General features: G+C 67.1%; 215 protein-coding genes, 1 tRNA gene, 3 other RNA genes and 1 pseudogene (2 of these 220 running past the window's edge). 123 read left to right on the top strand and 97 right to left on the bottom strand.

What is annotated here, in order from left to right; all coding sequences use genetic code 11:
• The 8 genes from B5Y19_RS01620 to B5Y19_RS01585 all read left to right on the top strand — a co-directional run.
• Positions 1-274: the 3' portion of a chemotaxis protein CheA gene (locus B5Y19_RS01620; protein ID WP_079591022.1), read on the top strand. The gene continues 2,021 nt to the left of window position 1, outside the view; the window shows 274 of its 2,295 coding nt (coding positions 2,022-2,295); its start codon lies off the left edge, out of view; its stop codon occupies positions 272-274.
• A complete protein-coding gene (locus tag B5Y19_RS01615) occupies positions 271-783 on the top strand; it encodes a chemotaxis protein CheW (protein WP_079591021.1) in 513 nt (170 codons plus the stop codon). Before B5Y19_RS01620 ends, B5Y19_RS01615 begins: the two co-directional genes overlap by 4 nt.
• Before the next feature lie 65 nt (positions 784-848).
• Positions 849-2,672 (top strand): methyl-accepting chemotaxis protein, encoded by a 1,824-nt coding sequence (locus B5Y19_RS01610; RefSeq protein ID WP_079591020.1) that lies wholly within the window; start codon positions 849-851, stop codon positions 2,670-2,672.
• Between the two features lie 3 nt (positions 2,673-2,675).
• Positions 2,676-3,554, top strand: a complete 879-nt coding sequence (locus B5Y19_RS01605; RefSeq protein WP_079591019.1) for a CheR family methyltransferase — start codon at positions 2,676-2,678, stop codon at positions 3,552-3,554.
• Positions 3,551-4,144: a hypothetical protein gene (locus tag B5Y19_RS01600; protein WP_055727123.1), complete on the top strand. Its 594-nt coding sequence runs from the start codon at positions 3,551-3,553 to the stop codon at positions 4,142-4,144. The genes B5Y19_RS01605 and B5Y19_RS01600 overlap by 4 nt, the downstream gene beginning before the upstream one ends.
• A complete protein-coding gene (gene cheB / locus B5Y19_RS01595) occupies positions 4,144-5,241 on the top strand; it encodes a chemotaxis-specific protein-glutamate methyltransferase CheB (protein ID WP_055727122.1) in 1,098 nt (365 codons plus the stop codon). Before B5Y19_RS01600 ends, cheB begins: the two co-directional genes overlap by 1 nt.
• A gap of 10 nt (positions 5,242-5,251) precedes the next feature.
• A complete protein-coding gene (locus B5Y19_RS01590) occupies positions 5,252-5,638 on the top strand; it encodes a response regulator (protein WP_055727121.1) in 387 nt (128 codons plus the stop codon).
• Between the two features lie 260 nt (positions 5,639-5,898).
• Entirely contained in the window at positions 5,899-6,459 is a 561-nt protein-coding gene (locus B5Y19_RS01585; protein WP_055727120.1) for a glutathione peroxidase, read from the top strand.
• A 146-nt stretch (positions 6,460-6,605) separates the two neighbouring features.
• Here the strand turns inward: B5Y19_RS01585 and mog are convergent, their stop codons facing one another.
• Positions 6,606-7,139, bottom strand: a complete 534-nt coding sequence (gene mog / locus B5Y19_RS01580; RefSeq protein WP_055727119.1) for a molybdopterin adenylyltransferase — start codon at positions 7,137-7,139, stop codon at positions 6,606-6,608.
• Positions 7,140-7,235: 96 nt separating this feature from the next.
• Here mog and B5Y19_RS01575 point away from each other — a divergent pair, with 96 nt between their 5' ends.
• Entirely contained in the window at positions 7,236-8,231 is a 996-nt protein-coding gene (locus B5Y19_RS01575) for a hypothetical protein (RefSeq protein ID WP_055727118.1), read from the top strand.
• Here the strand turns inward: B5Y19_RS01575 and B5Y19_RS01570 are convergent.
• The 3 genes from B5Y19_RS01570 to fliK are packed head-to-tail and all read right to left on the bottom strand — an operon-like array spanning position 8,164 to position 11,209.
• On the bottom strand, positions 8,164-9,330 hold the full coding sequence (locus B5Y19_RS01570) for a GNAT family N-acetyltransferase (protein ID WP_055727117.1): 1,167 nt from the start codon (positions 9,328-9,330) through the stop codon (positions 8,164-8,166). The two genes, B5Y19_RS01575 and B5Y19_RS01570, sit on opposite strands and share 68 nt — an antisense overlap.
• Positions 9,327-9,617: an EscU/YscU/HrcU family type III secretion system export apparatus switch protein gene (locus B5Y19_RS01565; RefSeq protein ID WP_055727116.1), complete on the bottom strand. Its 291-nt coding sequence runs from the start codon at positions 9,615-9,617 to the stop codon at positions 9,327-9,329. The genes B5Y19_RS01570 and B5Y19_RS01565 overlap by 4 nt, the downstream gene beginning before the upstream one ends.
• Positions 9,614-11,209: a flagellar hook-length control protein FliK gene (fliK, locus tag B5Y19_RS01560; RefSeq protein WP_079591018.1), complete on the bottom strand. Its 1,596-nt coding sequence runs from the start codon at positions 11,207-11,209 to the stop codon at positions 9,614-9,616. The genes B5Y19_RS01565 and fliK overlap by 4 nt, the downstream gene beginning before the upstream one ends.
• A gap of 156 nt (positions 11,210-11,365) precedes the next feature.
• Between fliK and B5Y19_RS01555 the strand changes: the two genes are divergently transcribed.
• Positions 11,366-12,376 (top strand): aldo/keto reductase, encoded by a 1,011-nt coding sequence (locus tag B5Y19_RS01555; RefSeq protein WP_055727438.1) that lies wholly within the window; start codon positions 11,366-11,368, stop codon positions 12,374-12,376.
• A 7-nt stretch (positions 12,377-12,383) separates the two neighbouring features.
• Here B5Y19_RS01555 and B5Y19_RS01550 read toward each other — a convergent pair whose 3' ends face one another.
• Positions 12,384-12,713, bottom strand: a complete 330-nt coding sequence (locus B5Y19_RS01550) for a hypothetical protein (RefSeq protein WP_079591017.1) — start codon at positions 12,711-12,713, stop codon at positions 12,384-12,386.
• A 93-nt stretch (positions 12,714-12,806) separates the two neighbouring features.
• The gene (locus B5Y19_RS01545; RefSeq protein WP_055727435.1) at positions 12,807-13,424 is read right to left on the bottom strand and encodes a TetR/AcrR family transcriptional regulator; all 618 of its coding nucleotides are present in this window, start codon (positions 13,422-13,424) and stop codon (positions 12,807-12,809) included.
• Between the two features lie 113 nt (positions 13,425-13,537).
• Between B5Y19_RS01545 and B5Y19_RS01540 the strand changes: the two genes are divergently transcribed.
• Complete coding sequence (locus tag B5Y19_RS01540; protein WP_055727434.1) at positions 13,538-14,278, top strand: 3-oxoacyl-ACP reductase family protein; 741 nt, start codon at positions 13,538-13,540, stop codon at positions 14,276-14,278.
• 151 nt (positions 14,279-14,429) lie between these two features.
• Here B5Y19_RS01540 and B5Y19_RS01535 read toward each other — a convergent pair whose 3' ends face one another.
• Entirely contained in the window at positions 14,430-15,236 is an 807-nt protein-coding gene (locus B5Y19_RS01535; RefSeq protein ID WP_055727433.1) for an MBL fold metallo-hydrolase, read from the bottom strand.
• 115 nt (positions 15,237-15,351) lie between these two features.
• On the bottom strand, positions 15,352-15,897 hold the full coding sequence (locus B5Y19_RS01530) for a hypothetical protein (protein WP_055727432.1): 546 nt from the start codon (positions 15,895-15,897) through the stop codon (positions 15,352-15,354).
• Between the two features lie 160 nt (positions 15,898-16,057).
• Between B5Y19_RS01530 and ettA the strand changes: the two genes are divergently transcribed.
• Positions 16,058-17,710, top strand: coding sequence for an energy-dependent translational throttle protein EttA (gene ettA, locus B5Y19_RS01525; protein WP_055727431.1), 1,653 nt, complete (start codon positions 16,058-16,060; stop codon positions 17,708-17,710).
• 66 nt (positions 17,711-17,776) lie between these two features.
• Here the strand turns inward: ettA and B5Y19_RS01520 are convergent, their stop codons facing one another.
• The 7 genes from B5Y19_RS01520 to B5Y19_RS01485 all read right to left on the bottom strand — a co-directional run bounded on the left by B5Y19_RS01520 (position 17,777) and on the right by B5Y19_RS01485 (position 24,630).
• Complete coding sequence (locus B5Y19_RS01520; protein ID WP_055727430.1) at positions 17,777-18,988, bottom strand: glycosyltransferase; 1,212 nt, start codon at positions 18,986-18,988, stop codon at positions 17,777-17,779.
• Between the two features lie 217 nt (positions 18,989-19,205).
• Complete coding sequence (locus B5Y19_RS01515; RefSeq protein ID WP_055727429.1) at positions 19,206-19,799, bottom strand: 3'-5' exonuclease family protein; 594 nt, start codon at positions 19,797-19,799, stop codon at positions 19,206-19,208.
• A 76-nt stretch (positions 19,800-19,875) separates the two neighbouring features.
• Complete coding sequence (locus tag B5Y19_RS01510) at positions 19,876-20,268, bottom strand: GFA family protein (RefSeq protein WP_055727428.1); 393 nt, start codon at positions 20,266-20,268, stop codon at positions 19,876-19,878.
• Between the two features lie 11 nt (positions 20,269-20,279).
• Entirely contained in the window at positions 20,280-21,104 is an 825-nt protein-coding gene (locus B5Y19_RS01505) for a nucleotidyltransferase domain-containing protein (RefSeq protein WP_055727427.1), read from the bottom strand.
• A gap of 899 nt (positions 21,105-22,003) precedes the next feature.
• The gene (locus tag B5Y19_RS01495) at positions 22,004-22,642 is read right to left on the bottom strand and encodes a class I SAM-dependent methyltransferase (RefSeq protein ID WP_055727425.1); all 639 of its coding nucleotides are present in this window, start codon (positions 22,640-22,642) and stop codon (positions 22,004-22,006) included.
• Between the two features lie 100 nt (positions 22,643-22,742).
• Complete coding sequence (locus B5Y19_RS01490) at positions 22,743-23,912, bottom strand: alpha-hydroxy acid oxidase (protein ID WP_055727424.1); 1,170 nt, start codon at positions 23,910-23,912, stop codon at positions 22,743-22,745.
• Positions 23,913-24,006: 94 nt separating this feature from the next.
• The gene (locus B5Y19_RS01485; protein ID WP_197282416.1) at positions 24,007-24,630 is read right to left on the bottom strand and encodes a YitT family protein; all 624 of its coding nucleotides are present in this window, start codon (positions 24,628-24,630) and stop codon (positions 24,007-24,009) included.
• A 119-nt stretch (positions 24,631-24,749) separates the two neighbouring features.
• Here B5Y19_RS01485 and B5Y19_RS01480 point away from each other — a divergent pair, with 119 nt between their 5' ends.
• From B5Y19_RS01480 to B5Y19_RS01450, 7 genes are all read left to right on the top strand, one after another.
• Positions 24,750-26,951: a glycoside hydrolase family 3 N-terminal domain-containing protein gene (locus tag B5Y19_RS01480; RefSeq protein WP_055727423.1), complete on the top strand. Its 2,202-nt coding sequence runs from the start codon at positions 24,750-24,752 to the stop codon at positions 26,949-26,951.
• A 125-nt stretch (positions 26,952-27,076) separates the two neighbouring features.
• Positions 27,077-27,280, top strand: a complete 204-nt coding sequence (locus B5Y19_RS01475; protein ID WP_055727422.1) for a cold-shock protein — start codon at positions 27,077-27,079, stop codon at positions 27,278-27,280.
• 817 nt (positions 27,281-28,097) lie between these two features.
• Positions 28,098-29,111 (top strand): ArsR/SmtB family transcription factor, encoded by a 1,014-nt coding sequence (locus B5Y19_RS01470; protein WP_055727421.1) that lies wholly within the window; start codon positions 28,098-28,100, stop codon positions 29,109-29,111.
• Positions 29,111-30,022 carry a methylenetetrahydrofolate reductase [NAD(P)H] gene (metF, locus tag B5Y19_RS01465; RefSeq protein ID WP_079591015.1) on the top strand — a complete coding sequence of 304 codons (912 nt, stop codon included), beginning with the start codon at positions 29,111-29,113 and terminating at the stop codon, positions 30,020-30,022. Before B5Y19_RS01470 ends, metF begins: the two co-directional genes overlap by 1 nt.
• Before the next feature lie 168 nt (positions 30,023-30,190).
• Entirely contained in the window at positions 30,191-33,943 is a 3,753-nt protein-coding gene (metH, locus tag B5Y19_RS01460) for a methionine synthase (RefSeq protein WP_055727419.1), read from the top strand.
• A gap of 153 nt (positions 33,944-34,096) precedes the next feature.
• Positions 34,097-34,405 carry an alkylphosphonate utilization protein gene (locus B5Y19_RS01455; RefSeq protein WP_055727418.1) on the top strand — a complete coding sequence of 103 codons (309 nt, stop codon included), beginning with the start codon at positions 34,097-34,099 and terminating at the stop codon, positions 34,403-34,405.
• Positions 34,406-34,418: 13 nt separating this feature from the next.
• On the top strand, positions 34,419-34,835 hold the full coding sequence (locus B5Y19_RS01450) for a GNAT family N-acetyltransferase (RefSeq protein WP_055727417.1): 417 nt from the start codon (positions 34,419-34,421) through the stop codon (positions 34,833-34,835).
• A 33-nt stretch (positions 34,836-34,868) separates the two neighbouring features.
• On the opposite strand, the gene B5Y19_RS01445 is transcribed toward B5Y19_RS01450, so the two are convergent.
• The 6 genes from B5Y19_RS01445 to B5Y19_RS01420 all read right to left on the bottom strand — a co-directional run bounded on the left by B5Y19_RS01445 (position 34,869) and on the right by B5Y19_RS01420 (position 41,694).
• Positions 34,869-35,828 (bottom strand): GGDEF domain-containing protein, encoded by a 960-nt coding sequence (locus tag B5Y19_RS01445; protein ID WP_055727416.1) that lies wholly within the window; start codon positions 35,826-35,828, stop codon positions 34,869-34,871.
• A 106-nt stretch (positions 35,829-35,934) separates the two neighbouring features.
• Positions 35,935-37,167 carry an ABC transporter permease gene (locus B5Y19_RS01440; RefSeq protein WP_055727415.1) on the bottom strand — a complete coding sequence of 411 codons (1,233 nt, stop codon included), beginning with the start codon at positions 37,165-37,167 and terminating at the stop codon, positions 35,935-35,937.
• Complete coding sequence (locus B5Y19_RS01435; protein ID WP_055727414.1) at positions 37,164-37,928, bottom strand: ABC transporter ATP-binding protein; 765 nt, start codon at positions 37,926-37,928, stop codon at positions 37,164-37,166. The genes B5Y19_RS01440 and B5Y19_RS01435 overlap by 4 nt, the downstream gene beginning before the upstream one ends.
• A 160-nt stretch (positions 37,929-38,088) precedes the next feature.
• On the bottom strand, positions 38,089-39,744 hold the full coding sequence (locus tag B5Y19_RS01430; RefSeq protein WP_079591014.1) for an efflux RND transporter periplasmic adaptor subunit: 1,656 nt from the start codon (positions 39,742-39,744) through the stop codon (positions 38,089-38,091).
• Between the two features lie 232 nt (positions 39,745-39,976).
• A complete protein-coding gene (locus tag B5Y19_RS01425) occupies positions 39,977-40,765 on the bottom strand; it encodes an N-acetylmuramoyl-L-alanine amidase (protein WP_055728846.1) in 789 nt (262 codons plus the stop codon).
• A gap of 179 nt (positions 40,766-40,944) precedes the next feature.
• Positions 40,945-41,694 carry a TerB family tellurite resistance protein gene (locus B5Y19_RS01420; RefSeq protein WP_055728847.1) on the bottom strand — a complete coding sequence of 250 codons (750 nt, stop codon included), beginning with the start codon at positions 41,692-41,694 and terminating at the stop codon, positions 40,945-40,947.
• 456 nt (positions 41,695-42,150) lie between these two features.
• Between B5Y19_RS01420 and B5Y19_RS26305 the strand changes: the two genes are divergently transcribed.
• Together B5Y19_RS26305 and rnpB are read left to right on the top strand one after the other, a co-directional pair.
• Complete coding sequence (locus tag B5Y19_RS26305) at positions 42,151-42,723, top strand: transglycosylase SLT domain-containing protein (protein ID WP_055728848.1); 573 nt, start codon at positions 42,151-42,153, stop codon at positions 42,721-42,723.
• Positions 42,724-42,779: 56 nt separating this feature from the next.
• Positions 42,780-43,186: RNase P RNA component class A (gene rnpB, locus B5Y19_RS01410), an RNA gene on the top strand.
• A gap of 173 nt (positions 43,187-43,359) precedes the next feature.
• Here rnpB and B5Y19_RS01405 read toward each other — a convergent pair.
• Positions 43,360-43,782 carry an organic hydroperoxide resistance protein gene (locus B5Y19_RS01405; protein ID WP_055728849.1) on the bottom strand — a complete coding sequence of 141 codons (423 nt, stop codon included), beginning with the start codon at positions 43,780-43,782 and terminating at the stop codon, positions 43,360-43,362.
• A 145-nt stretch (positions 43,783-43,927) separates the two neighbouring features.
• Between B5Y19_RS01405 and B5Y19_RS01400 the strand changes: the two genes are divergently transcribed.
• From B5Y19_RS01400 to murD, 9 genes are all read left to right on the top strand, one after another.
• Entirely contained in the window at positions 43,928-44,392 is a 465-nt protein-coding gene (locus tag B5Y19_RS01400) for a MarR family winged helix-turn-helix transcriptional regulator (protein ID WP_055728850.1), read from the top strand.
• A gap of 561 nt (positions 44,393-44,953) precedes the next feature.
• Positions 44,954-45,430: a division/cell wall cluster transcriptional repressor MraZ gene (locus B5Y19_RS01395; RefSeq protein WP_055728851.1), complete on the top strand. Its 477-nt coding sequence runs from the start codon at positions 44,954-44,956 to the stop codon at positions 45,428-45,430.
• Complete coding sequence (gene rsmH / locus B5Y19_RS01390; RefSeq protein ID WP_055728852.1) at positions 45,427-46,467, top strand: 16S rRNA (cytosine(1402)-N(4))-methyltransferase RsmH; 1,041 nt, start codon at positions 45,427-45,429, stop codon at positions 46,465-46,467. The genes B5Y19_RS01395 and rsmH overlap by 4 nt, the downstream gene beginning before the upstream one ends.
• Before the next feature lie 2 nt (positions 46,468-46,469).
• Positions 46,470-46,856, top strand: a complete 387-nt coding sequence (gene ftsL, locus B5Y19_RS01385) for a cell division protein FtsL (protein ID WP_055728853.1) — start codon at positions 46,470-46,472, stop codon at positions 46,854-46,856.
• Entirely contained in the window at positions 46,853-48,631 is a 1,779-nt protein-coding gene (locus B5Y19_RS01380) for a peptidoglycan D,D-transpeptidase FtsI family protein (RefSeq protein WP_079591012.1), read from the top strand. Before ftsL ends, B5Y19_RS01380 begins: the two co-directional genes overlap by 4 nt.
• A gap of 34 nt (positions 48,632-48,665) precedes the next feature.
• A complete protein-coding gene (locus B5Y19_RS01375) occupies positions 48,666-50,126 on the top strand; it encodes a UDP-N-acetylmuramoyl-L-alanyl-D-glutamate--2,6-diaminopimelate ligase (RefSeq protein ID WP_055728855.1) in 1,461 nt (486 codons plus the stop codon).
• Positions 50,123-51,547 carry a UDP-N-acetylmuramoylalanyl-D-glutamyl-2,6-diaminopimelate--D-alanyl-D-alanine ligase gene (locus tag B5Y19_RS01370; protein ID WP_055728856.1) on the top strand — a complete coding sequence of 475 codons (1,425 nt, stop codon included), beginning with the start codon at positions 50,123-50,125 and terminating at the stop codon, positions 51,545-51,547. The genes B5Y19_RS01375 and B5Y19_RS01370 overlap by 4 nt, the downstream gene beginning before the upstream one ends.
• A 62-nt stretch (positions 51,548-51,609) precedes the next feature.
• Positions 51,610-52,692: a phospho-N-acetylmuramoyl-pentapeptide-transferase gene (gene mraY, locus B5Y19_RS01365; protein WP_055728857.1), complete on the top strand. Its 1,083-nt coding sequence runs from the start codon at positions 51,610-51,612 to the stop codon at positions 52,690-52,692.
• Positions 52,693-52,702: 10 nt separating this feature from the next.
• Positions 52,703-54,136, top strand: a complete 1,434-nt coding sequence (gene murD / locus B5Y19_RS01360) for a UDP-N-acetylmuramoyl-L-alanine--D-glutamate ligase (protein WP_055728858.1) — start codon at positions 52,703-52,705, stop codon at positions 54,134-54,136.
• 12 nt (positions 54,137-54,148) lie between these two features.
• On the opposite strand, the gene B5Y19_RS01355 is transcribed toward murD, so the two are convergent.
• Entirely contained in the window at positions 54,149-55,141 is a 993-nt protein-coding gene (locus B5Y19_RS01355; RefSeq protein WP_139384221.1) for a glycerophosphodiester phosphodiesterase family protein, read from the bottom strand.
• 176 nt (positions 55,142-55,317) lie between these two features.
• Here B5Y19_RS01355 and B5Y19_RS01350 point away from each other — a divergent pair, with 176 nt between their 5' ends.
• The 6 genes from B5Y19_RS01350 to murB all read left to right on the top strand — a co-directional run bounded on the left by B5Y19_RS01350 (position 55,318) and on the right by murB (position 61,039).
• Positions 55,318-55,701, top strand: coding sequence for a YybH family protein (locus B5Y19_RS01350; protein ID WP_055728859.1), 384 nt, complete (start codon positions 55,318-55,320; stop codon positions 55,699-55,701).
• A gap of 149 nt (positions 55,702-55,850) precedes the next feature.
• Positions 55,851-56,984, top strand: a complete 1,134-nt coding sequence (locus B5Y19_RS01345; protein WP_055728860.1) for an FtsW/RodA/SpoVE family cell cycle protein — start codon at positions 55,851-55,853, stop codon at positions 56,982-56,984.
• A 25-nt stretch (positions 56,985-57,009) separates the two neighbouring features.
• The gene (gene murG / locus B5Y19_RS01340; protein ID WP_055728989.1) at positions 57,010-58,092 is read left to right on the top strand and encodes an undecaprenyldiphospho-muramoylpentapeptide beta-N-acetylglucosaminyltransferase; all 1,083 of its coding nucleotides are present in this window, start codon (positions 57,010-57,012) and stop codon (positions 58,090-58,092) included.
• 15 nt (positions 58,093-58,107) lie between these two features.
• Positions 58,108-59,514 (top strand): UDP-N-acetylmuramate--L-alanine ligase, encoded by a 1,407-nt coding sequence (gene murC / locus B5Y19_RS01335; RefSeq protein WP_055728861.1) that lies wholly within the window; start codon positions 58,108-58,110, stop codon positions 59,512-59,514.
• Positions 59,515-59,664: 150 nt separating this feature from the next.
• Positions 59,665-60,108, top strand: coding sequence for an endonuclease domain-containing protein (locus B5Y19_RS01330; RefSeq protein WP_079591011.1), 444 nt, complete (start codon positions 59,665-59,667; stop codon positions 60,106-60,108).
• A gap of 4 nt (positions 60,109-60,112) precedes the next feature.
• Positions 60,113-61,039 (top strand): UDP-N-acetylmuramate dehydrogenase, encoded by a 927-nt coding sequence (gene murB / locus B5Y19_RS01325; RefSeq protein ID WP_055728862.1) that lies wholly within the window; start codon positions 60,113-60,115, stop codon positions 61,037-61,039.
• Here murB and B5Y19_RS01320 read toward each other — a convergent pair.
• Together B5Y19_RS01320 and B5Y19_RS01315 are read right to left on the bottom strand one after the other, a co-directional pair.
• Positions 61,014-61,907, bottom strand: coding sequence for an EamA family transporter (locus tag B5Y19_RS01320; protein WP_055728863.1), 894 nt, complete (start codon positions 61,905-61,907; stop codon positions 61,014-61,016). The two genes, murB and B5Y19_RS01320, sit on opposite strands and share 26 nt — an antisense overlap.
• A 33-nt stretch (positions 61,908-61,940) precedes the next feature.
• Positions 61,941-62,525 (bottom strand): nitroreductase family protein, encoded by a 585-nt coding sequence (locus B5Y19_RS01315; protein WP_055728864.1) that lies wholly within the window; start codon positions 62,523-62,525, stop codon positions 61,941-61,943.
• A 110-nt stretch (positions 62,526-62,635) separates the two neighbouring features.
• Between B5Y19_RS01315 and B5Y19_RS01310 the strand changes: the two genes are divergently transcribed.
• The 8 genes from B5Y19_RS01310 to recN all read left to right on the top strand — a co-directional run bounded on the left by B5Y19_RS01310 (position 62,636) and on the right by recN (position 72,508).
• Positions 62,636-63,133: a MarR family winged helix-turn-helix transcriptional regulator gene (locus B5Y19_RS01310; protein ID WP_055728865.1), complete on the top strand. Its 498-nt coding sequence runs from the start codon at positions 62,636-62,638 to the stop codon at positions 63,131-63,133.
• Between the two features lie 92 nt (positions 63,134-63,225).
• The gene (locus B5Y19_RS01305) at positions 63,226-64,140 is read left to right on the top strand and encodes a D-alanine--D-alanine ligase (RefSeq protein WP_055728866.1); all 915 of its coding nucleotides are present in this window, start codon (positions 63,226-63,228) and stop codon (positions 64,138-64,140) included.
• 5 nt (positions 64,141-64,145) lie between these two features.
• Positions 64,146-65,108, top strand: a complete 963-nt coding sequence (locus B5Y19_RS01300) for a cell division protein FtsQ/DivIB (protein WP_244555444.1) — start codon at positions 64,146-64,148, stop codon at positions 65,106-65,108.
• Between the two features lie 32 nt (positions 65,109-65,140).
• Positions 65,141-66,436, top strand: a complete 1,296-nt coding sequence (ftsA, locus tag B5Y19_RS01295; protein ID WP_055728990.1) for a cell division protein FtsA — start codon at positions 65,141-65,143, stop codon at positions 66,434-66,436.
• A gap of 157 nt (positions 66,437-66,593) precedes the next feature.
• Positions 66,594-68,282: a cell division protein FtsZ gene (gene ftsZ / locus B5Y19_RS01290; RefSeq protein WP_055728868.1), complete on the top strand. Its 1,689-nt coding sequence runs from the start codon at positions 66,594-66,596 to the stop codon at positions 68,280-68,282.
• A gap of 304 nt (positions 68,283-68,586) precedes the next feature.
• A complete protein-coding gene (lpxC, locus tag B5Y19_RS01285) occupies positions 68,587-69,534 on the top strand; it encodes a UDP-3-O-acyl-N-acetylglucosamine deacetylase (RefSeq protein ID WP_055728869.1) in 948 nt (315 codons plus the stop codon).
• A gap of 152 nt (positions 69,535-69,686) precedes the next feature.
• The gene (locus tag B5Y19_RS01280) at positions 69,687-70,625 is read left to right on the top strand and encodes an outer membrane protein assembly factor BamD (protein WP_079591010.1); all 939 of its coding nucleotides are present in this window, start codon (positions 69,687-69,689) and stop codon (positions 70,623-70,625) included.
• Positions 70,626-70,813: 188 nt separating this feature from the next.
• Positions 70,814-72,508, top strand: coding sequence for a DNA repair protein RecN (gene recN / locus B5Y19_RS01275; protein WP_079591009.1), 1,695 nt, complete (start codon positions 70,814-70,816; stop codon positions 72,506-72,508).
• A gap of 276 nt (positions 72,509-72,784) precedes the next feature.
• On the opposite strand, the gene aidB is transcribed toward recN, so the two are convergent.
• Positions 72,785-73,603, bottom strand: a complete 819-nt coding sequence (aidB, locus tag B5Y19_RS01270) for an AidB family quorum-quenching N-acyl homoserine lactonase (RefSeq protein WP_055728871.1) — start codon at positions 73,601-73,603, stop codon at positions 72,785-72,787.
• A 254-nt stretch (positions 73,604-73,857) separates the two neighbouring features.
• Here aidB and B5Y19_RS01265 point away from each other — a divergent pair, with 254 nt between their 5' ends.
• Positions 73,858-75,873: a DEAD/DEAH box helicase gene (locus B5Y19_RS01265; RefSeq protein ID WP_055728872.1), complete on the top strand. Its 2,016-nt coding sequence runs from the start codon at positions 73,858-73,860 to the stop codon at positions 75,871-75,873.
• A 378-nt stretch (positions 75,874-76,251) separates the two neighbouring features.
• On the opposite strand, the gene B5Y19_RS01260 is transcribed toward B5Y19_RS01265, so the two are convergent.
• A complete protein-coding gene (locus B5Y19_RS01260; protein ID WP_055728873.1) occupies positions 76,252-77,043 on the bottom strand; it encodes a DUF2189 domain-containing protein in 792 nt (263 codons plus the stop codon).
• Positions 77,044-77,330: 287 nt separating this feature from the next.
• Between B5Y19_RS01260 and ligA the strand changes: the two genes are divergently transcribed.
• Positions 77,331-79,496, top strand: a complete 2,166-nt coding sequence (gene ligA, locus B5Y19_RS01255; protein ID WP_055728874.1) for an NAD-dependent DNA ligase LigA — start codon at positions 77,331-77,333, stop codon at positions 79,494-79,496.
• Between the two features lie 115 nt (positions 79,497-79,611).
• Here the strand turns inward: ligA and B5Y19_RS01250 are convergent, their stop codons facing one another.
• Entirely contained in the window at positions 79,612-80,580 is a 969-nt protein-coding gene (locus B5Y19_RS01250; protein WP_055728875.1) for an AraC family transcriptional regulator, read from the bottom strand.
• A 95-nt stretch (positions 80,581-80,675) separates the two neighbouring features.
• Here B5Y19_RS01250 and B5Y19_RS01245 point away from each other — a divergent pair, with 95 nt between their 5' ends.
• From B5Y19_RS01245 to B5Y19_RS01230, 4 genes are all read left to right on the top strand, one after another.
• Complete coding sequence (locus tag B5Y19_RS01245; protein ID WP_079591008.1) at positions 80,676-81,920, top strand: MFS transporter; 1,245 nt, start codon at positions 80,676-80,678, stop codon at positions 81,918-81,920.
• A 238-nt stretch (positions 81,921-82,158) separates the two neighbouring features.
• On the top strand, positions 82,159-83,022 hold the full coding sequence (locus tag B5Y19_RS01240) for an AraC family transcriptional regulator (RefSeq protein WP_055728877.1): 864 nt from the start codon (positions 82,159-82,161) through the stop codon (positions 83,020-83,022).
• 25 nt (positions 83,023-83,047) lie between these two features.
• A complete protein-coding gene (locus tag B5Y19_RS01235; protein WP_055728878.1) occupies positions 83,048-83,761 on the top strand; it encodes an AzlC family ABC transporter permease in 714 nt (237 codons plus the stop codon).
• The gene (locus B5Y19_RS01230) at positions 83,758-84,057 is read left to right on the top strand and encodes a branched-chain amino acid transport AzlD family protein (protein ID WP_055728879.1); all 300 of its coding nucleotides are present in this window, start codon (positions 83,758-83,760) and stop codon (positions 84,055-84,057) included. The genes B5Y19_RS01235 and B5Y19_RS01230 overlap by 4 nt, the downstream gene beginning before the upstream one ends.
• Before the next feature lie 96 nt (positions 84,058-84,153).
• On the opposite strand, the gene B5Y19_RS01225 is transcribed toward B5Y19_RS01230, so the two are convergent.
• Positions 84,154-84,405, bottom strand: coding sequence for a hypothetical protein (locus B5Y19_RS01225; protein WP_139384220.1), 252 nt, complete (start codon positions 84,403-84,405; stop codon positions 84,154-84,156).
• Positions 84,406-84,568: 163 nt separating this feature from the next.
• Positions 84,569-86,404, bottom strand: a complete 1,836-nt coding sequence (locus B5Y19_RS01220) for an aminopeptidase P family protein (protein WP_055728992.1) — start codon at positions 86,402-86,404, stop codon at positions 84,569-84,571.
• A 297-nt stretch (positions 86,405-86,701) separates the two neighbouring features.
• Here B5Y19_RS01220 and B5Y19_RS01215 point away from each other — a divergent pair, with 297 nt between their 5' ends.
• Complete coding sequence (locus B5Y19_RS01215) at positions 86,702-86,947, top strand: hypothetical protein (RefSeq protein ID WP_055728881.1); 246 nt, start codon at positions 86,702-86,704, stop codon at positions 86,945-86,947.
• Positions 86,948-87,000: 53 nt separating this feature from the next.
• Positions 87,001-87,129, top strand: coding sequence for a hypothetical protein (locus tag B5Y19_RS26570; RefSeq protein ID WP_280174370.1), 129 nt, complete (start codon positions 87,001-87,003; stop codon positions 87,127-87,129).
• A 42-nt stretch (positions 87,130-87,171) separates the two neighbouring features.
• Here B5Y19_RS26570 and B5Y19_RS01210 read toward each other — a convergent pair whose 3' ends face one another.
• Positions 87,172-88,119: a 50S ribosomal protein L11 methyltransferase gene (locus B5Y19_RS01210; RefSeq protein ID WP_055728882.1), complete on the bottom strand. Its 948-nt coding sequence runs from the start codon at positions 88,117-88,119 to the stop codon at positions 87,172-87,174.
• Between the two features lie 101 nt (positions 88,120-88,220).
• On the opposite strand from B5Y19_RS01210, the gene B5Y19_RS01205 reads away from it, so the two are divergent.
• Positions 88,221-89,015: a GGDEF domain-containing protein gene (locus tag B5Y19_RS01205; RefSeq protein ID WP_079591007.1), complete on the top strand. Its 795-nt coding sequence runs from the start codon at positions 88,221-88,223 to the stop codon at positions 89,013-89,015.
• 10 nt (positions 89,016-89,025) lie between these two features.
• Here B5Y19_RS01205 and B5Y19_RS01200 read toward each other — a convergent pair whose 3' ends face one another.
• Entirely contained in the window at positions 89,026-89,781 is a 756-nt protein-coding gene (locus tag B5Y19_RS01200; RefSeq protein ID WP_055728883.1) for an SDR family oxidoreductase, read from the bottom strand.
• A 122-nt stretch (positions 89,782-89,903) separates the two neighbouring features.
• Between B5Y19_RS01200 and B5Y19_RS01195 the strand changes: the two genes are divergently transcribed.
• Positions 89,904-90,302, top strand: coding sequence for a winged helix-turn-helix transcriptional regulator (locus tag B5Y19_RS01195; protein ID WP_197282448.1), 399 nt, complete (start codon positions 89,904-89,906; stop codon positions 90,300-90,302).
• Positions 90,303-90,467: 165 nt separating this feature from the next.
• On the opposite strand, the gene B5Y19_RS01190 is transcribed toward B5Y19_RS01195, so the two are convergent.
• Entirely contained in the window at positions 90,468-90,890 is a 423-nt protein-coding gene (locus B5Y19_RS01190) for a GNAT family N-acetyltransferase (protein WP_079591006.1), read from the bottom strand.
• A gap of 33 nt (positions 90,891-90,923) precedes the next feature.
• Complete coding sequence (locus B5Y19_RS01185; protein ID WP_055728885.1) at positions 90,924-93,302, bottom strand: ATP-dependent helicase; 2,379 nt, start codon at positions 93,300-93,302, stop codon at positions 90,924-90,926.
• A gap of 218 nt (positions 93,303-93,520) precedes the next feature.
• Between B5Y19_RS01185 and B5Y19_RS01180 the strand changes: the two genes are divergently transcribed.
• Positions 93,521-95,158 (top strand): acyl-CoA dehydrogenase family protein, encoded by a 1,638-nt coding sequence (locus B5Y19_RS01180; protein ID WP_055728886.1) that lies wholly within the window; start codon positions 93,521-93,523, stop codon positions 95,156-95,158.
• Between the two features lie 110 nt (positions 95,159-95,268).
• Here the strand turns inward: B5Y19_RS01180 and msrB are convergent, their stop codons facing one another.
• The gene (gene msrB / locus B5Y19_RS01175) at positions 95,269-95,700 is read right to left on the bottom strand and encodes a peptide-methionine (R)-S-oxide reductase MsrB (RefSeq protein WP_244555461.1); all 432 of its coding nucleotides are present in this window, start codon (positions 95,698-95,700) and stop codon (positions 95,269-95,271) included.
• A 346-nt stretch (positions 95,701-96,046) separates the two neighbouring features.
• Between msrB and B5Y19_RS01170 the strand changes: the two genes are divergently transcribed.
• The 3 genes from B5Y19_RS01170 (at position 96,047) to B5Y19_RS01160 (ending at position 98,825) form a co-directional block, all read left to right on the top strand.
• Complete coding sequence (locus B5Y19_RS01170) at positions 96,047-97,270, top strand: BtaA family protein (RefSeq protein WP_055728996.1); 1,224 nt, start codon at positions 96,047-96,049, stop codon at positions 97,268-97,270.
• Positions 97,267-97,935: a class I SAM-dependent methyltransferase gene (locus B5Y19_RS01165; RefSeq protein WP_411914130.1), complete on the top strand. Its 669-nt coding sequence runs from the start codon at positions 97,267-97,269 to the stop codon at positions 97,933-97,935. The genes B5Y19_RS01170 and B5Y19_RS01165 overlap by 4 nt, the downstream gene beginning before the upstream one ends.
• Positions 97,936-98,027: 92 nt before the next feature.
• The gene (locus B5Y19_RS01160) at positions 98,028-98,825 is read left to right on the top strand and encodes a potassium channel family protein (protein WP_055728888.1); all 798 of its coding nucleotides are present in this window, start codon (positions 98,028-98,030) and stop codon (positions 98,823-98,825) included.
• Positions 98,826-98,899: 74 nt separating this feature from the next.
• Here the strand turns inward: B5Y19_RS01160 and B5Y19_RS01155 are convergent, their stop codons facing one another.
• Positions 98,900-99,469: a thioesterase family protein gene (locus tag B5Y19_RS01155; RefSeq protein WP_055728889.1), complete on the bottom strand. Its 570-nt coding sequence runs from the start codon at positions 99,467-99,469 to the stop codon at positions 98,900-98,902.
• 204 nt (positions 99,470-99,673) lie between these two features.
• Here B5Y19_RS01155 and B5Y19_RS01150 point away from each other — a divergent pair, with 204 nt between their 5' ends.
• Both B5Y19_RS01150 and B5Y19_RS01145 read left to right on the top strand, forming a co-directional pair.
• Entirely contained in the window at positions 99,674-101,113 is a 1,440-nt protein-coding gene (locus B5Y19_RS01150) for an FAD-binding oxidoreductase (protein ID WP_055728890.1), read from the top strand.
• A 230-nt stretch (positions 101,114-101,343) separates the two neighbouring features.
• Positions 101,344-104,889 carry an AsmA family protein gene (locus B5Y19_RS01145; RefSeq protein WP_079591004.1) on the top strand — a complete coding sequence of 1,182 codons (3,546 nt, stop codon included), beginning with the start codon at positions 101,344-101,346 and terminating at the stop codon, positions 104,887-104,889.
• A 124-nt stretch (positions 104,890-105,013) separates the two neighbouring features.
• On the opposite strand, the gene B5Y19_RS01140 is transcribed toward B5Y19_RS01145, so the two are convergent.
• From B5Y19_RS01140 to B5Y19_RS01100, 9 genes are all read right to left on the bottom strand, one after another.
• Positions 105,014-105,241 carry a ribbon-helix-helix domain-containing protein gene (locus tag B5Y19_RS01140; RefSeq protein ID WP_055728892.1) on the bottom strand — a complete coding sequence of 76 codons (228 nt, stop codon included), beginning with the start codon at positions 105,239-105,241 and terminating at the stop codon, positions 105,014-105,016.
• Positions 105,238-105,438 carry a DUF4169 family protein gene (locus tag B5Y19_RS01135; RefSeq protein ID WP_055728893.1) on the bottom strand — a complete coding sequence of 67 codons (201 nt, stop codon included), beginning with the start codon at positions 105,436-105,438 and terminating at the stop codon, positions 105,238-105,240. Before B5Y19_RS01135 ends, B5Y19_RS01140 begins: the two co-directional genes overlap by 4 nt.
• An 11-nt stretch (positions 105,439-105,449) precedes the next feature.
• Positions 105,450-106,844, bottom strand: coding sequence for a class II fumarate hydratase (fumC, locus tag B5Y19_RS01130; protein WP_055728894.1), 1,395 nt, complete (start codon positions 106,842-106,844; stop codon positions 105,450-105,452).
• A 12-nt stretch (positions 106,845-106,856) separates the two neighbouring features.
• The gene (locus tag B5Y19_RS01125) at positions 106,857-107,435 is read right to left on the bottom strand and encodes an SspB family protein (protein ID WP_055728895.1); all 579 of its coding nucleotides are present in this window, start codon (positions 107,433-107,435) and stop codon (positions 106,857-106,859) included.
• A 57-nt stretch (positions 107,436-107,492) separates the two neighbouring features.
• Positions 107,493-107,849: a transfer-messenger RNA gene (gene ssrA, locus B5Y19_RS01120) on the bottom strand.
• Positions 107,850-107,996: 147 nt separating this feature from the next.
• Positions 107,997-108,350: a transfer-messenger RNA gene (gene ssrA / locus B5Y19_RS01115) on the bottom strand.
• Positions 108,351-108,378: 28 nt separating this feature from the next.
• The gene (locus tag B5Y19_RS26695) at positions 108,379-109,194 is read right to left on the bottom strand and encodes a metallophosphoesterase (RefSeq protein WP_079591003.1); all 816 of its coding nucleotides are present in this window, start codon (positions 109,192-109,194) and stop codon (positions 108,379-108,381) included.
• Between the two features lie 420 nt (positions 109,195-109,614).
• Positions 109,615-111,441, bottom strand: a complete 1,827-nt coding sequence (locus B5Y19_RS01105) for an AAA family ATPase (protein ID WP_176168535.1) — start codon at positions 111,439-111,441, stop codon at positions 109,615-109,617.
• A 415-nt stretch (positions 111,442-111,856) separates the two neighbouring features.
• Positions 111,857-112,552 carry a hypothetical protein gene (locus B5Y19_RS01100; RefSeq protein ID WP_079591001.1) on the bottom strand — a complete coding sequence of 232 codons (696 nt, stop codon included), beginning with the start codon at positions 112,550-112,552 and terminating at the stop codon, positions 111,857-111,859.
• Between the two features lie 171 nt (positions 112,553-112,723).
• Between B5Y19_RS01100 and B5Y19_RS26690 the strand changes: the two genes are divergently transcribed.
• The 4 genes from B5Y19_RS26690 to B5Y19_RS01080 all read left to right on the top strand — a co-directional run bounded on the left by B5Y19_RS26690 (position 112,724) and on the right by B5Y19_RS01080 (position 116,688).
• Positions 112,724-112,969 carry a helix-turn-helix domain-containing protein gene (locus B5Y19_RS26690; protein WP_079591000.1) on the top strand — a complete coding sequence of 82 codons (246 nt, stop codon included), beginning with the start codon at positions 112,724-112,726 and terminating at the stop codon, positions 112,967-112,969.
• 235 nt (positions 112,970-113,204) lie between these two features.
• Positions 113,205-114,332, top strand: coding sequence for an ABC-three component system protein (locus tag B5Y19_RS01090; protein WP_244555442.1), 1,128 nt, complete (start codon positions 113,205-113,207; stop codon positions 114,330-114,332).
• Positions 114,320-114,823 carry an ABC-three component system middle component 2 gene (locus tag B5Y19_RS01085; protein ID WP_079590998.1) on the top strand — a complete coding sequence of 168 codons (504 nt, stop codon included), beginning with the start codon at positions 114,320-114,322 and terminating at the stop codon, positions 114,821-114,823. Before B5Y19_RS01090 ends, B5Y19_RS01085 begins: the two co-directional genes overlap by 13 nt.
• Positions 114,820-116,688, top strand: a complete 1,869-nt coding sequence (locus tag B5Y19_RS01080; protein ID WP_079590997.1) for an AAA family ATPase — start codon at positions 114,820-114,822, stop codon at positions 116,686-116,688. The genes B5Y19_RS01085 and B5Y19_RS01080 overlap by 4 nt, the downstream gene beginning before the upstream one ends.
• A 254-nt stretch (positions 116,689-116,942) precedes the next feature.
• Here the strand turns inward: B5Y19_RS01080 and B5Y19_RS01075 are convergent, their stop codons facing one another.
• A complete protein-coding gene (locus B5Y19_RS01075; protein ID WP_055730221.1) occupies positions 116,943-117,371 on the bottom strand; it encodes a MerR family transcriptional regulator in 429 nt (142 codons plus the stop codon).
• 71 nt (positions 117,372-117,442) lie between these two features.
• On the opposite strand from B5Y19_RS01075, the gene B5Y19_RS01070 reads away from it, so the two are divergent.
• The 5 genes from B5Y19_RS01070 to B5Y19_RS01050 all read left to right on the top strand — a co-directional run bounded on the left by B5Y19_RS01070 (position 117,443) and on the right by B5Y19_RS01050 (position 121,953).
• Positions 117,443-117,859: a mercuric transporter MerT family protein gene (locus B5Y19_RS01070; protein WP_055730220.1), complete on the top strand. Its 417-nt coding sequence runs from the start codon at positions 117,443-117,445 to the stop codon at positions 117,857-117,859.
• Positions 117,860-117,870: 11 nt separating this feature from the next.
• On the top strand, positions 117,871-118,176 hold the full coding sequence (locus tag B5Y19_RS01065; protein WP_055730219.1) for a cation transporter: 306 nt from the start codon (positions 117,871-117,873) through the stop codon (positions 118,174-118,176).
• Between the two features lie 76 nt (positions 118,177-118,252).
• Entirely contained in the window at positions 118,253-119,701 is a 1,449-nt protein-coding gene (gene merA / locus B5Y19_RS01060) for a mercury(II) reductase (RefSeq protein ID WP_079590996.1), read from the top strand.
• 29 nt (positions 119,702-119,730) lie between these two features.
• Positions 119,731-120,504 (top strand): alkylmercury lyase family protein, encoded by a 774-nt coding sequence (locus tag B5Y19_RS01055; RefSeq protein WP_176168534.1) that lies wholly within the window; start codon positions 119,731-119,733, stop codon positions 120,502-120,504.
• A gap of 426 nt (positions 120,505-120,930) precedes the next feature.
• Positions 120,931-121,953 (top strand): IS1595 family transposase, encoded by a 1,023-nt coding sequence (locus B5Y19_RS01050; protein WP_055730216.1) that lies wholly within the window; start codon positions 120,931-120,933, stop codon positions 121,951-121,953.
• Here B5Y19_RS01050 and B5Y19_RS01045 read toward each other — a convergent pair.
• From B5Y19_RS01045 to B5Y19_RS00990, 12 genes are all read right to left on the bottom strand, one after another.
• On the bottom strand, positions 121,950-122,396 hold the full coding sequence (locus tag B5Y19_RS01045) for a hypothetical protein (protein WP_055730215.1): 447 nt from the start codon (positions 122,394-122,396) through the stop codon (positions 121,950-121,952). The genes B5Y19_RS01050 and B5Y19_RS01045 overlap by 4 nt on opposite strands.
• Positions 122,397-122,467: 71 nt before the next feature.
• Positions 122,468-122,911: a DUF411 domain-containing protein gene (locus B5Y19_RS01040; RefSeq protein WP_079590995.1), complete on the bottom strand. Its 444-nt coding sequence runs from the start codon at positions 122,909-122,911 to the stop codon at positions 122,468-122,470.
• A 5-nt stretch (positions 122,912-122,916) separates the two neighbouring features.
• Positions 122,917-123,174, bottom strand: coding sequence for a heavy-metal-associated domain-containing protein (locus tag B5Y19_RS01035; protein WP_047579395.1), 258 nt, complete (start codon positions 123,172-123,174; stop codon positions 122,917-122,919).
• Positions 123,175-123,390: 216 nt separating this feature from the next.
• Positions 123,391-124,068: a Spy/CpxP family protein refolding chaperone gene (locus B5Y19_RS01030; RefSeq protein WP_079590994.1), complete on the bottom strand. Its 678-nt coding sequence runs from the start codon at positions 124,066-124,068 to the stop codon at positions 123,391-123,393.
• A gap of 170 nt (positions 124,069-124,238) precedes the next feature.
• Positions 124,239-124,472, bottom strand: a complete 234-nt coding sequence (locus B5Y19_RS01025) for a DUF2933 domain-containing protein (RefSeq protein ID WP_067255018.1) — start codon at positions 124,470-124,472, stop codon at positions 124,239-124,241.
• A 127-nt stretch (positions 124,473-124,599) separates the two neighbouring features.
• On the bottom strand, positions 124,600-125,601 hold the full coding sequence (locus B5Y19_RS01020; RefSeq protein WP_139384217.1) for a YVTN family beta-propeller repeat protein: 1,002 nt from the start codon (positions 125,599-125,601) through the stop codon (positions 124,600-124,602).
• 92 nt (positions 125,602-125,693) lie between these two features.
• Entirely contained in the window at positions 125,694-126,152 is a 459-nt protein-coding gene (locus tag B5Y19_RS01015) for a hypothetical protein (RefSeq protein ID WP_139384216.1), read from the bottom strand.
• 52 nt (positions 126,153-126,204) lie between these two features.
• Entirely contained in the window at positions 126,205-128,586 is a 2,382-nt protein-coding gene (locus tag B5Y19_RS01010; RefSeq protein WP_280174369.1) for a heavy metal translocating P-type ATPase, read from the bottom strand.
• 219 nt (positions 128,587-128,805) lie between these two features.
• Positions 128,806-129,084, bottom strand: a complete 279-nt coding sequence (locus B5Y19_RS01005) for a copper-binding protein (RefSeq protein WP_055729933.1) — start codon at positions 129,082-129,084, stop codon at positions 128,806-128,808.
• A gap of 23 nt (positions 129,085-129,107) precedes the next feature.
• Positions 129,108-129,590, bottom strand: coding sequence for a cupredoxin domain-containing protein (locus B5Y19_RS01000; protein WP_079590990.1), 483 nt, complete (start codon positions 129,588-129,590; stop codon positions 129,108-129,110).
• Positions 129,591-129,618: 28 nt separating this feature from the next.
• A complete protein-coding gene (locus B5Y19_RS00995; RefSeq protein ID WP_079590989.1) occupies positions 129,619-131,055 on the bottom strand; it encodes a multicopper oxidase family protein in 1,437 nt (478 codons plus the stop codon).
• Between the two features lie 14 nt (positions 131,056-131,069).
• A complete protein-coding gene (locus tag B5Y19_RS00990; protein WP_244555440.1) occupies positions 131,070-132,887 on the bottom strand; it encodes a TolC family protein in 1,818 nt (605 codons plus the stop codon).
• Between the two features lie 87 nt (positions 132,888-132,974).
• Between B5Y19_RS00990 and B5Y19_RS00980 the strand changes: the two genes are divergently transcribed.
• From B5Y19_RS00980 to B5Y19_RS25955, 3 genes are all read left to right on the top strand, one after another.
• A complete protein-coding gene (locus B5Y19_RS00980; RefSeq protein ID WP_079590986.1) occupies positions 132,975-133,727 on the top strand; it encodes a response regulator in 753 nt (250 codons plus the stop codon).
• Positions 133,728-133,786: 59 nt separating this feature from the next.
• Positions 133,787-135,181 carry an ATP-binding protein gene (locus tag B5Y19_RS00975; RefSeq protein ID WP_139384214.1) on the top strand — a complete coding sequence of 465 codons (1,395 nt, stop codon included), beginning with the start codon at positions 133,787-133,789 and terminating at the stop codon, positions 135,179-135,181.
• A 104-nt stretch (positions 135,182-135,285) separates the two neighbouring features.
• A complete protein-coding gene (locus tag B5Y19_RS25955) occupies positions 135,286-135,462 on the top strand; it encodes a hypothetical protein (RefSeq protein ID WP_176168533.1) in 177 nt (58 codons plus the stop codon).
• Positions 135,463-135,754: 292 nt separating this feature from the next.
• Here the strand turns inward: B5Y19_RS25955 and B5Y19_RS00970 are convergent, their stop codons facing one another.
• The 3 genes from B5Y19_RS00970 to B5Y19_RS00960 form a co-directional block, all read right to left on the bottom strand.
• Positions 135,755-136,252 carry a DUF305 domain-containing protein gene (locus B5Y19_RS00970; protein ID WP_079590984.1) on the bottom strand — a complete coding sequence of 166 codons (498 nt, stop codon included), beginning with the start codon at positions 136,250-136,252 and terminating at the stop codon, positions 135,755-135,757.
• An 87-nt stretch (positions 136,253-136,339) separates the two neighbouring features.
• Positions 136,340-136,723, bottom strand: coding sequence for a CopM family metallochaperone (copM, locus tag B5Y19_RS00965; protein ID WP_079590983.1), 384 nt, complete (start codon positions 136,721-136,723; stop codon positions 136,340-136,342).
• A gap of 31 nt (positions 136,724-136,754) precedes the next feature.
• Positions 136,755-137,087: a four-helix bundle copper-binding protein gene (locus tag B5Y19_RS00960; protein WP_079590982.1), complete on the bottom strand. Its 333-nt coding sequence runs from the start codon at positions 137,085-137,087 to the stop codon at positions 136,755-136,757.
• A gap of 125 nt (positions 137,088-137,212) precedes the next feature.
• Here B5Y19_RS00960 and B5Y19_RS00955 point away from each other — a divergent pair, with 125 nt between their 5' ends.
• The 7 genes from B5Y19_RS00955 (at position 137,213) to B5Y19_RS00925 (ending at position 144,656) form a co-directional block, all read left to right on the top strand.
• Positions 137,213-137,668, top strand: a complete 456-nt coding sequence (locus B5Y19_RS00955) for a hypothetical protein (protein ID WP_079590981.1) — start codon at positions 137,213-137,215, stop codon at positions 137,666-137,668.
• A gap of 127 nt (positions 137,669-137,795) precedes the next feature.
• On the top strand, positions 137,796-138,194 hold the full coding sequence (locus B5Y19_RS00950) for a FixH family protein (protein ID WP_079590980.1): 399 nt from the start codon (positions 137,796-137,798) through the stop codon (positions 138,192-138,194).
• Complete coding sequence (locus tag B5Y19_RS00945; RefSeq protein WP_079590979.1) at positions 138,191-139,606, top strand: efflux RND transporter periplasmic adaptor subunit; 1,416 nt, start codon at positions 138,191-138,193, stop codon at positions 139,604-139,606. Before B5Y19_RS00950 ends, B5Y19_RS00945 begins: the two co-directional genes overlap by 4 nt.
• The gene (locus tag B5Y19_RS00940; protein WP_079590978.1) at positions 139,603-142,779 is read left to right on the top strand and encodes an efflux RND transporter permease subunit; all 3,177 of its coding nucleotides are present in this window, start codon (positions 139,603-139,605) and stop codon (positions 142,777-142,779) included. The genes B5Y19_RS00945 and B5Y19_RS00940 overlap by 4 nt, the downstream gene beginning before the upstream one ends.
• 181 nt (positions 142,780-142,960) lie before the next feature.
• The gene (locus B5Y19_RS00935; protein ID WP_100959631.1) at positions 142,961-143,452 is read left to right on the top strand and encodes a DUF411 domain-containing protein; all 492 of its coding nucleotides are present in this window, start codon (positions 142,961-142,963) and stop codon (positions 143,450-143,452) included.
• Between the two features lie 5 nt (positions 143,453-143,457).
• Positions 143,458-144,033: a Crp/Fnr family transcriptional regulator gene (locus B5Y19_RS00930; RefSeq protein WP_176168532.1), complete on the top strand. Its 576-nt coding sequence runs from the start codon at positions 143,458-143,460 to the stop codon at positions 144,031-144,033.
• A 59-nt stretch (positions 144,034-144,092) separates the two neighbouring features.
• The gene (locus B5Y19_RS00925; RefSeq protein WP_079590976.1) at positions 144,093-144,656 is read left to right on the top strand and encodes a hypothetical protein; all 564 of its coding nucleotides are present in this window, start codon (positions 144,093-144,095) and stop codon (positions 144,654-144,656) included.
• A 55-nt stretch (positions 144,657-144,711) separates the two neighbouring features.
• Here B5Y19_RS00925 and B5Y19_RS00920 read toward each other — a convergent pair whose 3' ends face one another.
• The 14 genes from B5Y19_RS00920 to B5Y19_RS00855 all read right to left on the bottom strand — a co-directional run bounded on the left by B5Y19_RS00920 (position 144,712) and on the right by B5Y19_RS00855 (position 160,550).
• Entirely contained in the window at positions 144,712-145,062 is a 351-nt protein-coding gene (locus B5Y19_RS00920; protein WP_079590975.1) for a hypothetical protein, read from the bottom strand.
• A 234-nt stretch (positions 145,063-145,296) separates the two neighbouring features.
• A complete protein-coding gene (locus B5Y19_RS00915) occupies positions 145,297-146,739 on the bottom strand; it encodes a multicopper oxidase family protein (RefSeq protein ID WP_079591075.1) in 1,443 nt (480 codons plus the stop codon).
• Positions 146,740-147,276: 537 nt separating this feature from the next.
• Entirely contained in the window at positions 147,277-148,560 is a 1,284-nt protein-coding gene (locus tag B5Y19_RS00910) for an MgtC/SapB family protein (protein ID WP_079590974.1), read from the bottom strand.
• Between the two features lie 58 nt (positions 148,561-148,618).
• A complete protein-coding gene (locus B5Y19_RS00905; protein WP_280174368.1) occupies positions 148,619-149,137 on the bottom strand; it encodes a cytochrome b in 519 nt (172 codons plus the stop codon).
• Positions 149,134-150,654: a thymidine phosphorylase family protein gene (locus B5Y19_RS00900; protein ID WP_139384213.1), complete on the bottom strand. Its 1,521-nt coding sequence runs from the start codon at positions 150,652-150,654 to the stop codon at positions 149,134-149,136. The genes B5Y19_RS00905 and B5Y19_RS00900 overlap by 4 nt, the downstream gene beginning before the upstream one ends.
• Positions 150,655-150,656: 2 nt before the next feature.
• A complete protein-coding gene (locus B5Y19_RS00895) occupies positions 150,657-152,015 on the bottom strand; it encodes an MBL fold metallo-hydrolase RNA specificity domain-containing protein (protein ID WP_079590971.1) in 1,359 nt (452 codons plus the stop codon).
• 15 nt (positions 152,016-152,030) lie between these two features.
• Positions 152,031-154,415, bottom strand: a complete 2,385-nt coding sequence (locus tag B5Y19_RS00890) for a phosphoketolase family protein (protein ID WP_244555439.1) — start codon at positions 154,413-154,415, stop codon at positions 152,031-152,033.
• A 28-nt stretch (positions 154,416-154,443) separates the two neighbouring features.
• Positions 154,444-154,824, bottom strand: coding sequence for a hypothetical protein (locus B5Y19_RS00885; RefSeq protein WP_079590969.1), 381 nt, complete (start codon positions 154,822-154,824; stop codon positions 154,444-154,446).
• Entirely contained in the window at positions 154,821-155,846 is a 1,026-nt protein-coding gene (locus tag B5Y19_RS00880) for a ribose-phosphate pyrophosphokinase (RefSeq protein WP_459348766.1), read from the bottom strand. Before B5Y19_RS00880 ends, B5Y19_RS00885 begins: the two co-directional genes overlap by 4 nt.
• Complete coding sequence (locus tag B5Y19_RS00875; RefSeq protein ID WP_079591074.1) at positions 155,843-157,963, bottom strand: heavy metal translocating P-type ATPase; 2,121 nt, start codon at positions 157,961-157,963, stop codon at positions 155,843-155,845. Before B5Y19_RS00875 ends, B5Y19_RS00880 begins: the two co-directional genes overlap by 4 nt.
• A gap of 486 nt (positions 157,964-158,449) precedes the next feature.
• On the bottom strand, positions 158,450-158,965 hold the full coding sequence (locus B5Y19_RS00870; RefSeq protein ID WP_079590967.1) for a hypothetical protein: 516 nt from the start codon (positions 158,963-158,965) through the stop codon (positions 158,450-158,452).
• Positions 158,966-159,079: 114 nt separating this feature from the next.
• Positions 159,080-159,739 (bottom strand): methyltransferase family protein, encoded by a 660-nt coding sequence (locus tag B5Y19_RS00865; RefSeq protein ID WP_079590966.1) that lies wholly within the window; start codon positions 159,737-159,739, stop codon positions 159,080-159,082.
• Between the two features lie 21 nt (positions 159,740-159,760).
• Entirely contained in the window at positions 159,761-160,024 is a 264-nt protein-coding gene (locus tag B5Y19_RS00860) for a DUF2933 domain-containing protein (protein ID WP_054211512.1), read from the bottom strand.
• A gap of 253 nt (positions 160,025-160,277) precedes the next feature.
• Complete coding sequence (locus B5Y19_RS00855) at positions 160,278-160,550, bottom strand: hypothetical protein (RefSeq protein ID WP_139384212.1); 273 nt, start codon at positions 160,548-160,550, stop codon at positions 160,278-160,280.
• An 857-nt stretch (positions 160,551-161,407) separates the two neighbouring features.
• On the opposite strand from B5Y19_RS00855, the gene B5Y19_RS00850 reads away from it, so the two are divergent.
• Positions 161,408-162,313: a Crp/Fnr family transcriptional regulator gene (locus B5Y19_RS00850; protein ID WP_244555437.1), complete on the top strand. Its 906-nt coding sequence runs from the start codon at positions 161,408-161,410 to the stop codon at positions 162,311-162,313.
• A 14-nt stretch (positions 162,314-162,327) separates the two neighbouring features.
• Entirely contained in the window at positions 162,328-162,600 is a 273-nt protein-coding gene (locus B5Y19_RS00845; protein WP_079590964.1) for a hypothetical protein, read from the top strand.
• A gap of 145 nt (positions 162,601-162,745) precedes the next feature.
• Here B5Y19_RS00845 and B5Y19_RS25550 read toward each other — a convergent pair whose 3' ends face one another.
• The 4 genes from B5Y19_RS25550 to B5Y19_RS25540 are packed head-to-tail and all read right to left on the bottom strand — an operon-like array spanning position 162,746 to position 168,531.
• Positions 162,746-163,204: a hypothetical protein gene (locus B5Y19_RS25550; protein ID WP_139384211.1), complete on the bottom strand. Its 459-nt coding sequence runs from the start codon at positions 163,202-163,204 to the stop codon at positions 162,746-162,748.
• The gene (locus B5Y19_RS00840; protein ID WP_079590963.1) at positions 163,183-165,111 is read right to left on the bottom strand and encodes a tyrosine-type recombinase/integrase; all 1,929 of its coding nucleotides are present in this window, start codon (positions 165,109-165,111) and stop codon (positions 163,183-163,185) included. Before B5Y19_RS00840 ends, B5Y19_RS25550 begins: the two co-directional genes overlap by 22 nt.
• Positions 165,111-167,102, bottom strand: a complete 1,992-nt coding sequence (locus B5Y19_RS25545; protein WP_139384210.1) for a site-specific integrase — start codon at positions 167,100-167,102, stop codon at positions 165,111-165,113. Before B5Y19_RS25545 ends, B5Y19_RS00840 begins: the two co-directional genes overlap by 1 nt.
• Entirely contained in the window at positions 167,080-168,531 is a 1,452-nt protein-coding gene (locus B5Y19_RS25540) for a site-specific integrase (RefSeq protein WP_139384209.1), read from the bottom strand. The genes B5Y19_RS25545 and B5Y19_RS25540 overlap by 23 nt, the downstream gene beginning before the upstream one ends.
• A gap of 880 nt (positions 168,532-169,411) precedes the next feature.
• On the opposite strand from B5Y19_RS25540, the pseudogene B5Y19_RS00825 reads away from it, so the two are divergent.
• Together B5Y19_RS00825 and B5Y19_RS25535 are read left to right on the top strand one after the other, a co-directional pair.
• Positions 169,412-169,915: pseudogene (locus B5Y19_RS00825) on the top strand (IS66 family transposase); the annotation flags it as partial.
• Between the two features lie 166 nt (positions 169,916-170,081).
• On the top strand, positions 170,082-170,426 hold the full coding sequence (locus tag B5Y19_RS25535) for a hypothetical protein (RefSeq protein WP_139384208.1): 345 nt from the start codon (positions 170,082-170,084) through the stop codon (positions 170,424-170,426).
• Positions 170,427-170,580: 154 nt separating this feature from the next.
• Here the strand turns inward: B5Y19_RS25535 and B5Y19_RS00820 are convergent, their stop codons facing one another.
• Complete coding sequence (locus tag B5Y19_RS00820; protein WP_055728896.1) at positions 170,581-170,832, bottom strand: hypothetical protein; 252 nt, start codon at positions 170,830-170,832, stop codon at positions 170,581-170,583.
• A gap of 134 nt (positions 170,833-170,966) precedes the next feature.
• Positions 170,967-171,284, bottom strand: coding sequence for a PepSY domain-containing protein (locus B5Y19_RS00815; RefSeq protein ID WP_055728897.1), 318 nt, complete (start codon positions 171,282-171,284; stop codon positions 170,967-170,969).
• A 158-nt stretch (positions 171,285-171,442) separates the two neighbouring features.
• Here B5Y19_RS00815 and B5Y19_RS00810 point away from each other — a divergent pair, with 158 nt between their 5' ends.
• The 8 genes from B5Y19_RS00810 (at position 171,443) to B5Y19_RS00775 (ending at position 177,860) form a co-directional block, all read left to right on the top strand.
• Entirely contained in the window at positions 171,443-172,237 is a 795-nt protein-coding gene (locus B5Y19_RS00810) for a thymidylate synthase (RefSeq protein ID WP_055728898.1), read from the top strand.
• Entirely contained in the window at positions 172,234-172,716 is a 483-nt protein-coding gene (locus B5Y19_RS00805) for a GNAT family N-acetyltransferase (protein ID WP_055728899.1), read from the top strand. Before B5Y19_RS00810 ends, B5Y19_RS00805 begins: the two co-directional genes overlap by 4 nt.
• A 4-nt stretch (positions 172,717-172,720) precedes the next feature.
• Positions 172,721-173,236 carry a dihydrofolate reductase gene (locus B5Y19_RS00800; protein WP_055728900.1) on the top strand — a complete coding sequence of 172 codons (516 nt, stop codon included), beginning with the start codon at positions 172,721-172,723 and terminating at the stop codon, positions 173,234-173,236.
• Positions 173,237-173,390: 154 nt separating this feature from the next.
• Positions 173,391-174,551: an FtsH protease activity modulator HflK gene (hflK, locus tag B5Y19_RS00795; protein WP_055728901.1), complete on the top strand. Its 1,161-nt coding sequence runs from the start codon at positions 173,391-173,393 to the stop codon at positions 174,549-174,551.
• Positions 174,548-175,489 carry a protease modulator HflC gene (gene hflC, locus B5Y19_RS00790; RefSeq protein WP_055728902.1) on the top strand — a complete coding sequence of 314 codons (942 nt, stop codon included), beginning with the start codon at positions 174,548-174,550 and terminating at the stop codon, positions 175,487-175,489. Before hflK ends, hflC begins: the two co-directional genes overlap by 4 nt.
• Before the next feature lie 18 nt (positions 175,490-175,507).
• A complete protein-coding gene (locus B5Y19_RS00785) occupies positions 175,508-175,699 on the top strand; it encodes a DUF2065 domain-containing protein (protein ID WP_055728903.1) in 192 nt (63 codons plus the stop codon).
• A gap of 134 nt (positions 175,700-175,833) precedes the next feature.
• Positions 175,834-177,351: a DegQ family serine endoprotease gene (locus B5Y19_RS00780; RefSeq protein ID WP_139384207.1), complete on the top strand. Its 1,518-nt coding sequence runs from the start codon at positions 175,834-175,836 to the stop codon at positions 177,349-177,351.
• Between the two features lie 167 nt (positions 177,352-177,518).
• Positions 177,519-177,860: a DHCW motif cupin fold protein gene (locus B5Y19_RS00775; RefSeq protein ID WP_055728904.1), complete on the top strand. Its 342-nt coding sequence runs from the start codon at positions 177,519-177,521 to the stop codon at positions 177,858-177,860.
• A 147-nt stretch (positions 177,861-178,007) separates the two neighbouring features.
• On the opposite strand, the gene serB is transcribed toward B5Y19_RS00775, so the two are convergent.
• The gene (serB, locus tag B5Y19_RS00770) at positions 178,008-178,895 is read right to left on the bottom strand and encodes a phosphoserine phosphatase SerB (RefSeq protein ID WP_055728905.1); all 888 of its coding nucleotides are present in this window, start codon (positions 178,893-178,895) and stop codon (positions 178,008-178,010) included.
• Between serB and miaA the strand changes: the two genes are divergently transcribed.
• On the top strand, positions 178,894-179,835 hold the full coding sequence (gene miaA / locus B5Y19_RS00765) for a tRNA (adenosine(37)-N6)-dimethylallyltransferase MiaA (RefSeq protein WP_055728906.1): 942 nt from the start codon (positions 178,894-178,896) through the stop codon (positions 179,833-179,835). The genes serB and miaA overlap by 2 nt on opposite strands.
• On the opposite strand, the gene B5Y19_RS00760 is transcribed toward miaA, so the two are convergent.
• On the bottom strand, positions 179,836-181,299 hold the full coding sequence (locus B5Y19_RS00760; RefSeq protein WP_055728907.1) for a GGDEF domain-containing protein: 1,464 nt from the start codon (positions 181,297-181,299) through the stop codon (positions 179,836-179,838). It abuts the gene before it with no gap.
• 324 nt (positions 181,300-181,623) lie between these two features.
• Between B5Y19_RS00760 and B5Y19_RS00755 the strand changes: the two genes are divergently transcribed.
• From B5Y19_RS00755 to B5Y19_RS00730, 6 genes are all read left to right on the top strand, one after another.
• Positions 181,624-183,387 carry an acetolactate synthase 3 large subunit gene (locus B5Y19_RS00755; protein ID WP_055728908.1) on the top strand — a complete coding sequence of 588 codons (1,764 nt, stop codon included), beginning with the start codon at positions 181,624-181,626 and terminating at the stop codon, positions 183,385-183,387.
• A 140-nt stretch (positions 183,388-183,527) separates the two neighbouring features.
• The gene (locus tag B5Y19_RS00750) at positions 183,528-184,238 is read left to right on the top strand and encodes an aspartate/glutamate racemase family protein (protein ID WP_079590956.1); all 711 of its coding nucleotides are present in this window, start codon (positions 183,528-183,530) and stop codon (positions 184,236-184,238) included.
• Positions 184,235-184,918: a glutathione S-transferase family protein gene (locus tag B5Y19_RS00745; RefSeq protein ID WP_055728910.1), complete on the top strand. Its 684-nt coding sequence runs from the start codon at positions 184,235-184,237 to the stop codon at positions 184,916-184,918. The genes B5Y19_RS00750 and B5Y19_RS00745 overlap by 4 nt, the downstream gene beginning before the upstream one ends.
• Positions 184,919-184,963: 45 nt before the next feature.
• A complete protein-coding gene (gene ilvN, locus B5Y19_RS00740; protein WP_055728911.1) occupies positions 184,964-185,506 on the top strand; it encodes an acetolactate synthase small subunit in 543 nt (180 codons plus the stop codon).
• Between the two features lie 16 nt (positions 185,507-185,522).
• Positions 185,523-186,776: an FAD-dependent oxidoreductase gene (locus tag B5Y19_RS00735; protein ID WP_055728912.1), complete on the top strand. Its 1,254-nt coding sequence runs from the start codon at positions 185,523-185,525 to the stop codon at positions 186,774-186,776.
• Positions 186,773-186,988 (top strand): hypothetical protein, encoded by a 216-nt coding sequence (locus B5Y19_RS00730; protein WP_079590955.1) that lies wholly within the window; start codon positions 186,773-186,775, stop codon positions 186,986-186,988. Before B5Y19_RS00735 ends, B5Y19_RS00730 begins: the two co-directional genes overlap by 4 nt.
• A 67-nt stretch (positions 186,989-187,055) precedes the next feature.
• On the opposite strand, the gene B5Y19_RS00725 is transcribed toward B5Y19_RS00730, so the two are convergent.
• Positions 187,056-187,601, bottom strand: a complete 546-nt coding sequence (locus tag B5Y19_RS00725; protein ID WP_055728914.1) for a DUF924 family protein — start codon at positions 187,599-187,601, stop codon at positions 187,056-187,058.
• 141 nt (positions 187,602-187,742) lie between these two features.
• Between B5Y19_RS00725 and B5Y19_RS00720 the strand changes: the two genes are divergently transcribed.
• The 3 genes from B5Y19_RS00720 (at position 187,743) to B5Y19_RS00710 (ending at position 189,916) form a co-directional block, all read left to right on the top strand.
• A complete protein-coding gene (locus tag B5Y19_RS00720) occupies positions 187,743-188,408 on the top strand; it encodes a TetR/AcrR family transcriptional regulator C-terminal domain-containing protein (protein ID WP_055728915.1) in 666 nt (221 codons plus the stop codon).
• A 14-nt stretch (positions 188,409-188,422) separates the two neighbouring features.
• On the top strand, positions 188,423-189,442 hold the full coding sequence (gene ilvC / locus B5Y19_RS00715) for a ketol-acid reductoisomerase (RefSeq protein ID WP_055728916.1): 1,020 nt from the start codon (positions 188,423-188,425) through the stop codon (positions 189,440-189,442).
• Positions 189,443-189,685: 243 nt separating this feature from the next.
• On the top strand, positions 189,686-189,916 hold the full coding sequence (locus B5Y19_RS00710; RefSeq protein WP_055728917.1) for a hypothetical protein: 231 nt from the start codon (positions 189,686-189,688) through the stop codon (positions 189,914-189,916).
• Positions 189,917-190,160: 244 nt separating this feature from the next.
• Here the strand turns inward: B5Y19_RS00710 and B5Y19_RS00705 are convergent, their stop codons facing one another.
• Positions 190,161-190,532, bottom strand: coding sequence for a ComEA family DNA-binding protein (locus B5Y19_RS00705; protein ID WP_055728918.1), 372 nt, complete (start codon positions 190,530-190,532; stop codon positions 190,161-190,163).
• 213 nt (positions 190,533-190,745) lie between these two features.
• A complete protein-coding gene (locus tag B5Y19_RS00700) occupies positions 190,746-191,270 on the bottom strand; it encodes a DedA family protein (protein ID WP_139384206.1) in 525 nt (174 codons plus the stop codon).
• Between the two features lie 187 nt (positions 191,271-191,457).
• Between B5Y19_RS00700 and B5Y19_RS00695 the strand changes: the two genes are divergently transcribed.
• Together B5Y19_RS00695 and B5Y19_RS00690 are read left to right on the top strand one after the other, a co-directional pair.
• Positions 191,458-192,336 carry an ABC transporter ATP-binding protein gene (locus B5Y19_RS00695; RefSeq protein ID WP_055728919.1) on the top strand — a complete coding sequence of 293 codons (879 nt, stop codon included), beginning with the start codon at positions 191,458-191,460 and terminating at the stop codon, positions 192,334-192,336.
• Positions 192,333-193,124, top strand: a complete 792-nt coding sequence (locus B5Y19_RS00690) for an ABC transporter permease (protein WP_055728920.1) — start codon at positions 192,333-192,335, stop codon at positions 193,122-193,124. Before B5Y19_RS00695 ends, B5Y19_RS00690 begins: the two co-directional genes overlap by 4 nt.
• Before the next feature lie 15 nt (positions 193,125-193,139).
• Here B5Y19_RS00690 and B5Y19_RS00685 read toward each other — a convergent pair whose 3' ends face one another.
• Entirely contained in the window at positions 193,140-193,889 is a 750-nt protein-coding gene (locus tag B5Y19_RS00685; RefSeq protein WP_055728921.1) for a bestrophin-like domain, read from the bottom strand.
• Between the two features lie 162 nt (positions 193,890-194,051).
• Between B5Y19_RS00685 and B5Y19_RS00680 the strand changes: the two genes are divergently transcribed.
• From B5Y19_RS00680 to B5Y19_RS00635, 10 genes are all read left to right on the top strand, one after another.
• The gene (locus B5Y19_RS00680) at positions 194,052-195,077 is read left to right on the top strand and encodes an ABC transporter substrate-binding protein (RefSeq protein WP_079591072.1); all 1,026 of its coding nucleotides are present in this window, start codon (positions 194,052-194,054) and stop codon (positions 195,075-195,077) included.
• Between the two features lie 89 nt (positions 195,078-195,166).
• Positions 195,167-196,246 (top strand): sensor histidine kinase, encoded by a 1,080-nt coding sequence (locus tag B5Y19_RS00675; protein ID WP_055728923.1) that lies wholly within the window; start codon positions 195,167-195,169, stop codon positions 196,244-196,246.
• A 122-nt stretch (positions 196,247-196,368) separates the two neighbouring features.
• On the top strand, positions 196,369-196,776 hold the full coding sequence (locus B5Y19_RS00670) for a nuclear transport factor 2 family protein (RefSeq protein ID WP_055728924.1): 408 nt from the start codon (positions 196,369-196,371) through the stop codon (positions 196,774-196,776).
• 99 nt (positions 196,777-196,875) lie between these two features.
• On the top strand, positions 196,876-197,724 hold the full coding sequence (gene pdxY, locus B5Y19_RS00665; protein ID WP_055728925.1) for a pyridoxal kinase PdxY: 849 nt from the start codon (positions 196,876-196,878) through the stop codon (positions 197,722-197,724).
• Positions 197,725-197,734: 10 nt separating this feature from the next.
• Entirely contained in the window at positions 197,735-198,850 is a 1,116-nt protein-coding gene (locus tag B5Y19_RS00660; RefSeq protein ID WP_055728926.1) for an endonuclease/exonuclease/phosphatase family protein, read from the top strand.
• Positions 198,851-198,866: 16 nt separating this feature from the next.
• Positions 198,867-199,760, top strand: coding sequence for a PhzF family protein (locus tag B5Y19_RS00655; RefSeq protein WP_055728927.1), 894 nt, complete (start codon positions 198,867-198,869; stop codon positions 199,758-199,760).
• Positions 199,757-200,479 carry a hypothetical protein gene (locus B5Y19_RS00650; RefSeq protein ID WP_055728928.1) on the top strand — a complete coding sequence of 241 codons (723 nt, stop codon included), beginning with the start codon at positions 199,757-199,759 and terminating at the stop codon, positions 200,477-200,479. Before B5Y19_RS00655 ends, B5Y19_RS00650 begins: the two co-directional genes overlap by 4 nt.
• A gap of 204 nt (positions 200,480-200,683) precedes the next feature.
• A complete protein-coding gene (locus B5Y19_RS00645; RefSeq protein WP_079590954.1) occupies positions 200,684-202,771 on the top strand; it encodes a M3 family metallopeptidase in 2,088 nt (695 codons plus the stop codon).
• Positions 202,772-203,106: 335 nt separating this feature from the next.
• Positions 203,107-203,358, top strand: coding sequence for a type II toxin-antitoxin system RelB family anti-toxin (locus B5Y19_RS00640; protein ID WP_055728929.1), 252 nt, complete (start codon positions 203,107-203,109; stop codon positions 203,356-203,358).
• A gap of 88 nt (positions 203,359-203,446) precedes the next feature.
• Positions 203,447-205,183: a SulP family inorganic anion transporter gene (locus tag B5Y19_RS00635; protein WP_079590953.1), complete on the top strand. Its 1,737-nt coding sequence runs from the start codon at positions 203,447-203,449 to the stop codon at positions 205,181-205,183.
• On the opposite strand, the gene B5Y19_RS00630 is transcribed toward B5Y19_RS00635, so the two are convergent.
• From B5Y19_RS00630 to B5Y19_RS00620, 3 genes are all read right to left on the bottom strand, one after another.
• Positions 205,171-205,509 (bottom strand): hypothetical protein, encoded by a 339-nt coding sequence (locus tag B5Y19_RS00630; RefSeq protein WP_055728931.1) that lies wholly within the window; start codon positions 205,507-205,509, stop codon positions 205,171-205,173. The two genes, B5Y19_RS00635 and B5Y19_RS00630, sit on opposite strands and share 13 nt — an antisense overlap.
• Positions 205,510-205,591: 82 nt before the next feature.
• A complete protein-coding gene (locus tag B5Y19_RS00625) occupies positions 205,592-206,098 on the bottom strand; it encodes a c-type cytochrome (protein WP_055728932.1) in 507 nt (168 codons plus the stop codon).
• A 128-nt stretch (positions 206,099-206,226) separates the two neighbouring features.
• The gene (locus B5Y19_RS00620) at positions 206,227-206,868 is read right to left on the bottom strand and encodes a YoaK family protein (RefSeq protein WP_055728933.1); all 642 of its coding nucleotides are present in this window, start codon (positions 206,866-206,868) and stop codon (positions 206,227-206,229) included.
• Positions 206,869-207,283: 415 nt separating this feature from the next.
• Here B5Y19_RS00620 and B5Y19_RS00615 point away from each other — a divergent pair, with 415 nt between their 5' ends.
• The 3 genes from B5Y19_RS00615 (at position 207,284) to B5Y19_RS00605 (ending at position 210,573) form a co-directional block, all read left to right on the top strand.
• Positions 207,284-208,846 (top strand): 2-isopropylmalate synthase, encoded by a 1,563-nt coding sequence (locus B5Y19_RS00615; RefSeq protein ID WP_055728934.1) that lies wholly within the window; start codon positions 207,284-207,286, stop codon positions 208,844-208,846.
• 234 nt (positions 208,847-209,080) lie between these two features.
• Entirely contained in the window at positions 209,081-210,358 is a 1,278-nt protein-coding gene (locus tag B5Y19_RS00610; protein ID WP_055728935.1) for a solute carrier family 23 protein, read from the top strand.
• A gap of 139 nt (positions 210,359-210,497) precedes the next feature.
• Positions 210,498-210,573 (top strand) — tRNA-Lys (locus B5Y19_RS00605).
• A 101-nt stretch (positions 210,574-210,674) separates the two neighbouring features.
• On the opposite strand, the gene B5Y19_RS26685 is transcribed toward B5Y19_RS00605, so the two are convergent.
• The gene (locus tag B5Y19_RS26685; RefSeq protein ID WP_055728936.1) at positions 210,675-210,881 is read right to left on the bottom strand and encodes an RcnB family protein; all 207 of its coding nucleotides are present in this window, start codon (positions 210,879-210,881) and stop codon (positions 210,675-210,677) included.
• 357 nt (positions 210,882-211,238) lie between these two features.
• Between B5Y19_RS26685 and B5Y19_RS00595 the strand changes: the two genes are divergently transcribed.
• Both B5Y19_RS00595 and B5Y19_RS00590 read left to right on the top strand, forming a co-directional pair.
• A complete protein-coding gene (locus B5Y19_RS00595) occupies positions 211,239-211,700 on the top strand; it encodes an MgtC/SapB family protein (RefSeq protein WP_055728937.1) in 462 nt (153 codons plus the stop codon).
• Between the two features lie 77 nt (positions 211,701-211,777).
• Positions 211,778-212,035 carry a hypothetical protein gene (locus tag B5Y19_RS00590; protein ID WP_055728938.1) on the top strand — a complete coding sequence of 86 codons (258 nt, stop codon included), beginning with the start codon at positions 211,778-211,780 and terminating at the stop codon, positions 212,033-212,035.
• Positions 212,036-212,038: 3 nt separating this feature from the next.
• Here B5Y19_RS00590 and B5Y19_RS00585 read toward each other — a convergent pair whose 3' ends face one another.
• A complete protein-coding gene (locus B5Y19_RS00585; RefSeq protein WP_055728939.1) occupies positions 212,039-213,427 on the bottom strand; it encodes a M20 family metallopeptidase in 1,389 nt (462 codons plus the stop codon).
• Positions 213,428-213,669: 242 nt separating this feature from the next.
• Between B5Y19_RS00585 and B5Y19_RS00580 the strand changes: the two genes are divergently transcribed.
• Positions 213,670-215,073 carry an SNF2-related protein gene (locus B5Y19_RS00580; RefSeq protein WP_244555435.1) on the top strand — a complete coding sequence of 468 codons (1,404 nt, stop codon included), beginning with the start codon at positions 213,670-213,672 and terminating at the stop codon, positions 215,071-215,073.
• A 117-nt stretch (positions 215,074-215,190) separates the two neighbouring features.
• On the opposite strand, the gene B5Y19_RS25950 is transcribed toward B5Y19_RS00580, so the two are convergent.
• From B5Y19_RS25950 to uraH, 3 genes are all read right to left on the bottom strand, one after another.
• Positions 215,191-215,349: a hypothetical protein gene (locus B5Y19_RS25950; protein WP_156367073.1), complete on the bottom strand. Its 159-nt coding sequence runs from the start codon at positions 215,347-215,349 to the stop codon at positions 215,191-215,193.
• 88 nt (positions 215,350-215,437) lie between these two features.
• The gene (puuE, locus tag B5Y19_RS00575; protein WP_055728941.1) at positions 215,438-216,862 is read right to left on the bottom strand and encodes an allantoinase PuuE; all 1,425 of its coding nucleotides are present in this window, start codon (positions 216,860-216,862) and stop codon (positions 215,438-215,440) included.
• A 3-nt stretch (positions 216,863-216,865) separates the two neighbouring features.
• Positions 216,866-217,219: a hydroxyisourate hydrolase gene (gene uraH, locus B5Y19_RS00570; protein ID WP_055728942.1), complete on the bottom strand. Its 354-nt coding sequence runs from the start codon at positions 217,217-217,219 to the stop codon at positions 216,866-216,868.
• 241 nt (positions 217,220-217,460) lie between these two features.
• Between uraH and B5Y19_RS00565 the strand changes: the two genes are divergently transcribed.
• Entirely contained in the window at positions 217,461-218,699 is a 1,239-nt protein-coding gene (locus B5Y19_RS00565) for a urate hydroxylase PuuD (protein ID WP_055728943.1), read from the top strand.
• Between the two features lie 308 nt (positions 218,700-219,007).
• Positions 219,008-221,521 (top strand): putative glycosyltransferase family protein, encoded by a 2,514-nt coding sequence (locus B5Y19_RS00560; protein WP_176168530.1) that lies wholly within the window; start codon positions 219,008-219,010, stop codon positions 221,519-221,521.
• 148 nt (positions 221,522-221,669) lie between these two features.
• On the opposite strand, the gene B5Y19_RS00555 is transcribed toward B5Y19_RS00560, so the two are convergent.
• Positions 221,670-222,731, bottom strand: coding sequence for an NAD(P)/FAD-dependent oxidoreductase (locus B5Y19_RS00555; RefSeq protein ID WP_055728945.1), 1,062 nt, complete (start codon positions 222,729-222,731; stop codon positions 221,670-221,672).
• Between the two features lie 99 nt (positions 222,732-222,830).
• Entirely contained in the window at positions 222,831-223,259 is a 429-nt protein-coding gene (locus tag B5Y19_RS00550; RefSeq protein ID WP_055729000.1) for a GlcG/HbpS family heme-binding protein, read from the bottom strand.
• A 177-nt stretch (positions 223,260-223,436) separates the two neighbouring features.
• On the opposite strand from B5Y19_RS00550, the gene lysM reads away from it, so the two are divergent.
• Together lysM and B5Y19_RS00540 are read left to right on the top strand one after the other, a co-directional pair.
• Positions 223,437-223,880: a peptidoglycan-binding protein LysM gene (gene lysM, locus B5Y19_RS00545; RefSeq protein ID WP_055728946.1), complete on the top strand. Its 444-nt coding sequence runs from the start codon at positions 223,437-223,439 to the stop codon at positions 223,878-223,880.
• A 144-nt stretch (positions 223,881-224,024) separates the two neighbouring features.
• A protein-coding gene (locus B5Y19_RS00540; RefSeq protein ID WP_055728947.1) for a rhodanese-like domain-containing protein crosses the window boundary here: on the top strand, positions 224,025-224,145 show its 5' portion. Its footprint extends 197 nt past the window's final position; 121 of the gene's 318 nt are visible here — the first part of the coding sequence; it begins with the start codon at positions 224,025-224,027; its stop codon lies beyond the right edge, outside the window.

The raw sequence follows: 224,145 nt of genomic DNA, 5'->3' as shown, positions 1-224,145 counted from the left end.
GATGGGTTCGTCCGGCACGACCAACGAGAACATCGTGATCATCGCCGAGACCGAGCGCGGCAACAATGTCGGCATCGCGGTCGACGAGATCGTCGGCCAGCAGCAGGTGGTCGTGAAGAGCCTCGAGGCGAATTACGGCACCGTCAACGGTGCCTCGGCGGCGACGATCCTCGGCGACGGCCTCGTCGCCCTGATCCTGGATATCGATTCCATGCTGCGGCTCGCCGCTTCCGGCGACCGGAGCCCTCAATCTGACCTCAAGATGGCTGGATGACCATGACCCTCCAACTCGGCGAAAAGCACTTCTCGTCGGCGCAGCCGGAAGCGGCGGCGCGTCGGATCGTGACCTTCAAGGTCGGCGACCGCACCTTCGGCATCGATGTCGGCATGGTCCGCGAGATCAAGGGCTGGCAGGCGACCACGCCGCTGCCGCATGCGGCCCCGCATGTCCGCGGCGTGCTCAACCTGCGCGGCGTCATCCTGGCGGTCTACGACCTGCGCACCGCGATCGGGATCGGCGTCACCGACGCTACCGCGACGCATGTGATCGTCGTCGTCGACGTTGAGGACAAGACCGCCGGCCTGCTGGTCGACTCGGTTTCGGACATCGTCGACGTGCCGGTCTCGGCCGTGCGCCCGGCGCCGGACCTGGAGCGCGACGAGCATGGCCTGATCGAAGGCCTCGTCCTGCTCGACAGCGACATCGTGGCGCTGCTCGACCTGGCGGCGGTGATCCGGGACGGCGGTGGCGAGGCTCAGGTCAAGGCCAGCCGCGCCGCCTGAACAGCTTTGAAGACATAGCCCGAGCGTAGCGTCCAAGCGGGCCAGAACAAGAAACGACAGGACAGATGGGCAGCGCGCTCGGCCCCTTTTCACGACTCTCGGTCAGCCAGCCGCTGACCGCGGCCGGCTCGGCGGCATTGGCCGGCGGGCTCGCCTACTACACGGCCACGGCCGGAAGCCCGGCCATGGGCGCTCTCGCCGTCTCGGCGGTGGCGCTGCTCGGCGGGCTCGCCGCCTGGGGCGCGAACCGGTCCGTCGCCCATCTCTCCCATGCCGCGTCGCGCCTGGCGGAGGGCGCCGATCTGGTTCTGCCGGAGGCCGGCGGAAGCCATGAAGCCGCCGCGCTGTCGCGCGCGCTGGCCGCCCTGCAGGATCAGGCGGGGGAGGCGGTGCGGCTGCGCTCCGCGCTCGATCACGGCCGCGCCAATGTGATGATCTGCGATCCGCAGGGCCGAGTCATCTATGCCAGCAAGGGGCTGCTGCGCTTCTTCGCCGAGGCGCAGGAGGATTTCCGTACCGCCTTTCCGGGCTGCTCGGCCAAGGACATGCTCGGGCGCGTGATGGAGCGCGTGCGCGCCGAGCCGCGCCTCGAGACCGGGCCGTCCGTGCGTCTGACGCTGGGGCGCCGGATCGTCTGCCTGACGCTGACGGCGATCGAGGCCGCGGATGGCCGCAGCCTCGGCACCGCGGTCGACTGGCACGAGCTGACCGACGAGCTCGCCGTCGCCAAGGAGGCCTCGCAGCTGATCGAGGCCGCGATCGAAGGCGATTTCTCGGGACGCATCGCCCCCCGGGGCAAGTCGGAGACCGTCGCCCGGATCGCCGAGGGCGTGAACCGGATCAGCAGCCAGCTTGACGAGGCCTTCGCCGAGATCGACGCGGTGGTGGAGGCCCTGGCGGAGGGCGATCTGACCTGCCGCATGGAAGGGCGTCATCCCGGCCGGCTGGGGCGGCTGCAGCAGGAGCTCAACCAGGCGCTCGCGCTGCTGGCGGAGCGGATCGAGCTGATCCGCGCCACCGCCGGCTCGGTCTGCCATGCCGCCATCGACGTGAACACGGTCGCGAACGATCTCGCGGCGCGCACGGGGAAGGTCGCGAGCGAGCTCGGCGAGGCATCGGGCACCGCCGAGGCGATCGCCGCCTCGGTCGGGCGCAGCCATGAGCGCTCGCGCGAGGCAAGCGAGCTCGCCGGCTCGACGATGGGCGTGGCGCAGGAAGGCCAGAACGTGGTCTTGAAGGCGGTCGGTGCGATCGAGCGGATCGAGAGCTCGTCGCTGCGCATTTCCGAGATCGTCGGCGTGATCGACGAGATCGCCTTCCAGACCAACCTGCTGGCGCTGAATGCGGCGGTCGAGGCGGCGCGTGCCGGCGATGCCGGCAAGGGCTTTGCCGTGGTCGCCTCGGAGGTGCGCTCGCTGGCGCAACGCTCGGCCCAGGCCGCCAAGGACATCAAGGGCCTGATCGCGACCTCGAACGGGCAGGTCGCCGAAGGCGTCGGCCTCGTGCGCGAGACCGGCGAGACGCTCGGCCGCATCGTCGCGGCCGTGAGCAGGGTTTCCGCGACCGTCGCGGAGATTTCAGCCGTGAGCGCCGAGCAGGCCAACGGCATGGGTGGGATGAGCCGCAGCGTGGCGCAGGTGGACAAGGGTATCCGGCAGAATGCCGAGCTGGCCGGGCGCGGCGTCGCGGCGGCGGGCGAGCTCGCCGGCCAGGTCGCGGCCCTGAGCGAGATCGTCGAAACCTTCCGGCCCGCGGCTGCGCCGCTGCGGGCGGAGCCGCCGCGTGCGAGCCGGGCGATGCCCGCCCCGGCTCCGGCTCCGGCCCAGCCGCGCGCCTCCTTCCAGGCGCAGGCCCGCCGCGTCGCGGCCGGCGCGCGGATGGGGGGCTGAGGCATGTCGCGGCCGACAACGCTGCCCAGCATGGCGTCCTTCCAGCCCGCCATGGCCGATATCACCCTGACGCGCGACGACATGAAGTTCATCGCGGCGCTGGTCTACGAGCAGGCCGGCATCGTCATCCGCGAGCACAAGGAGGCGATGACGCGCGGCCGCCTGGCGCGGCGCGTCAAGGCGCTCGGCATGAGCTCGGTCGCCGAATACTGCGCCTTCCTGAAGACGCCGCAGGCGGCGGGCGAGCTGCCCGAGCTGATCAATGCGGTGACGACCAACCACACCGCCTTCTTCCGCGAGCGCCACCATTTCGACCATCTCCGCCGGGAGGTGATGCCGCGCCTGCTGCAGGAGCGCAGCCAGCGGCGGGGCCGCATCCGCATCTGGTCCTCGGCCTGCTCCTCGGGCGAGGAGGCCTATTCGATTGCGGCCTCCTGCCGCGAGGCGATCGGCGCGCGCGGCGACCTCGACTTCCGGATCCTGGCGACCGATATCGACACCGACATCCTGGCGCGGGCCGAGGCCGGCATCTATCCGGCCGAGCTGTTCGAGCGGCTGCCGCCGGACGTGAAGCCGCTGCTCAAGCTGGAACCCGGGGCTGGGCGCGGCGAAGCACGCATCGCCGAGGAGCTGCGCCGGATGATCGCCTTCAAGCGGTTGAATCTCATCGAGAGGTGGCCGATGAGCGGGCCCTTCGACGTGATCTTCTGCCGCAACGTCTTCATCTATTTCGACACGCAGACCAAGGCCTCGATCCTCGACCGCTTCGTGGCGCTGCTGTCGCCCGGCGGCTTCCTCTATCTCGGCCATTCGGAATCGCTGCCGCAACCGCATCCGCATCTGCGCCTGATCGGCCGGACCATCTACGAGAGGACTGCATGAGCGTTTCCCGGTCCTCCCGGCGCTATTTCGACCCGCGCTTCGAGGCGACGATCATCACCGTCGCTCCCGGCGAGCACGAGATCACCGCGGCCAAGGACGAGATCGTCGCTACCGTGCTGGGCTCCTGCGTCTCGGTCTGCCTGCGCGACCCGCAGATCGGGGTTGGCGGGCTGAACCATTTCCTGCTGCCGAAGAACAATGGCAGCACCGACCCCAGCGCCGGCGAGCGCTATGGCGACACCGCCATGGAGGTGCTGATCAACGACCTGCTGAAGCGCGGGGCCAGGCGCCAGAATTTCGAGGCCAAGGTGTTCGGCGGGGCGCGCGTGCTCTCCGGCGCCACCATGCTGGCGATCGGCGACAACAACATCGCCTTCGTCAACGAGTTCCTGAAGGTCGAGGGCATTCCGGTGGTCTCGCGCGATGTCGGCGGCACGCGCTCGCGGCGCATCCATTACCAGCCTTCGACGGGCCGGGCCTGGGTGCAGCATGTCCAGCCCACCGCGCGCGACAGCGGCCACGAGCAGGAAATCGCCTATCTCAACCGGCTCAAGAGCCAGCCCGTCGCTGGTGAAGTGGAGGTCTGGTAATGAGCATGCCGACGGCCTCCGCAGCCCCGGTCAAGGTTCTCGTCGTCGACGATTCCATCCTGATGCAGAAGCTGATGACGCAGATCATCGACTCTGCGCCGGGCTTCAAGGTGATCGGTGTCGCCGGCAGCGCCGAGGAGGGCTGGGACGCCATCCAGGAGCTCCGGCCCGACGTCGTGACGCTCGATCTCGAGCTGCCCGGGCGGCACGGGCTCAAGCTGCTCGCGCGCGTCCTGAAGCAGGATCCGCTGCCGGTGCTGATCGTCTCGGCCTTCGGTGGGCCGGGCGCCGACAATACGATCCAGGCGCTGGAGCTCGGTGCCATCGACTTCATCGAGAAGCCGGACGGCACCACCCATACGCTCGAAGGCTTCATGAAGCATCTCGTCGCGGCGCTGCAGCGCGCCGCGGCCAGCCGCAAGATGATCGCCGCCGCCCGCCAGATGGCGCAGGTGGCCGCGCCCGCACGCCCGGCGCCGCCGAAGGAGCCGGCGCGCGGCGGCAAGACCTCGCTGATCGCGATCGGCGCCTCGACCGGCGGCGTGCCGGCCGTGCAGACGGTGATGCGCGACCTCGCCCATCTGCGCCTGCCCATCGCCGTCGTTCAGCACATGCCGCCGGGCTACACCGCGAAGTTCGCCGCCAGGCTGGCCGCGGCGACCGGGCTCGACGTCCACGAGGCGGTCGATGGCGACCGGCTGCGGCCCGGCACGGCCGTGGTCGCGCCGGGGGGGCTGCGCCATCTCGAGATCGAGGAGCGGCGCGGAGAGCTCGTCTGCGCCCTGAAGGAGGGCCCGCTCGTCTGCGGCCACGCGCCTTCCGTCGACGTGATGTTCCATTCGGTGGCGAAGAGCCTCGGCGCCCATGCGGTCGGAATCCTGCTCACCGGCATGGGCCGCGACGGCGCTGACGGTTTGTTAGCCATGCGCAAAGCAGGCGCCGAAACATTAATCCAAAGCGGTGAGACCTGCGTGGTAAACGGGATGCCGAAAGCAGCCTTCGAGATAGGAGCCGCCGACAGGGTCGTACCGCTCAGCCAGATCGGCGCGGCGGTCGGACAGCTGATCGGCGAACGCCCGAATCTGCGGAGCGCGTAAGGAGAGTACGATGTCAAAGGCCAGAAGCGAGTTCCGCATCCTGGTGGTCGACGACCAGAAGAGCATGCGCGGCCTGGCGACCTATTTCCTGAAGCAGATCGAGTTCCAGGACATCGACGAGGCGGAGAACGCCCGCGAAGCCCTGATGAAGATGCAGACCAAGCGCTACGATCTGCTGCTGCTCGACTGGAACATGGACGGCATGAGCGGCATCGACCTGCTGCGCGCCATCCGTTCGGTGCCGGAGCTCAACCAGATCAAGATCATCATGGCGACCTCCGAGCGCTCGGTCGACAAGATGGACGAGGCGACCAGCAACGGCGCCGACCACTATGTGGTGAAGCCCTACGAGCTGCGCGACCTCGAGGTGCGCGTGAAGAAGGTCCTCGCCTGCTGAGGTTCTACCAGGGATTTCAGCCCCCATCCTGAGGAGACATTCCGAAGGGAATGTCGTCTCGAAGGATGGTTCAGGAGGCTCTGGAGACCGCTGGACCATCCTTCGAGACGCCGCTGGCGCGGCTCCTCAGGATGAGGGCTGCTCAAGCCAGATCCCGAAATTCCAGTCTCGCCATCGTGAAGCAAGGCCCCGCAGCCGCCGGCTGCGGGGCCTTTCGCTTTGCGGCATGATCCCGGCACGGAATCCCAGGGAGGAGAGCCATGAACCTGTCGCGGCGGGACGTCATCGCAGGGGCGGCCGGTCTGGTCGCGGCTTCGCCGCAAGCCCTGGCGCAAGCGCCTGCGGGAGCGCATGCCTTCGGCTTCGACCGGCCGGGCGGCGGGCAGCTCTCGCTGGCGGATTATCGCGGCCGGCCGATCCTCGTCGTCAACACGGCGACGCGTTGCGGCTATGCCGGGCAGATGGCGACGCTGGAGCAGCTCTGGCAGCGCTACCAGTCGCGCGGGATGATGCTCGTCGCCGTGCCCAGCAATGATTTCGGCGGGCAGGAGCCGCTGGAGGGCGCGGCGATCGCCGAGGCGGCGCGGCAGAGCCACGGCGCGACCTATGCCTTCGTCGAGAAGACGGTGGTGAAAGGCCCGCAGGCGCACCCCTTCTATCGCTGGGCTGCGGCGGAGCGCCCGGCCGATACGCCGCGCTGGAACTTCCACAAATACCTGATCGGCCGCGACGGCGCGCTGATCGGCGGCTTCCCGGCGGCGACCGACCCGCTCTCGCCGCAGCTCGTCCAGGCGATCGGGCGGGAGCTGCAGGTGGGGTAGACCCGCCGATCTGCGGCTTCGGATGAGGGCGTGAGGGCGTCATTCTCGGGCGAAGCGAAGCGCAGACCCGAGAATCTCAGGCTGAAAGAGGCTCCCGCGATCACGCGTCATGAGATGCTCGGGTGAAGCCCGAGCATGACGTGCCCTTACTTCTTCGGCCGAAACGCTGCGATCACGGCCGGATCGGTCTCGAGATAAGGCCCCTCGATCAGGTCGATGCAGTAGGGGATCGCCGGCATCACGGCGTCGAGGCATTCGGCGATGGCGCGGGGGCGGCCCGGCAAGTTGACGATCAGGGTCTTGCCGCGGATGCCGGCCGTCTGGCGCGAGAGGATGGCGGTCGGCACCTTGGCGAGGCTGACCTGGCGCATCAGCTCGCCGAAGCCGGGCATCGGCTTCTCGACCACGTCCTCGGTCGCCTCCGGGGTGACGTCGCGCGGGGCGGGGCCGGTGCCGCCGGTGGTGACGACGAGGCAGCAGCCCTCGCGGTCGGCGAGTTCGATCAGGGTTTCGGCGATGCGCGCGCGGTCGTCGGGGATCACGCGCTCAACCGCTTCCCAGGGCGAGGTCAGGACCTTCGCCAGATAGGCGCGGATGGCCGGGCCGCCCTCGTCGGCATAGATGCCGGCCGAAGCGCGATCCGAGACCGTGACGATTCCAATCCGGGCGGCTGCGGGCATCGATATCTCCTGCGGAACGCCTCCGGCTCTATCGGCGCGCGGGAAGGCCGGTCAAGCCCGCTCGCCAGCACGGAGGCGATCTGCTAGCGCAGCGCCATGCGCTCCGTCGCCTCTTCCAGTCCCCGAGCCGCTAGCGGCTTTGCCGTCACCTTCGCGGCGACGGTGGCACTGGCGGTCGGCGTGCTCGCCGCAGCGGCCCTTTGGCGCGATCCCTATTGGGTGTTCCGCGACAACCCGCCCTGGACGCGCGACGGGGCCGGGGTAAGCCGCCTGCTCGACGTCGACATGCGCCTGGTCAAGCCGCTGCAGATCGCGCGGCTGAAGCCGCAGACGCTGCTGCTCGGCTCCTCGGTGGCCTATCGCGGCATCGATCCGCGCGACCTGCCGCCGGAAGCCGGGCGGGCCTACAATGCCGGGCTCGCATCCCTGATGGCGGCTGAACTCCCGGCGCTCGCCGCGCTGGCCGTCGATATCGGCAGCGTCCGGCGGGTCGTGATCGAGCTCGACTACTACATGTTCACGGCCTGGCCGCCGCCACCGCCGCTGGACCCGAAGCTCGCGACCGTATCCGGGCGCGCCGAGGCGCTGGTCTCGACCGTCCTGAACCCGAAGGCGCTCGACAATCTGCGCGGCCGGCAGTTCCGGCGCACGGAACCCGGTATCTGGCATGGCGACGGCTACAAGGCGACGCCGGATTTCGATGCCGCCCTGACGCGCAAGGTCACGCAGGCGCAGAACGTCGCCGCGATGGCGTACCGGCCGGGCGATCTCGGCCATCTGGAACGCGCCCTCGACCTGCTGCGGGGGCGCGATGTCGCCATCGTGCTGTCGCCGATGAGCGGGGCGCAGCGGAAGCTGCTCGCCGATGGCGGGCGCGGGCTGGAGCTGGCGGCGTGGCGCCGGGATGTCGCGGCGATTGCTGCGCAGCGCGGGGTGGTGCTCCATGACCTCGTTTCGGAGCATCCCTTCGACGATTTCGATCCGGAGCGCGGCTCGTCGCGCTACTGGATCGACACGCTGCACTTCAAGCCCGTGGTCGGCCGCTGGGTGCTCGGGCGGATCGGCTTCGGACGAACTCCCGCAGGCGCCTGAGCCACATCCGGCTGAGCGCCGCCGCCTGGGCGAGGCCCGGCCGGCCCGGCCCGACGCGGATGATCGCGCTCGCCATCTCGCGGCGCTCGCCCCAGACATAGGTACCGGCATCGACACCCTCGCCGGCGCCGCTGTCGAAGAGGGCGGGCGGCGTGCCGGCGAGATCGGCCTGCAGCATCGCCATGGTCAGGGTGCGGCCGGGGGAGTGGCGTCCCTGAGCCTCGTCATAGGCGATCTTGAGGAAATGGCGGCGGTCGCCGCTCTCGACCAGGAGCCCCATGGCGAGCACCTGTCCGTCGAGCAGCAGGGTGTCGATCTGCAGGGCGTCGTCGGCGGCGAAGAGCTCGGCCATCCGGCGGATATAGGCGGCATCGGCCGGCAGGCAGGCGATCGCCGTCCCGGCCTCGCCCTTCCAACCCGAGGCTTCCAAGGCGAGGAAGGCGTCGAGCGCCTCGACCGCCGCCCGGCCGCGGCTGCGCCGGAAGGTGAGGGCGCCGTGCCGGGCGACCGCGCGGAATTGCTGCATCCGCTTCTTGTAGCCGGAGCCGAGCGCGCGCCGCAGATAGCGCTCCATGTCGTCGCCGGGCTGCGGGACCATGACCGGGCGGACCCAGCGCTCATAGGTCGAGATCTGGCTTCCCGTCTGGCGGCAGGCCTCCGCGAGGGCGGCGTGGCAAGGCCCGTCGAGGGGCATGAGCGGCAGCCGCAGCGTATGCGGCAGGTCGCGCGAGGCGAGCAGATAGCGCATCAGCGCGCGGGCCGCCTCCGCCGCGTGGTCACGGTCGAGCACCGGCAGCGAGGAGACCTCGTAGAGCGGCACGAGCGGCGAGACGAGGGTGCCGGCGAAGCCGCTGCGCCAGCCGCTCTCGCGGCGCAGCGCCCAGACGCCTACGAGCCGCTCGAAATCGAGCGCCTCGCTGAACCAGGCGCAGAGCACGACGATGTCCTCTTCCGGCACGAGCAGCGCCGCCGCCGTGACGGCGGCCGGAGCCATGTGCGGGTTGGGTTCGAGGGCGTGGCGGGCAAGCTCGATGAAAGCCGGTCCCAGCTCCGCATAGGGGGCCGGGCCGATGCGCCTGACGACGATTCCGGTGCTCAAGGTCGATCGACGTCCCGCTTCAGACGGTGCAACTCGCCGCGCAGCGACAGGACGAAGGCGATCACCTGGGCGGTTGCCCGGTAGAGCTCCTCCGGAATCTCGTCGTCGAGTTCGACGGCCGAGAGGGCCTGGGCGAGGATGGCATTCTGTTCGATGGCGACATCGTGCTCGCGCGCGGTGTCGACGATGCGCTCGGCCAGCTCGCCGCGCCCCTTGGCGGTGACGCGCGGCGCGCCGTGCCCATCATATTCGAGTGCGACGGCGATGCGGGGTGGCTGCCCGCTCATGATAGGCGATCCAGGAACTGGCCGGCGGTCGGCTGCATCACCCGCGGGTGGCCGAGATGGACGTCGACAGCGCCGCTGGCGAAATCGGCCCGGAGCAGGGCGGTTTCGAGGCCGGGCGCGGCGCCGCGCAGGAGCTGGCTGGTCCGCTCGCGCTCGGCCCAGAGCGTGACGCCGACATCGCGGCCCTGCAGGGTGACGACGCCCTGCAGCGGCCCCATCGGCTCGACGTCGAGGGCGAAGCGGATGCGCCAGAGCGGCAGGCTCACGCCCTGCGCGTCGCGGCGCGGAGCGTCGCGCTCGACCTGCAGCGGCAGGATCGCGGTGCCGTGCTGGAAGGCGAGCGGGATCTCGGCGAGCCAGCGCTGCGCCGGCTGGGTGCCGTCCTGGCGGCCGGACTCGGGCGGCAGCGAGGCATATTGGGCGAGCTTGATGCGGTCGAGCGCCGCCTCGGTCTGGTCGAGCAGCGTCTCGGCGATGACGAGAGGCTTCTCGCCCGGCGCCAATGTCGGCTCGGTGGCAGCCTGCGGCAGGAGCGGGCCGTCGCGGCGGGGCGGCGGGACGTGGGCGGCCTGCTCCGTCCCGATATCGGCGGCGCCCTCGGGCATCCGTCCGGCCGGCATCGCCGCGCTTTTCCGGTGGCCGGCCTTTGGATCCGGCGACAGCGCGTCGACGATCGGCAGCAAGGCTTCGCGCAGCGCCTGCAACCCGGCCTTGAGGTCGCCCTGCCGTGGCGCCGGGGCGCCGCTCGCCTGGCGGGCCTCCAGGAACAGCCCCGAACCCTGGAATGCCTGCTTCAGGCTCTGCGCGGTGACCGGCCGCTCGGCCGGCACGGATTGGGCGAGGACCTGGTCGATCGCGGCCAACAGCGGCTTCGGCAGGGTCAGTGCGATGGTGCCCTGCGCCAGCCCGCGCAGATTGGCGAGGAGCGGGGCGAGGCTGTCCTGACGCTGCAGCACGGGGCCGAGCAGCGGGCCGGCGAGGGCGCGTGCGGCTGCCGGCGCAAGCGGCGCCGGGCCAGTGAGCGCGGCGGGAGGCGATCCGGCCTGGGCCAGTGCGGCGGCCGGCGCCGTCGCCGGCGGGCCGGAGGCGATCGTTCCCGCCGAGGGCAGGGCAGGCCGGGCGGCAGGCGATGCAGCGAGTGCCGGCGACGCGGTCGTTGCTGGAGGGGGCGACGATGCCGGTGCGGTCGGCGGCGCTTTTGAGACCGGATTTCCGGGGGGCGCGGCCGCGACGGGCATGGCGGCCGGCGTGGTGGCCGGCGCCTGTGGAGGCGTCGGGGCAGGGGCGGGGCTGCCCGCCGGCGGACGCGTCTCGACCAGTGTCGCGCGCAGCTCGCCGCCGGGCTGCTCGGGCGGGTCGAGCCTGAGCAGCAGCGTCGCGCCGGGCTGCAGCGCCGCGGCCTGCCTGGCCTGCGGGCCGGCGAGGACGAGAGCGACCTTGGCGTCTCCGATCGCGGCGGTGGCCGTGCCGTCCGCTTCCAGCGAGAGCAGCCTGGCTTCCACCGTCCGGCCAGCCGTCAGCTCGCCCGCCGCGTCGAGGGCTTGCAGCAGGGTGGCGAAATTCTGGCTCTGGACGAGCTGGGCGAGGTTCATCGGGCTGCCATGTGAAGACAACCCATCCTGTCAGGAAAGATTAAGCATTTCCTTGCCGCCGGCCGCGTCGTGCAGGGTGCGGCTGCGTCCTCGGCTCTGGCCTCGCGCCGCGCCTTGCGGCAGGCTCCGCCCTCTGCCATCCGAAGGATGATCGCCATGGATTACCGTCGCCTCGGCCGCTCCGGCCTCAAGGTCTCGCCGCTGTGCCTGGGCACGATGATGTTCGGCGGCCCGACCGACGAGGCGACCTCGCGCCGGATCATCGACAATGCGCGCGAAGCCGGCATCAACTTCATCGACACGGCCGACGTCTACAACGAAGGCCGCTCCGAGGAGGTCACCGGCCGGGCCATCGCCGCCAACCGCTATGACTGGGTGCTGGCGACCAAGGTCGCCAATGCGATGGGGCCGGGACCGATGAGCGGCGGGCTCTCGCGCCGCTGGATGATGCGCGCCTGCGAGGACAGCCTGCGCCGGCTCGGCACCGAGACGATCGACATCTACTACCTGCACAAGGAAGACCATGCGACGCCGCTGGAGGAGACGGTGCATGCGCTCGCGGATCTCCTCCGGCAGGGCAAGATCCGGCATTTCGGCATCTCGAACTACCGGGCCTGGCGGCTCGCCGAGATCTGCCGGCTCTGCGACGAGCTCGGCATCGACCGGCCCGTGGTCAGCCAGCCCTACTACAACGCGATGAACCGCATGCCGGAGGTCGAGCATCTGCCGGCCTGCGGCTATTTCGGGCTCGGCGTTGCCTCCTACTCGCCACTGGCACGCGGCGTGCTGACGGCGAAATACGCGCCGGGCGAGGCGCCGGCCGAGGGCACGCGAGCCGGCCGCGGCGACCGGCGGATGATGCAGGCCGAATGGCGCGAGGAGAGCCTGATCATCGCCCAGACAATCAAGGACCATGCCGCGCGGAAGGGGCTGACGCCGATCCAGTTCGCCGTGCGCTGGGTGCTGAACAACGGCTTCGTCACCGCCGCGATCGCCGGCCCGCGTACCTTCGAGCAGTGGCAGGCCTATCTCGCCGCCCTCGATGCCGGCTTCGACGCCGAGGACGAGGCGCTCATCGACCGGCTGGTGCCGGCGGGCCACCCCTCGACGCCGGGCTATTCCGACCCCGCCTATCCGCTCGAAGGGCGCGTCAGCCGGGCAGGCTAGCGCCGGCTCAGTTCAGGATGCAGAAACCGCCGACCACCACTTCGCTGCGGCACCACGGCTTCGGCGCGCCGTCACTGGCGCTGAGACGCAAGACGACCGGCTCCTCGCGCTGCGTCGCGTCAGCGGGCGGGAAGGGGACGCGCTCCGGCATGTTGGCTTCTGCCGCCTTGGCGCGGCTGACGCCGGCGGCGCCGGGAAGGATGACGAGGCTGCGGCTCGTCTTGCTCGCAGGCGCCGCGCTGCTGCGCCCGCCGAAGCGGAGTTTTGCGGCTTCCGCCTGCACCGGCATCAGGGCGGCGGCAGCGAGCAGGCAGGCGAGGGCGGCAATGCGGCGCATGGGGCGGTCTCCCGATCGCCGGCAGAATGCCGTGATCTGCCGCAACGGCAAGCGAAGCCTTGGATCAGCCTCAGCGAGGCGTTAACGCGCCGGTCAGGCCGCGGCGCGCGGCTGCGTCAGCCCTTCCCACGCCGCCATGGCGCCCTGCGCGATCGTTTCGAGCATCGTGCGCGGGGCGCCGTCGCGGGCCTGGATCGACATGCCCTGCTGCACGGTGACGTAGTAGCTCGCGACCGCGTGCCGCTCGAGCGAGGCGGGCAGTTCCCCCTCGTCGACGGCCCGCTGCAGCCGTTCCTCGATCATGGTGACGCTGCCGGCGCGCATCTCGCGCAGGATGCGGCCGGTCTCCTCGCCGACGCCGACCGCGTTGACCGCCGAGAGCACGACCATGCAGCCCGGCGGTCGGCCGGGCCGGGTGAAGGTCCTGGCGCTGGCGACGAGATAGCCTTCGATCGCCTCGCGCGCCGTCGGCGCGTTCCGCAAGGGCGCGAGGATATCGTCGCTCTCGGTCTCGGCGAAATGCTCGACCGCCTCGCGATAGAGCGCTTCCTTGCTGCCGAAGGCAGCGTAGAGGCTCGGCGAATTGATGCCCATGGCTTCGGTGAGGTCAGTCATCGAAGCGGCCTGGTAGCCGCGCTCCCAGAACACCTCCATGGCGCGTTCCAGCGCCGCCTGCCGGTCGAAGCTGCGCGGGCGTCCTCGCTCCGCCATGGCTCTCTCACCTTTCGAAAAATTCTGTGACGATCACTATATATTTCCCTTGACGGCTCCAGGCAAGCGCGTCACCTATTTGTGTATCGATCATCACATAAATGGAGAATCCCATGTCCCGCCTTGCTGGAAAACGTGCTCTCGTCACCGGCGGCAGCCGCGGAATCGGCGCCGCCATCGCCCGGCGGCTCGCCGCGGAAGGAGCCGATGTCGCGCTTACCTATGAGCGCTCCGCCGAGAAGGCGGCCGAGATCGTGAAGGCGATCGAGGCGCTCGGGCGCAAGGGCGTCGCCATCGCCGCCGACAGCGCCGATCCCGCAGCCGTGAAGCGCTCGGTCGACGCGGCGGCGCAGGCGCTCGGCGGTCTCGACATCCTCGTCAACAATGCGGGCATCTATCGCGGCGGGCCGGTCGAGGACTGGAGCCTCGCCGATATCGACGCGACGATCGCGGTCAATATCCGCGCGGTGGTGCTGGCCTCGCAGGCGGCGGCCGCGCATCTCGGCCGGGGCGGGCGGATCATCTCGATCGGTTCCTGCCTTGCTGACCGGGTGGTGGAGCCGAACATCACGCTCTATGCGATGAGCAAGGCGGCGCTGGTCGGCTTCACCAAGGGGCTGGCGCGCGATCTCGGCCCGCGCGGCATCACCGTCAACATCGTCCATCCGGGCTCGACCGACACCGACATGAATCCGGCGAGCGGCCCGGGCGCCGAGGCGCAGCTCGCGCGCATGGCGATCCCCGCCTATGGCAAGCCGGAGGACATCGCCGGGGCCGTCGCCTACCTCGCCAGCGAGGAAGGCCGCTTCATCACCGGCGCGGGCTTCGCGGTCGATGGCGGCGTGAATACCTGAGGGGGCGCCGTTCGAGCCTACGCACCGTCATGGTCGGGCTCGTCCCGACCGTCCCTGTCTTTGCCGGTCGAGGATCAGGTTCAAGACGTGGATGCTCGCCACAAGGGCGAGCATGACGGGGTGGAAGCCTGGTGCTTTGTGCTGCGTGACGCTAATGCCCGGGCAGGACGATCATGGTGGGCTTGGCCGGCAATGTGGCCTTGCTCAGCGTGATCACCGGCTGCTCGCGGAGCTCGACCGGCCAGAGCTCCTGCGTCCGGGCGAGGAAGCGGTTCAGCGTCCCGCCGCCGAAGAAGTGCATCGGGATCATCACCCGTGCCTGGACCGCCTTCAGCACTTCGAGCATGCCTTCCTGGTCGAGCGTGTAGCTGCCGTCGACCGGGAAGAGCAGGATGTCGACCCGGCCGAGCGCGCGCAGATGGCCGGGCTCGAGCGGATGATGCAGATGGCCGAGATGGGCGATGCAGAGATCGCCGATCTCGAAGACGAAGATCGAGTTGCCGTCGTAGTCGGTACCGCCATCATAGGTGCGGATATTGGTCGGCACGTTGCGGACGCGGACGTCGCCGAGCGTGACGTCGTGCTTCGCCGCGCCCTGTCCGCTCGTGCTCCAGCCCGGCAGGACCTGCTTGATGGCGGGGTCGGGGCTGCGGGAATTGTGGGTCGAGTGCGCCTTGTTCATCGTGGCGATGTCGGGCGTCACCGGCGGGCGGACATAGTCGTTGTAATCGGTCGCGGCCTTCACCCCGCCCGGCGTCTCGATCAGGAAGGTGGCATGGCCGACGAAGGTGAGCCGGACCTCGTCCTTGGCGAGCTGCACGCGCTGGATCGGCAGGCGATAGCTCGCCATTTCCGGGCGGCACCCGGGCTCTCCTGACTCGGCGCGGGCGGGCGCGGGGACGAAACCGGCGATGGCGGCAATGAAAGCCAGTACTGCGAAGGGGCGCGACAGATTCATCGACCGGCTCCTGCTTTCCCGTGGCCTCCGACGATCAGGCAAATGGCGGGCCGTTGGAAGCGTTCTGGCGGATTTGTGAACCGAGCTGCCGGGAGGCGGTCCCGGACGGGCAGCGTCACGCCTGGGGCGGCCTGACCTCGACATTCGCCGCGGCGAGGCGGCGATAGAGCTTCCGGCGGCGCAGGATCGGCACCCAGTCGTAAAGGAACATCTCGGCCGGGCGCCAGATCACGACCCAGCCGATGATGATCAGGCTCTCCTGGAAGACGCGCGCGAACGGCCCGTCCTGGCCCCGGGTCAGCAGCCAGCTGAGAAACAGGCAGCCGGCGAGCCCGACGAAGCCGATCATGAAGGCCAGGCGGCCGTCATGGAAGAGCTCGTGCAGCGCCCGCGTCTCGGCGCTCGCTCGGCCGGCGAACCAGCGCGTGATCGCGGTGGCGAGATCCGGCAGAGGCTTGTGGGGCGCATCGGGCCTTTCGAGATGGATCACGATCGCGATCGGCTTGTCCTTGGGCAGGTCGCGCGCCCAGTCGAGGATGTATTCCTCGGCCTCCGCGGCGAGGTCGCCCTCGCGAAAGGGGAAGGGGTCGAGGCTGTTGAAGAGCTGTGCGGCGTCGCGCAGCCTCAGCTCGATCGTCGTCTTGCCGTTCTGCTCGGGCATCTCGGGTGGCCTCGGCCGGGGAAACCCCGTATTGTCCGGGACGGACTGGCCGCCGGCAATCCGCCCCGAGCGGTTGCGGCAGGCGCTGCCGCTCGCTACATAGCGGCCAGATTTCCCGACATCCTTGTCGCCAAGCCCCGAACGCGGAGCCGCTCGCCTCATGTCACGTCAGTTCATCTACCATATGCGCGGCCTGTCCAAGACCTATCCGGGCGGCAAGCAGGTCCTGAACAACATCCATCTCTCCTTCTACCCGGATGCCAAGATCGGCGTGCTCGGCGTCAACGGCGCCGGCAAGTCGACCCTGCTCAAGATCATGGCGGGCATGGACAAGGAATGGACCGGCGAGGCCTGGGTCGCGGAAGGCGCGCGCGTCGGCTACCTGCCGCAGGAGCCCAAGCTCGACGAGAGCCTGACCGTCCGCGAGAACGTCATGCTCGGCGTCGCGCCGCAGAAGGCGGTGCTCGACCGCTACAACGAGCTCGCCATGAACTATTCGGACGAGACCGCCGACGAGATGACCAATCTCCAGGACGAGATCGAGGCCAAGGGCCTGTGGGATCTCGATTCCAAGGTCGACCAGGCGATGGACGCGCTGCGCTGCCCGCCGGACGACTGGGCCGTCGACAAGCTCTCGGGCGGCGAGCGCCGCCGCGTCGCCATGTGCAAGCTCCTGCTGGAGCAGCCGGAGCTGCTGCTGCTCGACGAGCCGACCAACCATTTGGACGCCGAGACCACGGCCTGGCTGGAAGGGCACCTGCGGACCTATCCGGGCGCGATCCTGATCGTCACCCACGACCGCTACTTCCTCGACAACGTCACGAGCTGGATCCTCGAGCTCGATCGCGGCCAGGGCATCCCCTATGAGGGCAACTACTCGTCCTGGTCGGTCCAGAAGCAGAAGCGCCTCGCGCAGGAAGGCCGCGAGGACGCCTCGCGCCAGAAGACCCTGGAGCGCGAAGCGGAGTGGATGGCGCAGTCGCCCAAGGCCCGCCAGGCCAAGAGCAAGGCCCGCATCCAGCGCTATGACGAGCTCGTCCAGAAGGCCAACAGCAAGGGGCCGGACACCGCGCAGATCATCATCCCGATCGCCGAGCGGCTGGGCAACAACGTCGTCGATTTCGAGGGCCTGTCGAAGGGTTTCCAGGACAAGCTCCTGATCGACGATCTCTCGTTCAAGCTGCCGCCGGGCGGCATCGTCGGCGTGATCGGCCCCAACGGCGCCGGCAAGACCACGCTGTTCAAGATGATCACCGGCGCCGAGAAGCCGGATGCCGGCACGATCAAGGTCGGCGAGAGCGTCCAGCTCGGCTATGTCGACCAGAGCCGCGACTCGCTCGACGACAAGAAGAACGTCTGGGAGGAAATCTCCGGCGGCAACGACGTGCTCTATCTCGGTAAGCGCGAGATCAACTCTCGCGCCTATTGCTCGGCCTTCAACTTCAAGGGCGGCGACCAGCAGAAGAAGGTCGGCTCGCTCTCCGGCGGTGAGCGCAACCGCGTCCATCTCGCCAAGATGCTGAAGTCCGGCGCCAATCTGCTGCTGCTCGACGAGCCGACCAACGACCTCGACGTCGACACGCTGCGCGCGCTCGAAGAGGCGCTCGAGGATTACGCCGGCTGCGCCGTGATCATCAGCCACGATCGCTGGTTCCTCGACCGCATCGCGACCCATATCCTCGCCTTCGAGGGCGACAGCCATGTCGAGTGGTTCGAGGGCAACTTCGCCGATTACGAGGAGGACAAGAAGCGCCGCCTCGGCATCGACTCCACGATCCCGAAGCGGATTCAGTACAAGAAGTTCTCGCGCTGAGGCGCTGGACTCCGGCTCAAAAAGCCCCGCGGCGCAAAGCGCGCCGCGGGGCTTTTTCGTTGGCTGCTACCGTGCGGCTTCGGCCAGAAGCTGCGCCGCCCTCTCGGCGCCGTCGGTGCGGATAGACCCGGCCATTTCCGCAGCGCGGCGCCCGGTTCGCGTCGACAGGGCGATTTCGAGCGCAGAGGGGAAGGATGCGGAGGTCGGCGTCGGCCCGTCATGGGCGGCGCCGATGCCGAGCGCGGCGACGCGCGCGGCCCAATAGGGCTGGTCCACGACCTGCGGGACGATCAATTGTGGAGCACCGGCCAGGGCTGCCGTCGCGGTGGTGCCGGCGCCGCCATGATGGACCACGGCCGCGACGCGGCGAAACAGGGCCAGCTGGTTGACCTCGCCGACGGCGAAGCAGTCCTCCCGCCCGTCGATCAGCCCGAGCCCGGCCCAGCCGCCGAACAGGATGGTCCGGTGGCCTCTCGTCCTGATCGCCTCGATGGCAACCTGTGCCGCATCGCGGCTGGCCTCCATCGCCATGCTGCCGAAGCCGACATAGACGGGCGGCGTGCCGGCTTCCAGAAAGGCGACGAGGCTGTCCGGCAGCGGCCGGTCATCCGGCAAGAACCAGGCGCCGGTCTGGACGGCGTCGCACTGGTCCGAGCTCCAAGGGCCGAGCACGGGGTCGGAGGCCAGCCAGGGCCGGTCGGTGAAGATGTGGTCGCGCACATTATCGAGGCCGGGCAGTCCGAGCTTCCGGCGATGTCGATTGACGGCCTCGCCGAACAGCGCGTTCATCACCTCGATGTTGCGCCTCCAGAGCGCGCCGATGTCGGTCATTTCCGGCGGGTGCGGCCAGCCCGGATATTCGAAGGGGCGGTGGGCATCTGAGGGAAGCAGCAGCGGGCAGAAGCTTACATGCCGGTAGGGCAGGCCGAGGCTCTCGCCGACGGCGCGTGCAGCTGCGGTCGAGGGAAACAGGCCGGTCGCGGCGATGATGTCGCAATCCTGTGCCGCAGCCGACAAGGCATCGTATTGCGCGCCGACCATCTCGCCGGCGAGCAGCGGCAGTTTCGAGCCCGCCTGCCGCGCATTCGCGACCCATTCGCGCACCGGCATGAAGGCCGGGGCGAAGGGGATGCCGAAGGCGGCTGCCAGGTCGCTGAATTCCCGGTCGGGCGGAGCGCTGAGCGTGACCCCGATGCCGAGCGCCCGAAGCTGGAGCGCCAGACCCACCATGGGCTGGACATCGCCACGCGAACCATAAGTCGAAAGCAAAACGCGCATTTCCCTGCTCCTTCCTGTGTCGAAGGGCAGGGCTCATACATCGGGGCCGGCGGCTTGCCGCAAGCCCCCCTGGATGGTACAGGCTTCTTATGGGATGGAGCGGTGGCTCTCCCGGACCTTTCTCATCGACCTAAGCCGTGGAAGCGATTGCCTTGCCGGGCCAGCATTCGGCGCTGCAGTGCCTCGCCCTCAATGCGATGCCCGACAGGCTGCCCGGTCAGGCTCCGTGCCGCGCGTCCTCGTCGCGAATGAGAAAGCTCAGCAGGTTCGCATAGCCTCGGGCGTCGTCTATCGCCCGATGCGTATGCTCGACCGCACCGAGCCATTCGCTCGGATAGCGATCGACATCGCATTCCCACTGTCCCCGCCCGGAGCGCCCGGCGACCATCGACATGAGGCAGAGCGGGGCGTGCCGGAAGAGCCGGTCGGAGATCCACGGCCCTTCCAGCAGCGGCCGGCCGGTGAACCTCCTCAGGTAGAAATCGATCCATGGGCCGTCCAGCGCGACGGGGTGTGCCGCGAAAATCGGCTTGCCGCCCAGCGACCTGATCCAGCCGGAAAACCGCTCGACCACCATGGCGGCGGGCTGCGGATCTGCGGTCGCTGCCGCCCAGGCTTCCGGGTGCGCTCGCCAGAACGCCATCGTATCCGGGTCGCGTTCGGCGCCCTCGAGCGGTTCCAGAACCGCCTCGAACGCGCCGAGGATCCGGCCGGCGGCCGATACCGCCACGGAGCCGAACGACAGCATCGAGTTTACTCCCGGCGTCGGCCCGTCAAACTCGCAGTCGGTCACGATGTAGAGGTATGGCATCGCCGCTCCCGGTCTCTCGCGAAGCGAGCTTACCCGAGCTTGTCCGGAGGCAAACTGAGATTTCGAGACGATCCGGCTATTCCTCGGAACGGCCCGTGGTCTCCCGGTCGTGTTCGTAGCGCTTCCTGACCGGAAACGGCGGCAGCCAGGATTCGCGACGGACGGTCCAGAGCTCGTAGGTCGGCACGAACTGGTCGGGGGCGTCGAGCGAGCCGAGATTGATTTCGGTTTCGTCCCCGCTTCGCCCGAAGATGGTCGAGCCGCAGCGCGGGCAGAAATGCCGCCCGGCATAGTCGCGCGTTTCGCCTTCGATCGTCACCGCCTCCTCGGGGAAGATCGCGGAGGCATGGAACAGGGCGCCGTGATGCTTGCGGCAGTCGAGGCAGTGGCAGAGGCCGACCCGATAGGGGCGCCCCGACGCCACGAAGCGGACGCTTCCGCACAGGCAGCCGCCGGTGAACCGCTCCATGCTGCTCTCCTTCACGTCAAGCGGGCGGCAGCGGCGCCGCGCCTGGACGGCCCCGCATCGTCGATGAATGCGTGCAGGAGCCCGGGCATGCCTCGCGTCGGCTTCACCCCCGGATCGTCGGCCCGCAGGTCGAGATAGGAATCGATCGCTGCCGCGATGGCGTCCCTGACCGAGCCGGGATCGTGGCGGGCGACCGTGGCCGCCATCTTGCCCTCCTCGTCCAGGCCGAGCGCTTCCACGCGCCTGACGCCGCGCTGGTTCCTGCCGGCGCGGCGGCAGAGCAGCGGGCCGAGCACCTGCTCGCGGAAGAAGCCGAGCATGCCGATGGCTTCGTAGAGTTCGCCGCGGGCAAGCTTGGTGGCCGCGTAATGCAGCCAGATCCAGGCGCGGGCCTCGAACCATTCGGAGGGCAGGTTCGGCCATTCGACACGGCCGGCCTGGACCCGCCTTTCGATCGCCGCCGGATCCCGGGCGAACAGAACGGCGCGCTGCTCGATCTGGTGGTCGAGATCGGATGCGAGCACGAATTTCAGGTCGACGTGCAGAAGAGGCGGGCCATAGAGGCAGATCAGCAGGCGCGGCTCGCCGACATGCTCGCCGGTGAAGGCGCTGACCAGATCAGCCAGCGCACCGGCGAAATCCATGCGGGACGCCATCACCTCCGCATAGCTGTCGTCCTCGACGATGATGACGAAGTCGAGGTCCGAATGCGGGTCGAGGCCGCCGTGGATATATGACCCGCCGATCAGGAGGGCGTTGAATCGCTCGTCGGACGCGACCGCGTTTCGCACGCGTTCCAGAAATTCCGCATGAACTCGGGGAAGGGCGCTGGGCATCTGTTTCTCCTGGCCAGCACGCCAGAATGCAACAGATGGAGGTGCCGGCGCAATCGGCCTCCGGCGAGCTTTCCGTTCTCGCGCATGGGCGATGCGGTTTCCATGGATCGGCTTCGGGGCGGAAGCGGATCTCCGCCGCACGCTTATCGACCGATGAAGTGCTCCATCCAGCCCTCGTCCGCCTGCCGGTGCCGAGCGATCGCGCGCTTTGGCGGTCATGGCGAAGAATTGCGGCTTGGAGTAAAATGGCTGGTGAGGGACGCGGCCGGCGCAGCGAGTTGCTGAGGCCCAAAAAAAGGCCTTGCCGATCGTCGCTCGCTCGTTGGGTGGAGGTTCGGATGAGGAAACTCGCGACCGTAGCCACCGTAGCTCTCCTCATGACCGGCGGTGTCAGCGCGGCCAATGCGCAGTATTGGCGCGGCGGCGGATGGGGCTACCATGGCGGATATTATCGCTACGGCTGTTGTGGCGGCGGCGCCGTAGCGGCTGGACTCGTCGGTGGTGCGCTCCTGGGCGGCCTGCTCACCGCAGCAGCCACGGCACCTGCCTACGGATACGGGTACGGATACGCTTATCCCTACGGCTATGGATACGGATATCCCGTCTATCGCTCAGCTTATTATTATCGGCCCCGCGTATATTATGCGCGGCCGGTCTACGTTGCGCCGCGCTATGGATGGTATCGTGGATACTACGGCCCGCGTTACTACGGGGCCCGCTGGGCACATCCGCGATATTATTGAATGGATCGTCGCCGATTCTGACGGGGCCTGACGATTGAGCGTTGCGGCTCCGTGCCGCCGCGAGGTCTGCGGCCTTGGCGCGAGCGCGATCAAGACCTGCCCGGCTGCGACAATGGGGGCGCTTTCGCAAGAGACGCAGCGAGCGGGGCTACGCCTTCAGCGCCTGCGAGCGACGAAGAAAGGCCGTGCGTCCCGGCCGCGGGAGGCGTGCTGGCCGCGCTCGACGATCTCGAAGCCCGCCGCGACGATCGCGCGCTCCAGCTCCGCCGCGGAGAAGGACGCCACATGGGGCGCCTTGCCGAGGAACTGCATGACGGGCACCGCGAGGCGCATCGCCAGATTCATCTCCTTGAGGCAAGGCGTCTTGGAGATGAACAGGCCGCCGGGCTTCAGCAGCCGGTGAACGCCGCCGAGCGCCGCTTCCCGGGCGGCCACCAGATGCAGGACGTTGAAGCCGAGCGCGACGTCGAAGCTCTCGTCCGGCCAGGGCGCCGCATCCGGAGTGCCGATCTCGAAGACCGCGTTGGCGTGGTTTCCCTCCGCGGCCCTTTCCCGCGCGATGGCGATCATGCTGCCGGATATGTCGGTCGCCACGATGCGCGCGACGAAGGGCGCGAGCCTGAGCGCCGTCGTCCCGGTGCCGCAGCCGAATTCGAATGCCGTCGCGCTGCCGTCGAGATAGGCCCGGGTCCGCTCGAGGGTGCGCTCATAGCCCGCCATGTCGGCGACGGGGCCGGCGGCGTATTTGCGCGCGGCGCGGTCCCAGAAGCGTGCGTCGTTCACGGCGCGGACCATGTGACCTCCCGTGCAGCGTCTTCCGCCCGCGCGGCGTCTTCCGCGCGATGCCGGGGTCGGCATCGCGGCGTGGTCGAGCGAAGGCGGCCGGCGGCTGTGGTCAGCCGGCCAGCCGCTTGATCGCTCCGGCGCGCCCGCCGACGAGGACGCGCTCGTCGACCTGCTTGATGTCGCGCAGGCCGCAGAGCGCCATGGTGACATCCATCTCCTTGCGGATGATGTCGAGCGCGGCGGTGACGCCCTCCTCGCCCATCGCGCCGAGCCCGTAGAGGAAGGCGCGGCCGATGAAGGTGCCCTTGGCACCGAGCGCGACCGCCTTGAGCACGTCCTGGCCCGAGCGGATGCCGCCGTCGAACAGCACCTCGATGCGGTTGCCGACCTGCTCGACGATGCCGGGCAGGGCCTCGATCGAGGAGAGCGCGCCGTCGAGCTGGCGGCCGCCATGGTTGGAGACGATCAGCGCGTCGGCGCCGCTCTTGGCCGCCATCTCGGCGTCCTCGGGATCAAGGATGCCCTTGAGGATCAGCTTGCCGCCCCACTGGTCCTTGATCCACTTGATGTCGTCCCAGTTCAGCTGGGGATCGAACTGGCTGGCCGTCCAGTTGGAGAGCGAGGACATGTCGGCGACGCCGGTGACATGGCCGACGATGTTGCCGAACTGCCGGCGCGGCGTGTCCAGCATCTTCAGGCACCAGCGCGGCTTGAAGGCGAGGTTGATCAGGTTGGCGATGGTCGGCTTCGGCGGGGCGGAGAGGCCGTTGCGGATGTCCTTGTGGCGCTGGCCGAGGATCTGCAGGTCGAGCGTCAGCACCAGCGCCGAGCAGCCGGCCGCCTTGGCGCGCTGGATCAGGCGGGCGATGAAGTCGCGATCCTTCATCACATAGAGCTGGAACCAGAAGGGTGCGCTGGTGTGCTTCGCCACGTCCTCGATCGAGCAGATGCTCATGGTCGAGAGGGTGAAGGGCACGCCGGCCTTGGCGGCGGCCCGCGCCGCGAGGATCTCGCCATCGGCGTGCTGCATGCCGGTGAGGCCGGTCGGCGCGAGCGCGACGGGCATCGCGACGGGCTGACCGATCATCTCGGTGGCCAGCGAGCGGTTCGTCATGTCGACGGCGACGCGCTGGCGCAGCTTGATCTTGGCGAAGTCGGTCTCGTTCGCGCGATAGGTGCCCTCGGTCCAGGCGCCGGAATCGGCATAGTCGTAGAACATGCGCGGCACGCGGCGCTTGGCCAGCAGGCGCAGGTCTTCGATGGTCAGGGGCTGGGCCATGTCTCGTCTCGCCGTTCGCTACCCGTCGTTTACCCCGGCTGACTCGCATGACGAAGGGCGAGGCGCAACCTCCTGAGCGGCGGATGGGCCTGCGTCAGGAGACCGCCATGTAGCGGCCGGGCTTGTGGTTCATCCCCAGGATGGCGTTGAGGACGAGCGTGCCGACCAGCGACAGCGCGACCTTGTCCAGCGGCAGCACGAACAGGGCGGCGACGAAGATCGCCGCGTCGATGCCGAGCTGGACCCAGCCGGCGCGCAGCCCGTGGCGCTCCTGCAAATAGAGCGCGAGGATGTTGACGCCGCCGATCGCGGTGCGGTGGCGCGCCAGCGCCAGCAGGCCGAGCCCCATCGCGACGCCGCCGGCGACCGCGGCATAGAGCGGCGCCACCGCCTCGATGCGGAACCAGCCCGGCGTCGCCCAGACGAAGAACGAGACCAGCGCGACGGCCGCGCCCGTGCGCAGCGTGAAGGCGAGCCCCATCCGCTGGAAGGCGAGCCAGTAGAACGGCAGGTTGAGGGCGAAGAACAGCAGGCTGAAATCGGCGCCCGTGGCGAATTGCAGCAGCAAGGCGAGCCCGGCCGCGCCGCCGGTGAGCAGCGTCGCCTTGGCGAAGAGGACGATGCCGATGCTGACCATCAGCGTGCCCAGGGGCAAGGCGAGCAGGTCTTCGTAGAGGCGGTGCTGCTGGGGCATGGCTGCGCTGGCGGTCTGCGACATGGCGAGCCCTGTATCGGCTGACGGCTTCATGCGCCAGAGGGCATGCAACGGTTGAGCCAGACGGAACGATCCTGTAGGGCGCAGGCTCTTGCCTCTGCCTTCCCGGAGAGATTCCCGAGATGCTTCTGCGGCTCGTCGCTGCCTTCCTGCTGCTGATCCCGGCCTCGTTCGCCTTTTCCCAGCAGCCCCCCGTCGCCTGGAAAACCGGAAGCGAGGCGCGCGAGATCGAGCGCAAGGTCGACGCGCTGATCCGGCGCATGACGCTGGAGGAGAAGGTCGGCCAGCTCCATCTCTCCGGCCGCGGCGAGGGCTTCGACATCAACCAGGTCCGCAGCGGCGACATGGGCGCGGTGATGAACTTCGTCGTGCCGGCCGAGGTCCTGGCCGTGCAGAAGGCGGTGCGCGAGAGCCGCCTGAAGATCCCGCTGATCATCGGGCTCGACGCCGTCCACGGCTTCTCGACCTATTTCCCGCTGCCGCTCGGCCAGGCGTCGAGCTGGAACCCCGCGCTGATCGAGCAGGCCGCCTACTGGACCGGCCGCGAGGCCGCCGCCGCAGGCATCAACTGGACCTTCGCGCCGATGGTCGACATCTCGCGCGATCCGCGCTGGGGGCGCGTTCTGGAAGGGGCGGGCGAGGACGCCTTTCTCGGCGCGGTGGTCGCGCGGGCGCGCACTCTCGGCTACCAGCGCGGCGGCGTCGCGACCACGCCGAAGCACTTCGTCAGCTATGGCGCGGCCGAGGCTGGCCGCGACTACAACTCGACCTGGATCCCGACGAGCCAGCTCTTCGACCTGCACCTGCCGCCGTTCAAGGCTTCCTTCGATGCCGGGGCGATGACCGCGATGGCGGCCTTCAACGCGCTCAACGGCGTGCCGGCGACGGCGCATAAGGGCATGCTGACCGATCTCTTGCGCGGCCAATGGGGCTTCCGCGGCTTCGTCACCTCCGATTTCGGCTCGATCACCGAGCTCAGGCTGCACGGCATCGCCCGCGACGACGCCGAAGCCGCGCGCAAGGCGCTGCTGGCCGGCATCGACATGGACATGATGGGCGACGTCTACCACAAGCATCTCGCCGCCGAGGTGCGCGCCGGCCGCGTGCCGGTGAAGGCGCTGGACGAGGCGGTGCGCCGGGTGCTGCGCGTCAAGTTCCATCTCGGCCTGTTCGGGAAGCCGGATGTCGACCCCGCCGCCGCGCCCAAGCTGATGCAGACGGAGGCCGCCCGCGAGGTCGCGCTGCAGGCGGCGCGCGAGGGCGCGATCCTGCTCAAGAACGCGGACGAGACCCTGCCGATCCGCGACACGGTGAAGTCGGTCGCGGTGATCGGCGCCATGGCGGTGCCGGAGGACGAGCGGGTCTGGACCGATCCGGCCGGCCTCGGCCGGCGCCGCATCACCCCGCTGCCCGAGGCGCTGCGCGAGCGGCTGCCGAAGGAGGTCGCGGTCAACTACCAGCCGGCCTTCACCAAGAATTGCGGCACGGAATTCGCCGACAAGCAGGCCGCCATCCGCGCCGCCGCCGAAGCCGACCTCGTCGTCGCCATGCTGGGCGAGGATTGCGAGTTCATGGGCGAGGCGGCCTCGCGCACCAAGCTCGACCTGCCCGGAGTCCAGCAGGAGCTGCTCGAGGCGCTGGTCGCCACCGGCAAGCCCGTGGTCCTGGTGTTGGCGACCGGCCGGCCGCTCGTCCTGAGCTGGGCCAGCGAGCATGTCGCGGCGATCCTGCAGACCTTCCATGGCGGCACGGAGGGGCGCACCGCGATCGCCGACATCCTGACCGGGCGCTACAACCCCTCGGGCCGGGTGCCGATGAGCTTCCCGCGCTCGGTCGGGCAGATCCCCGTCTACTACAGCCAGCTGCCGACGGGGCGGCCGGAGAAGATCCGCCAGCGCTACGAGTCCATCTTCATGGACGAGCGCAACGAGCCGCTCTACCCCTTCGGCTACGGGCTCTCCTACAGCCGCTTCACCTATGCCGATCCGCGTGTCTCGGCCTCGTCGATGCCGCTCGACGGGCAGGTCGAGGTCTCGGTCGACGTCAGCAACACCGGCTCGCGCGACGGGCAGGAGGTGGTGCAGCTCTATATCCGCCAGCCGGTGGCCAGCCTGTCGCGGCCGCTGCGCGAACTGAAGGGCTTCGAGAAGGTGACGCTCAAGGCCGGCGAGACGCGGACCGTGCGGTTCAGGCTGGAGGCGGCGAAGCTCGGCGCCCATGATGAACGGGGACGCTACGTCGTCGACCCCGGAGAGGTGGAGATCTACCTCGGCGGCTCCTCCCGCGCGGCGGCGAAGACCCAGGTCATCCTGACCAAATCTTGATCGATCTGATGATTCGTCTGCGCGGCGTTTGATCTCGACAAGATCGGGTTTTCGGTCAATCCTTCCCTTGCCGGCTTGCACGCCTCGGCGCGCGGGCCGGCAGGCGCGGCTTCGAGGGATTGGCGATGGCGACCGGAACCGTCAAATGGTTCAATACTGAGAAGGGATACGGCTTCATCCAACCGGCGGAAGGCGGCAAGGACGTGTTCGTCCATATCACGGCCGTCAAGGAAGCCGGGATGATGACGTTGACGGAAGGGCAGAAGGTTTCGTTCGAGCTGAAGACCGAGCGCGGCAAGACGGCGGCGGGCGATCTGAAAGTGCTTTGAACCTTTTCCTGCTGCGAAGGAGAACCGCCTGCCGCGTGCGGCCAAGGCCGTGGCAGGCGTGTGCCGACAGCTAAAGACCGGACCGGCGTCATGCAGCCGCCTCTCCGGACAATTTGCTTTTACCGACATTGATGACGGCGCACCGAAAACCCCGTCCAGGCCTGGCCTGCGGGGTTTTCGGGCTTGGCATCCGAGGGATGCGCGGAGCCTGGCGGCGTTCGCAGTCGACGGCTGCGTGCCGATGTCGAGTCGATGTCGATGATGTCGAACAGCGACGACCTCGCGCCGTTCGGCTCCGCGCACGGGTATCTGGGGGTCCGCTTCGCGTCTGAAGTCCGGCAAAGGACGGGGCCTGCCTGTTCGGCCCGGGCGAAGACGGCACCTCCGCATCTTGCGAACCCGCAACGGTTCGGGATGCGAAGCCCGCAATCCCCTCCGGCCCACGATGCCTCGCGAAGCCCCTCGGTCGGATGGGACGCGCGCATCATAGGCATGGTTTCGGGTACCGGGGATAAGTTTGGGTGAGGGGGAAGCGGATCGTTTCGGTCGCGGCCAGAAGCAACTGCTCTGCGTCATGGTCGGGCTTGTCCCGACCACCCACGTCTTTGCTGGTGGAGGGCTGTGTTCAAGACGTGGATGCTCGCCACAAGAGCGAGCATGACGGCGAGGTGCCAGGCGGCTCGTCCGCTCGATGCGCTTCGACCTCGCGCTCGCTCATCGTCCTATCTTCCGCACGACAATCCGCTTGCACGAACGGCGCGTTTGACATAAAGATATCTTTATATCTTTTTTCTTTGCGACGAGGGAGCGTGACAGCGTGCGGCAGCCGACGGCATTGTCCTCCGATGTGCTTCTCGCCGGCCTGCGGGCCGCGGGCGAGGAGACGCGGCTGCGCATCCTGGCGCTGCTCTCGGAGGGCGAGCTCTCCGTCTCCGACCTGACCGACATCCTGGGCCAGTCGCAGCCGCGCATCTCGCGCCATCTCAAGCTGCTCGCCGAGGCCGGGCTGGTCCGGCGCTCGCGCGAGGGGGCCTGGGCCTTCTTCCGGCTCGACGAGACCGGGCCGGGCGGCGCCTTCGCCGCCTCGCTCGCCGCCTGGCTCGACCTCAACGACCCGGTGCTCGCGGCCGATCGCGAGCGGCTCGCCGCCGTCCGGGCGAACCGCGCCGAGGCGGCGCAGAGCTATTTCGCCAGTGTCGCACGCGACTGGGACCGGCTGCGCAGCCTGCAGGTGCCGGACCATGTCGTCGAGGCGGCGGTCGAGGGCGCCGTGGGGGAGGGCACGCCCGGCGCCATGCTCGACCTCGGCACCGGCACGGGGCGGATGCTGGAGCGGATCGCGCCGAAGTTCGGCCGCGCCGTCGGCGTCGACGCCAACCATGCGATGCTGGCGGTGGCGCGCGCCAATCTGGAGCAGGCGGGCCTTTCGCGCGTCGAGCTTCGGCAGGGCGACATCTACGCGCTGCCCTTCGCGCGCGGCTCCTTCGATCTCGTCATCATCCATCAGGTGCTGCACTTCCTCGACGATCCCGGCCGGGCCGTGCGCGAGGCGGCCGCGATGCTGGCGCCCGGCGGGCGGCTGATCGTCGTCGATTTCGCGCCGCATGAGATGGAGTTCCTGCGGACCGAGCATGCGCATCGCCGGCTCGGCTTCTCGCGGCAGCAGATCGCCGGCTGGTTCGCCGAGGCGGGGCTCGCCTGCGACCTGTCGCAGGAGGTGACGCTCGCCGATGGCGGCTCCGGCCAGCTCCCGGTGATGCTCTGGCGCGGCCGTGACCGGCGCGTCCAGGCCGATCCGCCGGCCCGCAAAATCAATCTCGAGGTCGCGTGATGAATGCCTTCCGCCCCAGCCGCCACGGCTCGCGCCGTCCCCGCGTCTCCTTCGAATTCTTCCCGCCGAAGACGGCCGAGATGGAGGTCGCGCTGTGGGAGTCCGTGCGCCGGCTCGAGCCGCTCGGCCCCAGCTTCGTCTCGGTGACCTACGGCGCCGGCGGCTCGACCCGCGAGCGCACCCACGCCACCGTCAAGCGCATGGTCGACGAGACTGCGCTCAAGCCCGCCGCCCATCTCACCTGCGTTTCGGCGTCGAAGGCCGAGGTCGACGACGTCATCCGCTCCTATTGGGATGCCGGCGTGCGCCATGTCGTGGCACTGCGCGGCGATCCGGCCGGTGGACTCGGCACGGTCTATGAGGCGCATCCGGAAGGCTACCAACAGACCTGCGACCTCGTCGCCGGCCTGAAGCGCATCGGCGATTTCGAGGTGACGGTTTCGGCCTATCCGGAGAAGCACCCGGAAGCGGCCTCGCTCGACGCCGATATCGATGCGCTCAAGAAGAAGGTCGATGCCGGCGCGACGCGGGCGATCACCCAGTTCTTCTTCGATAACGACGTCTATTTCCGCTATCTCGACAAGGTCCGCGCGCGCGGCATCGAGATCCCGATCCTGCCCGGCATCGTGCCGGTGCAGAACTTCAAGCAGACCGCCGGCTTCGCCCGCAAGACGGGCGCGAGCGTGCCGGAATGGCTGGCCGACCGCTTCGAGGGGCTCGAGGACGACGCGGCGACGCGCCGCCTCGTCGCGGCGGCCGTCTGCGCCGAGCAGGTCCTCGATCTGATCGACCGCGGCGCAACCGACCTGCATTTCTACACGATGAACAAGGCCGATCTCGTCTACGCCATCTGCCATCTCGTCGGCCTCAAGCCCGAGAAGCAGGCGGCGCAGGCCGTGGCGGCGGAATGAATTGACGAGCCCTCATCCTGAGGAGCCGCGTCAGCGGCGTCTCGAAGGATGCTTCAGGAGGCTCCGGAACCATCTGGAGCATCCTTCGAGACGCGCTTCTGGCGAAGCGCTCCTCAGGATGAGGGCCGAGTTTTCGAGCAGACCCGTTTCCGGTTGGAAAGCGTAACGATGTCCGACTTCATTCCCGCTCCCGTCGACGGCGCCGAAATCGAGCGCTCGCTGCGCCAGGCGGCTGCCAAGCGCATCCTCGTGCTCGACGGCGCGATGGGCACGCAGATCCAGAACCTCAAGCTCTCGGAAGCGGATTTTCGCGGCGAGCGCTTCAAGGGCTTCAATCACGATCTCAAGGGCAATAACGACATCATCGCGCTGACGCAGCCCGACGCGCTGCGCGACATCCATCTCGCCTATTTCCGGGCGGGCGCCGACATCGTCGAGACCAACACCTTCTCGGGCACCTCGATCGCCCAGGCCGATTACGGCATGGAGGCCTATGTCTACGAGCTGAACGTCGCCTGCTCGCGCATCGCCCGCGAGGCGGCCGCGATCGCGCAGAAGGAGGACGGGCGGCGGCGCTTCGTCGCCGGCGCGATCGGCCCGACCAACCGCACGCTCTCGATCTCGCCCGACGTCAACAATCCGGGCTTCCGCGCCGTGACCTTCGACCAGGTGCGCGACGCCTATGCCGAGCAGGTGAGGGGGCTGATCGATGGCGGTTCCGAGCTGCTGCTGATCGAGACGATCTTCGACACGCTCAACGCCAAGGCCGCGATCGTCGCGATCGAGGAGGTGTTCCGCGCCAAGGGCCTGCGCCTGCCGGTGATGATCTCCGGCACGATCACCGACCTCTCGGGCCGCACGCTCTCGGGCCAGACGGTCGAGGCCTTCTGGAACGCGGTGCGCCATGCCGCACCGCTGACCATCGGTCTCAACTGCGCGCTCGGCGCGCGCGAGATGCGGGCGCATATCAAGGACATGTCGCGCATCGCCGATACGCTGGTCTGCGCTTATCCGAATGCCGGCCTGCCCAACGAATTCGGCCTCTATGACGAACGGCCGGAAGCGACGGCCAAGATGCTGGCCGAGTTCAGCGACGCCGGCTTCGTCAATGTCGTCGGCGGCTGCTGCGGCACCACGCCGGAGCATATCGCGGCGATCGCGCAAGCCGTCGCCGGCAAGGCGCCGCGCCAGATCCCCGAGGCGAAGCCCTATCTCCGGCTTGCCGGTCTCGAGCCCTTCACGCTCGACGAGACCATTCCCTTCGTGAATGTCGGCGAGCGCACCAACGTCACCGGCTCGGCCAGGTTCCGCAAGCTCATCACCAATGGCGACTATGCCGCCGCGCTCGACGTGGCACGCGACCAGGTCGCCAACGGCGCGCAGGTCATCGACATCAACATGGATGAGGGCCTGCTCGATTCCGAGAAGGCGATGACCGAGTTCTGCAATCTCATTGCCTCGGAGCCGGATATCAGCCGCGTTCCGATCATGGTGGACTCGTCGAAGTTCCCGGTGATCGAGGCCGGCCTCAAGACCATCCAGGGCAAGCCGATCGTCAACTCGATCTCGATGAAGGAGGGCGAGGAGGCCTTCCTCGATCATGCCCGGATCTGCCGGCAATACGGCGCGGCGGTGGTCGTGATGGCCTTCGACGAGGTCGGCCAGGCCGATACCTTCCAGCGCAAGATCGAGATCTGCACCCGGGCCTACAAGCTCCTGACCGAGAAGGCCGGCTTCCCGCCACAGGACATCATCTTCGACCCGAACATCTTCGCGGTGGCGACGGGCATCGAGGAGCACGACAACTACGGCAACGACTTCATCGAGGCGACGAAGGCGATCCGCGAGAGCCTGCCGCACGCCCATATCTCGGGCGGCGTCTCGAACCTCTCCTTCTCCTTCCGCGGCAACGAGAAGGTCCGCGAGGCGATGCACTCGGTGTTCCTCTACCACGCCATCAAGGCGGGGATGGACATGGGCATCGTCAATGCCGGCCAGCTCGGCTCCTATGACGATCTCGATCCGGAGCTGCGCGAGCTCTGCGAGGACGTCGTCCTCAACCGCCGCAAGGACTCGACCGAGCGGCTGCTGGAGGCCGCGCCGCGCTTCAAGGGCGACGGCTCGGCGGCAGCCTCGGGCAAGGACCTCGCCTGGCGTGAACTGCCGGTCGAGAAGCGGCTGGAGCATGCGCTGGTCGCAGGCATCACCGAGTTCATCGAGGCCGATACGGAAGAGGCCCGGCAGAACGCCGAGAAGCCGCTGCACGTCATCGAAGGCCCGCTGATGGCCGGGATGAACGTGGTCGGCGACCTGTTCGGCTCGGGCAAGATGTTCCTGCCCCAGGTGGTGAAGTCCGCCCGCGTGATGAAGCAGGCAGTCGCCTATCTCATGCCCTTCATGGAGGAGGAGAAGCGCCTGAACGGCGGTTCCGAGCGCGCCGCCGCCGGCAAGGTGCTGATGGCGACGGTGAAGGGCGATGTCCACGACATCGGCAAGAACATCGTCGGCGTCGTGCTCCAGTGCAACAATTACGAGGTGATCGACCTCGGCGTGATGGTGCCGACCCAGAAGATCCTGGAGACGGCGCGCAGGGAGAAGGTCGACATCATCGGCCTCTCCGGACTGATCACGCCCTCGCTCGACGAGATGGTGACGGTCGCCTCCGAAATGGAGCGCGAGGGCTTCGACATCCCGCTGCTGATCGGCGGAGCGACGACCAGCCGCGTCCACACCGCGGTGAAGATCCACCCGGCCTATAGCGCCGGGCAGACGGTGCACGTCAACGACGCCTCGCGCGCCGTCGGCGTGGTGTCGAGCCTGCTCTCGCAGGAGCAGAAGCCTGCTTACGTCGCCGGCGTGCAAGCGGAATACGCCAAGGTCGCCGAGGCGCATCGCCGCTCGGAAGCCGACAAGCAGCGCCTGCCGCTGGCCAGGGCCCGCGCGAATGCGTTCAAGCCGGATTGGGCGAGTTATGTCCCGCCGAAGCCGAGCTTCCTGGGCACGCGGACCTTCCGCACCTATGACATCGCCGATCTCGTGCCGGTGATCGACTGGACGCCGTTCTTCCAGACCTGGGAGCTGAAGGGCCGCTTCCCGGCCATCCTGGAGGACGAGAAGCAGGGCGAGGCCGCCCGCCAGCTCTGGGACGATGCGCAGTCGATGCTGAAGCGCGTGGTCGAGGAGCGCTGGTTCAATCCGAAGGGCGTGATCGGATTCTGGCCGGCGAATGCCGTCGGCGACGATATCCGCCTCTATACCGGTGAGAGCCGGCAGGAGACGCTCGCGACCTTCCACGGCCTGCGCCAGCAGCTGCTGCGGCGGGACGGCAAGCCCAATCTCTGCCTCTCGGATTTCGTCGCGCCGGAAGGCGGCGCGCCCGACTATATCGGCGCCTTCGCCGTCACCTCCGGAGCGGAAGAGGAGCGCATCTCCGAGAAGTTCGCACGCGACAATGACGACTACCGCTCGATCATGGTCAAGGCGCTGGCGGACCGCTTCGCCGAGGCCTTCGCCGAGCGGATGCACCAGCTCGTGCGCAAGGAGTTCTGGGGCTATGCGCCGGACGAGACCTTCACCAATGACGAGCTGATCCGCGAGGAATACCAGGGCATCCGCCCGGCGCCGGGCTATCCGGCCCAGCCCGACCACACCGAGAAGGAAACCCTGTTCCGGCTGCTGGAGGCCGAGCGCCGCGTCGGCGTCAAGCTCACCGAGAGCTATGCGATGTGGCCGGGCTCCTCGGTCTCGGGCCTCTATTTCTCGCATCCGGAGGCGTATTATTTCGGCGTCGCCAAGGTCGAGCGCGACCAGGTCGAGGATTATGCCGCGCGCAAGGGCATGACGATCGAGGAGGTCGAGCGCTGGCTCGCGCCGATCCTCAATTACGATACGGCTGCCTATCGTCTGCAGGCGGCGGAGTAGGTCCGGCACCCGGGCGGCGCGCCCCGGCGCGCTGCCCGAGACGCCTGCCGTGACAAGATTATACAGACGCGGCTTGTTGAATTATCCGGGCGGCTCGGTTAACCCGGGTCCAGGCCGGGGTCGCCCGGCGATGACAGGATGAGCAGAGCGGTCATGGCCGACGACAACGACGATTACGTTTACGACGAGGCGACGGGCGAGTGGCGCCCGGCATCGGAGGTCGCGGCCGCCGCCGCCGCCGCGGAGCGCGTCGAAGTGCGCGACGCTGCCGGGAACATCCTTGCTGACGGCGATTCCGTCGTCCTGATCAAGGACCTCAAGGTCAAGGGCGCCGGGCAGACGCTGAAGCAGGGCACGGTGATCCGTACGATCCGCCTGACCGATAATCCCGAAGAGATCGATTGTCGCCACGACGCGATCAAGGGGCTGGTGCTGCGCACCGAATTCGTCCGCAAGCGCTGAGCCGGACGTGGCGATGATCCGTCAAGCCGTCCCAGCCGACCATCCCCGCATCCATGCCATCCGCATGGGCGTGCGCGAGAACATCCTCACCGATCCTTCGCTGGTGACGGAGGAGGAGGTCGACTGGTACCGCGAGCACGCGATCTTCCTGGTCGCCGAGGAGGCGGGCGAGATCGTCGCCTTCACCTGCGCCAATCACCAGAACGGGCTGGTCTGGGCCCTGTTCGTCGATCCGGAGCGGGAAGGGCGCGGCCATGGCCGGGCGCTGCTCGACGCCGCGCTCACGAAGCTGAAGGCGGCGGGCAACGCCCAGGCCTGGCTGACGACGGGGGCGAACACCCGGGCCGAGCGCTTCTATCGCCGCCATGGCTGGCGCGACATGGGCCATTCGCTGGACGGGCAGATCGTCTTCATCAAGACGCTGGCCTGAGGCGCGGCGGCCGGGCCCGAGGGCTGCGCCCGCTCAGCCGCCTTGTGGTGCGAAACCATGCGCGGCGGCCGCGCGGATGGTGCTGACCGGCCCGTCGAAGACGCGCATGCAATTTCCGCCTGCCATGCCGGCGAGCTGGAGCGCGGCCTCGGCCTCGGCGAAGATGCCATCCTGCTCGCGATGGCCGCCCGGCTGCAGCAGGGCGCCGCCGATCGAGAGCGTGAAATCCAGCACGACGGCGCCGTGCGAGACGGGGCGGCACAGCAGGCGGCGCGTGCCGTCCAGCACCGTGCCCAGATAGAGCCGGTCCCCCGGCATCCGCAGCAGGAGGCCGAAGGCGCCGTTGCCGACCCGTTCGACGGCAAGGGCATCGGGAAAGAGGCGCTGCAGCCGCCCGCCGACGCAGCGCAGGAGCTCCTCGCAGGCCGCCTTGCCGAAGCGCTCGACGAGCGAGCCGAAACCGTCGACCTGGAAGATCGCGAAAGCGCAGCGCTCGACCTCCCGGTTGCGCTCGTAGCGGAGCGCGCGCAGCGGTTCGAGGAAGCAGCGATGCGCGAAGGCGCCGGTGACGGGCTCGGCTCGGGCGAGGCTGGCGAGCTCCGTCCACAGGCCCTTTTCCGCCGTCACGTCCTGCTTCGAGCCGAAGATGCGGATCGGCCGGCCGTGCTGATGGCCGACGCCGACGATGAGGCGCATCCAGCGCTTCTCGCCGGTTGCGGCGATGATCCGGCAATCCAGCGCAAAGCCCTGGCCGGTGCCGATCGCCTTGCTGCGCAATTGGTTCATCTCGCGGCGCGAACGCTCCTCGTAGAGATCGAGGATCGAACTGCGATAGATGCCGGAGCCGCGCTTCAGGCCGAAGAGATCGTAGACGCCGTCGGTCCAGCTCAGCGTTTCATTGGCGAGGTTGCATTCCCAGGCGCCGAGGGAAGCCGGCGCGGCGGCGCGCTCATGGAGGGGCTGGGGCGCCGCGATGAAGCCATGGCTGGTCAAGGCATGCCCCCTTCGATGTCGAGCTCGGAAGAGCAGTCTAGGGCCGGTCGGTTAAGCGACGCTTTCCCGGAATGACAGTGATGGTTCCGCGTAAAGCCGGGAGACCCTATTCCCGCCGCAGCGCCTCGATCGGATCGAGCCGGGCGGCGCGCCTTGCCGGGTAGAAGCCGAAGAAGACGCCGATCAACCCGGAGACGCCGACCGCGATCAGGATCGTGCGGATCGAGATCACCGAGGGCCAGCCGGCGACATGGGCGATGGTCAGCGCCGCCGCGATTCCGAGCGCGGCCCCGGCCGCGCCGCCGATCGTCGCCAGCGTCGTCGCCTCGATCAGGAACTGGGTCAGCACCGCGCTCTGGCGGGCGCCGACGGCGAGCCTGAGGCCGATCTCGCGTGTGCGCTCGGTCACCGAGACCAGCATGATGTTCATGATGCCGATGCCGCCGACGAGCAGCGAGACGGCGGCCACCGCCGCGAGCAGCCAGGACAGGGTGGTCGCGGCAGCGGTCGCGGTGTTGGCGATCTCGGTGAGGTTGCGGACGATGAAATCGTCTTCCTGGTCCTCGGTCAGCCGGTGGCGCTGGCGCAGCAGCGCGGTGACCTCGGCGATGCCGGGATTGATCGCCTCCTCGCTGGCGAACTTGACCATGATGCTCTGCACCGAGCGGTCGCGGGCATAGTTGCGGCCGACGATGCGGCGCCGGCCGGTGTCGAGCGGCACGAAGATGACGTCGTCCTGGTCCTGGCCCAGCGCCGACTGGCCCTTGGACGCCATCACGCCGATGACCTTGAAGGGCACGTTGCGGATGCGGAACTGCTGGTCGAGCGGGCTGTCCTCGCCGAAGAGGTTGCGCGCCACGGTCTGGCCGATCACGGCGACGATCTCGCCCTTGCGCAACTCCTCGGGCTCGAACAGCCGGCCTTCGGCAACCTCCCATTCGCGCGCGTTGAAGAAATCGAGATCGGTCGCGGTGATCTGGGTCGACCAGTTGGTGCCGGCATAGACGGCCTGGGCGCGGGTGACGATGACCGGGGCGGCGGCGGTGGCGTCCTCGACCTCCTTGAGGATCGCGGCCGCGTCCTCGTCAGTCAGCGTCGAGGAGGCGCCGGCACCCAGCCGCACGCCGCCCTGCGTGACGTTGCCGGACTGGATGATGGCGAGGTTGGCGCCGAGCGACTTGATCTGGCCGGTGACGCGTTCGCGCGCGCCTGCGCCGATCGCGACCATGGCGATGACCGCGGCGACGCCGATGATGATGCCGAGCATCGTCAGGGCCGAGCGCAGCGCATTGGCGCCGATGGCGGAAAGGGCGGAGCGGAGGGCTTCGGTGAGGCTCATGCGGCGGCCTCCGGCAAATCTGTATCGGGCAGGCTGGCGCCGGCATCGAGGGCGGCCAGCGCGGCGCGCGCATCGGCCGGCTCCTGCCTGACGTCGTTGAGCAGGTGGCCGTCGCGGAAGCGGATCAGCCGGCGCGCATGGCGGGCGACCTCGGCGTCATGGGTGACCAGGACGACGGTGACGCCCTCGCGGTTCAGGTCCTGGAAGAGTGCGAGGATCTCGAGCGCGGTGCGGCTGTCGAGTGCGCCGGTCGGCTCATCCGCCAGCAGGAGGCGCGGCTCGTTGACCAGCGCGCGGGCGATGGCGACGCGCTGCTGCTGGCCGCCGGAAAGCTGCATCGGGCGATGATGGGCGCGCTCGGCGAGGCCGACCCGCGACAGCGCCGCCAGCGCGCGCCGCTTCCGCTCGGCCTTTGCCACGCCGGCATAGACCATCGGCAGTTCGACATTGGAGCAGGCGTCGATGCGCGGCAGCAGGTTGAACTGCTGGAAGACGAAGCCGAGCTTGCGGTTGCGCAGCGCGGCGAGCCCGTCGCCCGACAGCGTCTCGACCGCGACGCCGTCCAGCATGTAGTGCCCGCCGGTCGGCCGGTCGAGGCAGCCGATCAGGTTCATGAAGGTGGATTTTCCCGAGCCGGAGGGACCCATCACCGCGACGAGGTCCCCGGCCTCGATCGCGAGCGAGACCCGGTCCAGCGCGGTGACGCGGCCGGAATCGAGGTCGTAGACGCGGGAGAGGTCTCGGGTCTCGATCAGGGGCATCTCGGCCTCCCTCGCGCCCGGCGGTGTGCTGCGCCGTCATGCTCGCCCTTGTGGCGAGCATCCACGCCTTGAACACCGCACGCGTCAAACGAAGACATGGATGGTCGGGGCAAGCCCGACCATGACGCCGGAGGCGCGGCCCGAGATATGCGCGCCCTCATCAGAACAGCCGCGGCCCGCGCGGGCGGTAGGCGGGCTGCTCGGGCGGCGCCGTCGCGCGCGGGCCGCCGCCGACCACCACCTGCGTGCCGTCCCCGACCTCGCCGCCGAGGAGCTCGGTGAAGGCGCCGTCGGTCGGGCCGAGAACGATCGGCACGGCCTTGGGCTGGCCGGCCTCGTCGAGCACATAGACCCGGCCCGGCACGCCCCGGCGCGGCGCCGCGCGGCTTTCCTGCATGATCGCCTCGAACTTGCTGCGGCGCTCCGGATCGAGGGCCGCGGCGATCCGGGAGACGAGCTCCTTGCGCGCGGCGCCGAAGGCGGCGCGCCGCTCCTCCGGGGAGAGGCCGGCCATCGCCTCGCGCGTGCCGCGGCGCTCCTTCAGGATCTCGGCGATCGCCTGCTTCTGCTCGGCCGTCGGCTGCAGCTCGGTCTCGATCCGTTCGCGCAGGGCGCCGGCGCTGCGGCCGCGCCCGCCCGCCGGGCCTTCGGCCGCGGGGCCCGCCATGGCGGGCGCGGCTTGTGGCGCTGCGCCGACGGGGCGGAAGCGCAGCGCCGCGTTGGGCACGCGCAGCGCGTCGGGCCGGTCCTCCGTCACGACCTGGAGATTGGCGGTCATGCCCGGCAGCAGCGCCATGTCGCCGTTCTGGACACGCACGATGCCGGTATAGGTGACGACGTTCTGGATGGTCTGCGCGCCGAGCCTGACCATCTCGACCCGGCCCTGGAAATTGCGGTTCGGATAGGCGTTGACGGTGAAGGAGACCGCCTGGCCCGGCTTCAGCCGGCCGACATCGGCCTCGTCGACATTGGCGTAGATGTCGATGGTGCGCAGGTCCTGCGCGATCTGGAAGAGGGTCGGCGCCGAGAGCGAGGCCGCGACGGTCTGGCCGAGATCGACCTGGCGCTGGACCACGACGCCGTCGACCGGGGAGCGGATCTCGGTGCGCTCGAGGTCGATCAGGATGTCGCGAAGCTTGGCCTCGCGGCTGCCGATCAGGGCCTGGCCGGACTGGACCTGGCCCTCGGCCAGCTGGATGTCGGCATCGAGCCCCTTGAGCTCGGCGCGGGCGGAGGCGAGCTGGGCCTCGTTCGAGGCGAGGCTCGCCGTCTGGATCTCGACCTGGGTGCGCGCCGTGTCGAGGTTCTGCTGCGAGCCGGTGCTGCGGTTGAAGAGCTCGTTCTGGCGCTCGAAGGTGCGCTTGGCGTCGGCGAGCTGCGCCTGCGTGCGGTCGCGCTGGGCCTCGAGGTCGCGGATGATCGAGTCGGCCTTGGTGCGGGCGGTGCGGGCACGCTCGAGCTGGGCGCGCTTGACCACGAGATCGGCCCTGGCCTGGTCGAGATCGGCCTGCGCCGCGTCGCGGCGCGTCTTGATCTGGTCGCTGTTGAGGCGGGCCACGATCTGGCCGGCCTTCACCTGCGAATTATAGTCGGCGAGGATCTCGACGATCTGGCCCGACAACTGCGAGCCGACGAGGACGGTGGTGACCGGCGTCAGCGTGCCGGTGGCGCGCACTGCCGCGGTGATGCGGCCGCGATCGAGCGTCGCGGTGCGATAGGGCGGCTCGTTGGCGGCGCCCCCGGCCGGGCGCAACGCCCAGTAACCGCCGGCGGCCGCGAGGACGATCAGCCCGGTTCCGATCAGCCATCTGCGCAAGGTCGTTCCCCGTTCCGAATGCGCACCTGCGCAGCCGAAGCGGGAGCTTGCCAGAAAGCGCGGCGCGCCGCGAGTTAACTTCCTGCAATGTTATGGAAACTTCGGCCTGTCGCGGCGTGCGCGCCGTCATTGCGCGGAGCGAAGCGAAGAGGCACTCCAGGGAGACCGGGTCGAAGCGCTCAGCCCGGTCTTGCTGGATTGCTTCGCTGCGCTCGCAATGACGGGGCTCCGGTCACGCGGTGCGGCTTTCCTGCGTTGCCGCCAGCAGGTCGCGCAGGGTCGTGATCGTCGAGGAATCGGCGACCCCGTCGACCTTCTCCGGGCGCCAATGGCGCTGGAAGGCGGCGACGACCGCTTCGAGCTTCTCGTCGAAGACGCCGTCGACCGAGACGCCGTAGCCGAGCATGGCGAACATCGCCTGCAGCGCCTCGACAGGCTGGCCGGCCTCGCCGCGGGCGAAGAAGCGCCCGCCCCGGATCGGCGCCGGCTCGGTCCAGAGGCCGACGCCGCCCTCGGCGAAACGACGCCAGGGGAATTTCTCGCCCGGATCGATCTTGCGGCCGGGCGCGATATCGGAATGGGCGAGGACGCGCTCAGGGTGAATCGACCAGCGCTGGCAGATGTCGCGGCAGAGGTTCAGCGTCGCGGCGATCTGTTCTTCCGGAAAATCGGGCAGGCCGCCGGGATGGCCGGGATTGGCGATCTCGATGCCGATCGAGCAGGAATTGATGTCGGTCTCGCCGGCCCAGTGCGAAGCGCCGGCATGCCAGGCGCGCCGCCCCTCAGGCACGAGCTGCAGCGTATGGCCGTTCTCGAAGACGAAGTAATGCGAGGAAACCTGCGAGACCGGATTGCACAGCCATTGCAACGCTTCGCCCGCGACCGGCATGCCGGTGTAGTGCAGGATCAGCATGTCCGGCCGGCGGCCGGCTGTCCCATCCGCATGCTTGCGTTCGCCGTGGTTCGGCGAGGGGAAGACCTTGGCGGCGAAGCGGCTGTCGGGGGTGGCTGTGTCGGTCATGCGATGGCTTTAGCGCATTGTGCGATGGGGATGGAAACGCGGCGTCATCCGGGGCGACCGAAGGGAGATCCGGGATCGGTTCCGGAGCGCCTCCGAGAGAGGTTCGGGAATGGATCCCGGATCGGCGCCGCCTCGCGGCTTGTCCGGGATGAGCGGCGCATCTTGTGAGAAGCCCGTGCTCAGGCGGGTTCGGGCGTGAGGCTGCGGCTCATGCCGCGCTCCTTGCGGATCGCGTCCCAGGCGGCGTTGATGGCCGAGAGGCGCCGCGTCGCGATGGCGATCGCCTCCTCGGGCAGGCCGCGCGCGATCTCGCGATCGGGATGGGTCTCGGCGACCAGGCGGCGATAGTGCCGACGCAGCTCGGCATCGTCCATCTCGCGGCTGGCGCCGAGGACGAGATAGGGATCGTCCGGGCGGCGGGCATGGCGAGCCTCGATCCGGGAGAAATCCCTGTCGGCGATGCCGAAGATGCCGGCGACCGAGCGCAGATAGGCGTGCTCCGCCTCGTGGATCGCGCCATCGGCCGCGGCGATCAGGAAGAGGCCGTCGAGAACGTCCTCCAGCAGGGCCGGCTCGTCCTTGAAGGCGCCCGCGATCTGCGCGGCATAGGCCTCGAAGCCGGCGCTGGTCTGCTTGGCGAGGTCGAAGAGCTGCTCGATGCGCTGCTGCTGCTCGGGCGGGACCTCGATGATGCGGCGGAAGGCGGTGACTTCGTCGCAGGTCACGACGCCGTCGGAGCGCGCCATCTTGGCGGCAAGCGCCACCAGGCCCGTGGTGAAGACGAGCTCGCGCGGCGCCGGGCCGAACGGAGCGCCCTCGCGATCGACCAGCACATGGCCCGCAACTGCGCCGACCAGGGCGCCGAGGGGGCCGCCGAGAACGAGCCCTAGCCCGCCGCCGCCGAGCGCACCCCAGAAGGAGGAAGCCATGAACCGAGTAACCCTAGAGAATCCGAAGGGCGAATGATGTGGGAAGCGTCGCCGCCGATGCAAGGGGGCGAGCTGCGGCGGCCTGACGCGCCGAAAAATGCGGACAAGCCGCGAATCAGGCCGAATTGCGGCAGGGCGAGCGGCTGTTTGATTCGTGCTTTTCGCCCGCCGGCCGGCAAAGTTTTTCTGCCGGACGAATACATGACAATACTTCACAGTTAAATATAGAATAAATTCCTGTTTACGTATTGATTCGTGCGTTTTTCTTGTCGTGACGACAGATTATCGACACATTCGACTATCAATTGAGCGCCCCCATCGGCCAGTCATGGCGCAGTATGGGTTCCTTTCAACATGCGATATATCTCTGGTTGTCTCGTGGCTGCGTGCCTGATTAGCCTCTCCGGCGTCGCTTCGGCGGAGGACTTCGTCAACGCGGAAACGGACCCCAGAGCCTTGCTCGTTCGTGACGCCGAGATCGCCCGCCTGAAGGCCGCCGGCGCGACCAGTGACGCCGACGCCGGCAAGGTCGGCACGAAGGCGAGCGCCAAGGCGGCCGTCAGGAATGCCCGGACCGCCAAGGCGGAGGCCGCGACGGCCGAAGTCGCCGCGACGGTCGAGCCCCGGGCGAGCCGTGCGCTCGCCGCGCCCGCCGGCGCCGAGGGCATCAAGGCGATCGTCGCCCGCCATGCCGCGGCCAATGGCGTGCCGTTCTCGCTGGCCGATGCGGTGGTGCGCGTCGAAAGCCGCTACAATCCGCGCGCCGCGCATGCCGGCAATCTCGGCCTGATGCAGATCCGCCATCAGACCGCACGCGGCATGGGCTATTCGGGCAGCGCCGCCGGCCTGCTCGATGCGGAGACCAATGCGCGCTACGCGATGAAGTATCTCGCCCAGGCCTACAGGCTCGCCGGCGGCGACACCTGCCGGACCATCATGAAATATCAGAGCGGCCACATGGCGACCCGGATGAGCGGCGCCAACCGCACCTATTGCGCCAAGGTGCGCACGATCACGGCCAGCAACTGAGGCGACAACGCGGCACAGGCTTGACGCCGGCCGCGCCAGCGCGCATCTCCCCCTCGCCAGTCGGCCGGACGGCCGCTCTCGCTCGCGAGGGAGGAAAGTCCGGGCTCCACGGAAACACGGTGCCGGATAACGTCCGGCGGGGGTGACCCCAGGGAAAGCGCCACAGAGATCGAACCGCCTCGCGCCGGGAGCTTCGGCTCTCTTTCGCGAGGTAAGGGTGAAAAGGTGCGGTAAGAGCGCACCGCGGACCCGGCAACGGGGACGGCATGGCAAGCCCCACCGGGAGCAAAACCGAATAGGGACGACGCTTTCCGCGCAAGCGGGGAGGGGCTGGTTTCTGAGCCCCGTCGTCCGGGTTGGTTGCTCGAGGCGCGCAGCGATGCGCGTCCCAGAGGAATGGCCGTCACGTCGGGGGAGCGATCCTCCGGCCATCCAGAACCCGGCTTACAGGCCGACTGGCACCTCGACCGTCGTGAATTCTACTCCGGCGGGCACCCGATGCGGCTTTCTGCGCTTCCGGTGCTCACGGACCGATGTCCGCTGCGCTCCGGTTCTCGAATGCCGCGCCGGCTGCCTCGCCGGAGCGAATTCCCGATCGGTCTCGGGGCTCGTCTCATCGGGCCGGAATTTGCGCCCTCAGGCCACCGTCGTCTGGACTTCGATATTGCCCTTCGTCGCATGCGAGTAGGGGCAGACGACATGGGCCTTCTTCACGAGGTCCTCGACCACGGCCTTGTCGACGCCCGGCACCGAGACGGTCAGCTTGGCGGCGATGCCGAAGCCCTGGCCGTCGTCACGCGGGCCGATGCCGACCTCGGCCGAAACCTTCGCATCGTCCGGGATCTTCACCTTCTCCTTGCTGGCGACGAATTTCAGCGCGCCGAGGAAGCAGGCGGAATAGCCCATCGAGAAGAGCTGCTCGGGATTGGTGCCGTCGCCGCCGCCGCCGCCGAGTTCCTTCGGCGTGTTCAGCACGAGCTTGACGTTGCCGGTATCGGTCGCGGCCTGGCCCTCGCGGCCGCCGGTGGCGGAACCATGGGCGGTGTAGAGGATTTTCATGGGAGGCTCCTGTGTGGGTGAGCTGACGCTTGTGATTTAGATTGTGCGCAATTAGATTGTCAACAATTAAATTTGGCGATCGCGGCGGTTGATTGCCGCGCCGCTTTCGGGTTTGCGTGGAGGCCGAGGGGCCGGCGAGGGTGCGATGGCGAACAGCGACAGGGCCGATGACGGAACGCCGCGGCTGGGGCAGCAGCTCTGTTTTGCGGTCTATCAGGCGAGCCATGCCTTCAACCGGGCCTATCGTCCGATCCTGGCGGCGCTCGGCCTGACCTATCCGCAATATCTCGTCATGCTCGGATTGTGGGAGGATGACGGCCCGACGGTGAAGGCGCTCGGCGAGCGGTTGATGCTGGATTCCGGCACGCTGACGCCGCTGCTGAAGCGGCTGGAGGGTACCGGCCTCATCCGCCGCGAGCGCGATGCGCAGGATGAGCGGCAGCTCCGCATCCGCCTGACCGAAAAGGGCGAGGCGATGCGCGCCGAGGGGCGGGGCGTGCAGGCCGCGATCGGCTGCGCGCTGGGGCCGACGGCCCAGGGGGCGGAGCAGCTGCGCGAGCAGCTTGCCCGCGTGCGCGACGCGCTGCTGGCGGCCTCGCGGGACGCGTAGGGCAGGGCGTCGTTCCCGGGCGGCGTGAGGCGCGGTCTCCGGGCAGGTCGATAAAGGCCGCTTCATCCTTCGCGAGGCGCCGCCATCCCGGTCGGATGGGCGCGGCCGACGCCGCTTTCGCGGGAGGCCGGTGTTTTCCCCGGGAGGCCCGGGGACTCTGAGGTCTCGGCATCGTCCGTCCGGGACGCTTGGGGTGGGCCTCGACGCAGCGCGCATAGTCCGTGCGAAATTTTTATTCGGCCGCTTTCCGGCGCTCGCGGCGGTTGTTCCCCTCCGAAGCAAGCCGGATTCCGCATGGTTTACGGATACTTAACCTTAACGGTCTGTGATGATCGCAAGCCCCCGCGGGCGCTGCTTCGTGCTTGCGATTCCATTGACGCCCATCATTGCCCATGCTATCCCAAATCATCCCGTCGAAGCCGGCAGGCAATCTTCAGGTCAAGCTCCGTGTGCCGCGCGGAATTTGGCTCGAGGGCACGTCTTGCCCGCTTCGACGGGGGGTCTTTCCGCCGCCTGCCCGCGGGCGCGGCGATGCGATGAAGAGCAGGCCGGGAGGCGGCGTTGACGGACCGCTTCGTCTCGAACTTCACCAACCGGCTCGACGCCAAGGGGCGCGTTTCCATTCCTTCGAGCTTCCGTTCCGTCCTGGCGAAGGACGGCTACGAGGGGCTCTACGTCCATCAGGCCCTCGACCTGCCGGCGCTGGATGCCGGCGGCAACGCGCTCAGGGCCACGATCGACGACATCCTGGCGCGCTTCTCGCCATTTTCGGACGAGTGGGAGCTGCTCTCGACGGCGCTCAACGGCACCTCGGAGGTGCTGAAGGTCGATCCGGAGGGGCGCATGGTGCTGAGCGAGGCGCTGAAGGTGCATGCCGGCATCGGCGACAGCGTGACCTTCGTCGGGCATGGGCACAAATTCCAGATCTGGGAACCGGAGCGTTTTCGTGCCCATCTCGATGCGGCGCGGACACGGCTGCGCGACGTGAAGCGCGCGCTTGGCGGATTGGGGGCGGCAACGGGAGGGGCGGGCGCATGACGGACCATGGCGACCGTTCCGGCGGGGCCGTCGACGGACCGGCGCGTCACGTGCCCGTGCTTCTGCCCGAGGTGCTGGCGGCGCTCGCGCCGCAGGCCGGCGGACGCTATCTCGACGGCACCTTCGGGGCGGGCGGCTATGCCCGCGCGATCCTGGACGCGGCGCCGGGGGCGACGCTGCTCGGGCTCGACCGCGATCCGAGCGCGATCGCCGGCGGGGCCGATCTCGTCGCCGCGATGGGCGGGCGGCTGACGCTGTCGCAGGCCCGGTTCGGCGAGCTCGCCGAAGAGGCCGAGCGCTTCCGGATGGCGCCGCTCGACGGCGTCGTGCTCGATATCGGCGTCTCGTCGATGCAGATCGACCAGGCCGAGCGTGGCTTTTCGTTCCGCTTCGACGGGCCGCTCGACATGCGGATGAGCGGCGATGGCCAGAGTGCCGCCGACATCGTCAACGAGGCCGAGGAAGGGCTCCTCGCCAACATCTTCTACCATTATGGCGAGGAGCGCCGCTCCCGCGCCGTCGCCCGCGCCGTGATCGAGGCCCGCCGCAAGGCGCCGCTGACCACCACCAAGCAGCTCGCGGACCTCGTCGCCGGGATCGTGCGGGGCGAGCCGGGCGGGGCGCATCCGGCCACCCGCGTCTTCCAGGCACTGCGCATCGCGGTCAATGACGAGCTCGGCGAGCTGGTGCGCGCGCTGCATGCGGCCGAGACGGTGCTGAAGCCCGGCGGGCGGCTCGTCGTCGTCACCTTCCATTCGCTCGAGGACCGCATCGTCAAGCAGTTCTTCACCGAGCGCTCGGGCCGCGTCCCGACGGGCTCGCGTCATGCGCCGGCCATCGCCGCGGCCGAGCCGACCTTCCGCCCGGTCGGCAAGGGCGCGGTGGCGCCGTCGGAGGCCGAGATGCGGGCCAATCCGCGGGCGCGTTCGGCCAAGCTGCGTGCCGCCGAGCGCAATGCCGCGCCGGCTAGGCGGGCCGAGGCCGGCCTCGTCGCGCTCTCGACCGTACCCGCCCCGCAGCCGCGCCGGAGATCCTGAGCGTGATCAAGCTCCTGCATGTCATCGCCATCGGCGCGCTGGTCTCCTCGGCGGTCTACGCCTATTCGATCAAGTACGAGACGACGCTGGCGGCCGAGCATCTCCAGAAGCTCAAGGCCAAGACCCAGCGCGAGCGCGACGCGATCCAGGTGCTCAAGGCCGAATGGCAGTTCCTGAACCGGCCGGACCGGATCCAGGCGCTGGCCGAGCGCCATCTCGACCTGCAGGCCTTCGTGGCGACGCAGGTGGTGAAGCCCTCCGACATCCCCAACCGCGGCCCGAAGGTCGACACCATCGGCCGCAAGCTGGCCGATCTCGGCCTCGGCGTGCCGACCGAGACGCCGAAGGACCGCAAGACGGGCGCGACGACGCCGGGACCGATGCAATGACCGAGCCGACGCACAACGAAGCCCCGCAGGACCAGCAGGACGAGGCCGCCGAGGCCATGGCGAAGCCCGGGCGGCTGGCCTGGCTGCGCGATGTCTTCCGCATGAGCGGGGAGAAGAGCCAGCCGCGCGTCGGCCTGGTCATCCTCTGCTTCTCGGCGCTGTTCGTCGCCATCACCGGCCGGCTGGTCATGCTGGCGGCGCTGCCGAACGAGCAGGTCGGCCTGCGCCGTGCGACCTCGAACGCCATTTCCGCCGCGCGGCCCGACATCGTCGACCGCAACGGCGAGGTGATGGCGACCGATATCCGCACGGTCTCGGTCTTCGCCGAGCCGCGCAAGATCCTCGACAAGGACGAGGCGACGGAGCTGCTGACGGCCGTGCTGCCGGACCTCGACGCCAAGGATTTGCGCGACAAGCTCGGCACCAAGAAGGGCTTCGTCTGGGTCAAGCGCGAGATCACGCCGCGGCAGCAGGCCGAGGTGCACCGGCTCGGCATCCCCGGCGTCGGCTTCGTGCCGGAAAACAAGCGCGTCTATCCCAACGGCACGGCGGCGGCGCATGTGCTCGGCTTTGCGAACGTCGACAATGTCGGCATCGCCGGCATCGAGAAATACATCGACTCGCAGGGGCTGCAGGACCTCAACGGCGCCGGCCTCGCGACCGAGGCCACCGACCTCAAGCCCGTGCAGCTCTCGATCGACCTGCGCGTCCAGCATCTGCTGCGCGACGAGCTCTTCAAGGGCATGGAGCGCTTCAAGGCCATCGCTGCGGCCGGTGCGATCATGGACGTGAACACCGGCGAGGTGATCGCGCTCGCCTCGCTGCCGGATTTCGATCCGAACAACCCGGTCGATGCTCTGGAGAAGGACCGGATCAACCGGATGAATGTCGGCGTCTACGAGATGGGCTCGACCTTCAAGGCGCTGACCATCGCGATGGCGCTCGACTCGGGCAAGGTCAACATCAATTCGAGCTTCTCGACCGCCGGCGGCATGATGCGGTTCGGCCGCCAGGTCATCAAGGAATATCACGGCACCGGCCGCACGCTGACCGTGCCGGAGGTCTTCCTGCACTCGTCCAATATGGGCTCGATCAAGATGGCGCTCGCCGTCGGCGTCGAGGGCCACAAGGCCTTCCTGAAGAAGATGTGGCAGCTCGACCGGATGACCACGGAGCTGCCGGAAAGCGCGTCCCCGATCGTTCCGCAGCGCTGGGGCGAGATCAACACCGCGACCATCGCCTTCGGCCACGGCCTCGCCGTCGCGCCGCTGCAGGCGCTCAACGCCGTCGCCGCGCTGGTCAATGGCGGCTACCTGATGAAGCCGACCTTCCTGAAGCGCACCGAGGAGGATGCGCGCAAGGTGGCGACGCGCGTGATCAAGCCGGAGACCTCCGAGGCGATGCGCTACATCATGCGGCTCAACGGCGAGCGCGGCTCGGCCCGCAAGGCCAATGTCGAGGGCTATTTCGTCGGCGGCAAGACCGGCACGGCCGAAAAGGTCATCAACGGCCGCTATGCCAAGAACAAGAACTTCACGACCTTCACGGCGATCGCGCCCTCGGACAAGCCGAAATATCTCTTCCTCGCGATCTACGACGAGCCTAAGGGCTATGCCGAGAGCGGCGGCTATTCGACCGCGGCCTGGAATGCCGGCGTCACGACGGGCAAGCTGATCGAGCGCGCGGCGCCTATCCTCGGGCTTGCGCCCCGCTTCGAGCCGCCGCCGTCGCCGTTCCCGCTGATGGCCCGGCTCGGCGCCTGGGGCTCCCGCTGACGGCGACGCCCGCCGCGATCGAGGCAAGGTGACGATGACGAGTTCGGGATACAGCCTCGGAGACCTCTTCCCCGAGATTTTCGATGACGACGCCGCCAGCCAGCAGGTGCATGGCGTCGCCTTCGACAGCCGCAAGATCACGGGGGACGACGTCTTCGTCGCGCTCGCAGGGGCGAAGGCCGACGGGGCTCGCTTCATCATGGACGCCGTGGGGCATGGCGCGGTCGCGGTGGTGTCCGGGGGCGCGCGCCCTGCGGAGCTGCCGGCCGGCGTCGCTTTCGCCCAGGTCGACGATCCGCGCCTCGCGCTGGCGCTGGCCGCCGCGAAGGTCCATCCGCGCCAGCCCGGGACCATCGTGGCGGTGACGGGGACGAGCGGCAAATCCTCGGTGGCGGATTTCACCCGCCAGATCTTCCAGGCGCTCGGCCATGAGGCGGCGAGCCTCGGCACGATCGGCGTCGTGACGAAGAACGGCGCCGATTACGGCTCGCTGACGACGCCCGATCCGCTCTCGCTGCACGCCTCGCTCGATGCGCTGGCGGGCGCTGGCGTCACGCATCTCGCCATGGAGGCCTCCTCGCACGGGCTCGACCAGCGCCGCCTCGACGGCGTCAGGCTGAAGGCCGGCGCTTTCCTCAATCTCGGGCGCGATCATCTCGACTACCATCCGAGCGTCGAGGACTATCTCGCCGCCAAGCTCCGGCTCTGGGAGCTGCTGCCGGGCGGCGCGCCGGTCGTGATCAATCGCGACGAGCCCTTTGCCGAGGAGGCGGCGCAGGCTGCGGCCGCTGCCGGCCATCCGATCATCGGCATCGGCCGCAAGGGCGAGACGCTGACGCTGCTCGGCAATGAGCGGGACGGCTTCTCGCAGCGCCTGACGGTCGGCTTCGACGGGCGGAAGCTTTCCGTCGCGCTGCCGCTGGTCGGCGATTTCATGGCCGGCAACGCGCTCGTCGCCGCCGGCCTCGCCATCGCGACCGGCGCGGACAAGGCCGCGGCGCTGGAGGCGATCTCCGGGCTGAAGGGCGTGGCCGGGCGGCTCGAGCGCATCGGCGAGGCCAATGGCGGGCTCGTCGTGGTCGACTATGCCCACAAGCCGGACGCGCTGGCCGCGGTGCTGGCGACGCTGCGCCCCTATGCGACCGGCCGGCTGATCTGCGTCTTCGGCTGCGGCGGCGACCGCGACAAGGGCAAGCGCCCGCTGATGGGCGCGATCGCGGCCGCGAAGGCCGACATCGCCATCGTCACCGACGACAACCCGCGCAGCGAGGACCCGGCCACGGTCCGGGCCGAGATCATGGCCGCTTCGCCGAAGCTGCTGGAGATCGGCGACCGCGAGGAGGCGATCCGGAGCGCGGTGTGCATGCTGACGCCTGGGGATTTGCTGGTCGTCGCCGGAAAAGGCCATGAAACCGGCCAGATCGTGGGCGACCGGACGCTGCCCTTCTCCGATCACGACGTGGTCCGGAAAGCGCTATCGGAGATCGCAGGATGAGCGCCCCGCTCTGGACCGGAGACAAGCTGATCGCGGCGCTCGGCGCGCGGCCGGAAGGAGCCGTGCCGCCCGCCGTCACCGGCGCCTCGATCGACACCCGCACGCTGGAGCCGGGCGACGTCTTCTTCGCCATCCAGGGCGAGGCGCGCGACGGGCACGAATTCGTCAAGGGCGCGCTGGAGAAGGGCGCGGCGCTGGCGGTGATCGACGAGGTGCATGCGGCCGAATTCGAGGGCGCCGGTGCGCTCGCCATCGTGCCGGACGTGCTGAAGGCGATGGAGCGGGCCGGCACGACGCGCCGCGCCGCGCTCAAGGGGCGGGTCATCGCGGTCACCGGTTCGGTCGGCAAGACCGGCACCAAGGAGGCGCTGCGCCTCGTGCTGTCGCGGCAGGGCAAGACCCATGCCCCCGTCGCCTCCTACAACAACCATTGGGGCGTGCCGCTCACTTTGTGTCGGACTCCCAGCGACATCGCCTATGGCGTCTACGAGATCGGCATGAACAGCCCGGGCGAGATCGTGCCGCTGGCGCGGATGGTGCGCCCGCAGGTCTCGATCATCACCACGGTCCAGCCGGTGCACCTGGCGGCCTTCGCCTCGGTGGAGGGGATCGCCGAGGAGAAGGCCGGCGTCTTCTGGGAGCTGGAGAAGGGCGGCACGGCGATCGTCAACGCCGATATCCCGCAATCCGAATTGCTGCGCGACATCGCCAGATCCGGCCCGGCCGGCCGGATCATCACCTTCGGCGAAAGCCCGGATGCCGACGTGAAACTCGTCTCCTGCGCGCTCAAGCCCGACATGTCGACGGTGGAGGCCCGGGTCTTCGGCGAGCCCGTCACCTATCGCCTCGGCAGCCCGGGCAAGCATATCGTGCTGAACTCGCTCGGCGTGCTGGCCGTCGTCCATGCGCTCGGCGCCGACCTCGCGCTCGCGGCGCTGGCGCTCGGCGACCTCAAGCCGCCGGCAGGGCGCGGCGCGCGGCAGATCCTGCAGGCGCCGGGAGGCCGGATCACGCTGCTCGACGAGAGCTACAACGGCAACCCCGCCTCGATGCGTGCCGCGATCGAGAATCTCGGCCGCCTGCCGGTCGAGGGGCGGGGGCGCCGCATCGCCGTGCTCGGCGACATGCGCGAGCTCGGCCCGACCGGCCCGGAGCTGCACCGGGCCCTGGCCGAACCGCTCGTCGCCAACCGGATCGACAAGGTCTTCACCTGTGGCCCGCTGATGAAAGGGCTGCATGAAAGCTTGCCTTCGCCCATGCGGGGAGCTTATGCCCCCGGGGCGGGCGAACTGGAGCCGCTCGTGCTCGATGCGATCCGCGCCGGCGATGTCATCACGGTCAAGGGGTCGCTCGGCTCGCGCATGGGGCCGATCGTCAAGGCGATCCTCGCGCGCTTTCCTGCCGTGCCTGCCGAAGACTGACCCCGCAAGAATTCGCTGCAAGAATTCGTCGCAAGAGATCGCTCAAAGAGATCGCCCAAGCAATGCTCGTCTGGCTCGCCGAACTGTCAGGCACCTTCCCGGTCCTGAACGTCTTCCGCTACATCACCTTCCGGGCCGGGGGCGCGACAGCGACGGCGCTGCTCTTCGTCTTCTTCTTCGGGCCGGCGGCGATCTCCTGGCTCCGGATCAAGCAGGGCAAGGGCCAGCCGATCCGCACCGACGGCCCCGAGTCGCATCTCGCCAAGCGCGGTACGCCGACCATGGGCGGGCTGATGATCATGTCCGGGCTGTTCGCGGCGGTGCTGCTCTGGGGCAATCTGCGCAACCCTTACGTCTGGATCGTGCTGGGCGTGACCGCGGCCTATGGCGCGATCGGCTTCTATGACGACTACCTCAAGGTGACCAAGCAGTCCCACAAGGGCTTCTCGGGCAAGGCGCGCATCGCGATCGAGGTCGTGGTCGCGCTGATCGCCTGCTACTTCGTGATGCAGACGCAGCCGCCGGCGATCTCGTCGGGCTTCGCGATGCCGTTCCTCAAGGAAGCGATCATCCCGCTGGGCATCCTGTTCCCGCTGGTGACTGCCTTCGTCGTGGTCGGCTCCGGCAATGCCGTCAACCTGACCGACGGGCTCGACGGGCTCGCCATCGTGCCGGTGATGATCGCGGCCGGCACCTTCGGCTTCATCTCCTATCTCGTCGGCAACGCGATCTTCGCCAACTACCTGCAGATCCACCATATCCCGGGAGCGGGTGAGCTCGCGGTCGTCTGCGGCGCGGTGATCGGCGCCGGCCTCGGCTTCCTCTGGTTCAACGCGCCGCCGGCCCAGATCTTCATGGGCGACACCGGCTCGCTTGGCTTGGGCGGTCTGCTCGGCACCGTCGCGGTCGCGACCAAGCACGAGATCGTGCTCGCCATCGTCGGCGGCCTCTTCGTCGTCGAGGCGCTTTCGGTGATCATCCAGGTCTTCGTGTTCAAGCGCACCGGCAAGCGCGTCTTCCTGATGGCGCCGATCCACCACCATTTCGAGAAGCTGGGCTGGACCGAGCCGCAGGTTGTGATCCGCTTCTGGATCATCTCCGTGGTGCTGGCGCTGGTCGGCCTCGCGACGCTGAAGCTGCGCTGAGAGTGCACGCATGACGCCCGTCACCGTTTTCGCCGGGCGCAAGGTCGCCCTGTTTGGCCTCGGCGGCTCGGGGCTCGCGACGGCGCGCGCGCTCAAGGCGGGCGGGGCGGATGTCGCCGCCTGGGACGACAGCCAGGGCAGCCGCGACAAGGCGGCGGCGGAAGGCATCGCCGTCGTCGACCTCAACGCGGCCGACTGGTCGGGCTTCGCCGCCTTCGTGCTCTCGCCCGGCGTGCCGCTGACGCATCCCGAACCGCACTGGACCGTCGGCAAGGCCAAGGCCGCCGGCGTCGCGATCATCGGCGATGTCGAATTGTTCTTCCGCGAGCGGGCGAAGATCGCGCCGGGCTCGCCTGTCGTCTGCATCACCGGCACCAACGGCAAGTCGACGACGACGGCGCTGATCGCGCATGTGCTGGGCCAGGCCGGGCGCGACGTGCAGATGGGCGGCAATATCGGCACCGCCGTGCTGGCGCTGGAGCCGCCGGCCGCGAACCGCATCCACGTTATCGAGTGCTCGAGCTACCAGATCGACCTCGCACCGACGCTCGAGCCCACCGTCGGCATCCAGATGAACCTGACACCGGACCATCTCGACCGGCATGGCTCGCTGGAGAACTATGCCGCCATCAAGGAGCGGCTGGTCGCCGCTGCCGAGATCGCCGTGGTCGGCGTCGATGACGAGGCCTCGAAGCAGATGGCGCGGCGCCGCGCCGCCGGCGGCCGCCCGCTGGTGAAGATCAGCGGCGAGCAGCCGCTCGACGAGGGCGTCTTCGCCGGCGTCACCGCCAATCAGGGCCGGCTCGACACCCGCATCGTCGAAGTGAAGGATGGCAGGCCGCGCGTCGTCGCCAACCTCGCCGGCATCGGCTCGCTGCGCGGTTCGCATAATGCGCAGAATGCGGCAGCTGCGTTCGCGGCGTGCTCGGCGCTGGGCCTGAGCGCCGAGGAGATCGCGGCGGGCTTCAAGACCTATCCGGGCCTGGCGCATCGCATGGAGGAGCTCGGCCGGATCGGCCGGGTCGTCTTCATCAACGATTCCAAGGCGACCAATGCCGATTCGACCGAGAAGGCGCTGACCTCCTTCCACGACATCTTCTGGATCCTGGGCGGCAAGGCCAAGGAGGGCGGCATCGAATCCCTGCGCCGCTACTTCCCGAACATCGCCAGGGCCTATCTGATCGGCGCGGCGAGCGACCTTTTCGCTGCGACCTTCGACGATGACGGGCGCGTCGCCTATGAGCGCAGCGTCACGCTCGACAAGGCGGTGGCGGATGCGACGCGCGACGCGCTGGCGCGGCCGGGCGAGGGCGAGATCGCCGTGCTGCTCTCGCCGGCCTGCGCCTCCTTCGACCAGTTCCCCAATTTCGAGGTCAGGGGCGACGCCTTCCGCAAGCTGGTCGCGGCGCTGCCGGGTTTCGTGCCCTTCGCCGCGAAGGGCTGACGATCGGCTGCCTCACGGCGCCGCCGGCCTGCCCGGCTTCAGCCAGGATGCGACGGCCTCGATCTCGTTGGTGAATACGCCGCCCGCATAGCCGGCGGGCAGGCGTGCGACATCCTCACGGCTGTCGATCCCGGTCGAGTGGTCGCCGCCATGATAGGCGCCGATCACGAAGACGGGGCTGCCGACGGCCTCCATGCGGGCGAGGAAGCGATTGGGCCAGCCCCAGAGCCAGGGCGCGACATTGATCGGCACGAAGACCACCATGGCGCGGCAGGCTTCCGGCGCGGTGCCCGTCCAGCCGGTGCCGAGGTAGCGCAGCAGGCAGCTCTTCAGGGAAGCGCGGGACATCGCCTTGATGTCTGGCGCCTGCGCGCGCAGCGCCGCGACGGGATTGTCGCCGCCATAGACCAGAAGCCGCCCGCGGCGTTCCGGCGTCAGCCGGTTGAGCACGGCGGCGAGCTTCGCGCCCTCCGCAGGATCGTTGCTCTTCACGTTGATGAGGAAGGTCCGTTCCGGAAAACGCTGGAGCACTTCGTCGAGCGAGGGCATGAGCCCGACGCCCTTGCCGCGGAAGGGGAAGGTCCTGCCGCCATCGGCGGTGTAGCCGTAGCCGAGGTCGAGCCGCCTGAGATCGGCCATCGCATGCTCGCGGGTGACGCCGCGGCCATCGGTGCGGCAGTCGAGCGTCCAGTCGTGGAAGACCGCGAACTGGCCGTCGGTGGTGGGATGGACGTCGAGCTCGACGATGTCGGCGCCGGCCGCGAAGCTCGCCTGCATCGAGTCGATGGTGTTCTCGAGATAGCCATGGGTCGGCGGCAGCATCCGCGTCGCCGTGCAGCTGTCGCGGGTGAGGCCGGCCGTGTCGAACTGCTGGGCGATGCCGCGATGGGCGAGCAGCACGGGGGCGCCGCTGCGCGCCGGCGCCAGCAAGTCGGTGTTGCCGAGATAGAGCAGGGCGGCGAGCAGAAGCAGGCCGAAGGCAACACAGCGCCGGATCGTCCGCACGTCATCCTCCCCGATCTCGAATCAGCAGCACCGGCGCTGTGCCGTCCTGCGATCGATGACGGGCCGGATGACCGAATTGCGGCGGGAGGCCGGAGCGGCCGGGTATCGGCCGGTCTGGATCAGGATGCCGACCTGCCTTACCTTGGCCGTGGCTGCCGGGAAGCGGGACAGCGGACATGACCGACGACGAGAAGGCGATCCGCCAGGTGGTGGCGAGCTGGATGGCGGCGAGCCGCGCGGGCGATCTCGCGACCGTGCTCGGCCTGATGAGCGACGACGTGGTCTTCATGACGCCGGGGCAGGAGCCCTTCGGGAAGGAGACCTTCGCTGCCGCGATGAAGGCGATGGGCGATACGGAAATCGAGGGCAAAAGCGAGATCGTCGAGCTGCAGGTCCTCGGCGACTGGGCCTTCATCCGCAACCGGATCGACATCACCGCCAGGCCGACCGGAAGCGCGCCCGTTCGGCGGGCAGGCTACACGCTCACGCTGCTGCGCAAGGAGGCCGACGGAGCCTGGCGGCTGGCGCGCGACGCCAATCTGCTGACGCTGCGGAGCTGAGCCGGAGGCGCCTTCGCCGGCCGGACCGCCTGGGGATGCCAGGCGCTATCCGCCGCATCGGAATCAATCGGTTAACCATTCATTGACAGAGTGATTCGTCACGCAAGGCGCGGTTTCGGCCGCGCAGAATTTGTCGATGGGATGCCGTCATGGTCTCGCGCGCGGAACCTTCTCTCAGCGGCCGCTGGTGGTGGTCGATCGACCGCCTGATCCTCACCGCGCTCGTCGCCCTGATGGTCTCGGGCGTGGTGCTGCTGATGGCGGGCGGGCCGCCGGTGGCCGAGCGGCTCGGCCTCTCGACCTTCCATTTCGTCAACCGCCAGGCGGCCTATCTCGCGGTTGCGATGGTGATCTTCCTCGGGGCCTCGCTGATGACGCCCCGGCAGGTGCGGCGCGCGGCGCTGCTCCTCTATGTCGTCTCGCTCGCCATGGTGGTGGCGACGCTCTATTTCGGCGTCGAGGTGAAAGGCGCCAAGCGCTGGCTGACGCTCGGCCCGCTGGGCTCGGTGCAGCCCTCGGAATTCCTCAAGCCCGCCTTCGTCGTGCTCGCCGCCTGGGCCTTCGCCGAGGGCACGCGCCGGCCGGACCTGCCGGGCACGCTGCTCGCGCTGCTGCTCTTGCCGATCACGATCGTGCCGCTGGTCCTGCAGCCGGATTTCGGCCAGACCATGCTGGTCAGCCTGGTCTGGTGCGGCCTGTTCTTCGTCGCGGGCCTGCACTGGTTCTGGGTGATCGGCCTCGGTGGGGCCGGCGCGGTCGGCATCCTGGTGGCCTATGAGCTGGTGCCCCACGTCCGCGCCCGCATCGAGCGCTTCATGGACAAGGGCTCGGGCGACACCTTCCAGATCGACACGGCACTGGAGAGCTTCGCCCAGGGCGGCTGGCTCGGAAAGGGCCCGGGCGAGGGCACGGTGAAGCGCATCCTGCCCGACGCCCATACCGACTTCATCTTCGCCGTCACGGCGGAGGAGTTCGGCGTGGTCGTCTGCATGCTGCTGGTCACGCTCTTCGCGGTGATCGTGCTGCGCTCGCTCTTCGTGGCGCAGAAGGCCGAGGACCCGTTCATCCGCCTCGCGGTGACCGGTCTCGCGTTGCTCTTCGGCATCCAGGCGGCGATCAACATGATGGTCAACCTGCACATGATGCCGGCCAAGGGCATGACGCTGCCCTTCATCTCCTATGGCGGCTCCTCGCTGCTCTCGCTGGCCGTCGGCACCGGCTTCCTGCTGGCGCTGACGCGGCGGCGGCCACGCTCCGCCGATTTCGGCAGCTACGGGCGCTGAAGCCGTGGCGACGGGCAAGCTCATCATGCTGGCGGCCGGGGGCACCGGCGGCCATCTCTTCCCGGCCGAGGCGCTGAGCCACGCTCTCCGCGCCCGGGGCATGCGCGTCGTGCTGATGACCGACACGCGGGCGGCCGAGTTCGCCGGCAGCTTCCCGGCCGAGGCGATGCATGCCGTGCCGGCGGCGACGCCGTCCGGCCGTTCGCCGCTGCAGAAGGCGAAGGCGCTCTTCAACATCGCGCGCGGCACGCTGGCCGCACGGCGGATCATCGGCCAGGTGAAGCCCGCCGTGGTCGTCGGCTTCGGCGGCTACCCGACCGTGCCGCCGGTGCTCGGCGCCTCGCTCGCCGGCGTGCGCACGCTGATCCACGAGCAGAACGCCGTGATCGGCCGGGCCAACCGCTTCCTCGCCGGCCGCGCCGACGTGATCGCGACCGGCTTCGCCCAGGTCGGCGGCCTGTCGCCGGCCCAGCAGGCCAAATGCCGCCATGTAGGCAACCCGGTGCGCCCGGCCGTGGTCGAGGCCGCGGGCAGGGAGTACGAAGAGCCGGGCGAGGGCAAGATCCAGATCCTCGTCTTCGGCGGCAGCCAGGGCGCGCGCATCATGGCCGACATCGTGCCGCCGGCGGTGCAACTGCTCGACGAGGCCGAACGCACCCGGCTGACCATCGTCCAGCAGGCGCGGGCCGAGGATGACGAGCGCGTCCGCGGCATCTACGAGAAGCTCGGCGTCAGGGCGATGATCGCGCCCTTCTTCAAGGATCTGCCGGCGCAGATGGCGGCGGCGCATCTCGTCGTCGCGCGCTCCGGCGCCTCGACCGTCGCGGAGCTCACGGTGATCGGCCGGCCGGCCATATTGGTGCCGCTGCCGGGCTCGCTCGACCAGGACCAGGCGGCCAATGCGGCCTTCCTGGAGGGGGCAGGGGGCGCGATCCGCATCCTCCAGCCCGAGTTCACGCCGCGGCGCCTCGCCAGCGAACTCTCGCGGCTGATCGCCGAGCCGAAGCACTTGACGACCATGGCCGCAAACGCGAAGACCGCCGGCATCCCCGACGCTGCCGACCGCCTGGCCGATCTCGTGATCGCCACGGCCAATCATTCGAACTGACAGGATTCCAGGACCATGAAGCTGCCGCCGAAGCTCGGCTCCATCCATTTCGTCGGCATCGGCGGCATCGGCATGTCCGGCATCGCCGAGGTGCTGCACAATCTCGGCTACAAGGTGCAGGGCTCGGACGCCTCCGACGGCGCCAACGTCAAGCGCCTCGCCGACAAGGGCATCACCACCTTCGTCGGCCACAAGGCCGAGAATCTCGGCGAGGCCGAGGTCGTCGTGGTCTCGACCGCGATCAAGCGCGACAATCCCGAGCTGCTCGCGGCCCGCGAGAAGCGCCTGCCGGTGGTGCGCCGGGCCGAGATGCTGGCCGAGCTGATGCGCCTGAAGAGCTGCGTCGCCATCGCCGGCACCCATGGCAAGACGACCACGACCTCGCTGGTCGCGACGCTGCTCGAGAAGGGCGGGCTCGATCCGACGGTGATCAATGGCGGCATCATCAACGCCTATGGCACCAATGCCCGCATGGGCGAGAGCGACTGGATGGTGGTCGAGGCCGACGAGTCCGACGGCACCTTCCTGAAGCTGCCGGCCGACGTCGCGATCGTCACCAATATCGACCCCGAGCATCTCGATCATTTCGGCACCTTCGACGCGATCAAGGCGGCGTTCCGGACCTTCGTCGAGAACCTGCCCTTCTACGGTTTCGCGGTGATGTGCATCGACCACCCCACCGTGCAGGGCCTGGTCGGGCAGATCACCGACCGGCGCGTCGTCACCTATGGCGAGAACCCGCAGGCCGATTTCCGGCTGATCGACATCGATCTCTCGGGCGGGCAGGCGCAGTTCACGCTGCTGATCCGCGACCGCAAGACTGGCCGCGACGAGGTGATCCGCGATCTCGTCATGCCGATGCCGGGCCATCACAACGCGCTCAACGCCACCGCCGCGATCGCGGTCGCCTATGATCTCGGCATCCCGGTGCCTGTTATCCGCGAGGCGCTCGCCGGCTTCGGCGGCGTCAAGCGCCGCTTCACCAGGACCGGCGAGTGGAACGGCGCGCTGATCTTCGACGATTACGGCCACCACCCCGTCGAGATCGCCGCCGTGCTGAAGGCGGCCCGCGCCTCGACCAAGAACAAGGTCATCGCGGTGGTGCAGCCGCATCGCTACACGCGCCTGTCGAGCCTGTTCGACGATTTCGCCGCCTGCTTCAACGATGCCGACACGGTGATCGTGGCCGATACCTATGCCGCCGGCGAGGCGCCGATCCCCGGCGCCGACCGCGATTCGCTGGTCGCCGGGATCAAGGCACGCGGCCATCGCCATGCGCTGCCGCTGGAGAGCTCCGACAAGCTCGCCGGCATGGTGGCGGAGCTGGCGGGACCGGGCGACTACGTCGTCTGCCTCGGCGCCGGCAACATCACGCAATGGGCCTATGCGCTGCCGGGCGAGCTCAAGGCGTTGAAGGGATAGGGACGAAATCCTTCTCCCCTCGGGGGAGAAGGTGGCCCGGCGAAGCCGGGTCGGATGAGGGAAGACGAGGTGAGACGCAGCGAAGATGCCCTCATCCGTCTGCTTCGCAGCCACCTTCTCCCCCGAGGGGAGAAGGATCGCGCCTGCTTGATGAAAGGCACGGCCTTGCATCGGAGGAATTCATCTCGGACCCGCGATCTCGCCCGCGACCAGCGCGGCGAGCCGACGCGTGCTGAGGCTCTGTTCTGGCAGGCTGTTCGCAACCGCCGTTTCGCCGGCCTGAAGTTCAAACGTCAGATGGCGATCGGCCCTTATGTTGCGGATTTCTGCTGCTTCGAGCAGAAACTCATCGTCGAACTCGATGGCGAGCCGCACGAAACCCTCGAAGCGCGTACCAGGGATGCGATCCGCACGGCCTTCCTGAAGGGGGAAGGCTATCGGGTCTTGCGCTTTCCCAATGAACGCGTGCTAGGAAACCTCGAATTCGTCCTGCGCGAGATCGCGAGCGCTCTCTGTCTCGCCAGGCATCCCTCATCCGACCCGGCTTCGCCGGGCCACCTTCTCCCCCGAGGGGAGAAGGGTTCGTGCGGTTAGCCCCATGTCCTTCCAAGACCTTTCCTCCGATATCCGCGCCTCGGCCCCCGACCTGCGGGGGCGGCTTCTCGCCAATCAGGACCTGTCGGGCCTGACCTGGTTTCGCGTCGGCGGCCCCGCGCAGATCCTGTTCACGCCGGCCGATGACGAGGACCTCGCCTATCTGCTCTCGAAGCTGCCCGAGGAGATCCCGGTCACGGTGATCGGTCTCGGTTCGAATCTGATCGTGCGCGATGGCGGCATTCCCGGCGTCGTCGTCCGGCTCGGCGGCAAGGCCTTCGGCGAAATCAAGCTGGAGACCGGCGACCGGCTGCGGGCCGGCACGGCGGTGCCGGACGTCAAGGTGGCGCGCGCGGCGGCCGATGCCTCGCTCGAAGGGCTCGCCTTCTATCGCGGCATTCCCGGCTCGATCGGCGGGGCGCTGCGCATGAATGCCGGCGCTCATGGCGGCGAGACCACCGACGTGCTGGTCGAGGCGCGCGGCGTCACCCGCAAGGGCGAGATCGTCACGCTGAGCCATGCGCAGATGGGCTTCACCTATCGCAACAGCGCGGCCTCGACCCGCGACATCATCTTCACCTCGGCCCTGTTCCAGGGAAGGCCGGGCGACCAGACGCTGATCCAGGCCGAGATGGACCGGGTGACGCAGGCGCGCGAGGCGGCCCAGCCGATCAAGGAGCGCACCGGTGGCTCGACCTTCAAGAACCCGGAGGGCGGCAAGGCCTGGAAGCTGATCGATGCCGCCGGCTGCCGTGGCCTGCGCGTCGGCGGGGCGCAGGTCTCGGAGATGCACTGCAACTTCCTGATCAACACCGGCGGCGCGACGGCCGCCGATGTCGAAGGGCTCGGCGAGGAGGTTCGCCGCCGGGTCAAGGAGAACTCCGGCTTCGAGCTGCAGTGGGAGATCAAGCGGCTCGGGGTCGCGGCGTAGCCGCGGCCGCTCCAGCCGCGCGGCGGGAGAGCAGCATTCCCGCGATCGTCGAACCCAGGATGATCGCGATGCCCAGCAACTGCATCCCGCCGAGCCACTGGCCGAGCAGGACGGCGCCGAGGATGGTCGCGACCGTCGGGCTGAGCAGCCCAAGAAACGCGACGCTGCTACCCAGCGCGGTGATGCCCCTGACCCAGAGCCAATAGGCGAGGGCGGTGCCGATCAGAACGAGATAGCCGAGCCCGAGCCCGTTCAATGCGGTCGGCAGCGGCGGCGGGCCTTCGACCAGCAGCGCCACCGGCAGCAGGACGAGCCCGCCCAGCGTCAGCTGCCAGGCCGCCAGCGCCAGCGGCGAACCCATCCTGCCCCAGCGTTCGATCAGCACGGTCCCGGTCGCCATGGAGGCGGCGCTGGCGAGGCCGGCGGCGATGCCGACTGCATCGAGCTTCGCATGCGGGTCGAGCACCAGCAGGGCGACGCCGACGAGGCCGGCGAGCGCGGCGATGATCTGCCCGCGGCCCGGGCGCCGGCCGAGCAGCGGCCAGGCCAGCAGACCGACGATCAGCGGCTGGGTCGAGCCGACCGTGGCGGCGAGCCCGCCCGGCAGCCGCGCGGCGCTGACAAAGAGCAGCGCGAAGAACACGCCGATATTGGCGAGACCGAGCACGGCCAGCGGCAAGAGCCTGTCGCGCGGCGGCAGGCCGGGACCGAGCGCCATCAGCAGCAGGCCGGCGGGCAGGGCTCTCAACGCTCCGACGAGAAGCGGATGATCCACCGGCAGCGTCTGGGTGAAGACGATGTAGGTCGAACCCCAGAGGCAGGGCACGAGGATCGTGGTCAGCAGGGTTCGGTTCAGGCCGAGCGGCATGGCAGGCTCCCGGAGCGGGCGACGCGGTGGCGATCAGGCGGGGAAGCGCCCGGCGAAGGCGGTCTCCGCCAGCGGGCGGCGCTGGCTCGGCTGCTCGCGCTCGCGCAAGGCCGGCGGCAGGGTATCGGGCGCGCCGCGGCGGCCGATCGCGACGGCGACCTCGATGCGGAAGCGGCCCGGCACGGCGAGTTTCTTGCGAGCGACGGCGTAGTCGAGACCGGCCATGGCGTGGGCATGATAGCCCAGCCGGGTCGCCTGCAGGGCGAGCTGGGACCAGGCCGCGCCGGTGTCGAAGCTGCGCAGCGCGGATGGCTGGGCCTGCGCATCGGCGATATTGGCGCCGGCATCCGACAGGACGAAGACGAGGGCCGCGGCATTGTGCGCCCAGCCCTGGTTGAAGCTGTCGAGCGAAGCCAGGAAATCCGGCCAGTGCGCGTCGTCCCGCAGGGCGTAGAGAAAGCGCCAGGGCTGCTCGTTATAGGCGGAGGGCGCCCAGCGTGCGGCCTCGAGCATCGTCAGCAGGGTCCGCTGATCGACGGGCTCGGGCCGGAAGGCGCGGGGGGACCAGCGGTCGAGGAAGACCGGGTCGATCGGGAAGGCGGCTGTCCTCGATTCCATGGCGATGTCCCACGCGGCTTGCTCCCTCGGGAGCGAGTGTTATTATAATTCGACATTAGATATTTTGATATCGAATTATTCGATGTCGCATAATTAAGCGGAGCATGAAAATGAGTCAAGGCGTGCCGGCTGGTCAGGGTGGGCCGATGGATTCGATCCTGGCGCAGTGGCGGCGCGAGCGGCCCGATCTCGATTCGAGCGTCATGGCCGTCTGCGGCGATCTCTGGCGCGCGGCCGACCGGGTTCGCGACGGGGTTGCCGCCAATCTCGCCGGCGATGAACTCGATCTCGCCGGCTTCGACGTGCTGCTCACCCTGCGACGGCAGGGGAAGGGGCGGGCCTTGTCCCCCTCCGAGCTCGCGCAGGACATGATGATCTCGACCTCGGCGATGACGAACCGGCTCGACCGCCTGCAGAAACGCGGGCTGATCGAGCGGCGGGCCGATCCGGAGGATCGCCGGGCATTGCGCATCGTGCTGACCGAGGGAGGCTTCGCGCTGGCGGACCGAATCGTCGCCTCGCATGTTGCGACCGAGGAGCGTCTGGTGAGCGCGCTGACGCCGGAAGAGCGTGCGCAACTGCGACGGCTGCTCGCCAAAATCGGTTGAACCCGAGGTCGTTAACGACCGCGGGCTTATGGTTAACGGGCTGTTAACCATCTCCGGCTGAGGTACGACCATCGCGTCGAACGAGGGCCGGCATGACCAAACACGTCGCAGTGCTGATGGGGGGATGGTCCGTTGAACGGGAGGTCAGCCTCAACAGCGGTGCGGCCTGCGCGCGAGCCCTGGAAGGGCAGGGCTTCCGCGTCACCCGCATCGACGTGCAGCGCGACATCGCCGAGGTCCTGGCCAAGCTGAAGCCGGACGTCGCCTTCAACGCCCTGCACGGGCGCTTCGGCGAGGACGGCACGATCCAGGGCGTGCTCGAGATCCTGCGCATTCCCTACACCCATTCCGGCGTGCTCGCCTCGGCGCTCGCGATCCGCAAGGACCGGGCGAAGACGGTGGTGCAGGCGGCCGGCGTCCCGGTCGCGGCCGGCGTCAACGTTTCGCGTTTCGCGGCGGCGAAGGCCCATGTCCTGCCGCCGCCCTATGTGCTCAAGCCGATCGACGAGGGCTCTTCCGTCGGCGTCGTGATCGTCAAGAAGGGCCGGGAGCATCCGCCCCAGGAAATCGCCCGGCCGGACTGGCCTTGCGGCGAGATGCTGCTGGCCGAAACCTTCATCGCCGGACGCGAACTGACCTGCGCCGTGATGGGCGAGCGGGCGCTCGGCGTGACCGAGATCAAGGCCGCCACGGGCGAGTTCTACGACTACGATGCGAAGTACGCGAAAGGCGGCTCGATCCACATCTGCCCGGCTCAAATTTTACCGAAAATTTACCAGCAGATCGAAGAGTGTGCGTTAACGGCGCATCAAGCAATCGGATGCCGGGGCGTCAGCCGATCTGACTTCCGCTACGACGACGAGACCGACACGCTCGTCTGGTTGGAGGTCAATACGCAGCCCGGGATGACCGAAACCAGCCTGGTGCCCGAACTGGCTGCCCATGCGGGTCTGAATTTCGGTGAGCTCGTCAAATGGATGGTGGCGGACGCCTCCCTCGATCGGTGAAAGCGATGACGGCGAAACCCGTTTCAGCACAGCGACGTAGCCCGGCGATGGTGCCGGCTGCACGCCTGCCGGTCCGGCACGCCGGGCCGCAGCTGCTCGTCGGCGAGCGGCAGGGCCGCTGGATGCGCCGCACGCGCCGCAGCGCCATCGCCGTCCCGCTGTCGCAGCGGTTGCCGCAGAGCCTCGGCACCTGGCTCGCGCTGGGCTTCCTGACGCTCAGCCTCGGCACCGGATTCGTCACGGGCGGCCACTGGCAGACCCTGCAGGACAATTACGGCGAGCCGCGCCACATGCTGGCCCGCGTGCTCGGCTTCGGCATCGACCGCGTCACCATCTCCGGCCTGTCGGGTCTCTCGGAGCAGGAGGTGCTGGTCGCGGCCGGTATCGATTCCAAGACCTCGCTCGTGTTCTTCGACGCCGACGAGGCCCGCAAGCAGCTCGAGGCGACGCCGCTGATTCGCGAGGCGACGGTGCGCAAGCTCTATCCGGGCGAGGTCTCGATCGCGCTGACCGAGCGCGAGCCCTACGCGTTGTGGCAGGTCAAGGGGGAGCTTTTCGTGATCGCGGCCGACGGCACGGTGATCGACAAGATGGATGACGGCCGCTTCGCCTATCTGCCGCTGGTCGTCGGCAAGGACGCCAACAACCGCGCCGGCGAATATCTCGCCCTGCGCAACCAGGCCGGCCCCTTCGCCCAGCATATCCGCGCCGCGACCCTGATCTCGGGTCGCCGCTGGAACCTCAAGCTCGACAACGGCATGGATGTGCGCCTGCCGGAGGTCAAACCGGAAGCGGCGATGCAGCGCCTCGTCTCGCTGGAAGGCGACTTCCGCGTCCTGGAGAAGGACGTGCTCGCCATCGACCTGCGCCAGCCGGACCGGGTGGTGATGCGGCTCTCCGAGGAGGCGGCCGCCGCCCGCGCCGACCAGCTGAAGAGCAAGGGCAAGAAGAAGGGAGGCGAGGCGTGAACCACGTCACCTCCCAGGGCCTGACCCCCCGCATGCGTCCGCTGTCGTCGCGCAAGAGCGCGACCTTGTCGATTCTCGACATCGGCACGAGCAAGGTCGTCTGCCTGATCGCCGAGCTGAACCCGGCCGAGGCCAACGAGCGGCTGCGCGGACGCACCCATGTCGCCCGCATCATCGGCATCGGCCATCAGCGCTCGCTCGGCCTGAAGGGCGGCGCGATCATCGACCTGGAAAGCGCCGAGCGCGCCATCCGCGCCGCAGTCGACGCGGCCGAGCGGATGGCGAAGGTCGAGGTGCAGTCTGTCATCGTCAACCTGACCGGCGGGCGCATCGGCTCGCAGCACTACGCCGCCAGCGTCGATCTGCGCTCCGGCTCGGTCGGCGACAGCGACGTCAAGCGCGTGCTCGCCACCGCCGCGACCCATGCGATCCGCCCCGGCAAGGCCGTGCTCCATGCGCTGCCGACCGGCTATGCGCTGGACGGCGTGCCGGGCGTGCTCGATCCGCGCGGGCTGATCGGCGGCAAGCTCTCGGTCGACATGCATGTCGTCGCCAGCGAGGCGGCGGCGGCGCGCAACGTGATGCTCGCGGTCGAGCGCTGCCATCTCGAGGTCGAGGCCGTAGTGGCGACGCCCTACGCTTCGGGCCTTTCGGTCCTGGTCGACGACGAGGCCGAGATGGGCGTCGTCGTGGTCGATCTCGGCGGCGGCACCACCAGCCTCGGCGTCTTCTCCGGCGGGCATCTCGTCCATGCGGACGCGATCGCGGTCGGCGGCAACCACATCACCATGGACGTGGCGCGCGGCCTCTCCACCCGCGTCTCGGCGGCCGAGCGGCTCAAGACCCTGCACGGCTCCTGCATCTCCAGCGCTTCCGACGAGCGCGACATGATCGCGGTGCCGCAGGTCGACGACGACGAGCGCGACATGCCGAACCATCTCGCCAAGTCGCATCTCGTGCGGATCATCAAGCCGCGCGTCGAAGAGATCCTCGAGCTGGTCCGCGACCGGCTGACCAATGCCGGCTTCTCGGCCCAGGCCGGGCGGCGCGTCGTCCTCACCGGCGGCGCCTGCCAGCTCACCGGCCTGCCGGAAGTGGCGCGGCGCGTGCTGGGCGGACAGGTCCGCACCGGCCGGCCGCTCGGGATCAAGGGCCTGCCGGAAGCGGGCAAGGGCCCGGCCTTCTCGGCGGCGGTCGGCCTGCTGGTCTACCCGCAGGTCGCCCATGTCGAGCATTTCGAGCCGCGTGCGGCCGGTGCGCGCTACTTCGCGACCGGAACGGATGGCTACTTCTCGCGTGTCGGGCGGTGGCTGAAGGACAGTTTCTGATCATGGCGCGGAAAAGTGGGTACCGGTTTTCCGCACCAGCCATGATCGAGAATTGAGTGAGTACCGGCCCGACCTTCGCCGGCGGGCCACGGCGTCAAACGTAGCAATCGGGACGGCTCCCGCCAGGCGCCGGACAAAGGGATCAAAAGAGGCAACCATGGCGATGAATCTGCAAGCCCCGGACATCCGGGAACTGAAGCCCCGGATCACGGTCTTCGGCGTCGGTGGCGCCGGCGGCAATGCGGTCAACAACATGATCGAGGCCGGCCTCGACGGGGTCGATTTCGTCTGCGCCAACACCGATGCCCAGGCGCTGGCGCTCTCGCGCGCCCCGCGCATAATCCAGATGGGCCTGCAGGTCACCGAGGGCCTCGGCGCCGGCTCGCAGCCGGAAGTCGGCCGCGCCGCGGCCGAGGAGGTCATCGACGAGATCCGTGACCATCTCGCCGGCGCCCACATGGTCTTCATCACCGCCGGCATGGGCGGCGGCACCGGCACGGGTGCGGCTCCCGCCATCGCCCGCGTCGCCCGCGACATGGGCATCCTGACCGTCGGCGTCGTCACCAAGCCGTTCCAGTTCGAGGGCCAGCGCCGCATGCGCATGGCGGAGGCCGGCATCGGCGAGCTGAACGAGGCGGTCGACACCCTGATCGTGATCCCGAACCAGAACCTGTTCCGCGTCGCCAACGAGACCACCGGCTTCGCCGACGCCTTCGGCATGGCCGACCAGGTGCTCTATTCCGGCGTTGCCTGCATCACCGACCTGATGGTCCGCCCCGGCCTGATCAACCTCGACTTCGCCGACGTGCGCGCCGTCATGCGCGGCATGGGCAAGGCGATGATGGGCACCGGCGAATCGCAGGGCGAGAAGCGCGCGCTGACCGCCGCCCAGGCGGCGATCAACAACCCGCTGCTCGACGACGTCTCGATGAAGGGCGCGCGCGGCCTGCTGATCTCGATCACCGGCGGGCGCGACATGAAGCTCTATGAGGTCGACGAGGCCGCCACCCGCATCCGCGAGGAGGTCGATTCCGAGGCCAACATCATCGTCGGCGCTACCTTCGACGAATCGCTCGAGGGCACGGTCCGCGTCTCGGTCGTCGCCACCGGCATCGACAAGCCCGTCTCGACGCAGGCCGAGGTCGACGAGACCGAAGCCCGCATCGCCCAGGTCGCCGAGCGCCTGAAGCAGGAAGCCCGCCTGCGCAGCACCGCCGCCGCTCCCCGCCCGGTCGCCCAGGCGGCTCCGCCGGCGATCGAGACGGTCCGCGCCGCCCCGGTCGCGGAGCCCGCCCCGGTCGCGCCGATGGCCCAGGACATCCGGATCGAGCCGGTGCAGCCGCGCCCGGTGATGGCCGCCGCCCCGGCGCCCGAGCCCGTCCACCATGCCGAGCCGAGCCTGCATTTCGACGAGAGCTTCATCCCGCCGATGCCTGAGCGCGCGGTCGTCCGCCCGACCCGCATGCCGCGCGTCGAGGACCTGCCGGCCCCCGGCCAGGCCCAGCTCGCCGCCCATCGCGGCGCCCAGCCGGCGCCGCAGCCGCCGAGCGCCATCGAGCAGAAGCGGATGTCGCTGATGCAGCGCCTCGCCTCGGTCGGCTTCGGCCGCAAGGACGAGGAGCACGTCGAGCCGCAGCAGGCCCCGGTCCGGCAGGCTCCGCAGGCGCCGATGCCGCAGGCCGCGCCGCCGAGCGCTGCCCATGCCGAGTATATGCGCCGCCCGGCGCAGCCGGTTTCGCGCCCGGCGCAGGGGCAGCTCGACCCGCATGGCCGAGTCGCTCCCGCCCGCAACAGCGAGGAGGATCAGCTCGAGATTCCGGCCTTCCTGCGCCGCCAGGCGAACTGAGTCGCCACCCTCTCGGGACGGTTCTGTAACAGATCCCGCCGCGGTCTTTCCGCGGCGGGATTTTGCGTGTTAGAAAATCGTTATCTTTCAGCGTGTTACATTTTCCGCTCACGGATGTTTCCGCTGTAACACAGCGAAAGAAAGCGTGATTTTGAGGGGCTGTCGCAAACGCTTATGTTGCAGCCGCATCAAGAGGATAGCACCGCCGGGCTGACCCGACGTCACCCTCGGAAGACATCGCCGGCGGCAGTCCCTGCGCAGAGCGGGTTCGGAACGGCTCAGGCGATCAGGATTGGATAGCGGAATGAACTTCGATCGGCAGACGACCTTGCGGGCAGCCGTGACCCTGACCGGCATCGGCGTTCACTCCGGCGCCCCCGCCAGCATCTGCCTGAAGCCGTCCAGCGCCAATTCGGGCGTCGTCTTCCTGCGCACCGGCATCGAGGGCATGCCGCCCCAGCTCATCCACGCCAAGCACACCAAGGTCAGCGCCACCGAACTCTGCACCGTGATCGGCGACCGCGGCCCGGCCTCGGTCTCGACCATCGAGCATCTGATGTCGGCCTGCTCCGGCCTCGGCCTCGACAACGTGCTCGTCGAGATCGACGGACCCGAAATGCCGATCATGGACGGCAGCGCCACCGAGTTCGTCGCCGCGATCGAGGCGACCGGCATGGTCACGCTCGCTGCGCCGCGCCGCTATCTCAAGGTGCTGCAGCCCGTTCGTATCGAGAATGGCCGCGCCTTCGCCGAGCTGATGCCGGCCGAGCAGGGCTTCCGCCTCGATGTCGAGATCGATTTCGACACCGTCGTGATCGGCCGTCAACGGAAGATCTTCGACCTCGACGCCAAGGCCTATGCCAGCGAGATCTCGAAGGCGCGCACCTTCGGCTTCATGCGCGACGTCGAGCAGCTCTGGAAGGCCGGCTTCGCGCTCGGCGCCTCGCTCGACAACACGGTCGCGATCGGCGAGGACAAGGTCATCAACCCCGAGGGCCTGCGCTATGGCGACGAGTTCGTGCGCCACAAGGTCCTCGACGCGATCGGCGATCTCGCGCTCGCCGGCTACCCGATCATCGGTGAGTTCCGCTCCTATTGCGGCGGTCATCGCATGAATGTCCGCATCCTGGAGGCGCTGTTCGCCGACCGCGCGAATTTCGCGATCGTCGAAACCCAGCCGGTCTTCGCCGCGCCGCGCGCCGTGCAGATGGCTGCGGTCGCTCCGGCCGCCTTCGCCCCCGATCTCCACTGAAAGATCGCCGCAGGGCGCTTTTCGCCTTTCCTTCGCCGGGTTTTTGTCCCAGATGCCGCAACGCTGCGGAATCGTGCCACAACCGGCTTTCGGCAGTGGCGCCCGCAAAGCGTCTGAGGTAAGGCATGCATCCCGCCAGCAGGGACGATCGAATGAGGACGGACGACGTGAGCGTGACGCGGCAAGGGCTTCCGGCAAACCATCGCGGTCTCTCCCCGCGCAGGGGCATCGCCCTGGCGCTGGGCACCGCCTTGCTGCTCGGCGGGTGCGACACGCTCTCCTCGCTGAACCCCTTCGACAAGCCTGAGGTCTATAAGCCGGACATGACGCCGCCGACGCCGGCGGACAAGCTCTACAACGAGGGTCTCGCGCGCCTGCAGAGCGGCGACAGCGAAGGCGCCTCGAAGAAGTTCGAGGACATCGACAAGTCCGCGCCGTTCTCGCCCTATGCCCGCAAGGGCCTGCTGATGACGGCCTACACCAATTTCCAGGCGTCGAAATGGGAGGAGGCGATCACTGCCTCCAAGCGCTTCATCGCCCAGAACCCGGCGAGCCCGGACGCGGCCTATGCGCAGTACATCCTGGCGATGTCCTACTACAACCAGATCCCGGACGCGACGCGCGACCAGGAGCGCACCGCCCAGGCGATCCAGGCCTTCGAGGAGCTGCTCGCCCGCTATCCGAAGTCGGAATACGCGCTCGACGCCAAGGAAAAGCTCCTGGTGGCGCGCGACCAGCTGGCCGGCAAGGAGATGAATGTCGGGCGCTACTATCTCGAGAAGCGCAACTACACCGGCGCGGTGAACCGCTTCCGCGAGGTCATCATCAAGTACCAGACCACGCGCCATGTCGAGGAGGCGCTGATGCGCCTGACCGAGGCCTATATGGCCATGGGCATCACCAACGAGGCGCAGACGGCGGCGGCGGTGCTCGGCCACAACTTCCCTGACAGCTCGTGGTACAAGGACGCCTACAAGCTGCTGCAGAGCGGCGGCCTTGAGCCGCGCGAGGATCGCGGCTCCTATATCAGCCGCGCCTTCCAGGGCTTCTCGCGCACGGTCGGCGGCATCATCGGGATCAACCGTTTCTGACGAGGCGAGGGCCTGTCCTCACCATGGGCGTTGTTCTGATCGGGCCGGAGCGGCCGAGAGCCAGGAGGCGCCCGCCGCCCGATGCCGCAGGCATCCGGCCCGGCAGCGACGCAGCGATCGTCCGTCCCCGCCCGGCCATCGCCGGGCGCGAGCGATCCGGCCGGCTGCCTAGGTCGAGCTGAGCGCCCATGCTGGCGCAGCTCTCCATCCGTGACATCGTCCTGATCGACAGGCTCGAGCTGAGCTTTCGCGAAGGTCTCAGCGTGCTCACCGGCGAGACCGGCGCGGGCAAGTCGATCCTGCTCGACGGTTTCGCGCTGGCGCTCGGCGGGCGCGGCGACGGCTCGCTCGTGCGCCATGGCGAGGCGCAGGGGCAGGTCAGCGCCGTGTTCGACCTGCCGCTCGACCACGCCGCGCGCCGCCTGGCCCAGGCCCAGGAAATCGACACCGACGGCGATCTCATCCTGCGCCGCGTGCAGTATGCCGACGGGCGCACCCGCGCCTTCATCAACGATCAGCCGGTCTCGGTGCAGATCCTGCGGATGGTCGGCGCGGCGATCGTCGAGATTCACGGCCAGCATGACGACCGCGCCCTGACCGACCCGGCCCAGCACCGCGCCATCCTCGACGGCTTCGGCGGGCTCGAGGCGCAGGCCCTGGCCGTCGCCGAGGCGAGCGAGATCCTGAAGCGGGCGCGCCAGGCCCTGCAGGCGCAGCGCCTGCGGGTGGAAGCGGCGCGCAAGGAGGCCGATTTCCTGCGCCATGCCGTCGAGGAGCTCGGCAAGCTCGCGCCGCAGCCGGGCGAGGAGGACGCGCTCGCCGCGACCCGCCAGTCGATGATGCAGGCGGAGAAGGTCGCGCGCGACCTGATCGACGCCCATGAGGCCGTCGGCGGCCAGGCCTCGCCGGTTGCGGCGCTGGCCGCCGTGCTGCGCCGGCTGGAGCGCCGGGCCGGGCAGGCGCCGGAGCTGGTCGAGCCCGCGATCGCCGCCCTCAACAGCGCCATCGTCGCGCTGGAGGAGGCGGGCGAGACGCTGGCGGCCGCGACGCGTGCTGCCGAATACGACCCGCGCGAGCAGGAGCGGATCGAGGAACGGCTCTTCGCACTGCGCGCGGCGGGCCGGAAATACGACGTTCCGGTCGAAGGGCTGCCGGCGCTGGCCGCGACGATGGCGGGCGACCTTGCCGCGCTCGACGAGAGCGAATCCTCGCTCGCCCGGCTGGAGGCGGAGCTGAAGGAGGCCGAGGCCGGCTATCTCGTGCTGGCGCAGGCGCTGTCGGAGGCCCGCGAGGCGGCCGCGGCGCGCCTCGACGCGGCGGTGAAGGCGGAATTGCCGCCGCTGAAGCTGGAGCGCGCGCGCTTCATCACCCGGATCGAAAGCGACGCGGGCGCGCGCGGGCCGGAAGGCTTCGACCGCGTCGAGTTCTGGGTCGAGACCAATCCGGGCACGCGACCGGGGCCGATGATGAAGGTTGCCTCGGGAGGCGAGCTCTCGCGCTTCATGCTGGCGCTCAAGGTCGTGCTGGCCGAGCGTGGCTCGGCCCCGACCCTGGTCTTCGACGAGATCGACACCGGCGTCGGCGGCGCCGTCGCCGATGCGATCGGCGAGCGGCTGGCGCGGCTGGCCGGGCGCGTGCAGGTGATTTCGGTGACGCATGCTCCCCAGGTCGCGGCCAAGGCCGGCCAGCATTTCCTGATCGCCAAATCGGCGACGGAGGCGGCGGGCGAGGACAAGGCGGCCGGCACGGTGACGCGCGTCACAGCGCTGGCCGACCAGGCCCGGCGCGAGGAGATCGCCCGCATGCTCGCCGGCGCCTCGATCACCGAGGAAGCGCGCGCCGCGGCCGGACGCCTGCTGCAGGCGGCGGGCCTGCGCGGCTGAGGTCGCTTGCCAAGCCTCAGGCGAATTCCCCGATCTCGTCATTCCGGAGCGCCGGGAGGCGATCGGTCCAGAACCATGACCACCACACTCCCGTCATGGTCGGGCTGGTCCCAACCATCCACGTCTTTCCCCGTGCAATGCGGTGTTCAAGACGTGGATGCTCGCCACAAGGGCGAGCATGACGACAGCTGGAAGCGGGTCGTGTTCACGGGTTCCGGGCTCGGGCCTGCGGCCTGCTCCGGAGTGACGGCGCGGTTTCGGTGGCGGATGCCCTGACTACGCAGCAACCAATCCGTAGCCCGCGCCCTTCCTGACCACGCGCTTGAACCCCTCGACATGCCCGCCCGAGACGAGCCAGCCTTCGCCCGCGGCGCGCTCGAGGATGGCGCGGCGTGAGGCGACCGCGGTCGCGGCGTCGAAATCATAGACGAAGCCGATCTCCGGATCCGAGGCTTGCAGGTCGGAGAGATGCAGCGCGTCGCCCCAGAGCAGCAGGCTCTCGTCCCCACCATCGATCAGATAGCCGGCATGGCCGAAGGTGTGGCCGGGCAGCGGAACGAGCGTGATGCCGGGATGCGCGGCGCCCGTCACGCTGCGGATCCGGCCGCCATAGTGCCTCCTGAGCGTGGCCGCGATGGCGAAGCCGCCCTGCTTCTTCTCCGGCGTCCGCGCGCGGTTGGCATCGTCGCCGAAGAAGCCGAGATCGGCTTCGGGGACGATGATCTCGGCATTGGGGAAGCGGGCGCGGTCGCCGTCGAAGAGGCCGAGCGCATGGTCGCCATGGAGATGGGTGATCAGCACCCGCCGGACCGCTTCGGGCGCGATCCCCGTTGCGGCCATCACCGCCGGCGCGTGGCCCATCGCCGCGCCCCATGACGGGCCGGTGCCCGCATCCACCAAGGTGACGCCGTCGGCGCCTCTCAGGGCGAAGCAGTTGACGACGATGCTGACCTTCGGCTTGCCCCAGCGCGCGATGGCCTCGTCGCGGGCGGCCTCGCCGTCGGCATGGATCAGCACGTCGAGCGGGGCCTCGAAGACGCCGTCATGCAGGATCGAGACCTCATAGCCGCCAATGCGACGGGATTTCTGATCCATGGGCGTCCTCCGCTTGGGCATCGCGCTTCGTCGACGAGGCGGAAGCTAGTGGGGCCGGCGCCTCGCCGGCAAGGCGCATCCGGCCCGGTTCGGCCCTGCACGCGACGCGGGCATGCCGCATTTCCTTTTGCGCCGCTTTGCTTTATGAGCCGTTTCCATCCGATGGTGCAGCCTGCCCGTCAGTGCCGCTTGAACCCATCGCCCACGCTTCGCGTCGTTCCGCCGACTACGCCGCAACCCTAGGCCCGTATCGCATGTCCTTCTCCCTCACGAGCCCGCCGCTCGCGCGCGCGCTCGCCGATCGCAATTACTCCGACCCCACGCCGGTGCAGAGCGCCGTCCTCGAAGACGCTGCACGCGGGCGCGACCTGCTGGTCTCCTCGCAGACCGGCTCCGGCAAGACCATCGCCTACGGCCTCGCCATCGGCGAGACCCTGATGGGCATGGCCGAGAGACTCGGCCCCGCCGGCGAGCCGCTGGCGCTGATCATCGCGCCGACGCGCGAACTCGCCTTGCAGGTGCAGCGCGAACTCGCCTGGCTCTATGCCCAGACCGGGGCGCGGGTGATCTCCTGCGTCGGCGGCATGGACCCGCGACGCGAGGCGATGCTGCTCGACGAAGGCGCGCATATCGTCGTCGGCACCCCCGGCCGCCTGCGCGACCATATCGAGCGCCGCCGTCTCGACGTCTCCGGGCTGAAGGCGGTCGTGCTCGACGAGGCCGACGAGATGCTCGATCTCGGCTTCCGCGACGACCTCGAATTCATCCTGAAGACCGCTCCCGAGAGCCGTCGCAGCCTGCTGTTCTCGGCCACCTTCCCGAAGGCGATCGTCCAGCTCGCCCAGAACTACCAGCGCGATGCGCTGCGCATCGAGGTGGCGGCGACGACGCGTGGCCATGCCGACATCGCCTGCAAGGCGGTGCGCGTCTTCCCGAAGGAGGCCGAGCTCGCGGTCGTCAACCTGCTGCGCTTCCACGATGCGCCGGTGGCGCTCGTCTTCTGCAACACCCGCAACGCCGTGCGCCATCTCGAGGCGATCCTGCTGGAGCGCGGCTTCACCACCGTCGCCCTCTCGGGCGAGCTCGGCCAGAACGAGCGCAACGCGGCGCTGCAGGCGCTGCGCGACGGCCGGGCCCGGGTCTGCGTCGCGACCGACGTCGCGGCGCGCGGCATCGACCTGCCGGGGCTCGACCTCGTCATCCATGCCGAGCTGCCGCATGACGCCGAAGTGATGCAGCATCGCTCGGGCCGCACCGGGCGCGCCGGCAAGAAGGGCACGAGCGTGCTGCTCGTGCCGCCCTCGCGCCGGCGCAAGGCCGAGCGCCTGCTGATGGAAGGCAAGGTCGAGGCCGAATGGATCGCGCCGCCGACGCCGGAGGAGATCCGCGCGCTCGATCAGGAGCGCCTGCTCGCCGATCCGCTGCTGAGCGGGGAGGGCGGCGAGGACGACGCCGGCATGATCGAGGCGCTGATGGCCGGCCGCGAGGCCCGCGACATCGCCGCGGCGCTGGTCAGGCTCTATCGGGCCCGGCTGCCGGCGGCGGAAGAGGTCGGCGATCCCGGCTATGGCCGCGACGAGCGCCGGCCGGTGCGTACCAACGAGGATTATGCCGCCAAGCGCCGGCCCTTCGGGGCAGGGCGCGACGAGGGCGAGGATGGCGAGCGGCCGCGCAAGCCGGCCGGTCCGCGCGGCGACACCGTCTGGTTCCGGCTGGATATCGGCCGCAAGCAGGGCGCCGATCCGCGCCAGCTCCTGCCGATGCTGTGCCGCCGCGGCCGGATTACGCGCGACGAGGTCGGCGCGATCCGCATCTTCGACCGCGAGACCAAGGTCGAGATCGATGCCGATGTCGCCGACCGCTTCTATGATTCCGTGCGCATCCCGGATCGCGACAAGATCGTGATCGAGCCGACGAGCGAGGCCGAGCGCCGCCCGGCGAAGTCCTTCGCGGACAAGGCCGAGCGCCCGGCCGCGCCGCGCCGGAGCTGGGGCGATGAGCAGGCTTCCGAGGACAGGCCGCAGCGCAAGCCCTTCCCGCCCAAGGACGGTGATCATCGCGAGCCGCGTGGCGAGGACCGCAAGCCCTATCGCGCGGAAGGCAGGCCCCAGCGGGACGATGCCCGGCCGCGCCGCGATGACGGCAGGCCCGCCGGCGGCAAGAAGCCGTTCGCTCCGAAGGGAAAGCCCTTCGCCGGCAAGCCGGAGCGGCCCGAAGGCGGGCGCCCGGCCGGCAAGCCCTTCGGCAAGGGCAAGCCGCGCCGCGGCTGATCGTCGGGCCTGGACCCGTCCTCGCGCGGCGCGACAGCGACGGAGCAATCCGGGAGCCGTGAGGCCGAGCGTCTCGCGCAACCCCTGGATTGCTTCGCGAAGCCTCTTCTCCGGCTTGCCGAAGGCAGGATCCGGGGGCTCGCAATGGCGACGCCGGCGCGGGCCCCTCCGTTCTCAGCGCAGGCCGAGGAAGGAGAGGATCGCGAGCACCACGACGATGAGACCGACGATATAGATGATGTTGTTCACGGGAAGCCCCCTGTCCTGGTTGAGCCGCATGGCCCGTTCGGTGCGCAGTGAACCGCGTCCGGGGGATAAAGGTTCCGTGAGGGCGAAGGCGAGCGCCGGCTGGTCCGGCGCCCGCGAAGCGGACAAAGTTCAGGCCACGACCTTGCGGTAGAGGTGCCAGGTCGCATGGCCGAGCACCGGCATCACCACGACCAGCCCGACCAGCACCAGCGCGCAGCCCAGCACCAGGAGCCCGGTCACGATCAGGCCCCAATACATCATCACGCGCGGATTGGCCTCAACGGCGGCGATCGAGGTGCGGATCGCTGTCGGGGCATCGACATGCCGGTCGATGATGAGCGGGAAGGACACCACCGAGATCGAGAAGGCGAGGATCGCGAAGAGCAGCCCGATCGAATTGCCGACGACGATCATCACCCAGCCGTCGAAGGTGGTGAAGACGGCGCGCAGGAAATCGCCGGTCGAGACGTCGGCCGGCAGGCCGAGCAGCCCGCGATAGATCACCCAGGCACTGAGCAGCCAGGCGAGGAAGAGCCCGGTGAGCATGGCGCCGAGCAGCGCGATCTGCCCGATCGAGCGCGATTGCAGCACGCCGAGGGCATGCGTCCAGGACGAATCCAGCCCCTTCTCGCGCCGGCGGCTGACCTCGTAGAGCCCGATCGCGGCGAAGGGGCCGAGCAGGGCGAAGCCCGAGAGCAGCGGGAAGAGCAGGGGGAAGATGTTGTAGCTGACCGTGAGCTGCGCCAGCACGATGCCGGCGATCGGGTAGATCAGCGCGATGAAGACGAGGTGGCTCGGCTGAGCCTCGAAGTCCTTCCAGCCACGCCACAGCGCGTCGCGCAGATCCATCGGGGTGATGGTCCGGATGCGCGGCTGCGAGAGCGTGGCGATGTCATGTACGGTGCCGTCGAGATTGGCCATGGCAGGTCTCCCCGGTTCCGGCCCGGTTCGCCATGGCTGTCGACATGATCCTTGGCGTCAACGGCCTTAGGCGTCGAGCTTCCAATTCCCAGCCCGCGAACTATACGCGCGAAAGCCGGATTTGTCGCAAGGCTTCTCGCGGATGTGCGCAGGCGAGCCTGCAAGCCCTCGTCCTGAGCAGCGGGCCGATGGCTGCTCTTTCGGGGTGAGGGCTCAAGGATCGGCGCGGCGCTGAGCGTCGGCTCCTGCCCTTTCTCGTCAGCGCCATCTCGCCTAATGCTTCCCGCATGAGCGACGCCAAAGACACCACCCTTTCCGAGACGCCCGTTGCCGAGCTGACGGCGCGGCGGGCGAAGGTCGAGCACAAGCAGCTCGCCGCCCAGGTGCAGGCGGCGAACGACGCCTATTTCCAGGAAGACCAGCCGATCATGGACGATGCCGCCTATGACGCGAAGCGTCAGCGGCTGGTCGCGCTCGAGGAGGCCTTCCCGGAGCTGAAGGAGACCGGTGGCGTCAGCGACAAGGTCGGCGCCAGGCCATCGGGCAAATTCGCCAAGATCCGTCACCGGGTGCCGATGCTTTCGCTCGACAACGCCTTCTCCGACGAGGCGGTGGCCGAGTTCGTGGCCCGCGTCTACCGCTTCCTCGGCCGCAAGGAGGAAGAGGGCATCGCCTTCACCGCCGAGCCGAAGATCGACGGGCTCTCCCTCTCGCTGCGCTACGAGAAGGGCGAACTGGTCGCGGCGGCAACGCGCGGCGATGGCGAGGAGGGAGAGGACGTCACCGTCAATGCCCGCACCATCGCCGAGATTCCGCAGACCCTGGCCGGGCCGGATGTGCCCGATATCGCCGAGGTGCGCGGCGAGGTCTATCTCGGCCATGCCGATTTTGCAGGGATCAACGAGCGCCAGCGCGAGAAGGGGCTGCCTGAATTCGCCAATCCGCGCAACGCCGCGGCGGGCTCGCTGCGCCAGCTCGACGCGACGATCACGGCCTCCCGGCCGCTGCGCTATTTCGCCTATGCCTGGGGCGAGATGCCGGTGCTGCCGGCGCCGACCCAGATGGGCGTGGTCGAGACCTTCCGGCGCTGGGGCTTCCGCACCAACCCGCTGATGAAGCGCTGCGAGAGCGTGGAGGAGCTGATCGCCCAGTACCGGCTGATCGAGAGCCAGCGCGCCACGCTCGGCTACGACATCGACGGCGTCGTCTACAAGGTCGACGATCTCGCGCTGCAGGCGCGGCTCGGCTTCGTCTCGCGGGCGCCGCGCTGGGCGATCGCGCACAAGTTTCCGGCCGAGCTCGCGACGACGGTCCTCGAGGCGATCGACATCCAGGTCGGCCGCACCGGCGCGCTCTCGCCGGTGGCCAGGCTGAAGCCGGTCACGGTCGGCGGCGTCGTCGTGACCAATGCGACGCTGCACAACGAGGATTATATCCGCGGCTTCGATTCCAAGGGGCTGCCGATCCGTGACGGCGCCGATATCCGCATCGGCGATACGGTGACGGTGAAGCGGGCGGGCGACGTCATCCCGCGCGTCGAGGCGGTCGATCTCGCGAAGCGGCCTGCGGATTCCAAGCCCTATGAATTCCCGACGCTCTGCCCGGCCTGTGGCAGCCATGCGACGCGGGAGCTCAACCCGCGCACGGGCAAGGAGGATGCGGTGCGCCGCTGCACCGGCGGCCTGATCTGCCCGGCGCAGTCGGTCGAGCGTCTCAAGCACTTCGTCTCGCGCGACGCGATGGATATCGACGGGCTCGGCGACAAGCAGATCGAGTTCTTCCATGGCGATCCCGACCTGCCCGTGAAGGAGCCGGCCGACATCTTCACGCTGGCCGCGCGCGATGCGGGTAATCTGAGGAAGCTCAAGGACAAGGAGGGCTTCGGCGCCGTCAGCGCCAGGAAGCTCTTCGACGCGATCGAGGATAGGCGCCGGCCGCCGCTCAACCGCTTCATCTTCGGGCTCGGCATCCGCCATATCGGCGAGACCACGGCGCGGCTGCTCGCGCGCCATTACGGCTCGTTCGAGGCGCTGCGGGCGGCGGGCATTGCTGCGGCGGACGAGGCCTCGCCCGAACGGCAGGAGCTTGGCGCCATCGACAGCGTCGGCCCCACCGTGGTCGAGGCGCTGATCGAGTTCTTCGGCGAGCCGCATAACGAGGAGCTGCTCGACCGGCTGCTCGCACAGGTCTCGCCGCAGCCGCTGGAGGCGGTGGCCTCGGCCAGCCCCGTCGCCGGGAAGATCGTGGTCTTCACCGGCGCTCTGGAACGGATGACCCGCGACGAGGCCAAGGCGATGGCCGAGCGGCTCGGTGCCAAGGTGGCGGGTTCGGTGTCGTCGAAGACGGACCTGCTCGTCGCCGGGCCGGGGGCGGGCTCCAAGCTCAAGGACGCCGCCAAGCACGGCGTCGAGGTGATCGACGAGGCCGGCTGGTTCGATCTGGTGGGCGGTTGAACGCGCTCGTCATTCTCGGGCGGACCGAAGCGCAGACCCGAGAATCTTGTGACCAAAGCGCGCCTTCACGTCGTGAGATGGTCGGGTCAAGCCCGACCATGACGCGAGACGTTACCTACTCCGCCGCCGCCGGCGTGAACATCGCGACGGGCGGCACTTCGCCCGCCGCACGGACCTGGCTCGGCGCCAGGCCGGTGATGCGCTTGAAGGCGCGGCTGAACGAGGCTTCCGATTCATAGCCGAGGCGCTGGGCCACCACCGCGATCCGGAGCTTGTCGCGGGCGAGCCATTGCCGGGCCTGGTGCATGCGGACCTGCGCGACATAGCGCGCCGGGGTCTCGCCGACGACCTCGGCGAAGCGCTCGGCGAAACCGGAGCGCGAGGCGCCCATCAGCTCCGCTAGGCTCTCGACCGTCCAGTCGGTCTCGGGATGGGCATGGACCGCCGCCAGTACCCTGCCGATCTGCGGGCAGCGCGCCGCCGCGACCCAGCCCTTGGCGGCGCCGCAGCCGCGTTCGACCCAGGCGCGGATGATCGCGGCCGCCAGCACGTCGGCAAGGCGCGCCAGGATGCCGCCCGCGCCGACGCGGTCCATCGCGACCTCCTGGCCCATCGCCTCCAGCAGATGCGGGATGCCGGGCTCGTTGGCGATGAACTCGCACATGCGCATCACATCCGGCATCAGCCGCAGCAGCGGGTGGTCGGGATCGACATTGAAGGTCATGCGGCCGGTGAAGAGGAGCATGTGCTCGCCGTTGCCGCCGCCCTCGACGTCGAAGATGTTGCCATAGGCCTCGCGCACGCGGCAGTTGCAGGGAGGCGATGCGACAGCCTCGGGCGAGCTCGCCAGCACATGGCCGCCGCCGCGCGGCAGCAGCAGGGCGTCGCCGTCGCGCAGCTCCAGCCATTCGCCATCGGGCGTCTTCAGCCAGCAGCCGCCGCGCGAGATGAAATGGAAGCAGGCCTCGCGGCTCTGCGGATAGGCGACGCCCCAGGGCGCTGCCATCTGGCAGCGGCTGTAGTCGACGCCGTCGAGCCTCAGGCCTCGGAGCATCTCGGTCAGGTGATCGGCGGGAGCGGTCATGGCAATCCTGGACGAACGGTCATGAGATGCGGATTATATAGCATGGAAAGTCCATGGGGCCACGCCCATCTTCCGGCGACCTCATGGAGACCCCCATGTCAGATTCCCTGTCTGCCACCACCCTCGCATTCGACGATGCCGCCGAGGAGGCCCGCGAAAAGCCGGCCTGGGCCGCCGTCACATCCCTGACCTTCGGCGTGTTCGGCCTCGTCACCGCCGAATTCCTGCCCGCCAGCCTGCTGACCCCGATGGCCGCCGATGTCGGCGTTTCGGTCGGCGCGGCCGGCCAGGCCGTGACCGCCACCGCGGTCGTCGGCGCGATCGCCGGCCTCGCCGCGGCCATCGTGACGCGCGGCATCGACCGGCGCATCGTGATCTGGTCGCTGACCAGCCTGTTGATCGTTTCCAGCGCGCTCGCCGCCGTCGCGACGAACCTGCCGACCCTGCTCTTCGCCCGCGTTCTGCTCGGCATCGGGCTCGGCGCCTTCTGGTCGATGGTGGCGGCGACCGCGATGCGGCTGGTTCCGCCGAGCGCGCTGCCCAAGGCGATGTCGCTGATCTTCACCGGCGTCTCGGTCGCGACCGTCAGCGCGGCGCCGATCGGCGCCTATCTCGGCAACCTGATGGGCTGGCGCTTCGTGTTCTGGCTCTCGGCGCTGATCGGTGTGGCGACGCTCGTCATCCAGATGGCGGTGCTGCCGCGGCTGCCGGCGCGCGGCTCGCCCGATATCGGCACGCTGTTCCGGCTGCTCGGCCGGCCGAGCATCGCGCTCGTGCTCGGCAGCATCGTCGTGGTGATCTCCGGGCATTTCGCAGGCTTCACCTATGTCCGCCCCTTCCTTGAACAGATTCCGCAGCTCTCGGTCGAGGCGATCTCGCTCGTCCTGCTCGCCTATGGCGTCGGCGGCTTCTTCGGCAACTTCCTCGGCGGGGCGATCACGGCGCGCAGCGCCAAGGCCTCGGTGATCTTCGGCGCCTTCGCGATCGCGTTGATGGGGGCCAGCCTGCTGTTCGCCGGTGCCTCGCCGGTCGCTTCGGCCGTCGCCGTCGGGCTCTGGGGCTTCGCCTTTGGTGCGCTGCCGGTCGGCTTCCAGACCTGGCTGGTGCGCGTCGCGCCGGAGGAGGAGGCCGAATCCGCCGGCGGGCTGCTCGTCGCCGCCTTCCAGGTCGCGATCGCGAGCGGCGCCATCTTCGGCGGGCTCCTGGTCGACGGCTTCGGCACGCTCGGCGTCATCGCCTACGCCACCGTCGCGACGCTGGTCGGCGGCCTCGGCGTGCTGCTCCTCGGCGCCAAGAGCCCCGAGCGCGTGGGCGCCGGTGCGGCCGCGCATGCTCTCTGATACGACCTCCCGGATATGAGCCCTCATCCTGAGGAGCCGCGAAGCGGCGTCTCGAAGGATGTCCAGGAGGCTCCGGAGGCATCTGGATCGCCCTTCGAGACGGCCCTTCGGGCCTCCTCAGGGCGAGGGCTATTGAAAACCGGGTTGCCCCCGGAATGACCAAACTGATCGGGCGCGTGATGCGCCCGATCACTTTTCTTCAAGACAGCGATGCGGCGAGAGGGTTTATGCTCGCGCCATGGAAGCAGTCACACAGGGCGAGACATTCTGCCTCGAACCGCTCGTCGCCGGCGAGCGGGCGAAGCTGTTTCCGGCCGCCCGGTTCGACGGGCTGGACTGCCTCGCCGCAACCTTCCGCCGCCATGCCTACGCACCGCACCAGCACGAAAGCTATGTGATGGGCGTCATCGAGGCCGGCTGCGAGACCTTCCGGGTCCGGGGCGAGCGGCACTATGCGCGGCCGGGCCAAATCACCTTCGTCAACCCGCTCGAGACCCATGACGGCGAGCCCTATGGGCCGGGCTACAGCTATCGGATGACCTATCCCGAAGTCGGGCTGATCCGCGAGGTGGCGGCCTCGCTCAGCGGTCGGGCGATGATCGGGACGCCGTTCTTTCCGCAGCCGCTGGTGGAGGATGCCGAGGGCGCTGCGCTCTTCGCCGCCGCGCATCGCGCGATCGAGGATGGCGACGACCTCATGGCCGGCGAGGAGATGCTGCTGCGCTTCTATGCCCGCTGCCTCGCGCACCATGCCGATCTCGCCGTGCGGTCCGTGGGAGCGGAGGGCGGGCCCGTCGCCCGGGCCCGGGAAGTCTTCGAGGCCCGCTATGACGAGGACCTGTCGCTCGCCGACCTGGCGCGGCTCACCGGCCTGCCGCGCCACCACCTGATCCGCGCCTTCCGCCGGGAGACGGGGCTGACGCCCCATGCCTATCTCGTCGATGTCCGCGTCCGGCGCGCCCGCGAGCGGCTGCGGCGCGGCGAAATGCCCGGCGACGTCGCGGCGGCGACCGGCTTCTGCGACCAGCCGCATCTGACCCGTGCCTTCAAGGCCCGCTTCGGCGTTACGCCAGGGGCCTTCCGCGCGGCGCATGCCGCCTGAGGCGGCCTTTCGAGAGAACCGAACCATGCCCACGATGCGCGACGACATCAGGCGCGGCCTGAACGACATCTGGCCGGCCGCGGTGGCCGCGGCGCCGATCGGCCTGCTCTTCGGCGCGGTCGCCGCCAGCAAGGGGCTCTCGCCGGTCGAAGTCTTCCTGATGAGCGTGATGGTCTTCGCCGGTGGCGCCCAGTTCGCCGCGATCGAGCTCTGGGCGAGCCCGGCGCCGGTGGCGGCGCTGGTCTTCTCGACGCTGCTGATCAATGCGCGCCATGTGCTGATGGGCGCCTCGCTGGCGCCCAAGCTGCAGGGCTTCAGCCGCTGGCAGAAATTCCTCGGGCTCTACTATATGGCGGACGAGAACTGGGCGCTGGCCGAGAAGCGCGCCCGCACGCACCGGCTGACGCCGGCCTACTGGTTCGCGATGGTCGTTCCTTTCGTGCTCGGCTGGCTGATCAATTCGACGCTCGGCGCGGTGATCGGCGCGGTGCTGGGCGACCCGAAGCGGCTCGGCGCCGATTTCGCCTTCACGGCGCTGTTCATCGCACTGGTCGCCGCCTTCTGGAAGGGCAGGGTGACGTTCTGGACCGTCGCGGCCGCTGGCATCGCCTCGGCGGTGACCTATCGCCTCGCCGGGCCGCCCTGGCATGTCGCGGCCGGGGCGCTCTGCGGGCTGTTGGCCGCCTGGCTCGCGGCGGGCTCCGAGGCGCAGCCGGCGACGAAGGAGGCCGAGGCGTGAGCGTCGACCCGATCAACCTCCTCGCCTTCCTCGGCATGGCGATCGTGACCTATGCGACGCGCGTGGCGGGGCTTGCGCTGGCGGGGCGGCTCAACCTGTCGCCGCGCGCGCAGGCGGCCTTCGACGCGATCCCGCCCGCAGTGCTGGTCGCGGTGATCGCGCCGAGCGCGCTCGCCACCGGCTGGGCCGAGACGGCCGCTGCAGCCATCGCCGCGCTGGCGGCGACACGGCTTCCGCTGCTGGGCGTCGTGGCGGTCGGCGTCGTGGCCGTGGTGGCGTTCCGGCTGGTGATGTGAGTCGAGTCGCGCCTAGTTCTGACGCGCATCTTCCCTCGCAGGTCTGAGCAACCTCTGCGCGCCACCGAAGCGCTGCGAGGAGTCGTGCTCGCGTTGTCAGCCTGTCTTTGCTTTCTGGCGGCAATTTTTGGCGTATTCGCGGCGCAATTCTCTCCTCTGTTCCATGTCCAGCCTGCTTGTTCTGTCCTTCTTGATCACCTGGTTGGCTTCTTCCTGGCATGCGTCGCGAACGCTATCGCTGCCGCCTTTCTGTTGAGCCTCTGCCGGCAGAGGCAAAAAAGCCAGGGTGGCAACGGCCAGTACAAGCTTCAGGGGCATGGCATATCCCTCTTTGTTTCGCTTCGACATGGCGGCAGATCGAGCCGGAAAATACGTTATCGCATCGGGGATTTGCGTCCATTACTTTTCGTCGCCTGCCGTAGCGTTATCGTATGAGATCTGGCATATTCCGCCTTTGGCCGCCGGAAAATACTTCCGGCGGCCAGGAATTAGCCTAGCGGAAAGGCGTCGATCACAGCGGCCGGCAGGCCTTCTCCAGCCAGGCCTTCGCCTCGCCCGAGACCTGCGGCGAAAGCTTCTCCCAGACCTCGGCGTGGTAGGCATCGATCCAGGCGATCTCGCCGGCATCGAGCATGCCCTTCTCGATCAGTGCCCGCTCATAGGGGCACCAGGTGATCGTTTCGAAGCCGTAGATCACGCGCTCGGCGCCGGGGATCTGGCGCTCCTCGACCACGATCAGGTTCTCGATGCGGATGCCGTATTCGCCCTGCTTGTAGTAGCCGGGCTCGTTGGAGAGGATCATGCCCGGCTCCAGCGGCGTGGTGCCCAGCTTGGACAGGCGCTGCGGCCCCTCATGCACCGAGAGATAGCTGCCGACGCCGTGGCCGGTGCCGTGGTCGAAGTCGAAGCCGCCCTGCCAGAGCGGCAGGCGGGCGAAGGCATCGAGCTGCGCCCCCGAGGTGCCCTTGACGAAGACCAGCCGCGAGATCGCGACATGGCCCTTGAGCACGCGGGTATAGCGATCCCGCATCTCGGCGCTGGGCTCGCCGATGACGATGGTGCGGGTGATGTCGGTGGTGCCGTCCTCGTACTGGCCGCCTGAATCGACCAGGAAGATGCCGGGCTCCAGCTTGCGGTTGGTCGCTTCGCTGACGCGGTAATGCGGCAGGGCGGCGTTGGGGCCGGCGCCGGCGATCGTCGTGAAGGAGACGTCCTTGAGCAGCCCGGTCCGGAGCCGCTCGGCTTCGAGCGCCGCGACGGCGTCGATCTCGGTCAAGCGGCCCTTCGGCGCCTCGCGCGCCAGCCAGGAGAGGTAGTTCGTCATCGCCGCGCCGTCGCGCAGATGGGCGGCGCGGGCGCCGTTCAGCTCGGCCGTGTTCTTGCGCGCCTTCATCAGCGCGATCGGGTCGGTGCCGGCATCGGGCGTGCCGCCGGCGTCGCGGATCAGCGTCGCCAGGGCCGAGGCGGCGGTCGTCGCATCGAGGCGGACCTTCGCCTTGGCCGCGCCGAGCTTCTTCAATTGCTCCTCGAGGGCTGCCGGGGCGGCGATCTCGCCGACCGCGCCGATGGCATCGCCGGCTTCGTTGGTGATCTTCTCCGGCGCGAGGAAGACGGTCGGGCGGCCTTCGCGCGGGACGATGGCGTAGCCGAGCGGCAGCGGCGTGTGCTCGACATCGCCGCCGCGGATGTTGAACACCCAGGCCAGCGCGTGCGGATCCGACACCACGAGGGCATCGACCTTCGCCTCGGCCAACGCTTTGCGGATGCGGTCGAGCTTGGCGGCCGGGGTCTCGCCGGCATAGGCGGCCGGGTGCGCCTTGACCGGCGCGGAGGGCGCTGCCGGGCGGTCCGACCAGAGTGCGTCGACCGGATTGGCGGAGAGGGCAACGAGGCTGCCGCCCGCCGCCGCGGCGGCCTTCTCCAGCCTGGCGACGCCATCGACGGTGTGCAGCCAGGGATCGTAGCCGAGCTTGCCGCCGGCCGGCAGATTCTGCTCGATCCAGCGCTCCAGCGGCGTGTCCTCCATGCGCACCGGCGTGACGACCGCGGTGTCCGTCTGCTCGGCGGACTGGATGGTGTAGCGGCCGTCGACGATCAGCGCCGCCTTGTCTGCCAGCACCACGGCATTGCCGGCCGAGCCGGTGAAGCCGGTCAACCAGGCGAGCCGGGCCATATGGGCCGGGACATATTCGCCCTGATGCTCGTCGGCGCGCGGGATCACGAAGCCGTCGAGGCCCTGCGCCGCCAGTGCCTGGCGCAGGGCGGTGACCCGGCCCGCGACCTGCCTGGGGTCGCTCGGCTCGGAAAAGGACTGGAAGCGGCAGGTCGGCAAGGTCGAATCGGTCATGGCAGGGTCCGGAATGGCGTGCGGCATCGTCGCGCCCCGCCGGTGAAAGCGCCAGCGCAAATGCGTCGGCGCGGCGATGCCCGTCCGGTGGGGCCGCGCTGCCTGTCCGAGCTGCATTGTGCCATTTGGTTATGCAATCAACGCAAATATTAACGCCAATGGGCCAATTGCATGCGTTTTCTGCATATCTCGCATATGCGAACATATCTTCTCGCAGGTGCGAAATGATCCCACCTTAGTCGCATAAGAGAACGAGGAAGCGACCGGGACTGTCCTTCGTTTTTCGGAGATGGACCCATGACCTATGTGTTGAACAACGCCGATGTGCTGCCCGTAGCGGTGGCGGCCGAGACCACGGCCCGCAAGGCCGACAAGCCGGGTGTGATGCAGCGCCTCTATGCCGCGCTGATCGAGAGCCGCAAACGCTCCGCCGCCCGCGAGCTGCGCGCCCGCAACCTCCTCGTCAACGAGGCTGAGATCGTCCTGGGCGGTTACCCGTCCGCGACGTTGTCGAGCGACGTCTCGCTGCCTTTCAACCGCTGAATTCCCGGCCGTCGCGGCCAAGCCGCGCGCCGGCAACATCCAGGATCACAACCATGATCGCCATCATCAAGCATGTCGTCGAGCAGATCGTCGATGCGGCGAAGTTCGCCGCCGCCGTCTGGCACGATGCTCGCAGCCTCCAGGCCGAGGCCGAGCGCAAGTACGGCCATATCGACTTCTGACGTCGAAGAGTAACGACCTCGCGCTTCCGACAGCGCCGGAGGTCAGGCAGGGCGGCGGAGCCTCGGGGCTGCGCCGCCTTTTTTCATGACCAGCGTCGCCCAGCCCTCGCGCAGCGATTGACTGACGAGATAGATGCCGTGGTGGCGGTAGGCCGAGGCCACGCCGGCGACGTCCATGGCGAGCAGCCCGGACAGGATCAGCGTGCCGTCCCGCGAGAGCACGCGCGCGATCGAGGGCGCGAGCTGCCGCAGCGGCCCGGCCAGGATATTGGCGAAGACGAGGTCGAAGCGGCCCGGGCGATTGGCCTTGGCATGGCGCAGCCCCGGCGCGACATAGAGATCGAGCGCGTTGGGCGCGTGGTTGAGCCGCGCGTTATGGGCGGAGACTTCGACTGCGACCGCATCGATGTCGCCGGCGACGACCTTGCGCTTGATCTGCTTGGCGAGCGCCAGTGCCAGGATGCCCGTGCCGGTGCCGACATCGAGCGCGTGGCGTGGCCGGCGCTTCTTCAGCGCGGCGTCGAGCGCCATCAGGCAGCCCGAGGTGGTGCCGTGATGGCCGGTGCCGAAGGCGAGCGCCGCCTCGATCTCGATGGCGACGTCGTTGACCCGCACGACATCGCGGTCATGCGCGCCATGGACGATGACGCGGCCGGCGCGCACCGGCTTCAAGCCCTCGAGACTGGTCGCGACCCAGTCCCGCGTGTTCACCGTGGTGAAGGGGGTGGTGTCGACGGCATCGCCGACGATCGGCCGCAGCAGGTCGCGCACCGCCTCTTCGTCGGGATGGTTGGCGAAATAGATCTCGACCTTCCAGGGCGCGTTCAGCGAGAGCGTGGTGACGCCTTCCTCGAGCTCGAAGGCCGAGATCGCGGTCTCGGTCGGATCGAAGATCTCGCCGAGCAGTTCGGTCAGGGCCCGGGCCTTCTCGCCCGAGGTGGAGAGTTCGAGGACGGTCGCGACCGTCGCCGGCAGGAGGCCTTCGCGCATGGCGCGGGCTTAGCAGGCGCGCCCGCCGCTGTCATCGGAAATGGCCGGCGTTGCCGCTGCGAAACCCAACGTTCAGCAATCCCCGCTACGGGGGCTGGACCATGACCTCCTCGACGTGCCGCATCATCCTCAAGGCCAGCCTTGCGACATTGCTGTCGATCGCGGCTTCGCTCGGCATCGCGGTGACGATCGTGCCGATGCTCGGCGGCGTGGTCGACGGCAATGCCTGGCTGATGTGCATCCTGTGCCCGCTCCTGATCGCCTGGCCTGTGAGCGCCTGGCAGTTCTGGCAGGGGCAGCGGCTGCGCGACGCCTTTGCCGAGATCGCGCGGCTGCATGGCGAACTCGAGGAGACGCATCGAGAGCTCTCCGCCGCGCATGATGCCCTTCTGGAAAAGGCGCGCCGCGATGGCCTGACCGGGATGCTCAATCGCGAGAGCTTCCTCGCGGCGCTCGATGAAGCGATAAGCGGGGGCGGGCAGGGCACGCTGCTCTTCATCGATGCCGACCATTTCAAGCAGATCAACGACCGCTTCGGCCATCCGGTCGGGGACGATGTGCTGCGCCGGCTGGCGAAGGCGATCGCCGGGGCCGTCGGCAGGGGCGGACTGTCGGGGCGCTTCGGCGGCGAGGAATTCGCCGTCTATCTCCCCGGCATCGCGCTGCCCGATGCGCGCCCCGCCGCGCTGCGGATTCTCGATGCGGTCCGGAGGCTGAAGATCGAGGCTCCCGGCGGCAGGGCGATCGGCCTGACGGTGAGCATCGGCGCCGCCGGCCAGGCCGGCGGCGCGGCGCTCGACGAACTGGTCATCGAGGCCGACGAGCAGCTCTACCGGGCGAAGGCGCAGGGCCGGAACCGCGCCGTCTTCGCGCTCGACATCGCCGCCGTCGCCTGAGGTGCGTCGTTCAGGCGTGCTGGGCGTTCAGCGCGGCGAAGACCTGCGCGAACTGGCTGTTCGCCTCGGCATGGCGCAGCGGCTTGCAGCGCTCGACGATGACCTCGTTGGCCTCGGGTTGGGTTTCGAGGATCGTCATCACCTCGGAGATGAATTCGGCCAGCGGCATCGCGGCCGGGTCGACCGCCTGGTGCGGGCCGAGCAGCTCGGTCTGCACATAGGGCGGCGCGATCTCGACGACCTCGACAGACGTGCTCTTGAGCTGCTCGCGCAGGCCGATCGACCAGGAATGGATCGCGGCCTTGGTCGCGGAGTAGGTCGGCGTCGCCGCCAGCGGCACGAAGGCCAGGCCCGAGGAGACGGTGAGCACCGTGGCGCGGGGCTGCTTCAGGAGGTGCGGCAGCAGCGCCGTCGTTAGCCGGATGGGACCGAGCAGGTTGGTCGCGATCGTCTCCTCGGCGATGGCGAGGTTGTCGGCGGCCGGGACGTTTTCCGGCTTCATGATGCCGGCATTGTTCAACACGGCATCGAGCTTCGGGAAGCGCTCGACCACCTGCCGGGCGAAGGCCTCGATATCGGCCTTGTCCTGGATGTCGAGCAGCATCGATTCCATGCCGGGATTGGCCGTGGTGACCGCGCCGAGCACCGCTTCGCGGCGGCCGGCGACGATGACCTTGTTGCCCCTGGCGTGCAACGCCTCGGCGAGCGCGCGGCCGATGCCGGAGCCGCCGCCGGTGATCAGGATGGTGTTGCCGGAGATGTTCATGACGGGCCCTCTTGTGGTTGCGCTTCGGGAGGTGGCAACGTCGGTCTTCAAAGGAAAGAAGGCGCCCGAAGGTGCCATACGCACCAAAAGGAGAGTGTCGGATGCAGGCGATCCGGATGGCGATGGCGGCGATGCATCGACGCAGCGAGGCGATCCCGCCGGTCAGCCCGGCGGTCGAGTCGCTGGTGCGGCAGGTGATCGCGCAGGTGGCCGACAAATGGACGATGCTGGTGCTGGAGGCGCTCGAGGAGCACGGCACCCTGCGCTTCACCGAGGTCGGCCGCATCGTCGGCGGCATCAGCCAGAAGATGCTGACCAAGACGCTGCGCGAGATGGAGCGCGACGGGCTGGTGGTCCGGACCGTCCATCCGGTGATCCCGCCGCATGTCGACTACACGCTGACCGAGCTGGGGCGCGAGCTCAGCGCCGCCTTCTGCGGTGTCTGGACCTGGGCCGAGACCTATTACGCCGAGGTCTCGGCGGCACGGAAGGCTTTTCGGGAGCGGGAAGGCGGAGCGTGAGCAACCCTTCTACCGCATCTCAGCCCTCATCCTGAGGAGCAAGCCGAAGGCTTGCGTCTCGAAGGATGTTCCAGGAGACTCCGGAGATATCTGAAGCATCGTTCGAGACGCCGCTTCGCGGCTCCTCAGGATGAGGGCTCGAATTTGCGGCTGGCCTCCGGGCGCTCAGAGGTCCTTGGTCAGGTAGATCCGGGTCGCGCCGGGCGGTTTCGGCGCAATCTCGCCGAAGACCTGCCAGCCGAGCTTCTTGTAGAATTCCGGCGCCTGGAAGCTGATGGTGAAGAGCACGGCCTTGCTGCAGCCGCGCTTGCGCCCTTCCTCCTCGGCCATGGCGAGGATGCGGCTGCCGACGCCGGTGCCGCGCAGGCTCTTCGGCAGATAGACGGTGTCGATGAAGAGCACGCCGAGCGAGGTGCGCCCGGCCAGCCCGCCGATGGGTTCGCCGGTCTCCGGATCGCAGACGCGGATCGCGAGCGGCTGGCGGTCATGCCGGCCGATCTTCTCGTCGTTGTAGCCTTTCAGGCCGTTGGAAAGGACCTCGCGAAAAGCAGCGTCTTCGGCGTCGGTGAGCACGATCTGGGGAGTCATGGTCGGTCTTTTCGAGGATGGTGTCGGATAAGTTCAGCCGGCCTTCTGCACGAAAGAATCCAGCACCATCTTCCGGCCGGCCTTGTCGAAATCCACCGTCAGCTTGTTGCCGTCGACGCTGGCGACCGAGCCGGGGCCGAACTTGACGTGGAAGACGCGGGCCCCAGCGCCATAGGCCGACTCGCCCGTGGATTTGGCGGTGAGCTCGCCCTCGATCAGCAGCGGGCCGCGCTGGCGCGAGCCGCCTCCGAAACCGCCCTGGCCGAAGCCGCGGCCGCTCTCCGAAAAACCGCTGCCGCCGCCGTTGCGAGCACGGTTCTCCTGGGCGCGCTGCCAGCCCGGCGTGTTGTAGCTTGAGCCGAAGCTCTCCATCCGGTCGAAGCGCGAGGCGCCGTAGCCGCCCTGCGAATAGCTGGTCGGCGCCTGCTCGACCTCGACATGCTCCTCCGGCAATTCGTCGATGAAGCGGGAGGGCAGGCTGGTCTGCCAGAGCCCGTGGATGCGCCGGTTCGAGGCGAAATAGAGCTTCAGCTTCTTGCGGGCGCGGGTGAGGCCGACATGGGCGAGGCGACGCTCCTCCTCGAGGCCGGCGCGGCCGTTCTCGTCGAGGGCGCGCTGGTTCGGGAACAGCCCTTCCTCCCAGCCGGGCAGGAAGACCGTGTCGAACTCCAGGCCCTTGGCCGCGTGCAGCGTCATGATCGAGACGCGCGCCTCGGCCTCGCCATCGGCGACGTCCATCACCAGCGAGACGTGTTCGAGAAAGGCCGGCAGGTCGGGGAATTCGTCGAGCGAGCGGACGAGTTCCTTGAGGTTTTCGAGGCGCCCGGCGGCATCGGCCGAACGGTCCTTCTTCCACATCTCGGTGTAGCCGGATTCCTCCAGCACCAGCTCGGCGAGTTCGCCCTGCGGCATGTGCTCGGCGCGCGCCGACCAGCGGCCGAAGGCATCGACCAGCTCGCGCAGCGCCGTGCGGGCCTTGGGCTTCAATTCGTCGCTCTCGACCGCGGCGCGGGCGGACTGCATCAGCGAGAAACCGGCGGCGCGGGCGTGGTTGTGCAGGAGCTGGACCGTCGCGTCGCCGAGGCCGCGCTTGGGCACGTTGACGATGCGCTCGAAGGCGAGATCGTCGGTGGGCGAGACGACGCAGCGCAGATAGGCGAGCGCATCGCGGATCTCGGCGCGCTCATAGAAGCGCGGGCCGCCGATGACGCGATAAGGCACGCCGGCCTGGACGAAGCGCTCCTCGATCTCGCGCATCTGGGCGGAGATGCGGACGAGCACCGCGACCTCGGCGAGATTGTAGCTCTTGGCCTGCATCGCCTCGATCTCGTCGGAGATCAGGCGGGCCTCTTCCTGGCTGTCCCAGGCGCCGGTGATGGTGACCTTCTCGCCGGGCTCGTCCTCGGTGCGCAAGGTCTTGCCGAGGCGGCCCTCGTTGCGGGCGATCAGCTTCGAGGCGGTGGCGAGGATATGGCCGGTGGAGCGGTAGTTGCGCTCCAGCCGGATCACGGTCGCGCCCGGAAAATCGTGCTCGAAGCGCAGGATGTTGTCGACCTCGGCGCCGCGCCAGCCATAGATCGACTGGTCGTCGTCGCCGACGCAGCAGATGTTGCGCCGGCCCTGCGCCAACAGTCGCAGCCAGAGATACTGCGCCGTGTTGGTGTCCTGGTACTCGTCGACCAGGATGTAGCGGAAGCGGTCGTGATAGGTCTGGAGCACGTCCGGGCAGTCGCGGAAGAGCGTCAGGCAGTGCAGCAGCAGGTCGCCGAAATCGACGGCGTTCAGCGCCTTCAGCCGCTCCTGATAGGCGGCGTAGAGCTTGCCGCCCTTGCCGTTGGCGAAGACGGCGGCCTCGCCATGGGGCACGTCCTTGGGCGCGAGGCCTCGGTTCTTCCACGAGTCGATGAAGCCTGCCAGCATGCGGCCGGGCCAGCGCTTCTCGTCGATGCCCTCGGCCTGGATCACCTGCTTCATCAGGCGGATCTGGTCGTCGGTGTCGAGGATGGTGAAGTCGCTGCGCAGGTCGAGGAGCTCGGCGTGGCGGCGCAGCAGCTTGGCCGAGATCGAGTGGAAGGTGCCGAGCCAGGGCATGCCTTCGGCGACCGGGCCGACGAGATGGGCGACGCGCTCCTTCATCTCGCGCGCCGCCTTGTTGGTGAAGGTGACGGCGAGGATCTGCGAAGGGTAGGCGCGGCCGGTCGAGATCAGGTGGCCGATGCGGGTGGTGAGCACTCGGGTCTTGCCGGTGCCGGCACCGGCCAGCACCAGAACCGGGCCCTCCGTCGCCTCGACCGCCTGGCGCTGCTCCGGGTTCAGCCCCGCGAGATAGCCGGCCGCCGGCTGCGCCGCGGCGCGCGCGGCGAGGCCGCCGGGGCGGGGCGGGGGGGCGGAAAAGGGGTCGGTATCGGACAAGGGTGTGCAGTGCTCGTGCGTGATTCGTTCTCCGGCGAATATAGGGCGCCCGTGTCAGGATTGCGCCCTCGTTCGTGCATTTTCCATTGGATCAAGCGGGGCTCGATCGTCATGCTCGGGCTTGTCCCGAGCATCCACGTCTTGAACGCTGCCTTGGATGCGCGAAGGCGTGGATGGTCGGGACAAGCCCGACCATGACGGCAAGGCAGGATGCGGCAATGACAAGCAGTGTCTGGCAGGTCAGCAACCAAGTGCCGGTGCTGGCGGAGTACGACGCCTTCGCCGCCGATCCGGTTCTGCCGAGCATCGTCGCGGCCTTCGGAGCCGACTGGGCAAAGGAGCGCCTGCACGAGGCAGGGCGGACGGTCGGTTCGGCACGGGTGCAGGAACTGGCCTATCTCGCCAATCGCTACACGCCCGAACTTCGCGCCTTCGACCGCTTCGGCAACCGCATCGACGAGATCGCGTTCCATCCGGCCTGGCACGAATTGATGGGTCTCGCCATCGGGCAGGAGACGCATGCGCTGGCCTGGAACCGGCCCGAGCCCGGGGCCCAGGTGGCGCGGGCCATGCTGCAATATCTCTGGTACGGCACCGAGCCCGGCATCTGCTGCCCGATCAACATGACCTATGCCGCCGTTCCGGTGCTGAAGCAGGACCCTCTGCTTTGGGAGCAGTGGGGTTCCCTCGTCACCTCGAACCGTTACGATCCGCGGCAGGGGCCCGCCCATCTCAAGACCGGCGCGACCGTCGGTACGGCGATGACGGAGACGCAAGGCGGTTCGGATCTGCGCCAGACCCAGACCTATGCCGAGCACAATGGCGACGGCACCTGGTCGCTGCACGGGCGAAAATGGTTCTTCTCAGTGCCGCATTCCGACGTCTTCCTGACGCTGGCGCGGACGGGCGAGGCCATATCCTGCTTCGTCGTGCCGGGCTGGCTGCCGGATGGGGCGCGCAACGGCGTCGCGATACAGCGGCTCAAGGAAAAAGTCGGCAACTGCTCGAGCGCCTCCTCCGAGGTCGAGTTCCGTGGCGCCATCGGCCATCTCATCGGCGAGCAGGGACGGGGCATCCGCACCGGGCTCTCGATGAACCACAATTCGCGGCTGGACATCGCCGCCGCCTCGGCGGGGCTGATGCGGATGGCCGTCTCGCTCGCGGCGCATCACGCGCGACATCGCCGCGCCTTCCAGAAGGCGCTGATCGACCAGCCGATCATGCAGAACGTGCTGGCCGATCTTGCGCTCGAGGCGGAAGCAGCCGCCTGGCTCGCCTTCCGGCTGTTCGCGGCGCTCGACCGGCAGGAGGAATCGGCGAGCGAGCGGCTGCTGGCCCGGGTCGGGGCGCCGATCGCGAAATACTGGATCACACGGCGGGCGCCTGCCCTCGTCGCCGAGGCGCTGGAATGCCATGGCGGCAACGGCTTCATCGAGGAAAACCCGATGGCGCGGCTCTATCGGGAGGCGCCGCTCAATGCGATCTGGGAGGGTTCTGGCAATGTCATCTGCCTCGACGTGCTGCGCTCGCTGGCGCGCGAGGCGGGAGCCGTCGACGTGCTGCGGGCGGAGTTGATGGCGGCCGCGGGGGGGGACCGGCGCTACGACGCGGCGCTGAAGCGGCTGGAGGACGAACTGCCCGAGATGATGCGGAACGAGGGGCAGGCGCGGCGATTGACCGAATGGTTGGCGCTGATGCTGCAGGCGTCGCTGCTGCTGCGCTTTGCGCCACCTGCGGTCGCCGACGCCTTCATCGTGACACGGCTGGGCGATGGCTGGTCGGGGCAGTTCGGGGATTTGCCGCCGGCTGTCGATGCGGCGGCGCTGGCGCGGCGGGCGGTGCCGGCGGTTTCATAGGCTCGACCGTCATGCTCGCCCTCGTGGCGAGCATCCACGTCTTGAACGCGGCACAGGCCAGAAAAGACGTGGATGGTCGGGACAAGCCCGACCATGACGACGGTGCGGCTTCAGCTTGCTTCCGGCTCGAAATTCATCGCCACGCCGTTGATGCAGTAGCGCAGGCCGGTCGGAGGCGGGCCGTCCGGGAAGACGTGGCCGAGATGGCCGCCGCAATTGGCGCAATGCACCTCAATGCGGTGCATGCCGAACTTGAAGTCCTCGGAGGTGCCGACCGCACCCTCCAGCGGCTGGTCGAAGCTCGGCCAGCCGGTGCCGCTCTCGAACTTCTTGCCCGATCTGAACAGCTTCTGGCCGCAGCCGGCGCAGGAGAAGGTGCCGGCGCGCTTCTCGTAGTTGAGCGCGCAGGAGCCGGCCCGCTCCGTGCCGTGGCCGCGCAGCACCTGGTACTGCTCCGGCGTCAGCCGCTCGCGCCACTCGGCGTCGGTGAGCTGGAAGGGGAAGGTCTCGTCCTGCTGCTTCGGCTCGCCGAACATGCTCATCAGGCCCATTGCGATCTCCCTGTTTGCGGGCGGTGAGCCGCCTTGCCGGCTCTCGTGCCCGCCAATATGGCGCTCCACGTTCCGGATTTCAGCCCCGTCGTTCGAAATGGCTCTCGAGACGCCGCGGCGAGAGGCAAGGCTCCGTCACCTGACCGTCACGCGACTCCTCTAGATCGCCGCGCGTCCATTCGGACGCGGCGTGGCGATCCATCCCTTTGCCGAAGCATCGGATTTATCCGGAAAGTGGTTTCCACGTTCCGGTCCGATGCGAGCAGGCCCGCCACCCGCAAAGGGAGGAAAAACGGTGACGCAACAGGCGACGCAGACAGCGCGCGCGGCCCGCCGCATGACGAGCTCGGATCTGGGACTGGCCGTCCGGCGCAGCAAGAAGCTGTCGAAGGCGGGGATGCTGGAATGGCTGTTCGCGCGGGCCTTCTCCGGCCTGGTCTATCCGCAGATCTGGGAGGACCCGATCGTCGACATGGCGGCGCTGCAGCTCAAGGCCGACGACCATGTCGTCGCGATCGCGTCGGGCTCCTGCAACATCCTCTCCTATCTGACGGCCGCGCCGATCCGCGTCAGCGCGGTCGATCTCAACGCCGCGCATATCGCGCTCGGCCGGCTGAAGCTGGCCGCCCTGGCGCGGATGGGGGAACACGAAAGCTTGCTGCGCTTCTTCGGCCGGGCCGACCGGCGCGACAACGTCGCCTTCTACGACCGGGAGATCGCGCCGCATCTCGACGCCGTCTCGCGGGGCTATTGGGAGGGGCGGGGCCTCAACGGGCGGCGGCGGATCCACCTCTTCGCCAACGGCTTCCACCGCTACGGGCTGCTCGGCCGCTTCATCGGCACGGGGCATGTGCTGGCGCGGCTGCTCGGCGGCAATCCCAAGGCGATGCTCGCGGCGCGCGACATGGCCGAGCAGCGGGCGCTCTACGACAGGCATCTCGCGCCGGTCTTCGAGCGCAGGCTGGTGCGCTGGCTGGTGCGCCAGCCGGCCTCGCTTTACGGGCTCGGCATCCCGCCGGCGCAGTACAAGGCGCTGGCGGCCGATGGCGAGGACGGCATCCTCGGCGCGCTGAGGCTCAGGCTGGAACGGCTCGCCTGCGGGTTCGACCTGAAGGAGAACTACTTCGCCCAGCAGGCCTTCGGCCGGCGCTATGGCGAGGGGCCGGGCGCGGCGCTGCCGCCCTATCTCCAGCCGCAGAATTTCGCCGCGGTGAAAGCGCGCGCAAGCGGCGTCTCCTATCACCAGAACGCCGTCACGGCCTTCCTGGCAGACCAGCCGGCCGAGAGCTGCGATGCCTATGTGCTGCTCGACGCGCAGGACTGGATGAACGACGCCGATCTCGCTGCGCTGTGGTCGCAGATCACCCGGACGGCTCGGCCGGGGGCGCGGGTGATCTTCCGCACCGCGGCCGACGAGCGGCTGCTGCCCGGCCGGGTGCCGGCCGCGATCCTCGACCAGTGGCATTATGACGAGGCGCGCAGCCGCGAACTCTGCCGACAGGACCGCTCGGCGATCTATGGCGGCTTCCACCTCTATGTGCTGGCGGGGCAGGGCCGGTGAGCGCGCCGGCGCCGGCAGGCTCGACCGCAGGCCTGATGGACCGGATCTACCGGCACCAGCGCCATATCTACGACGCCAGCCGGAAGTTCTACCTGCTCGGGAGGGACCAGCTGATCGACGGGCTGCAGCCGCCCCCCGGCGGCACGGTGCTGGAGATCGGCTGCGGCACCGGGCGCAACCTGATCCGGATCGCGAGGCGCTACCCGTCCTGCGCCTGCTACGGGCTCGACGTCTCCAGCGAGATGCTGGCGACGGCCCAGGGAGCGGTCGCGAAGGCCGGCATGGAGAAGCGGATCAGGCTCGCCCGGGCCGACGCCACCGATTTCGATCCGCAGGCGCTGTTCGGCCTGCCGGGCTTCGACCGGATCGTGATCTCCTACGCGCTGTCGATGATCCCGCCCTGGCAGGGCGTCGTCGCCGAGGCGCTGCACCGCCTCGAGCCGGGCGGGGCGCTGCACATCGTCGATTTCGGCGATCAGGGCGGGCTGCCGGCGCCGTTCAAGGCGGTGCTGCTGCGCTGGCTCGGGCTGTTCCACGTCACGCCGCGCGAGGATCTGCCGGCGGTGACGCGCTTGCTGGCTGGGGCAGCCGGGGCCGATTGCCGGGTGGCGGCGCCCTATCGCGGCTATGCCGTCCACGCGGTCGCGGCGAGGCCGCGCGGCTAGGATAGCGACCGCCCGGCGTCGAAACTCGTTTCCGCTGGCGAGCGAAAGCCGGTCCTTGGCGGCCCGCTTCGCCGGGCGCTATCCTGCCGGCGATGGACAGCCCCGATTCCAGCCCGCCCAAGAGCCGCTTCGAGACGTTTCGGGACCGGCTGCGCCAGCTCTATCACGGCCGTTCCCCGGCGGCGCTGCGCTTCCAGGCGGTGACGACGGTCGTCGATCTGCTGATCATCGCCTTCTTCATCGTGACGCCGCTGCTCAGGGAGAAGTCGGCCTTCCTCTGGATCGACTATTCCGTCGCGATCATCATGATCGCCGAGATCGGGGCACGGCTGCTCGCCTCCACCAACATGCTCAGGCTGCTGCGCCAGCCGACCATGCTGCTCGACCTGTTCATCCTGTCGACGCTGCTCATGCCGCAATGGCTGGAGAATTTCGGCTTCCTGCGCATCCTCAGGCTCTGGTCGCTCTCCCACAAGGGCATCGTCTGGGCGCAGTTCCGCACCACGCGCTTCCGCGAATGGGAGAATGTCGTGCGTGCGCTGAGCAACATCGCGACGTTCCTCTTCGTCGTCACGGGCTTCGTCTACACCTTCTTCTTCCAGCAGGAGGGCGGGCTGGAGAGCTATGTCCAGGCGCTCTATTTCACGGTCGCGACCGTGACCACGACCGGGTTCGGCGACGTGACCTTGCCCGGCATCGCCGGCAAGCTGACCTCGATCGTGGTGATGATCGTCGGGATCACGCTGTTCGTGCGGCTGGCGCAGGCGCTGTTCCGGCCGAACAAGGTGCTGTTTCCCTGCCCGGAATGCGCCCTGCAGCGCCACGAGCCGGACGCCGTCTACTGCAAGGCCTGCGGGCACAAGCTCAAGATCCCCGACGACGAGGCCTGAGGCGGCCCGATCGCCCGGCGAGAGATCGCGCTCCCCGCAATATCGGACCACGCTTCCGCGAGATCGGGAGCGCCCTAGTGGCGCGTCTCGGTCGTTTCCGGCTCGCGCTCTTCCGCCACGTCGTCCACCCGGATCGCCGACTTCTTCGGCATGCCGATGATCCGGCCGATCGTGGCCGGCAGCGGCATCATGCTGTGGGCGGCCTTCATCAGGGCGATGTTCGCCAGGATGTCGGGCGGGAAGGGCGTGACCTTGCGATGGACCATGTCGACATGCAGCGACAGGTTCTCGCTCGTCGCCGCCAGCCAGCCTTCGTTGGCGTGCCGCATCTCGAGATAGTAGTGCAGGCGCTTGTCGTCGAAGGCGATGAGCTGCGCCGTCACGCGCACGAGGTCGCCCTCGGTCAGCTCGCGCTTGTAGAGGATGTGGCACTCCGCCGCGAAAGTGGAGGCGTGGCGCGTCTCGGCATAGTCCCGTGTCAGCCCGACGAGCGAGAAGACCTCGTCCACCGCCCGGTCGAACAGCACATGGTAATAGGCCATGTTGAGATGGCCGTTGAAGTCGATCCATTGCGGCTCGACGCGCATGGCCGACGAGACGAATGGTGCGAAGAACAGCGCCGGGGCGCGTGTGTCTTGCTTCATGATCGCCCTCCCTGTTCGGCGCCTCGTTCAAGGGGCGGCCGCAAGATTGCGGCTGCCCATTTCCGCCGTCGCGTGATCTACTATGCACCGATCATGGTCGGCGTCAGCATCGCGATCCGGCTGCGGAGCCCGGTTGATATCGGACCGTAACCAATTGCGAAACCGATCTGTTCCAAGTCTAAGCGCCAACACCGGACCTTGACAATGAGCCTGCCCGCCGCCGCCCTTCATGACAGCCCTGTCTCCGCCGCAGCGCTGCCGCCCTCTCCGGATGCGGTCGCGGCGGTGACGCAGGCCCTCGCGGCGCGCTTCGGCAACCGGCTCGTGACCAGCCTCGCGGTGCGCCAGCAGCACGGCCACACCCTGACCTGGATCCCGAATCTGCCGCCGGATGCGGTGGTTTTCCCGCAGAGCACCGAGGAAGTCTCCGAGATCGTGAAGCTCTGCGCCGCCCATGGCGTGCCGGTCATCGCCTTCGGCACGGGCACCTCTCTGGAGGGCCACGTCAATGCGGTGTTCGGCGGAGTCTGCATCGACATGTCGCAGATGAAACGGATCATCGCCGTCCATGCCGAGGATCTCGACGTGGTGGTCGAGGCCGGCGTGACGCGCAAGGAACTCAACGAGCATCTGCGCGACCAGGGCCTGATGTTCCCGATCGATCCGGGCGCCGACGCCTCGATCGGGGGCATGGCGGCGACGCGCGCCTCCGGCACCAATGCGGTGCGCTACGGCACGATGAAGGACAATGTGCTGGCGCTGACCGCGGTGATGGCCGACGGCTCGGTCGTCAAGACCTCGACCCGGGCCCGCAAGACCTCGGCCGGCTACGACCTCACCCGCCTGCTCGTCGGCTCGGAGGGCACGCTCGGCATCATCACCGAGGTGACGCTGAAGCTGCACGGCATTCCGGAGGCGATCGCCGCCGGCGTCTGTCCCTTCCCGTCGGTCAAGGCGGCCTGCGACGCCACGATCCTGACCATCCAGACCGGCCTGCCGGTCGCGCGCATCGAATTGCTCGACGACGTGATGATCCGCGGCGTCAACCTGCATGCCAAGCTCGGCCTGCCGGAGACGACGATGCTCTTCGTCGAGTTCCACGGCACGGAGGCCGGCGTCGCCGAGCAGTCCGAGCGCTTCGGCGAGATCGCGGCCGAGTTCGGCGGCGGCCCTTTCGAATGGGCGACCAAGGCGGAGGATCGCTCCAAGCTCTGGCAGGCGCGCCATGACGCCTATTGGGCGGCCAAGGCGCTGCGCCCCGGCTTCGATTCGGTCGCGACCGATGTCTGCGTGCCGATCTCGCGGCTGGCCGAATGCGTCGAGGAGACCAAGCGCGACATCGAGGAGACCGGGCTCATCGCGCCGATCGCCGGCCATGTCGGCGACGGCAATTTCCACACCCAGCCGCTGGTCGACCTCAGCGATACGGCCGAGGTCGAGCGGGCGCAGGCCTTCATCGACCGGCTGGTCAAGCGCGCTCTCGCCATGGGCGGCACCTGCACCGGCGAGCACGGCGTCGGCCAGAAGAAGATGAAGTATCTCGAGCAGGAGCACGGCGCGGAGGCGCTGGCGGTGATGCGGACCCTGAAGCGGGCGCTCGATCCGCAGAACATCCTCAACCCCGGAAAAATCATCGCCTTGTGACATCGCAGCGGCTTGCGCCCCCCGCCTGCTTCGCCGAAATGTCGTGATCCTGCCGCGACTTGCAGGCATGGTGAGGACAGCTTCCGGTGCAGGCCGTCATTGCGAGGAGCAAAGCGACGAAGCAATCCAGGGCGGCAGCGCTCTACGCTCGCTGGATTGCTTCGTTGCGCTCGCGATGACGTCCGAGATCGGCATCGCTCGACAATGACGACAGGGACAGAAAGCGGACGTTGCGTGAAAGCCTGACAGTTCTGGCCGGCCTGCTGGTCCTGGCTCTGCTCGCGGCCCTCATCGGCCCCGGCTTCGTCGACTGGCGCGCCTATCGTCCGCAGTTCGAGGCCCGGCTGAGCGAGGCGCTCGGCGTCGAGACGCAGATCGGCGGCGACATCAGCCTGCGGCTCCTGCCGTCGCCGCGCATCGCCCTGCAGGATGTCCGGATCGGGGTCGGCAGCGCCGGAACCAGCGCCGCGACGGCCGAACAGGCGACCGTCGAGCTCGCGCTGACGGCCCTGGCGCGCGGCGAGTTCCGGTTCTCCGAGGCGCGCCTGGACGGTGCGACGCTCCAGCTCGTCGCGGACGAGACCGGCGCGGTCCGCCTGCCGGAGCGGACGGGCAAGGCCATCCCCGCCGAGGCAAGGCTCGACCGGCTGACGATCAGCCGCTCGGCCCTGGTCTGGCGCGAGGCCGGGCGCCCTGCGCTCACGATCGCGCCGATCGCGGCCGAGGTTTCGGCGGTCAGCCTGGCCGGGCCGTGGCGCTTCGAGGGAGAGGTCGACGGCGCCTCGCTGCGCATCACCACGGGCGAGCTGGAAGAGGGGGGGCGGCTGCGGGCCAAGGCCAATCTGACGGGCGAGGATTTGCAGCTCGCCTTCGACGGCTCCTTCGCCTTCCCGCCGCGGCAGGGCGGCGTCGCCGCCGAGCTCGACGGCGCCTTCAATCTCTCGCCGGGCGGCTCCGTCGCGCTTTCCGGGCGGGTGCGCGGCGGCAGCCGGCAGCTCGAGCTCGCGGGCCTCGCGCTCGACCTCGCCGGCGGCGCGGCGCGGCTCGAGGGCGAGGGCCATTATCTGCCGGGCAACGGGACAGGGGCGCTGGCGCTCAGGGCGCGCCGGCTCGACGCCGACGCCCTTGCGGCGGCGCTGGCGGAGCGGCAGGGCTTCGCGCGGGCGCTGCACGGCCTGCCGGGCAGCCTGGACGTCAGCCTCGACCTCGACCAGCTGATCTGGCACGGCGAGGATTTCTCGGGTTTCGCCCTGCGCGGGCGCCTGCACGATGCCGGGCTGAGCGAGACTTCCGCCTCGGTCCGGGTGGGCGGTGCCCTGATCGGCGCAAGCGGCAGCCTCGGGCCGGACGGAGCCGAGGGACGGCTCAACCTCAAGGCCGAGGATGCGCGGCGGCTTGCGCTGCTGCTCGGGCGGGCCGGCCTCGATCCGGCGCTCGCCGATTTCATCGCCCGGCTCGGGCGGGTCGACGCGGACGCCACCGGCTCGTGGTCGGCCGGGCAAATGTCCTTCCAGCATCTCATCGTCGCCGGATCGTCCGGCCTTCGCCTGGAGGCCTCGGGCGAGCTCGGCCCGACGCGGCTGGCGGCCAAGGCGGCCGTGAACGGATTGGTGCTCGACGCGCTTCCGCCCGGGACGAGCCTGGCCGGGCTCTTCGACCAGCCGGAGATCGCGCTGGAGCTCAGCCTGAACAATGCGCGCTTCCGGAGCGCGCCGCCCGGCTCTGCGAATCTCGATATCCGCCGGGAAGGCGAGAGCTGGCGCCTGCGACGCCTGTCGGTCGAGGGCTTCGGTGGCGTCAGCGTCACCGGTGCCGGGGCCTTGCTCGCCGAGGGAGGCGAGATTTCCGGCCGGGTGCGCGCGCCGCGCCTCGAAGCCCTGACCGCCCTGGCCGGGCCGTTGCTGCCGGAGGCCGCGGCCGAGATCCTGGCCCGCACCAGCGACGGGTTGGCACGGCTCGATGCCGGCTTCCGGCTGACCCGCGCGGCTTCGGGCGAGACTGGCGTCTCGGCCGAAGGCATGGCGGCGGCCGGCAAGCTGACGCTGGACGGGCTGCTCGACCGTGGCGGCTCCTGGCGGCGCGCGGCGCTGAATTTCGAGCTGAACGACCGGCGCCAGGTGTTCACCGCCTTCGGGCTGCCGGCCCCGGCGCAGGGCGGCCCGGCGCGGCTCGCGCTTTCGCTCGGCAGTGGGCGCGCCACGGGCTCTCTCGCCGGGCCGGGGCTGTCGCTGGTGGTCGACGAGGGCGCGGATGGACGGCAGGTCACCGTGCAGGCCGACGGGCCGGGCCAGATCCTGGCCGAAGGCCCGGCGCGGCTCCTGCCCGACGGAGTCCTCGACGCGCATGCCCGCCTCCTGGTCACCGCCGAGGCGACGCGCCTCGACGCGATCACGGCCCATTTGGGGGGCGCCACGGCCAGCGGCTCGCTGCTGCTGCCGCGCGAGGGGCCCTATACCGGCCGGCTGGCGCTGCCCGCCGCCGATCTGCGCCGGATCATGGCCGCGTCGATCGGCAGCGCGGCGCCGTCTCCCGGCTCGACCTGGCCGACCGGCCGGTTCGGGCAGGTGCCTGGCCTGCCGGCCTTCGACATCGCGATCGAGGTTGGCTCCTTCGCACTGCTCGACGGCGTCGTGCTCGACAAGGCCAGCTTCACGCTGCGATCGGATGAGGACGGGCTACGCCTCGAGGAGATCGGCGGAAGCCTTGGCGACGGTCGGCTCGCGGGGCGGCTCGGCCTGCGGCGCGACGGCGGGCTGGCGCAGCTGAATGGCCGGCTCGAGCTCAAGGCGATCGATCTCGGCCGCGTCAGCCGCGGCGCGATCGGCGGCCGGGCCTCCGGGCAGATCGAACTCGGCGGCTCCGGAGAGACGCCGGCGCGGCTGATCGCCGGCTTGAGCGGCGCCGGCAGTCTCGCCCTCAGCGAGCTGCGTCTCGCCCGTTTCGATCCGGGCGCCTATGCCCGCGTGATCGCCAATACCGGCGAGGACGCTTCCGAAAGCGATGCCGGGCGCCTGCAGGAACGGCTGGCGCAGGCGCTCGACAAGGATGCCTGGGCGCTCGGCCAGGTGGCGGTGCCGTTCACGCTGGCGGGCGGGTTGATCCGCATCCAGCCCTTCGCCTTCGAGCGCAACGGCCTCAAGGCCGAGGCGAGCGGCGTCGTCGACCTGCGGGCGCTGACCGGCGATCTCCGGCTTGGGCTGAAGCCGCTCGGCCCGCTGCCGAAGGGCTGGCCGGGCGATGCGCCGCAGATCGGGATCGCCTGGCGCGGGCCGCTGACCGAGCTGCGCCGCGAGAGCGATGTCAGCGCCCTGTCGAACACGGTGGCGGCGCGGGCGCTGGCGCGCGAGATCGAGCGTGTCGAGGCCTTCGAGGCGGATGCGCGCGAGCGGGCGATGCATTCACGGCGGCTGCGGGCCGAGCGCGAGATGCGCGAGAATGAGCGTCGTCTCAACGAGTTCCTGAAGGCGGAGGAGGAACGCCGACTCGCCGAGCAGAAGCGGGCAGAGGAGGCGCGCCAGCGCGAGCTCGAACGCCAGCAGGCCGAGGAAAAGCGCGCCGAGGAGGCGAGGCGGGCCGAGCAGGCGAAAGCGGAGCAGGAGATCCGGCGCCGCGTCGAGGCGGAGGATCGCGGCCGTGCCGCCGAGCGCGCGCCGGCCCAACGGCCGGGGCCGCTGGTCCTGCCCGGCGCGCCGCTCCAGTCGACGGCGCCGGGCACGGCAAGCCAGCCTCTGCCGCCGCCGCTCGAGCTGCAGCGGCCGACACCGCGCGTGCCGTAGCCGAATTCGACGAGCGGTTGAGAAACTGATTCAACGACCTGGCGGATTGATTCCGCCGATCGTTGCAGGATTCTGATTTGTTTGGGTTTTCTTGTTCCTGTGGTCGCGCCTTTCGGCGGCCGGCTCAGCCGGCGCGCTGCGCGCGCTCCCGGTAATGGGCCAGGATGTGCAGCCGCAGCGCGGCCGAGAGATTGAGCGCGCCGCGCCCGGAATCGACCTCGGCGATCAGCACGGAAATCGGGCGGGCCTCTCCGGCGGCGATCTCGCCGAGCGCTTCCCAGAACGGATCTTCCAACGAGATGCTGGTGCGGTGGCCGGCGATGCTGAGCGAGCGCTTGCGCCCTGTCGTCATGCCGGCTCCGGCTCGTCGTCGTCGCGTTCGAGCCTGTGGCCGTCGAGCTGCCGGCCGGCCTTGTCGCGCTCGGCATCGGTGAGCCGGCGCTCGGCCTTGCTGCGGCCGAAGCTCAGGCGGTTCTGCTCGGCCGCCTTCTCCGCTTCGGCGCGGGCCTTCTGCTTGCGGAAACTGCGAAGGTTGATGATCTCGGCCATGTCGCGCGCCGTCAGTGCGGGCCGAGCATCTGCTCGGGCTTCACGGTGGCGTCGAACAGCGCCGCATCGACGCCGGCCTTGAGCGCTTCCTCGCGCAGCGTCGTGCCGTTGTGATGTGCCGCCTTGGCGATATTGGCGGCCTTGTCGTAGCCGATCGCCGGGGCGAGCGCCGTGACCAGCATCAGCGAGCGCGACAGCAGATCCTTGAGCTGCGCTTCATTGGCCTCGATGCCCTCGACGCAATTGGTGCGGAAGCTCTCGGCGGCGTCGGCCAGCAGCCGCACGGATTGAAGAAACGCGGCGCCGATCACCGGCTTGAAGACGTTGAGCTCGAAATGGCCCTGCGAGGCGGCGAAGCCGATCGTCGCCTGGTTGCCGTGGACCTGGGTCGCGACCATGGTCAGCGCCTCGGCCTGGGTCGGGTTGACCTTGCCCGGCATGATCGAGGAGCCCGGCTCGTTCTCGGGCAGGCTGATCTCGCCGAGGCCCGAGCGCGGGCCGGAACCCATCAGGCGGATGTCGTTGGCGATCTTGAACAGGTCGGCGGCGAGCGCGGCGAGCGTGCCATGCGCCGCGGCGAGCGCGCCATGGCTCGCCAGCGCCTCGAACTTGTTCTCGGCCGTGCGGAAGGGCAGGCCGGTCAGCGTCGCGACCTCCTTGGCGAAGGCCAGCGCGAAGTCGGGATGGGTGTTGAGCCCGGTGCCGACGGCGGTGCCGCCCTGGGCCAGCGCATAGAGCCCGCCGAGCGCGGCCTCGATCCGGCCGATGCCGAGATGAAGCTGCATCGCATAGCCGGAGAATTCCTGGCCGAGCGTGACCGGAGTCGCATCCTGCAGATGGGTGCGGCCGATCTTGACCAGATGCCGGAAGGCCTCGGCCTTGGCGTTCAGCGCCTTCTCGAGCTGGCGCAGGGCCGGCAGCAGCCGCCGGGTGATCTCGAGGGCGGCCGCGACATGCATCGCGGTCGGGAAGGAGTCGTTCGAGGACTGGCCGCGATTGACCTGGTCGTTGGGATGGACCGGGCTCTTGGCGCCGAGGCCGGCGCCGAGCAGCTCGTTGGCGCGATTCGCCAGCACCTCGTTGACGTTCATGTTGGACTGCGTGCCGGAGCCGGTCTGCCAGATCACCAGCGGGAAATGGCCGTCGAACTTGCCGGCGAGCGCTTCGTCCGCCGCCTGGCCGATGGCGCCGGCCGCGCGCTGGTCGAGCAGACCGAGCCGGGCATTGACGTGCGCGGCCGCCTTCTTGACCAGGACGAGGGCGTGGACGAGCGGCAGGGGCATGCGCTCGCGCTCGCCGCCGATGCGGAAATTCTCGAGCGAGCGCTGCGTCTGCGCGCCCCAGTAGCGATCCGCCGGCACCGCGATCGGGCCGAAGGAATCGGTTTCGGTGCGCGTCTCGGTCATGGGAAAGGTCCGTCAGGTCTTCTTGCGGAAGGAGTCGAGGCTGACGACTTCGGCGCCGCCCTTGTCGTCGCTGTCATCCGCCTCGGAAGCCGCAGCATCGCCGTCCTGCCCGGCATCGGCGGCGGGGGCGCGCGTCTTCGGCGCCGGCACGCCGGCCGGCACCACCTTGGCCGGCACGGCCGTCGGGGCGGGCGCGGCTTCGGGCAGCGCCATGTCCGGCGCGTCCTCGGGTTCGTCCTGGGTCTCGAACTTCAGCCCGAACTGGACGGAGGGGTCGAAGAAGGTGGTGACGGCGTCGAAGGGGATCAGCAACCGCTCCGGCACGCCCGAGAAGGACAGCCCGACCTCGAAGGCGTGGTCGCTGACGTTGAGGTCCCAGAACTGGTGCTGCAGGACGATCGTCATCTCGTCGGGATGCTTCTCGCGCAAGCGCTGCGACAGGCGCACGCCCGGGGCACCCGTGCGGAAGGTGATGTAGAAATGATGCTCGCCCGGCAATCCGTCGCGTGCCGCTTCGGCCAGGATCTTGCGGACGACGCCCTTGAGCGCCTCCTGGACCATCAGATCGTAACGCAGCACATCTTTGGACATCGGGTAGACGATTCCGCTTGTTGCTCCGGCGGGAACGGCCGGCAGGCTGAAAATGAAAGTGGAGGCTTCTGTTGCCAGGCGCCTCCGAGCCCCGCCTTACGCGGCTAAGCGCAAGGGCTTTGGTTTGGGAACCAGCACCGCTTACGCGGCGACGGCGACCCGAGCATTGTTGTCGTTGGCAACTATGCTTTTGGCCCGATAACGGCGGAACCATGCCGAGCAAAAGAACAACCTTTACACCCTCGTCGATCCTATTTCGCCCCCGCCAAAACCCTGTGCTTTCGCCGCAGGATGCAGCCCGTCAGGGCTTTGGTGGAGGCGCCGGGTACCGAACTTTACATTAGGGTTCCCATAGTTCGCCGACAGTGAAAACGCCGATTCCTCCTAGCTCCACCGCGTCGCCAAGCCAACTACTCAGGTAGCCGACATAACGCGAGCATTCTAGTCGCATAGACGGGAGGGTCAAAAGAAAGTTCGTTGTCTCTGCCGTCTCGCTCACAGGCTTGATCCCGCGACCGCGCTCATGAGCGTGCACCAATCACAGCCACCATCCAAAAAGAGAGTGGAGGTTTCTGTTGCCAGGTACCTCCGAACCCCGCCTTACACGGCTAAGCGCAAGGACTTTGATTTGGGAACCAGCACCGCTTACGCGGCGACAGCAACCCGAGCATTGTTGTCGTTGGCAACTATGCAATGGCCCGATAACGGCGGAACCATGCCGAACAGCAAGCTGAACTCTTCAGCGCCCGTCGAACCTAATTCGCCCCCGCCAAAACCCTGAGTGCCCGCAGGGCTTAGGTGGAGGCGATGGGAATCGCACCCATGTCCGAACGCCTATCATGTTCAACCGTCTACTGTCGTAGCCGTTGAAGCGGCAACCCGAATATAGGTGACCAAGACATTGGCTTCAAGCTGCAAAGGGGCGGATGTCCTCGATCCGGAGCTATTGGCGGGTGCACCCTCCACAAAGCGCGGTCACTTCAACTGTCAGGCAAGGATTGAATAAGGGGTTCTCGCGTTTCCCTCCTCCCTGGGGGTATCCGGCCTGATTTGATACGATCTGTGTCGTCCCGACGAGGTAGTTATGCGAGCCATGATCGTGACCGTGAATCCAGAGCTCCGGCCGAAAGCGTTCAATGATCTCTCCGAGGTCGGACGCGAATGCGGGAGAAAGCGGATCACCCCGATATCGCGGTTGGACAGATTTTGGATGCGGCGCGTGATGCGTCACCACCACCGTTGGCCCAGCAAACGGCTTCCCGAGAACGCCGGTGATGTGGGCCAGGTCCCGCCGATGCATCGATAGTGCGTGAGCTGGCCGAAACGGCATGCGCCTCCTGCCTTCGGTGATCTTGATCCGTCGATGGTCGTTCATCCCGTCCTGGGCGGCGTGACAGGCTAGCCTCGGATCTCCAAGGAGCTTGTAGTCCGTCCATAAGGTAGCGCCGACGAACCGCGTGCCTGCTATCACGGTCATTCCGGGGGCCAACAGATGGATGCCCGCCGTTTTCGCTCGGCTTCTGGCATCCTCCAAAGAGGAAATAATCTCAGTTCCATAGAACTCGTGGTTTCCGGGGACAAAGACGACGGGCCGCTCTCTCAGAGGGCCTCGCCTTTGAAGGTCGATCCAATCGATCGAGCTCGCGATCGGGCGGTCAATATCGCCCGCGAACACCGCGACATCGAACTCTCCGATGTCATGCGGAAGCTCAAACGGGCCGAACTCGCGATGGATATCAGACAGCACCAAGAGCCGCATGCATACTCCAATGTCCCGGAGAAAATGAAAATCGAGCTGCTGTTGCTGTTCGGGCAGGAGAGCTATCTCGTCGGATTCCGTCGATTTCCCCGTGGCGTCTTCGGTTGAGGTCTCAAAGCCGTTTCGAACGCTATTGCGGTCATTGCTTCTCCGAATGAGAGCGGTTTCGCGACGGCTTCGAGCAATTCAGCCAGCTCCTCCAGGGAGATCACGACCACCGGCTGCCCGTCATGGTCGGCAGCTCTCGATAGGCCTCGACTGCCTACCTCGCCTTCTAGAGCGTGCGGTGCACGTTCAAATTCTGCCCTCACGGAGGGCTGGGTGACCTCGGCGAGCACATCGATCAATGCCGCTTTCGGCTGTCCGGCAGCCCAGGCGGTTGCGCGAATGCGTTGAATATCCTGCTCTCGCATGGTGACCTCACATGGGTTGGACGATTTCCCAGGCAGCCGATTCATGGTCGGCCGTGAGCTCGAGGGGCTCTGAATTCGAGATCAAGGCGACAATGGGCGCGAACCCGATCTTCCTCTCTTTGAGGAGCTCGTTCGCGACCTGCTTCGTCCCGATCCTGTGATGTTGAATGATTGAACGCGCCCGGGTCATTTGCTCGGCCAGGATGCCCTCGATCCGCTCGCGAACGGTTGGCGACATGTGCAGTGTTCGCCAGAGATCGGCCTCCCCGTCCGCTGCCAAGAAGGCGAGGCCTTGACCAAGGCCGTAGGATGTTTCGAGCCGGAGCGCGGTCAGGGTAGCGAGGTGAAGGTCGCTGCCGCGCGTCCCCCCACCTCCAATCGACCTGCTGCCCAGGAAGACATCCTCCGCGGCCGTGCCACCGAGCAAAAAGCAGATCTCGTCGAGAAGGCTCTGGGCCGTCGTGTCGACAACGGCCCTCGGACCGACCAAGACGCCACCCAAGGGCTGGACAGACAAGGCTGGTTCGACGACGTCGCGAATCTCCACGGACTCAAACCGCCTCCCGAGCGCGATTGCCACGGTGGCATGTCCAGCCTCGTGGACGGCCGTGCGGCGCATCAACTGCTCCGGGATCGCAATCGTCGGCGGAAGCGAGGCCGTGAGATCCTCGATCGCGATGGCCCTGCGCGCGCGGCGAGCCAGTCGGCGGGCGTCACGGACAAGTCGCTCCAGTGCAGCGCCGCTCCAGCCTTCTGTCCGCGCAGCGATAAACGATAAATTCTCGCCGACGAGTGCGTTATCGAGATGCCAGCGAACGATGCCTTCACGGGCGCCTGCATCCGGGAGTGGAATCTGGACGTGACGGTCAAACCGGCCGGGCCGTACGAGAGCAGCATCGAGCCGTTCCGGATAGTTGCAAGCGCCTACGACGACGACACCTTCCCGCTGCTCGATGCCATCCAAACATTCGAGCAGGCCAGCGACCACCTCGATGTTGTACTGCGCATTCTCGCCCCTGAACGTCTCCCGGTCGCCGAGGGCGTCGACTTCGTCGATGAACAGAATGCAAGGCGATCGGCGGCGTGCTTCGTCGAACGTCGCCCGCATGGCCTTGAGCAAGTCCCCGAGGTGGCCGCGCGCCTGCCAGCGCGCAAGCGATCCCACAACCAAATTGACTGCGCAGGTGGTTGCCAACGCCTTTGCGAAGGTAGTTTTGCCTGTTCCGGGTGCCCCGCTCACGAGGACACCCTGATCCACGTCATCCCAGCCGATCTTTCCGTCACGCCAATCCTTCAAGTCGATGGCGAGCTCTCGCGCCCAGCTTCCCGCCTCGCCGAGTCCGTGAAGATGCTCGATCCGGAGTTGGCGCACCTCGACCGGTGGCGGCTTCTCCATCGCCTTCCGCATGCGCTCGAGCGACTGCGAAACAGGGCGCCCGCGTCGAAGTATGGTGCTGATCACCGCGAGCGGCATCGATGCAAGCTCGTGGGCCTGTTCCTCGCTCACGCTTTGGCCAAGGCAGATCTTGCCCGCAGCGATGAAATGGCGAGGCTCCGGTGCTGCGAGATGGATGATGCCATCGACCGCCGCGAGAACCATCGCCGGCAACTGGGCCGTGTCCGCAGCCAAGACAACCCAGCGGTCCTCTTTCAAAAGCCCGACGCCGGCCGGATCCTTTGAGCCTTTGCTCCAGTTCTCCTCGGCTACGACGATCTTCGCAGCCGTGTTCGAGCCCAACCGAATGGTCCGACGGGATCGCAACGATGCAAGATGAACCGCCTGCCTGTAGTCGTCGACATCGACGTCTTCCGGCATGATCAGGACGAGCGACACCGGCTCACCACAACGCAGTTGCGGATAGCGTCGGCAGTCGCGGATGACGGTGCAGTAGGCTAGGAATCGACCCAACTTCCTGGTTACCGGAAACCGCTCCCGGAGCGCAGTGGACCTCCGATCCATTGGGAACTCCTCTTCGAGCCAGTCGGTATCGGGCCCCTCGTGACGACGAGATATCCTGGGAGGGCTCGCGGCCGATCTTGGAAATTGCTCAGCCGAATCCACCGCACCGCGCCTCGCGACATTTGGGATGGAATTCGCAGCCGTCACCGGACCTCGAATCCGCATGGATTCGAGCCACTTGATGATCTCGCTCGCAACGGCGATGAACGATCTTAGGGCTGGTACGTTTCGGCCGGCAATCACTAGTTTGGATCGCTTGCCCGGGGGCGGCGTGACCGACCGGGTTCGGCTAGAACGCATCGTTCGGAACGGGCAGCAACGAGCTGCCCGTCGCCTTCAGCATCGCATAGGCAATCCCCTCCGTCGCAGTGGCCAGCCTCGGCGACAAGGATATTCGGCCGTCCACGACGGGTGGCGCTGACCTGATTTCAAACGTCGAGATCCCACCCGGCTGGATCACACGATCGCTCGACGGCGCGAGAAGCCCAGATCGGCTCATGGCGCGATTGAGTACCGGTTCGAAATCCGAGGGCTCCATGGCCGGCGGCCAGCCCACCGGCAGTATCCACGGAAGGACCAAATCGGGTGACACGAGTGAGGCTGCGATTGCGTGGAAGTCGCGAGCGGTTCGTTCAGCTTCGGCAGCGCCGGTGGCCATCGGCAAGAGGATTCGAAATGCGGGGTCGGCGATCCAGCCATGGTCAAACGCGGATACCGGGAGGTCGACGACGACCGCCTCCGCCGTTGCGGATTGTCTGATCCAGTCCCAGATCGCCGCCGAGCTTGGCGGACGTTCGGTTGCCGGGAACCAAGCGGTCGCGAACGGCGCAGGCATCTCGCCCGTTAGGACTGGCCGCTCATCCCTGCCCGTAAGCTGGATATGAACCGTCTCCAGGCCGAGCAATTTCAATCCGAAAGCCATCAGAAGGCTCGTGTTGGTTCTGATGGAATTCGCGTTCGAGCCGCTGATCAGGAAAACCTCCATCTCGCTTCCTTTCGAATCCTTAACGCTTCCGATTCGGAAGGAAGCTATCAGTGGTCAAATCCGAGATCCAGCTAAAAAGACAAATTTTCGTCATTTAAGAGCAAATTTTGTCCTTATAGACAAATTGTTGACAAGGTGGATTCCGGGCTCTTCCTGTGCTTTTTCAACGAAATGTTTCCTTCCGGACGGATTTTGAAGGCAGCCCGCGTTGGCATGGGATTGAATCCCGACGAGGTCGCTGAGGAAGCGGGAATCAGTCGCGCTTCCCTGAGCCGACTGGAGGCGGGGTCATTGTCCGTCAGCGTGAAAGTGGCCGATTCCGTCCGGAAAGTTTTGGAAAATTACGGAGTGAGGTTTCTCACTGGCGACGGGGCTGTCGGGCCAAGCATTCGTTTTCCCGTGGACTACCAGGGATAGAGGCGTCTCCCACGTAGACTGGGCATAGGAGCCATATCAGGTCTGGAAACTCTCGACTGAGGTGGGCAACTTTCCTTTGCAGCCGAGATCAGCCATTGAGGCTGGCATGTGCGGTTCCGGCGGCACTGCGTAAACCCGAGTGCCGCTATACTTGGGTATTGTCCTTGTGGCTGAGGGGACTGTTATTGACAGTGCTTTGCGGGCGGCTCCTTATGACAACGGGGGGGGCAAACATTTGACTGCGAACCGCGACACTGCCGTCCCACTGAAGGACGGCGTGGCAGATTATTTTGCCGAGATTGCGTCGCCGCCATCGAGCTCTACCATGCTCTCGCCTGCGCACGTCCAGAGCGGGCCGCCGATCGAACCTCTGGTCCGCATCGTCACATACGATCCGTCTCAATGGGAGGCATTCGTCGACGAATGGGTGTCATCTCTCAAAACGAAATATGAAAAGGTCCTGCGTTACACCGGTGCCAATGACCACGGCATCGACGTGGCGGGCTTCGCCGACAAGAATTACCTGCAAGGCATCTGGGACAATTACCAGTGCAAGCACTACCGCGACGCCATCACGCCGGGCACCGCCTGGCCCGAAGTTGGCAAGATGCTGTGGTATTCGTTTTGCGGCGTTTTTACGCCGCCGCGCGCCTACTATTTCGTCGCCCCGCGCGGGACGGGCACGACGCTCACCCAGTATCTGACGAATGCTTCCGCGTTGAAGGCGGCTTTGATCGAAGCCTGGCCGAAAGCCGTCGCAAATAAGATCACGGCAACGCAGCTCGTAACCCTCGACGGCAAGTTCGCCGAGTATGTTGACGCCTTCGACTTCTCGATCTTCCAGCCCATGTCGCCGCGCGAAGTCATCGAGCAACATCGCGCTACGCCCTATTTCATTACGCGCTTCGGCGGCGGTCTGCCGCCGCGCCCCGTCGTCGGCGCGCCGCCAACCGATCTGGGAACTCACGAGAGCGTCTATGTCGCTCGTCTGCTGGCGGCCTATTCCGAACACATCAAGGCAGAAGTTCCCGATGTCGCCGGGCTGAAGGCGTGGAAACCGCTCGAAGATCATTTCAAGCGGCAGCGCGAGTGCTACTTCCACGCAGAAGCTCTACGCATTTTTGTTCGGGACAAAGTGGAGCCCGGCGCGTTCGAGGGCTTGCAGGATGAGATCTACCATGGTGTAGCGGACACCGCCGATGGCGATCACGCTGACGGGTTTGAGCGCGTCAAGGCTGTAACTCAGGCGGCGCAGAACGTGCCACTCGACGCCCATCCGCTGGGTGCGAGTGCGCTGGTGAAAGACAAGCGCGGCATCTGCCATCAGCTTGCCAATGAAGACCGTCTAAGATGGACGAAGTAGCGCGCGACCAGTTTTCGTTGACGTTCAACGGCCCTCTCGAGGCCGGTGTCCGTGCAGTCGCTGTTCTGGGCTCCGCGTTTCCGCGCGCCTATGACATTCAGCGGCTGACGGCGTTCGACTATCTGCTCGTTCGAACGCATCAATTGGGCGGACCCGATGACCTTCATCCGGCGACACCAATTCAGACGCCCGCCACAGAAGTCCGCCGACGCGTGGTCCAGGATGCGCTGCATCTGATGATGACGCGCGAATTGGTCGCACGAATCGTCGACGAGAACGGTATCTCCTACCGCGCCGGCGAGGGCGCGGCGATGTTTCTCGATTCATTGCGCACGCCCTATCTCGCGGCGCTGAAGGACCGCGCCGACTGGCTTGTCTACCATCTTGCTGACTACACCGATTCCGCGCTCGAGGGGGTGATGCGCAAATTCTTCGATAGGTGGGTCGTGGAGTTTCAGAACGTCGAACGCAGCCTCGGTGCGTACGCATGAGGAAAGGCTTACGGCTGCGCAGTCTCAGCTTTCACGGGCCGGCGCGCAAATTCGCTACGATACCCTTCGGACCTGGCCTCAACGTCATCCACGGCGCATCGAACACCGGCAAGTCTTTCATCGCCGACGCAATAGATTTCATGCTCGGCGGCAAGGGACCTCTGCGCGACATCCCGGAGCGGGTCGGTTATGATAAGATCCTCCTCGCGATGGAAACGCTGGACGGCCATCAGTTCACGTTGCTTAGAAGCACGGAGGGTAACGCTTTTCGTCTTTTCGAAGGTCTCTATTCTGACACCCTCCCCGAGGGTGAAGGCACGCCGCTCGCCGACACCCATAGCGACCGCAACGAGGAAAACCTCTCGGCCTATCTGCTAGCAAAGCTCGATCTCGCTCATAAACGGGTAAGACGGAACAAGCGCGGCGACACCAACAGCCTTAGCTTCCGCAATCTTGCCCGCCTCGTTATCATCAACGAGGAAGAGATTATCCAGCAGCGCTCGCCACTATCCGATGGCAATTATACGGCCGACACGACCAATACCTCAGTCTTCAAACTGCTGCTGACCGGCGTCGACGATTCTGCACTTGCGACCGCACAGCCGCGCAGCCCGGAAGAACAAAGCCGCAGCGCCCAACTCGACTTGCTCGATCAATTGATCGAAAGCCACCGCCGCCAGGTCAAAGAGTTGGCTGGACCACCGGACGAACTGGAAGCCCAGCGAGAACGCCTCGGCGAGTCCATGCGATCTCAAGGAGAACTTCTCGCCGTCTCGGAAACCGCATTCAGAGACGCCGCCACGCGCCGCAGGGACATCGCACGCCGGGTCGAAGAAGGAAGGGATCGGCTAACTGAGATCACGGCGCTTCTAGAACGTTTCACATTGCTCGACGCGCACTACAGTTCCGACAAGGAAAGGTTACGCGGTATCGAGGAAGCGGGCAGCCTTTTCGGCGCGCTCGGCACCGGCACCTGCCCATTCTGCGGTTCGGCACCTGAACATCATCGCAAAGCCGAATGCGATTTCGATGTCGAGAAGGCAGTCGCAGCCGCACAGTCCGAAATCCGCAAAATCGAAATACGCCAAACGGAGCTGACACAGACGATTGCGACATTGCGGAAGGAAGCTGTGAGCTTCGAGCGGCGCCTTCCGATGCTCGAAGAGCAGCTTGATACCGTATCCGGCGAGATCGACCGAGTCGTTGCGCCCAATTTGCGCCAGCTTAGAACAGCCTACAGGCAGTTGGCCGACAAGGATGGCGAGGTGCGCGAAGCGCTCGCGATACACCGCGGTCTATCGGACCTTGAGCAGCGCAAGGCCGCGCTGGAACGCGAGGGCGAAGTATCCGGCAACGGTGGCAACAGCCTCAGCGATGTCGACTTGCCGAGCTCGACCGCTGACAAGTTCGCCGGCATCGTCCTGTCCACCCTGAAAGCTTGGCATTTCCCTGAAATCGATCGCGTCCATTTCGATTCCAAGACGCGGGACCTTGTCATCAACGGCAAGAATAGGACCTCGTTCGGTAAGGGGCTTCGCGCCATCACCCAGGCAGCATTCACGGTCAGCCTTCTCCAGTACTGTCGACAGTTTGAAACCCCGCATCCGGGATTCATCGTTCTCGACTCTCCCTTGCTGTCCTACAGGGAGCCAGAGGGAGACGGCGACGATCTAAGAGGCTCCGATCTGAATTCGCATTTCTTCGAATTCCTAGCGAAGCTACAGGCCGACAGGCAGGTGCTCGTCGTTGAAAATACTGATCCTCCCGCGGAGATTCAGGCCTCTTTGCAATCGGTAAAATTCACCAAGATCGAAGGCGTGGGTCGCTATGGATTCTTTCCTATCGAGCCCGCGCCGCCAACCTAGGATGCAGGCTCGCAGCCGCCAGCGCAGCAACCCGAGCAAGGGCGTCGCCAGGGATCAGGCGCGGTTGACGCCGCGGTAGCGCGCGAAGCTTGTCCGGCCCGACGATCCGGCATTAGGTAGCAAAGACCACTGAGGGTTCGGTAAGTACCTGAATCCGAGAGGTTTCAGGCTCCTCGGTTCAAGAATTTCGATGACGCGTGGACGCCCCCGGCAGCCTCCCGAGGCCTTCGCATAGTGCGTGAGAGCCACTAGCGTTAGCTCGGCTCAGGCGAGAGAATGTCGAGCACTGGGCATTCGGGCGCGGTGCCGCCTTCGCAGCGGTCGATGGTCTGCCCAAGCAATCGTTCGAGTTTGCTGAGGTCGGCGATCTTTGCCCGGATATCGTCCAGGTGCTTCGTGGCGATCTCGCGAACCTCGCCGCACGGGGCGCGCTCCGGGCCGCCGAGCGCCAGAAGCGCCTTGATCTCGTCCGGGGTGAATCCGAGCTCGCGGCCGCGCCGGATAAAGGCCAGCACGCGCAGATGGTGCCGGTCGTAGACCCTGCGACCCCCCTCGGTGCGGGGCGGCGCGGGCAGCATCCCGACCTTCTCGTAGTAGCGGATGGTCTCGATGTTCACCCCGGTGAGCCGTGACAGCTCGCCGATGGGGAGCGTCCCGCCTCGCGAATGCGTGATCGCGTCCATCGAAAATGCCCTTGCTCCTGTAGCCACTACAGGATGCACGGTCGCTCCATCGACGTAAAGGAGATTGTTCGATGGGTGAATTGACCCGTGCTGAGCCAAGCGGGCTGGCAAGCCGGCAGGAGGGCGCGACCTCCGCAAGAGCCAGCCAAGGCCTGCTGGCGGCCGGAGGCATTCTTGCCGCACTCGGGGCCTCGTCCTGCTGCATCCTGCCCCTCGTGCTCTTCGGCCTTGGAGCGAGCGGGGCATGGATCGGCAACCTGACCGCAATGGCGCCCTACCAGCCGGTCTTCGTGGCCGTGGCGGTGGCCTTCCTGACCTTTGGCTTCTGGCGGGTCTATCGCCAACCCAAGGCCGCCTGTGCGCCCGGAGGCTCCTGCGCGCGGCCGGGATCGAGCCGCATCGCCAAGATCGGCCTCTGGGCGGCCGCCGCGCTCGTCCTGGCGGCCGTCACCTTCCCCTATACCGCCCCGCTGCTGATCACCCTCTGAGGAGACCTGAGATGAAGACCCTGTTTCGTATTGCCCTGACCGCCTCGGCCCTGATGCTCGCGGGTGGGGCCATGGCCGCACCGCGCACCGTCACGCTCAACGTCGAGAACGTGAGCTGCGCCACCTGCGCCCCGATCGTGAAGAGGGTGCTCTCCCGCATCCCGGGCGTCAGCCAGGTCACGGTGGTCGAGGACAGCGGCATGGCGACGGCGACCGTCACCTTTGACGATGGGAAGGTCACGCCCGAGGCGCTGACCCAGGCGACGACCAACGCTGGCTATCCGTCGACCGTGAAGGACGGGAAGAGTTCCTCTTGAACCACCACGCCCTCACCAAAACCGGCAAGAGGTCTTCCTCCCCGACCGCCCGCTGCTGCGAGCCGGACGGGAACACATGAAAGTTGAGACCATGAGTGACTGCTGCGGCACGGGCGCGAAGAACGGCAAGGACCGCTACGATCTGGTGGTCATCGGGGCTGGGTCGGCCGGGTTTTCCGCCGCCATCACGGCCGCCGAACAGGGGGCACAGGTTGCCCTTGTCGGCCACGGCACAATGGGCGGCACCTGCGTCAACGTCGGCTGCGTGCCCTCCAAGGCCCTGATCCGGGCCACCGAGGCGGTGCACCACGCCAACGCGGCCTCCCGCTTTGCCGGGATCGACGGCAACGCGCGGGTGGCCGACTGGCAGGCGCTGGTTGCCCAAAAGGACGACCTTGTCGCGAGCCTGCGCCAGGCCAAGTACGTCGACCTCCTGCCGGCCTACAACAACGTGGCCTATCACGAAGGCCAGGCGCGCCTCGTTGACGGGGGCGTGCAGGCCGGCGGCAAGCGCCTCGTCTCGGACCGCATCATCATCGCGACCGGGACGCGGCCGGCCCTGCCGGCCATCCCGGGCATCGCGGACGTGTCCGCGCTTGACAGCACGACGGCGCTGGCCCTGACCGAGTTGCCCCGCTCCATGATCGTGGTCGGCGGCGGCTACGTCGGGGCCGAGCTCGCGCAGACCTTCGCCCGTGCCGGAGTGGACGTGACACTGGTCTTCCGCAGCCGCCTCCTGCCGGAGGCCGAGCCCGAGATCGGAGCGGCGCTCGCCGGCTATCTCACCGACGAGGGCATCACGGTCATGGGCGACCTGACCTATGATTCCGTTCGCAGGACGGAGGAGGGGATCGCCCTCACCGTCCTCAGGGACGGGCAACCGCAAACCATCGGCGCCGAGCGCATCCTGGTCGCGACCGGCCGCGCCCCCAACACCGAAGGCCTTGGCCTGGCGGAGACGGGCATCGCCCAGACCCCCATGGGCGCCATCCTTGTCGACGACCGCATGCGCACCACCAGGGCCGGCGTCTACGCGGCGGGTGACGTCACGGGCAAGGACCAGTTCGTCTACATGGCCGCCTACGGCGCGAAGCTCGCGGCGAGGAACGCGCTCAACGGCGACAGCCTCCGCTATGACAATTCGGCCATGCCGGCGGTGGTCTTCACCGATCCGCAGGTCGGCAGCGTCGGGCTGACCGAAGCGCAGGCCCGCGCCGCCGGACATGACGTGCGGACCTCGGTGCTCGCCCTCGACAACGTCCCGCGCGCCCTCGCCGCCCGCGACACGCGGGGCCTGATCAAACTCGTGGCGGACCGTGGAACCCGCAAGCTGCTCGGGGCGCACATCCTGGCCCCCGAAGGCGCGGACAGCATCCAGACGGCGGCCATGGCGATCCGGGGCGGGCTCACAATCGACGCCCTGGCTGAGACGATCTTCCCGTATCTGACCACCGTCGAGGGGCTCAAGCTCGCCGCCCAGACCTTCGACAAGGACGTCAAGATGCTGTCCTGCTGCGCAGGATAGCGCCTGACCACCCCATGGAGGATCGAGCCATGAACAGCACCGTGAACCCCACACGAGAGGTTGCCGCGGAGATCCGGCCGGGCGTGCGGCGCCCGGACTGGTCGGCCGTGACCACGCCGGCCGCCCGACAGGCCCTCGCCGGACGCTCGGCGGCCCGTTCGGGCCTGCTCGACATGTGGTCACACGCGCTTGAGGTCAGCGAGGACATCGTCTGGCGGACCGTCCTGCGGCTCTACGCGGCCCAGGGGCGGCCTCCAAACGTCGACGAAATCGCCGCCGCGGCGGGGATCGACGGAAGCCGCGTCTCCGCGCTGCTCCGCAAGCTGCAACTGCGGGACCTCGTTGGCCTCAAGGCGGGATCGGACGCCATCTGGCTGGCCTATCCGTTCACCGAGCATGCGACCGGACACCGGGTCGAACTCAATGGGCATGTGCTGAATGCCCTGTGCGCCATCGACGCCCTCGGCGTCGCCGCGATGTACCGCACCGACGTCACGGTCGAGTCGCCGTGCCGCTCCTGTGGCGAGACGATCCGCGTCACGACAGCGGATACGGGCAGAGCACTGCGGAGCCTGTCCCATCCCGGGGCGGTCGTCTGGTACGACCTTGCCTACACCGACAGCGCGGCAGTCTCATGCTGCCCGGCGATCGCATTCTTCTGCTCCGACGGGCACCTGAAACGCTGGCTCGACAGCCAGGCGGTCCAGCGCACCGGAGCCCGTCTGGACATGAGCGAGGCTCTGGAGCTCGGCCGCGCGATCTTCGGGCCGGTCCTCAGCGAACCCGTGCCGGCGGTCGTGTGAGGGGGAGCGGCATCATGCGGGCCACGAGGTGCCCGCGCCGGCGGCCGTGAGGAAACCGATCCGGGCGCGCCACACGGGCGAGATGCCAGTTCACATCCGACAGACTCGCATCGTGCTAAGTCCGCTGGAAGCCGCCGTCGGCAGCAAGTAGCGGTCGGTTAACCTCTCACCAGCGTCGCGATCGACTCCGAGCGCTCGTCCTGCCATGAGCTCCGATCATGCATCGGCTCATATGACAGCACTGACCTGAACCGCGAGGCCTTCCCGGGCTGTCGACCGTTCCCGCTGTTTCGACCATGACAATCCCAATACCGGACCGGACTCCGAGCATGACCATGCCGCTCATCACCATTGGTTTCAGCTTCCCTGCCTTCGCCGGGGGCTGGGAAATACCGCTCTCCCTCGCATCGAGGGGAGCGCTGAGCCATGGAGAGGTCCGGCCAGCACTTCCTGCTTTCGCCCAAGGTCCGCGACCTGACGGTCACCGAACTCTCCCGCATCCAGGAGAGGACAGCCTACAAGTGGTTCCGGCAGGCCCGCTGGCCTGAGACGGACGGCGAGGCCTACTGCCCGCATTGCGGCAACCTGCGCTGCTACGAGATGACCCGGAGTCGTTTCAAGTGCTCCGCCAAGGAATGCGGCTCCGTCTTCACGGTGACGTCCGGAACGGCGTTCGCCTGGCGCAAGCTGCCGTTCAAGAAGATGCTCTTCGCGATCTGGTTCGTCGCCAACTCCGTCAAGGGCAAGGCTGCCCTCCAGCTCTCCCGCGAGCTCGGCGTGCAGTACAAGACGGCCTGGGTGCTCCTGATGAAGCTCCGCGAGACCGTGGCGTCGCGCCGCGACGAGATGGTGCTCGACGGCGAGGTCGAGATCGACGGCAAATATGCGGGCGGGCATGTGAGACCGGAAAATCGAGCGGAGGATCGTGTCGACCGACGCCTGAAGGAGAACCGGAGCCCCGACCGCCTCTGCATCCTCGCGATCCGGCAGCGGGGCGTGTCCGGCCGAACCTTCACCCGGGTCATTCGCGAGGAGGACGGTGATGCGGCATGGGCCGCGGTTCGGGATCACGTCTCCCGGAACGCGAAGGTCTTCGCCGACGAGCACGGGAGCTACAACGATGTCGTGGGTCTGAACCGCATGGGCCGGGTGAACCACTCCGAGGCGTATTCCTCGGAGGACGGCACGAACACCAACGTCGTCGAGAGCTTCTTCAGCCGCATCCAGCGGGCCTATGTCGGCATCCACCACCGCTTCTCGACGCGATATCTCGACTGGTACGCGGCCGACATCGCCTGGCGCGAGGATATGAGGCGCACGAGCAATGGCGGGCTAACGCGTTCCCTGCTCGGGCAGGCGCTGAAGCGGCCGACGTCGCGGTCCCTGTGCGGCTACTGGCAGGGCAACAAGCCGCCTGACCTGATCTGGGAAGGCAGTGCCGCGGCCTAGGCCGCGATCTCCCAGAGATGCTTTCGGCCATCGACGGTGCCCGCTTGGCGCACGCGGCCGCGCTTGGTGAGGGCGATCAGAGCAGCGGACACCTGCGTCAGGAAACGCGGCATGGACGGATCGTCCGCGTCTGCACCGTTGCGCTCTGCGATCCGGGAGGTGCAGTCCGCTGTTGAAAGCGGTTGCTCCGCCTCGCGGAGTACCTCGAGGATGGCCTCGTTCTTGTTGATCCGTGCGAATTCGGGAGGGAGCTGTTGGGCTGCCCTCGGCCGCTGCGGCTTCGTTGCCGCGGACCCCCGCGGTACGTGGGCCGGATCGTAGATCGCGATCACCTGGTCGATCGCCGAGACCTGTCCATCGATCGCCTGAATCCTGGCCTTCAATTCCTCGACCTCGCCGAGCAGCTCGGCGCGCTTCCGCTTCAGTTCCTCGTCAACTCTCACCTGCTCCCGCTCCGTCAAAAGGAGCCGGAAGCTACCAAAGAACCGGGATCAGATCTGGTGGTTTTTGCTACCTAATGCCGCGACGATCCGAACAGGACGACCTCGTAGCTCTCCGGCGCCTTGCCGGCGACCTCCATGCCGGGAGAACCCATCGGCATTCCCGGAACGGCGAGGCCCCGAGCCTGTGGCTTCTCGGCCAGGAGGCGCTTGACGGCGTCAGCCGGCACATGACCCTCGACCACGTAACCGGACACCTCCGCCGTGTGGCAGGAGGCAAGGTCGTCCGGCACGCCGAGGCGGAGCTTCACCTGGTCGACATCCGAGGATGTGATGACCTCGACGGGGAAGCCGGCGGCCTTCATGTGCTCCACCCAGCCACCGCAGCAGCCGCAGTTCGGATCCTTGGTCACGATCATCTTCGGCAGGGTGGCCTGCGCAAAGGCTCGTTCGGCCATCATCGCGGCGCCAGAGGTTCCGAGAACGGCGAGGAAGCTGCGGCGGTTGAGCATGAGCATCTCCTTCAGGCTGCGACCGGGGTATAACCGGCCTTGGCGACCAGAGCCTTGATGGATGCCAGGTCGCTGCTCCCGCGGACGGACACCAACTTGGAAGCCGGATCGGCTTCGACCTGCGTGCCGGGCAGGCCCGTCTCGATCGCGTTCTTGATCGTGCCAGCGCAGTGACCGCAGGTCATGTCCTCGACCCGCAAGGTCAGGGCATTCGGATCACGTTCGGCCGCCTGGTCCGGCCGGGAGGAGTGGTTGTTGCATCCGCACATGGAATGATCTCCGTTTCTCATCGACGATGAGAGCAGTCTGCACCTTCCCATGATGGTAAGGTCAAGTGGCGTTTCATCACGACGCGCCGATGTCGCGACGGCACGTACCTTTCGAGGGCGCTCTTGCGAAGGCGGACAACCCCGTGTCCGCCCGTTTTCATTGGTTCGGAGCAGGACTGACCTCGTTGCGAGCCAGGCTCCATCCGGGCTGGCGCATCAGTGCTTGTTCGGGGTGTCGTCGTCAGCACCATCGGATCCGCCGGGCATCATGGCACCGCCGGGTCCCATCATTCCCCGCCCCATCATGCCTTGCCCCATCATGCCTCGGCTGCCCATCCGGACGAGGACCGGCAGCCGCCGCTTCTGGGCCTCGTCGAGGGTCGCGTGGAGCGGCGCGGCAGCGTCCGCGAGTTTGCGCATGGCGTCGGATCCCTGGCTCATATGATCGGCCATGGTGCGCAGCATGCTCACCGGATCGTTTGCCGTCGTCCCTCCTGTCTGGCGCATGGCCTGCATATGGCTGAGGTGAAGGGTCGCCAGATTCCGGAGCGCGGTTTCGACAGGGGGCCATAGCTTTTCCTGGTCGGCGGTCAGCCTCAGCCCGGCATGGATGGACGCGATATGGGCTTCGGCGAAGGCACTCATATCCTCGGTCGAGAATTGGCCCATCATCCCTTGGCTGCCGCCGGGCATGCCTTGACCCTGCATCATCTGGCCCATGGGCATCGGCATTCCGGATTGGCCGGGCATCGCCTGAGGTTTTCCCGGCGCTGTGGATTGGGCCTGCGCCTTGGGGGCATTACCTGGATGGTGCGGGTCACTGGAAGTCGGCGCCTGGGCCAGCGTGGGCCCGGCAAGGGTAACCAGGACGGTCGCGAGAACGGACATCTTCATGGCAGTGTCTCCTTTGAGCGGTCAAAAAGGGCAAGAACGGCGTCGGCGCAGCTTTCGCGGAATGGCCGCAGGCAGCGCCGATCAGGTTGCGTCGGGCGCAGCCATTGGTCCCGGGGCCGCAAGGGCCCCAATGTTCTCGGCCGGGCCGCAGACGGCCCGGCCTTGGGCGGTCACTCCCGCTTGTCGTGGTGGCCGTGGCCGCCGTGCATGAACAGATGCATCAGGGGGCAGGCCAGCAGCAGGAGGTAGGGCAGTGCGGTCACGATATGACCGCCGTGGTTCGCGAGGAGGTAGATGCCGAGAGCGGCCAACGCGAGCGAGCAGACCCAACCCAGGGGCGTGTTGATCAGCAGGGTCCGCCAGGTTCGTGGCGACTCGGGGGCAGGAGTCGGTGTGGTGGGCATGTCGATCTCTCCCGGTGCGGAGCGTGCCGATCTTGGACGTTGCTTGCGAACGGCGCCTTGAGCGAAATCAAGCGGGGTACCGGAAAGGCTCGTTCCGCCCACCCGGTCTGCTCCCGCTTCCTGACACCTAGCGGGCGGCGATGCCGTTCGGCCCCTTTCCGACCGGATAGGACTTCCCGGCCGAGAGGCTGCCGAGATCGATCGCGGAGATGGTGTTCGCGTAGGTGTTCGTGACGTAGGCCGTGCGACCGTCGCGAGCGATGACGATGCCGTGCGCTCCCTTGCCGACCGTCACGTTCCGGATCAGCTTGCCGTCCTCGATCGCGACGACCGACACCCGGTTGTCCGGTTTCGCCGCCGAGCCCTGGTTCGCGACCAGGGCGGCCTTGCCGTCCGGCGTAACGTAGACCTGCACGGGTCCGTTTCCGACGGAGGCCTTCCGCAGCACCTTGCGAGTGTCGACGTCGATGATGGCGACCTTGTCCTCGCCGTTGAGCGAGACCACGAGGATGCGGCCGCTCCGGTCGAACGCGACCTGGACCGGCCGCTTTCCGACGGAGATATGCATGGCCTTCTCCGGATTGCGCGTATCCACCAACGAGACCGTGTCGCTCTTCATGTTGGCGACCGCGAGCAGGTTTCCGTCCGGCGATAGGCGCAGTCCATGCGGGTAGTTCTGCACGGGGATGCGACCGGTTACCCTACGCCCCGGGATGTCGACCACCACCACCGAGTTGGTTTCGGCGTCGGTCAGATAGGCGAAATGCCCCTGTGCGTCGGGAACGACATGCGCCGGATGCCCTCCCACGGTCACGACCTGCGGCGCGCCGGGCGCGTCGCCAGCGACGTCCATGAGAACGAGTTGCCCGCCTGCGGAGCCGTGAGCCGCGTGGCTGCCGGACTGTGCCGCAGGCATGCCGGTCGCCAGGATGAGGCGGCCATCGGCGGTGACGTCGACGTTGTGCGGCGAGATCGGAATCGCCGCGGTGGTGGTTTTCGAGGTCTGCGAGTCGATGATTGAGAGGCTCTGCCCGTTCTCATTGGCAACGACGATCGTGTCGGCCCGGGCGCTGGCGGCACCAAGGGATGTGACGAGGGCGAGTGCAATCTGGGTTCCGCGTGCGAACATCGCATTGTCCTTCCGAATTCGAATTGAACAGGGTCCCGGTGCCCACGCAGGCCGCGACATCACGGAAGCGGCGGGGTCGGGATTCGGTTGGGTTACGCGATGGATTTTGGCGGTTTGAATCGCACCTCCGGGATTGCCCCGGCCAGCATCAGGTCATTCCCGGGCTGGAGGCAGATGGCTTCGGGCCATCCCGGGAAAGGGGCACCGGCACGGATCATCGCCGGGGGAACGACGAGGCAGCTCGAGGAAGCGCCGAGACAATCCTGGTCACAGGAAGGGCCGCCCGCCGTTCCCTCGGCGCTGTCTTGATCCGCGTTACGGCCGTGATGGATGGAGGCCGCCGCCGGGTCGACGTGCCCATGCTCCATGACCAACGACAGGTGCGTGGCAGGACCGGGCGCCGAAAAGGCAGGCGTCGCCATGCGACCGACCACGAGAACCATCGCGGCGACCGCGAGGAGCATGGCCATCAGCGGAGACAGAGCTTTTTTGCGACGCCTCTTCATTGCAGGAAGTCTACCCGGTTGGCGGACCGAAACCTTGCGCTGCATCAAACAGTCGGACGGACCGGGCGGCTCCCAATGGAACTGCCCGGCCCGGCAACTACAGTCGTACCGCGCGCAGGCGGATCGCGTTGCCGATCACGCTGACCGACGACAGTGCCATCGCGGCCGCCGCGATGATCGGCGACAGCAGGATGCCGAAGAACGGAAACAGCACTCCCGCCGCCACGGGCACGCCGAGCGCATTGTAGATGAAGGCGAAGAACAGGTTCTGGCGGATGTTTCGCATCACGGCCTGCGACAGCCGTCGCGCCCGCACGATTCCGGTGAGGTCGCCTTTCAGCAGGGTCACGCCCGCACTTTCCATCGCCACGTCGGTGCCCGTGCCCATGGCGATGCCGACATCCGCCGCCGCCAGCGCCGGCGCGTCGTTGACGCCGTCGCCCGCCATGGCGACCACCCTGCCGTCTGCCTTGTAACGCTGGACCACGGCACTCTTCTGGTCGGGCAGGACCTCGGCCTCGACCTCGTCGATTCCGAGCCGCCTGGCGACCGCCTTCGCGGTGGTCCAGTTGTCGCCGGTGAGCATCACGACCCGGATGCCTTCCGCCCTGAGCCCGGCGAGCGCCTCCGGCGTCGAACTCTTGACCGGATCCGCAATTGCGATGGCACCCGCCACCTTCCCGCCGATTCCGGCGAAGATCACCGTGGCGCCGTCCTCGCGCAACTTGTCCGCCTGCTCCGCCAGGCGAGCTGGATCGATGCCATGCTCGGTCAGGAAGGCCGCGTTGCCGAGCACGACGCGCCGTCCCTCGACGGTACCCAGCGCTCCCTTGCCGGTGGGCGAGTCGAAATCGGCGACCGGCGCGGTGGCGATACCCTGCTTGTCGGCGGCCGCGACGATGGCCAGCGCCAACGGATGCTCGCTTGCCCGTTCCACGCTGGCTGACAGGCGCAGGATTTCGGCTTCGTCAAAACCCGGAGCCGGAACCACGGCAGTCACGGATGGCTTGCCCTCCGTGAGGGTTCCGGTCTTGTCGACCACGAGGGTGTCGACCTTCTCCATGTGTTCCAAGGCCTCGGCATTCTTGATCAGAACGCCCGCCTGGGCGCCGCGGCCGACCCCGACCATGATCGACATTGGCGTGGCGAGACCAAGCGCGCACGGACAGGCGATGATGAGGACCGCGACGGCCGCAACGAGGCCGTAGGAGAACCGCGGCTCCGGACCCCAGAACGCCCACGCGATGAAGGCGAGTGCCGCAATGCCGATGACCGCGGGCACGAAGTAGCCCGAGACGTGATCGGCCAATCGCTGGATCGGGGCGCGGCTGCGCTGGGCCTCCGCCACCAGTTGGACGATCCGCGACAACATCGTGTCGTGCCCAACCTTCTGCGCCTCGATCACGAGTCCGCCGGACTGGTTCATCGTGCCCCCGATGGCCGCGGCCCCCGCTTCCTTGGTGACCGGCATCGACTCGCCCGTGACCATCGACTCGTCGACCGCGCTGCGTCCCTCGACGACGACGCCGTCGACCGGGACCTTCTCGCCCGGCCGCACCCGCAGACGGTCGCCGACCTGCACGGTGTCGAGCTGGACCTCCTGCTCGGTGCCGTCGGGCATGATCCTGCGGGCCGTCTTGGGCGCGAGGTCGAGCAGGGCGCGAATGGCCCCGCTGGTGCTCTCCCGTGCCCGCAACTCGAGGACCTGCCCGAGCAAGACGAGAACCGTGATGACGGAGGCCGCTTCGAAGTACACGGCCACCGAGCCGTCATGACCTCGGAACGCAGCCGGGAAGATCCCGGGCGCCAGCGTCGCCACCATGCTGTAGACCCAGGCCACGCCCGTGCCCATGGCGATGAGGGTGAACATGTTGAGGTTGCGCGAGACCAGGGACTGCCAGCCGCGCTCGAAGAACGGCCAGCCGGCCCACAGCACGACCGGTGTCGCGAGCAGCATCTGGATCCAGTTCGAGGTCTGCTGGCCGACATAGTGGCCCAGACCTGTCAGGTGACCGCCCATTTCCAACACGACCACGGGCAGGGAGAGCGCGAGTCCGATCCAGAACCGGCGCGTCATGTCGATCAGTTCGTGGCTGGGGCCGGTCTCCGCCGTCGCGAGCACCGGTTCGAGCGCCATTCCGCAGATCGGACAAGAGCCTGGTCCCACCTGTCTGATCTGGGGATGCATCGGGCAGGTGTAGATCGTGCCTTCCGGCACGGGTTCCGCCGTCCGGGCCGCCGCTGGCTCGACGTATTTGGCGGGCTCCGCCATGAATTTCGACTGGCAGCCGGAGGAGCAGAAGTAATAGGGCTTGCCCCCGTACTGCGCCCGGTGCGTCGTCGCGTGCGGGTCGACCGTCATCCCGCAGACCGGGTCCTTTACCTTCCCGGCTTCTCCCTCGTGCTCATGATGATGTCCCCCATGGGCGCCATGGTCATGATGATGGCCATGGCCCTTGCTGGTTGGGGTGTCGGTCATGACGGTTCTCCGCATATGCATCGATGAGCTGACGCAAGGTTGAGGATTCCCATGATGGGAAGGTCAAGTACTTGCCTCCGGGGCCTCTACATCGACGCGATCGAGGCGGATCTCGACCTCGGTGAACCACCCCAAGGCTTGCTCCACCCAGGTGTCCCGAATGGCCGATCCGGCGCAAGCAAACCGGGAAATGCCTGCGCCCCGGATCGGCCGTTTAGGTTACTTCGCCTTTTGAAGCTTGGTGACCGTGATCTGGCCGTTGACGCGGTCGGCGTCGAACTTGATCTTGTCCCCGGCCTTCAGCCCTTTGAGCATGGCGGGATCGCCAGCCCGGAACACCATGGTCATGGCGTCCATGTCGAGGTTCTTGATGGCGCCGTGGTTGATGGTGAGCTTGCCCTGAGCCTCGTCGACCTTGGTGACGGTGCCGCTGACCGACTGGGCGGCAGCCGGTAGCGCGACCATCAGGAATGCGAGGGTGGCGGTGGTCTTCAGCATGGGATGATCCTTTCCTCTGACGCTTACTTGACGATGATCTTGCCGGTCATGCCGGCTTCCCGATGGCCGGGGATCAGGCAGGAGAAGTCGAACTCGCCCGCCTTGGTGAAGGCCCAGACGATCTCGCCGGTCTTCTTCGGCGCGAGCCGCTTGGCGTTCGGATCGTCATGTTCCATGTCGGGGTTCTTCTGCATCTCGATGGCATGCTTGAGGTTCTCCTCCAGCGTGGCCAGCACGAGTTCATGGTCGAGTTCGCCGTTGTTGCGAAGCTGGAAGCGAATCTGCTCGCCGCGACGCACCTCGATCCGGTCGGGGATGAAGGCCATCTTGCCGTCCTTCTCGCTCATCACGACCTGGACGATCCGGGCCGGTTTCTTGGGATCGCCCGCCTTGCCGTAAGCCGCCTCGTCGCCATGGCTGTGGCCGGCCGCGCCGGGCCCGGCAAACGCGGCGCCAGCCGACATCAAAAGTCCGATCGCGGCAAATTTGAACGGTGCTGTCTTCATCTCTATCTCCGGAAGTGAATGTTCTGCGTCAGTGGTTGGAATGCGGGCTCTTGGCGGCGGGGCGCGGCTTGCCGTCGGGTCCGAGGCTCGGCTTACGCGGATCCTTCACGCGCCATTCGGTCGCATCGAGGCCGCTATCGGGCGATTTTGCGCGCGGCGCCTCGCTCAGCTTCTCGCCCTTGAGTTCGTAGGCGACGGTTCCTTCGGGGTGCTTGAACCAGCCGGGGTCCTTGTAGTCGTTCTTCGCCAGCCCCTCGCGGACCTTCACGACCGAGAACATGCCGCCCATCTCGACGGCGCCGAACTGGGCGAAGCCGGTCATCATCGGCAGGGTATTGTCCGGCAGCGGCATCTCCATCGAACCCATCTCGCCCATGCCGTTCGACCCCATCGGCATGTAGCCCGGCGCGATCTTCGCGATGCGCTTCGCCAGGTCCTTCTTGTTCACGCCGATATAGGTCTTCACCGAGTGGCCCATGGCGTTCATCGTGTGGTGCGACTTGTGGCAATGGATCGCCCAGTCGCCCGGCTCGTCGGCGACGAAGTCGAAGGCGCGCATCTGGCCGACGGCGCAGTCGATCGATACCTCGGGCCAGGCGGCAGCGGGATCGACCCAGCCGCCATCCGTGCCCGAGACCTTGAACTCGTAGCCGTGCATGTGGATCGGGTGGTTGGTCATGGTCAGGTTGCCGAAGCGGATGCGGACCTTGTCGTCCTTGCCGACGACGAAGGGATCGATGCCGGGGAAGACCCGGCTGTTCCAGCACCACATGTTGAAGTCGGTCATGGTGTTGACCTTCGGCACGTAGGACCCGGCCTCGATGTCGAAGGCGTTGAGCAGGAAGACGAAGTCGCGGTCGACGCGGCGGAACGCCGGATCCTTCGGATGGACCACGAAGAAGCCCATCATGCCCATCGCCATCTGGACCATCTCGTCCGAATGCGGGTGGTACATGAAGGTGCCGGAGCGCCGGAGCTGGAATTCGTAGACGAAGGTCTTGCCCGGCGGGATATGCGGCTGGGTCAGCCCGCCGACGCCGTCCATGCCGTTGGGCAGGCGCTGGCCGTGCCAGTGAACGGCCGTGTTCTCCGGCAGCTTGTTGGTGACGTAGATGCGGACCTTGTCGCCTTCGACCGCCTCGATGGTTGGCCCCGGCGACTGGCCGTTGTAGCCCCACAGATGGGCCTTCATGCCCGGGGCGAGCTCTCGCACCACCGGCTCGGCGACGAGATGAAACTCCTTCCAGTCGCCGTTCATCCGCCAGGGCAGGGACCAGCCGTTCAGGGTAACGACCGGCTGGTAGTCCGGCCCCGTGGTCGGCACGAGCGGCGACTGCGTCGTCGCGTCCTTCATGGTCGGGGCCTCGGGCACCGCCGCGAAGGCGGTGCGCCCCGAAACGGCGGTCGCACCGGCCAACACGAGCCCGGACGAACCGATGAAGCCTCTGCGGGATAGGGATGTCATCTCGGAAAGCTCCTTCAGTGCCCGCCAGCGGCGTCACCGCCGGCAGCCGCCGCGGTGACCGTGGCGCCGCCGCCCCCGCTGCCGCCACCGATCAGCGCGTGCTTGAAGTCGGTATGGGCGATCCAGAAGTCACGCCGGGCGTTGATCGCCGCGACGTTCGACAGGATGCGGTTCCGAGCGTCGGTAATCAGATCGGTCACGTCGTTCAGCATGCCGCTGTATTGCAGCAACGACTCGTCCTGGATGATCTTCCGAAGCGGCAGCACGTTGTTCTGGTACTGGCGCGTGATGTCGTAGTTCGCCCGATAGGCGGTATAGGCCTCGCGCGCCTCGGAGCGGATATTGACCGCCTTTTCCGCCAACTTGTTGGCAGCCTGCATGTAGGTCTGCTCGGCGAGGGCGACCTTCGACTGGCCGAAATCATAGATCGGAATCTCGATCTCGAGTTCCAGTGTCTTGCTGCGGCTCGACTCGCGCTCGACATGGCCATGGTCGTTGATGACGCGTCCACGATCATAGGTGCGGCGGCCGAGCAGGTCGACATCGTTGACGAAGCGCGTCGCCTGGGTGAGCCCCAAGGACTTCGCCAGAACGTCGAGTTCGGCGCGCGCGACGCGCAGATCGATCCGCTTGCGCAGAGCTTCCGCTTCGACCGCCTTCACCGATTGCAGCTTCGGAAGGGGAGGCAGGCTGCCAAGCTGGAATTTGAGATCGTCGCCCCAGAGCCCAAGCTGGCGGACGAGGCGCTCGCGTTCCTGTCGCTGCTGCTGGCGCGCCTGTGCGAGCTGCACCGTCAACTCGGCTTCGAAGGCGTATTCCCGCGCCTGGTCGAGCTTGTTGACGCCGCCGGTTTCGCCGAGCCGCTTGAAAAGCTCGGAGGCAGCGTCGGCGGAAGCCTTGGCCTCCTGATAGAACGTGACCTGGGCGTTGGCGGCGACCGCCCGATAATATTGGCGGCGGGTATCCGCCGCCAACCTGAGCACCGCTTCGGCGGCACGCAGTTGTGCCGCCTGGAAGCGATCCTGAGCGATCTCCGCTCGGGCAGGCAGTGTCGCAAGCGCCAACAAACTCCCCGCGATCTGTCGTTCGATCTCGATCTCGAAGCGGCCGGAGAGCTTGGAGATGCCGAAGCTCGGATTGGGGGGCAGGCTGGCCGCAACCATCTGGGCCTCGGCCATGCCGAGCTCATTGAAGGCGGCCTGAAGGCCCCGGTTGTTGAGCAAGGCTATCTGCACGGCTGCATCCGCCGTCAGCGGCTTGCGCAGGAGTTGATCGACCCGGGCCTTCGTCGTGAGCTCCGCTTGATCGTCGCCGATCTTGACCACCTGCTTGCCGATATCGGCATAGGTTGCGGACTGGATTGCCCCCATGCCGCCGTCGGCCGAGAAGCTGGCGCAGCCTCCGAGAAGCGCGGCCGCCCCGATGAGCAGGGTCCAGCGCAACGAGCGGCGGCCGATCGGTAAGGTCGAAGGAAGCAAGGTCGGCCTTTCGGGGTCGGCTGGAAATCGTGGAATGAACGAAGCGGTCGGCTGGTCAGGCAAGGTCATGACTTCGGTCCGACCTGGCGGTTGAGTTCCTTCCAATCCTTGGGCTCGGCCGGGCGGAAGGTGGAAGCACCGGCCGTCACGCTGCGATAGGCGACGGCGGGAACGCGGACGTTCGGATCGGCAGGTCGCGCCAGATGGTCTGGAACCGTGGCGGAGCAGGCACCGAGTGCCAGACCTACCGCCATCAGCAACGGCACCTTCATCAAGCTCACGATTCGGCTCCCTGTCATGATGCAACAGGGGTAACAGCGGCCGTCCGTCGGTGTCCGTTACAAATTGTTTCAATCCGGCAGGCGGCACTCCCTTCCGGGCGCGCTATACAAGTCCGGCTCGGCAGAAGCCGAGGCGCATTGCGGACTGGAATCGACGCGCGTGACGAACACGGCTTCCGAAGACCACGGGCATATCCTGGTTGTGGATGACGATCCGCAGATCAGGCTGCTGGTCGCCCGTTTTCTCCAGCGCTACGGCTACCAGGTCACCGGGGCTCCGGACGGGCGCGTCATGATGGATGTCATGGCCCACTCCGCCATCGACCTGATCGTGCTCGACCTGATGCTGCCCGGTCGCTCCGGCATCGAGCTTTGCCGGGACATCCGGGCGACCTCGCAGCTTCCGATCGTAATGCTGACGGCTCGCAGCGAAGAGAGCGACCGGATCATGGGATTCGAAGGCGGGGCGGACGACTACGTCACCAAGCCCTTCAGTCCGGGCGAGCTGCTCGCCCGGATACGCGCCGTGCTGCGTCGGTCACGCGCCGCGCGCGGTCCGGCCGAAGCGAGTCCGAGCGAGGCGGTCAGCTTCGACGGTTGGCGCGTGGATCTGCGTCGGCGTGAACTGGTTTCGCCGAGCGGCACGCTGATCGATCTCTCTACGGGCGAGTTCGACCTGCTCGTTGCCTTCGTCGAGCACGCCAATCGCGTCCTGTCGCGGGAGGCGTTGATGCAATTCGCCAAGGCGCGGACGAGCGGCGATCCGTTCGATCGCACGATCGACGTGCAGATCAGCCGCCTGCGCCGCAAGCTCGAGGCCGATGCCCGCGGGGGGCAGTTGATCAAGACGGTGCGCGGCGCCGGCTACATCTTCACGTCCCAGGTCGATCATCGGGAAGGACGATCCTCTTGAGACGCCCGGCGAAATTGCTTTGGCCGGATACGGTCGCCAGCCGCGCCATCCTGATCCTGGTGGCGGCGCTGCTCGCCTTTCATCTGCTGGGCTATTGGGCCTATCGCGTCAGCGTGGAGAATCTCGCGACCCTCGGGCAGGATCGCGGCCTGGCCGAGCGCATCGTCTCGATCAAACGGGTGATCGCAGGCCTTCCGGAGGCGCCGGACCGCGACCGCGTCGCCCACGATCTGTCGAGCGCAAGCCTGGAAGTGCATTGGAGCAAGGTCAGCCTGGTCCTCGGCAGCGCTCCGGGAACGGAGAGGACGCGAACGATGGAGGCGCGGCTCGAGACGCTCGCGCCCGAACTCGCCGCGGAATCCTTCAGGGTCGGTTTCGCCGACGACGGAGCGCTGGCAGCAGGCGAGGCGGACGCCTATCGGCACATGATGCTGGTTTCGGTGCGGCTCGATGACGGTTCCTGGGTGAATTTCTCCTCTTCCGCCCTCGGAGTGAACCAACATGCCGACTGGAGCGTCATCGCGGCGACGATCTGCTTCGGGGTCGGCATCGTCGTCGTCGCGCTGCTTCTGTTGCGCTGGGCGACGCGTCCTCTGAAGGATCTCGCCCTCGCGGCCGAGCGCTTCAGCCTGGATCAGGCGCCGCAACCCCTCTCCGAGGGTGGCCCGGCCGAAGTGCGCCGTGCCGCCCGCGCCTTCAACACCATGCGGGAGCGGATCCAGCGCCTCGTTGCCGAGCGCATGCAGGCCATGGCCGCGGTGTCGCACGACCTGCGCACCCCGATCACCAGGCTTCGGCTTCGTTCGGAACTGCTTGACGATGAAGCCACGCGAGGCCTCATCGACGCGGATCTCGGCGAGATGGAAGCGATGATCGACTCGACGCTGGAATACCTTCGCGGTGGCGTTTCCAGCGAAGCCATCCGGTTGATCGACCTCGCGTCGGTCATCGAGACGATCGTCGACGAGCATGTCGACCTGGGGCACGACGTCTCACTGGCGGGCATCACATCCGCCCCCGTCTCGGGGCGCTTTCTGTCCCTGAAACGGGCATTCTCGAACATCATCGGCAACGCGATCAAATACGGCGCGAAAGCCCAGGTCATGATCGCGGACATCGGCGATAGCCTCGTCATCACCGTGGAGGATGAGGGCCCCGGAATCCCGGAGACCGATATGGAGCGGGTGTTCCATCCTTTCGTCAGGCTTGAGGAATCCCGGGGGCGCGAGACCGGCGGGACCGGCTTGGGGCTCACCATCGCGGCATCCGTGATCCGCACTCACGACGGGAAGATCGATCTGGCCAATCGAGCCTCCGGCGGCTTGCGCGTCATGATCACCTTGCCGAAGGCCAAGCCCCAGGGGGCGATCACGGCGAGATCGCCGAACTCCGTCGAGCTTGCGAAGCTCGGGGTCTCGGATCGAGCAGAGCGATCGCTGGCGGCCAAGAACTAGGCAGCCTGATCGGGAAGGCCCCGCTGCCGCGATATCGCGGCGGGTCTTGACCTTGCCGTCGTGGGAGGGCGCACGGTTCCGGATCTTCAGCGAAAGAGGTCGCCATGACCATCAAGAAGCGGAAGCTCGAAACAGTCGCCCTTGCCGCCCTGAAGCAGGCCATCACGGAAAACAGGCCAGATGTCGCAGAGTTGTTCTTGCAGGCTCTGGAGGTCCTGGCTTCGGCACCCGAGGCGTTCAGGGGACGGTCATCGTCACGGTCGAACGGACGGCACCGTTGATCCATCCGGCATCCTCCCACGCAGGGATCGACGCCGTCGTAATCCTCCTGCGGTGGAATGTCCGGAACGGCGTCGGTCCCTTGCCGAAGGTTGACCCGGGAGGGCTTGGAGGAGAGAGGTTCGCGATGATCGATTTCGAGATCGAAGCCGATGATATGGGGTCGCTTGGCGGCCTGGATGAACGAGATTCCGCGCGCGACTCCCTGCCTCATGCGTGACCGCGAGCGCCAGGAAGTCGAAGCAGCACTGCCGGAATCTGGTTTACATCAAGGCGGTTTCGTCACGGGGCGTCCTACAGCCGACCTCTTATCGCCTCCATCTGCTGGATCTCCTCGCGTTGTGCCTTCGTGATCGCCTCGCACAACCTCTTCAGATCCAGATTGGCGAGCTTCGCCTCACGGCACATGAGGATCGCGCCGGAGTGATGCGGGATCATCGAGTCGACGAACTGGCGATCATCGATCAGGGTCTGGCTTCGCGTTGCGTAGAGCGATGCGACCGTGAGCAACGCAAGGGCGACGTAGTGAACGACGTTGGCGCTCTTGTTCGGGAACATGCCCGGCATCGTCGCCAGCATGAGGATGCCCATCGGCGCCCACATCGTGATCGCCATGTAGAACATGTTCAGATTGTTCCGGAAGTCGCGCCAGCCGTCGATCATCGAGAACATCACGACGTACATGACGATCAGGCCGAGGATCATGTTCAGCCAGAACATCAGATAGGGTCTGCCATGCGAGCCGTGACCGCCTTGCGAAGGGCTGCCGTGGGCCCGGTGGTGGTTCTGCATATCCGTCTCCACTCGGCGTGAAAGCGGACGGTTGCCACACCCGTCGCGATGAGAACGAAGGTGGCCAGCGCCCGCAGAAGGCAAGGGCTACTTGCCCTTGGCTTTCAGCCACTGCTCGATCGTTTCGACCTCGCGCTGTTGACTGCTGACGATTTCACCCGCCAGCTTTTTGACCGATGGGTCCGTGCCGTTCGCGAGTACGATCTTGGCCATCTCGATCGCACCTTGGTGGTGAGCCTTCATCTGCGTCATGAAATCGACGTCGGCATCGCCCGTGAAGGTCGTCGGCATGGACTGCATCATATGCATCATCGCCGCCTTGTATTCTTTGGTCGACGCGGAGTCCGATGCATCCGGCATCATCATCTTCATGGGCATGCCGTGGCCCGTATCGGGCTTGGGAGCTGGCTGGGCGAAAGCGACGGTCACGATCGATGCCGCAAGGCAAGCAATCACTGTGAGGTGTTTCATGTGAGTACTCCCGGGATAAGGAGGGGAGCGGCTATGCCGCCATCTTCCGGCAACTTTCGGCACACCGCCGACAAGCCCGGACGCAGTCGTCCATATCTCCGATCCGTTCGCATTCGTTGGCGCAGTCTTCGCAGATATCGGCGCACTCGGCGCAGAGATGCTTGTGATGCCGCGAGCCGATGATCATGACCTGGGCGCTGGCACGACAGGTCTCGGCACAGGCGAGCATCAATTGGATGTGATCCGGGCTGGCATGGTCGCCACCGAGCTTGAGGCAATGGTTGGTGCTCATGCCCAGGCAGGCCTGGTAGCAGCGCAGACACTCGTCAATGCATGCCTGCATCTCGGGGGACGGTTGGTGCACGATCGTTCTCCTTGAGCCTGTCGCCATTGCGTTGAAGGGCTACTGGGGGAAGACGCGTGCGACCATGAGGAGTTCCTGTCTGCAACAATCTGTAACAATGCGCCGCCGGACACGCGCGAGGGTTATTGACGGGGCGCAACGACGATGGTCGAAGGCCCGGCGATGACGAACTGTTGAAAGTTCCATCCTTCCTCTGTTTTGGCCGCTGTGCCATTTTCGGTGTCATGACGCTTCGGCTCGTTGCGCATTGTCTGATTCTGGCCCTGTTCGTCGCGGCCACCACGTTGGCTGCCTTCGTCAGCCCGGCGAGCGCCGGATTCGAGCGGGCCGATACCGTTGAAATGGCGATGCCGATGGACGGCGGCGCCATGCCGTGCTGTCCGACGGATCACGACAAGGCCAAGGACTGCACGACCAACTGTCCCGCGTTGAGTTTCTGCCTGGCGAAGTGCTTTGCCAGCGAGCCGGCGTCGTTCGTCACGCTCGCCAGGGCGTTCGTCGCCGAGCTCAGCCTGTCGGGAGACGAGGCCACGCGTCAGTCTCGTCCGTTCGAGCCACCCGCGCGACCTCCACGAAGCTGAGCATCGTCAGCGCGAATTGCGCTGGATTCGTCCGCACGGAACTTCCGGGCGGACGGTGAGCCGTGGCCAGGGCCACGTCTGAGGCTGTGCGCCCATGCGGCAGCCTGATGCACTCAGGACTACGAACATGACCCTCATCAACACGTTGCGCGTGCTTGCCGCAGCGCTTCCGCTCGCCGCCGTTTCGCTCCCGGCGCTCGCGGACATCAAGGATTACGAGTTCCGGCTCGTCCAGAACGAGATCAAGCAGGGCAACGGCGTCGTCGTCGCCGTGACGCTCATCGACAAGCGTTCGGGCAAGCCCGTCCCGGACGCGGTGATCTTCGCCCAGCGCATCGACATGGCACCCGACGGGATGGAGATGATGGCCTCGCTGATCGAGACGATGCCGTCGACCGAGCCGGGCACCTACCGCTTCAAGACGAACCTGACGATGGCCGGCGGTTGGCGGCTCTCGCTCGGCGCCAAGGTACAGGGCGAAACCGGCGCGCTCGAAAACAAGCTGATCCTCAAGGCCGTGCCATGAAACCCATCGCCCTCACGGGCCTCGCTCTTGCCGCCATTCTGGCGGCGGGAGGTGCGGGCTACTGGGCCGGACATCGCGGCCTTGCCGTCGGCTGGCGTGGTTGGCTCGGCATCGAAGGTTCGCTCGCGGCAAACGAGCCCGTCGGAACCGGTCCGGTCATCTACTATCAGGACCCGGACCGGAAGCCTGTCTATTCGGCACAGCCGCGCCAGACCGTGGACGGCAGGCCCTTCACGGCCGTCCACGCCAGCCAGGACGTCAGCTTCGAGGTGAAGCCTCCGAGCGAGGAGCGGACGGCGCAGGCCGACCCGAAGCGCGTCCTCTACTACCGCAATCCCATGGGGCTTCCGGATACGTCCCCGGTGCCGAAGAAGGACTCGATGGGGATGGATTATCTCCCCGTCTACGAAGGCGAGGGAAACGAGGACGGCGTCATCAAGCTCTCGCCCGGGCGCATCCAGCGCAGCGGCGTGCGCTCCGAACCTGTCCGGCGTCAGAGCATCGTCCAGACGATTCACGTGCCCGGCGTGGTCCAGCTCGACGAGCGACGGGTTTCGGTCGTGACGATCCGAGCTGATGCCTTCGTGCAGGAGGTGGCGCCGATCACGACGGGCGACCGGGTCACGAGAGGCACGCGACTGGCGCGGATTTATTCGCCGGAGATCAGCACCGCGGGCGCGCAGTTCATCACCGAGCTCAATGCCGCCGCGCGCGGCGTGCCCGAAGGCGGCGCAAGGCAGCGCTTGGAAAACCTCGGCGTCCCGCCGGAGGTCATCGCCGAGATCGAGCGCAGCCGGAAGGTGCCGCTGACGATCAACTGGTCGGCGCCGCGCGACGGCATCGTGCTGGAGCGTTCGGTCAGCGACGGCATGAAGATGACGGCCGGCGGCAGTCTGTTCCGGCTCGCCGACATCTCGACGATCTGGGTTCTGGCCGATGTTCCGGAACGCCAGTTGGCCGCCGTCGGCATCGGCGCGCCAGCCACGGTGCGGCTGCGCGGCCGTCCGGGGAGTTCCTTCGAGGGACGCGTCGGCGTGATCTACCCGGAGATTGCCGAGGCAACGCGCACGGCGAAGGTCCGGATCGAGCTTGCCAACCGCGACAGCATCCTGCTGCCGAACATGTATGCCGACGTCGATATCGGCTCCGATGACGCAGCTCCGCAACTCGCGGTTCCCGACAGCGCCGTGATCGACAGCGGCTCGCGCCGGGTCGTCATTCTTGATCTGGGCGAGGGTCGGTTCGAGCCGCGCGAGGTCAAGCTCGGCCGTCGCGGCGACGGCATGGTCGCGATTACCGAAGGCGTCTCCGAAGGCGACCGCGTCGTCGTCTCCGCCAACTTCCTGATCGACGCCGAGAGCAATCTCAAGGCCGCCCTGAGCGGCTTCGCGCAGCCGGAGGCCAAGCCATGATCGCCCGCCTGATCGCCTGGTCGGCGCGCAACCTGATCCTCGTCTTCGTGGCCGCTGCCTTCGCCGTGGCGGCGGGTGTCTATGCGCTGAAGACCCTGCCGCTCGACGCCATCCCGGACCTCTCCGACGTCCAGGTCATCGTCTACACCGAATATCCCGGCCAGGCGCCTCAGGTGATCGAGGACCAGGTCACCTATCCGCTGACCACCTCGATGCTGACCGTGCCGAAGGCGCGCGTCGTGCGAGGCTTCTCGTTCTTCGGAGTCTCCTTCGTCTACGTCATCTTCGAGGACGGCACCGATCCCTATTGGGCGCGTTCGCGCGTGCTCGAATATCTCAACGCGGCCGCGCGGCGCCTGCCGCCTGGCGTCTCGCCGACGCTCGGGCCGGACGCGACCGGGGTCGGCTGGGTCTACCAGTATGCGGTCATCGCGAAGAACATGACCCTCGCGGAATTGCGCTCCCTACAGGACTGGGTCGTGCGCTTCGCGGCTTCTCGTGCCGAGGGGGTGGCCGAGGTTGCCAGCGTCGGCGGCTTCGTCAAGCAATACGCGATCGTCGTCGATCCCGTGCGGCTGCGCGCCCAGGGCGTCTCGCTCTCGACGCTGCGCGAGGCGGTCCGCAACAGCAACATGGACGTCGGCGGACGCACCGTCGAGCTCAGCGAGTTCGAGTTCATGGTTCGCGGCCGCGGCTACCTGAAGTCGATCGCGGATATCGAAAACATCGTCCTAAAGAGTGACCGCGGCGTACCGCTTCGTTTATCCGACGTCGCCCGCATCGAACTCGGTCCCGACGAGCGGCGCGGCATCACCGAGCTCAACGGCGAGGGGGAGGTCGCGAGCGGCATCATCCTGCAACGCTTCGGTGCCAACGCGCTCTCCGTGATCGAACACGCCAAGGCGCGCCTTTCCGAGGTCGCGGCGAGCCTGCCGGGCGGGGCCGAGATCGTGCCGGTCTATGACCGCTCCGGGTTGATCGAGCGGGCGATCGAGACGCTAAAGGGCACGCTGATCGAGGAGAGCATCATCGTCGCGCTGGTCTGCATCGTGTTCCTTCTGCATCTGCGCAGCGCCCTGGTGGCGATCATCATGCTGCCGGTCGGCATCCTGATGGCCTTCGCGGCGATGAAGGCGCTGGGGCTTGGCTCCAACATCATGAGCCTCGGCGGCATCGCCATCGCCGTCGGCGCGATGATCGACGCCGCCATCGTCATGATCGAGAACGCCCACAAGCACCTGGAACGGGCTCAGTCGAACAAGCCACGCGTCGAGATCCTGATCGAGGCGGCTAGCGAGGTCGGCCCGGCGTTGTTCTTCAGCCTGCTCGTCATCACCGTCTCGTTCCTGCCGATCTTCACCTTGGAAGCGGAGGAGGGTCGCCTGTTCGGGCCGCTCGCCTTCACCAAGACCTTCGCCATGGCAGCCGCGGCGCTCCTGTCGGTGACGCTCGTCCCAGCCCTGATGGTCATCTTCGTCAAGGGAAGGATCATTCCGGAGAGCCGCAACCCGATCAATCGGGGCCTGATCGCGCTCTACCGTCCGATGATCCGCGGCGTTCTCGGCGCCAAGACCCTGACGATCCTGGCTGCGGTGGCCGTCCTCGGGCTCAGCCTCTGGCCGGCGCGGCAGCTCGGCTCGGAGTTCATGCCGTCCCTCGACGAGGGCACGCTGATGTACATGCCGACGACCTTGCCAGGGATTTCGGTGACCAAGGCGGCCGAGCTGCTCCAGACTCAGAATCGCATCATCCGCTCCTTCCCGGAGGTTGCCTCGGTCTACGGCAAGGCCGGACGCGCCCAGACGGCAACCGACCCGGCGCCGACCGAGATGTTCGAGACCATCATCAACCTGAAGCCCAAGACGGAATGGCGCGAAGGCGTCACGCTCGACAGCCTCAAGGCCGAGATGGACAAGGCTCTCCAGTTCCCCGGCGTCTCCAACGCCTGGACCCAGCCGATCCGGGCTCGCATCGACATGCTGGCGACCGGCATCCGCACGCCCATCGGGGTCAAGGTCTTCGGCACCGATCTCGCCCAGATGGAGGCAGTCTCCCGACAGATCGAGACGGTGCTGAAGGCCGTCCCGGGCACGAGCAGTGCCTATGCCGAGCGCGTTATCGGCGGCTACTTCCTCGACATCGTGCCGGACCGGATCGCACTCGGCCGCTACGGGCTCTCCGTCGGCGACGTCCAGAATGCGGTCGTGATGGCGATGGGCGGCGAGACTGTGACGACGACGGTCGAAGGGCGCGAGCGCTACGGGGTGGCGATCCGCTATCCCCGCGACCTGCGCTCCGATCCGCAGGCGATCGCGCGCGAGGTCCAGGTCTCGACCTCGTCCGGCGCCAGCGTGCCGCTCGGCGAGGTTGCGAGCATCGAGCGCAAGCGCGGCGCCACCTCGATCCGCACCGAGAATGGCGAACTCGCGGTCTACATCTTCGTGGATACAGTCGGGCGCGATCTCGGCGGTTATGTCCGCGATGCCCAGAACGCGATCGCGCAGAGCATCAAGCTGCCCGCGGGCTATCGCATCGCCTGGAGCGGTCAGTTCGAATACCTCGAACGAGCCGAGGCCCGCCTCAAGCTGGTCGTGCCGGTGACGCTCGCGATCATCTTCCTGCTGCTCTACCTGAATTTCCGCAGGTTGACCGAGACCTTCATCGTCATGCTCTCGCTGCCCTTCGCGCTGGTCGGCGGTGTCTGGCTGCTCTGGTGGCTCGGCTTCAATATGTCGGTCGCCGTGGCGGTTGGCTTCATCGCTCTGGCAGGCGTCGCCGCCGAGACTGGGGTGATCATGCTGATCTACCTCGATCACGCGCTCGGCGAGGTGCGGGCACGCTGCGAAGCGAAGGGGCGAGCGTTCACACGCGCGGACCTGCATGAGGCGATCATGCTCGGTGCCGTCGAACGCGTGCGGCCGAAGATCATGACCGTGGTCGCGATCATGGCGGGACTGCTGCCGATCCTCTGGAACACCGGCACCGGCTCGGAGGTGATGCAGCGGATCGCCGTGCCGATGATCGGCGGAATGGTCTCCTCGACCGTGCTGACGCTGCTGGTGATCCCGGCGATCTACGGACTGATCAAGGGCTGGCGGCTGCCGTCGACCGTGGCGCCTGAGAAGGCAGCATCGGAAGCCGCCTCAGCGCCCCTTGTTGCCGCTGTCGAATGATGGAGGGACCGGGCATGCACGACATGATGGGTGAAATGGGCTGGGGCATGGGTCTCGCGGGCCTGCTCGGAATCGCGGTTCTGCTGCTCGTGATCGCCGCGCTCGTAAAATACGTCTTCTTCCGGTGAGGGTGCTGGACGCCCAACTGGAGAAGGACCTAACCAAGGCAAAGGAGACAATCGTGCCGATCGAGCTTTCCCTATCCCGCCGCGCGCTGTTGATCGGCGCCGCACAGGCGGTTTCAGCGTTCGCGCTGCGGCGCCCTGTTTCGGCCGCCGAGACGCCTCCGAAGATGGTCGTGACCCGGGATCCCAATTGCGGCTGTTGCCGCGGCTGGGTCACGCATATGCGGAAAGCAGGCTTTCCGGTTGAGATGGTTGAGGTTGCCGACGTCACGCCGCTTAAGACCCGGCTGGGTGTGCCCGATAGTCTGATGTCCTGCCACACCGCCGAAATCGGTGGCTATGTCGTCGAAGGCCACGTTCCGGCCGAGGCGATCAAGCGGCTTCTGATCGAGCGCCCGAAGGTGACGGGCCTCGCGGTTGCAGGGATGCCGGTCGGTTCACCCGGAATGCAGGTGCCCGGGCAGGCGCCCGAGGATTATGACGTCGTCATCTTTTCCGCCAGCAGGCAGCATGTCTTCGCGCGCTATCGGGGGCTGCAACAGATCTGATGGCAATGGCGTCCATCCTCGCCGGATTGAAGCCGGTCATTCGGGAACTCGCGGCGGGCGAGACTCTATTCGCGAGCGGGGATGCGACGCGGGGCTTCTTCCTGGTCCGCAGAGGGCAGATTCGCCTTGCGCGCTTCAGCGCCAGTGGGCGCGAGACCCTCCTCTTCGTCGCCGGACCGGGAGAGCGTTTCGCCGAGGCCTCGCTGTTCGTCGAGACATATCATTGCGATGCGCGGGCCGTGGCGGAGAGCTCGGTCGCCTGCTTTCCCAAGTCAGCGGCGCTCGCCCTGTTGGAGGGCGATGCGATCGCACGGTTGGAGCTAACGGCGGACCTTGCTCGGCAGGTGATGGAACTCCGGTCCGCCTTGACCCTGCGCGATGTTCGCTCGGCGCGAGAGCGGGTGCTCGGCTACCTCGTGGCGCGAACCGGCGTCGACGGCCGCACCATTGCCATCGGCGGGCCGCTGAAGGACATCGCGGCGATGATCGGTCTGGCGCCTGAGGTTCTGTACCGGACGCTCGCGCAGTTGGAATCCGAACGGATCATACGGAGAGGAAACGGCATTATCGAGCTGACATGATTTCAATCATGTTGCGGCGCTTCCGACACCCTTATCGGAATGATCGAGGAGACCGTTCCATGATCATAGCAATCACGTTCAGCCTGCTCATCCTGGCGATCTCCGGATGGGTCGCTCCCGTCTCGGCTCAATCCGTGAGTCCTTACGCTGGCCAGGAGGCGCGCGAGATCAAGGCTCTCTCACGAAAGGAGATCGATGACCTGTCTTTGGGGCGCGGCATGGGTTTGGCCAAGCCCGCGGAACTCAACCGATATCCCGGTCCACTTCACGCGTTCGAACTGGCGTCCGAACTCCAGCTTTCGGCCGAACAGCGCAGCGGCTTGAAGGAATCCGAGGCGCGCATGAGAGCGGGCGCGATGGCGTTGGGTGCCGAAATCCTGGACTTGGAGCACAAGCTCGACGTGGCCTTCGCACGGCGCACGATCGAGCCATTGCGCCTGCGTGAACTGACGGTCCAAATCGGCACCAGGCAGGGCTCATTGCGGGCGGTACATTTGCAGGCCCATATCGAGACGGCTGGCCTGCTCACCTCGGATCAGATCGCGCGATATGATGTTCTGCGTGGCTACCGCAATCCATCGCCGGCGGCGCCGAGCGGCCACCATCTGAAGCAGCACCGTTGAAGTCGTTGTCCGCGACGGCATCGCCCCTTTGCCGCAGTGGGCGCAGAACCGGCTATCATCCACCGTTGGCGCACGATACGCGTGTCTGTTCCATGTAGAGTACGCCATCCCTGACGGAGATCGCGAAAGCTCGACGAAGGCCGCTGTCGAACGTGACTACGATCGAATTGTCGGCGACCACATAGCTGCCAGTGGTCTGCCATAGCCCGTCATACGCGAAGTGTCCGTCGGCTCCGAACGCGAACCTCGCGCCTCCCGGCGTAGTGCATAGCTTGCCGTGAACCGCTTGCGTGATCTCTTGGGCGCCCAATCGCAATCCCGAGGGATGAGCTTGAGCGATCTCAGTGGAAGCGGCGAGGAAGGGCAGCAGTCCCGCCGCTGCGAAAAGGACACCCTGGAGACCCATTCTCGCCTCCTTGGATCAAGGAACCGTGCCTCGTACATTATACCACAAGATTGGATTTCTGAGGGACCGCGGCATGGAAACTTTCGTCCACCGGACGCCGGAGCCAGGGTAGTCGAGATCGACGAGAACGCCCCATGAATGGACGCTTCAGTTCAGGCGAGCGCCCGGACAGGCCATGTGCACGGGTCCGGGCGCCGAAAGCTGAGTCCAGATGCGGGGACGCGCCGGCCGAGGCTAGCCGATCCCTTCATAGGCAAGCTGGGCCATCATGCCCGTCGCCATGTGGTAGAGGTGGTGACAATGCAACGGCCAGCGGCCGGGATTGTCGGCATCGAACGTGATCGTCACGGCTGCGTCCGGCGGTACGAGGACCGTATCGCGCACGGCTCCCGGGAGCGATACCCCGTCGATGGCGGTGACCTGGAAATGATGACCGTGCAGGTGCATCGGATGCGACATCATCGATGCGTTTCGCATCGTGACCTCGATCCTCTCGCCCTTCCGGATCCGGAGATCGTCCGCGCCGCCGATCCCCCACGTGTAGTCCTGCATCCGGCCGGTGAGGGTCAGCGCGAAGCGGCGATCGGGAGCCCGGACGGGAAGCGAATGTAGGGCCCGCAGCTTCCGCTCGAGTCCGAGTTCGACGATCGGACCGGCGTGCTCGGCGCTTCCGGCGACGCGTTGCACCGAGGCTCCCTGCGTGGCGAGGATCACCCCGGTGCGCTCGCTGGCCCCTTCACGCAGCGCGAGAACGGGATAGGCGCCCGGACCTTCGGGCAAGGACAGCCGGATGTCGAGCCGCTGGCCCATGCTGAGCGGGAAGGCCGTGCCGACGATCGGCTCGACGTCCCTGCCATCCACCGCAAAGAGCGTGCCGGGAACCGATCCAGTCTCGATGGTGAAGGCCGTCGCGGTGGCGCCGTTGATGATGCGTAGGCGGACGCGGCCGCCACGCTCCACCCGGATCACGTCGGGATCATCGAGAGTGCGATCATTGGCGAGATAGGCATCGTAGTCGATGTCGTTGAGGTCGCTGGCCGTCGCTTGGCTTGTCGTCGCAGGCTGGTGCGTGTTGCCCCCGTGGCCCATCGCGGAATGGTCCATCGGCGCGGCGTGACCTCCGCCGCCCTTCAGCTTCGCGAGCAATTCCTCGGCGGGCTTGAAGGAGAAGTCGTGCAGCAGGACGACCACCTCCTGCTCGTCGCGCGCGAGATCGGCGGCCGTCCTGACGATGAGGGGGGCCGCCAGCAGGTTCTGTTCCTGAAGCGTATGAGCGTGCATCCAATGTGTGCCGCCAGCGCCTACGGGGAAGGTGTAGCGGGCGACATCGCCCGGCTTGAGCAGTGGCTTCGGATTGTCCGGCACGCCGTCCTGGTGCCAAGGAGGGGTCAGGCCATGCCAGTGGATCATCGTGGCCTCGCCGATTTCGTTGGCAAGGCGGACGTCGAAGTTCGATCCCGCTTCCAGGATGAGCCCATGGCGGCCATCGGGTTGCAGAAGGCCGAACACGCGGGCGCTCCTCCCGTGGACTTCGATGGTCCGGCTGACGACCCGGAGGTCGATCGGTGATGGGCTGCTCGCTCCCTGGGCGAGACTGGCGGCGGGGCGCATCAAGGCGTTCGCGCCGAGCGCCGCGGCCCCGGTCATTGCGGCAGTGAGGAATCTGCGACGGTTCATGATGAATGTCCTGTTTCGGCCTGCGACGGCAGGGTCGTTGATCAGGTGTGTTGGCAGACATGCGTTGAGCTGGACGACCTGGATGTCAGACGGACCGCTCTGATCGGTATCGAGGAGGGCCATGGGGTGGACGGGCCACGAGGCCACCGGGTTGCTCCTCCTGTCGGCGATACGCGACCGCCTCGACGGTGGTGCTTGAGGATCTCGGGGCTGCTGCAATGGCAATGCCGCAGGCGTTGCACGCCGCCGCGCAGCATGGACCTGACGGCGTTCCGGCCTCCGGGTTGCCGTGCCCATGTTGGTGTTGGCTCGCTGTGGTCTTCGATGCGTCGACCTGGGAGAACCCAGCCGTCGGCTCCTCCAGGCAACGGACGGGATGGGCGCTGATCGTCGGTACCGCGATCAGCACGAACGCGAGCGCCGCGATCAGCGCTCTTCTCTGTCCGGCAATGGTCTTCGCCAAAGTCCGCATCCGCTCAACGGTGGATCCTCGGACCCAAAGCTAGCGCAATGCCCGACGTCGCGAATTAACCTCGATCAAGGATTCGGAGTGCCCAGGAGGCCCGCCCATTCGAAATGCGGCAAGGTGACGAATGCCGCGTAACCCGACGCAGCCGCGACGATCGTGGCGCCGATGTATGGCAACCAGAAGCGGACAGGTCCGGTTGCGATCGCGACCGAGATGCGCCCGACAGCATTGCTCGCTAGCGCTAGCAGGACAGCGTGGCCGACGGCCTCGGGCGATGCCGACTGCCCGAGAAGCCGCAAGGCGCTGAGCACGGCGACGTCCACGTCGAAGAGCCCCGAGATCGCGGAGGTCGCGATCATTCCGCGGCTGCTTCCGATCGACAGCACGGCGCTGATCGTCGAGACGACGCCGAAGAGCACGGCGAAGGCCAGGAGCGGTCCGAGCTCGAAGGGATTTCGGGGCGGTTCCGTACCGTCTCCGTCCACCCGTCCCCGCGACAGAAAGAGGGCGCCGGATGCCCCGAAGCCGACAATCGCGGCAAGCATCGCGGTGCCGGAAACGCCGAGCAGCGATGGCGCGACGATGGTTACGATCCCCGCCACGCGCAGCACGGAAACGCCCGCGGCGAGCGCAGCCGCTCCGGCGAGCGGCCAGGGACTTCCTCCCGCTGCCGCCGTTCGCGCCAGCGCGACGGTGACGGCGGTCGAGGAGACGATCGCGCCTGCCAGGCCGCCTACCAGGACGCCGCGAGCGGTACCGAGGGCCCGGACGGCGATATAGCCGAGATAGGAAATCGCGGCCGTCAGCACCGTGAACAGCCACACTTGCCGGGGGTTGAAGCCTCCCCATGGATCGATCGTACGCGCAGGCAGGAGGGGCAGGACGATCGCGGTCATCACGGCGAGCACGAGTGCCGAGCGCAGTTCGATCCAGGAAATCCTCCTGAGCAGCCCGTGCAGGAGATCGCGACTGGCAAGAACGGCCGCGAGCGCGGCTCCGCCCGCCGCCGCGACGCGTTGATCGCCCGTGACCGCGAGGGCGCCGAGCGCGAACACGCCGAGAGCGGCGATGACACCGGTCACGCTGAAGCTCTCGTCGTGCATGGATTCGCGCGCCTGGTACCACGCAAAGACGGCGGTGAAGGCCAGGAACGTGGCGATGAGGACCGAGGGCGTGTTCAGGCTGAGGCTGAGGGCCGCGGCGACGCCGCCCAGCAGTCCAGAGATCCCATAGGTGCGTATACCCGCCGTCCGGCCGCCATCGGGCGTGTCGCGTTCTCGCCACCCACGCTCCAGTCCGACGAGCAAGCCGATGGCCAGAGCAAGGCCGAGCTGCGGGATCAACGAGTCCATTGTGCGTCCGCTCCGGAGCCGATCTCCGACGCCCGGTTCCTGGCGACGGCACGCCTCATCAGCCCTTGATCATCCTGCGCAAGACGTCGTCCCGGCGATAGAGGTGATGCCAGAGCGCAGCGACGATGTGGATGAGGACCAATGCCAGGAGCAACCAGCTCAGGTATCTATGGAGAGGCGCGACCCGGAAGGTGAGATACATCGCGATCGTTCCGGTCACCGGCAGCGCGATCAAGAGGCCGTACAGCGCTATGTGTGTGACTGAAGCTACCCGAGCTTCCAATCGCGAGGTGCCATCGGTAGGAAGGGGCTTGCCGCGGACGAGCCGTATCGCAAGCTGTAGCAGCGCCATCAGCAGGATCAGCCATCCGCTCCAGGCGTGAACCTGATGCAGGAACAAGTCGATGGGAGCAGGCTTGAGGAAGCCGTGCGCCAGGTGCGTGCGCTGGATCGCCCAGGCCGTCGGCACCTGGATGATGCAAAGGAGCGGCACGATCCAATGCATGGCTCGTTGGTAGACGTTGAACGCCTGCGTCCCGGGACAAGCCAGCGTGGAAGGCCATAGCTCGAGCCTCACGGCTCGACCTTGACGATGTCTCCGGCACGCGAGGCGTAGTCGAGCGCGTAGGATAATTCCGAAGCCGTTTCGGCGTGGACATGCAGGAGGGGCTGACCCCTGTCGATCGTCGCGCCCAGCCGGACCTCCATATGGACGCCCGCGGCCTTGGCCTCCGGCGCTCCCGCCAGCTTGGCAAGCCTGGCGACCTTGCGGTTGTCGATATGAACCACGCGACCAGCGCTTGGGGCGACGAGCGCGTGGACGCTCGAGGCCTTTGGCGGTGCGCGCAACCCGCCCTGCGCCCGGCAGATTGCCTCGAACTTCGTCCAGGCCTTGCCGCTGCTCAACGTTTCAAGGGCCATCACGGTGCCGCGTCCTTGTTCGGCCTTGCCACCGATCTCAAGGGCCGCGCCCGCGAGCAGGGCGGCACGGTGGCGCAGATCGTCGGGGGCAGCGGGTGCGTTCTGAAGCACGGCGAGGACATCGAATGCCTCGAGGGCCGGGCCGATGCCGCGCCCCACGGGCTGTGCCCCGTCGGTCTGGATACATGTCGCGCTGAGACCAAAACGTGCCGCGACCGCGCGCATGCGATCTGCGAGCTGATCGGCAGCTTCACCACTGCGGACCTTGGCGGTAGGCCCGACGGGGATGTCGATGACGACATGGGTTGAGCCGGCGGCGATCTTCTTCGAGAGGACCGATGCGATGAGCTGACCCTCGGTGTCCACGTCGAGCTCACGCTCGACGCGCACGAAGATGTCGTCCGCGGGGCTCAGATGCACGGCTCCGCCCCATGCCACGCATCCGCCCTCGGCCTCGACCACTCGCCGCAGCGTCGCCATGTCGAGATCGACCGGCGCGAGCGTCTCCATGGTATCGGCCGTTCCCGCCGGAGAGGTGATGGCGCGGGAGGAGGTCTTGGGCATGACCAGGCCGTTCGCGGCAACGATCGCGACGACGATCGGGGTCGTTCGGTTGCCGGGAAGGCCGCCGACGCAGTGCTTGTCGACCACGATCGGCGCATCCCATCGCAGATGGCCGCCGACCTTGACCATCGCATCCGTCAGCTCGGCCGTCTCGTCCTCGTTCAGTGGCAAGGCGGCACTGGCCGTCAGGAAGGCTGCCAGATGGACGTCGGTGTAGCGTCCGGCCACAACGTCCCCGACGATATCGGAGAACGCCTGCGCGTCGAGCCGATTGCCGTAGATGCGACGGCGCACGCTTGCCAGTGAGGAGATGGCGGGCGGATGGCTTACGCTGATCGCCTCACCCTCCGTGACGCCGAGGAGGTCCCAGGCCGTCTCGGAAAGCCCGGCCTCATCTGGCGCGAGGAGCGAATCCCCCTCGACCTGGAACAGCGTCGCCTGGACATGCCGCTCACCATAGGAAAGCAAGACCTGGGACCGAGCGGCCAATCCCTCGGAGCGACAGACGTGGCAGTCGGTCCGCATGACGACAACCGCCTGGTGCTGCGAGTGCAGGTGTAGCCGCTTGACGCGCAATGTCGGCTGGATGATGGGGGGATCGCTGGGCATCGTCATAGGTCGAAGGACTGGTTCATGCGGGGGACGGTGGCGTTCCAGCCGAGCTCGCGGTCGATCCGTACGCGCAGGGCCTCCGAGGCGTCATCTTCGCCGTGAACGATGAAGGCGCGGCTGGGCGCGCGCCGAAAGCCGGACAACCAGCGCATCAGTTCGTTCGCGTCAGCGTGGGCCGAAAGCATCGACAACTCGGCGACTTCCGCCTGGACGGGAATCCACTCGCCATGGATCTTGGTCTCGCGTGCGCCTTGCAGCATGGCGCGGCCTCGGGTGCCCGCAGACTGGAAGCCGGAGAACAGGATCGTATTCTTCGAGTCGGGGGCAAATGCCTTGAGATGGTGGAGGACGCGTCCGCCGGTCGCCATTCCACTCGCCGAGATCACCACCTTGGGATAGGGGCTGGCCGTGATCGCCTTGGAACCCTCTACGTCCCGTGTATAGGTCGCGACCCCACAGATTGCGGCGCACATCTCGGCAGGGAGCCGATGGTCCGCGCGATGGTTGTGCAGCAGATTGGTTGCATCGATCGCCATGGGACTGTCCAGGTAGACCGGGATGTTGGCAAGCTGCCCGTTCGTCTTGAGCTTCCACAAATGGTAGAGCAGCGATTGCGCGCGCCCGACCGCGAAGGCCGGGATCACTAGCGTGCCGCCCCGCTCGACCGTTCTCTTGACGATGGCGCCGAGCGCCTCGGTGGGATCAGCCGGGTCGTGGAGGCGGTTACCGTAGGTCGATTCCACGAGAACATAGTCCGCATCGGGCACGACCTCTGGATCGGGAAGTACCGGGTCGTCGTAGCGCCCGATGTCGCCGGAGAAGGCGATGCGGCGTCCGCCCCATTCGATATCGGCGGTGGCGGCACCCAGGATGTGCCCGGCGTGCCGGAACCTCAGCGTGGCCCCGCCAGGGAGCCGAACGACGTCGCCGAACGGAATCGATGTGAAGCATTCGAGAGCGCGCTCGGCATCATGACTTCCGTAGAGCGGCAGGGCTGGCTTGTGCTTCGAGAAGCCCTTCCTGTTGGCGTATTCGGCGTCCTTCTCGTTGAGATGGGCAGCGTCCATCAGGATCAACTGGGCGATGTCGCTTGTGGCCGCAGTTGCGAAAATCTTGCCGCGAAAGCCCTCCCGAACCAGCCGCGGTAGATAGCCGGAATGATCGAGGTGGGCGTGCGTCAGCACCACCGCATCGATGCTCGACGGGTCGATGGGCAGCGGTTCCCAGTTCAGATCGCGCAGGTTCTTGAGACCCTGGAACAGGCCGCAATCGATCAGGATGCGGGTGTCGTTGTGGGCAAGAAGATGCTTGGAGCCGGTAACCGTACCGGCGCCGCCGAGGGAGGTGAGCGTGAGCATGAGCGTGACGGCCCTTCAGGTCGTTGAGATTAGGAGGTGGGCCGGGTCGCCGCGTCCATTAATGGCGTCGCGCTCGTCGGGAGTGAGCAAGTCGTCTCGGGACCAACCAGCGAGCGGCGCCGCCGCATCCACCAGATGCGCCCACGAACAACGATTGGCGAAGAGCATCCCGGGCACGTCGAACGTGCCGCCGCGGCTGATATAGCCGAGCGCCGTGGTCCGCCGTGGTCCGCCGTCCAGCCGCCGCAACAGGCCAAGCATGGGTTCAGGCCTCGTATGGGTCACGATCACGCGCGGCAGATCCGGCGGGAACAACGCCGCGACTGCATCGTCGCCTGCCGTAAAGGCCGCCTCGATAGGATCGCGCGGTTGACGAAAGCGTCCGGGTTCGCAGATTCCTGTGACTAGGACTCGATGACCGTGCCGTCCAAGTCGGCTGGCGGCCTTCAGCGCCTCTTCCAACTGATAGGCGCCGATCGCGACGATCTGTAGGTCGGCTGCGTCCGGCACGCCCTCGAAATGGGCCGCGCCGTCCTCCACGAACCGGGTGGCCGTCTCGGCTTCGAGCCGATGCGGCATGTCGCGCTTGGAGACGATCAGGCAGGCCACCTGTCCGCGGCCGCCATAGACCGAGCGCAAGGCGGCCATGGCGGTGTTGGCGTCGACCGGGAACAGGACGCGTGCGGTGTCCGACATCTCGCCGAGTAGTGCCTCGCCGATCGTGGGATCCTGATGCGACTGCTCGTTCTTGGAATTCTCCCAGGTGTGGGAGGTGACGACGAGCGGCACGGATATCCAGCCTGGCTGCCGTCCGATCTCGCGCTGTCGCCGGGCGAAGACGATTTCCTGTCGCAGGCCGCCGAGCATCTTCATGGCGAAGGCCTCGTAACTGACGATCAGGTTGAGGCCGCCTTTGTTGGCAAGCGCCGCGCCCGCCACCGCTTCCTCGTTTAGGGCGGTGATGACCGCTCCGTCCACGGCCTCCGAGGTCCCGGGTTCGCAGACGTTCACGCGATGGCGCAGGCGATCGAGCGTAGCGCCCATGTGATTGGATCGCAGTTCGTCGGGGTTTCCGACGCGCGACCTCAGTTCCGGGTTGTGGTCGACCAGGCGCACGAACCACCGGTCGAGCGCATGCATAGCGCAATCTGCCGGGCTGCCGGCCCTCGTCCAATCGGGCTCAGGAAGTCGAGGGGAGGGCGGGTGCCGGAACGCCAGCGGGTGCCGACTCTCGGGCGGGCGGTTCTGTTTCCCGTGAACCGCCAGCGCGCCGATGGCACGATCGAGCTCGTCCGACGGCACGAAGAGGGACCGCGCGGCATCGTTGAACGCTTGGCGCGCGACCTCGTCGTTCGACGGGTTGCCGCCGAGCGGCAGGTTATGCGCGGCGTTGGTGCCCGCTCCAGGGAACCCGAAGCCCTTGACCGTCTCGGCGATGACGTAGGGGATCGGCGCGGGATAGCGGCGGTCCGGGCGGGCCGCGAAGCGTTCGAGCCGCTCCTCCGCCGTGAGGATCGCCCAGGCAAAGGCTGCTGGATCCCGCCCGTCGATCGAGAAAGGGTCGAACCCATTATGGCGCAGATGGGAGGCGAGCCAGTCTGAGCCACCCTGCTGTGCGATTTGGGCTCGCTCCTCGATCCTGCGACCGTTGAGGATCATCACCGGGACCGCGATGCCGGAATCCTCGGCGCGCCACCAGCGCGGCGTCCAATCGGAACCTCGTTGTTCCTCGAAGGCGCCGTCGCTCAGGAACGCGACCAGCCGCTCGCCGGGGAGCGGCATGTGAACGTATTGGACCTCGGCAAAGCCGAGGTACCCTCCCTCCGAGATCGCACCGGCCGTGTTGGGGCCGGCGTGGCTTCCGAGGGGAACCGAGGCGTGTCCGCTTGCGTCGATCGCATAGGAATAGAAGTCGGCGGCAAGCCTCGAAAGCCCGGCTTCGCTACGATCGTAGCGGCCCTTTTGGACGGCGGACACGTCTCCGGTAAGGGCGTTGATCGCCTCGATGGAGGCGACGCAATGCCCCTGTCCCATGAGCCAGGAGCGCGTCGTCGCGGTGATCGCGTTGGCGACGAGATAGCCGACGAATGCGGGAACCATGTTGAGCGAGCCGCCGGTATGTCCCTCCGGTGTGGCCTTGAAGGCCTCCGGCGGCAAAGGCGCGCCGGAGAGGTCCATCCTTCGGGCATAGGTCATGTGGACGACGGCCCACATGGCGGCCGACGCGAGGCGGTCCGCTGCCGCGAGCAAGCGGTAATACGCATCCACTTCGGTCGTTCTGCCGGCCGCGATCAGCCGCGCCCCCAGGGCCCGGACGCGATCCCTGGTTTCGGACGAGTGCTCGATGACGCCGTAGCCATTGGCCCAACGCAGAAATTCGGGAGATGGGTCGTGGTTCACTCGCTGGACCTTTCTGCGCGGATTGCTCTCAGGAGAGAAGAGCGCCTGCTGCTGCGCTGGCGGATACCTGGACCGAAGCCGCATAGAGGAGCGCTCTCAGAATGATCGTGGCAGCCACGCCCGCCAGAACCAGCCAGCACAGCCAGTACAACGCCCTCATCCACGGAGCCTCGGGCCGCCCCAGGTCCCGCTCGATTGCGTGCTTGTCGTACATTCCCCAGGCATGGACGAGCGCTCCCGCCAGCAGTAAGGGACCCGTAAGGTCGGCAACGTAGCGGGCGACCAGCAATCCGAGGCCGCCGCCGAACAGAGCGGCGCCTAAAGTAGAGGCCAATTCGGATCGCTTGAGCCTCGCGCTCGTCACCGCATTCGGCCTGCCCGGGACCTCGATTTGCGTGGGAGGTTTCATCGGCCGGACGTCCAGGATGGCGGGTCACTGGCCGGAAAGGAGTCATATCCGGCTTGCTCAACCTCGTCGCGCGGCTCGGGCGGCCTGCGCCGCCGCACGAGTTGTTCCGCTGTATTTTCCGCGACCGACAACTCGCCTGCGATCAGCGAGGCAAGACCGATGGCATTGCTCTCGTGCTCGACTGCGTCCGCGGAGACGATCCTTTCGGATAGAGCACGCAGGCGGGCGTAGGAGTTCTCGGCGAAGATGGGATGGACGACCGCAATGACGGGCTTGGGAAATCCTTGCGGCGGGAGCTTGCGCGCCGCCTCGATCAGGGTGTGGCCGGACGAGGCGATATCGTCGACGAGGACGGGTTGACGCCCCTGCCATGCGGACAGGTCGGGCACATCGACATCGACGCTGCGATCCCCATGCCTCACCTTGCGAAGAACCGTCCAGGGAGCGCGTGCTCGCTCGGCAATCGCCGAGACCCATTGCTCGCTTTCCTCGTCCGGGCCGATGACGAGGGGCGAGCGGACTTCCTCCGCGATCCAGTCGGCGAGAAGCGGGGCCGCGTGCAGCGTATTCGTGGGAATGGCGTAGAGGGAGGAAAGCGCCGGATAGCGATGCAGGTGCGGGTCGACGGTTACCAGCCTGTCGAAGCTCGACGAGATGAGCCGCGCAAAGCTTCTCGAGGTCACGGCCTCTCCGGCCCGGAAGCGGCGATCCTGCCGCATGTAGGAGAGGTAAGGCGCGATCAACGACACCGTCCGTGCTCCGAGCGAGCGGGCCGCATCGGCAGCGAAGACCAGGCGCAGGAAGCCCTCGTCCGGCCTGGCCAGCGTGCAGACGAGATAGACCGACTTGCCCACAACGTCCGACAACAGGCGCACATAGCTCTCGCCATCGGGAAAACGTCGTACTTCGAGCACGCCGAGCTCCCATCCGCCAGCGTTTGCCAGCCGTTGCGCGAAGGTCTCGTTTCCGGGCAGGGGAAGGATCAGCCGCATCGCGGATTCCTGTGAGGCCGTGGAGGTCATGCCTGGCGCCTGTAGAAGCGCAGGAACTGTGCGTTGATCGCGACGATCACAGTACTGGCGGACATGAATACGGCGGCCACGGCCGGGGTCATCAGGAAGCCCGTGCCGAAGGAGATTCCGGCGGCCATCGGGATAGCGATGGTGTTGTAGCCGGTCGCCCAGATCAGGTTCTGAACCATCTTGCGATAGGTCGCGCGCGACAGGCCAAGGATCGCCGCGACGTCACGCGGGTCGCTTCTGACGAGCACTACGTCGGCCGATTCCACGGCGACGTCGGTGCCTGCGCCGATAGCGACTCCCAGATCGGCCTGGACGAGGGCTGGCGCGTCGTTGACGCCGTCGCCGACCATGGCGACGGAGAGCCCGCGCGCCTGAAGCTCCTTAATCTTCTCGGACTTCTGGTCGGGGAGTACCTCGGCGAAGAACTCGGCGATGCCGAGTTCCTTGGAGACGGTCTCTGCAACACCTTTGGCATCGCCCGTCAGCATCACAGACCTGATGCCGAGGCGAGTGAGTTCGGCGATCGCCTCCCTCGATTCCGACCTGACAATATCAGCGAGCGCGAACAGGGCCGTGGGCTCCCCTCCGCGGACGAGGACGACGACGGTCTTGCCCTCGGTCTCGAGCCGCTTAAGCTCCGGATGCCTAACGGGCTTGCCCTGCCGGGCGAGATTGCCAGGACTGACGATGCGCACTTCCTGATTTGCGACCTTGGCGACGAGGCCTTCGCCGGTAATGTTGCTGACCTCGGTTGCCTTGGGCAGCGCGATGTTTCGTGCCTTTGCCTCGGCGACGATGCCATGGGCTATGGGGTGCTCGGACTGGCTTTCGGCCGCGGCCGCGAAGGCCAGCTCCTCCTCGACCTTGCCTTTTCCGAGCAGCACGATGTCGCTGACGCCGAAGCGGCCTTCAGTCAGCGTGCCCGTCTTGTCGAAGACGGCGGCATCGAGATTGCGCGCCCGCTCGAAGGCGGCGCGATCCCGGATCAGCAGGCCATTGCTGGCGCTGAGCGAGGTGCTGACCGCAACGACGAGCGGGACCGCTAGGCCGAGCGCATGCGGGCACGCTACGACCATCACCGTGACCATCCGCTCCAGCGCGAATTCGAGGGGAGCGGACAGAACTAGCCACCAGACGAAGAGCGTTCCAAAGCCGACAATGAGGGCGATGTATGTTAGCCAAGCGGCCGCCCGGTTGGCGATGTCTTGCGTACGCGAGCGCGTCGCCTGGGCCTTCTTCACGAGGTCGATGACCTGGGCGAGGTAGGTCGAGTCGCCCGTCGCGGTCACCTCGATCGTCACGGCGTTGGCGCCGTTGATGGCGCCGCCGATCGCCGTCGCGCCGACCGTCTTGGTGACGGGCCTGGATTCGCCCGTGAGCATGGCCTCGTTGAAGCCCGACGAACCTTCCAGGATCTTGCCATCAACGGGGACCTTGGCACCCGGCCGGACGATCACACGGTCGCCTGGCTTGAGCGCCGAGATCGGGACTTCGCGCGTGCTGCCGTCGGCTTCGATCCTGGTTGCGCTGTCGGGCAGCAGCCGTACCAGCTCCTCGAGGGCGCGCGAGGCGCCCATGACGGAGCGCATCTCCACCCAGTGCCCGAGCAGCATGATCAGAATGAGCGTCACGAGCTCCCAGTAGAAGGCCTCCCCGGGAAAGCCGAAGGTGACGGCGGCGGAGAAGAAATAGGCCGCCGAGATCGCCAGCGCGATCAGGGTCATCATTCCGGGCTGACCCTTGCGCAGCTCGGATACGAAGCCCGTCAGGAACGGCCAGCCGCCGTAGAGATAGGCGGCCGTGGACAGTGCAAAGAGAACATAGCCGTCACCCGGGAAGGCGAGGGCGCTGGCAATGCCGAGCCAGTGCTGGATCATCGGCGACAGCAGCAGAACCGGCGGTGTCAGGATTAGCGTTACCCAGAAGCGTCGGCGAAAATCGGCGACCATGGCGCCATGGTCGTGTCCGCCATGCCCAGCATGCTCGGCATGGCTCGATCCGGCGGCCATGACGACCTTCGGGTTGTCGTGACGGTCGTGGCCCGAGTGCCCGCTCGCCTGGTGTCCCTCATGGCCGGGATGCCCATGATGGCCATGGTCAGAATGGGGCGAACTCATAGTCTGTTCCTTGGCACGGCCGCGGAGGATATCGCGGGACAGCACATCGGCGGCGAGCATTTCGGTGGCCGCGAGGGTCGTCATTTCGCGACCGGGAATCTTTGATCGAGATTAAGGTCCAGTGCCGGGCGGGCTTTCTCGCACTGTCGCTGCCGCCGCAGGGATTGGTGAGGAGCAACCGCCGGCGTCGGGTGGTCCTCCTTCCGTCATGCTGCGATGGGAAGCGTTGCGGATGCACGATATCGTTTTCTCGCAACCTTGCTCCCTTTGTACGTGGAGGTCGCGGGGCGCCTACCTGCGCTTGGACCGCAAATCCGGGGCCACCGACCACAATGCAACTCTCCGAACCCGTCCTGTGCGGAGACGCTCCTCGAAAGCGGTCCCTCTACCGCTCGAGCGGAGTCCGCAGTTCGTTGTGTCCGCCGACCGAGTATCGGTTGGCGTTCCGTTGCTCACTTAGACTTGGATACAGACAGCTCGAAATTCTTAGGCAGCGGCGGAATTCCGAGGTTCGATAACGGGACCGGAGGGCCGCTCGCCTAGCTCTTCACGCTCGACTTCCGCGCGATCAGCGATCTTTTCCGTTGCACCTGCGATCCGCTTAATCGGCGTGATCACATCGGGGATATCGATCAGTGCAAGAAGCAAACCTGCGATCCAGAATATGTGCATGTGGGTGAACATGGCCAGCAGACCCAACACGCAAGTGACTTCTAACTGCACTTTATTGTGCGCGAGGCGATCGGGCAGCGCATGCAGTCGAAGATAGAGGATGCCAACCGCGAGGACGAAAAGAAGCAGAAACATGCCCATTGCAATCATGAGCCAGTCTGTCTCGCCGGGGGCCGTAATGAATGCCGGCAAGTGCGTGGAGGCTGCGGCTGGATGAACGGATTGGCCCACAAGCTCTCCTGTGCTGGAACCGATCAGCCCCCTAGGCAGATTCAGTGTGAATGCTAACGCATGCACGGTGATGCCGCCAGCGCTGACGAACGGCTGCATCCCGTGAAATCCGCGTCGGGCAACTCCGGGTGCGGCGGCGTGCCGGGCTATCAAGGTCGAAGCATTGCTCGCCGTTAGACCCTCAGATCAAACCACGCCGGGAACTCGATTTGGCTAGCGGCTCGTCGTTTCGGTCGGATGGGACGAAAGTCGCGGAAAGTAGCCGGGCACGTCCTGCATGTATCGCGCATAGGCCTCGCCGTGCTCGGCTAGTGCTTCCTGCTCCTCGTGCCGCGCGAGCCGCCAGTACATGAAGGCCAGGACGGGGAACATCGCGACCGTCAGCAGCGTCGGCCATTGCAGCAGGAAGCCGAACATCACGAGGACGAAGCCGACGTATTGCGGATGCCTGATCCGGGCGTAGATGCCAGTGGTGGCGAGCGTGCCGCGTCGCTGAGCCTCGTAGAGCACCCTCCAACCGGCCGCGATCAGCATGAAGCCGCCGCCGATGAACAGGAAGCTCAGCAGGTGAAAGGGGCCGAAATGCGGGTTCGCTCGCCAGCCGAAGAGTTCCTCAAGAAGATGTCCTGCGTCGTGGGAGAGCCAGTTGACGTCCGGATATCTGGACTGCAACCAACCGGATAGGAGGTAGATCGTCAGCGGGAAGCCGTACATTTCCGTAAAGAGGGCCAGGATGAAGGCGCTGAAGGCCCCGAATGAGCGCCAGTCGCGCGGCGATTTCGGCTTGAAGAAGCTGAACGCAAAAAAGATGAAGACTACGGAGTTCAGAAGAACAAGGGACCAAAGCCCGTAGGCGGGAACGTTGTCGTGCATGGGAGCGCTCCGGGAGCCTGATCAGTGTTCGTGCGGAGGCTGCCGCCAACCTGAGGACGGCTGGATTGATTGGTTGCCGTGGCCTCCATGTCTTCCATGCATGAACACATGAAGCAGCGGGCACGCGAGGAATATTAGCAACGGGAGCCAGCCGAGGAGATGGGCGCGGTGCTCCGCAATCAGATAGAAGGCAGCGACTGCAAGAAACCCGACGAGAGCGATCTTGAACGACGTGGATCGGCGCTTCTGATCCTGGGCGTTGGGGTGGTCTGCACTGTGTTCCATGAGGTCGCGTCCGCGCTGGAGACCATCGAGGGTAGGAGCTGCCTCTGCGGATCATCGTAGGGTCCCGGATCTGGCGGGCCACGGGAGCCTTCGACGTGCGGTGGCGTGATCCTGGCTCAACAGATGAGGCGAACCGGGACGCAAATCCTTGATCTCGGTTAAGCTGATGCGGCGAAGTGACTCAGCTTTCTGGAAGCCCGGACATGGCGTGCTCGGGCGGGATGTTCGAGTCGATCCTGCGCCCGGCGAAGCCTCAAGCCTTCGGCAGGACGTCAAATTCGCGTGCCAGCAGGGTCACAGGCCGTGAACAGGAGCCGAGCCGGATATCCACCCCGAACGCTGAAAGGCGGTTGCGATCGGCTTCATCGATGAAGCCGCATATGAGCTTGGTGATGCCGGTTGCGAGCACGAGGTCACAGGTGGCTTCGCCGGTTCGTTCGCAGTTCGCGCGGAACTCATGTTTCTGCGCTTCGTCAGGGTCGATCAGTAGCACCCCATCGCATTTGGCGAAGAACGGACTGAGCATCGCCTTGCGTCGCCCCCGCGCGACGAGCACTGCTATCCGGTGCCTTCGATCAATTCGGGGCAGGGCTATTGGTGCCATCCTTGGCCCGCGGGAGAAATCTTCTACACCGCAAGAGATCAGCACAGCCTTCTGCGCGACACCTTAATTTCGATCAATCGCGCATCCGGGCAGCGATTTCGACGTGGCCACGTGCAAGCAGCGCTTTTGACCTCGATCAAAGCAAACGGCATCCTGCCGTAGTGGAATGGATCGCATCGCGTATCTGGATCACTCGCCCCCCGGATCCGCGGCTGATGTTCGGCGCAAACGAACTTTCGACGGCTGTGGTGCGGATGTTCAGGTTCATTGCATTGGTTGTCGTCTGCATGGTCTCCCTACTGTGGCTGGGGGAAGCATCGTGGGCGCACGAGAACCGTGCGGCGCGAGAGCAGGTCAGTCCGGCGATGCATTCGACCGTCATCATGACGTCCGCGGGCGAAGATGGTTGTCTGCCCCGGCACGCTTGCTGCCAGACAGTCTGCGCGCAATGTCAGGTATCTCAGCATCCATATCGCTGTGACATCATTCGAGCGTCGCTTACGTCTGCGGTAATCGTGGTTTCTCTCGAAGATCACGTACACTCGGTTATTGTCGGTCGCGATCCGCCCGTCCCCAAAGGCCGCCTCCTTTAGGCCGCTGCGCTCGCATTCGGTGCGCCACCTGCCGACACAGGTCGGCCAGCGCACAATCGTGAGCCTTGTCGTGCCGACCGAGGGTGTCCGACGCGCTGAGCCGAGGAGCTCGGGATTTCATCCGGAGTGCTGATGGGCTGCCGAGGCAGCCACCGCAACGGGCCAGGTGCGCCCGGGAGGTGCAATATGAATTTGGATCGAGCGTCTTTTCCTGAGGAGATCGCCCGGTCGTTCCCTCGCCACGATTGGGAGAATATCGGGCGCGAGCGGAATGGACCGACCTTTTGCGAGTTGCCGTTGCGTGAACTTGATCGTAGCGCCGGTGCAGCGGTTAACGACTTGACCAAATGTCCCCGCCATAACTCGACGGGCGTCGATGGCGCATCGTGGTCCGCAGCCGCCGCACCTTCGTTAACAGAGGGGTATCGGTTGTTGCCGCGCCACCGGTCGGGCGATCGAAAGATCGAAGCAGGCCGCGACCTCTTCAGCGTTGGGTCGACGGGCAACGCCATCTTCAATCTGATCGATGGCTGGGTGGCCCTCTATACCCAGCTTGAGGATGGCAGGCGCCAGATCGTCCAGTTCGCGCTACCCGGTGCCATACTGGGGGTCCTGCCATCAAATCGGTCGCAGGCAACGTTTGGGGCGTTAGCGCTAACCAGCGTCGTGGTGTCCGTGATCCCTAACTCAATGCTAGCGACACTGTCCCGCGATGAGCCGGAGCTGACCATGCGTCTGGCGCGCTCGCTGGCCCGCGATTGCAGCCTGGCGTTTGATCACCTGACGAGCATCGGGCGCCGGTCCGCGCGAGAGCGGGTCGCCCACCTCATATTGGAGCTGTTTACCCGCTACCGTGCTCAATGGCCGGGCAATCGCATCGAGGAAATGCCGCTCCCGCTCACGCAGGAGCAGATCGGTGACGCGACGGGGTTGACGTCAGTCCACGTCAATCGGGTCCTCAGCACGCTGCGGAAGGAACGCATCGTCGAGTTCCACTATCGGCGGCTTCGGATCCTTGATCCCGATAGGCTGATTGAGGTGGCGGGAGTCGAACCGGAAATGGCCACGGCCTGGCTCGAGCAAGGGCTGTAGCCAATGAATGATCATTGACCGCCATCTTGCGAACGCCGATGTCGATACTGCCGCGGGCGGGCGTTTCAAAAGCGCAACCGCGTTTCTGCCCGCTCGGCAGCGCGCTGGCGGTTCTGTTCGTCTCTTCCGCCCGGGCGAGCGGCGCGTCGTCGTTGCCCAGGCACGGACGCAAGGGCGGGACGGTCATCACCCTGAGGTCGAGCGAAATCGTTGAATACATGCTGACGATGATGGCGAGCTCCAAGGTTAACGTTTCATGGGCTGCGGAGGGTAGCGTCGTGAATTAGGATATGCGTGGACGTGACGATCACACCGAAAACCAACGACGCCTATGCCTAGATCAAACGCATGATCTAAACGGGTGCGTGCTCAGTCGGTCACTTTCTGATCCGGTTGAGTACGGCCCTGATACCTTGGGCAGCCACCATTGCGCTACCGCTTATGATTAAAATTGCGGATATTCCCAAATTCAGCTTGTTTTGCACGAATCACTCTGGATTGGTCGCGCATGCGATGAAACCAGATATTGAAATGCCTCGCAAGTTTTCGGTACCTATCCTCCCAGTATTTTGCTTCAAGTTTGGCTTTATCCAGTTCTGATTGCTCGATATTCTCACCTGGTTCTGGTTCTAGTTTTTCCCATTTTTCATTTATCTTTTCAATCCTGCGTTGGATTGTAGGTTTAGTAGTGTCTTTGTGTTTGGGGCCATAGAGGAATTTTTCGCCTACGCCCGCTCGGGTTTGAACATGTTTCAGGTCGAGTGGTTCAGCGAGGCGGCGGATGTCGCGCTCGACGTCCTCAAGAACGGCGTAGATTGCGTTGAGCTTGTCGTTTGTCCGCGCTTGAGCCGATTGTCTCAGGCCATCGTTCAGTTTGCGATTGTTGGACATGCATCAATCCCCAAAATCATCCGCTTCAGCGTGGTCGGCATCCCAGGAAAATCATCCAGTCGGACGGCCAATTCTGGCCAAGCACGAATCTGATCACGGCACTGCGCTCCCCAATATGTTTGCTGAAGCAACGACCAAGACGTCCACTTCTGAGCGATCCTCCGCGTCATGAAGAAGACGACCTCGCGTCGATGAGCTTCCTGCACTTGCCAGGTGCAAGCGGCTGAGCATCGAGCGGGATCTGCCAGGCGATCTCCTGATGTTGTCGCGCAGGCGCCTCTGGCATTCGCGGGCTTCATGCAGAGGACGCCTGGCATAACAGGGATAGGCAACATGTTCTGTCGGAGCATCTCTTCAACGAACTCATCGATCGTTTTGCCTACGTCAATTTCGGTAATGTCGGTGGCAAAGAGTTCGCTGAAACGCCGCTCCATTTCCTTTCCGTGTCTTCCTCCGAGCCTAGGCCCGCCAAAAACAGAGAGACTTTCAAGCAAGGTTTTTCCCGTTTTTCTTACTTCATCGAGTGTTAAGTCGCGTATTTCTTCTCGTATGAATGGGGACGCCAGAATGTATCGGGCGGTCATTGAGAGGCTTGCGTGACCGAATAGTTCCTTTAGGTGAATTGATGCGTTAGTAAAAACGCGAACGGCAAGGGCTGCGACAGTTTTTCGCCACCTGTGCCCTGTCAATTCGATGTCCAAATTGTGAAGCTCGCAGAATCTTCTGAGGACGGTTTTGTTCCAGCGCTTCGTGATATATGGTCTCGACTCTCCAGGTGGCGTGAATAAATACTCTCCCGGAATCCCTAGCGCATGACGAACTTCCTCTAAGGCGGCTGAAATAGCAATGAGCTTTGGATGAGCTTTTACTGCTCTCTGGCGCCCTTGTAGACTGAGCACCGTCTTATACGTTGTAAAATTCAGCAGCAATTTCCTCGTGTCGAATATCGCCTCCGATTGATCTGTGCTTATGAATCCGGTCTTTATTGAAAGTAGTTCTGATACTCTCAATCCTGCGTGAAACGAGATAAAATTGCTGCACGAGGAGTAAACAAGCCCGCACAGATTATGCAAAAGTTGTCTTCCGCCGAGCATTTTTGAAAGCTTTAAGCCGCATGGTAAGTTAGATCTTGCCCAAATCAGTACCTCATGCCTTCGAGATTCAGGGTCTCTCCGGAGGTAATCGATCCATTTGGCGATGTCGTGAACGTGGTCCACGTAGAATTCGGATACTCGGATAATCTCCGAGACATTCAAGTCACTAATGGGTTGCCATCCGCGAGGACCTGACAAGTCGGGAAAGGTCTCGGTGGGTGGCGAAATCTCAAAATCTAGGTCGAGAAGACCCTCACTAATAAGACCATGGCGGCAAGCGCATAGAAGGTCTGTGAAGGTGGTCGCGAGGTTGTCAAAGGCGTTTGCAGATGGCTCGATCATTGCCAGCGTCTCCGCCAGCACTGCCGGATTCACTTCCCTTAAAGACCGGCATCCGCATCGTTTGAAGGCAACGAATAAACGGCGCAGCGGTTGCAGTAGGCTATAGACGCCTGTTGGTCGCAGGTGGCGTACGCGCGTACGCTCGGAAGTCAATATCCCGCGACGGTATGTAAGGGCAATGAGCGCCTCCTTGAGCTGCCGAATCAAAATGGCGTCGGTGACTGGGGATAAAGAAAGTCGAGTCCCATCCGGAAAGGTGCCATGCCCCAGGAAATCTAAGAAAAGACAATTGCGGTTGTTTTCAGAAGCCCACGTCGTGGGGTACTCCCAAGTGTCATCCCTAAATTGAGATAGAGGAGTTGTATGAAGTTCATCTTGGTATGGTGGTTTAGATGGCATAGAATTTCGGGCATGCACCACCCACATTCGAGAATCTTCGAACTCAGTAAACCACGGGGTCGTTTCATTCATCAGATGGATCCAAAAAAAAGATCGGGCTCTCTTTCCATTTCTGACTTTGCTGCCTCAAGAGCTTTGTTAACGGTTGCGGTAGGCCATCGAGTAAGAAGTTCTCGACAACGATTTATGCGGCTCTCCAACGAGCTGCCTTCGGTTGACTGAAGGCTTAATCTTTCATGCAGTCGTTCTGCATTTATCAATTCGCGACAGACGTATTCGACGCTGTCTGCGAACCAACGTGCGTGAGGGCACCCGTCAATGCAGTCTTGCAATTGGCAAACTCCCGCAGCATCTCTGGCGAAATTTTGGGGCGGATTCTCTGGGTCGGCGCACCGATTGCCCCATCGTGCTCGATTTTCCTGATTTGTCAGGTTGTCAATCTGATGCGAGGTGAGGCCCTGTTGCTTCAGGATCGCCCGCACCCTGTCGGTGTTAAAGTCGCCTGATTGGATCAAGCTGAGCGAGGCATCGAATACCCGGACGGCGTCGTCCCAAACCCTCTCTTGTGTCAGTCTTCGACGAACATAGAGGGCGGTCGTTTCTCGATCTGTGTGATTTGCGACAATCTGTGCAACAAATAAATTCTGCCCGGATGTTTCATAACTGAAGAGTATTGTTGCATCGCGTAGATCCCTCACGCCCGCGCCTGAGCCGCATCGTTGCAAAAATGCCTGAATTCCTCGGTGTTGACCGTTTCTAATTTCCCAGTATAAGGAAGTTATTCCTCTCTCGTTTTTATATATAAAAATGTCGTCCTTGATCTGCGATAGCTTATTCAATTCATCTTCATCGGATTTATCAAGCTTACCTTTCTGAAGAATGGCGTTCAATTTTCTATGTATTTCCTTTCGTAATGCGAGCGTTAAATAGTCCAAATATTTGAGTAGGCGATATGGATGCGACCAAGGTCGTTTTGATGACGGGACTTTGACAACAGCGCTGGATTGGAGGCGGTTGCTGCGGCCACGCGTCTTGTATGAGACAACGTAGACATGGTCCTCCCCGGTTCGTCCGCTCAACCGAAATGGAAACGGCTCGACCCAGGCGCGGGTGCGCAATGCTGCGACAGTGGATAGATTCCAACCGGTACGAAGCATAAGAAGTACGATGAACGGAGCCATGTCATCCGCCCACGGGAAGAACCACCGTAGGTGGCCCATCCAACCCACCATTCTCTGGATTGTCCCGTCGGGTGCGACGTATTCTGCTGCTGGCCGTCCCTCAAGACCGCGGAGCAATGTGTTTCGGCCGAGATTGCGGCGTAGGTCTTCGAAAGAATGGATCTCTCTCTTCAGCAGGCGCTTTATGACCCACGCTCGGTTTTCCACTTGTTGCCAATCGCCATGTCGTCCGCCTGCGTTGCGGTGGGGGTCGTGGCCAGATCCTGCAAGACGATGTGCCTCTTGGGTCCGGCGCTTGACGATTCCGATCTCGAATTTCGCTTGATTGACGATCTTTCTCGCCTCCGCCTTTGACAAGGTGTCGCCAGGCGTGGGGAGATCGTTGTCGTGAAAGGGGTTACTCGGAATCAGGCTAGGGGAGGCGCCTACAGCGCGCAAAACTCGTATGAAGAATCGCATCGCGGTTGCAAGCGAGCTTTGCGGCTGCCCCGGGAGAACCAACCATGCGGCGAAAGTGTTGCAGAAATGATCATCGATTTCTGCTGCCGTCTTGGGTGGAATGGCCTGAAATGTATCGGAGTACCATAGAATATATCGCTCGATATGCCTCAGCTTTGCCTTGTATGAATCAACGGTCTCTGGGGATGCATTCATAAAAATATTTCTGATCCCGCGAGAGTTATTCCCAAACAAATGCACGCGATCAAGAATATCGAGTTGAATGCTCGATGTTCTTGACACCCCATGTCCGATGCTGGCAGAAATAACGAGCGGATGCCTCCCCTGTCCTGGGTCGGGCGGCGAGGCAATATTCGCGATATTGGATTGAGATTCCGAGAAATCTCCTTTTCTGTATCTCCTAGACATCAAGCTGAACTTCATCCAGGAATTGGTTCCACGTTTGATGGGCTGACATTCGGATCCAACCTTTGGCGACCTGTTCGAGGTACTTTTTGGTCGATTTGGCTTCCGAATGCCCAAGATCAGATTGTATAGTAAGAAGAATCGTGCTCCCGTGCTCCAATATAAGCTCGGGTGGAATAGAATTCCTGTCGTATCCTCGATCTTGACCTTCTTTAATTATTGCTGCTTCCAAAAAATAGCAGGCATATGCATGCCGCATAACGTGGGGCGTAAGACGTAATGGTGACTTGATCGCGTGATTGGCCGCGTCGAAGGCTTCCCAGATTGCATGGTACGACATTTTTTGCTGAAATCTATTTAGGTAAACGTGCGCGGAATCTTCGTTACTGCGACGCGCTCCGTTGATGTAGGCCCACATGGCTAGGAGGAGCTTGGGCGGAAGATGTGCCAGGCGAACCTTGGGGCCCTTTCCAATAATCCGATAGTTGCACTGGTAACCGTAGTCCAATCTGCTGCCGGGAGTTGATTGGCGATCCCAGCCCGAGCCTGGCTTCAGTTTCCATTCCACCATCTCCAGTGGCGGTATTACGCCGATCATTCGATCGTCACCCAAAGACCATTCGAGTGTTAGCGGTTGATCTGACCAGCTCGGATGTACGTGCCACTTCGACCGATCCATACAGCGTTGGTGAACGCGCCCTGGGATCAGTGTGTTCTCGATGACCTCCGTTGCACGCATGCCGGTTTCGAACATTTGCAGCGCGATCAGCCTGTGCGGCCCGGGTGCCAAAGCCGAAAAGAACGCGTGGAGATGGGGCAAAGTCGGTAAAGGCTGATTGCCTGGCGACTTTCGAAACGCTCGAGCGGCGACTGGGACCGAATTTGTAACCGCCTGTTGCAGCTCCCTGCGATACGAGAGCAGGCAGGCGTCCTTCGAAAGAGTAATCGTTTGAAGAGCGGGCTCGTAATCGAAATTCGTGACAAAGCCGTTGTCCGCCATCCACTTGAAGCAGCCTAAGGCATGGCTGATTTTTGTCCGGACTGTCTCAGGGGCAATGGGCGACGGCGACTTCGTTCTGAAGAAGTTTTCTGACCAGTATCCGCGAATAAGCGCATCCTGGTACATCTCAAGGATGTGCCAGCTTTTTAGTTGATCCCATCTGATGGTGCCCTGCGTTGGATGAGCTCTTTCTGTTTCACCCCAGGTCAACAGGTCCGCGAGATTATAAGCGATCTTGCGACGTGCCTCCCGGTCGAGAGGGCGCAGGCGAACACGCGGAGCGGCGCCGTGAAGAGCGGAGACTTTTCCGCGCGCTCTTTCGAAGATGAAGGCGTTGATGCCATCGGGAAATTCCTCGTCGCCAGTCATGATGAAGGGAACGCCGATGAGGTGCGCGCGTTTTGGTACGCGAGCGACCTCGTTCCCCGGCCAATGGACCGTGGCCATGGTGAAGTCTCCATACTTGCAGATCGGCAAGCTTGCTTCCGGGACGATTGAGGTCCCTGGCTCGCTACCCTGTCACCGGTCGAGCGAGTTCGAGGGAACGCTAACTGAGACTGGTCGCACTGGGCTCGTCGCTAAGGAGTGTGCCGCAAGCGAGTGGCGGTCTGTTGGTCTTGGCGGCTTCGTCACTTGGTTTTCCCCTGGTCGAACAATCTGTGATTGTACATACGTTGGGCAAGGGGTAGCAGAGAATGAGTGACAAGGCAAGCGTTGTGATTTCTAACCAATTGATATTGCAATCGAATCCTTGAATTCAAAAGTCGGTCTTTGCAAATGAATCCTACAACTAATGGGCGAATCCTGGGCGCGCCGGTTGGGATTCAGGGAGGAGCTTTCGGGGACGAATCCCCAGAATGCGGGATTGAATCCCAACTCGCCGAGATAGCGGTCTGGTGAGCGCCATACCCGCTCCTACAGACTTTTCTCGATGGATCTCGCGCGGAGCCCGATCGCCGTCCGCGCGCCTCTAGCTCGCACCTGTCTTTGACGCAGGTGCCTCTTGTGGTGAGTGCCGCGGCGACCATCCCAAGCCGCAGCAGGCGTACGCTTCCGGAAATCTTGACTTGGCAATCTCGCGCCGTGAACGGAGAAAGGAGCGTAAGCGGCGTCCCGGCCCCACCTTTCGGGATGGGGCATGAGCGTTGATGTTCCGAGCCTGGAGGGCTTGGACATATGACGATTTCAGAGCTTACGCTTAAATCGAGCGTCGAGATCGACGAGCCGGTTAGGCGGTTTGAGGTGCGGGGCGCCGTCGGGACTGGTCTGCCGAGGACAAGGCGCGATCGTGGCGGAGAGCTTCGAGCCTGGCGCGAGGGTGAGCGTTGTCGCCCTCCAGCGCATCGCCGAGTTCTATCGCATCGAAGCCGCGATCCGTGGCCATGATGCCGATGCACGTCGGGTAGCGCGCCCGGAAAAGAGCACGCCGATCCTCGAGGCCATGGAGCCATGGCTGCGCGAGAAGCTCAGCCTGATCAGCCAGAAGACGAAGCTCGCCGAGGCCATCCGCTATGCGCTCTCGCGTTGACAGGGCTTGAGCCTCTTCCTCGCTGACGGCTGCGTCGAAATCGACTCCAACACCGTCGAGCGCTCGATCCGGCCGCTCGCCCTGACCAGGAAGAATGCGCTCTTCGCCGGCTCCGACGGCGGCGCGGAGCATTGGGCCGTCATCGCCTCGCTCCTCGAAACCGCAAAGCTCAACGGTGTCGAGCCGCCCGCCTATCTCGCCGACGTCATCGCCAGGATCGTCAGCGGCCATCCCAACAGCCGCATCGATGAACTGCTGCCTTGGGCCTATCCGGCTCAGGCCGCCCTCAGGGACGTGGCCTGACGACGACGCTTACAAAGGAGCTAGGGGGGCGAAGCGAGTACTGACGGAGGCAAGCGACTTCCCTGGTCGAGAAACGACCAGCCCAGACATGACTTGAAGCTCGTCACCGGTCGAATTCGGAATGTGGTCAACTTGCAAAAGCTCGGCTGAACCGAGGGAGGCGTGCATGGGCCCAAGCGTCTCAAAAGGCAGCGCCAAACTCAACCTGCGCATCCCGATCGAAGGCGCAAGAGCTCAAATGGCGAACCTAACGGTCCAAGCCGAAACCGTACGGATACTGCTGCGCGGTGAGCTCTTCACTTCGCTGACGTTTCTCGAGGGCTCTACAATCAGTGGCTGGATAACAATGCCGATTGGGCTCGATCACCAACTCCCAGCTCCGATGTCGCGCTATGGCCGGCTGCGCAACCCCGACCAGCTTCGCCGGCCACTCGACGGTCGCGCCAGAAAGCAGCACCAAGCAAGCCCAGTGAAGATTGCAAACGGATTGTGTCGACTACACAATTTCTGAACCTAAGGTACCGCCCCCGGGTCCGAAAGGCTTATTACGAAGTCCGTTTATCGCCATAGCCGCTCTTGCGAGCGGCACCTGCGAATATAGGCGCAGCCTTTGCGCGGCGAAAGAGTGCACCGCCGATTTCGACAGCTTGTGCGGCTTTCCGGCCTCAATCGAGAATCCGACCATTTCTGATGTCGATGTCGATGATGATCACCTCGTCGTCGACAGTCCGGCCCGCGACCTCCCAGCGGTCGCCGGAGCGCGTGATCTGCTCGACATGGACGAGCCCGGCCCGCCAGGCGATGTCGCGCGCCCGCTGCTCGGAAACCAGATCGTTCTGGCCGTGGGCCGCCCGCGCGATCCCGCCGCTCAGCGCCAGCGCGATCAACAACCCGATGATGGCACCGTTCCTGCGCATCGTCATATCCCCTGCGAATCGGGGAGCGATGTGCTGCGTCGAATGCGGCGGGTTTGGGGACGCGCGCCCTCACGGCGCGTCGCAATGCCGTGAGGGCGCCCAAGTCACTTGCGCTCAAGTCACTTGCGGCCAGCTCACTTGCGGTCGGCACGCGCCGAGGCCGGGCGCTCGCGCTCCATCCGGATGATGACGCCGTCGCTGGCGCGCAGCTTGATCTCGATCTCGGCGCCGGTGCTGTCCCGGCCCTCGACCTTCCATTCGTCGCGCTCGAGGCTGATCTCCTCGACCCTGACGACGCCGTTCTCGGCGGCGATGCGGCGCGCCTGCTCCATCGAGACGGCCGGCTGCTGCGATGGGGCGGAGGGGCCGGGTGCCTGCGCCTGTCCGGGATGGGGCAGCACCCAGAGCGGACAGGCGACGGCCAGGGCCAGGAACGGTGTGCGCGACAGCATGGAAGGGCCCTCCTGCGGGATCTCGGGAAGGCAACAGGAGGGGCTGGAATATTGTTCCGGCCAAGGCGCCGCCCGGCAAAGCCTGGGGACGGGGACATGGCGGAGGAGGCCAAGCGGGCGCCGAGCCGCTATGCTCGCGCGCCTCGCAGAGATTCGCCATGCGCCAGTACCACGACCTGCTTCAACGCGTCCTGACAGAAGGCGTCCGCAAGGACGACCGGACCGGGACCGGAACCCTCGCCGTCTTCGGCCACCAGATGCGCTTCGACCTGTCGGAGGGGTTTCCGCTCGTCACGACCAAGAAGCTGCATCTGAAGTCGATCATCCATGAGCTGATCTGGTTCCTGCGCGGCGACACCAATGTGCGCTACCTGCGCGAGAACGGCGTCACCATCTGGGACGAGTGGGCCGATGAAAACGGCGATCTCGGCCCGGTCTACGGCCGGCAGTGGCGCAGCTGGGCGGCCCCGGACGGGCAGGTGATCGACCAGATCGCCTGGGTGGTGGACGAGATCCGCCGCAATCCCGATTCGCGCCGCCTGATCGTCTCGGCCTGGAACCCGGCCGATATCCCGAAGATGGCGCTGGCGCCCTGCCATTGCCTGTTCCAGTTCTTCGTCGCCGACGGGAAGCTGTCCTGCCAGCTCTACCAGCGTTCGGCCGACGTCTTCCTCGGCGTGCCCTTCAACATCGCGAGCTATGCGCTGCTGACCCATATGATGGCGCAGGTCACGGGGCTGGGCGTCGGCGACTTCGTCCATTCCTTCGGCGATACGCACCTTTATGTGAACCATCTCGATCAGACGCGGCTGCAGCTTTCGCGCGCGCCGCGCGCGCTGCCGAAGCTTGCGCTCAACCCGGCCGTGACGCGGCTCGAGGATTTCCGCTTCGAGGATGTGACGATCACGGATTACGACCCGCATCCCACCATCAAGGCTCCGATCGCCGTATGACGCTCAACATCCGTTCCGCCCGCCCCGGCGAGGCCGGGCTCGTGCTCGCCTTCATCAAGGAACTCGCCGAGTACGAGAAACTGCTGCACGAGGTCGTCGCGACCGAGGCCGAACTCGATGCGGCGCTGTTCGGGCCGAATCCGAAGACGTTCTGCGACATCGCCGAATGGAACGGCGAGCCGGTCGGCTTCGCCGTGTGGTTCTACACCTACTCGACCTTCAGCGGGCGGCACGGCATCTGGCTGGAGGATCTCTACGTCCGGCCGGGCCAGCGCGGGCGCGGCATCGGCAAGGGGCTGATCGCCGGGCTGGCGCGGCGCTGCGTCGAGGAGGGCCTGCCGCGGCTGGCCTGGTGGGTGCTGAACTGGAACGAGCCCTCGCGCGTTTTCTACCGCGCGCTCGGCGCCACGGCACAGGACGAGTGGACGGTGAAGCGGCTGGAGGGAGAGGCGCTGAGACGGCTGGGAACGGAGGGCTGAAGCGATGGAGAAGCGCCCGGTCGTGCTGATCGCAGCCGTGGCCGACAACAATGTGATCGGCGACGACAACCGGCTGATCTGGCGGCTCAAGAGCGACCTCAGGCATTTCCGCGAGCTTACGCTCGGCCGCCCGGTGCTGATGGGGCGCCGGACCTTCCTCTCGATCGGCAAGCCGCTGCCGGGGCGTGAGATCATCGTGCTGACCCGCGACCCCGATTTTTCCGCCGACGGCGTCAGGATCGCGCATTCGCTCGACGACGCACTGGAGCTGGGCCAGCGGCTCGCCGCGGCGAGCGGGGCCGATTCCGTCGTGGTGGCGGGGGGCGCGGAAATCTACCGCCAGGCGCTGCCGCTGGCCGACCGGCTGGAGCTGACGCAGGTCCATGCCAAGCCATCAGGCGATGCGCTTTTCCCCGACTGGGAACGCGACGCCTTCGTCGCCGGCGCGAGCGAGCACCACCCGGCCGATGCCGAGAACGAGCACGCTTTCACCTTCGCCACCTACCGCAGGCGCGGCTGATCGCCGCTTTCCATTCACGATGAATGGCTTGCGCCGTTGACGAATCCGTGTCCCATGACCAACTCAGCCCAGCGTCTTCAGCCGAAGACGCTGACAAGCGGCCGTCATTCGCCTATGGCTCGGCCTCGATAGAACGGAAGGGAACGGCTCGGGTATGCCTTGGAGCAATCAGAGCGGCGGTGGCAGCGGCGGGGGAGGTCCCTGGGGTCAGCGCGGTGGCAGTGGTGGCGGCGGCCCGTGGGGCGGTGGCTCCGGCGGCGGCAACGGCAATCCGCCCGATCTCGAGGAGATCCTGCGGCGCAGCCAGGACCGGCTGAAGAATCTGGTTCCGGGCGGCAATATCGGCGGGCGCGGGCTCGCCCTCGGCATCCTGGTGCTGATCCTGATCTGGCTCGGCTCCGGCATCTATTTCGTCCGACCCAACGAGGTCGGCCTCAACGTCGTGTTCGGCCGCTTCGCCGGCAAGACCGGCGAGGGCGCCAACTGGAACTGGCCCTATCCGATCGGCCGCGTGATCAAGCCGCAGGTGACGAACGTCATCACCACGGAAGTCGGCTTCCGCACCGTCGAATCGGTCCGCACCTCGCGCCAGACCGACGTCACCGAGGAAAGCCTGATGCTGACGGGCGACGAGAACATCGTCGACATCGACTTCATCGTGCAGTGGCAGATCGATCCGGCCGTGCCGGAGAACTACGTCTTCAACATCCAGGATCCGTCGGGCACGGTGAAGGCCGTGGCCGAGAGCGCGATGCGCGAGATCATCGGCCGGCGCAACATCCAGCCCGTGCTCACCACCGACCGCGGCGCGATCGAGACCGAGGTGCGCCAGCTGATGCAGGAGACGCTCAACGGCTACAATGCCGGCGTGCAGATCCGCCTCGTCCAGCTGCAGAAGGTCGATCCGCCGCAGCAGGTCATCGACGCCTTCCGCGACGTCCAGGCGGCGCGCGCCGACCAGGAACGCCTGCGCAACGAGGCGCAGACCTATGCCAACCGCGTCGTGCCGGAATCGCGCGGCCGGGCGGCCCAGCTCGTCCAATCGGCTGAAGCCTTCAAGGAGCAGACCGTCGCCGAGGCGCGCGGTCAGGCGAGCCGTTTCAATGCGGTCTACGAGCAGTACAGGAACGCTCCGGACGTGACGCGCGAGCGTCTCTTCCTGGAGACGATGGAACGTGTGATGGGCGGGACCGACAAGATCATCCTCGACAACCCCGTCGGCGGGCAGGGCGTGGTGCCCTATCTGCCGCTCGACCAGCTCAATGCCGGCCGCCAGGTTCCGGCCGTGCGCCAGCAGGGAGGGGCTACGCGATGAACGGCTCCGTGTTTCGCGCGGCCCTGCTCGTCCTGGTCGTGGCCGCCGCGGCGGTGCTCTACGCCTGCACCTTCGTGGTCTCGCAGACCCAGTCGGCCATCGTGCTGCGCCTCGGCGCGGTGCGCGCGGTCAAGACCGCGCCGGGCCTCTACTTCAAGTGGTTCGCGCCGATCGAGACGGTGACGCTGCTCGACAACCGCATCCTCGATCTCGACCTGCCGGCGCAGGAAATCATCGCCTCGGACCAGAAGCGTCTCGTCGTCGATGCCTTCACGCGCTACCGCATCTCGGATCCGCTGCGCTTCTACCAGGCGGTCAACAACATTCCGCGCGCGAACTCGCAGCTCGCCTCGATCGTGAACGGCAACGTTCGCTCGGTGCTGGCGGAAGCGACCTTCATCGCGATGGTGCGCACCGAGCGCTCGCGGCTGATGAACCGCATCCGCGACGACGTGAACCGCGAGGCCGCGCGCTTCGGCATGACGGTCGTCGACGTCCGGCTGCGGCGCGTCGACCTGCCGACGGCGAACTCGGCCGCGGTGTTCCAGCGGATGCAGACCGAGCGCCAGCGCGAGGCGGCGGAAGCGCGCGCTCTCGGCGGCCAGCAGGCGCAGGAGATCCGCGCAAGGGCGGACAGGGACGCGACCGTGATCGTCGCCGAGGCGCAGCAGCGCTCCGACGTGATCCGCGGCGAGGGCGAGGCGGAGCGGAACAAGGTCTTCGCCGAAGCCTTCGGCAAGGATCCCGAGTTCTTCTCGTTCTACCGCTCGATGCAGGCCTATGAGGCGAGCATCAAGGCGGGAGACACGCGGATGGTGCTGACGCCGGATTCGCCGTTCTTCCGCTTCTTCAACGGCCCGAACGCGCAGCGCCAGGGCGGGCCGCAGCAGGGCAGCGGAGCGACGGCACCCGCCGCGCCCGCGCCGGCACGGCCCTGATCGGAGCGAGCGACGCCGATGTTCGATTTCATCGCGGCGCTCGGCCTGGTCTTTGCTATCGAGGGCATCCTTTTCGCCGCGATCCCGCATCTGGCGAAGGATGCCCTGCGCAGCGCCGCGGAGACGCCGGCGGACCGGATGCGGCTCATCGGCCTCGGCTCGGCCGTGCTGGGCGTGCTATTGGTCTGGCTCGCGCGCGGAAGCTGGTAGATTGTCGGAAGCGGGCACGCGATCGTGTTCGATGACATGATCGTGCGTCGCCCTTCCGCCGCATTTCGGAGTTCAATCATCGGATGCGCGCTGCCTGCATCGACCGGCCGCATCCTTCCGACATGAGGACCCATATGGCATCTAAAACCGTTTCCGCAGTCCGGCCCGCCCGTATCGCCCTCGCGGCCGGCATCGCCGGCCTGGCGCTGCTGGCCTCGCCGGTACTGGTGCCGGGACAGGCGCAGGCCAACACGCCGCTGCTGCAAGGACAGACCTCGCTCGCCGACCTCGTCGAGAAGGTCATGCCGGCGGTGGTCAACATTTCGGCGGTCACCACAAACGACCAGAAGGGGCGCAACCTGCCGCAGCTGCCGCAGCTCGGCCCGGACACGCCCTTCGGCGACCTGTTCGAGGAATTCTTCAACCGCCGCAACCAGCAGGGCGAGCGCCAGGCGCCGCAGCAGCGCCGCTCGCAATCGGCCGGCTCCGGCTTCGTGGTCGATCCGTCCGGCATCGTCGTGACCAACAACCACGTCATCGGCGACGCCAACGAGATCACGGTGGTGTTCGGCGACGGGCTCAGGCTCAAGGCCGAGGTCATCGGCAAGGACACCAAGGTCGACCTCGCCGTGCTGCGGGTGAAGCACGACAAGCCGCTGCCCTTCGTCAAGTTCGGCGATTCCGACAAGATGCGGATCGGCGACCCGGTGATGGCGATCGGCAACCCGTTCGGCCTCGGCGGCTCGGTCTCGTCCGGCATCGTCTCGGCGCGCAACCGCGACATCAGCCAGGGTCCCTACGACACCTATATCCAGACCGACGCAGCCATCAACAAGGGCAACTCCGGCGGCCCGCTGTTCAACATGGCGGGCGAGGTGATCGGCATCAACACCGCGATCCTGTCGCCGACCGGCGGCTCGGTCGGCATCGGCTTCGCGGTGCCGTCGTCGCTGGCCGTGAATATCGTCGATCAGCTCAAGGAGTTCGGCGAGACGCGGCGCGGCTGGCTGGGCGTGCGCATCCAGAGCGTCGACGACGCCACCGCCGAGGCGCTCGGCCTCGGCACGGCGCGCGGTGCCCTCGTGGCCGGCATCGACGAGAAGGGCCCGGCCAAGCCGGCTGGCCTCGAGACCGGCGACGTCATCGTCAAGTTCGACGGCAAGGAAGTGAAGGATTCGCGCGACCTGCCGCGCATCGTCGCCGCCACGCCGGTCGGCAAGGACGTGCCGATCGCGGTGATCCGCAAGGGCAAGGAAGAGGTCAAGACGGTCAAGCTCGGCCGCCTCGAGGATGGCGAGAAGGTGCAGTCGGCTTCGGCCAACAAGCCCGCCGCCGAACCGGCCAAGCCCGCCGTGACGAGCGCGCTCGGCCTCGAATTCTCGCCGCAGACGGATGAGCTCCGGAAGCGTTACTCGATCAAGGACGGGCTCAAGGGCGTCGTCATCACCAAGGTCGACGGCAATTCGAATGCCGCCGACAAGCGCATCCTCGTCGGCGAGCTGATCGTCGAGGTCGGCCAGGAGCCGGTGAACTCGCCGCAGGACGTGACCAAGCGGCTCGAGGCGCTGAAGAAGGAAGGCAAGAAGTCGGCTTTGCTGCTCGTCTCGAACGGGCAGGGCGAGGTCCGCTTCGTCGCCGTCGCGATGAACTGAGATCGGCGACAGCTGCAGAATGCGAGAGGGCGGCCCGGCAGGGCCGCCCTTTTTCATGCCGTGAATGCGGACCAGAGGTCCGGGGATCGCGCTGGCGCAGCGTGCCGGAACACGGCTAGAGCTTCTCCATGCCGCTCGGGACATCCGCCCGCGCCGGGAGAGGCCAGATGAAGATCAGCGAAATTCCCTTCGTCACCACCGACTGGTCGACGATTCCGCCCGAGCGCCATGCCGGCGACAGCGGCGAGGCGATCTGGCGCGTGCAGTATTTCGGCCCGGCGGAGAACCGCATCCGCGTCCGCATGGTCGAGTACTCGCCCGGCTACGTCGCCGACCACTGGTGCTCGAAGGGGCACATCATCCTGTGCCTGGAGGGGGAGATGGAGACCACGCTCGCCGACGGGCGGGTGATGCCGCTCAGGGCCGGGATGAGCTATCAGGTTGCGGACAATGCCGAGGCGCACCGCTCCACGACGAAGACCGGCGCGAAGCTCTTCATCGTCGACTGATCAGCGCTTTCCAGAAATACGCGTTATCCCGGGCGACCGCAGGGAGGCCCGGGGCCCATTCCGGAACCTTCATCGGAAGCGCTCAGGAATGGATCCCGGATCTTCGCTTCGCTTCGTCCGGGATGACCCGCGTTCTATGTGGGGCGGTCAGCTCCGGACGATCTGGTCGCCCGTATAGCCCTGGGCGTAGAGCAGGGCGGTGAGGTCGGCGTGGTCCAGCCGCGCATCCGCTGCCGCCGCGACGGCGGGCTTGGCCCGGAAGGCGACGCCCAGCCCAGCCTCTCCGAGCATGGCGAGGTCGTTGGCGCCGTCGCCGACGGCGAGCGTCGTCTCAGGGGCCAGGCCGAAACGGGCGCGCAGCCCGACGAGGGCGTCGAGCTTGGCCTGCTTGCCGAGGATCGGATCGGCGACCTTGCCGGTGAGGATGCCGGCATCGGCCAGCAGCGTGTTGGAGCGATGCTCGTCGAAGCCGATCGTCGCGCTGATCGGCCCGGTGAAGACGGTGAAGCCGCCGGAGACCAGCGCGGTATAGGCGCCGTTGGCACGCATCGTACGGACGAGCTCGCGCCCGCCGGGCGTCAGCGTGATGCGGTCCCGGATAATCTCGTCGACTACGGAGAGCGACACGCCCTTGAGCAACGCGACGCGCTCGCGCAGCGCCGGCTCGAACTCGATCTCGCCACGCATCGCCCGCTCGGTGATGGCGGCGACGTGCTCCTTGAGGCCGACGACGGCGGCGAGCTCGTCGATGCACTCCTGCCCGATCATGGTCGAATCCATGTCGGCGAGGAACAGCGCCTTGCGGCGCGTGGCCGCCGGCTGGACGATGACGTCGATCGCCGCGCCCTCCAGCGCCGCGCGGATCTCGGCTTCGAGCTTGCGCGCGTCGGCGGCATCCGCGAAGAGGTCGGCAGCGACCGCACCGTCGAGCACCGCGGTGCGGGCGGTGCCGGGAACGGCGCGGGCGAGGCGGGCCAGCAGGGCTTCGCCGACCAGCGCCTGGCCGTGGGCGGATACGAGTGTGGCGACGAGCATGCGAGGACCGGTGGGGCAGGCTGAAGGACAGGTCAGGGCGGTGCTCATCGCAGGTCCGACCGCCAGCGGCAAGTCCGCGCTGGCGATCGAGATCGCGCGCCGCACCGGCGGCACCGTCGTCAATGCCGATTCCATGCAGGTCTATGCCGATCTGCGCGTTCTGAGCGCACGGCCGAGCGAGGCGGAGGAGGCGATGGTGCCCCACCGTCTCTACGGCCATGTCGACGGCGCCGTGAACTATTCGGCGATGCGCTACGCCGGGGACCTGGCTGACCTGCTCGACGAATTGCGGGCGAAGGGCTCGCTGCCGATCCTGGTGGGCGGCACGGGGCTCTATTTCAAGGCGGTGACCGAGGGCTTCTCGGCGATGCCGGCCGTTCCGGAGAGCGTCCGGGCGGAGTTCCGCGCCCATGCGGAAGGGCTCGACACGGGCGCGCTCCATGCCGAACTCGCCGCCTGCGACCCGCAGATGGCGGAGCGGCTGAAGCCGAGCGACCGGATGCGGATCATGCGGGCGCTCGAAATCTTCCGCGCGACGGGGCGCTCGCTGGCGAGCTTCCAGGGCGAGCGCGAGCCGGGGCCGCTCGGCGAAAATGGGCAGCTGCGCCTGTTCATCCATCCCGAGCGCGAGGCGGTGCGGCGGCAGATCGACCAGCGTTTCGAGGCGATGATCGCGGCCGGGGCCTTGGACGAAGTCGCGCGCCTCAAGGCGCGCGGGCTCGACCCGCTGCTGCCGATCATGCGTGCCCATGGCGTGCCGGGGCTGATCGCCCATCTCGACGGCGAGATCAGCCTTGCGGAGGCGATCCGGCGCGGACAGGCCGATACGCGCGCCTATGCCAAGCGGCAGGTGACGTGGTTCCGCCACCAGATGGCGGGCTGGCGCGCGGTGGCGCCGACGGAGGCCCTGGACGCGGCGCGGGCCGCGCTCGCCATCTGATCAGGCGGCGGCCGCGACGGTTGCGGGCGGGGCGAGGCCGAGCCGGTTGCGGCCCTCGTTCTTGGCCCGGTAAAGCGCCTGGTCGGCGCGCGCGGTCAACGAGGCCAGGCTTTCGCCCGGCTGACGCGCCGCGACGCCCAGGCTCGCCGTCACCCGCAGCGCCAGGGTTTCGGAGACCGGCATCGCGCGGGCGAGCAGCGCGTCCTGGATTTGCCGGGCACTGGCCGCCGCCGCCGCCAGGTCGGCGCCCTGAAGCAGGATGCCGAATTCCTCGCCGCCGAAGCGGCCGATGAGGTTGCGCTCGTTGCGAAGCTGCCCGAGCAACAGATCGGCGAAGGCGCGGATCACCGCATCGCCGGCCGGATGTCCGTAGGTGTCGTTGACCTGCTTGAAGTGGTCGAGGTCGACGATGACGAGCGCCATCTCGGTCTCGCTCGCCTCGCAGGCGGCGATGGCGGCATTGGCCTTCTCGGTGAAGGAGCGGCGGTTGAGCAGCGCCGTCAGCGGGTCGGTCTCGGCGAGCCGGCGCAGCTCCCGCTCGCGCTCCTCGCGCAGGTCGATCTCCTCGGAGAGGGCGCGCCTCGTCGCGCGCTCGCGGCCGATCTCGAGCGCAAGCGTCGCCGCGCGCATCTGCAGGGTGTGGTTGGCGACGGTCAGGTCGGTGATGTCGGTCAGGGTCAGCAGCAGGCCGTCGCCGAGCGGCGCGATCGCGACCCGCAGCCAGATCGCTCGGCCGTCCCGGGTGAAGGAGGTCTCGAGCAGGTCGGAGCGTTGCAGGTCGATGGCGCGGCGGCAGCGCTGCCAGACCAGAGGGTCGGACAGGAAGGGCAGGCTCTCGCGGCCGTCGGTGTCGAGCAGCGTCATGCCGGGATTGCCGCTGAGCGCGGCGGCGCGGCTGTTGGCGGTGACGATGACGGCCTGCTCGATCGCACCGGCTGCGTCGCGGATCGCACGCAGGGCGACGATGCCACAAGGAGAGGTTTCCAGCACGGCGTTGAGCAGGTCCTCGCGGAACTGCAGCGGGCGGCTGAAGGCGATGACCAAGCGGCGCCCGTCCGCGGCCAGCGTCGGCAGCAGCAGCCGTTCCCAGAGCGCGACCCGCACCGTGCCGTTCGAGCGATGCACCGTGTAGAGCGCCTCGCCCTCGGCCAGCGCCTGGTCCAGGCAGTCGATGGTGAAGCGGGCGACCTGCGGCCGCATGCCCGAGACGCACTCGCCCAGCCGGTTGGCGCCGGAATAGCGGATGATCTCGCGCCCGAAATGGACCCAGCGATAGTCGCCGTCGACTGCGGGCTCGAGGACCATCAGATCCTCGCCGAATGTCGGCAGGAGCTCGGCGGCGAGCGCTTCATAGGCGACCGGCGATCCGCCGCGCCGATGCAGCACGAACCGATCGAGGATTTCGGCAACCTCCGGCGCGTGGCTTCGCGCGGCGATGTTCTCGCTGTGGACCTCGTAATACATATCCGTCCCGTTTCGAGCGCGGCGGACCGTAAGCGGCGCGGATTGAGAAAGTCTTCCGCGGGGAGGCGACATTCCGGGCCCCGCCAGCGACCGAATGGTAACCATGTTAGCGCTTGACCGGCTGGACGCGCTCCGCTAGCGTTCGGCAACTTTCGTCAAGGATCGATCGCGCAATGCGCAAGTTCATTCTCGTAGAGGTGCGCTGGTAGGGGCCGGTTTCAAGACCGGGCGTCCCCGACGCCAGCGCACGCCCAGGCCCCTCCGAGGGCCTTTTTTATTGCCCGCATTCCAGACAGATCAGAAGACCAGCCGCAGGAGAGCGTAATGAGCGAGATGATGACCGGCGCCGAGATGGTCGTCCGCGCGCTTCAGGATCAGGGTGTCGAGCACCTGTTCGGTTATCCGGGCGGCGCCGTACTCCCGATTTACGACGCCATTTTCCAGCAGGACAAGGTCAAGCACGTGCTCGTCCGCCACGAGCAGGGTGCGGTCCACGCCGCCGAGGGCTATGCCCGCTCCGGCGCGGGCAAGGTCGGCTGCGTGCTTGTCACCTCCGGCCCGGGCGCGACCAACGCCGTCACCGGCCTGACCGACGCGCTGCTCGACTCGATCCCCCTCGTCGTCATCACCGGCCAGGTGCCGACGCATCTGATCGGTTCGGACGCCTTCCAGGAATGCGACACGGTCGGCATCACCCGCTCCTGCACCAAGCACAACTACCTGGTGAAGAGCATCCACGACCTGCCGCGCGTGCTGCACGAGGCCTTCTATGTCGCGGCCAACGGCCGGCCCGGCCCCGTCGTGATCGACATCCCGAAGGACATCCAGTTCGCGACCGGCACCTATAGCCGCCCGCGCGACAACCAGCACAAGACCTACCGCCCGGTGGTCAAGGGCGACCTCGCCAAGATCAAGGCGGCGGTCGAGCTGATCGCCGGCGCCAAGAAGCCGATCTTCTACACCGGCGGCGGCGTCATCAATTCCGGCCCGCAGGCCTCGGCGCTGCTGCGCGAGCTGGCGCGGCTGACGGGCTATCCGGTCACCTCGACTCTGATGGGGCTGGGTGCCTTCCCGGCGGCCGACAAGCAGTGGCTCGGGATGCTCGGCATGCACGGCACCTACGAGGCCAACCTGGCGATGCATGACTGCGACGTCATGATCAATATCGGCGCGCGCTTCGACGACCGCATCACCGGGCGGATCGACGGTTTCTCGCCGCGCTCGAAGAAGATCCACATCGACATCGACCCGTCCTCGATCAACAAGACGGTCAAGGTCGACATCGGCATCGTCGGCGACTGCGCCCATGTGCTCGAGGACATGGTCCGGATCTGGCGCGAGACCGGCGCGCAGACCGACAAGACCGCGCTCGCCGCCTGGTGGACGCAGATCGAGGGCTGGCGTGGCCGCAAGAGCCTCGCCTACAAGCAGTCGGACACGATCATCAAGCCGCAATACGCCATCGAGCGGCTCTACCAGCTGACCAAGGATCGCGATCCCTTCATCACGACCGAGGTCGGCCAGCACCAGATGTGGGCGGCGCAGCACTTCCACTTCCAGGAGCCGAACCGCTGGATGACCTCGGGCGGGCTCGGCACCATGGGCTACGGGCTGCCGGCAGCGATCGGCGTGCAGATGAAGAATCCGAAGGCGCTGGTCATCGACATCGCGGGCGAGGCCTCGATCCTGATGAACATGCAGGAGATGTCGACGGCGGTGCAGTATCGGCTGCCGGTCAAGATCTTCATCCTCAACAACGAGTACATGGGCATGGTGCGCCAGTGGCAGGAGCTGCTGCATGGCGGGCGCTACTCGGAAAGCTATTCGGAGTCCCTGCCGGACTTCGTGAAGCTCGCCGAGGCCTATGGCGGCCACGGCATCCGCTGCGACGACCCGGCCAAGCTCGACGCCGCGATCATGGAGATGATCGAGACGCCGAAGCCGGTGATTTTCGACTGCATCGTCGCCAAGGAGGAGAACTGCTTCCCGATGATCCCGTCGGGCAAGGCCCATAACGAGATGATCCTGCCCGATTTCGAAGGCGATACCGGCCAGATCATCGACGCCAAGGGCAAGCAGCTCGTCTGACGAAGCATCGTCATGCTCGGGCTTGACCCGAGCATCTCAGGCAGAATGAGGCGCCAGATGGCGCCTCCTCGTCAGGAGATTCTCGGGTCGAAGCCTGCTTCGATCCGAGAATGACGGCAGCGGTCCGGGAAGGAAACACCATGGCCACAATCGGTCTGATCGGCGGGATGAGCTGGGAGTCGACCGCGGTCTACTACCGGCTGCTCAACGAAGGCGTGCGGGCGCGCGGAGGCGGGCTGCACTCGGCCGACGTGTTGCTGCACTCGCTCGACTTCGCGCCGATCGCCGAGATGCAGGCGCGCGGCGACTGGGCCGCGGCCGGGGCGGCGCTGGCCGAGAGCGCCCGCCGGCTCGAGCGCGCCGGCGCTTCCTGCCTGCTGCTCTGCACCAACACCATGCACAAGGTCGCCGACCAGATCACCGCGGCGACCAGGCTGCCCTTCCTGCACCTGGCCGATGTGACGGCGCGGGCGGTCCTTGCTTCCGGGGCGCGCCGGCCGCTGCTGCTGGCGACCCGCTTCACCATGGAGCAGAACTTCTATCGCGGCCGGCTGCAGGCCTTCGGCGTCGAGGCGCTGGTGCCGCAGCCGCAGGAGCGGGACGAGGTGCACCGCATCATCTATGAAGAGCTGTGCCGGGGCCGCATCGAGCCGGCCTCGCGCGAGCGCTACCGCGCCGTCGTCGAGCGGGCGGTGCGGGAGGAGGGGGCCGACGGCGTCATCCTCGGCTGCACCGAGATCGGGCTTCTGGTCTCGCAGGACGATTTCGCGGTGCCGGTCTTCGACACCACCGCCCTGCATGTCGCGGCGGCGCTGGACTATGCCTCCGAAGTGGAGACCGTGGCCGCATGAAACTGCTGATCGGCAACAAATGCTATTCGTCCTGGTCGCTCAGGGCCTGGCTCATCATGCGCGCCAAGGGGATCGGCTTCACCGAGAAGCTCGTCCCGCTCGACGAGCCCGGCTTCAAAGCGACGATCTTCGCTGATGCTCCGGGCAGCGGCGGCACTGTGCCGACGCTGGTCGACGGCGATGTCGCCGTCTGGGAAACCCTGGCGATCGTCGAGTATCTGCACGAGACGCATCCTCAGGCGGGGATCTGGCCCGGAGACAAGGCTGCGCGCGCCCATGCCCGTGCGGCGTCCAGCGAGATGCATGCGGGCTTCACGGCGCTGCGCAGCGCCTGCCCGATGAATCTCGGCAAGCGCTTTTCCGCGCGCGACCGTGGCCCGGCCGTCGCCAGCGATGTCGAGCGCCTCACCGCGCTGTGGCGGCAGGCGCGCGAGCGCTTCGGCGCGGCGGGTCCGTTCCTCTACGGCGAATTCTCGGCGGCGGATGCGATGTATGCGCCGGTCGTCACCCGGCTCGACACCTACGGCATCGCCGTCGATGCGGTGGCGCAGGCCTATATGAAGGCCGTCCTCGCGCTGCCGGCCTATCGCGAATGGCTCGCCGCCGCGCTGGCCGAGCCCTGGATCGTCGCGCAGGACGAGGTGGACGAGCCCGCCCTCGTCGATCTGCGCCGGTCCTGAATCCTTCCCATCCATCTTCTGCTCCAACCCGCCTGCAGGTTTGCCATGTCGAAGCCCGCCACCCATTATCCGAATGCCCCCAAGTCGCAGCCGAGCAAGCGCCACACCCTGGCGGTGATCGTCGACAACGAACCAGGGGTTCTTGCCCGCATCGCCGGGCTGTTCTCGGGCCGCGGCTACAACATCGAGAGCCTCACCGTCTCCGAGACCGAGCATGAGAAGCACCTCTCGCGCATCACCGTCGTGACCTCGGGCACCGCCAGCGTGATCGACCAGATCAAGGCGCATCTCGACCGGCTCGTCCCGGTGCATCGCGTCGTCGACCTGACCGAGCAGGGCGAGGCGATCGAGCGCGAGCTCGCGCTGATCAAGGTGGTCGGCAAGGGCGAGCACCGTGTCGAGGCGATGCGGCTCGCTTCCGCCTTCGGCGCGCGCACTCTCGATGCCTCGCTGACCTCCTTCGTCTTCGAGCTGACCGGCTCGACCGAGGAGATCGAGCGCTTCATCAAGATGATGACGGTGGTGGGCCTGACCGAGGTGTCGCGCACCGGCATCGCGGCGATGAGCCGCGGGCCGGAGGCGATGTGAGCGCACCGTCCGATCGGTGAGCCGACGCTACGACATCGCCGTGGCCGGCTGCGGGCCGGCCGGGCTGGCGGCTGCCCTGTTGTTCGAACGCGCGGGCCATCGCGTCACGCTGGTCGAGCGCTTCGCTGCGCCGCAGCCGCTCGGCTCGGGCCTGATCCTGCAGCCGACGGGGCTCGCCGTGCTGCGCGAGCTCGGACTTGCCGCAACGATCAGCGCGCGCGGCAGCCGGATCGAGCGGCTCTACGGGCTCGGCGCCGCCAGTGGCTCTGTGGTGCTCGATGTGCGCTATGCCGCGCTCGGCCCGGCGGCCTCGGGGCTCGGCGTGCATCGCGGCAGCCTGTTCGAGACCCTGTTCGACGCCGTCACGGCGCGTGGCATCGCGATCGAGACAGGTTGCGAAGTCGTCGATGCCGAGCCGGGCAGCGGTGGGCAGACGCTGCTGCACCTGCAGGGCGGGCGCCGGCTCGGGCCGTTCGACCTCGTGGTCGATGCACTCGGTGCCCGCTCGCCCTTGCTCGGCCGGGCGTTGCGTCCGGCCCGGCAGCGTTCGCTGGGCTATGGGGCGATCTGGGCCAATGTGCCGCTCGCGGAGGGCTTCGATCCGCATGCGCTGGAGCAGCGCTACCGCCGTGCCAGCGTCATGGTCGGCGTGCTGCCGATCGGCAGGGCTCCGGGAGCGGATGCGACGCTCGCCTCCTTCTTCTGGAGCCTGAAGCCGGACAGCCATGCCGGCTGGAAGGCGCGCGGCCTCGCGGCCTGGAAGGACGAGGTGCTGGGCCACTGGCCGCAGACGGCGCCGCTGCTCGCCCATCTGGATGATGCCGACCAGCTGCTGCTCGCCACCTATCGCCACCATACGCTGCCTGTTCCGGCGGGGCGGGGGATCGCCTTCGTCGGCGATTGCGCCCATTCGACCAGCCCGCAGCTCGGGCAGGGTGCGAACATGGCCCTGCTCGATGCCTTTGCGCTGGCGTCGGCCGTGGCCGAGGAACGCGATATCGCCGCGGCACTGCAGCGCTATGCCAGGCTCAGGCGCGGGCATGTCCGGCTCTATCAGGCGGCGAGCCGGCTGTTCACGCCCTTCTACCAGTCCGACAGCCGGCTGCTGCCGCTGATCCGCGACCGGCTGGTGCCGCCGCTGGCGCGAGTCCCGGGCGTCGACAGGCAACTGGCCCTGCTGGTCGCGGGGCTGTATGGCGATCCCTTGCGGACCCTCAAGCTGGGGCCGGCCTTTCCGATGGAACCCGCCCGAGCGAGCGTGCAGGCATGACGCATTTCGGCCTCGAACAGATCGCGCTGCTGCTCGGCATCGTCGGATTCGCCTGCTTCGCCGGGCCGATCGTGATGCGCCTGACCGGCCGGGCGCAGGCCGAGCCGTTCGGCAGCAGCAAGAGCCTGCGTTCGCCGCTGTGGTGGGCCGGGTTCCTGCTGACGATCGCCGCCATCTTCCTGCAGCGAATGGCGAGCCAGCAGGGCGGCTGAGGAAGGCTGCATGATTCCAGGACGATGTCTTCGGCGTGCCCTGGAAGGATGTGGGCGGCGCCAAGCCTCAACCCGCGAAGCCACCGCCGGCCAGAAAGCTTTCTTCCGCAGGGGTGGTGTCGCGCCCCAGCACCGGGTTTCGATGCGGGAAGCGGCCGAAGTCGCGGATGATGTCGCGGTGGATCTCGGCATATTTCACGCCCTCGGGGTCCGCGGCAGCGGCGCAGAGCGCGATGCAGCGTTCCTGGTCGTGCAGCTCTTCCGAATGCATGAAGGGCATGTAGAAGAAGCGCTTTTCGGGCGCGCCATAGGCGTCGTCGAAGCCGCGCGCGATCGCGCGCTCCGCAATCGCGAGGGCCTGCGCATCGGTGGCGAAGGCGCGCGGGCTGTCCCGGAACATGTTGCGCGGAAACTGGTCGAGCAGGATCAGCAGCGCATAGGCGCCCTCCGGGGTCTTCTCCCAATCACCGAGCTTCCCCGCCGCCGCGCCCTCATGAGCGGGCAGGAAACGGCGCGTGATCTCGGCGTCGAAAGCCGTGTCCTTGGCGAACCATTTTTCGGGACCGGCCTCGCGCCAGAAGGCGACGATATCCGCGGCGCTGGGCAGGGGCATGGAGAACTCCGTTGGTCAGGCGAGCGAGCCCAAGAGATAATTCTTCCGCCGCCCGTCGCCAGCCCCGAATAACGCTTGCCGGCCGGCGGCGGCTGCGCTAGATCCCTGAACCGTAACGTACGGTACTGGATCGCAGCCGGCATGACCATGGCTCAGGCAGAGACGCAAGGCGAGGCGCTGACCGCGCGCCAGCAGGCCGTGCTCGACGCCGTGCTCAGCCTGATGGTCGAGAAGGGCAGCGGGCTGACCATGACCGCGGTGGCGCGGCGGGCAAGCTGCTCCAAGGAAACCCTCTACAAATGGTTCGGCGACCGCGACGGGCTGCTCACCGCGACCGTGCAGTGGCAGGCCTCGAAGGTGAGGGCGGGCAATTACGAGCGCCAGAAGCTCGACTCCGGGGCGCTGCGCGAAAGCCTGAAGCGCTTCGCCGCGAACTGGCTGGAGGTGATATCCTCGCCGACCTCGATCGCGCTGAACCGCATCGGTATCAGTCAGGCGGCGTCGCGCGAGGGCAATCTCGGCTCGATCGTGCTGGCCAATGGCCGCTTCGCCATCGGGGAACGCCTGAAGCCCGTGCTCGATGCCGGGCGGGAGGCGGGGCTTCTCGCCTTCGACGATACCGAGACCGCCTTCCGCACCCTCTTCGGGCTGGCCGGCCGCGACGTCCAGATCCGGCTGCTGCTCGGTGATACGCTGACGCTCAGCAAGGCCGAGATCGCCCGCGATGCGGAGCGCGCGACCGAGCAGTTCCTCACCCTCTACGGCACGGCGCAGAACGATCCGGGCCGGAAGACGAACAACGCGTGACAAAGGAGACACCCATGCGCGTCTATTACGATCGTGATGCCGACATCAACCTGATCAAGGGCAAGAAGGTCTGCATCGTCGGCTACGGCTCGCAGGGCCATGCCCATGCGCTCAACCTGCGCGATTCCGGCGTCAAGGAGATCATCATCGCGCTCAAGGCCGGCTCGGCCACGCGCAAGAAGGCCGAAGAGGCCGGCTTCAAGGTGATGACCCCGTCGGAGGCCGCCAAGGTCTCGGACATCATGATGATGCTGACCCCGGACGAACTGCAGGGCGACATCTATCGCGACGAGCTGCACGCCAACATGAAGGAAGGCGCCGCTCTCCTGTTCGCGCACGGCCTCAACGTCCATTTCAACCTGATCGAGCCGCGCAAGGACCTCGACGTGCTGATGGTCGCCCCGAAGGGCCCCGGCCACACCGTCCGCTCCGAGTATCAGCGCGGCGGCGGCGTGCCGACCCTGATCGCGATCCACCAGGACGCGACCGGCAACGCCCATGACCTCGGCCTCTCCTACGCCTCGGCCAATGGCGGCGGCCGCGCCGGCATCATCGAGACCACCTTCAAGGAAGAGTGCGAGACGGACCTCTTCGGCGAGCAGGTCGTGCTCTGCGGCGGCCTGGTCGAGCTGATCAAGGCCGGCTACGAGACGCTGACCGAGGCCGGCTACGCTCCGGAGATGGCCTATTTCGAGTGCCTCCACGAGGTGAAGCTGATCGTCGACCTCATCTATGAGGGCGGCATCGCCAACATGAACTACTCGATCTCGAACACCGCCGAGTACGGCGAGTACGTCACCGGCCCGCGGATCATCACCGCCGAGACCAAGGCCGAGATGAAGCGCGTCCTCAACGACATCCAGTCGGGCAAGTTCACCCGCGACTGGATGCTCGAGAACAAGGTCAACCAGACCTCGTTCAAGGCGACCCGCGCCCGCTACGCCGCCCATCCGATCGAGGAAGTCGGTGCCAAGCTGCGCGACATGATGCCCTGGATCAAGGCCAAGGCCCTGGTCGACAAGACCAAGAACTGAGCCGTGGTTCCCGCGTCGGCCTCCGCCGGCGCGGGCTTCCCAGCCTGGTTCGAGCGGTTGCGACGGAGATTTTCCGTTCTCGTCGCAACCTGCTGATATCAGGTGGTTATGCCGATCTGAACGGGCGGTGGCGGCAGCTGCCGCCCGTTCCTTTTCAGGGCGGCGGGAACCAGCCGGACCGACAGGCGTTTCCATTGCGGTGCATGGCCCGATCGGCCAGCGGAACACCAAAGGGAGACGGACATGACGGTCGATACCCGACCCAAAGTGCCCGAGCAGGATCTGGAACAGCTGCGGGGCGGCGATCCGCTGCCGCCGCTGAGGGCGGACCACCACAGCGACGATGATCCGGCTGTGGAGACCCCCGTCGAGGCGCGGCAAGGCTTCCTCGGCCGTCCGGTCCTCGTGGTGCTGGTCGCCGGGCTCGTGCTGGCGATCGTGGCGTGGCTTGCGGTCGAGATGCTCGTCTACTGAACACCCGCGTAAGACGATCGTGTTTGCCTGCTGACAGGGAGGCTGCGATGGCTCTCTTGCGAATGCTCGAAACGCCTGTGGCGATCCGCGTCGTGCTGGCGCTCTCGCTGGCGATGATGCTGGCCGTGATCCTCGGCCTCGCCTGACGGGACGTTCCCGATCGGAGCGCCTGCTCCGATCCGGATTTCAACGGTGGAAGCCTCCGACGCCCGGGCGCCGGAGGTTTCTTCATGCACAGGCCGGGTCAGAAGGAGACCTTGTCCTTGATCTCGGCCTCGACATTCGCGGGCAGGGCGGCGCGCTTCACCAGATCGGCAAGATCCTTGAACTTCGCCTTGCCGCGCTCCTCGACGATCTTCTTGGCGCGGACCTCGCCGATGCCCTTGAGCGTGTCGAGCTCGGCGGCAGTGGCGGTGTTGACGTTGATCTTCTTGGTCTGCGTCGCGGCGGCAGCCGGTGCCGCGGGCTTGGCTGCCGGCGCTGTCTGCGTCGGGGCGGGGGCGGTCGCCGGCGCCGCAGGCTTGGCGGGGGCGGGCTGCGTCGCGGTCTGGGCGAAAGCCTGGCCGCCCAGGGCGGCGAGCGCGACGAGGGGGATCAGGAAACGAGACATCGTCATGGCTGGGACCTCGCAGGGTCGGCCCGGATCATCGCATCCGACGGGGGCCGGGTCCCGCCGCCGGACGACGCTGGCGGCACGAGACCGTCCAGCGTGCCGCGCCGCGCTCGCCGAGATGGTGGCGTGCCGCGATGCGACGCCGCCAATTGACGCTCTTCGGATTGAACCGGTGCGGAACGCCGCGTTCATCTGGCGCTCAGCTTGCGGGCGCCGTCAGCGTGCGAAGAACTCGCTGACGCGCCCGACACCGTAGAGCAGCCCGAAGCCCCAGGCGAAGGAGGCGGCCCAGTTCGCGAGCTGGAAGGCCCAGAACGGCATGACGACGATGCCGGCGACGATCGCGATCACCGCCCGCAGCGGGCCGAAGAAATGGCCGATCAGGATGCTGGCGATGCCCCATTTCTCGAAGAAGGCATGGCCGCGGTCGAGCAGCTCCGGGTTCTTGGTGAAGGGCCAGTAGTCATGGACGCGCGGGCCGAGGAAGAGCCCCGCCCAGTAGGACACCCAGAAGCCGCTGCCGGCGCCGAGCGAGGCGGCGAGCGCCAGCGGCACGAGGTTGAGCCCCGAAGCTCCGGCGACTGCGCCGAAGGTGGTGAAAAATACCGTGGCCGGCACCAGCCAGGAGAGGATCGCGACGCATTCGGCGAAGGCGACGGCGAAGACGATCGGGATCGCCCATTGCTGGTGCGTCTGCATGAACTCGACGAGCGTCTTCATGGCGTGTTCGAGATCGGCCATGCGTTCGTCTTGCTCCGGCATATCGAGGGTGGCTCTGGCATATGGCCGTGTCGGCGGAACGATGCAAGCGACGCACGGCCGCGGGAGCGGGCCACGTTGCCTTCCCGGAGCGATCGCCTATTAATTCCGGCATGCAGAAGAGCTGACGGCGCCAGACAAGGCGGCGCTCGACGGGGAAACGGATTTCATGGAGTTGCAGGATCGCCCGCACCCGGTTGCGGGAGCAGGGCCGGATTCGCCAGGCGTGGCCGCTGTCGCGCTCGGCGGCATCGACATCACCTTCCATCTCGCCGATGGCGGCCGCTATCAGGCGGTCAAAGGCATCGATCTCAAGGTCTTCCCCGGAGAGTTCGTCTCGATCGTCGGGCCGACCGGCTGCGGCAAGTCCACGCTGCTCAACGCGGCGGCCGGGCTGCTGACGCCCTCGTCCGGCTCGGTCGGCATCTTCGGCAAGCCGCTCGCGGGCCTGAACCGCCGCGCCGGCTACCTCTTCCAGCAGGATGCGCTGATGCCGTGGAAGACGGCGCTGGAGAACGTCAAGGTCGCGCTGGAGCCGATGGGCGTGCCCGAGCGCGAGGCCGACCAGCGCGCGCGGGAGTGGCTGGGGCGCGTGGGCCTGCGGACCTTCGTCGACCGCTATCCGCATATGCTCTCGGGCGGGCAGCGCAAGCGCGTCAGCCTCGCGCAGATGCTGATCCGAGACCCCGAGATCCTGCTGATGGACGAGCCTTTCGGGCCGCTCGACGCGCAGACCCGGCAGATCATGGGCAACCTGCTGCTCGACCTCTGGTCGCGCGACCGTAAGGCGCTGATGTTCGTCACCCATGACCTCGAGGAGGCGATCGCCCTCTCCGACCGGGTCGTGGTGATGTCGGCCGGGCCGGCGGCGGGAATCGTCGCCGATTACAAGGTCGATCTGCCGCGCCCGCGCGACATTGCCGATATCCGGCTGGAGAAGGCCTTCCACGAGATCCATCGCGACATCTGGGCCTCGCTGCGCGTCGAGGTGCAGAAGGCCTATGCGATGGGCGAGGGCCGCGAGCTGGTCGGGGGAGACGCATCATGAAGCGGGCGAGGCTCATCGCGCTCCAGATCCTGGTGATGCTGGCTTTCCTGCTGGTCTGGCATGTCGTCACCACCACCAGCCTGTTCGGCGACGTCAAGACGATGCAGTTCTTCTTCTCGACGCCATCGGCGGTGTTGGCGCGCACCTTCAAGCAGCTGACCAGCGCCGACATCTACTGGCATCTCGGCATCACGCTGACCGAGACGGTGCTCGCCTTCGTCATCGGCTCGCTGGCGGGAATCCTGTTCGGCTTCGCCTTTGCGCGGCGCGAGCTGCTCTCGGCGGTGTTCGACCCCTATATCAAGGCGGCGAACGCCCTGCCGCGCGTGGTGCTGGCGCCGATCTTCGCGCTCTGGTTCGGCCTGGGCATCTGGTCGAAGGTGGCGCTCGGCTTCACGCTCGTCTTCTTCATCGTGTTCTTCAACGTCTATCAGGGCGTGCGCGAGGTCTCGCCGACGATTCTGGCCAATGCGCGCATGCTCGGCATGAACGAGCGCCAGCTCTTCAAGCATGTCTATTGGCCCTCGGCGCTGACCTGGATGTTCTCCTCGCTGCACACCTCGGTCGGCTTCGCGCTGGTGGGCGCGGTGGTGGGCGAGTATCTCGGCTCCTCGGCGGGGCTCGGCTACAAGATCCATGAAGCCGAGAGCGTCTTCGACGTCACCGGCGTCTTCTCGGGCATGCTGATCCTGGCGATCTTCGTGATCGCCATCGACGCGCTGGTGACGCTGGTCGAGAAGCGGCTCCTGGTCTGGCGGCCGGGGCAGAGCGCGACGACAACGACCTAGCGGCGTGCGCCGTCGTCACCGGCGCATTTCGGTGAGGGCCCGCTGCAGGGGCGCGGACGAGACCTGGATCGGCCCGTCGAAGGGCAGATCCATGTCCACGATCAGGTAGATCGCGCCGCCGATCAGCGCCGAGGCCGCGATGAAGCCGGTCACGACCACGGCGTTGCGCGGGGCCCGGAAGCCGTAGGTGGCGAAGATCAGCACCAGCCAGGCCACGAGCATCAGCATCAGCGGCCGCGGCAGCGAGCCCTCGGCCTGCTCGACCAGGCTCCAGCGCAGTTCCAGGGCCTTGCGGTATTGCTCGCGGATGTCGTTCCAGATCGAGAGCTGCGGGTCGCCGCGCGGTTCGAAGCTCCGCAGGCGCGTCCCGACATCCTCGAGCAGCCCTTCGGAGGTCTTGTCCGACAGCCCGCCTTCCGCGGTCCAGTGGCCGTTGGCGGCGCGCTCGGCATAGGCGAGCAGCTTCTGGCGGGTCTCGTCGGCCTCCGGGCCATAGAGCAGCAGCATCCGGTCGAGCAGGATGAGCTCCGTGGCGTAGCTGTGCACATCCTGGTTGACGATGTCGAACCGGCTCTTGGCCGAGGTGATCATCAGGCCGAGCACGAGCGAGGTCATCACGACGAAGATGTTGGCGATGAGATGGACGACCTGCCGGGTGTCGTCCTGCCGCTGATGCTCCGGCAGGCGCTCATAGGAGAACAGGGCGCCGAGCGAGGCGGCGGTCAAGCAGAGAAACACGAAAACGGCGATGCGCACTTCGTTCATGGCCAGCCCTCGACTTGCTGTTCCAGCAGGTGGACACGCCTGAAGCACCGGCCTCGCCGCCGGCTCGGGATTTGTTGCTCCCGTTCTTCAATCTATCCTATGTTCGCGACGAATGCGCCCCAGAAGCGCCAGCAGGAATCAACCGGAGGAACCTCTATGTCCCTGTCACGCCGCGGCGCGCTGGCCGCGCTCGCCCTTTCGACCGCGCTCGGCTTTTCGTCGCAGGCTGCGTTCGCCCAGAATGCCGAGAAGCCGAAGCTGACGCTCGGCGTCGGCGGCAAGCAGCTGCTGTACTATCTGCCGCTCACCGTCGCGGAGAAGAAGGGCTTCTTCAAGGACCAGGGCCTCGACGTCGAGATCAACGATTTCGGCGGCGGCGCGAAATCGCTGCAGGCGCTGGTCGGCGGTTCGGTCGACGTCGTGACCGGCGCCTATGAGCACACCATCCGCATGCAGGCGAAGGGCCAGGACATCCGGGCGGTGATCGAGCTCGGCCGCTTCCCGGCGATCACCATCGCGGTGCGCAAGGACCTGGCCGACAAGGTCAAGTCGGCGGCCGACTTCAAGGGCCTCAAGATCGGCGTGACGGCGCCGGGATCCTCGACGGCGCTGACGGCGCAATACGCCATGGTCAAAGCCGGGCTGAAGGCGACCGACGCCCCGATCATCGGCGTCGGCGCCGGCGCCAGCGCGGTGGCGGCGATCAAGCAGAAGCAGGTCGACCTGATCTCGCATCTCGACCCGGTGACCTCGAAGCTCGAGGCCGATGGCGATGTGGTGGCGCTGATCGACACGCGTACCGAAGCCGGCACCAAGGCGCTGTTCGGCGGCGCGAACCCGGCGGCGGTGCTCTATCTCAAGAACGAGTTCGCCGAGAAGAACCCGGTCACGACGCAGAAGCTGGTCAACGCGCTGATGAAGTCGCTGAAATGGCTGGAGACGGCGAAGCCGGAGGAGGTCGCCGACCTCGTGCCGGAAGAGTACCTGCTCGGCGACAAGCCGCTCTATCTGCGCGCGGTCAAGAATTCGCAGGAGAGCTATTCGCGCACCGGCATCTCGACGCCCGACGCGATGAAAAGCATGTACGACTCGCTCAAGCTGCTCGACCCGGAGCTGAGCAACTCCAATGTCGACCTGTCGAAGACCTTCATCGACAGCTTCGCCAAGAAGGCGGCTTCCGGTTCCTGACGCCAAGCGTTGTGTGCAGGGCTGTCATTTGACGTCGCACTTGGCACGCATCCGGTGCATGCTATGCGGATTCGCGCTGGGGGAAACAGGTGAGCGGCGAGACGGCCTTTCTGGATGGCGGCGGCGAGATGGCCGCCGCCATCCGCAATCATGACTGGCGCGCGACTCCGCTGGGGCCGATCGAGGGCTGGCCCTCCGCGCTGAAGACGGCTGTCAGCATGATGGTCAATTCCCGCTTCCCGAAATGCATCGCCTGGGGCCCGGAGCTGGTCACCATCCACAACGACGCGTTCCGCCCGATCCTCGGCGACAAGCCTCCGGCGCTCGGCCGCTCCTTCCGCGACGTCTGGTCCGAGGTCTGGGACGAGATCAGCCCGCTCGTCGCCAAGGCGCTCGCGGGGGAGGCGACCTTCATCGAAGACTTCCCGCTCACCGTCGAGCGCTACGGCCACCCCGAGGAGGTCTGGTTCACCTTCTGCTACAGCCCGATCCGTGACGAGGCGGGCCGTGTCCTCGGCATGATGGACACGGTGATGGAAACGACCGGCAAGATGCTGGCGGAGCGCAACGGCCGCCTGCTCAATGCCGAACTTGCCCATCGCATGAAGAACACACTGGCGATGATCGCGGCGATCGCCAGCCAGACCTTCCGCTCGGCGGAGACACTGGAGGAGGCGCAATCGATCCTCAGCGAGCGGATCGCGACGCTGGGAGAGGCGCATTCCATCCTGACCCGGTCGAGCTGGAGCGGGGCTCCGATCCGCGCCGTGGTCGAGGGCGCGCTCGCGCCGCATCGCTCGGATATCGGGACGATCCGGATCGAGGGCCCGCCGCTGCAGCTCGCGGCCGACCAGGCGATGACGCTGGCGCTCGCCGTCAACGAGCTCGCGACCAATGCGGTGAAGTACGGCGCGCTCTCGGTCGAGGCCGGCGAGGTCTTCATCGCCTGGCGCGCGGGCCGGCCCCAGAGCGACGATGCCTTCCGGCTCGAATGGACCGAGAGCGGCGGGCCGCCGGTCGTCAAGCCGCGGCGGCAGGGGTTCGGCTCGCGGCTGGTCGAGCGGGTGATGGCGCAGAAGTTCCACGGCGAGGTCGAGCTCGACTACCGGCCGGAAGGGCTGCGCTACCGGCTCATCACGACGATGGCACAGATCGCGCCACGCGAGTGATCGTCGGCACGGCCGGACACTCGCCACACGGCGACGCTTTTCGCTTTTCGGACCGCCGACAGGGCGCTGGACTCACCGCTGCGGCGGCGCGACAGTGAGGGGCTGACGTAAGGAGAGGCGAGATGACCGAACGCGCCGCCGTCGAAGCCCTGATCCGCGATGCCTATGCCGCTCGCCACCGCGGCGACCTCGATGCGCTCATGGACTATCTCCATCCCGATTGCAGCTACCGGCTCGCCGGCGGGCCGGAGGCGGCCGAGGTCTTCGCGCGGCCGGACGGCCACGCCGCCGTGCGCGAGCAGATGGCCGGGCTGATCGCGACCTATGCCTTCAGCAACATCGAGGAGCTGGCGCTGACGGTGGACGGCGACCGGGCGACGCTGCACTGGCGCGCCGATGTCGAATGCAAGCCGACCGGCCGCCATGGCTCCTTCGAGGTCATGGACATCTTCACCATCGCCGACGGCAAGGTGAAAAGCCTGACCCAGTTCACCGACACGGCGGGCGTGGCGCGGTTGTCGACGCCCTAGCACCGGTCCTGATCGCGGCCATCACCGCTTTCGATTTGCGCCTCGCGCGAGAGCCGCTAGGTTCGCGGGCTCACCGCGAACGGGGTATCGCTTCGGACCATGAATATTCTCTCGATCCAGTCCCATGTCGCTTACGGGCATGTGGGCAACGCCTCGGCCGTGTTCCCGATGCAGAGGCTCGGCGTCGACGTCTGGCCGATCCATACGGTGCAGTTCTCGAATCACACCGGCTACGGCAGCTGGAAGGGGCGCGTCTTCGACGGCGGCATGATCGACGAGGTGATGGAGGGCATTGCCGAGCGCGGCGTGCTCGCCAGCTGCGACGGCGTGCTCTCGGGCTATATGGGCTCGGCCGATATCGGCCATGCGATCCTCTCGGCGGTCGAGCGGGTGCGGGCGGCGAATCCGAAGGCGCTCTATTGCTGTGACCCGGTGATCGGCGATGTCGGGCGCGGCGTCTTCGTGCGGCCGGGCATCCCGGAATTCATGCGCGAGCAGGCCGTTCCGGCCGCCGACATCGTGACGCCCAACCAGTTCGAGCTCGAGCTTCTGACCGACATCGAGATCAAGACCATCGCGGATGCCCACCGCGCCTTGGAGACGCTGCGGGATGCCGGGCCGAAGGTGGTGATGGTGACCTCGCTCGACACCGAGGAGACGCCGGCCGACTCGATCGACCTGATGGCGGCCGACGCCAAGGGCAGCTGGCGCGTGCGCACGCCCAAGCTCGACGTCAGCGTCAACGGCGCCGGCGACGCGATCGGGGCGCTGTTCTTCACCCATTACCTGCGCGAGGAATCGGCGGCTGCCGCGCTGTCGAAGGCCGCTTCCTCGGTCTACGGGCTGCTGAAGCGGACCAAGGAAGCCGGCTCGCGCGAGATCCTCACCGTGGCGGCGCAGGACGAGTTCGTCGCGCCCTCGCAGATCTTCGCGCCGGAAGCGATCTGAGCGTATCGCGATGAAGCTGCGCATCGGCACCTTCAACGTCGAGAACCTGCTGACGCGCCACCGCTTCGAGCCCGGCGGGCGCACCGAGACGGCGGCGGCGATGTCGCTGTTCCATTTCCCGCGCGCCGATGAACGCGACGCGGTGGAGCGCTCGCTGGCGGTCGCGCTGGAGGACGACAAGCGCCAGATGACGGCGCTCGCCATCGCCGAGGCGCAGGCGGATCTGTGGATGCTCCAGGAGGTCGACTCGCTCGCCAGCCTGCAGGCCTTCTTCGCCAACTACGTCCATCGCATCGCGGACCATCGCTACGGCCATTTCACGCTGATCGACGGCAATGACCGCCGCAACATCGATATCGGCTTCGCGGCGCGGCGGGACCTGTTCGGACAGGGGCAGGTCACGGTGCGTTCGCACAAGGACCTGACCTTCGCCGAGGCGGGGGTGCATGACCGCGAGCTCGCCATGCTCGGCATCGGGCCGCATGGCAAGGTCTTCGCGCGTGACTGCCTGGAGATCGAGCTCGCCTTCGACGGGCGACGGCTCAGCCTGTTCGGCTGCCATTTCAAGTCGATGAACAATGGCCGCGACGACGGGCGGGAGATGACGCTGCCCGTGCGCCGGGCCGAGGCGCGCGCGGTGCGCTGGCTGATCCAGCAGCGCTTCGGCGGCGGCTGGCGCGAGACCAACTGGATCGTGCTCGGCGATCTCAACGGCTATCGCTACGGCCTCGGGCCGCGGGCGGAGCCGGTCGACGAGGGCGCAAGCGGCATCGAGCCGCTGCTGAACGATTTCGCCATCGACCCGATGGGCAGTTTGCCCGCGCATGAGCGCTGGACGCATTTCCGACGCTACTGGTCGGAGGCGCAGGAGAAGCTCGTCGACAGCCACATGCCGCTCGACCATATCCTGCTGTCGCCGTCGCTGGCGGCGGCCAATCCGAAGCCGGCCATGCAGATGATCCGGCGCGGCCTGCCCTATCGCGTGCCGCTCGACCCGCGCGAGCCGGACCGCTCGATGGCGAAGCTCGCGACCTGCGCGAACCGCTATCCGCGCGTCGGCTGGGACCGGCCCAAGGCCTCCGACCATTGCCCGCTCACCATCGACCTCGACATCCCGGAAGGGTGATCCGAAGGACCCTCAGATGAAACGCCGCTTCGTCACGCTCGACGTCTTCACCACGCGTCGCCATGCCGGCAACCCGCTGGCGGTCGTGCTCCAGTCGGAAGGACTCGATACCGAGGCGATGCAGGCGATCGCCCGCGAGTTCAACCTGTCGGAGACGGTCTTCGTCTTCCCGCCCGAGAACCCGGGCCATCGCGCCGCGATCCGCATCTTCACTCCGGGCGCCGAACTGCCCTTCGCTGGCCATCCGACGGTCGGCTCGGCCGTCTGGCTCGCGCTCAGCGACGAAGCCGAGGGGGCCCCAACCGACCTGCTGGTGCTGGAGGAGAAGGTCGGGCCGGTCTCCTGCGCCGTCGAGGTCAAGGGCAGCCATGCCGGTCACGCCGTCTTCACCCTGCCGCGCCTGCCGGAACAGATGGGCGAGACAGCTGCGGCCGAGGCGTTGGCAGCGACGCTTGGCGTCGATCGCGAGGATATCGGCTTCGGTACGCACCTGCCTGCGGTCTTTACCGCCGGCGTGCCCTATATCTGCATTCCGGTCGGCTCGCGGGAGGCCGTTGCCAAAGCGCGGCCCGATCTCGGCCGCTGGGACGCCGCGATGCAGGGTGGGGCGGCCTTCGTCTACAGCCGCGAGACGGCCGAGACCGGCCATCACTTCCATGCGCGCATGTTCGCGCCGAACATCGGGGTCCTCGAGGACCCGGCGACCGGCTCGGCGGCGGCGGCTTTTGCCGGCGTGGTCATGGCCTTCGACAAGCCCGAGGATGGCGACCATCGCTTCGTCATCGAGCAGGGCTACGAGATGGGCCGGCCCTCGCAGATCACGCTGGAGATGAGCGTGCGGGACGGTGCGCTCGTCTCGGCGCGGATCGGCGGCTCGGCCGTCGTGGTCAGCGAGGGCGTGCTGCTGTGAGCGAGGGCGTCGAGAACGGCACGATCGTCCGGCTGTCGCGGGTCGAGGCGAGGGTCGAGCCCTATGACTGGGGGTTCGCGCGCGACAATGCCGAAAGGATCGAGGCGCATTGGGCGCGGATCAGCGCGGGCAAGCCGGCGATGTTCAACGGCCGCATCATGCTGCAGCACCGCGCCGCGATCCGCGATGGCGTATTCGAGGCCGGCTATTTCGAGGCCGACTATGCCGCCTTCATGACCTGGCGCGACGCCGGCCATCCCGGCCCGGTCATCCGCAACGGCTTCGCCATGGCGGCGCTGAGAGCCAATGACGGTGCCTTCCTCTGCGGGAAGATGGGCGACCACACCGCCAATGCGGGCAAGGTCTATTTCGCCGCCGGCACGCCCGACCGCGAGGACGCCCGTCCCGACGGCACGCTCGACCTCGCCGGCAGCGTCACCCGCGAGCTCGGCGAGGAGACGGGCCTGCGCGTCGAGGAACTCGGCGTGGGCGAGGGCTGGACGGCGGTGATCGAGCAGGGCCGCATCGCCTTCATGCGCGAGGTCGGCATCGACCTGCCGGCGGAGGAGGCGCGCGCGCTGATGCTCGAGCGGATGCAGCATCTCGACGAGGAGGAGCTGTCCGACATCGTCATCGTGCGCGATCTCGCCGAGACCGAAAAGCACGACATGCCGCCCTTCATGCGCCGCTATCTCGCACATATCTTCCAGGCGGGCTGAAAGCCGATTTGGAGGTTGGTGAAGCCCTCATCCTGAGGAGCCATTCCCAAGGGAATGGTGTCTCGAAGGATGCTCCAGGAGACTCCGGAACCTTCTGGAGCATCCTTCGAGACGCCGCTTTCGCGGCTCCTCAGGATGAGGGCTGACAATTCCAAATCGGGTTCCAGGCCCGCCCGATCCCGTCCGCTCCGTGAAAGTGCCCCGATGACATCTCCCGAGACCGCCTATCCCGAAGCCCTTGCATTGCCGGCCGAAAACCCCTTCGCCGCGCGCTGGGAGACGCCTTTCCGCCTGCCGCCCTTCGCGGCGATCAAGCCCGAGCATATCCGCCCCGCCTTCGATGCGGCGCTGGCCAAGCACAAGGCCGAGATCGCGGCGATCGTCGCCGACAAGGCGGCGCCCGACTTCGCCAATACGATCGAGGCGCTGGAGCGGGCGGGCCGCGCGCTCTCCCGCGTAGGCGGCGTGTTCTACAACCTGACCGGCGCCGACACGAACGAGGCGCTGCAGGCGATCGAGCGCGAGATGTCGCCGATCACCTCGCGGCACTGGTCGGCGATCATGATGGATGAGGGCCTCTTCGCCCGGGTCGACGCGGTCAATACGAAGCGCGATGCGCTTGGCCTCGACGCCGAGCAGGCGCGGCTGCTGGAGCGCAGCTACAAGGGCTTCATCCGCTCGGGCGCCAAGCTCGGACCCGAGGACAAGAAGCGGCTGGCGGCGATCAATGAGCGGCTGGCGGGCCTCGGCACCCAGTTCAGCCAGAACGTGCTCAAGGACGAATCCTCCTATGCGCTGTTCATCGCGGACCAAGCCGGGCTTGCCGGCCTGCCGGAATTCCTGAAGGCGGCGATGGCGCGCGCCGCGGCCGATCGTGGCAAGCCGGGCCAGCATGCGGTGACGCTGTCGCGCTCGATCATCGAGCCCTTCCTGACCTTCTCGACCCGTCGCGACCTGCGCGAGGAGGCCTTCATCGCCTGGAGCAAGCGCGGCGAGAACGGTGGGGAGAGCGACAACCGCGCCATCGTCGCCGAGATGGTGAAGCTCAGGGCCGAGAAGGCGAGGCTGCTGGGCTATCCGACCTTCGCGCATTTCAAGCTCGACGACGCCATGGCGAAGACGCCGGAGCATGTGCGCGACCTGCTCGAGCTGGTCTGGAAGCCGGCCAAGGCGCGCGCGGCGCGCGAGGCGGCCGATCTCGCGGCGCTCGCCCAGGACGAGGGCGAGAACGGGCCGATCCGTCCCTGGGACTGGCGCCACTATGCGGAGAAGGTCAGGCAGAAGACCTATGCGCTCGATGAGGCCGTGCTGAAGCAGTATCTCCAGCTCGATCGCGTCCGGCAGGCGGCCTTCGACGTCGCCGGCAAGCTGTTCGGGCTCTCCTTCGCCGAGCGGCCGGAACTCGCCGGCTACCATCCCGACGTCCGCATCTTCGAGGTCACGGAGGCCACCACCAGGCGCCATATCGGCCTGTTCATCGGCGATTATTTCGCCCGTTCGTCGAAGCGCTCGGGCGCCTGGATGAGCGCCTTCCGCGGTCAGCGCAAGCTCGACGGCGAGACCCGGCCGATCATCGTCAATGTCTGCAATTTCGCGAAGCCGGCCGAGGGCAAGCCGGCCCTGCTCTCGCTCGACGATGCGCGCACGCTCTTCCACGAGTTCGGCCATGCGCTGCACGGCCTGCTCTCGGACGTGACCTACGGCTCGCTCGCCGGCACGGCGGTGGCGCGCGATTTCGTAGAGCTGCCTTCCCAGCTCTACGAGCACTGGTTCCTGACGCGCGAGGTGATGCGGGAATACTGCCACCATGCCGAGACGGCTGAGCCGATCCCCGAGGCGCTGATCGAGAAGATCGAGAAGGCGCAGACCTTCAACCAGGGCTTCGCCACGGTGGAGTACACCTCCTCGGCGCTGGTCGATCTCGCCTTCCATTCGCTGGAGGAACCTGCGCAGATCGATCCGCTCGCCTTCGAGGCGGCGGAACTCGCGCGCCTCGGCATGCCGGCCGAGATCATCATGCGCCACCGCACGCCGCATTTCACGCATGTCTTCTCCGGCGACGGCTATTCGGCCGGCTACTACAGCTATCTCTGGTCCGAGGTGATGGATGCCGACGCCTTCAACGCCTTCACCGAGGCGGGCGACGTGTTCTCGGCCGCCGTGGCGGAAAAGCTGAAGCGCTACATCTATGCGGCCGGCGACACCCGCGATGCGGCGGAAGCCTACACGCTCTTCCGCGGGCGCCTGCCGACGCCGGATGCGCTGCTGGAGAAGCGGGGGCTGGCCGGGTAACCCTCCTGGCAGGACCGACGATCGGTCATTCCGGGCAGCGCGGAGGCCCGAATCCAAGGCCGCGACGCTTGCCGTCATGGTCGGGCTTGTCCCGACCATCCACGTCTTCATCACTGCCATGTGGTGTTCAAGACGTGGATGCTCGCCACAAGGGCGAGCATGACGAGGTTGAGCGCGGCGCTGTTCATGTGCTCCGGGCGCTAGACAGCGCGAAGCCACAGAGGTCGCGGCCTGCGCCAAAACGTTCACCTCTCACCTCCTAAAGCTGATGTCGTGGACGTCAGTACGGATGGCCGGTATATTCATGTCGACGTCCCAGCGATGCGAGCCGGCTCATGATGACCGCTGCGCAGATGCGAGCTGCCCGGGCGATGCTCGGGATCGACCAGCGCCAGCTTGCCGAGATGGCGGGCGTCTCCCTGCCGACGATCCAGCGCATGGAGCGCAGCAACGGCACGGTGCGCGGCATGATCGAATCGCTGACGCGCGTCGTCGAGGCGCTCGACCGCGCCGGTGTCGTGCTGATCGGGGAGAATGCGGCCAGCGGCGGCGGGGGGCGCGGCGTCCGCCTCAAGGCGCCTCCGTGATCGCCCGCCGGAACCCGTTGCGACAGAGCGGCGCCGACCGCGATCCGGCCGACGAACCCGCTCCGAGGTGGCAGAGGAAAGGGTCGTCATGGCCGCCACGAGCATCAAGCCCAGCTTCGTCGAGCTCTACACCCCCAAGCTGCTGACCGTCCTGCGCGAAGGCTACGGCCTGGGCCATCTCAGAGCCGACGCGATCTCCGGGCTGACGGTCGCCATCGTGGCGCTGCCGCTCTCCATGGCGATCGCCATCGCCTCGGGCGTCACGCCCGACCGGGGGCTCTACACCTCGATCATCGGCGGCTTCATCGTCTCGGCGCTGGGCGGCAGCCGCTTCCAGATCGGCGGGCCGGCCGGCGCTTTCATCGTGCTGGTCGCGGCCTGCGTGGCGCAGCATGGGCTCGATGGCCTGCTGCTCGCCACCTTCCTCTCCGGCCTGATGCTGGCGGCGGTCGGCCTGCTCGGGCTCGGCACCTTCATCAAGTACATCCCCTATCCGGTCACGGTCGGGTTCACGGCCGGCATCGCGGTCATCATCTTCGCCAGCCAGATCAAGGACCTGCTCGGGCTCACGCTCGCGGCCGAGCCGGGGCCGCTCCTGCCGAAGCTCGCGGCGCTCGCCGGGGCGCTGCCGACGGCGAGCCCTGCGGCGATCGTGATCACCGCCGTCACCGTCGGCCATATCCTGCTGCTGCGCCGCCTGCGGCCGCATTGGCCGGCCTTCATCATCGCCGTTTCGGTCGCGGCGGCGGGGGCGGCGCTCGTCGGCGCGCCGGTCGAGACCATCGGCACGCGCTTCGGCGGCATCCCGCAGACGCTGCCTCTGCCGCAACTGCCGGCGATGTCCTGGGAGAAGATCGTGGCGGTGCTGCCGAACGCGCTCTCCTTCACATTGCTTGGCTGCATCGAGAGCCTGCTTTCGGCGGTGGTGGCGGATTCGATGACCGGACGGCGGCACCGTTCCAATTGCGAGCTGGTGGCGCAAGGCCTTGCCAACATCGCCTCGCCGCTGTTCGGCGGCATCTGCGTCACCGGCAATATCGCGCGTACCGCCACCAATGTCCGTTCCGGTGCGCGCGGGCCGGTTTCAGGCATGCTGCATTCGGTCTTCCTGCTGCTGTTCATGCTCGTGGCGGCACCGCTCGCCTCCTACATCCCGCTGGCGGCGCTCGCCGGCGTGCTCGCGATCGTCGCCTGGAACATGGCCGAGAAGCATGAGTTCGCGACGCTGATCCGCGCTTCGCGCGGCGATGCGGTGGTGTTGCTCGTGACCTTCCTGCTGGTGATCTTCGTCGACCTGAGCACGGGCATCGTCGCCGGCTTCGTCGTCAGCGCGCTGCTCTTCCTGCACCGCATGGCCCAGACGGTCGCCGTCGAGAACGGCAAGCCGATGACGGATGAGGACCGGGCCGACACGGCCAATGGCGACCGGCGCAAGCCCTACGATGCCGCGCCCGCGACGGACCCAGACGTGGTGGTGGTGCGGATATCGGGCGCCTTCTTCTTCGGCGCGGCGGCGGCGGTGGGCGCGGCGCTCGACCGGATCGGCGAGGCGCCCAGGGCCTATGTCGTCGATCTCTCGGCGGTTTCGCTGCTCGATTCGACCGGCGCCGCGACGCTCGAGGGCTTCGTGCGCAAGGCGAACCGGCAGAGCGTGGTCGTCTATGTCGCCGGGGCGACCCGGGCCGTGCGCCGCACGCTGCTGATCCACGGCATCAGGCGGCCGCGGGTGCGCTTCGTCGCCTCGGTGACCGAGGCCGTGGCCGCGGTCCATGCGCGGATCGACCGCGCCGGAGCGGAGGGCGAGGCCGAGCCTCAGCCCGGATAGCCGAACCTCGCCTTGGTCGCGCGGATCTGGCCGATGGCGCCGGCATCGTTGCCGGCCGAGCAGGTCGAGCGGGCCCGCGAAATCTCGCCGCTGACGCGCGTATGCACGCCCTTGGTCGTGTGTCCGGTGGCGAGATCGTTGTCGATCACCGCCTGGAAGCGCTCGACCTCGCCGGAGCAGCCGGTGCCCGTCGGCATGCGGAAGGTGTTCGGCGTCACGCCGGGTGCAGCCTGCTCCGGCGGCGGGGCAGGGGGCGTGCTGGCCGTCGGCGTCTGGCAGGCCGAAAGCAGGATCGCGGCGAGTGCGAGGACGGGCAGGTGGCGCATCGAAAGCTCCGCTGATGCAAGACGGAGCGACGATGTCTGATTCTCGCTGCGAGCGAAATCGCGCGCCCGGCTCGCGCTGCCGCTATTGCGGCATGACCACGGAAAGATGGGGGGCGGTCGCCTTCTCACCGGGGCCGACGATCGCCGGGACGCGGTTCGCGACCGGCTTGAGACTCTTGAGATAGGCCACCAGCGCCGAGGCATCGGCATCGGTCAGCCTGCCGTAGCTCTTGTAGGGCATGATGGGTGCGAGGACGCGGCCGTCGGGCCGCGCCCCCTGACGCACCGCCTTCACGATGTCGGCCTCGGACCAGGAACCCAGCCCCGTCTCCCGGTCGGGCGTGAGGTTGGGCGGGAAGAACACGCCCAGGCCCGGGATGTGGAAGCCGACCTCGGATCCCGCGAGCGGCCGCTGCATGTCCGGCTTCCCCAGAAAGACGCCGGGCGTATGGCAGCCGGCGCAATCCATGATCGTCGCGAGATACTCGCCGCGCCGCAGCTTCTCCTGCGACGGCCCGGTCTGCGCAGCGAGCGCGGTTGGCGCCGAAAGGCCGATGACGATGAGCGTGCGGAAGATCGCCTGCCGCATGATTGCCTCCCTGGCGTCCTGTCCTGCCGTTTCCGCTGCGCCGACCTGCGCGAACGTTCGTCATTGCGATGGGTGACGTAAGGGAAGCTTAGCATTGCTCCAATGTCAGGGAAAGGACCGGGCGCGGTTCAGCCGTCGCGCAGGAAGAAGGTGGCGGCGATCGTCATCGCGGCGGCTGCCGCGGCGGCGAGCCAGATGGCCGCCAGGCCGATCCAGCCATGCACGGCCGCGCCCAGGAAGGCGCCGCCCATCAGCCCGAGCCAGAGCAGGAAATGGCGCAGGAAGGCGCGCTTCGGCCCGCCGAGCATGGCGGCGGCGATGCGCTGCCCCATCTTGACCAGCGTGCCTGTCATGTAGGTCAGCCCGATCGTGACCTCGCCATCGCGCTGGAAGACGGCGTTCTCCGTGCCCATGGCCACGGCGAGCAGGCCGACGGCCGGGAGCGCCGCGCCGCTCGTTTCCAGCAGTGCCGCCAGGGCGAGCAGCACCGTGACCACGCCGAGCACGGCCGGCGCGCGCTGCCGCCCGGTGGCGTGGCCGACGAGGGAGCCGAGCACGACGCCGCTGACGAAAAGGGCGATGATGCCGCCCGCGAGCGCGGCCCCGCCAGCCCTGCCGCCCGCGAGCTCGATGCCGAGCCGCGTCGTGTTGCCGGTCATGAAGGAGACGAAGAAGCCGCCGAGCGTGATGAAGCCGAGTGCGTCGACATAGCCGGCAAGCGCCGAAAAACAGGCGGCGAGCGCGATCTCGCGCCTCTGGTAGCGCATCATGACGAATACGAATCCTGGATCATCGATCCGGCGCGGGAGCCGGCCGAATCGGCGTTGCCTATCATAGGCCGCGGCAGCGTCTCGTCATGATCCGGCAACCGCATGCGACATATGCTTGCGCTGGACCCCCGCCTTCGGTTACATCCTGTCCCGTCGATTAGAGGAACGCCCGTGGTTTCGACCGCCCGCCATGACCTGACGAAAGACTGCGCCACCGCGCAGACCGTCGGCATGTGCGCCCGCGCTCCCCTCGCACGCGCTCCGTTCTCGCTTCTTGGCCTTCTTCTCCTTAGCTGCCCCTGAGGGCCGGCCGGGCATGCTGCCTGGGCGCTCAGGGGAGTGACGAGAACCGCCGACAGCAAACCAAGCGTCCGCCTCTTCAAACCGTGCGGCGCGCCGACACCGGAAGCAGACCATGACCAATCCGACCCAGACCAGCTCCTCCAAAGAGCGCGTGCTGATTTTCGACACCACCCTGCGCGATGGCGAGCAGTGCCCCGGCGCCACCATGACCTTCGAGGAGAAGCTGGAGGTCGCCGAGGCGCTCGACGCGATGGGCGTCGACATCATCGAGGCCGGCTTCCCGATCGCCTCCGAAGGTGACTTCGAGGCCGTCTCCGAGATCGCCCGCCGGCTGAAGCGCGCCACTGTCGCCGGCCTCGCCCGCGCCATCAGCGCCGATATCGCCCGGGCCGGCGAGGCGGTGCGCCATGCGGTGAAGCCACGCATCCACACCTTCGTCTCGACTTCGCCGATCCATCTGGAGCACCAGATGCGCAAGAGCCAGGAGGACGTGCTGCAGATCATCACCGCGACGGTGACGCAGGCGCGCAACCTGGTCGAGGATGTCGAATGGTCCGGCATGGACGCGACCCGCACACCGATCGACTATCTCTGCCGCGCGGTCGAGACCGCGATCAAGGCGGGCGCCACGACGATCAACCTGCCCGACACGGTGGGCTACGCCACGCCGGACGAGTACCGCGCCATGTTCAAGGCGGTGCGAGAGCGCGTGCCGAACGCCGACAAGGCGATCTTCTCGGCGCATTGCCACAATGACCTGGGCCTGGCCGTCGCCAATTCGCTGGCGGCGATCGAGGGCGGCGTCCGCCAGGTCGAATGCACGATCAACGGCATCGGCGAGCGCGCCGGCAATGCCGCGCTGGAAGAGATCGTGATGGCGCTGCGCGTGCGCGGCGACGTGATGCCCTACGACACCGGCATCGATGCGACGCAGCTGATGCGCGTCTCGAAGGCGGTATCGAGCGCCTGCTCCTTCCCGGTGCAGTACAACAAGGCGATCGTCGGCCGGAACGCCTTCGCTCATGAGAGCGGCATCCATCAGGACGGCATGCTGAAGAACAACACCACCTACGAGATCATGACGCCGGCCTCGGTCGGCGTGACCAAGACCTCGCTGGTGATGGGCAAGCACTCCGGCCGCGCCGCCTTCCGCTCGAAGCTGAAGGAGATGGGCTATGAGCTGGGCGACAACCAGCTGGAAGACGCCTTCACCCGCTTCAAGGCGCTGGCGGACCGCAAGAAGCACGTCTACGACGAGGACATCGAGGCGCTGGTCGATGAGAACATCGCCACCGCCAACGACCGGATCAAGCTGGAATCGCTGACCGTGATCGCCGGCACCCGGGGGCCGCAGCGGGCGACGATGAAGCTCGACGTGGAAGGCCGCTCCGTCACCGAGGAGGTCGAGGGCAACGGGCCGATCGACGCCATCTTCAATGCGATCAAGGCGATCGTGCCGCATGAGGCGGGGCTGGAGCTCTACGACGTCCATGCCGTGACCGAGGGCACCGACGCCCAGGCCGAGGTGACGGTGCGCCTGTCCCATGACGGCTCCTCCGTCACCGGCCGTGGCGCCGATCCGGACACGCTGGTCGCCTCGGCCAAGGCCTATCTGGTGGCGCTCAACAAGCTGATCGCCCGCGGCGGGCGCCTGCACGCCCAGGCGGCCGAGTAGGCACCGCATTCCTCGTCATGGTCGGGCTTGTCCCGGCCATCCACGTCTTCACCCAGCTAAGGCCGTGTCCGAGACGTGGATGCTCGCCACAAGGGCGAGCATGACGGGCCTATGGCGGAATAGCGCGAGGATCATCGATTCCGGTGGATGAGGCCGCGGCGATCTGGCGCGGCCCGTCTTCTTGCCTTCATCTGCTCTTCCGGTGCGGTCGCCCCCCGGCGACCCTGGGGAGCGATGCCGATGGGCTATTTTCCGAACTGGACCCTGAAGACTTCCGGCGCGGTGATGCCGGACGAGCGGCTGCCGACCGGGCAGACGGTGATCGCCGGCCTGCAGCATGTCGTGGCGATGTTCGGCTCGACCGTGCTGGCGCCGGTGCTGATGGGCTTCGACCCGAATGTCGCGATCTTCTTCTCGGGCATCGCGACGCTGCTGTTCTTCGTCATCACCCGCGGGCAGCTGCCGAGCTATCTCGGCTCCTCCTTCGCCTTCATCGGCGTCGTCATCGCGGCGACGGGCTATGCCGGCTCCGGTCCCAACCCGAATATCGGCGTGGCGCTCGGCGGCATCATCGCTTGCGGCGCGGTCTATGCGCTGATCGGGGTGATCGTGCAGGGCGTCGGCACGCGCTGGATCGAGACGCTGCTGCCGCCGGTGGTGACCGGCGCGGTCGTGGCAGCGATCGGCCTCAACCTCACCTCGGTCGCGATCAGCATGATCTCGGCCAGCCCCTACACCAAGTGGATCGCGTTGTTCACGGTCGTCGCCGTGGCGCTGGTCGCCGTCTATGGGCGCGGGCTGCCGCAGCGCCTGCCGGTGCTGATCGGTGGGCTCGCCGCCTACATCCTCTATGCGCTGACGGCGTCGAGCTTCGGCGCGCCGACGATCGATTTCGGCAAGATCGGCGCGGCCGCCTGGTTCGGCCTGCCGCAATTCGTGGCGCCGGTCTTCGAGATGAAGGCGATCACGCTGATCGTGCCGGTCGCGATCATCCTGGTCGCGGAGAATCTCGGGCATATCAAGGGCATCTCGGTGATGACCGGGCGCAATTTCGACCATCTGATCGGCCGCGGCTTCTTCGCCGACGGCCTCGGCACGATGATCGCCGGCTCGGGCGGCGGCACGGGTGTGACCACCTATGCCGAGAACATGGGCGTGATGGCGGTGACGCGGGTCTATTCGACGCTGGTCTTCGTCGCGGCCGGCATCATCGCGCTCCTGCTCGGCTTCTCGCCCAAGTTCGGCGCGGTGATCGGCACGATCCCCGTCGCGGTGCTCGGCGGCCTCGCGGTCGTGGTCTTCGGCCTCATCGCCGCCACGGCGGGCCGGATCTGGGTCGAGAACAAGGTCGACTTCTCCGAGCCGAAGAATCTGATCACGGTCGCGACCGCGCTGATTCTTGGCGCCGGCGACCTGAAGCTGCCGATCTTCGGCTACGAGCTCGGTGGAATCGGCACCGCGACCTTCGGCGCGATCGTGCTCTACCACCTGCTGAACCGCCGCACGGCGTGACGATCCACAGGCCCGCGCGGCTTTTTTTGCGGGCCTTGAAAAAACTGTCGCATATGGGTGGACAGGGGGCGGGGCCTTTGCTACACGCCCCCTGCCTGACGCGGCCGACGCCGCTGACCGGCGACGCTTCGTGGCGTATGGGTGATTAGCTCAGTTGGTAGAGCAGCTGACTCTTAATCAGCGGGTCGTAGGTTCGAGCCCTACATCACCCACCACGACCTTCCCGAACATCTCCGGAACCATCCCTCGCTGAAGCGAGCGGCCAGCGCCTGAGCGCCGCCGCCCGATCATGTGTCGCGGGACAGGCCGCTCCGGCTCAGCGGGCCGCGGCGAGGGCCGCGATCACGCCCGAGATCGAATTGATCAGGATGAACTGGTTGTCGACCCGGACCCAGCGCTGGCCAGGGCCCGGCGCGCGCAGGTGATGGCGGTGATAGTCCCGCACATAGCTGTGCCGGTACTGCCGGGGCAGGGCGTGGCCGCGGGCCCAGCGATCCTTGCGGACGATGACCTTCTTGGTCACATGCTTCTCGACTTGGACAGGGCCATGACGAGCCGGGCCGTGATACGGCGCCCGGTAAGACTGCGCGAAGCTGGGAGCGGTGGCGGCGAGTAGAACGGCACCGGCGATGGCAGAAGCAAGAATTCTTTTCATGACAATATCTCCTGATTTCGATGGTGTTATTGTGGAGTTCTTTCGCTAAACGGGAGATGAATGGCCGGATTAATTCTTGGTAATGTCGAAGTCATCTAGAATCGGCATTTCGACTATCTGAAAATACCTTCTTGCGGCTGCGCGCCGTTCCAGCTGCCCGCCTGCTTCGTCGCCGCGAGGCTGTGCTATCGTCGGCTTCGGGCTGAAGGCGGAGCGGGCTGCATCGTGGACGAACTCGAACTGATGCTTCGGCTGCTCGCAGGCCTCGTGGCAGGGGTCGCCGTCGGATGGCAGCGGACACTGCAGCACAAGAGCGCAGGGTTGCGGACCTTCGGGCTGGTCGGGATCGGCACGGCCGCCGCCGCGAGCCTGTTCAGCGAGACGCTGCACCCGGATGCGGCGAGCCGCGTCGTCCAGGGCGTTCTGACCGGAATCGGCTTTCTCGGGGCGGGGCTGATCATCCACCGCAACGGCGAGATGGCGCCGCACGGCCTGACCACCGCAGCGGCGATCTGGGTGACGGCGGCGCTAGGCTGTTCCGCCGGGCTCGGGAAATGGCTGGTGACGCTGACGGCGACGGGGCTCGCCCTCTTCCTGCTCGCCCTCGACCATTCGCTGGAACGTCGGCTCCAGAGGCGCCATGCGCCGCCGGGGGAGGATGGGGCGGGAGGTCCGTCGCCCGATTGAGCGGCGCCCGGTCCGCATGGCACCTGAGGGAGCTTTTGGCCGGCTCGGGCGTTCCTGCCCTAAAGGGCAGTTTCCGCATGATGCAGTTCAATCGCAGTTTCGCCGCCGGCCCGGCCAACACGCCGGCCGTACCCGATACGCCGCCCGAGGCGCCACCGCTGACTCCGGGCAATGTGCCGCCGGCGCCGCCGGTCGAGTCGCCCCCGGAGGACGAGCCGCAGGGCATCCCGACCGAGCCGCCGCCGGAATTGCCACCGAATGCGCCGCCGGAGGCACCCCCGGCGACGCCGATCGACCTGCCGCCGGGGCGTGATCCGCGCCGGCCGCAGGAATGAGCCTCAGACGGCGGGCGCGTTGCCCGAGCCGACATCCCAGTAGAGGCCGGCCATGGCGGTGAGCGCCTCGCGCGCGATGGCGACGGGCAGATGCTCGTCCGGCGCGTGCTGCGAGCAGCCGGGATAGGAATGCGGCACCCAGATCGTGCGCAGGCCCAGGATGTCGGCGAAGATGTCGTTCGGCAGCGAGCCGCCGAGATTGGGCAGCAGCGCCGGCTGCTTGCCGGTGCTCTGGGCGATCGAAGCCAGTGCGAAGTCCACCCAGGGATCTTCGGGGTCCAGCCGGGTCGCGCCGAAGATCTCGGAGCGGCTGAGCGAGACCTCGACCATCGGGAAGTTGTGGCGCTGGAGATGGCGCTTCAGGGCCGGGACGACGTCGTTCTGGTCGATGCCGACGACGAAGCGCAGCTGGCAGCGGGCCCAGGCGCTCGGCGGCACGGCGTTCACCGGCGTCTCGGGCACGCCCGACTTCATCGCCAGAACATCGAAGGAGCACCAGCCGAAGACCTGCTCGGCCGGGGTGAGGCCGGGCTCGCCCCAATCGGGATCGATGGTCGGACCGTCCGGGCCGCCGTCGATCTCGCAACCGACCAGCGCCTTGCGCACGGCCGGCGGCAGCTCCTTCGGCACCCATTCATGGATGCGGATCTGGCCGGTCGGCGAGGCGATCGAGGCGATGGCATGGGCGAGCTGGATCGCCGGATCAGAGAGGATGCCGCCCCAGTTGCCGGAGTGGTGGCCGCCCTCGCGCGCATTGATCGAGAGGTCGAAGGTGACGCCGCCGCGCGCGCCGAGGAAGACCGTCGGGCGGTCGGCGTTGAGGCGCGGCCCGTCCGAGGCGATCAGGATGTCGGCCTTGAACAGCTCCTTCTGCTCGGTGCAGAGCTCGCGCAGGCCCGGCGAGCCGGATTCCTCGCCCATCTCGATCAGGTACTTGGCGTTGAAGCCGAGCTTGCCGCGCGTCTCCAGCACGGCGCGCAGCGCGCTGAGGTTGATCAGGTGCTGCCCCTTGTTGTCGACGACGCCGCGGCCGTACCAGCGGCCCTCGCGCTCGGTGAGCTTCCAGGGCGAGAGACCCTCGCTCCATTGCGCGTCGAGGCCGCGGATCACGTCGCCATGGCCGTAACCCAGAATGGTCGGCAGCGAGGGATCCTCGATGCGCTCGGCATAGAGGAAGGGGCCGCGGGCCTTGGGATGGGTGAGGACGCGGCAGGCGAAGCCGAGCGATTCGAGCAGCGGCCGCATCTCCTGCTCGAGATAATCGCCGAGGACGGGGGCGCGGTCCGGGTTCTGGCTTTCGGTGGGTATGGCGACGAGGCGGGCGAGATCGCTCTTCAGCCTGCCGGAATCGAAACAGTCCTGTGCTTTCGCGATCGCCTGCGCGCGGGTCATGGTCTTGTGGTCTCCCGAAGTGATGGCCGGCACAGTGCCGGTGGACGTAAGCGAACGCCAGTGCCAAGAGAGCCGGGCGCGCCATGCCCTCCAGGCGGGGCGCGGCCAGAGGCCGTCATGGCGAGGAGCGAAGCGACGAAGCAATCCAGGAGGACTTGGCTGAACGTCCTGATCGAGTCCCCCTGGATTGCTTCGCTGCGCTCGCAATGACGGATAACGTCCAAGCCAACCCCCGCCGTCCGATGACCTTCGTTCCCCATCCCCACCAACTCGTCGCCCGCGATGCGATCCTGGCCGCTCGCGCGAAGGGAGCATCCGGCTTCCTGCTCGGCGACCTCACCGGCCTCGGCAAGACGCTGTCGGCCTGGCTCGCGCTCTCGGCGATGCCGGAGCAGGAGGTGCTGGTGATCTGCCCGAAGGGCGCGATCCCGCAATGGCGGCGGACGATGGCGCTGTCCGGCCTGCCGGAGAAGCGCGTGACGCTGATGAATTTCGAGAAGACGAAGTCGCTGCTCGCTCCCGTCGCCGACAGCCGGAAGCGCTCGACGCGGGCGAAGAACAACGAGCTCGCCAAGCATGGCCGGCCGAAGCGGACCTGGCCGCTCGTCGTGATCGACGAGGCGCACCGCATCCGCAATCCGAACTCGCAACAGGGCCTGGTCTGCCGGCAGATGGCGGAAGCGGCCGATTTCACCATCTATATGAGCGCCACGGCCGGGCAGTCCCCGCACGAGCTCTCCTATCTCGGGCCGTTGCTGGCGAAGGCTGCGGGCATGCCATCAGCCGATCTCGACGGCTTCCGTACGCTGATGAAGCGTTTGAAGATCGGCCGAGCCAAGGGGCGCTGGAAGAACTGGAGCTGGGAGCCCAACGAGGCCGACCGCAAGGTCATGGCCGATCTGCTCTATCGCGGCGCCAACGCCATCGGCCTGCGCCGCCGGCCGGAGGAGATCGCGGGCTGGCCGGAGGTGCAGCGCGAGCTCGCGCCGGTCGCTCTCGATCATGCCGCCCGCAAGCTCTACGAGGCGACCTGGCGCGAATTCCGCAAGGAGCTGGGCCTCGCCGGCGGCTCGACGCGCAAGCCCCAGGGCTGGGCCGCCGATCTGCGTTTCCGGCAGAAGGCCAGCCTGCTGCGCATCCCCGGCACCGCCGATTTCTGCGAGGACCTGCTCGGCAATGACGAGCAGGTGGCGATCTCGGTCGCCTTCCTCGAGACCAGCGCGATGCTGGCCGAGACGCTCAAGGGGCGTGGCTGGCGCATCGGCGAGATCAATGGCGAGCGTTCCGGCCTGCAGAACGAGGAGACGCGCATCGCCTTCCAGACCGGCGCGCTCGATGCGGTGATCTTCACGGTGACCGAGTCGATCTCGCTGCACCGCGGCGAGATGGCAGGCGGCGAGCGCGAGCGGGCGCTCGTCATCCACGACATGCGCCACAGCGCGATCCAGCTGCAGCAGATCGAGGGCCGCTGCCACCGCGACGGCCAGCACGCGACGATCTTCTACACCTATGCCGAGGACACGGTGGAGGAGGCGATCGCGGGCACGGTGATTCAGCGCATGGCGGCGATGGAAGGGCTCGCCGGCGACGACACGCGCATGCTGGAGGCGATCGCGGAGATCGTCGAAGGGCGGGTGGCGGCGTAAGCCGTCATTGCGAGGAGCGAAGCGACGAAGCAATCCAGGAGGACTGGGTGAGCCGTTGAACCCAGCCCTCCTGGATTGCTTCGCTGCGCTCGCAATGACGGGTGGGTCCCGAAACCGTCAGTTGCGCGCGCGCTCGCCGAGGTCCTTGGCGCCTTCGACCGATGATTGGGTCAGCCGCACGATGCTGTTCCAGGCATCGCGCGTATAGGCGCCCTGATGGACGATGGCGTCGTAGCCGACGACGAGCACGATGATCACGAGAAGCAGGCGGAACACGTAAGGAACTCCCTCGCTGGCGTGCATCAACGCCGCGATTGAGGGTGGGTTCCCGAATCGCGCCGCGGTAGGCCGTCGCAGGCCCGGTTCAGCCGGCCGGCAGCAATTCCTTCAGCCGCAGCAGCGCGATTGTCTCGACCTGGGCCAGTGCCGTCGCGACTTCCTGCTCCGGCGTGTTCTTGAGGCGCGCGTCGAAGGCGGCGAGGATCTCGGCCTTGGTGGCGCCCTTCACCGCCATGATGAAGGGGATGCCGAAACGGGTCTTGTAGGCCTCGTTCAGCGCGGTGAAGCGGACGCGCTCGTCGCTGGTGAGACGATCGAGCCCGGCGGAAGCCTGTTCCTGCGTCGATTCCGGCGTGAGCGCGCCGGCCGCCGCGAGCTTGCCGGCAAGATCGGGATGGGCGGTGAGCAGGTCCTTCTTGCGCTCGGGCGTGCCCTTGCGCATGGCGGCAACCATCGCCGCATGCAGCCCGTCGGCGGTGTCCTGCGCGGGCCCGATGCCGGCATCATAGGCCGTCTCGGCGATCCAGGGCGAATGCTCCCAGACCCGGCCATAGACCTCGGTGAAGAGCGCTTTCGGCAGCTTCGACGGGACATAGCCGCCGGCCGGGGGGTGGGTCCGGACCCAGTGGCGGGCGATGTCGAGCCGGGTCGCGATCCAGACCCGGTCATGGCTCTTCACATAGTCGAGGAAGCGGGCGAGGGCGGCGGCGCGGCCCGGCCGGCCGACGAGGCGGCAATGCAGGCCGATCGACATCATCTTCGGCGCGGTCTCGCCCTCGGCATAGAGCGTGTCGAACGAGTCCTTGAGATAGGTGAAGAACTGGTCGCCGGTGTTGAAGCCCTGCGGCGTGGCGAAGCGCATGTCGTTGGCGTCGAGCGTGTAGGGCACGGCGAGCTGCGGCCCTTTCGGCCCGGCGAGCCAATAGGGCAATTCGTCGGCATAGACGTCGGCCGTGTAGAGGAAGCCGCCTTCCTCCATCGTCAGCGGAATCGTGTTCTCGGAGGTGCGGCCCTGATAGCAGCCGAGCGGACGCTCGCCGGCGAGCTCGGTCTGGATGCGGATCGCCTCGAGGATGTCGGCGCGCTCGCGCTCCTTCGGCGTGTCGCGATAGTCGATCCATTTCAGGCCGTGGGTCGCGATCTCCCAGCCGGCCTCCTGCATCGAGCCGACGATCTCGGGATAGCGCGCCAGCGCGCTGGCGACGGCGAAGACGGTCACCGGCAGCTTGCGCTCGGTGAACATCCGCCACAGCCGCCAATAGCCGGCGCGGGAGCCGTATTCGTAGATCGACTCCATGTTCATGTGGCGCTGGCCGGGCCAGGGCGCAGCACCGACGATCTCGGAGAGGAAGGCTTCCGAGGCGGCATCGCCATGGAGGATGCAGTTCTCGCCGCCTTCCTCGTAATTGATCACGAACTGGACGGCGATGCGGGCCTCGCCCGGCCAATGCGGATGCGGAGCCGCGCGGCCGTAGCCCTTCATGTCGCGGGGATAGGTGGTCTGGGTCATGCTCTAGCTGCCGCGATAGGTGGAATAGCTCCAGGGCGAGGCGAGGAGCGGGACGTGGTAATGCCCCTCCGGCTCGGCGATGCCGAAGCGGATCGGGACGAGATCGAGGAAGGCGGGCTCGGGCAGGGCGCTGCCGAGCCCGCGGAAATAGGCGCCGACGGAAAAGCCGAGTTCATAGGTGCCGGGCAGGAGCGCGCCGGAGAGCAGGGGCGCATCGGTGCGGCCGTCGGCATTGGTCACGGCCTCGGCCAGCCGTTCCCGCGAGCCGTCGGGGTTCAGGCGCTCGAGCGTGATCGCGACGCCGGCGGCGGGCCGGCCGTTGACCGTGTCGAGCACATGCGTCGAGAGGCGTCCCATTCGCAGCCGTTCTCCTGAAAGCACCGGTGACCGGCGGTGCCGATTCCGGGACCGCCTCGCATCGACTGTAGAGCGCCGCCGACGAAAATCGATATCGGCATTTAAGCCAAGATCATGTTCCCGGATGTCAATTCTGCCGGCGTCTCGACGATTTCGGGCGGAGCGAAAGCAGGCTAGCTTCATCGCGCCGGAGCCGCGGCTGCGGATTCGGGACGACCACCAGCCCTCGCGGAGCGCAGCCATGCTCGAAGCCTATCTGATGGAATGGGGCGGGATGATGCTGCGCTGGCTCCATGTCATCACGGCGATCGCCTGGATCGGGGCTTCCTTCTTCTTCATCCATCTCGACGCCTCGCTGAAGCCGGCCGAGGACATTCCGCCGGGCACCGGCGGGCGCGCCTGGCAGGTGCATGGCGGCGGCTTCTACGAGATGCGGAAATACATGGTCGCGCCCGCGGTGATGCCGGCGGAGCTGACCTGGCACAAATGGCAGAGCTACTGGACCTGGATCTCCGGCTTCTTCCTGCTGGTCTGGGTCTATTACGCCCAGTCCGAGCTCTACCTGATCGACCCTGCGGTGATGCAGCTTTCGCCCTTCGCCGCAGGCGCCATCGGGATCGCCGCGCTGGTCGTGGGCTGGCTGATCTACGACCTGATGTGCAAGTCGCCGCTCGGCAAGCATGACGTGCTGCTCGGCCTCGTCGGCTTCGGCTATGTCGTGGCGGCGAGCTGGGCCTTCGCCAACGTCTTCTCCGGGCGGGGCGCGCTGATCCATACCGGCGCGCTGATGGCGACGATCATGACCGCCAACGTCTTCTTCAACATCATGCCCGGGCAGCGGAAGGTGATCGCGGCGCTCACCGCGGGCGAGAAGCCCGATCCGAAATACGGCAAGGCCGCCAAGCAGCGCTCGACGCACAACAACTACATCACCCTGCCGGTGCTGTTCCTGATGCTGTCGAACCACTATCCGGTGACCTACGCCAACTCGGCCGTGATCCCGCAGCTGGTGGCGCTGGTGATCGTAGCCGGCGCGCTGATCCGGCACTTCTTCAACGTCCGCCACGCCGACCATGCGAAATCGCCCTGGTGGTGCTGGGTGGTGGCGATCCTGGCATTGTGGTTCGCCTTCTGGGTGGCGATGTCGTCCTCGCCGGGCGGGCGCGAGCAGCTCGGCCTCAAGCCGCGCGAGATGCCGAAGCCGATGCTGCTGGCGGGGATGAGCCTGCCGCCGGCCGAGGTCGCCAACATCGTGACCGGGCGCTGCGCCATGTGCCATGCGCCGGAGCCGTCCTGGCCGGGCATCCAGATCGCGCCGAAGGGCGTGCTGCTGCACGAGCCAGAGCAGATCGCCATCCATGCCCGCGCCATTCGCAGCCAGGCCGTGATGACCCATGCGATGCCGCCGAACAACCTCTCGGGCATGACGCCGGCGGAGCGCCGGGCGCTGGCCGGCTGGCTCGCGGCCGCGGCGCGCTGAGGTTCTGCGCCGTCATGCCGGCCCTTGTGGCGAGCATCCACGTCTTGAACGCCGCACTCGATGAAGGAAGACGTGGATGGTCGGGGCAAGCCGGCCATGACGGGAGGCGTGCCTCGAGGACGCCGGCAACCGCGTCCTTCGCGCCCCCGGTTTCCACTTTCTTCAGCTTGTCCGCAGCCCCGCTCACGGATGCGTGATCGCGTTCAGATTCGGTTCAGGTGACGGTCACCAAGGTGCCGCCCCACTGACAGGGCTGGAGGCAGGTTCCCAGAACGGGACCGTCCGTGCCGAGGACCGTGGGGGTCCGCTTGAGACGCGTGAATGCAAGGGGCGCCGGCTACCTGCTGGCGGCCATCGGTTTCGTCTTGGCATGGGGCATCCTGTGCTGGCCCTGGCTGTCGGGGGCGGTGACGATTCCGTTCGACGCCAAGGCGCATTTCCAGGCGCAGATCCAGTTCCTGGCGCAGGCGCTCCATTCCGGGCAGTCGCCGTTCTGGAACCACAATATCTTCGGCGGCTCGCCGCAGATCGCCGATCCGCAATCGCTGATCTTCTCGCCCGCGATCCTGCTCGCGCTGATCTCGCCGGCGCCGAGCTTCCGCGAGGTCGACGCCTATGTGCTGGCGCATCTGCTGGCGGGCGGCATCGCGCTCATCCTGTTCTTCCGCGACCGCGGCTGGCACCCCGCCGGCGGCCTGCTGGCGGCGTTGGTCTTCGCCTTCGGCGCTTCCGCCGCCTGGCGCGTCCAGCATGTCGGGCAGATCGCCAGCCTCGCCTTCTTCGCCATCGCGTTCTGGCTGACGGCGCGGATGCTGCAGCGCTCCTCGGTCGTCGCCGGCATCTGCGCCGGCCTTGCCGCCGGCCTGATGGTGCTGGAGCCGGACCAGGTCGCTCTGCTCGGCGGCTATGTGCTGTTCGCCATGGTGGTGGCCCATTGGCTTTCGGGCGGCTGGCCGGGCTTCCGTGCCAGCCTGCTGCCGATCGCTGCCGCCAGCGTCGCGGGGCTCGCGGTCATCGCGTTGCCGCTGATCTGGACCTGGCTCTTCGCCGAGGCGACGACCCGGCCCGCGATCGACCTGACCGAGGCCGGGCGCGGCTCGCTGCACCCGGTCTCGCTGCTCACCGCCTTCATCGGCGACCTGTTCGGTGCCAAGGATCCGAATGTCGAGTTCTGGGGCCCCTACAACAACCCGCAATGGGCCAAGGAGCTGTTCCTGTCGCAGAACATGGGTCAGGTCTATTTCGGGGCGTTGCCGCTGCTGCTGATGCTGGCGCCGGGGCTGACCCGCGGCTGGCTCTGGGACAGGGCGGTGCGCCCGCTGACGCTGATGTTCGGCTTCATGGTGCTGTTCGCGCTGGGGCGCTACACGCCGCTGTTCCAGCTCGCCTATGACTATCTGCCCGGCGTGAAGCTGTTCCGCCGCCCGGCCGACGCGACCTTCCTGATCGGGGCGCTGGCGGCGGTGCTCTCGGGCTATGTGCTGCATCGCATCGTCACGGCGGAGGCCGGGACCTCCTTCCGACGCGATCTCGCGCTGGGAGCGGGGCTGGTTCTCGCGAGCTTCGCCGTCGCGCTCGCCGTCTCGCGCGGCGAGGGGCATCTCGGCGATGCCTGGAAGCCGGTCGCGCTCGCGCTCGGCTGGTTCGTCGTTGCAGGCGGCGCCGTCTTCCTGCTGCAGCGCTGGCGCGGCGCTCTCGGCACGGCCGCGGCCGCGGCGCTCGTCACCGGCGTGGTGGCGGCGGATCTCGGCGTCAACAACGGCCCCAACGAGTCGACCGCGCTGGCACCGCAGCTCTACGACGTGCTGCAGCCGGGCACGCGGAACGAGACGATCGCCCTGCTCAAGCGCCTGACCGCCCAGCCGGCAGGCTCGCCGCGCCGCGACCGGGTCGAGCTGCTCGGCATGGGCTTCGAGTGGCCGAATGCCGGCATGGTGCACGGCTTCGACCACACGCTCGGCTACAACCCGCTGCGGCTCGAGGAGTTTTCGGAGGCTGTCGGCACGCGAGACGGCATCGCCTCGCCATCCGAGCGCAAGTTCACGCCGCTCTTCCCGTCCTATCGCTGCCGGCTCGCGAACCTGCTCGGCCTGCGCTACATCGCCTCGCCGGTCCCGATCGAGCGGATCGACCAGGCGCTGGGCGGCGGCGACCTCAATCTCGTCGCCCGGACCAAGGAAGGCTATGTCTACGAGAACCCGCGGGCGCTGCCGCGCGTGCAGTTCGTCGGCGGCTGGCAGTTCGCCGATTTCGAGAGCATGAAGCTCTCGGGTCGCTGGCCGGAGACCGATCCGCAGCAGGCGGTTCTGCTCGATGTCGAGCCGCCGGTCGCGACGCCGGAGGGGCCGGTCGCGGTGCAGGCCGAGGTCAAGCTCATCCAGTATCGCAATGCGCAGGTCGACATCGAGGTGACGACGCCGGCCGCCGGCTTCGTCGTGCTCAACGACATCTGGCACCCCTGGTGGAAGGCCGAGGTCGACGGCGTCGAAACCGAGATCCTGAAGGCGAACGTGCTGTTCCGCGCCGTGCAGGTGCCGGCCGGAACGCACAAGGTCCGTTTCAGCTTCCAGCCGCTTGCGGGCGCGATCGCCGAACTCAGGGCGAGGATCGACCCGCAGGAGCCGGAGGATATGCTGCCGCCGCCGCCGATGCAGGAGCGGGACGCGCCGCAGATCGTCGCGGCTCCGCCCAGCAGCGGGCCGATTCTTGCGGGCCCCTCGGAGAGCGTGCGCCATTCGCTCGGCCTCGTCCCGACGCAGGGCTCGGCGGCGCGCAACGGCACGGCGTCGGCCCAGGCTCCGGGCGAAGCCAGCGCGCATTGAAGGACGCCGGGCTTTCGTGAAGTGCGGAGCCGCCCGGGTGACCGGAAGGTGCCCCGGCGTGACGGCGCGGCTCTACGGAAAACCGGACAGCGAAAAAGCCGCGGCCTTCACCGCGGCTTTTCGCATTCGGATGTCCTGAGACCGCCGATCAGGCGACGCCGAGCTTCTTCTGCAGGCTCGAAGAGGAGGTGGTGTACTGGAAGGTCAGCCGCTTCTCCGGATAGACGTAGCGATGGACCTTCTGGGCGCAGAGCGCCGCCTCGTGGAAGCCCGAGAGGATGAGCTTGAGCTTGCCCGGATAGGTGTTGATGTCGCCGACGGCGAAGATGCCGGGCACGTTGGTCTCGAACTTCTCGGTATCGACCGGGACGAGGTTCTCGTTGAGGTTCAGGCCCCAGTCGGCGATCGGGCCGAGCTTCATCGTCAGCCCGAAGAAGGGCAGCAGCGTATCGCAGGCGATCTCGAAGGGCTCGTTGTCGGTGCCGCGGCAGACGACGGCCGCGAGCTTGCCGTTCTCGCCCTTGAGACCGGTGACCTGGCCGAGCTTCATGTCCATCTTGCCCTCGGCGACGAGGGCGCGCATCTGCTCGACCGAATGCGGCGCGGCGCGGAAATCGTCGCGGCGATGCATCAGCGTGACGCGGTTGGCGATGGGCTGGAGGTTGAGCGTCCAGTCGAGGGCTGAATCGCCGCCGCCGACGATCAGGATGTTGCGGCCGCGGAAGGCCTCCATCTTGCGCACGGCGTAGAAGATCGAGCCGTTCTCATAGGCCTCGATGCCGGGGATCGGCGGCTTCTTCGGCTGGAAGGAGCCGCCGCCGGCCGCGATGATCACGGTCTTGGTGTCGAAGACGGTGCCGGCATCGGTGGTGACGCGGAAGCGCGGTGCCGTGGCCGTGCCGGTCGGCTCGACCGCCTCGATCATCTGGTTGAGATGGAAGGTCGGCCCGAAGGGCTTGATCTGCTCCAGCAGATTGTCGACCAGCGCCTGGCCGGTCACCATCGGGAAGCCGGGGATGTCGTAGATCGGCTTCTCCGGATAGAGCTCCGCGCACTGCCCGCCGACCTTCGGCAGGATGTCGACGAGATGCGCGCGGATGTCGAGCAGGCCGAGCTCGAAGACCGTGAACAGGCCGCAGGGGCCGGCGCCGATGATGACGACGTCGGTGGTGATGACTTCGTTTTCGTTGGCGGCAGCCGCTTCGCTCATGATCCTACCTTCGATCCGGTCCAAACTGTACGGTTTAACGAACCCGGGCAGGGAGGAGATGAGGCTTCACAGGCCGAATGGCAAGAGAAAAAGCGCGGATCAGGCCCCGGTTTCGGCGCTCAGACCCGCGGCCGCCACACCGGCGCAGGCGGCGATCTCGTCATTGTCGGAGGTGTCGCCGGAGATGCCGATGGCGCCGAGCAGTTCGCCGCCGGCCGAGCGGATCAGGACCGCGCCGGGCACCGGGATCAGCCCGCCATCGACCGCGTGCGTCGCAGCCTGGATGAAATAGGGCCGGTCCAGGGCGAGCTTCTGCAGCGCGCGCGAGCCGACGCCGAGGGCGACGCTGCCCTGGGCCTTGCCGAGGGCGATCTCGCCCCGCTTGAGGCTGGTGCCGTCCTGGGCGGCGAAGGCCTTGAGGGCGCCGCGCGCATCGAGGACAGCGATGGCGAGCGGCTTGAAGCCATTGGCCTGGCCATGGGCGAGCGCGGCCTGGAGGATGGTCTGGGCCTGGGCGAGAGTGAGCATGGGGAACTCCGGGTTGAACATCGCGTTCTTGCCAGCCGCGTCGCGTGCTGGAAAGGACCTTTCGGGGCTTGCAGGCGCAATCACCGGTAGGCCGGAGGGAAAACACCTTTTCCGCTTTGGCTTGCGTGCGACGCTCCGACAGGGCTTGATAGCCGCCCCAGGCTAGGAGGACATCCAATGGGTTTGTTCAGTTTCATCAAGGAAGCGGGTGCGAAGATCTTCGGCTCGAGCCCGGCCAAGGCCGCGACCCCCGATGATCTGCAGAAGGAACTCGCGGGGCACGGGCTGCCCTCCGACGTCAACATCCAGATCGACGGCGACAAGGTGAAGGTCTCCGGCAAGGCGGTTTCGACCGAGGAGGCCGAGAAGATCATCCTCGCGCTCGGCAACACCACCGGCGTTGCGCAGGTCGAATCGGACCTGATCGTCAACAAGGAGGCGCCGGCGGCCGTGTTCTACACGGTGAAGAAGGGCGACACGCTCTGGAAGATCGCCGAGGAGCACTACGGCAAGGGCCAGGGCGCCAAGTACACCGAGATCGTCAAGGCCAACACGCCGCCGGTGAAGAACCCCGACCTGATCCTGCCGGGCTGGGTGCTGCGCATTCCCGCGCAGGGCTGAGACGTTTCACCGACCAGGCAGCCGCGCGCCCGGTGCTCGCGGCTGTTTTCGTTTCCGGCACCCGGAGCGCCGCCCGGTGGTGGCGTTTCCCGAGGTCCAGCCCTATCTGATCGGCTCGCCTGACCGAGCTGGAGTGACCTGCCCATGATCGTGAACGACCTCGATATCGACGACATCAAGGCGGGCTTGGGCGACGGCTCGATCCTGCTCGTCGATGTGCGCGAGCCGCATGAATTCGCGGCGGGGCATATCCCGGGCGCGGTCT

It is taken from the genome of Allobosea thiooxidans (assembly GCF_900168195.1).
Classification (GTDB): Bacteria; Pseudomonadota; Alphaproteobacteria; order Rhizobiales; family Beijerinckiaceae; genus Allobosea; species Allobosea thiooxidans.
This window is presented reverse-complemented; position numbering and strand designations above follow the sequence as displayed.

Bases quoted from the DNA above. Each gene is read 5' to 3' on its own strand.
- B5Y19_RS01615 (WP_079591021.1), top strand. From the start codon at position 271: ATGACCATGACCCTCCAACTCGGCGAAAAGCACTTCTCGTCGGCGCAG.
- B5Y19_RS01610 (WP_079591020.1), top strand. From the start codon at position 849: ATGGGCAGCGCGCTCGGCCCCTTTTCACGACTCTCGGTCAGCCAGCCG.
- B5Y19_RS01605 (WP_079591019.1), top strand. From the start codon at position 2,676: ATGTCGCGGCCGACAACGCTGCCCAGCATGGCGTCCTTCCAGCCCGCC.
- B5Y19_RS01600 (WP_055727123.1), top strand. From the start codon at position 3,551: ATGAGCGTTTCCCGGTCCTCCCGGCGCTATTTCGACCCGCGCTTCGAG.
- cheB (WP_055727122.1), top strand. From the start codon at position 4,144: ATGAGCATGCCGACGGCCTCCGCAGCCCCGGTCAAGGTTCTCGTCGTC.
- B5Y19_RS01590 (WP_055727121.1), top strand. From the start codon at position 5,252: ATGTCAAAGGCCAGAAGCGAGTTCCGCATCCTGGTGGTCGACGACCAG.
- B5Y19_RS01585 (WP_055727120.1), top strand. From the start codon at position 5,899: ATGAACCTGTCGCGGCGGGACGTCATCGCAGGGGCGGCCGGTCTGGTC.
- mog (WP_055727119.1), bottom strand. From the start codon at position 7,139: ATGCCCGCAGCCGCCCGGATTGGAATCGTCACGGTCTCGGATCGCGCT.
- B5Y19_RS01575 (WP_055727118.1), top strand. From the start codon at position 7,236: ATGCGCTCCGTCGCCTCTTCCAGTCCCCGAGCCGCTAGCGGCTTTGCC.
- B5Y19_RS01565 (WP_055727116.1), bottom strand. From the start codon at position 9,617: ATGAGCGGGCAGCCACCCCGCATCGCCGTCGCACTCGAATATGATGGG.
- fliK (WP_079591018.1), bottom strand. From the start codon at position 11,209: ATGAACCTCGCCCAGCTCGTCCAGAGCCAGAATTTCGCCACCCTGCTG.
- B5Y19_RS01555 (WP_055727438.1), top strand. From the start codon at position 11,366: ATGGATTACCGTCGCCTCGGCCGCTCCGGCCTCAAGGTCTCGCCGCTG.
- B5Y19_RS01550 (WP_079591017.1), bottom strand. From the start codon at position 12,713: ATGCGCCGCATTGCCGCCCTCGCCTGCCTGCTCGCTGCCGCCGCCCTG.
- B5Y19_RS01545 (WP_055727435.1), bottom strand. From the start codon at position 13,424: ATGGCGGAGCGAGGACGCCCGCGCAGCTTCGACCGGCAGGCGGCGCTG.
- B5Y19_RS01540 (WP_055727434.1), top strand. From the start codon at position 13,538: ATGTCCCGCCTTGCTGGAAAACGTGCTCTCGTCACCGGCGGCAGCCGC.
- B5Y19_RS01535 (WP_055727433.1), bottom strand. From the start codon at position 15,236: ATGAATCTGTCGCGCCCCTTCGCAGTACTGGCTTTCATTGCCGCCATC.
- B5Y19_RS01530 (WP_055727432.1), bottom strand. From the start codon at position 15,897: ATGCCCGAGCAGAACGGCAAGACGACGATCGAGCTGAGGCTGCGCGAC.
- ettA (WP_055727431.1), top strand. From the start codon at position 16,058: ATGTCACGTCAGTTCATCTACCATATGCGCGGCCTGTCCAAGACCTAT.
- B5Y19_RS01520 (WP_055727430.1), bottom strand. From the start codon at position 18,988: ATGCGCGTTTTGCTTTCGACTTATGGTTCGCGTGGCGATGTCCAGCCC.
- B5Y19_RS01515 (WP_055727429.1), bottom strand. From the start codon at position 19,799: ATGCCATACCTCTACATCGTGACCGACTGCGAGTTTGACGGGCCGACG.
- B5Y19_RS01510 (WP_055727428.1), bottom strand. From the start codon at position 20,268: ATGGAGCGGTTCACCGGCGGCTGCCTGTGCGGAAGCGTCCGCTTCGTG.
- B5Y19_RS01505 (WP_055727427.1), bottom strand. From the start codon at position 21,104: ATGCCCAGCGCCCTTCCCCGAGTTCATGCGGAATTTCTGGAACGCGTG.
- B5Y19_RS01495 (WP_055727425.1), bottom strand. From the start codon at position 22,642: ATGGTCCGCGCCGTGAACGACGCACGCTTCTGGGACCGCGCCGCGCGC.
- B5Y19_RS01490 (WP_055727424.1), bottom strand. From the start codon at position 23,912: ATGGCCCAGCCCCTGACCATCGAAGACCTGCGCCTGCTGGCCAAGCGC.
- B5Y19_RS01485 (WP_197282416.1), bottom strand. From the start codon at position 24,630: ATGTCGCAGACCGCCAGCGCAGCCATGCCCCAGCAGCACCGCCTCTAC.
- B5Y19_RS01480 (WP_055727423.1), top strand. From the start codon at position 24,750: ATGCTTCTGCGGCTCGTCGCTGCCTTCCTGCTGCTGATCCCGGCCTCG.
- B5Y19_RS01475 (WP_055727422.1), top strand. From the start codon at position 27,077: ATGGCGACCGGAACCGTCAAATGGTTCAATACTGAGAAGGGATACGGC.
- metF (WP_079591015.1), top strand. From the start codon at position 29,111: ATGAATGCCTTCCGCCCCAGCCGCCACGGCTCGCGCCGTCCCCGCGTC.
- metH (WP_055727419.1), top strand. From the start codon at position 30,191: ATGTCCGACTTCATTCCCGCTCCCGTCGACGGCGCCGAAATCGAGCGC.
- B5Y19_RS01455 (WP_055727418.1), top strand. From the start codon at position 34,097: ATGGCCGACGACAACGACGATTACGTTTACGACGAGGCGACGGGCGAG.
- B5Y19_RS01450 (WP_055727417.1), top strand. From the start codon at position 34,419: ATGATCCGTCAAGCCGTCCCAGCCGACCATCCCCGCATCCATGCCATC.
- B5Y19_RS01440 (WP_055727415.1), bottom strand. From the start codon at position 37,167: ATGAGCCTCACCGAAGCCCTCCGCTCCGCCCTTTCCGCCATCGGCGCC.
- B5Y19_RS01435 (WP_055727414.1), bottom strand. From the start codon at position 37,928: ATGCCCCTGATCGAGACCCGAGACCTCTCCCGCGTCTACGACCTCGAT.
- B5Y19_RS01425 (WP_055728846.1), bottom strand. From the start codon at position 40,765: ATGACCGACACAGCCACCCCCGACAGCCGCTTCGCCGCCAAGGTCTTC.
- B5Y19_RS01420 (WP_055728847.1), bottom strand. From the start codon at position 41,694: ATGGCTTCCTCCTTCTGGGGTGCGCTCGGCGGCGGCGGGCTAGGGCTC.
- B5Y19_RS01405 (WP_055728849.1), bottom strand. From the start codon at position 43,782: ATGAAAATCCTCTACACCGCCCATGGTTCCGCCACCGGCGGCCGCGAG.
- B5Y19_RS01400 (WP_055728850.1), top strand. From the start codon at position 43,928: ATGGCGAACAGCGACAGGGCCGATGACGGAACGCCGCGGCTGGGGCAG.
- rsmH (WP_055728852.1), top strand. From the start codon at position 45,427: ATGACGGACCATGGCGACCGTTCCGGCGGGGCCGTCGACGGACCGGCG.
- B5Y19_RS01380 (WP_079591012.1), top strand. From the start codon at position 46,853: ATGACCGAGCCGACGCACAACGAAGCCCCGCAGGACCAGCAGGACGAG.
- B5Y19_RS01375 (WP_055728855.1), top strand. From the start codon at position 48,666: ATGACGAGTTCGGGATACAGCCTCGGAGACCTCTTCCCCGAGATTTTC.
- B5Y19_RS01370 (WP_055728856.1), top strand. From the start codon at position 50,123: ATGAGCGCCCCGCTCTGGACCGGAGACAAGCTGATCGCGGCGCTCGGC.
- mraY (WP_055728857.1), top strand. From the start codon at position 51,610: ATGCTCGTCTGGCTCGCCGAACTGTCAGGCACCTTCCCGGTCCTGAAC.
- murD (WP_055728858.1), top strand. From the start codon at position 52,703: ATGACGCCCGTCACCGTTTTCGCCGGGCGCAAGGTCGCCCTGTTTGGC.
- B5Y19_RS01350 (WP_055728859.1), top strand. From the start codon at position 55,318: ATGACCGACGACGAGAAGGCGATCCGCCAGGTGGTGGCGAGCTGGATG.
- B5Y19_RS01345 (WP_055728860.1), top strand. From the start codon at position 55,851: ATGGTCTCGCGCGCGGAACCTTCTCTCAGCGGCCGCTGGTGGTGGTCG.
- murG (WP_055728989.1), top strand. From the start codon at position 57,010: ATGCTGGCGGCCGGGGGCACCGGCGGCCATCTCTTCCCGGCCGAGGCG.
- murC (WP_055728861.1), top strand. From the start codon at position 58,108: ATGAAGCTGCCGCCGAAGCTCGGCTCCATCCATTTCGTCGGCATCGGC.
- B5Y19_RS01330 (WP_079591011.1), top strand. From the start codon at position 59,665: ATGAAAGGCACGGCCTTGCATCGGAGGAATTCATCTCGGACCCGCGAT.
- murB (WP_055728862.1), top strand. From the start codon at position 60,113: ATGTCCTTCCAAGACCTTTCCTCCGATATCCGCGCCTCGGCCCCCGAC.
- B5Y19_RS01320 (WP_055728863.1), bottom strand. From the start codon at position 61,907: ATGCCGCTCGGCCTGAACCGAACCCTGCTGACCACGATCCTCGTGCCC.
- B5Y19_RS01315 (WP_055728864.1), bottom strand. From the start codon at position 62,525: ATGGAATCGAGGACAGCCGCCTTCCCGATCGACCCGGTCTTCCTCGAC.
- B5Y19_RS01310 (WP_055728865.1), top strand. From the start codon at position 62,636: ATGAGTCAAGGCGTGCCGGCTGGTCAGGGTGGGCCGATGGATTCGATC.
- B5Y19_RS01305 (WP_055728866.1), top strand. From the start codon at position 63,226: ATGACCAAACACGTCGCAGTGCTGATGGGGGGATGGTCCGTTGAACGG.
- B5Y19_RS01300 (WP_244555444.1), top strand. From the start codon at position 64,146: ATGACGGCGAAACCCGTTTCAGCACAGCGACGTAGCCCGGCGATGGTG.
- ftsA (WP_055728990.1), top strand. From the start codon at position 65,141: ATGCGTCCGCTGTCGTCGCGCAAGAGCGCGACCTTGTCGATTCTCGAC.
- ftsZ (WP_055728868.1), top strand. From the start codon at position 66,594: ATGGCGATGAATCTGCAAGCCCCGGACATCCGGGAACTGAAGCCCCGG.
- lpxC (WP_055728869.1), top strand. From the start codon at position 68,587: ATGAACTTCGATCGGCAGACGACCTTGCGGGCAGCCGTGACCCTGACC.
- B5Y19_RS01280 (WP_079591010.1), top strand. From the start codon at position 69,687: ATGAGGACGGACGACGTGAGCGTGACGCGGCAAGGGCTTCCGGCAAAC.
- recN (WP_079591009.1), top strand. From the start codon at position 70,814: ATGCTGGCGCAGCTCTCCATCCGTGACATCGTCCTGATCGACAGGCTC.
- aidB (WP_055728871.1), bottom strand. From the start codon at position 73,603: ATGGATCAGAAATCCCGTCGCATTGGCGGCTATGAGGTCTCGATCCTG.
- B5Y19_RS01265 (WP_055728872.1), top strand. From the start codon at position 73,858: ATGTCCTTCTCCCTCACGAGCCCGCCGCTCGCGCGCGCGCTCGCCGAT.
- B5Y19_RS01260 (WP_055728873.1), bottom strand. From the start codon at position 77,043: ATGGCCAATCTCGACGGCACCGTACATGACATCGCCACGCTCTCGCAG.
- ligA (WP_055728874.1), top strand. From the start codon at position 77,331: ATGAGCGACGCCAAAGACACCACCCTTTCCGAGACGCCCGTTGCCGAG.
- B5Y19_RS01250 (WP_055728875.1), bottom strand. From the start codon at position 80,580: ATGACCGCTCCCGCCGATCACCTGACCGAGATGCTCCGAGGCCTGAGG.
- B5Y19_RS01245 (WP_079591008.1), top strand. From the start codon at position 80,676: ATGTCAGATTCCCTGTCTGCCACCACCCTCGCATTCGACGATGCCGCC.
- B5Y19_RS01240 (WP_055728877.1), top strand. From the start codon at position 82,159: ATGGAAGCAGTCACACAGGGCGAGACATTCTGCCTCGAACCGCTCGTC.
- B5Y19_RS01235 (WP_055728878.1), top strand. From the start codon at position 83,048: ATGCCCACGATGCGCGACGACATCAGGCGCGGCCTGAACGACATCTGG.
- B5Y19_RS01225 (WP_139384220.1), bottom strand. From the start codon at position 84,405: ATGTCGAAGCGAAACAAAGAGGGATATGCCATGCCCCTGAAGCTTGTA.
- B5Y19_RS01220 (WP_055728992.1), bottom strand. From the start codon at position 86,404: ATGACCGATTCGACCTTGCCGACCTGCCGCTTCCAGTCCTTTTCCGAG.
- B5Y19_RS01215 (WP_055728881.1), top strand. From the start codon at position 86,702: ATGACCTATGTGTTGAACAACGCCGATGTGCTGCCCGTAGCGGTGGCG.
- B5Y19_RS26570 (WP_280174370.1), top strand. From the start codon at position 87,001: ATGATCGCCATCATCAAGCATGTCGTCGAGCAGATCGTCGATGCGGCG.
- B5Y19_RS01210 (WP_055728882.1), bottom strand. From the start codon at position 88,119: ATGCGCGAAGGCCTCCTGCCGGCGACGGTCGCGACCGTCCTCGAACTC.
- B5Y19_RS01205 (WP_079591007.1), top strand. From the start codon at position 88,221: ATGACCTCCTCGACGTGCCGCATCATCCTCAAGGCCAGCCTTGCGACA.
- B5Y19_RS01200 (WP_055728883.1), bottom strand. From the start codon at position 89,781: ATGAACATCTCCGGCAACACCATCCTGATCACCGGCGGCGGCTCCGGC.
- B5Y19_RS01195 (WP_197282448.1), top strand. From the start codon at position 89,904: ATGGCGGCGATGCATCGACGCAGCGAGGCGATCCCGCCGGTCAGCCCG.
- B5Y19_RS01190 (WP_079591006.1), bottom strand. From the start codon at position 90,890: ATGACTCCCCAGATCGTGCTCACCGACGCCGAAGACGCTGCTTTTCGC.
- B5Y19_RS01180 (WP_055728886.1), top strand. From the start codon at position 93,521: ATGACAAGCAGTGTCTGGCAGGTCAGCAACCAAGTGCCGGTGCTGGCG.
- msrB (WP_244555461.1), bottom strand. From the start codon at position 95,700: ATGAGCATGTTCGGCGAGCCGAAGCAGCAGGACGAGACCTTCCCCTTC.
- B5Y19_RS01170 (WP_055728996.1), top strand. From the start codon at position 96,047: ATGACGAGCTCGGATCTGGGACTGGCCGTCCGGCGCAGCAAGAAGCTG.
- B5Y19_RS01160 (WP_055728888.1), top strand. From the start codon at position 98,028: ATGGACAGCCCCGATTCCAGCCCGCCCAAGAGCCGCTTCGAGACGTTT.
- B5Y19_RS01155 (WP_055728889.1), bottom strand. From the start codon at position 99,469: ATGAAGCAAGACACACGCGCCCCGGCGCTGTTCTTCGCACCATTCGTC.
- B5Y19_RS01150 (WP_055728890.1), top strand. From the start codon at position 99,674: ATGAGCCTGCCCGCCGCCGCCCTTCATGACAGCCCTGTCTCCGCCGCA.
- B5Y19_RS01140 (WP_055728892.1), bottom strand. From the start codon at position 105,241: ATGACGACAGGGCGCAAGCGCTCGCTCAGCATCGCCGGCCACCGCACC.
- B5Y19_RS01135 (WP_055728893.1), bottom strand. From the start codon at position 105,438: ATGGCCGAGATCATCAACCTTCGCAGTTTCCGCAAGCAGAAGGCCCGC.
- fumC (WP_055728894.1), bottom strand. From the start codon at position 106,844: ATGACCGAGACGCGCACCGAAACCGATTCCTTCGGCCCGATCGCGGTG.
- B5Y19_RS01125 (WP_055728895.1), bottom strand. From the start codon at position 107,435: ATGTCCAAAGATGTGCTGCGTTACGATCTGATGGTCCAGGAGGCGCTC.
- B5Y19_RS26695 (WP_079591003.1), bottom strand. From the start codon at position 109,194: ATGCGGCTCTTGGTGCTGTCTGATATCCATCGCGAGTTCGGCCCGTTT.
- B5Y19_RS01100 (WP_079591001.1), bottom strand. From the start codon at position 112,552: ATGGAGGTTTTCCTGATCAGCGGCTCGAACGCGAATTCCATCAGAACC.
- B5Y19_RS26690 (WP_079591000.1), top strand. From the start codon at position 112,724: ATGTTTCCTTCCGGACGGATTTTGAAGGCAGCCCGCGTTGGCATGGGA.
- B5Y19_RS01085 (WP_079590998.1), top strand. From the start codon at position 114,320: ATGGACGAAGTAGCGCGCGACCAGTTTTCGTTGACGTTCAACGGCCCT.
- B5Y19_RS01080 (WP_079590997.1), top strand. From the start codon at position 114,820: ATGAGGAAAGGCTTACGGCTGCGCAGTCTCAGCTTTCACGGGCCGGCG.
- B5Y19_RS01075 (WP_055730221.1), bottom strand. From the start codon at position 117,371: ATGGACGCGATCACGCATTCGCGAGGCGGGACGCTCCCCATCGGCGAG.
- B5Y19_RS01070 (WP_055730220.1), top strand. From the start codon at position 117,443: ATGGGTGAATTGACCCGTGCTGAGCCAAGCGGGCTGGCAAGCCGGCAG.
- B5Y19_RS01065 (WP_055730219.1), top strand. From the start codon at position 117,871: ATGAAGACCCTGTTTCGTATTGCCCTGACCGCCTCGGCCCTGATGCTC.
- merA (WP_079590996.1), top strand. From the start codon at position 118,253: ATGAAAGTTGAGACCATGAGTGACTGCTGCGGCACGGGCGCGAAGAAC.
- B5Y19_RS01055 (WP_176168534.1), top strand. From the start codon at position 119,731: ATGAACAGCACCGTGAACCCCACACGAGAGGTTGCCGCGGAGATCCGG.
- B5Y19_RS01050 (WP_055730216.1), top strand. From the start codon at position 120,931: ATGGAGAGGTCCGGCCAGCACTTCCTGCTTTCGCCCAAGGTCCGCGAC.
- B5Y19_RS01040 (WP_079590995.1), bottom strand. From the start codon at position 122,911: ATGCTCATGCTCAACCGCCGCAGCTTCCTCGCCGTTCTCGGAACCTCT.
- B5Y19_RS01035 (WP_047579395.1), bottom strand. From the start codon at position 123,174: ATGTGCGGATGCAACAACCACTCCTCCCGGCCGGACCAGGCGGCCGAA.
- B5Y19_RS01030 (WP_079590994.1), bottom strand. From the start codon at position 124,068: ATGAAGATGTCCGTTCTCGCGACCGTCCTGGTTACCCTTGCCGGGCCC.
- B5Y19_RS01025 (WP_067255018.1), bottom strand. From the start codon at position 124,472: ATGCCCACCACACCGACTCCTGCCCCCGAGTCGCCACGAACCTGGCGG.
- B5Y19_RS01020 (WP_139384217.1), bottom strand. From the start codon at position 125,601: ATGTTCGCACGCGGAACCCAGATTGCACTCGCCCTCGTCACATCCCTT.
- B5Y19_RS01015 (WP_139384216.1), bottom strand. From the start codon at position 126,152: ATGCAGCGCAAGGTTTCGGTCCGCCAACCGGGTAGACTTCCTGCAATG.
- B5Y19_RS01010 (WP_280174369.1), bottom strand. From the start codon at position 128,586: ATGACCGACACCCCAACCAGCAAGGGCCATGGCCATCATCATGACCAT.
- B5Y19_RS01005 (WP_055729933.1), bottom strand. From the start codon at position 129,084: ATGCTGAAGACCACCGCCACCCTCGCATTCCTGATGGTCGCGCTACCG.
- B5Y19_RS01000 (WP_079590990.1), bottom strand. From the start codon at position 129,590: ATGAAGACAGCACCGTTCAAATTTGCCGCGATCGGACTTTTGATGTCG.
- B5Y19_RS00995 (WP_079590989.1), bottom strand. From the start codon at position 131,055: ATGACATCCCTATCCCGCAGAGGCTTCATCGGTTCGTCCGGGCTCGTG.
- B5Y19_RS25955 (WP_176168533.1), top strand. From the start codon at position 135,286: ATGACCATCAAGAAGCGGAAGCTCGAAACAGTCGCCCTTGCCGCCCTG.
- B5Y19_RS00970 (WP_079590984.1), bottom strand. From the start codon at position 136,252: ATGCAGAACCACCACCGGGCCCACGGCAGCCCTTCGCAAGGCGGTCAC.
- copM (WP_079590983.1), bottom strand. From the start codon at position 136,723: ATGAAACACCTCACAGTGATTGCTTGCCTTGCGGCATCGATCGTGACC.
- B5Y19_RS00950 (WP_079590980.1), top strand. From the start codon at position 137,796: ATGACCCTCATCAACACGTTGCGCGTGCTTGCCGCAGCGCTTCCGCTC.
- B5Y19_RS00945 (WP_079590979.1), top strand. From the start codon at position 138,191: ATGAAACCCATCGCCCTCACGGGCCTCGCTCTTGCCGCCATTCTGGCG.
- B5Y19_RS00940 (WP_079590978.1), top strand. From the start codon at position 139,603: ATGATCGCCCGCCTGATCGCCTGGTCGGCGCGCAACCTGATCCTCGTC.
- B5Y19_RS00930 (WP_176168532.1), top strand. From the start codon at position 143,458: ATGGCGTCCATCCTCGCCGGATTGAAGCCGGTCATTCGGGAACTCGCG.
- B5Y19_RS00925 (WP_079590976.1), top strand. From the start codon at position 144,093: ATGATCATAGCAATCACGTTCAGCCTGCTCATCCTGGCGATCTCCGGA.
- B5Y19_RS00920 (WP_079590975.1), bottom strand. From the start codon at position 145,062: ATGGGTCTCCAGGGTGTCCTTTTCGCAGCGGCGGGACTGCTGCCCTTC.
- B5Y19_RS00915 (WP_079591075.1), bottom strand. From the start codon at position 146,739: ATGAACCGTCGCAGATTCCTCACTGCCGCAATGACCGGGGCCGCGGCG.
- B5Y19_RS00910 (WP_079590974.1), bottom strand. From the start codon at position 148,560: ATGGACTCGTTGATCCCGCAGCTCGGCCTTGCTCTGGCCATCGGCTTG.
- B5Y19_RS00900 (WP_139384213.1), bottom strand. From the start codon at position 150,654: ATGCCCAGCGATCCCCCCATCATCCAGCCGACATTGCGCGTCAAGCGG.
- B5Y19_RS00895 (WP_079590971.1), bottom strand. From the start codon at position 152,015: ATGCTCACGCTCACCTCCCTCGGCGGCGCCGGTACGGTTACCGGCTCC.
- B5Y19_RS00885 (WP_079590969.1), bottom strand. From the start codon at position 154,824: ATGAAACCTCCCACGCAAATCGAGGTCCCGGGCAGGCCGAATGCGGTG.
- B5Y19_RS00880 (WP_459348766.1), bottom strand. From the start codon at position 155,846: ATGACCTCCACGGCCTCACAGGAATCCGCGATGCGGCTGATCCTTCCC.
- B5Y19_RS00875 (WP_079591074.1), bottom strand. From the start codon at position 157,963: ATGAGTTCGCCCCATTCTGACCATGGCCATCATGGGCATCCCGGCCAT.
- B5Y19_RS00870 (WP_079590967.1), bottom strand. From the start codon at position 158,965: ATGCAGCCGTTCGTCAGCGCTGGCGGCATCACCGTGCATGCGTTAGCA.
- B5Y19_RS00865 (WP_079590966.1), bottom strand. From the start codon at position 159,739: ATGCACGACAACGTTCCCGCCTACGGGCTTTGGTCCCTTGTTCTTCTG.
- B5Y19_RS00860 (WP_054211512.1), bottom strand. From the start codon at position 160,024: ATGGAACACAGTGCAGACCACCCCAACGCCCAGGATCAGAAGCGCCGA.
- B5Y19_RS00855 (WP_139384212.1), bottom strand. From the start codon at position 160,550: ATGCTCAGTCCGTTCTTCGCCAAATGCGATGGGGTGCTACTGATCGAC.
- B5Y19_RS00850 (WP_244555437.1), top strand. From the start codon at position 161,408: ATGAATTTGGATCGAGCGTCTTTTCCTGAGGAGATCGCCCGGTCGTTC.
- B5Y19_RS25550 (WP_139384211.1), bottom strand. From the start codon at position 163,204: ATGTCCAACAATCGCAAACTGAACGATGGCCTGAGACAATCGGCTCAA.
- B5Y19_RS00840 (WP_079590963.1), bottom strand. From the start codon at position 165,111: ATGAATGAAACGACCCCGTGGTTTACTGAGTTCGAAGATTCTCGAATG.
- B5Y19_RS25545 (WP_139384210.1), bottom strand. From the start codon at position 167,102: ATGAAGTTCAGCTTGATGTCTAGGAGATACAGAAAAGGAGATTTCTCG.
- B5Y19_RS25540 (WP_139384209.1), bottom strand. From the start codon at position 168,531: ATGGCCACGGTCCATTGGCCGGGGAACGAGGTCGCTCGCGTACCAAAA.
- B5Y19_RS25535 (WP_139384208.1), top strand. From the start codon at position 170,082: ATGGGCCCAAGCGTCTCAAAAGGCAGCGCCAAACTCAACCTGCGCATC.
- B5Y19_RS00820 (WP_055728896.1), bottom strand. From the start codon at position 170,832: ATGCGCAGGAACGGTGCCATCATCGGGTTGTTGATCGCGCTGGCGCTG.
- B5Y19_RS00815 (WP_055728897.1), bottom strand. From the start codon at position 171,284: ATGCTGTCGCGCACACCGTTCCTGGCCCTGGCCGTCGCCTGTCCGCTC.
- B5Y19_RS00810 (WP_055728898.1), top strand. From the start codon at position 171,443: ATGCGCCAGTACCACGACCTGCTTCAACGCGTCCTGACAGAAGGCGTC.
- B5Y19_RS00805 (WP_055728899.1), top strand. From the start codon at position 172,234: ATGACGCTCAACATCCGTTCCGCCCGCCCCGGCGAGGCCGGGCTCGTG.
- B5Y19_RS00800 (WP_055728900.1), top strand. From the start codon at position 172,721: ATGGAGAAGCGCCCGGTCGTGCTGATCGCAGCCGTGGCCGACAACAAT.
- hflK (WP_055728901.1), top strand. From the start codon at position 173,391: ATGCCTTGGAGCAATCAGAGCGGCGGTGGCAGCGGCGGGGGAGGTCCC.
- hflC (WP_055728902.1), top strand. From the start codon at position 174,548: ATGAACGGCTCCGTGTTTCGCGCGGCCCTGCTCGTCCTGGTCGTGGCC.
- B5Y19_RS00785 (WP_055728903.1), top strand. From the start codon at position 175,508: ATGTTCGATTTCATCGCGGCGCTCGGCCTGGTCTTTGCTATCGAGGGC.
- B5Y19_RS00780 (WP_139384207.1), top strand. From the start codon at position 175,834: ATGGCATCTAAAACCGTTTCCGCAGTCCGGCCCGCCCGTATCGCCCTC.
- B5Y19_RS00775 (WP_055728904.1), top strand. From the start codon at position 177,519: ATGAAGATCAGCGAAATTCCCTTCGTCACCACCGACTGGTCGACGATT.
- miaA (WP_055728906.1), top strand. From the start codon at position 178,894: ATGCGAGGACCGGTGGGGCAGGCTGAAGGACAGGTCAGGGCGGTGCTC.
- serB (WP_055728905.1), bottom strand. From the start codon at position 178,895: ATGCTCGTCGCCACACTCGTATCCGCCCACGGCCAGGCGCTGGTCGGC.
- B5Y19_RS00760 (WP_055728907.1), bottom strand. From the start codon at position 181,299: ATGTATTACGAGGTCCACAGCGAGAACATCGCCGCGCGAAGCCACGCG.
- B5Y19_RS00755 (WP_055728908.1), top strand. From the start codon at position 181,624: ATGAGCGAGATGATGACCGGCGCCGAGATGGTCGTCCGCGCGCTTCAG.
- B5Y19_RS00750 (WP_079590956.1), top strand. From the start codon at position 183,528: ATGGCCACAATCGGTCTGATCGGCGGGATGAGCTGGGAGTCGACCGCG.
- B5Y19_RS00745 (WP_055728910.1), top strand. From the start codon at position 184,235: ATGAAACTGCTGATCGGCAACAAATGCTATTCGTCCTGGTCGCTCAGG.
- ilvN (WP_055728911.1), top strand. From the start codon at position 184,964: ATGTCGAAGCCCGCCACCCATTATCCGAATGCCCCCAAGTCGCAGCCG.
- B5Y19_RS00730 (WP_079590955.1), top strand. From the start codon at position 186,773: ATGACGCATTTCGGCCTCGAACAGATCGCGCTGCTGCTCGGCATCGTC.
- B5Y19_RS00725 (WP_055728914.1), bottom strand. From the start codon at position 187,601: ATGCCCCTGCCCAGCGCCGCGGATATCGTCGCCTTCTGGCGCGAGGCC.
- B5Y19_RS00720 (WP_055728915.1), top strand. From the start codon at position 187,743: ATGACCATGGCTCAGGCAGAGACGCAAGGCGAGGCGCTGACCGCGCGC.
- ilvC (WP_055728916.1), top strand. From the start codon at position 188,423: ATGCGCGTCTATTACGATCGTGATGCCGACATCAACCTGATCAAGGGC.
- B5Y19_RS00710 (WP_055728917.1), top strand. From the start codon at position 189,686: ATGACGGTCGATACCCGACCCAAAGTGCCCGAGCAGGATCTGGAACAG.
- B5Y19_RS00705 (WP_055728918.1), bottom strand. From the start codon at position 190,532: ATGACGATGTCTCGTTTCCTGATCCCCCTCGTCGCGCTCGCCGCCCTG.
- B5Y19_RS00700 (WP_139384206.1), bottom strand. From the start codon at position 191,270: ATGGCCGATCTCGAACACGCCATGAAGACGCTCGTCGAGTTCATGCAG.
- B5Y19_RS00695 (WP_055728919.1), top strand. From the start codon at position 191,458: ATGGAGTTGCAGGATCGCCCGCACCCGGTTGCGGGAGCAGGGCCGGAT.
- B5Y19_RS00690 (WP_055728920.1), top strand. From the start codon at position 192,333: ATGAAGCGGGCGAGGCTCATCGCGCTCCAGATCCTGGTGATGCTGGCT.
- B5Y19_RS00685 (WP_055728921.1), bottom strand. From the start codon at position 193,889: ATGAACGAAGTGCGCATCGCCGTTTTCGTGTTTCTCTGCTTGACCGCC.
- B5Y19_RS00670 (WP_055728924.1), top strand. From the start codon at position 196,369: ATGACCGAACGCGCCGCCGTCGAAGCCCTGATCCGCGATGCCTATGCC.
- pdxY (WP_055728925.1), top strand. From the start codon at position 196,876: ATGAATATTCTCTCGATCCAGTCCCATGTCGCTTACGGGCATGTGGGC.
- B5Y19_RS00660 (WP_055728926.1), top strand. From the start codon at position 197,735: ATGAAGCTGCGCATCGGCACCTTCAACGTCGAGAACCTGCTGACGCGC.
- B5Y19_RS00655 (WP_055728927.1), top strand. From the start codon at position 198,867: ATGAAACGCCGCTTCGTCACGCTCGACGTCTTCACCACGCGTCGCCAT.
- B5Y19_RS00645 (WP_079590954.1), top strand. From the start codon at position 200,684: ATGACATCTCCCGAGACCGCCTATCCCGAAGCCCTTGCATTGCCGGCC.
- B5Y19_RS00640 (WP_055728929.1), top strand. From the start codon at position 203,107: ATGATGACCGCTGCGCAGATGCGAGCTGCCCGGGCGATGCTCGGGATC.
- B5Y19_RS00635 (WP_079590953.1), top strand. From the start codon at position 203,447: ATGGCCGCCACGAGCATCAAGCCCAGCTTCGTCGAGCTCTACACCCCC.
- B5Y19_RS00630 (WP_055728931.1), bottom strand. From the start codon at position 205,509: ATGCGCCACCTGCCCGTCCTCGCACTCGCCGCGATCCTGCTTTCGGCC.
- B5Y19_RS00625 (WP_055728932.1), bottom strand. From the start codon at position 206,098: ATGCGGCAGGCGATCTTCCGCACGCTCATCGTCATCGGCCTTTCGGCG.
- B5Y19_RS00620 (WP_055728933.1), bottom strand. From the start codon at position 206,868: ATGATGCGCTACCAGAGGCGCGAGATCGCGCTCGCCGCCTGTTTTTCG.
- B5Y19_RS00615 (WP_055728934.1), top strand. From the start codon at position 207,284: ATGACCAATCCGACCCAGACCAGCTCCTCCAAAGAGCGCGTGCTGATT.
- B5Y19_RS00610 (WP_055728935.1), top strand. From the start codon at position 209,081: ATGCCGATGGGCTATTTTCCGAACTGGACCCTGAAGACTTCCGGCGCG.
- B5Y19_RS00590 (WP_055728938.1), top strand. From the start codon at position 211,778: ATGATGCAGTTCAATCGCAGTTTCGCCGCCGGCCCGGCCAACACGCCG.
- B5Y19_RS00585 (WP_055728939.1), bottom strand. From the start codon at position 213,427: ATGACCCGCGCGCAGGCGATCGCGAAAGCACAGGACTGTTTCGATTCC.
- B5Y19_RS00580 (WP_244555435.1), top strand. From the start codon at position 213,670: ATGACCTTCGTTCCCCATCCCCACCAACTCGTCGCCCGCGATGCGATC.
- puuE (WP_055728941.1), bottom strand. From the start codon at position 216,862: ATGACCCAGACCACCTATCCCCGCGACATGAAGGGCTACGGCCGCGCG.
- uraH (WP_055728942.1), bottom strand. From the start codon at position 217,219: ATGGGACGCCTCTCGACGCATGTGCTCGACACGGTCAACGGCCGGCCC.
- B5Y19_RS00565 (WP_055728943.1), top strand. From the start codon at position 217,461: ATGCTCGAAGCCTATCTGATGGAATGGGGCGGGATGATGCTGCGCTGG.
- B5Y19_RS00555 (WP_055728945.1), bottom strand. From the start codon at position 222,731: ATGAGCGAAGCGGCTGCCGCCAACGAAAACGAAGTCATCACCACCGAC.
- B5Y19_RS00550 (WP_055729000.1), bottom strand. From the start codon at position 223,259: ATGCTCACTCTCGCCCAGGCCCAGACCATCCTCCAGGCCGCGCTCGCC.
- lysM (WP_055728946.1), top strand. From the start codon at position 223,437: ATGGGTTTGTTCAGTTTCATCAAGGAAGCGGGTGCGAAGATCTTCGGC.